This window comes from Janthinobacterium sp. GW822-FHT07A03 (genome assembly GCF_058798815.1).
In genome coordinates this window covers 1,025,797-1,256,482 of sequence record NZ_JBXAKW010000001.1, presented here as the reverse complement: position 1 = coordinate 1,256,482, position 230,686 = coordinate 1,025,797, and the positions used below count along the sequence as shown (strand labels likewise).

Annotated in this window: 194 protein-coding genes and 2 tRNA genes (1 of these 196 cut by a window edge); 93 read left to right on the top strand and 103 right to left on the bottom strand. The window is 63.5% G+C overall.

The window, feature by feature from the left end:
* Both hepB and AC1RJW_RS05660 read right to left on the bottom strand, forming a co-directional pair.
* Positions 1-1,221 carry the 5' portion of a heparin/heparin-sulfate lyase HepB gene (hepB, locus tag AC1RJW_RS05665; RefSeq protein WP_493044136.1) on the bottom strand. The gene continues 1,665 nt to the left of window position 1, outside the view, so the window shows 1,221 of its 2,886 coding nt (coding positions 1-1,221); its start codon is at positions 1,219-1,221; its stop codon lies beyond the left edge, outside the window.
* Positions 1,222-1,391: 170 nt separating this feature from the next.
* Positions 1,392-3,653, bottom strand: a complete 2,262-nt coding sequence (locus AC1RJW_RS05660; RefSeq protein WP_493044135.1) for an OPT family oligopeptide transporter — start codon at positions 3,651-3,653, stop codon at positions 1,392-1,394.
* A 359-nt stretch (positions 3,654-4,012) separates the two neighbouring features.
* Between AC1RJW_RS05660 and AC1RJW_RS05655 the strand changes: the two genes are divergently transcribed.
* A complete protein-coding gene (locus AC1RJW_RS05655; protein WP_493044134.1) occupies positions 4,013-6,337 on the top strand; it encodes a penicillin-binding protein 1A in 2,325 nt (774 codons plus the stop codon).
* Between the two features lie 45 nt (positions 6,338-6,382).
* On the opposite strand, the gene AC1RJW_RS05650 is transcribed toward AC1RJW_RS05655, so the two are convergent.
* Entirely contained in the window at positions 6,383-7,039 is a 657-nt protein-coding gene (locus AC1RJW_RS05650) for a TetR/AcrR family transcriptional regulator (RefSeq protein ID WP_493044133.1), read from the bottom strand.
* Positions 7,040-7,401: 362 nt separating this feature from the next.
* Here AC1RJW_RS05650 and AC1RJW_RS05645 point away from each other — a divergent pair, with 362 nt between their 5' ends.
* Positions 7,402-8,316, top strand: a complete 915-nt coding sequence (locus AC1RJW_RS05645) for a lipase family alpha/beta hydrolase (RefSeq protein ID WP_493044132.1) — start codon at positions 7,402-7,404, stop codon at positions 8,314-8,316.
* A gap of 10 nt (positions 8,317-8,326) precedes the next feature.
* On the top strand, positions 8,327-9,247 hold the full coding sequence (locus AC1RJW_RS05640; protein ID WP_493044131.1) for a lipase secretion chaperone: 921 nt from the start codon (positions 8,327-8,329) through the stop codon (positions 9,245-9,247).
* A 3-nt stretch (positions 9,248-9,250) separates the two neighbouring features.
* On the opposite strand, the gene AC1RJW_RS05635 is transcribed toward AC1RJW_RS05640, so the two are convergent.
* From AC1RJW_RS05635 to AC1RJW_RS05620, 4 genes are all read right to left on the bottom strand, one after another.
* Complete coding sequence (locus tag AC1RJW_RS05635; RefSeq protein WP_493044130.1) at positions 9,251-11,992, bottom strand: ATP-binding protein; 2,742 nt, start codon at positions 11,990-11,992, stop codon at positions 9,251-9,253.
* 98 nt (positions 11,993-12,090) lie between these two features.
* Positions 12,091-13,137, bottom strand: a complete 1,047-nt coding sequence (locus AC1RJW_RS05630) for a putative bifunctional diguanylate cyclase/phosphodiesterase (RefSeq protein WP_493044129.1) — start codon at positions 13,135-13,137, stop codon at positions 12,091-12,093.
* A complete protein-coding gene (locus AC1RJW_RS05625; RefSeq protein WP_493044128.1) occupies positions 13,137-14,735 on the bottom strand; it encodes a methyl-accepting chemotaxis protein in 1,599 nt (532 codons plus the stop codon). Before AC1RJW_RS05625 ends, AC1RJW_RS05630 begins: the two co-directional genes overlap by 1 nt.
* A 353-nt stretch (positions 14,736-15,088) precedes the next feature.
* Positions 15,089-16,876 (bottom strand): methyl-accepting chemotaxis protein, encoded by a 1,788-nt coding sequence (locus AC1RJW_RS05620; RefSeq protein ID WP_493044127.1) that lies wholly within the window; start codon positions 16,874-16,876, stop codon positions 15,089-15,091.
* Between the two features lie 340 nt (positions 16,877-17,216).
* Between AC1RJW_RS05620 and AC1RJW_RS05615 the strand changes: the two genes are divergently transcribed.
* The 7 genes from AC1RJW_RS05615 (at position 17,217) to AC1RJW_RS05585 (ending at position 25,565) form a co-directional block, all read left to right on the top strand.
* Complete coding sequence (locus tag AC1RJW_RS05615) at positions 17,217-18,152, top strand: 5'-nucleotidase (protein ID WP_493044126.1); 936 nt, start codon at positions 17,217-17,219, stop codon at positions 18,150-18,152.
* A gap of 218 nt (positions 18,153-18,370) precedes the next feature.
* The gene (gene mfd / locus AC1RJW_RS05610; RefSeq protein WP_493044125.1) at positions 18,371-21,814 is read left to right on the top strand and encodes a transcription-repair coupling factor; all 3,444 of its coding nucleotides are present in this window, start codon (positions 18,371-18,373) and stop codon (positions 21,812-21,814) included.
* A gap of 55 nt (positions 21,815-21,869) precedes the next feature.
* A complete protein-coding gene (serB, locus tag AC1RJW_RS05605) occupies positions 21,870-22,712 on the top strand; it encodes a phosphoserine phosphatase SerB (RefSeq protein ID WP_493044212.1) in 843 nt (280 codons plus the stop codon).
* Positions 22,713-22,803: 91 nt separating this feature from the next.
* The gene (locus AC1RJW_RS05600; RefSeq protein WP_493044124.1) at positions 22,804-23,532 is read left to right on the top strand and encodes a hypothetical protein; all 729 of its coding nucleotides are present in this window, start codon (positions 22,804-22,806) and stop codon (positions 23,530-23,532) included.
* Positions 23,529-24,458 (top strand): TIGR04222 domain-containing membrane protein, encoded by a 930-nt coding sequence (locus AC1RJW_RS05595; protein ID WP_493044123.1) that lies wholly within the window; start codon positions 23,529-23,531, stop codon positions 24,456-24,458. Before AC1RJW_RS05600 ends, AC1RJW_RS05595 begins: the two co-directional genes overlap by 4 nt.
* A 1-nt stretch (position 24,459) precedes the next feature.
* Positions 24,460-25,302: an MbnB/TglH/ChrH family RiPP precursor modification enzyme gene (locus AC1RJW_RS05590; protein WP_493044122.1), complete on the top strand. Its 843-nt coding sequence runs from the start codon at positions 24,460-24,462 to the stop codon at positions 25,300-25,302.
* Complete coding sequence (locus AC1RJW_RS05585; RefSeq protein ID WP_493044121.1) at positions 25,299-25,565, top strand: hypothetical protein; 267 nt, start codon at positions 25,299-25,301, stop codon at positions 25,563-25,565. Before AC1RJW_RS05590 ends, AC1RJW_RS05585 begins: the two co-directional genes overlap by 4 nt.
* A 4-nt stretch (positions 25,566-25,569) precedes the next feature.
* On the opposite strand, the gene AC1RJW_RS05580 is transcribed toward AC1RJW_RS05585, so the two are convergent.
* On the bottom strand, positions 25,570-27,438 hold the full coding sequence (locus tag AC1RJW_RS05580; protein WP_493044120.1) for a serine hydrolase domain-containing protein: 1,869 nt from the start codon (positions 27,436-27,438) through the stop codon (positions 25,570-25,572).
* Positions 27,439-27,524: 86 nt separating this feature from the next.
* Here AC1RJW_RS05580 and AC1RJW_RS05575 point away from each other — a divergent pair, with 86 nt between their 5' ends.
* A complete protein-coding gene (locus AC1RJW_RS05575; RefSeq protein ID WP_326459713.1) occupies positions 27,525-27,887 on the top strand; it encodes a DUF4870 family protein in 363 nt (120 codons plus the stop codon).
* A gap of 18 nt (positions 27,888-27,905) precedes the next feature.
* On the opposite strand, the gene AC1RJW_RS05570 is transcribed toward AC1RJW_RS05575, so the two are convergent.
* Complete coding sequence (locus AC1RJW_RS05570) at positions 27,906-29,090, bottom strand: cystathionine beta-lyase (RefSeq protein WP_493044119.1); 1,185 nt, start codon at positions 29,088-29,090, stop codon at positions 27,906-27,908.
* A gap of 216 nt (positions 29,091-29,306) precedes the next feature.
* Between AC1RJW_RS05570 and AC1RJW_RS05565 the strand changes: the two genes are divergently transcribed.
* Positions 29,307-29,879: a PEP-CTERM sorting domain-containing protein gene (locus tag AC1RJW_RS05565; protein ID WP_493044118.1), complete on the top strand. Its 573-nt coding sequence runs from the start codon at positions 29,307-29,309 to the stop codon at positions 29,877-29,879.
* Between the two features lie 82 nt (positions 29,880-29,961).
* On the opposite strand, the gene rimO is transcribed toward AC1RJW_RS05565, so the two are convergent.
* Positions 29,962-31,317: a 30S ribosomal protein S12 methylthiotransferase RimO gene (gene rimO / locus AC1RJW_RS05560; protein ID WP_493044211.1), complete on the bottom strand. Its 1,356-nt coding sequence runs from the start codon at positions 31,315-31,317 to the stop codon at positions 29,962-29,964.
* Positions 31,318-31,612: 295 nt separating this feature from the next.
* Here rimO and AC1RJW_RS05555 point away from each other — a divergent pair, with 295 nt between their 5' ends.
* Together AC1RJW_RS05555 and AC1RJW_RS05550 are read left to right on the top strand one after the other, a co-directional pair.
* Entirely contained in the window at positions 31,613-33,145 is a 1,533-nt protein-coding gene (locus AC1RJW_RS05555) for a beta propeller repeat protein (protein WP_493044117.1), read from the top strand.
* A 40-nt stretch (positions 33,146-33,185) separates the two neighbouring features.
* A complete protein-coding gene (locus AC1RJW_RS05550; RefSeq protein ID WP_493044116.1) occupies positions 33,186-33,395 on the top strand; it encodes a DUF1203 domain-containing protein in 210 nt (69 codons plus the stop codon).
* Between the two features lie 72 nt (positions 33,396-33,467).
* Here the strand turns inward: AC1RJW_RS05550 and AC1RJW_RS05545 are convergent, their stop codons facing one another.
* The 4 genes from AC1RJW_RS05545 to phaC form a co-directional block, all read right to left on the bottom strand.
* Complete coding sequence (locus tag AC1RJW_RS05545; protein ID WP_493044115.1) at positions 33,468-33,614, bottom strand: hypothetical protein; 147 nt, start codon at positions 33,612-33,614, stop codon at positions 33,468-33,470.
* A gap of 35 nt (positions 33,615-33,649) precedes the next feature.
* Positions 33,650-33,844, bottom strand: coding sequence for a nucleotidyltransferase family protein (locus AC1RJW_RS05540; RefSeq protein WP_493044114.1), 195 nt, complete (start codon positions 33,842-33,844; stop codon positions 33,650-33,652).
* A 198-nt stretch (positions 33,845-34,042) separates the two neighbouring features.
* Positions 34,043-34,606: a polyhydroxyalkanoate synthesis repressor PhaR gene (phaR, locus tag AC1RJW_RS05535; RefSeq protein ID WP_010399000.1), complete on the bottom strand. Its 564-nt coding sequence runs from the start codon at positions 34,604-34,606 to the stop codon at positions 34,043-34,045.
* A 224-nt stretch (positions 34,607-34,830) separates the two neighbouring features.
* Positions 34,831-36,555 (bottom strand): class I poly(R)-hydroxyalkanoic acid synthase, encoded by a 1,725-nt coding sequence (phaC, locus tag AC1RJW_RS05530; protein ID WP_493044113.1) that lies wholly within the window; start codon positions 36,553-36,555, stop codon positions 34,831-34,833.
* A 239-nt stretch (positions 36,556-36,794) separates the two neighbouring features.
* Between phaC and AC1RJW_RS05525 the strand changes: the two genes are divergently transcribed.
* On the top strand, positions 36,795-37,028 hold the full coding sequence (locus tag AC1RJW_RS05525) for a hypothetical protein (RefSeq protein WP_493044112.1): 234 nt from the start codon (positions 36,795-36,797) through the stop codon (positions 37,026-37,028).
* A 16-nt stretch (positions 37,029-37,044) separates the two neighbouring features.
* On the opposite strand, the gene pgeF is transcribed toward AC1RJW_RS05525, so the two are convergent.
* Both pgeF and AC1RJW_RS05515 read right to left on the bottom strand, forming a co-directional pair.
* Entirely contained in the window at positions 37,045-37,830 is a 786-nt protein-coding gene (gene pgeF, locus AC1RJW_RS05520; protein ID WP_493044111.1) for a peptidoglycan editing factor PgeF, read from the bottom strand.
* On the bottom strand, positions 37,830-38,855 hold the full coding sequence (locus AC1RJW_RS05515; RefSeq protein WP_034781141.1) for an RluA family pseudouridine synthase: 1,026 nt from the start codon (positions 38,853-38,855) through the stop codon (positions 37,830-37,832). Before AC1RJW_RS05515 ends, pgeF begins: the two co-directional genes overlap by 1 nt.
* Positions 38,856-38,944: 89 nt before the next feature.
* Here AC1RJW_RS05515 and AC1RJW_RS05510 point away from each other — a divergent pair, with 89 nt between their 5' ends.
* Entirely contained in the window at positions 38,945-39,748 is an 804-nt protein-coding gene (locus AC1RJW_RS05510; protein WP_493044110.1) for an outer membrane protein assembly factor BamD, read from the top strand.
* Positions 39,749-39,782: 34 nt separating this feature from the next.
* Here the strand turns inward: AC1RJW_RS05510 and yaaA are convergent, their stop codons facing one another.
* Positions 39,783-40,553 carry a peroxide stress protein YaaA gene (yaaA, locus tag AC1RJW_RS05505; protein WP_493044109.1) on the bottom strand — a complete coding sequence of 257 codons (771 nt, stop codon included), beginning with the start codon at positions 40,551-40,553 and terminating at the stop codon, positions 39,783-39,785.
* Between the two features lie 30 nt (positions 40,554-40,583).
* Here yaaA and AC1RJW_RS05500 point away from each other — a divergent pair, with 30 nt between their 5' ends.
* The 3 genes from AC1RJW_RS05500 to AC1RJW_RS05490 all read left to right on the top strand — a co-directional run bounded on the left by AC1RJW_RS05500 (position 40,584) and on the right by AC1RJW_RS05490 (position 43,425).
* Positions 40,584-41,018: a putative toxin-antitoxin system toxin component, PIN family gene (locus AC1RJW_RS05500; RefSeq protein ID WP_493044108.1), complete on the top strand. Its 435-nt coding sequence runs from the start codon at positions 40,584-40,586 to the stop codon at positions 41,016-41,018.
* Between the two features lie 83 nt (positions 41,019-41,101).
* Entirely contained in the window at positions 41,102-42,280 is a 1,179-nt protein-coding gene (locus tag AC1RJW_RS05495; RefSeq protein WP_493044107.1) for a pyridoxal phosphate-dependent aminotransferase, read from the top strand.
* Positions 42,281-42,321: 41 nt separating this feature from the next.
* On the top strand, positions 42,322-43,425 hold the full coding sequence (locus tag AC1RJW_RS05490) for an HD-GYP domain-containing protein (protein ID WP_493044105.1): 1,104 nt from the start codon (positions 42,322-42,324) through the stop codon (positions 43,423-43,425).
* Positions 43,426-43,467: 42 nt separating this feature from the next.
* Here the strand turns inward: AC1RJW_RS05490 and AC1RJW_RS05485 are convergent, their stop codons facing one another.
* The 20 genes from AC1RJW_RS05485 to AC1RJW_RS05390 form a co-directional block, all read right to left on the bottom strand.
* Positions 43,468-43,926 carry a nuclear transport factor 2 family protein gene (locus tag AC1RJW_RS05485; protein WP_493044103.1) on the bottom strand — a complete coding sequence of 153 codons (459 nt, stop codon included), beginning with the start codon at positions 43,924-43,926 and terminating at the stop codon, positions 43,468-43,470.
* Positions 43,927-44,161: 235 nt separating this feature from the next.
* A complete protein-coding gene (locus AC1RJW_RS05480) occupies positions 44,162-44,821 on the bottom strand; it encodes a DUF2625 family protein (RefSeq protein ID WP_493044101.1) in 660 nt (219 codons plus the stop codon).
* A gap of 172 nt (positions 44,822-44,993) precedes the next feature.
* Positions 44,994-46,091, bottom strand: a complete 1,098-nt coding sequence (locus tag AC1RJW_RS05475; RefSeq protein WP_493044099.1) for a serine hydrolase domain-containing protein — start codon at positions 46,089-46,091, stop codon at positions 44,994-44,996.
* Between the two features lie 43 nt (positions 46,092-46,134).
* Complete coding sequence (locus AC1RJW_RS05470) at positions 46,135-47,052, bottom strand: alpha/beta hydrolase (protein ID WP_493044097.1); 918 nt, start codon at positions 47,050-47,052, stop codon at positions 46,135-46,137.
* Between the two features lie 11 nt (positions 47,053-47,063).
* Entirely contained in the window at positions 47,064-48,140 is a 1,077-nt protein-coding gene (locus tag AC1RJW_RS05465) for a tetratricopeptide repeat protein (protein WP_493044095.1), read from the bottom strand.
* 17 nt (positions 48,141-48,157) lie between these two features.
* Positions 48,158-49,060 (bottom strand): ExeA family protein, encoded by a 903-nt coding sequence (locus AC1RJW_RS05460; protein WP_493044093.1) that lies wholly within the window; start codon positions 49,058-49,060, stop codon positions 48,158-48,160.
* Positions 49,061-50,848 (bottom strand): pilus (MSHA type) biogenesis protein MshL, encoded by a 1,788-nt coding sequence (gene mshL, locus AC1RJW_RS05455; RefSeq protein ID WP_493044091.1) that lies wholly within the window; start codon positions 50,846-50,848, stop codon positions 49,061-49,063. It abuts the gene before it with no gap.
* 13 nt (positions 50,849-50,861) lie between these two features.
* Positions 50,862-51,257: an MSHA biogenesis protein MshK gene (locus AC1RJW_RS05450; protein WP_493044089.1), complete on the bottom strand. Its 396-nt coding sequence runs from the start codon at positions 51,255-51,257 to the stop codon at positions 50,862-50,864.
* A complete protein-coding gene (locus tag AC1RJW_RS05445; RefSeq protein WP_493044087.1) occupies positions 51,242-51,976 on the bottom strand; it encodes a type II secretion system protein M in 735 nt (244 codons plus the stop codon). The genes AC1RJW_RS05450 and AC1RJW_RS05445 overlap by 16 nt, the downstream gene beginning before the upstream one ends.
* Positions 51,973-52,680: an MSHA biogenesis protein MshA gene (locus AC1RJW_RS05440; RefSeq protein ID WP_493044085.1), complete on the bottom strand. Its 708-nt coding sequence runs from the start codon at positions 52,678-52,680 to the stop codon at positions 51,973-51,975. The genes AC1RJW_RS05445 and AC1RJW_RS05440 overlap by 4 nt, the downstream gene beginning before the upstream one ends.
* Entirely contained in the window at positions 52,677-53,621 is a 945-nt protein-coding gene (pilM, locus tag AC1RJW_RS05435) for a type IV pilus biogenesis protein PilM (RefSeq protein WP_493044083.1), read from the bottom strand. The genes AC1RJW_RS05440 and pilM overlap by 4 nt, the downstream gene beginning before the upstream one ends.
* A 168-nt stretch (positions 53,622-53,789) precedes the next feature.
* Positions 53,790-57,527, bottom strand: coding sequence for a LamG-like jellyroll fold domain-containing protein (locus AC1RJW_RS05430; RefSeq protein ID WP_493044081.1), 3,738 nt, complete (start codon positions 57,525-57,527; stop codon positions 53,790-53,792).
* Positions 57,528-57,550: 23 nt separating this feature from the next.
* Positions 57,551-57,994 carry an agglutinin biogenesis protein MshP gene (locus AC1RJW_RS05425; RefSeq protein WP_326459733.1) on the bottom strand — a complete coding sequence of 148 codons (444 nt, stop codon included), beginning with the start codon at positions 57,992-57,994 and terminating at the stop codon, positions 57,551-57,553.
* Entirely contained in the window at positions 57,991-58,890 is a 900-nt protein-coding gene (locus tag AC1RJW_RS05420; RefSeq protein WP_493044079.1) for a prepilin-type N-terminal cleavage/methylation domain-containing protein, read from the bottom strand. Before AC1RJW_RS05420 ends, AC1RJW_RS05425 begins: the two co-directional genes overlap by 4 nt.
* A complete protein-coding gene (locus AC1RJW_RS05415; protein ID WP_493044077.1) occupies positions 58,887-59,516 on the bottom strand; it encodes a prepilin-type N-terminal cleavage/methylation domain-containing protein in 630 nt (209 codons plus the stop codon). Before AC1RJW_RS05415 ends, AC1RJW_RS05420 begins: the two co-directional genes overlap by 4 nt.
* Positions 59,503-60,081 carry a pilus assembly FimT family protein gene (locus AC1RJW_RS05410; RefSeq protein WP_493044075.1) on the bottom strand — a complete coding sequence of 193 codons (579 nt, stop codon included), beginning with the start codon at positions 60,079-60,081 and terminating at the stop codon, positions 59,503-59,505. The genes AC1RJW_RS05415 and AC1RJW_RS05410 overlap by 14 nt, the downstream gene beginning before the upstream one ends.
* A 129-nt stretch (positions 60,082-60,210) precedes the next feature.
* Positions 60,211-60,684, bottom strand: a complete 474-nt coding sequence (locus AC1RJW_RS05405) for a type II secretion system protein (RefSeq protein ID WP_493044073.1) — start codon at positions 60,682-60,684, stop codon at positions 60,211-60,213.
* 60 nt (positions 60,685-60,744) lie between these two features.
* Positions 60,745-61,296 carry a type IV pilin protein gene (locus AC1RJW_RS05400; protein WP_493044071.1) on the bottom strand — a complete coding sequence of 184 codons (552 nt, stop codon included), beginning with the start codon at positions 61,294-61,296 and terminating at the stop codon, positions 60,745-60,747.
* The gene (locus tag AC1RJW_RS05395; protein ID WP_493044069.1) at positions 61,293-62,525 is read right to left on the bottom strand and encodes a type II secretion system F family protein; all 1,233 of its coding nucleotides are present in this window, start codon (positions 62,523-62,525) and stop codon (positions 61,293-61,295) included. The genes AC1RJW_RS05400 and AC1RJW_RS05395 overlap by 4 nt, the downstream gene beginning before the upstream one ends.
* A 1-nt stretch (position 62,526) precedes the next feature.
* The gene (locus AC1RJW_RS05390; RefSeq protein ID WP_493044067.1) at positions 62,527-64,230 is read right to left on the bottom strand and encodes a GspE/PulE family protein; all 1,704 of its coding nucleotides are present in this window, start codon (positions 64,228-64,230) and stop codon (positions 62,527-62,529) included.
* 208 nt (positions 64,231-64,438) lie between these two features.
* Between AC1RJW_RS05390 and AC1RJW_RS05385 the strand changes: the two genes are divergently transcribed.
* From AC1RJW_RS05385 to AC1RJW_RS05305, 17 genes are all read left to right on the top strand, one after another.
* A complete protein-coding gene (locus tag AC1RJW_RS05385; RefSeq protein ID WP_493044065.1) occupies positions 64,439-65,167 on the top strand; it encodes an ABC transporter ATP-binding protein in 729 nt (242 codons plus the stop codon).
* Complete coding sequence (locus tag AC1RJW_RS05380) at positions 65,164-66,555, top strand: ExeA family protein (protein ID WP_493044063.1); 1,392 nt, start codon at positions 65,164-65,166, stop codon at positions 66,553-66,555. Before AC1RJW_RS05385 ends, AC1RJW_RS05380 begins: the two co-directional genes overlap by 4 nt.
* Positions 66,556-66,662: 107 nt before the next feature.
* Positions 66,663-68,624, top strand: coding sequence for a secretin GspD/PilQ domain-containing protein (locus AC1RJW_RS05375; RefSeq protein ID WP_493044061.1), 1,962 nt, complete (start codon positions 66,663-66,665; stop codon positions 68,622-68,624).
* Entirely contained in the window at positions 68,621-70,045 is a 1,425-nt protein-coding gene (locus tag AC1RJW_RS05370; RefSeq protein WP_493044059.1) for a tetratricopeptide repeat protein, read from the top strand. Before AC1RJW_RS05375 ends, AC1RJW_RS05370 begins: the two co-directional genes overlap by 4 nt.
* A 7-nt stretch (positions 70,046-70,052) precedes the next feature.
* A complete protein-coding gene (locus AC1RJW_RS05365; protein WP_493044057.1) occupies positions 70,053-71,756 on the top strand; it encodes a GspE/PulE family protein in 1,704 nt (567 codons plus the stop codon).
* Entirely contained in the window at positions 71,756-72,961 is a 1,206-nt protein-coding gene (locus AC1RJW_RS05360; RefSeq protein WP_493044055.1) for a type II secretion system F family protein, read from the top strand. The genes AC1RJW_RS05365 and AC1RJW_RS05360 overlap by 1 nt, the downstream gene beginning before the upstream one ends.
* A gap of 7 nt (positions 72,962-72,968) precedes the next feature.
* A complete protein-coding gene (locus AC1RJW_RS05355) occupies positions 72,969-74,543 on the top strand; it encodes a hypothetical protein (protein ID WP_493044053.1) in 1,575 nt (524 codons plus the stop codon).
* Positions 74,540-75,226, top strand: coding sequence for a hypothetical protein (locus AC1RJW_RS05350; RefSeq protein ID WP_493044051.1), 687 nt, complete (start codon positions 74,540-74,542; stop codon positions 75,224-75,226). The genes AC1RJW_RS05355 and AC1RJW_RS05350 overlap by 4 nt, the downstream gene beginning before the upstream one ends.
* Positions 75,223-75,630: a hypothetical protein gene (locus tag AC1RJW_RS05345; RefSeq protein WP_493044049.1), complete on the top strand. Its 408-nt coding sequence runs from the start codon at positions 75,223-75,225 to the stop codon at positions 75,628-75,630. Before AC1RJW_RS05350 ends, AC1RJW_RS05345 begins: the two co-directional genes overlap by 4 nt.
* The gene (locus AC1RJW_RS05340; RefSeq protein WP_493044047.1) at positions 75,627-76,373 is read left to right on the top strand and encodes a hypothetical protein; all 747 of its coding nucleotides are present in this window, start codon (positions 75,627-75,629) and stop codon (positions 76,371-76,373) included. Before AC1RJW_RS05345 ends, AC1RJW_RS05340 begins: the two co-directional genes overlap by 4 nt.
* Positions 76,370-77,080: a type II secretion system protein gene (locus tag AC1RJW_RS05335; protein ID WP_493044045.1), complete on the top strand. Its 711-nt coding sequence runs from the start codon at positions 76,370-76,372 to the stop codon at positions 77,078-77,080. Before AC1RJW_RS05340 ends, AC1RJW_RS05335 begins: the two co-directional genes overlap by 4 nt.
* Positions 77,080-77,853, top strand: coding sequence for an ABC transporter permease subunit (locus AC1RJW_RS05330; protein ID WP_493044043.1), 774 nt, complete (start codon positions 77,080-77,082; stop codon positions 77,851-77,853). Before AC1RJW_RS05335 ends, AC1RJW_RS05330 begins: the two co-directional genes overlap by 1 nt.
* A complete protein-coding gene (locus AC1RJW_RS05325) occupies positions 77,853-78,572 on the top strand; it encodes a hypothetical protein (protein WP_493044041.1) in 720 nt (239 codons plus the stop codon). The genes AC1RJW_RS05330 and AC1RJW_RS05325 overlap by 1 nt, the downstream gene beginning before the upstream one ends.
* An 86-nt stretch (positions 78,573-78,658) precedes the next feature.
* Positions 78,659-79,231, top strand: a complete 573-nt coding sequence (locus AC1RJW_RS05320) for a prepilin-type N-terminal cleavage/methylation domain-containing protein (RefSeq protein ID WP_070313522.1) — start codon at positions 78,659-78,661, stop codon at positions 79,229-79,231.
* Between the two features lie 27 nt (positions 79,232-79,258).
* A complete protein-coding gene (locus AC1RJW_RS05315) occupies positions 79,259-79,624 on the top strand; it encodes a NirD/YgiW/YdeI family stress tolerance protein (protein WP_493044039.1) in 366 nt (121 codons plus the stop codon).
* A gap of 233 nt (positions 79,625-79,857) precedes the next feature.
* Positions 79,858-84,339, top strand: coding sequence for a PAS domain-containing protein (locus tag AC1RJW_RS05310; protein WP_493044037.1), 4,482 nt, complete (start codon positions 79,858-79,860; stop codon positions 84,337-84,339).
* The gene (locus tag AC1RJW_RS05305; protein ID WP_493044035.1) at positions 84,336-85,256 is read left to right on the top strand and encodes a diguanylate cyclase domain-containing protein; all 921 of its coding nucleotides are present in this window, start codon (positions 84,336-84,338) and stop codon (positions 85,254-85,256) included. Before AC1RJW_RS05310 ends, AC1RJW_RS05305 begins: the two co-directional genes overlap by 4 nt.
* A 5-nt stretch (positions 85,257-85,261) precedes the next feature.
* Here the strand turns inward: AC1RJW_RS05305 and AC1RJW_RS05300 are convergent, their stop codons facing one another.
* The 5 genes from AC1RJW_RS05300 to AC1RJW_RS05280 form a co-directional block, all read right to left on the bottom strand.
* Positions 85,262-85,717: a MaoC family dehydratase gene (locus tag AC1RJW_RS05300; protein ID WP_493044033.1), complete on the bottom strand. Its 456-nt coding sequence runs from the start codon at positions 85,715-85,717 to the stop codon at positions 85,262-85,264.
* Positions 85,710-86,198, bottom strand: a complete 489-nt coding sequence (locus AC1RJW_RS05295) for a MaoC family dehydratase (protein WP_493044031.1) — start codon at positions 86,196-86,198, stop codon at positions 85,710-85,712. The genes AC1RJW_RS05300 and AC1RJW_RS05295 overlap by 8 nt, the downstream gene beginning before the upstream one ends.
* Positions 86,195-87,340: an acyl-CoA dehydrogenase family protein gene (locus AC1RJW_RS05290; RefSeq protein WP_493044029.1), complete on the bottom strand. Its 1,146-nt coding sequence runs from the start codon at positions 87,338-87,340 to the stop codon at positions 86,195-86,197. Before AC1RJW_RS05290 ends, AC1RJW_RS05295 begins: the two co-directional genes overlap by 4 nt.
* A gap of 16 nt (positions 87,341-87,356) precedes the next feature.
* Positions 87,357-88,547 (bottom strand): acyl-CoA dehydrogenase family protein, encoded by a 1,191-nt coding sequence (locus AC1RJW_RS05285; RefSeq protein ID WP_493044027.1) that lies wholly within the window; start codon positions 88,545-88,547, stop codon positions 87,357-87,359.
* 172 nt (positions 88,548-88,719) lie between these two features.
* Entirely contained in the window at positions 88,720-89,655 is a 936-nt protein-coding gene (locus AC1RJW_RS05280; RefSeq protein WP_493044025.1) for a LysR family transcriptional regulator, read from the bottom strand.
* 111 nt (positions 89,656-89,766) lie between these two features.
* Here AC1RJW_RS05280 and AC1RJW_RS05275 point away from each other — a divergent pair, with 111 nt between their 5' ends.
* Positions 89,767-90,519, top strand: a complete 753-nt coding sequence (locus tag AC1RJW_RS05275; RefSeq protein WP_493044023.1) for an SDR family oxidoreductase — start codon at positions 89,767-89,769, stop codon at positions 90,517-90,519.
* 9 nt (positions 90,520-90,528) lie between these two features.
* Positions 90,529-90,753 carry a glutathione S-transferase N-terminal domain-containing protein gene (locus tag AC1RJW_RS05270; protein WP_493044210.1) on the top strand — a complete coding sequence of 75 codons (225 nt, stop codon included), beginning with the start codon at positions 90,529-90,531 and terminating at the stop codon, positions 90,751-90,753.
* A 90-nt stretch (positions 90,754-90,843) separates the two neighbouring features.
* On the opposite strand, the gene AC1RJW_RS05265 is transcribed toward AC1RJW_RS05270, so the two are convergent.
* The 4 genes from AC1RJW_RS05265 to AC1RJW_RS05250 form a co-directional block, all read right to left on the bottom strand.
* On the bottom strand, positions 90,844-92,433 hold the full coding sequence (locus AC1RJW_RS05265) for an aspartate:alanine exchanger family transporter (RefSeq protein WP_493044021.1): 1,590 nt from the start codon (positions 92,431-92,433) through the stop codon (positions 90,844-90,846).
* Positions 92,434-92,677: 244 nt separating this feature from the next.
* Positions 92,678-93,178: a hypothetical protein gene (locus AC1RJW_RS05260; RefSeq protein WP_493044019.1), complete on the bottom strand. Its 501-nt coding sequence runs from the start codon at positions 93,176-93,178 to the stop codon at positions 92,678-92,680.
* A 239-nt stretch (positions 93,179-93,417) separates the two neighbouring features.
* Positions 93,418-95,706, bottom strand: a complete 2,289-nt coding sequence (gene metE, locus AC1RJW_RS05255; RefSeq protein ID WP_493044017.1) for a 5-methyltetrahydropteroyltriglutamate--homocysteine S-methyltransferase — start codon at positions 95,704-95,706, stop codon at positions 93,418-93,420.
* 336 nt (positions 95,707-96,042) lie between these two features.
* Positions 96,043-97,077, bottom strand: coding sequence for a LacI family DNA-binding transcriptional regulator (locus AC1RJW_RS05250; RefSeq protein ID WP_493044015.1), 1,035 nt, complete (start codon positions 97,075-97,077; stop codon positions 96,043-96,045).
* 408 nt (positions 97,078-97,485) lie between these two features.
* Here AC1RJW_RS05250 and araD point away from each other — a divergent pair, with 408 nt between their 5' ends.
* The 15 genes from araD (at position 97,486) to glpK (ending at position 115,858) form a co-directional block, all read left to right on the top strand.
* Positions 97,486-99,153, top strand: coding sequence for an L-arabinonate dehydratase (gene araD / locus AC1RJW_RS05245; RefSeq protein WP_493044209.1), 1,668 nt, complete (start codon positions 97,486-97,488; stop codon positions 99,151-99,153).
* Positions 99,154-99,192: 39 nt separating this feature from the next.
* Positions 99,193-100,005 (top strand): HpcH/HpaI aldolase family protein, encoded by an 813-nt coding sequence (locus AC1RJW_RS05240; RefSeq protein WP_493044013.1) that lies wholly within the window; start codon positions 99,193-99,195, stop codon positions 100,003-100,005.
* Between the two features lie 75 nt (positions 100,006-100,080).
* On the top strand, positions 100,081-101,184 hold the full coding sequence (locus tag AC1RJW_RS05235; RefSeq protein WP_493044011.1) for an ABC transporter ATP-binding protein: 1,104 nt from the start codon (positions 100,081-100,083) through the stop codon (positions 101,182-101,184).
* A gap of 57 nt (positions 101,185-101,241) precedes the next feature.
* Positions 101,242-102,504, top strand: a complete 1,263-nt coding sequence (locus AC1RJW_RS05230; RefSeq protein WP_493044009.1) for an ABC transporter substrate-binding protein — start codon at positions 101,242-101,244, stop codon at positions 102,502-102,504.
* Between the two features lie 75 nt (positions 102,505-102,579).
* Positions 102,580-103,494, top strand: a complete 915-nt coding sequence (locus AC1RJW_RS05225; protein WP_493044007.1) for a carbohydrate ABC transporter permease — start codon at positions 102,580-102,582, stop codon at positions 103,492-103,494.
* Positions 103,491-104,321 (top strand): carbohydrate ABC transporter permease, encoded by an 831-nt coding sequence (locus tag AC1RJW_RS05220; protein ID WP_326459684.1) that lies wholly within the window; start codon positions 103,491-103,493, stop codon positions 104,319-104,321. Before AC1RJW_RS05225 ends, AC1RJW_RS05220 begins: the two co-directional genes overlap by 4 nt.
* A gap of 3 nt (positions 104,322-104,324) precedes the next feature.
* A complete protein-coding gene (locus tag AC1RJW_RS05215; protein WP_493044004.1) occupies positions 104,325-105,221 on the top strand; it encodes an aldose 1-epimerase in 897 nt (298 codons plus the stop codon).
* On the top strand, positions 105,214-106,122 hold the full coding sequence (locus AC1RJW_RS05210; RefSeq protein ID WP_493044002.1) for an SMP-30/gluconolactonase/LRE family protein: 909 nt from the start codon (positions 105,214-105,216) through the stop codon (positions 106,120-106,122). The genes AC1RJW_RS05215 and AC1RJW_RS05210 overlap by 8 nt, the downstream gene beginning before the upstream one ends.
* 31 nt (positions 106,123-106,153) lie before the next feature.
* Positions 106,154-106,942, top strand: coding sequence for an SDR family NAD(P)-dependent oxidoreductase (locus AC1RJW_RS05205; protein ID WP_493044000.1), 789 nt, complete (start codon positions 106,154-106,156; stop codon positions 106,940-106,942).
* Positions 106,943-106,970: 28 nt separating this feature from the next.
* A complete protein-coding gene (locus tag AC1RJW_RS05200) occupies positions 106,971-108,425 on the top strand; it encodes an NAD-dependent succinate-semialdehyde dehydrogenase (protein ID WP_493043998.1) in 1,455 nt (484 codons plus the stop codon).
* 65 nt (positions 108,426-108,490) lie between these two features.
* Positions 108,491-109,891 carry a porin gene (locus tag AC1RJW_RS05195; protein WP_493043996.1) on the top strand — a complete coding sequence of 467 codons (1,401 nt, stop codon included), beginning with the start codon at positions 108,491-108,493 and terminating at the stop codon, positions 109,889-109,891.
* A gap of 81 nt (positions 109,892-109,972) precedes the next feature.
* Complete coding sequence (locus tag AC1RJW_RS05190; protein WP_493043994.1) at positions 109,973-111,994, top strand: alpha-glucosidase; 2,022 nt, start codon at positions 109,973-109,975, stop codon at positions 111,992-111,994.
* A 5-nt stretch (positions 111,995-111,999) separates the two neighbouring features.
* Positions 112,000-112,761: a TSUP family transporter gene (locus AC1RJW_RS05185; protein ID WP_493043992.1), complete on the top strand. Its 762-nt coding sequence runs from the start codon at positions 112,000-112,002 to the stop codon at positions 112,759-112,761.
* Between the two features lie 50 nt (positions 112,762-112,811).
* Positions 112,812-114,371 carry a glycerol-3-phosphate dehydrogenase gene (glpD, locus tag AC1RJW_RS05180; protein WP_493043990.1) on the top strand — a complete coding sequence of 520 codons (1,560 nt, stop codon included), beginning with the start codon at positions 112,812-112,814 and terminating at the stop codon, positions 114,369-114,371.
* Complete coding sequence (gene glpK / locus AC1RJW_RS05175; protein ID WP_493043988.1) at positions 114,368-115,858, top strand: glycerol kinase GlpK; 1,491 nt, start codon at positions 114,368-114,370, stop codon at positions 115,856-115,858. Before glpD ends, glpK begins: the two co-directional genes overlap by 4 nt.
* 185 nt (positions 115,859-116,043) lie before the next feature.
* On the opposite strand, the gene alaC is transcribed toward glpK, so the two are convergent.
* A complete protein-coding gene (alaC, locus tag AC1RJW_RS05170) occupies positions 116,044-117,261 on the bottom strand; it encodes an alanine transaminase (RefSeq protein WP_083287373.1) in 1,218 nt (405 codons plus the stop codon).
* Positions 117,262-117,569: 308 nt separating this feature from the next.
* Here alaC and AC1RJW_RS05165 point away from each other — a divergent pair, with 308 nt between their 5' ends.
* Positions 117,570-118,253: a pentapeptide repeat-containing protein gene (locus AC1RJW_RS05165; protein ID WP_493043986.1), complete on the top strand. Its 684-nt coding sequence runs from the start codon at positions 117,570-117,572 to the stop codon at positions 118,251-118,253.
* Between the two features lie 164 nt (positions 118,254-118,417).
* Here AC1RJW_RS05165 and AC1RJW_RS05160 read toward each other — a convergent pair whose 3' ends face one another.
* Positions 118,418-119,632, bottom strand: a complete 1,215-nt coding sequence (locus AC1RJW_RS05160) for an MFS transporter (RefSeq protein ID WP_493043984.1) — start codon at positions 119,630-119,632, stop codon at positions 118,418-118,420.
* Positions 119,633-119,752: 120 nt separating this feature from the next.
* Here AC1RJW_RS05160 and AC1RJW_RS05155 point away from each other — a divergent pair, with 120 nt between their 5' ends.
* Positions 119,753-120,679 carry a LysR family transcriptional regulator gene (locus AC1RJW_RS05155; RefSeq protein ID WP_493043982.1) on the top strand — a complete coding sequence of 309 codons (927 nt, stop codon included), beginning with the start codon at positions 119,753-119,755 and terminating at the stop codon, positions 120,677-120,679.
* Positions 120,680-120,879: 200 nt separating this feature from the next.
* Here the strand turns inward: AC1RJW_RS05155 and AC1RJW_RS05150 are convergent, their stop codons facing one another.
* Positions 120,880-123,147: a carboxy terminal-processing peptidase gene (locus AC1RJW_RS05150; RefSeq protein ID WP_493043980.1), complete on the bottom strand. Its 2,268-nt coding sequence runs from the start codon at positions 123,145-123,147 to the stop codon at positions 120,880-120,882.
* Positions 123,148-123,667: 520 nt separating this feature from the next.
* Here AC1RJW_RS05150 and AC1RJW_RS05145 point away from each other — a divergent pair.
* On the top strand, positions 123,668-125,638 hold the full coding sequence (locus tag AC1RJW_RS05145; RefSeq protein ID WP_493043978.1) for a methyl-accepting chemotaxis protein: 1,971 nt from the start codon (positions 123,668-123,670) through the stop codon (positions 125,636-125,638).
* A gap of 51 nt (positions 125,639-125,689) precedes the next feature.
* Entirely contained in the window at positions 125,690-125,962 is a 273-nt protein-coding gene (locus tag AC1RJW_RS05140) for a putative signal transducing protein (RefSeq protein WP_070222941.1), read from the top strand.
* Positions 125,963-125,971: 9 nt separating this feature from the next.
* Here AC1RJW_RS05140 and AC1RJW_RS05135 read toward each other — a convergent pair whose 3' ends face one another.
* The gene (locus AC1RJW_RS05135) at positions 125,972-126,520 is read right to left on the bottom strand and encodes a thymidine kinase (RefSeq protein WP_086136657.1); all 549 of its coding nucleotides are present in this window, start codon (positions 126,518-126,520) and stop codon (positions 125,972-125,974) included.
* Between the two features lie 291 nt (positions 126,521-126,811).
* On the opposite strand from AC1RJW_RS05135, the gene AC1RJW_RS05130 reads away from it, so the two are divergent.
* Both AC1RJW_RS05130 and AC1RJW_RS05125 read left to right on the top strand, forming a co-directional pair.
* Positions 126,812-128,203, top strand: a complete 1,392-nt coding sequence (locus AC1RJW_RS05130) for a pyridoxal-phosphate dependent enzyme (RefSeq protein WP_493043975.1) — start codon at positions 126,812-126,814, stop codon at positions 128,201-128,203.
* Positions 128,200-129,381 (top strand): trans-sulfuration enzyme family protein, encoded by a 1,182-nt coding sequence (locus AC1RJW_RS05125; protein WP_493043973.1) that lies wholly within the window; start codon positions 128,200-128,202, stop codon positions 129,379-129,381. Before AC1RJW_RS05130 ends, AC1RJW_RS05125 begins: the two co-directional genes overlap by 4 nt.
* Before the next feature lie 12 nt (positions 129,382-129,393).
* On the opposite strand, the gene AC1RJW_RS05120 is transcribed toward AC1RJW_RS05125, so the two are convergent.
* The gene (locus tag AC1RJW_RS05120; protein WP_493043971.1) at positions 129,394-131,613 is read right to left on the bottom strand and encodes an acylase; all 2,220 of its coding nucleotides are present in this window, start codon (positions 131,611-131,613) and stop codon (positions 129,394-129,396) included.
* Positions 131,614-131,628: 15 nt separating this feature from the next.
* Entirely contained in the window at positions 131,629-132,465 is an 837-nt protein-coding gene (locus AC1RJW_RS05115; protein ID WP_493043969.1) for a hypothetical protein, read from the bottom strand.
* A gap of 112 nt (positions 132,466-132,577) precedes the next feature.
* Between AC1RJW_RS05115 and AC1RJW_RS05110 the strand changes: the two genes are divergently transcribed.
* The 6 genes from AC1RJW_RS05110 to AC1RJW_RS05085 all read left to right on the top strand — a co-directional run bounded on the left by AC1RJW_RS05110 (position 132,578) and on the right by AC1RJW_RS05085 (position 139,120).
* Positions 132,578-133,024: a DUF2939 domain-containing protein gene (locus tag AC1RJW_RS05110; RefSeq protein WP_493043967.1), complete on the top strand. Its 447-nt coding sequence runs from the start codon at positions 132,578-132,580 to the stop codon at positions 133,022-133,024.
* A 125-nt stretch (positions 133,025-133,149) separates the two neighbouring features.
* Entirely contained in the window at positions 133,150-133,653 is a 504-nt protein-coding gene (locus AC1RJW_RS05105) for a DUF2939 domain-containing protein (protein WP_493043965.1), read from the top strand.
* 85 nt (positions 133,654-133,738) lie between these two features.
* Entirely contained in the window at positions 133,739-133,951 is a 213-nt protein-coding gene (locus tag AC1RJW_RS05100; protein ID WP_010399127.1) for a hypothetical protein, read from the top strand.
* A 7-nt stretch (positions 133,952-133,958) separates the two neighbouring features.
* Entirely contained in the window at positions 133,959-134,357 is a 399-nt protein-coding gene (locus tag AC1RJW_RS05095; protein WP_493043962.1) for a nuclear transport factor 2 family protein, read from the top strand.
* A gap of 313 nt (positions 134,358-134,670) precedes the next feature.
* Positions 134,671-136,395 carry a methyl-accepting chemotaxis protein gene (locus AC1RJW_RS05090; protein ID WP_493043960.1) on the top strand — a complete coding sequence of 575 codons (1,725 nt, stop codon included), beginning with the start codon at positions 134,671-134,673 and terminating at the stop codon, positions 136,393-136,395.
* Between the two features lie 433 nt (positions 136,396-136,828).
* Positions 136,829-139,120, top strand: coding sequence for a TonB-dependent receptor (locus AC1RJW_RS05085; protein ID WP_493044208.1), 2,292 nt, complete (start codon positions 136,829-136,831; stop codon positions 139,118-139,120).
* A gap of 224 nt (positions 139,121-139,344) precedes the next feature.
* Here the strand turns inward: AC1RJW_RS05085 and AC1RJW_RS05080 are convergent.
* Positions 139,345-139,431, bottom strand: a tRNA-Leu gene (locus AC1RJW_RS05080).
* A gap of 167 nt (positions 139,432-139,598) precedes the next feature.
* Between AC1RJW_RS05080 and AC1RJW_RS05075 the strand changes: the two genes are divergently transcribed.
* The 6 genes from AC1RJW_RS05075 (at position 139,599) to AC1RJW_RS05050 (ending at position 151,304) form a co-directional block, all read left to right on the top strand.
* Positions 139,599-139,766, top strand: a complete 168-nt coding sequence (locus AC1RJW_RS05075; protein ID WP_493043958.1) for a phage tail protein — start codon at positions 139,599-139,601, stop codon at positions 139,764-139,766.
* 71 nt (positions 139,767-139,837) lie between these two features.
* Entirely contained in the window at positions 139,838-140,317 is a 480-nt protein-coding gene (locus tag AC1RJW_RS05070) for a phage virion morphogenesis protein (protein ID WP_493043956.1), read from the top strand.
* Between the two features lie 488 nt (positions 140,318-140,805).
* On the top strand, positions 140,806-144,588 hold the full coding sequence (locus tag AC1RJW_RS05065) for an RHS repeat-associated core domain-containing protein (protein ID WP_493043954.1): 3,783 nt from the start codon (positions 140,806-140,808) through the stop codon (positions 144,586-144,588).
* 407 nt (positions 144,589-144,995) lie between these two features.
* Positions 144,996-145,220, top strand: coding sequence for an RHS repeat-associated core domain-containing protein (locus AC1RJW_RS05060; RefSeq protein WP_493043952.1), 225 nt, complete (start codon positions 144,996-144,998; stop codon positions 145,218-145,220).
* Positions 145,221-145,316: 96 nt separating this feature from the next.
* A complete protein-coding gene (locus AC1RJW_RS05055) occupies positions 145,317-145,979 on the top strand; it encodes a phage baseplate assembly protein V (RefSeq protein ID WP_493043950.1) in 663 nt (220 codons plus the stop codon).
* Positions 145,980-146,285: 306 nt separating this feature from the next.
* Positions 146,286-151,304, top strand: a complete 5,019-nt coding sequence (locus AC1RJW_RS05050) for a diguanylate cyclase domain-containing protein (protein WP_493043948.1) — start codon at positions 146,286-146,288, stop codon at positions 151,302-151,304.
* 41 nt (positions 151,305-151,345) lie between these two features.
* On the opposite strand, the gene AC1RJW_RS05045 is transcribed toward AC1RJW_RS05050, so the two are convergent.
* The 19 genes from AC1RJW_RS05045 to AC1RJW_RS04955 form a co-directional block, all read right to left on the bottom strand.
* Entirely contained in the window at positions 151,346-152,845 is a 1,500-nt protein-coding gene (locus AC1RJW_RS05045; protein ID WP_493043946.1) for a nucleobase:cation symporter-2 family protein, read from the bottom strand.
* A gap of 484 nt (positions 152,846-153,329) precedes the next feature.
* A complete protein-coding gene (locus AC1RJW_RS05040) occupies positions 153,330-153,545 on the bottom strand; it encodes a hypothetical protein (RefSeq protein ID WP_493043944.1) in 216 nt (71 codons plus the stop codon).
* Positions 153,546-153,610: 65 nt separating this feature from the next.
* The gene (locus AC1RJW_RS05035) at positions 153,611-153,937 is read right to left on the bottom strand and encodes a hypothetical protein (protein ID WP_493043942.1); all 327 of its coding nucleotides are present in this window, start codon (positions 153,935-153,937) and stop codon (positions 153,611-153,613) included.
* Positions 153,934-154,449, bottom strand: a complete 516-nt coding sequence (locus AC1RJW_RS05030) for a glycoside hydrolase family 19 protein (RefSeq protein ID WP_493043940.1) — start codon at positions 154,447-154,449, stop codon at positions 153,934-153,936. Before AC1RJW_RS05030 ends, AC1RJW_RS05035 begins: the two co-directional genes overlap by 4 nt.
* On the bottom strand, positions 154,446-154,874 hold the full coding sequence (locus AC1RJW_RS05025) for a hypothetical protein (protein WP_034785835.1): 429 nt from the start codon (positions 154,872-154,874) through the stop codon (positions 154,446-154,448). Before AC1RJW_RS05025 ends, AC1RJW_RS05030 begins: the two co-directional genes overlap by 4 nt.
* A gap of 68 nt (positions 154,875-154,942) precedes the next feature.
* Entirely contained in the window at positions 154,943-156,247 is a 1,305-nt protein-coding gene (locus tag AC1RJW_RS05020) for a hypothetical protein (protein ID WP_493043938.1), read from the bottom strand.
* Positions 156,248-157,102, bottom strand: coding sequence for a hypothetical protein (locus AC1RJW_RS05015; protein WP_493043936.1), 855 nt, complete (start codon positions 157,100-157,102; stop codon positions 156,248-156,250).
* Positions 157,099-157,308: a hypothetical protein gene (locus tag AC1RJW_RS05010; protein ID WP_493043934.1), complete on the bottom strand. Its 210-nt coding sequence runs from the start codon at positions 157,306-157,308 to the stop codon at positions 157,099-157,101. Before AC1RJW_RS05010 ends, AC1RJW_RS05015 begins: the two co-directional genes overlap by 4 nt.
* Before the next feature lie 132 nt (positions 157,309-157,440).
* Entirely contained in the window at positions 157,441-159,303 is a 1,863-nt protein-coding gene (locus AC1RJW_RS05005; protein ID WP_493043932.1) for a hypothetical protein, read from the bottom strand.
* Positions 159,303-160,133 (bottom strand): hypothetical protein, encoded by an 831-nt coding sequence (locus tag AC1RJW_RS05000; RefSeq protein WP_493043930.1) that lies wholly within the window; start codon positions 160,131-160,133, stop codon positions 159,303-159,305. Before AC1RJW_RS05000 ends, AC1RJW_RS05005 begins: the two co-directional genes overlap by 1 nt.
* Positions 160,130-160,618, bottom strand: coding sequence for a DUF4376 domain-containing protein (locus AC1RJW_RS04995; RefSeq protein WP_493043928.1), 489 nt, complete (start codon positions 160,616-160,618; stop codon positions 160,130-160,132). The genes AC1RJW_RS05000 and AC1RJW_RS04995 overlap by 4 nt, the downstream gene beginning before the upstream one ends.
* Positions 160,618-162,579 carry a hypothetical protein gene (locus AC1RJW_RS04990; protein WP_493043926.1) on the bottom strand — a complete coding sequence of 654 codons (1,962 nt, stop codon included), beginning with the start codon at positions 162,577-162,579 and terminating at the stop codon, positions 160,618-160,620. Before AC1RJW_RS04990 ends, AC1RJW_RS04995 begins: the two co-directional genes overlap by 1 nt.
* Positions 162,576-164,045, bottom strand: coding sequence for a hypothetical protein (locus tag AC1RJW_RS04985; protein ID WP_493043924.1), 1,470 nt, complete (start codon positions 164,043-164,045; stop codon positions 162,576-162,578). The genes AC1RJW_RS04990 and AC1RJW_RS04985 overlap by 4 nt, the downstream gene beginning before the upstream one ends.
* Positions 164,042-167,230, bottom strand: a complete 3,189-nt coding sequence (locus AC1RJW_RS04980; protein WP_493043922.1) for a hypothetical protein — start codon at positions 167,228-167,230, stop codon at positions 164,042-164,044. Before AC1RJW_RS04980 ends, AC1RJW_RS04985 begins: the two co-directional genes overlap by 4 nt.
* A gap of 51 nt (positions 167,231-167,281) precedes the next feature.
* On the bottom strand, positions 167,282-167,521 hold the full coding sequence (locus tag AC1RJW_RS04975) for a phage tail assembly chaperone (RefSeq protein ID WP_493044207.1): 240 nt from the start codon (positions 167,519-167,521) through the stop codon (positions 167,282-167,284).
* A 104-nt stretch (positions 167,522-167,625) separates the two neighbouring features.
* On the bottom strand, positions 167,626-168,069 hold the full coding sequence (locus AC1RJW_RS04970; RefSeq protein ID WP_070289666.1) for a hypothetical protein: 444 nt from the start codon (positions 168,067-168,069) through the stop codon (positions 167,626-167,628).
* Between the two features lie 82 nt (positions 168,070-168,151).
* On the bottom strand, positions 168,152-169,357 hold the full coding sequence (locus AC1RJW_RS04965; protein WP_493043920.1) for a phage tail tube protein: 1,206 nt from the start codon (positions 169,355-169,357) through the stop codon (positions 168,152-168,154).
* A 331-nt stretch (positions 169,358-169,688) separates the two neighbouring features.
* A complete protein-coding gene (locus AC1RJW_RS04960; protein WP_034783962.1) occupies positions 169,689-170,231 on the bottom strand; it encodes a DnaJ-like cysteine-rich domain-containing protein in 543 nt (180 codons plus the stop codon).
* Between the two features lie 25 nt (positions 170,232-170,256).
* Complete coding sequence (locus AC1RJW_RS04955; protein ID WP_493043918.1) at positions 170,257-170,670, bottom strand: FeoC-like transcriptional regulator; 414 nt, start codon at positions 170,668-170,670, stop codon at positions 170,257-170,259.
* Positions 170,671-170,819: 149 nt separating this feature from the next.
* Here AC1RJW_RS04955 and AC1RJW_RS04950 point away from each other — a divergent pair, with 149 nt between their 5' ends.
* Positions 170,820-171,533 carry a S24 family peptidase gene (locus AC1RJW_RS04950; protein ID WP_493043916.1) on the top strand — a complete coding sequence of 238 codons (714 nt, stop codon included), beginning with the start codon at positions 170,820-170,822 and terminating at the stop codon, positions 171,531-171,533.
* Positions 171,534-171,577: 44 nt separating this feature from the next.
* Here AC1RJW_RS04950 and AC1RJW_RS04945 read toward each other — a convergent pair whose 3' ends face one another.
* From AC1RJW_RS04945 to prpB, 7 genes are all read right to left on the bottom strand, one after another.
* Positions 171,578-173,464 carry a propionate--CoA ligase gene (locus AC1RJW_RS04945; RefSeq protein ID WP_493043914.1) on the bottom strand — a complete coding sequence of 629 codons (1,887 nt, stop codon included), beginning with the start codon at positions 173,462-173,464 and terminating at the stop codon, positions 171,578-171,580.
* A 60-nt stretch (positions 173,465-173,524) separates the two neighbouring features.
* Positions 173,525-174,751 carry a hypothetical protein gene (locus AC1RJW_RS04940; protein WP_493043913.1) on the bottom strand — a complete coding sequence of 409 codons (1,227 nt, stop codon included), beginning with the start codon at positions 174,749-174,751 and terminating at the stop codon, positions 173,525-173,527.
* Positions 174,752-174,760: 9 nt separating this feature from the next.
* Positions 174,761-176,317, bottom strand: coding sequence for an MBOAT family O-acyltransferase (locus AC1RJW_RS04935; RefSeq protein ID WP_493043910.1), 1,557 nt, complete (start codon positions 176,315-176,317; stop codon positions 174,761-174,763).
* A 147-nt stretch (positions 176,318-176,464) separates the two neighbouring features.
* Positions 176,465-177,664 carry a 2-methylaconitate cis-trans isomerase PrpF gene (gene prpF, locus AC1RJW_RS04930; protein WP_493043908.1) on the bottom strand — a complete coding sequence of 400 codons (1,200 nt, stop codon included), beginning with the start codon at positions 177,662-177,664 and terminating at the stop codon, positions 176,465-176,467.
* A gap of 61 nt (positions 177,665-177,725) precedes the next feature.
* A complete protein-coding gene (gene acnD, locus AC1RJW_RS04925) occupies positions 177,726-180,320 on the bottom strand; it encodes a Fe/S-dependent 2-methylisocitrate dehydratase AcnD (protein WP_493043906.1) in 2,595 nt (864 codons plus the stop codon).
* A 23-nt stretch (positions 180,321-180,343) separates the two neighbouring features.
* Complete coding sequence (gene prpC, locus AC1RJW_RS04920; protein WP_493043904.1) at positions 180,344-181,498, bottom strand: bifunctional 2-methylcitrate synthase/citrate synthase; 1,155 nt, start codon at positions 181,496-181,498, stop codon at positions 180,344-180,346.
* A 79-nt stretch (positions 181,499-181,577) separates the two neighbouring features.
* The gene (prpB, locus tag AC1RJW_RS04915; RefSeq protein WP_070220951.1) at positions 181,578-182,465 is read right to left on the bottom strand and encodes a methylisocitrate lyase; all 888 of its coding nucleotides are present in this window, start codon (positions 182,463-182,465) and stop codon (positions 181,578-181,580) included.
* A 50-nt stretch (positions 182,466-182,515) separates the two neighbouring features.
* On the opposite strand from prpB, the gene AC1RJW_RS04910 reads away from it, so the two are divergent.
* Positions 182,516-182,773, top strand: a complete 258-nt coding sequence (locus tag AC1RJW_RS04910; RefSeq protein ID WP_493043902.1) for a hypothetical protein — start codon at positions 182,516-182,518, stop codon at positions 182,771-182,773.
* A gap of 66 nt (positions 182,774-182,839) precedes the next feature.
* Here the strand turns inward: AC1RJW_RS04910 and AC1RJW_RS04905 are convergent, their stop codons facing one another.
* Together AC1RJW_RS04905 and AC1RJW_RS04900 are read right to left on the bottom strand one after the other, a co-directional pair.
* On the bottom strand, positions 182,840-183,088 hold the full coding sequence (locus AC1RJW_RS04905; RefSeq protein WP_493043900.1) for a hypothetical protein: 249 nt from the start codon (positions 183,086-183,088) through the stop codon (positions 182,840-182,842).
* A gap of 122 nt (positions 183,089-183,210) precedes the next feature.
* Positions 183,211-183,447: a hypothetical protein gene (locus AC1RJW_RS04900; RefSeq protein ID WP_070257673.1), complete on the bottom strand. Its 237-nt coding sequence runs from the start codon at positions 183,445-183,447 to the stop codon at positions 183,211-183,213.
* A gap of 178 nt (positions 183,448-183,625) precedes the next feature.
* Between AC1RJW_RS04900 and AC1RJW_RS04895 the strand changes: the two genes are divergently transcribed.
* From AC1RJW_RS04895 to AC1RJW_RS04880, 4 genes are all read left to right on the top strand, one after another.
* Complete coding sequence (locus tag AC1RJW_RS04895) at positions 183,626-184,483, top strand: MBL fold metallo-hydrolase (protein ID WP_493043898.1); 858 nt, start codon at positions 183,626-183,628, stop codon at positions 184,481-184,483.
* A 140-nt stretch (positions 184,484-184,623) separates the two neighbouring features.
* The gene (locus tag AC1RJW_RS04890) at positions 184,624-186,759 is read left to right on the top strand and encodes a T6SS effector phospholipase Tle3 domain-containing protein (RefSeq protein WP_493043896.1); all 2,136 of its coding nucleotides are present in this window, start codon (positions 184,624-184,626) and stop codon (positions 186,757-186,759) included.
* Positions 186,760-186,889: 130 nt separating this feature from the next.
* Positions 186,890-188,218: a hypothetical protein gene (locus tag AC1RJW_RS04885; protein ID WP_493043894.1), complete on the top strand. Its 1,329-nt coding sequence runs from the start codon at positions 186,890-186,892 to the stop codon at positions 188,216-188,218.
* Between the two features lie 9 nt (positions 188,219-188,227).
* A complete protein-coding gene (locus AC1RJW_RS04880) occupies positions 188,228-189,574 on the top strand; it encodes a hypothetical protein (protein WP_493043892.1) in 1,347 nt (448 codons plus the stop codon).
* Here the strand turns inward: AC1RJW_RS04880 and AC1RJW_RS04875 are convergent.
* Together AC1RJW_RS04875 and AC1RJW_RS04870 are read right to left on the bottom strand one after the other, a co-directional pair.
* Positions 189,562-189,819, bottom strand: a complete 258-nt coding sequence (locus tag AC1RJW_RS04875; protein ID WP_493043890.1) for a hypothetical protein — start codon at positions 189,817-189,819, stop codon at positions 189,562-189,564. The two genes, AC1RJW_RS04880 and AC1RJW_RS04875, sit on opposite strands and share 13 nt — an antisense overlap.
* An 87-nt stretch (positions 189,820-189,906) precedes the next feature.
* A complete protein-coding gene (locus AC1RJW_RS04870; RefSeq protein ID WP_493043887.1) occupies positions 189,907-191,355 on the bottom strand; it encodes a M20/M25/M40 family metallo-hydrolase in 1,449 nt (482 codons plus the stop codon).
* A gap of 174 nt (positions 191,356-191,529) precedes the next feature.
* Here AC1RJW_RS04870 and AC1RJW_RS04865 point away from each other — a divergent pair, with 174 nt between their 5' ends.
* The 3 genes from AC1RJW_RS04865 to AC1RJW_RS04855 all read left to right on the top strand — a co-directional run bounded on the left by AC1RJW_RS04865 (position 191,530) and on the right by AC1RJW_RS04855 (position 193,721).
* Positions 191,530-192,060 carry a GNAT family N-acetyltransferase gene (locus tag AC1RJW_RS04865; RefSeq protein WP_493043885.1) on the top strand — a complete coding sequence of 177 codons (531 nt, stop codon included), beginning with the start codon at positions 191,530-191,532 and terminating at the stop codon, positions 192,058-192,060.
* 120 nt (positions 192,061-192,180) lie between these two features.
* Positions 192,181-192,621 (top strand): glycine zipper 2TM domain-containing protein, encoded by a 441-nt coding sequence (locus tag AC1RJW_RS04860; RefSeq protein ID WP_493043883.1) that lies wholly within the window; start codon positions 192,181-192,183, stop codon positions 192,619-192,621.
* Positions 192,622-192,770: 149 nt separating this feature from the next.
* Positions 192,771-193,721 (top strand): PP2C family protein-serine/threonine phosphatase, encoded by a 951-nt coding sequence (locus AC1RJW_RS04855; RefSeq protein WP_493043881.1) that lies wholly within the window; start codon positions 192,771-192,773, stop codon positions 193,719-193,721.
* Positions 193,722-193,873: 152 nt separating this feature from the next.
* Here the strand turns inward: AC1RJW_RS04855 and AC1RJW_RS04850 are convergent, their stop codons facing one another.
* Positions 193,874-194,281: a DUF2177 family protein gene (locus AC1RJW_RS04850; protein WP_493043879.1), complete on the bottom strand. Its 408-nt coding sequence runs from the start codon at positions 194,279-194,281 to the stop codon at positions 193,874-193,876.
* A 153-nt stretch (positions 194,282-194,434) separates the two neighbouring features.
* Between AC1RJW_RS04850 and AC1RJW_RS04845 the strand changes: the two genes are divergently transcribed.
* The 6 genes from AC1RJW_RS04845 to AC1RJW_RS04820 all read left to right on the top strand — a co-directional run bounded on the left by AC1RJW_RS04845 (position 194,435) and on the right by AC1RJW_RS04820 (position 202,444).
* Positions 194,435-195,286: a class I SAM-dependent methyltransferase gene (locus AC1RJW_RS04845; protein ID WP_493043877.1), complete on the top strand. Its 852-nt coding sequence runs from the start codon at positions 194,435-194,437 to the stop codon at positions 195,284-195,286.
* 216 nt (positions 195,287-195,502) lie between these two features.
* Entirely contained in the window at positions 195,503-197,101 is a 1,599-nt protein-coding gene (locus AC1RJW_RS04840) for an FHA domain-containing protein (RefSeq protein WP_493043875.1), read from the top strand.
* Positions 197,102-197,651: 550 nt separating this feature from the next.
* Entirely contained in the window at positions 197,652-198,245 is a 594-nt protein-coding gene (locus tag AC1RJW_RS04835; protein ID WP_493043873.1) for a metal-dependent hydrolase, read from the top strand.
* Positions 198,246-198,360: 115 nt separating this feature from the next.
* The gene (locus AC1RJW_RS04830; RefSeq protein ID WP_493043871.1) at positions 198,361-198,879 is read left to right on the top strand and encodes a sigma-70 family RNA polymerase sigma factor; all 519 of its coding nucleotides are present in this window, start codon (positions 198,361-198,363) and stop codon (positions 198,877-198,879) included.
* Entirely contained in the window at positions 198,879-199,847 is a 969-nt protein-coding gene (locus AC1RJW_RS04825) for a FecR domain-containing protein (RefSeq protein ID WP_493043869.1), read from the top strand. The genes AC1RJW_RS04830 and AC1RJW_RS04825 overlap by 1 nt, the downstream gene beginning before the upstream one ends.
* A 113-nt stretch (positions 199,848-199,960) precedes the next feature.
* Entirely contained in the window at positions 199,961-202,444 is a 2,484-nt protein-coding gene (locus AC1RJW_RS04820; protein ID WP_493043867.1) for a TonB-dependent siderophore receptor, read from the top strand.
* Between the two features lie 7 nt (positions 202,445-202,451).
* Here the strand turns inward: AC1RJW_RS04820 and AC1RJW_RS04815 are convergent, their stop codons facing one another.
* The 5 genes from AC1RJW_RS04815 to AC1RJW_RS04795 all read right to left on the bottom strand — a co-directional run bounded on the left by AC1RJW_RS04815 (position 202,452) and on the right by AC1RJW_RS04795 (position 209,271).
* A complete protein-coding gene (locus tag AC1RJW_RS04815; protein WP_493043865.1) occupies positions 202,452-203,339 on the bottom strand; it encodes a pirin family protein in 888 nt (295 codons plus the stop codon).
* The gene (locus AC1RJW_RS04810; protein ID WP_493043863.1) at positions 203,336-203,734 is read right to left on the bottom strand and encodes an OsmC family protein; all 399 of its coding nucleotides are present in this window, start codon (positions 203,732-203,734) and stop codon (positions 203,336-203,338) included. Before AC1RJW_RS04810 ends, AC1RJW_RS04815 begins: the two co-directional genes overlap by 4 nt.
* Before the next feature lie 77 nt (positions 203,735-203,811).
* Entirely contained in the window at positions 203,812-204,531 is a 720-nt protein-coding gene (locus AC1RJW_RS04805; protein ID WP_493043861.1) for an SIMPL domain-containing protein, read from the bottom strand.
* Between the two features lie 62 nt (positions 204,532-204,593).
* Entirely contained in the window at positions 204,594-206,921 is a 2,328-nt protein-coding gene (locus tag AC1RJW_RS04800) for an SUMF1/EgtB/PvdO family nonheme iron enzyme (protein WP_493043859.1), read from the bottom strand.
* A gap of 19 nt (positions 206,922-206,940) precedes the next feature.
* Positions 206,941-209,271: a coiled-coil domain-containing protein gene (locus AC1RJW_RS04795; protein ID WP_493043857.1), complete on the bottom strand. Its 2,331-nt coding sequence runs from the start codon at positions 209,269-209,271 to the stop codon at positions 206,941-206,943.
* 354 nt (positions 209,272-209,625) lie between these two features.
* Between AC1RJW_RS04795 and AC1RJW_RS04790 the strand changes: the two genes are divergently transcribed.
* From AC1RJW_RS04790 to AC1RJW_RS04780, 3 genes are all read left to right on the top strand, one after another.
* A complete protein-coding gene (locus AC1RJW_RS04790) occupies positions 209,626-209,862 on the top strand; it encodes a hypothetical protein (RefSeq protein WP_493043855.1) in 237 nt (78 codons plus the stop codon).
* Between the two features lie 188 nt (positions 209,863-210,050).
* Positions 210,051-210,749, top strand: coding sequence for a YXWGXW repeat-containing protein (locus AC1RJW_RS04785; protein ID WP_493043853.1), 699 nt, complete (start codon positions 210,051-210,053; stop codon positions 210,747-210,749).
* A 115-nt stretch (positions 210,750-210,864) separates the two neighbouring features.
* On the top strand, positions 210,865-211,893 hold the full coding sequence (locus tag AC1RJW_RS04780; protein ID WP_493043851.1) for a transporter: 1,029 nt from the start codon (positions 210,865-210,867) through the stop codon (positions 211,891-211,893).
* A gap of 54 nt (positions 211,894-211,947) precedes the next feature.
* Here the strand turns inward: AC1RJW_RS04780 and rnk are convergent, their stop codons facing one another.
* Positions 211,948-212,355 carry a nucleoside diphosphate kinase regulator gene (gene rnk / locus AC1RJW_RS04775; RefSeq protein WP_493043849.1) on the bottom strand — a complete coding sequence of 136 codons (408 nt, stop codon included), beginning with the start codon at positions 212,353-212,355 and terminating at the stop codon, positions 211,948-211,950.
* Between the two features lie 10 nt (positions 212,356-212,365).
* Complete coding sequence (locus AC1RJW_RS04770; protein ID WP_326456981.1) at positions 212,366-212,491, bottom strand: hypothetical protein; 126 nt, start codon at positions 212,489-212,491, stop codon at positions 212,366-212,368.
* 48 nt (positions 212,492-212,539) lie between these two features.
* On the opposite strand from AC1RJW_RS04770, the gene AC1RJW_RS04765 reads away from it, so the two are divergent.
* Complete coding sequence (locus AC1RJW_RS04765) at positions 212,540-212,668, top strand: hypothetical protein (RefSeq protein ID WP_493043847.1); 129 nt, start codon at positions 212,540-212,542, stop codon at positions 212,666-212,668.
* Positions 212,669-212,935: 267 nt separating this feature from the next.
* A complete protein-coding gene (locus AC1RJW_RS04760) occupies positions 212,936-214,828 on the top strand; it encodes a putative bifunctional diguanylate cyclase/phosphodiesterase (RefSeq protein WP_493043845.1) in 1,893 nt (630 codons plus the stop codon).
* Positions 214,829-214,877: 49 nt separating this feature from the next.
* Here the strand turns inward: AC1RJW_RS04760 and AC1RJW_RS04755 are convergent, their stop codons facing one another.
* Complete coding sequence (locus AC1RJW_RS04755) at positions 214,878-216,566, bottom strand: peptide chain release factor 3 (RefSeq protein ID WP_493044206.1); 1,689 nt, start codon at positions 216,564-216,566, stop codon at positions 214,878-214,880.
* 199 nt (positions 216,567-216,765) lie between these two features.
* Here AC1RJW_RS04755 and AC1RJW_RS04750 point away from each other — a divergent pair, with 199 nt between their 5' ends.
* Positions 216,766-218,823 carry a methyl-accepting chemotaxis protein gene (locus AC1RJW_RS04750; RefSeq protein WP_493043843.1) on the top strand — a complete coding sequence of 686 codons (2,058 nt, stop codon included), beginning with the start codon at positions 216,766-216,768 and terminating at the stop codon, positions 218,821-218,823.
* A gap of 225 nt (positions 218,824-219,048) precedes the next feature.
* Positions 219,049-219,858, top strand: a complete 810-nt coding sequence (locus tag AC1RJW_RS04745) for a Crp/Fnr family transcriptional regulator (protein WP_034783188.1) — start codon at positions 219,049-219,051, stop codon at positions 219,856-219,858.
* A gap of 83 nt (positions 219,859-219,941) precedes the next feature.
* Here AC1RJW_RS04745 and AC1RJW_RS04740 read toward each other — a convergent pair whose 3' ends face one another.
* The 11 genes from AC1RJW_RS04740 to AC1RJW_RS04690 form a co-directional block, all read right to left on the bottom strand.
* Entirely contained in the window at positions 219,942-221,357 is a 1,416-nt protein-coding gene (locus tag AC1RJW_RS04740) for a sensor histidine kinase (RefSeq protein ID WP_493043841.1), read from the bottom strand.
* A 144-nt stretch (positions 221,358-221,501) separates the two neighbouring features.
* A complete protein-coding gene (locus AC1RJW_RS04735) occupies positions 221,502-222,134 on the bottom strand; it encodes a response regulator (protein WP_034783185.1) in 633 nt (210 codons plus the stop codon).
* Positions 222,135-222,335: 201 nt separating this feature from the next.
* Positions 222,336-222,743 carry a MerR family transcriptional regulator gene (locus tag AC1RJW_RS04730; RefSeq protein ID WP_326457759.1) on the bottom strand — a complete coding sequence of 136 codons (408 nt, stop codon included), beginning with the start codon at positions 222,741-222,743 and terminating at the stop codon, positions 222,336-222,338.
* Positions 222,744-222,753: 10 nt separating this feature from the next.
* On the bottom strand, positions 222,754-223,101 hold the full coding sequence (locus AC1RJW_RS04725) for an integration host factor subunit alpha (protein WP_010399205.1): 348 nt from the start codon (positions 223,099-223,101) through the stop codon (positions 222,754-222,756).
* A 172-nt stretch (positions 223,102-223,273) separates the two neighbouring features.
* Positions 223,274-225,700 carry a phenylalanine--tRNA ligase subunit beta gene (pheT, locus tag AC1RJW_RS04720; RefSeq protein ID WP_493043839.1) on the bottom strand — a complete coding sequence of 809 codons (2,427 nt, stop codon included), beginning with the start codon at positions 225,698-225,700 and terminating at the stop codon, positions 223,274-223,276.
* Positions 225,701-225,778: 78 nt separating this feature from the next.
* On the bottom strand, positions 225,779-226,795 hold the full coding sequence (gene pheS / locus AC1RJW_RS04715; RefSeq protein WP_092794222.1) for a phenylalanine--tRNA ligase subunit alpha: 1,017 nt from the start codon (positions 226,793-226,795) through the stop codon (positions 225,779-225,781).
* A gap of 144 nt (positions 226,796-226,939) precedes the next feature.
* Positions 226,940-227,299: a 50S ribosomal protein L20 gene (gene rplT / locus AC1RJW_RS04710; RefSeq protein WP_010399214.1), complete on the bottom strand. Its 360-nt coding sequence runs from the start codon at positions 227,297-227,299 to the stop codon at positions 226,940-226,942.
* Between the two features lie 26 nt (positions 227,300-227,325).
* Positions 227,326-227,523 carry a 50S ribosomal protein L35 gene (gene rpmI / locus AC1RJW_RS04705; RefSeq protein WP_038493025.1) on the bottom strand — a complete coding sequence of 66 codons (198 nt, stop codon included), beginning with the start codon at positions 227,521-227,523 and terminating at the stop codon, positions 227,326-227,328.
* A gap of 227 nt (positions 227,524-227,750) precedes the next feature.
* Positions 227,751-228,311, bottom strand: a complete 561-nt coding sequence (gene infC, locus AC1RJW_RS04700; protein ID WP_205711303.1) for a translation initiation factor IF-3 — start codon at positions 228,309-228,311, stop codon at positions 227,751-227,753.
* 12 nt (positions 228,312-228,323) lie between these two features.
* Entirely contained in the window at positions 228,324-230,231 is a 1,908-nt protein-coding gene (gene thrS, locus AC1RJW_RS04695; RefSeq protein ID WP_034783228.1) for a threonine--tRNA ligase, read from the bottom strand.
* 216 nt (positions 230,232-230,447) lie between these two features.
* Positions 230,448-230,524, bottom strand: a tRNA-Val gene (locus AC1RJW_RS04690).
* Positions 230,525-230,686 lie beyond the last annotated feature (162 nt).

Below are 230,686 nucleotides of genomic sequence, written 5' to 3'. Positions count from 1 at the left end.
GTACGCTTGCGCGGTGTAGGCATAGTTACGCGGCGCGATATAGTCAGCAAAGAAGCGGCCGGCAACGATGTTGTAGACAAGCGGCGCCTCGTCATAAAAGGCAATCGCGGCCGATAGCTGGTCGCGCAGCAGCTGGTTGTCGCTGCCATGACCCACGACGGCGCCTTGCCGCGAGGGCGGAAAGCCGATCTCCATCGTGGCCGCAATCTGCGTAAAACGCGTGACCACATAGGCGCGCTGCTGCGCGTTCATCAGATTGAAGCACCAGTCATACACCATGGCGCTGGCCAGGATGATGTCGCCCTTTTCGTTCGGGTAGTGATAGCCAGGCGAAAAGCGCACGGCGGCCAGGTAATCGAGCAGCATCTGCACGGCTTCCCTACCCCGCTGCGCCGACGCCGGCGCGCCATTGCGTTCGTACAGGAGAAAGGACAGCGCCTTCGCCTTGATGCTGCTCACCACATCGGTCTGGTGGTTCGTCATGGCGGGCCCGCCGGGCACAAACGGGGGCAGCGCCTGCAGCGCGACCACGGCCGGCGCCTGGATAAACGCATTCAGGACGGCGCGGTGCGGCACCATTTCGGCCGCATTCGACTCGAAACGGCTGCGTATCGCAGGCAGGTCGCCCACCCGCGCGAACAGGCGCGGATGCTCGCCTGGCGGCGGCAGCACGGTGGGCAGCGGGTACGCGCCATAGCCCTGCGGGACGAAATCGGCGAGCGCCGTCACCAGCAGGCAATCGATGCCCACGCCGCCGTCGCGGTACTTGAGCTTGATTTCGCGCGCGCCGGCGGCCAGCCAGCGGGTAACGGGCACCCAGGTCCACTGCACGGCCTGACCGGAAATGAATGGCACCGAGACGCTGGCATAGGCGCCATTGTCGAGCGCCAGGTACAGCGATGCGGCGTCCGCTGCCGGCGCCAACACGCGCAGCCAGACCGTATAGTTGCCGTCGCGGGGCACGGCCACGGTGTACGACAACTCGGCCGCCGCACCCGGCGTATCGGCGCGCGCCAGGTCCGACGGCGTGGACAGGTAGCTGCCGCCGGAAATCACATTGCTGCCAAGATACTCTTGCGTCCAGGGGCCGCCCGGCGCCGCGGCTTCCGCCTCGAACATGGCCTCGACGGGAAATGCCGCCGCATGCAGGGCGGGACTGGCCGCCAGCAAGGCGACATGGATAAAACCGTGTAACTTGTTACGGCATCGCAGCTTGAACATGGCTAGAACCCCAGTTTGTTGTATTTTAAATATCATCAACAATACACCATCCTGAGCCAGTTCGATTGTATTTTTATAACAAATACTGGCTGCGGCAGCCTGCACGGCGCAAAAAAAACCGCCCGGTATCACCCGGGCGGTTTTGGCTGGCAATGCGGATAGGTCGCGCTCTAGGCCTGCGATGCCTTCTTCTCGCGCGCCACGAAGTACAGCAGCACGATGATGGCCGCATACGGCAGCAGGGACAGCGCATCCGAGTGCAGGCCGGCGTAGAACGGATTGCCGTGTTCGGCCCAGTCGGCCATCATCTGGTCGAAGTGCGTAAGCACGCCGGCCGTGATGGCAATGATGATGCCGGCCAGCGCGCCGCCGGCGATGTAGCCGGACGCCAGCAGCACGCCCGAACTGCGGTCGCCCGCCAGTTGGCGCTCTTCCTCGTTCAATTTAGCGTTGTGTTCCAGCTTGTTGTTGCGGCGGTCCGCCAGCCAGCGCACGATGCCGCCGACGAAGATCGGCAAGGTGGACGACAGCGGCAGGTACACGCCCACCGAAAACGCCAGCGACGGGATGCCGGCCATTTCCAGCACCACGGCGATCATCACGCCAAACAGCACCAGGGTCCACGGCAGCTGCTGGTCGAGGATACCCTTGATGATGTAGGACATCAGCACGGCTTTCGGCGCATCGTATTTCCTCACTTCCGAGCCGTCCGGACGCTTGCTGTAGTGGCCATTGATGCCCGGGTCGACCAGGTAAGCCAGCTGGCCATCTTCCTTGACAAAATATTTGCCGGCCGGGCCGCCCACGGTATCGGTCTTTTGCCAGACTTTGTACGTATTGTGGTCGGTCTCGGCTTGCGGGCCATGCAGCTCGCCCGTCACCGTCAGCTTCGATGCATCGACCGTCAGGCCAGGCGCCACTTGCGCGGCCGGCACGTAGACGGTGCTCGCCTCGTTCAGCTTCAGCAGGATCGGACCGAGGATCAGGGCCGACGACAAGGCGCCCGCCAAAATCGCGTACTGCTGCAGGCGCGGCGTGGCGCCCACCAGGTAGCCCGTCTTCAAGTCTTGCGAGGTGGTGCCCGCATTGCTGGCGGCGATGCAGACGATGGCGCCCACCGACAGGGCAGTCACATAGTAACGCCCGCCCGTCCAGCCCATGATGAGGAAGATCAGGCAGGTAAACAGCAAGGTGGCCACGGCCATGCCGGAGATCGGGTTCGACGAGGAGCCAATTTCGCCCGTCAGGCGCGACGAGACGGTGGCGAACAGGAAGCCGAAGACGAGGATCAGCAGCGCGCCGAGGAAGTTCATGTGCAGCGGCGTGGCGAAGGTGATCACGGCGATGATGGACAGGCAGCCGATGACGACCCATTTCAGGGGAATATCCTGGTCCGTGCGCAGGGTGGAATCGGTCTTGACGCCCTTGCCGATGCCTTTCAGGCCGGCCGACAGGCTGCGCCAGATCATGGGCATGGCGCGCACCAGGGAAATCAGGCCACCGGCGGCCACGGCGCCCGCGCCGATGTACAGCACGTAGGCGCTGCGCACGTCGTCCGCGCCCATTTCGCTGATCAACTTGGTGCCCGGCGAGAGCACGGTGGTCAGGCTGTCGCCGAAGAACTTGATCATCGGGATCAAGAGCAGATACGACAGCACGCCGCCGGCCGCCATGGTGGCGGCGATGCGCGGGCCGATGATGTAGCCCACGCCCAGCAACTCAGGCGAAATCTCGGCGCCGATGGAGCCGCCCTTCAGCGGCGCGGCAAATTCCACGCCCGGCGTATCCTTCCAGCCCTTGAACGAGATATTGAAGACTTTATACAGCAGGCCGACGGCGAAACCGCCGAAGATGATCTTCGCGCGGCGCTTGGCGTCCAGCGCGGCGGCCGAATCCTTCTCGATGCTTTCGCCGGCGGCGATGCGCGATTCTTCCGTGGCGGCCGCCTTGAGCACTTCGGCGCAAGCCGTGCCTTCGGGGAATTTGAGTTCCTTGTGCTGGTCGACGATCATGGTGCGGCGCATGGGAATCATCATCAGGATGCCCAGCAGGCCGCCGAGGATACCGACCAGCATGACCCGCGAGATTTCCAGGTCGAAGCCCAGGATCAGGATGGCGGGCATGGTCACGCCCAGGCCGAAGGCCAGCGATTCTCCGGCCGAACCGGCCGTTTGCGTGATGCTGTTTTCCAGGATCGACGAATCCTTGCCGCCCACCTTCTTGGCCAGGCCGAACAGGGTGATGGCGATCACGGCGACGGGAATCGAGGCGCTGACGGTCAGGCCCACCTTCAGCACCAGGTAGAGCGAGGAGGCGCCAAAGACCATCCCCAGGATGACGCCCATGAACAGCGCGCGGAAGGTCATCTCGGGCAGCTTCGCATCGGCCGGGATATAGGGCTTCACGACGCTCGGTGTTGCATCTTTTGCCATGGATATTTCCTTAATTTTTTAAAATAAACAGCCCGGATCTAAGTAACCCTCGGGAAATTAGTGTGAATTTATGACGAACAGAAACGGATGCTATGCAAGGCGCTCACTGCGACGCAGTGCGAGCACTGCTAGCAGTGAGCAACGCCGCAGAGCGCCGGTTATGGAAGTCAGAAATCACAATAATTTATTGGGGGTTACTTAGGCCCGGGCTATTTTCTTGAAGCCGAGACTATCGCACAGCCGCGTTTCGATGAAAAGGTTTTTTGCTCCCGGTCCCGGCGCCTTGCCCGCACGGGAAGCGCCGCCGCATTGGTCTATAATCGCTGCCACCGTGCCCTGCACGCTCACGTGAGACTGCCTTGACTGCCAAACGATCCGGATTCCCCTGGCCTTCCCGCCGCGCCACCGTGCGCGGCTTCATCATCGCCGGCTGCGCCGCGCTGGCCGCTGCCGTGCTGCTGGCCGCCTGGCTGTTCCTGTACGTGCGCCCCCGCCTGCCCGAGCTGGGCGTCATCACCGACTACCAGCCGAAGATCCCGCTGCGCGTGTACACGGCCGACAATGTGCTGATCGGCGAGTTCGGCGAAGAGCACCGCGACTTCGTGCCGATTGCGCAAGTGCCGGAAATGATGAAGAAAGCCCTGCTGGCCATCGAGGACAGCCGCTTCTACGAACACCACGGCATCGACTTCGTGCGCGCCGGCGGCGCCGTGCTGTCGAACCTGCGCCATGGCTTCGGCCACGGCGGCGGCTCCACCATCACCATGCAGGTGGCGCGCAACTTCTTCCTGACGCGCGAAAAAGTCGCCTCGCGCAAGCTCAATGAGATCATGCTGGCCCTGAAAATCGAGGCGGCCCTGTCGAAAGAGCAGATTCTCGAGCTGTACATGAACCAGATGTACCTGGGCCAGCGCTCGTTCGGCTTCGGCAGCGCGGCACAGACGTATTTCGGCAAGCCGCTGAATGAACTGTCGATCGCGGAAATGGCCATGCTGGCCGGCTTGCCGCAAAACCCCTCGCGCCACAACCCGATCAGCAACCCGAAAAAGGCCCATGCGCGCCAGCAGCTGGTCTTGAAACGCATGCGCGAACTCGATTACATCAGCGAAGGCCAGTACCGGCAGGCGCTGGCCCAGCCGCTGCATTTCAATACCCGCGGCAAGCAGGGTTTCGACACGCACGCCGAATACGTGGCCGAACTGGCGCGCCAGGCCGTGTTTGCGCAGTTCAAGGAAGACAGCTACACCAAGGGCATCAGCGTCTACACGACGATCCTGAAAGCCGACCAGGATGCGGCCTACGCCTCGACGCGCCGCAACGTCATCGCCTACGACCAGCGCCACGGCTACCGCGGCCCGGAAACCTTCATCGACATGCCGGCCGATCCCGAACAGCGCGACGACGCCATCGATGCTGCACTGCAAAAACGCCCGGACAGCGACGGCCTGATCGCCGCCGTCGTCACCGAGGTATCCAGCGGCAAGGTGGTGGCCGACACGGGCGACGGCGACGCCAAGGCCATCACGGGCGACGGCTTGCGCTTTGCCGCCCCTGCCCTGTCCGCCAAGGCGAGCGCCGGCATCAAGCTGCGCCCGGGCGCCGTCATCCGCATCAGCCAGGATGCCAAGGGCAACTGGGCCATCACGCAAGTACCGCTGGTGGCCGCCGCCTTCGTCTCGCTGGATGCGGACACGGGCGCCTATCACGCCATGGTGGGCGGCTTCGACTACAACCTGCAAAAGTTCAACCACGTCACGCAGGCCTGGCGCCAGCCCGGTTCGGCCATGAAGCCCTTCGTGTATTCGGCGGCGCTGGAAAAAGGCTTTTCGCCGGCCACCCTGATCAACGACGTGCCGCTGGAAATGCAGGCGGGCGGCAAGGTGTGGGCCCCGCAGAATGACGACTTCAAGTTCGACGGTCCCATCACCATGCGCTATGCGCTGGCGCAATCGAAGAACGTGGCTTCGGTGCGCATCCTGCGCGCGCTGGGCGTGCCGTACACGCACGACTTTATGGAGAAATTCGGCTTCGACCCGGCACGCCAGCCCAGCAATCTGACCATGGCGCTGGGCACGGGTTCCGTCACGCCCGTGCAGATGGCGGGCGCCTACGCTCTGTTCGCCAATGGCGGCCACCAGGTGGAACCCTACCTGATCGACCGCATCGTCGACGCCAGGGGCGCGGTATTGATGCAGACCAAGCCGCCCGCGCCGAACGACGACAAAACCCTGGCGCTGGACCCGCGCAACGCCTTCGTGATGGACAGCATGCTGCGCGAAGTGGCGCGCACGGGCACGGGCGCGGCGGCGACGAAGAAACTGGGGCGCAGCGACATCGCCGGCAAGACGGGCACCACCAGCGACGCCGTCGACGGCTGGTTCGCCGGCTACGGCGGCGGCATCGTGGCGGTGGCGTGGATGGGCTATGACGAGCCGAAATCGCTGGGCGGACGCGAATTCGGTTCGACCCTGGCCATGCCGATCTGGATCGACTACATGCGCACGGCCCTGGCGACGCGCCCGCAAATCACGCGCGCCGTGCCGGCGGGCCTGAGCCAGGTCGATGGCGAGTGGCTGTACGATGAATTCATCGACATGAACGGCGTGAAGACGCTCGACATGGATACTGAGACGCCGACCGATCCGGCAGCCGTGCCGGAGACGGTGCCGGTGGAAACCAACTGAATGAAAAAGCCAGGAGCGATCCTGGCTTTTTTTTTGACGGCGTTTTTACGGCGCCTTGACCATGCTCAGGTATCCGCGCACCGTCTGCACCGTGCTGTCGGCAAAATCGTCGACATTGACCTTCGCCGCGCGGTACTTCCAGCGTTTCACGTACCAGTCCTGGAACAGGGCCAGGCAGTGGGCGGCCAGCAAGGTGGGATCGCCCTGCGGCTTCGGTTCGATTTCGGCGATGGTGGCGGCGATCAGGGTCTGCACATACAGCTCGGAATTTTTCGCCATGCTGCGCTGCTCCACCTGCAGCACGCGCGAATCCATGAAGACAAAATAAAACCACGGCTGCAGCACTTCGGACAGGTAGATCGACGAGCGTATCATCGCCTCCAGGCGGTCCAGCGGCGACTTCACGTCGACGAACAGCAGCGGCAAGGCTTGCGTGGCGTGGCGCACCACGTCCTCGATCATTTCCGCCAGCTGGTCCTTGCTGGTGATGTAACCATACAGGCCGCCCATCGACAGCCCCGTTTCGCGGCACAGGTCGCGCAAGCTCATGGCGCGGAAACCCACGTCATTGGCCAGGCGGAAGGTGGCGACAAAGATGCGTTCGAGATTTTCCAGCGCCGGCTTGCGGCGTTTGACGCCGATGCGCTCCGCGTGGCGGTCAAGAATATATTCCCAGATGTTTTCGCCATTTAAGGGCGTCATCTGCTGAAACTGTTCAAAATTAAAATGGGTCGACAAGTGCATTCCCAAGTAACGGTGTATGAGCAATGTAAGACAGCACCTGGGCGGCGCTGCAAGACGGCGGGACGGCTGATGCGGGGCCGATTATAGCTCAGGAAAACAACTATTTGACTTTTCAACTATGCAATGGGCGCATACGCAACGCCAAATTCCCACAGTTATTGCGCTGCATCATGCAATTCAAATGCAATTTCAATCCAGCGGTGCTACATTCAAAAAACCGAGCGCTCGCTATTTTTAATGCATCGAGAATGTAAAGGAGCACCCGGCTCATCGCTACAGCATCGACATTTCCACTATTAATAATACATAACGGAGACAAAATGAAGACTCGCTTTTGGCAACTGCTATCCACCCTGCTGTTTTCCCTCGCCATCCTGCCCGGCAGCGCCAGCGCCGCCGGCTACACGCAAACCAAGTACCCGATCGTGCTCGTGCACGGCCTGTTCGGTTTCGACAAGCTGGGGCCCGTCGAATATTTCTATGGCGTGCCAGACGCCCTGCGCAGCGGCGGCGCGCAAGTGTATGTGACCACCGTCTCGGCCGCCAACAGCACGGAAGTGCGCGGCGAGCAGCTGCTGTCGCAGGTGCGGCAAATCCTCGCCGCCACCGGCGCGGCCAAGGTCAATTTGATCGGCCACAGCCACGGCGGCCCCACCGCCCGCTATGTCGCCTCCGTGCGGCCCGACCTGGTGGCGTCCGTCACCAGCGTGGCCGGCGTCAACAAGGGTTCCAAGGTGGCCGATATCCTCAGCGGCGCCATTCCCAACACCAGCGGCGCGCTGGGCAATGCGCTCGCTTCCCTGATCGGCATTTTGTCGGGCAACAAGGGCTTGCCGCAAAACGCGGGCGCCTCGCTCGCCTCGCTGTCCACGGCCGGCTCGCTGGCTTTTAACAGCCGCCACCCGCAAGGCGTACCCACCTCCGCCTGCGGCGAAGGCGCCTACCAGGTGCAAGGCGTGTACTATTTCTCATGGAGCGGCGCGCAGCCGTACACGAATGTGCTCGACGTGGGCGACCCGGCCCTGGCGGCCATCAGCCTGGCCTTCGGCGGCGTGAAGAACGATGGCCTCGTCAGCAGCTGCTCCAGCCACCTGGGCAAGGTGATCCGCGACGACTACGCCATGAACCATCTCGATGAAGTCAACCAGTTCGTCGGCATCGTCAACCTGTTCGAGACGAACCCCGTCACCGTCTTCCGCCAGCAGGCCAACCGCCTGCAAGGCCTGGGCCTGTAAGGAGAAACGCATGCACGCGAAATGGATCATCGGCGGCAGCCTGGCAGCCCTGGCCCTGTACCTGGCGTTGCGGCCGGGCGAACCGCCCGCAACGCCGCCGGAGAAGGCGGAACCGGACCTGTTCGCGTTCGTGCGTTCGATGGAAGGCACGCGGCCCGACGGCAACGTGACGGCGGCCGCCGGCGACAAGCTGGTGGTCGACGCGGAACTGGGCCACCTGTTCGACTACTACCTGGCAGGCCTCGGTGAAAAACCGCTGGCCGCCATCCGCAGCCAGATCGAGGCGGAACTGGACAGGCGCCTCGCGCCCGTCCCCGCCCGCGAAGCCAAGCGCCTGCTGGGAGCTTATCTGGCCTACAAGCAGGCGCTGGCCGGTGCGGAACAGGCCTTGCCGGCGCAGGCCGATCCCGCCGTGGCGGCGCGCGCGCGCCTGCAAGCGATGCGCGCCCTGCGTGGCAATTATTTTACGCCCGAGGAAAGCGCGGGCCTGTTCGGCGCCAGCGACGCGTATGACGACGACGCCGTGGCGCGCATGGCGATCCTCGGCGATACCTCGCTCGATGAAACCCAGCGCCAGGCGCAACTGACGGCGCTGGACCAGAAAATGTCGCCCGCCCAGCGCGATGCGCGCGACGCGCCCGTCAGGGTGGCGCAGCTGGACGCCTCCGTGAAGGCGTTGCGGGCGCAGGGCGGCGGCGAGAATGAAGTCTACCGCCTGCGCGCCAGCACCTTCACGCCGGCGGCGGCGGCGCGCCTGGCGGAACTGGACCGCGAGGAATCGCAGTGGCAGCAGCGCATCATCGCGTACCAGGCGCAGAAGGCGCAGCAGGCCGGCCTGCCCGGCGGCGCGCAGGATGCGGCAGCCCTGCAACGCTTGCGCGACGCCAGTTTCACGCCGGACGAACAGCGCCGGCTGGGCGCCTACGAATAGCCATCAAGCCAGCTGGGCCAGCAGCCGGGCCAGCAAGGCTGCTCCCGCCATCACGTCCGCGGTGTCACGCCCCTGCCGGTAGCCGGCATGGACCGGGGCCAGCAAGGCATGCGCGGCGGCGCCGTAGCCTTGCGCCTGCATCACGGCCGCCAGGCTGGTGGCGCAGCGCAGCTCCCAACCCGGCGCCTGCTGTCCCCTGGCCAGTTGCAGCGCCTCTTCCAGCTGCACGCGCACCGCTTCCAGGCCGGCCGCATCGTCTTGCGCCAGCGCCCGCCAACGGTGGTGCGCGTCGCGGCGCAGCACTTCCGGCGCGCTCCATGGCGCCAGGCCCGTGCGCGCGCGCCGCAGCGCCTGGCTATCGGCGGCCGCGTCGTGCAGGGTGGCCATCAAATCGATCTGTATCGGCCAGCTGCGCACGGAAGACCAGGGAAATTCCGTCAGCGTATCGCCCGCATCGAGCAGCCGCCGGTAGGCGGCGCCCCAGGCGCTCCAATACAGCAAGCCATAGCGGGCCGCATGCTCGCACAGCAGGCAAGTCCAGGCATGCGCCAGTCCCCGCTGCCCGCACCACAGGGCGACGGGAATGGCATTGATGGCCAGCGCCACGCACAGCGTGACGCCATTGTGCTCGAAGCCCACCGTCACCGCCTCGCGCGCCAGCGCCAGTGCGTCGTCGGGGCGACCCTGCATCCACAGGCAGCGCGCCAGCGTGCCGCGCAGGCAAACCTGGTGATCGGCCAGCAAGGCATTGTTGAAGCCAAGCTGCCCGGCGCCCTCGGGATGCGCGAGCACCATGCGCGCCAGCGCCGCCGACTCCGCGTAGCGTCCGCGCAGATACTCGCCCGCCGAGCGCATGCGCGCCAGCACCAGCCGCATCGCCGTGTCGTCGCGCGCTTCGCACATGAGGGCCAGCTGGGCCACGTAACTGTCGGCGCGCTGGAAATCGGCGAGCTGCAGGCTGCAGATCCACATGCCGCAAATCGCTTCCACACGGCGGCTGTCATCGTCCGTGCGCATGGCCAGCGCATAGCCGCGCTGGAACGAACGCAGCATGGTGCCGGTGACGCCCTGCGTATGCAGCAGCAGGTGCGCCTGCGAGGCATGCAGCTGCATTTCGCTGTCGGGGTCGTCCACTGCCTGCGCGGCCATGCACTCGAGCGCCCGCTCGACGCGCACGCGGTATTCATCCATCAGCGACAACTGATAGAACAGGGTTTGCGCGGCCAGGGTCAGGGCCACGCCCAGCGCCACGTCGCCATCCTCGCCGAAGGCCCAGTCGATGGCGGCCCGCAGGTCATCCACATGGCGGCCGTAGCGCGCGCTCCAGTGCGCCGGCGGCATGCTCTCCCAGTCGGCGGCGATGCGTCCGGCCAGGCCCAGGCAATGGCGCGCATGGCGCCGCAGCACGGCGCCGGCGTCCCCGCCCGCGGCCAGCTGCGCGGCGGCGTAGGCGCGCGTGGTGTCGAGCAGCCGGTAATACACGTGCCGGCAGCAAAACTCGATGCTGACGAGGGACTTGGCAGCCAGGTCGGCAAGCGTATCGAACACGTCGCAGCCCGCCACGGCGCTGGCCGACTCCAGGCGGAAGCGGCTCTTGAACACGCTCAGCGCCTGCAGTACCTGACGCTCTTGCGCGTCGAGCAGGCCGTAGCTCCAGTCCAGGGTGGCGCGCAGGGTCTGGTGGCGCAAGGGCATGTTGCGCGCGCCGCGCGTGAGCAGGCGAAAGCGGTCGTCGAGCTGGCGGCGCAATTCGTGCAGGCCGAAATGGCCTATGCGCCCGGCCGCCAGCTCCAGCGCCAGCGGGATGCCGTCGAGCCGCCGGCAGATATCCACCACCACGGGCACGTCGGCGTCGGCCAGCACGAAAGTACCGTCGACGGCCGCGCAGCGTTCGCAAAACAGCTGCACCGCGGCGAAATGCCGGGCCGCCGCCGCGTCGGGCACGGCATCGGCCGGCGGCAATTCCAGCGCGGGCAGCCGCAGCAGCTGCTCGCTGGTGATGCGCAGCGGCTCGCGGCTGGTGGCCAGCACGTGCAGCAGCGGCGCGCCCTTGAGCAAGGCGTCCGCCAGCATGGCGGCCGCGCCGATCACGTGCTCGCAGTTATCGAGCACGATCAGCATGTGGCGCGGGCGCAGGTAGGCCAGCAGAACCGGCATGGCGTCGCCGGCCGGTACCGCCACCCCCAGCGCCGTGGCCAGCGCCAGCGGCACCAGGCGGGCCTCGTCCAGCGGCGCCAGGTCGACGAAACACACGCCATCGGCATAACGGCGCAGCACGCGCGTGGCCAGGACGACGGCCAGCGTGGTCTTGCCGATGCCGCCCGGACCGGCAATGCACAGCAGGCGCAATTGCAGCAGCTGATTGGCCATCGTTTGCAGCGCCTCGGTGCGGCCCAGCATGCGCGTCAGCATGACGGGCAGGTTATGCCGCGGCTCGGCGCCCGCCGCTCCGGGCGCCGGCTGCCCAGTGTGCGCCAGCGGCGCCAGGAAGCCGTAGCCGCGCCCGGGAATGGTGGTGATGTAGCGCTGGCCATCGCGGCCATCGCCAAGTGCCTTGCGCAGCGCCGCCAGATGCACGCGCAAGGTCGCGTCGTCGACCACGGCATTGGGCCAGACGATGGCCACCAGTTCATGCTTGTCGACGACGTCGCCGGCGCGCTCCAGCAGGGCCAGCAGCAAGTCCATGGCCCGGCTGCCCAGGCGCAGCGCGCGATCGCCCTCGAACAGCACGCGTTCTAGCGGCAAAAGGCGAAACGGGCCGAATACATAGGCCGGGACGGGACTGTTTATCATTCTTGCGTGGGGGAGAAGTGTTAAAGCATGCGGCTTGCAGTGGCCATATTTTACTGAGCATCCACGCCAGGCCGCATGGCGCCATGTTTCGGCACTGTTACAAGGCCGGCCTGCGCGCCGTTGGCCAGCAGTGCGGCCACGTCGGCCGCGCACGCCGGGCGGTGCAGGTAAAAGCCCTGCACCTGGGGGCAGCCCAGCCGCCGCAGCCGCGCCAGCTGTTCGCCGTGTTCCACCCCCTCGGCCAGCACCTGCAAGCCCAGGCCGCGCGCCAGCGCAATGGTCGAGGCGACGATCACAGTGTCACTATCTGCGCTGCCTGCGCTACCCAGGTCGCGGATGAAGCAGCGGTCGATCTTGATGGTGTGAATCGGCAGCATCCTGACATGGCTGAGCCCCGAATGGCCGGTACCATAGTCGTCGAGTGAAATGGCCAGGCCCAGCGCACGAAGCCGGCGCAATACCTGCGTCGCCTGCGCCATGTCGTCGATGCAGCAGCTTTCCGTCACTTCCAGCTCCAGCAGGCCAGGCGCGATGGCGTGCCGCCGCAGGCAGCGCAGCACGAAGTCCGGCAAGTGCGGCTGGCACAGCTGGCGCGCCGAGATATTCACCGCGACAGGCACCAACGGCAGGCCCGCCGCGCGCCACTGCGCCAGCTGGCGGCAGGCCGCATCGATGCCCCAGTTGCCCAGCGCGACGATGGCGTCGGTCTGCTCGGCCAGGCCGATGAATGCATTCGGGTAGATCAGGCCGTGGCGCGGGTGGTCCCAGCGCAGCAGCGCTTCCAGTCCCACCAGGCGCAGTTGCGCCGTATCAAACTTGCCCTGGTAGTGAAAGCAGAATTCGCCGTCGCCGATGGCGCTGTCCAGGCGCGCCTGCAGCTCCCGGCTGCGCGCCGACGCCATGCGCGTGCCGCCGCGCCCATCCAGCGCCCGCCACAGCATGGCGCAGCCTGGCGCCAGCGCCGCCAGTCCCACCAGCGCCACGTGACGCGGCTGGGCATCGTCCAGCCAGATGCCCAGCGGCAGGCAGACGGCGAGCGCAGCGCACAGCAGCGCCCGCGCGCGCGGGCCGTGCCAGAACCTTGCCAGGCGCGCCACTAGGCCAGCAGGCGCGGCACGGCCGGCGCGCTCCGGCGCGGCAAGACGTGCGCAGGCCCCTGCTGCAGGCGAAACACGCTGACCACCTGCAGCAGGTTCGCCGCCTCGCCTTCCAGCGATTGCGATGCGGCCGCAGCTTCTTCCACCAGGGCGGCGTTCTGCTGCGTCACTTCGTCCATCTGCACGACCGCCTGGCTGACCTGGCCGATGCCCGTGCTTTGCTCGGCGCTGGCAGCCGTGATGTCGGCCACCATCTGGCTCACGCGCCCCACGGCCGCCACCACTTCCTGCATGGTGGCGCCGGCCTGCGCAACGAGGGCCGCGCCCGCGTCGACCTGCTGGGTGGAATTGGCGATCAGGGCGCGGATATCGCGCGCCGCCGCCGCGCTGCGCTGCGCCAGGCTCCGCACTTCCGTCGCCACGACGGCAAAGCCGCGCCCCTGCTCGCCCGCGCGCGCCGCTTCCACGGCCGCGTTCAGCGCCAGGATATTCGTCTGGAAGGCCAGCATGTCGATCACGCCGATGATGTCGGCAATCTGCGCGGATGACGCGCTGATGGCGTCCATCGTGTGGATCACCTGGCCCACGGCTTGCCCGCCGGCGCCGGCGATGTTCGCCGCCTCGACGGCCAGGATGCTGGCATGGCGGGCATTGTCCGCATTCTGCTGCACGGTGGAGCTGAGCTCCTCCATGGCCGACGCAGTCTGTTCGAGCGAGCTGGCCTGCTCCTCGGTACGCGAAGACAGGTCGCTATTGCCGGCCGCGATCTGCGACGAGGCCGTGGCGATGGTGTCGGTGCCGCTGCGTACCCGCTGCACGATCTCGAGCAGGTTGCCGTTCATGATGCACAGCGCGTCGAGCAGCTTGCCCGTTTCATCGCCGCCGTGGCGGCCGAAGGTCGATGTCAGGTCGCCGGCGGCCACGGTCTGCGCCACGGTCAAGGCATGGCGCAGCGGATGCACGATGCTGCGCGTGACCAGCCATGCCGTCACCAGCGAGAAACCGATGGCCAGGGTGCTCAGCGCCAGCATCATGGTGCGCGCCGACAGATATTCTGCGTGCACCCGGGCGCCCGCCTCTTCCATGCGGTCGTGCTGGTGCGTAATCAAGGTTTCCAGCGCCGCCATGTAGCGCAGCTGGTCGTTGCGCACGGTGCCCAGCAGCAGCTCCGCCGCCTCGGCGCGCGCATCGGCGTCGAGCAGGGCCAGCACCTTGTCGCGGCCCTCGTTGAAGGTGGCGCGCGCCTGCGTCACGGCCGCCATCAGCGCGCGTCCCTGCTCCGACAGCACGATGCGTTCGAGCTGCGCCAGGCGCTGCTCCGTATCCGCGCCCGCCTTGGCGATGCTCGCGCGCTCCTGCGCCAGCTGCTGCGGCTCCGTCATCAGCAGCAGGTTGCGCGAGGAACGCGCGATGATGTTGACATTCTTGATGATGTCGTTGGCCAGCACGGTTTTCTGATATTTGTCATCGATCACGTCGCGCATGCGCAGCTCCAGGCTGGACAGGCGCAACATGCCCAGCGCGGCAGTCGCCAGCAGCAGCAAGGTCAACAACGCAAAGGAGCAGCGCAGGCGCGTGCCGATTTTCATATTTGCCATCTTTATTCGCATCCTTCAATGTGGTGCATCGGTCACCGCGCCGGGCTCGCATGCAAGGCTGACGGCAATGGCTGCCGCCTGCCACGAATGGCTGGACGCAGCAGGCGGAGGGGTCAGCCGGGATGTGGCCGAGGCGGGAACAAGGGTGGTACGGCAGGCAGTGTGAGTTATCTCACAAGCAATGTCGCGTTAAGTTTTGAAAAGATTTGCTTAGATGACAAAACAGCTATTTTTATAACGCTGTTTTTTTAGTAAGTAGTAACCGCAGTACGGTCTCGCGCGCGCATGCAAAAACGGCCGCACAAGGCGGCCGTCCGGTCAGCGCCTGCTGGCGCCGTCAATCCGTCAATCCGTCAGAACACTTCCCACTCGTCGTCGCGCGGCGCGCTCTGGCGCTGGGACGGCACGGCGCGCAAGGCCGGGCGGCCTGCAGCGGGACGTGATACAGGGCGCGATGCCGGCCCCGGTGCCGGACGCTTCAAGGCGGCGCTGGCCGCCGCGCCACGCGGCGCGGCCGGCTTTGCGCTCGCGCTTGCGCGCGCGGCCGGCGCCTGTGCGCCATCGAGCTTGAAGACGCTGACCACCTGGGCCAGCTGGCCCGATTGCTCCTGCAAGGATTCGGCTGCAGCGGCCGCCTCTTCCACCAGGGCCGCGTTTTGCTGCGTCACCTGGTCCATCTGGCCGATGGCCTGGTTGATCTGGTCGATGCCCGAGCTTTGCTCCTGCGTCGCCAGGCTGATTTCCGCCATGATGTCCGTCACGCGCTGCACGCTGGCGACGATTTCGGCCATCGTGCTGCCCGCCTCGGCTACCAGCTTGCTGCCCGTGTCGACCGCCACCACGGAGTCGCCGATGAGCGTCTTGATTTCCTTGGCCGCCGCCGCCGAGCGCTGCGCCAGATTGCGCACCTCGGTGGCCACGACCGCAAAGCCGCGCCCCTGCTCGCCCGCACGCGCCGCCTCGACCGCCGCGTTCAGCGCCAGGATATTCGTCTGGAAGGCGATGCCGTCGATGACGGAAATGATGTCGACGATCTTGCGCGACGAGTCGTTGATGGCGTCCATGGTCTCGACCACCTTGCCCACCACGGCGCCGCCCTTCACGGCCACGCCCGAGGCGGAGAGCGCCAGCTGGTTGGCTTGCTGGGCGTTGTCGGCGTTCTGCCGCACGGTCGACGTCAGCTCTTCCATCGACGACGCCGTCTCTTCCAGCGAACTGGCCTGCTCTTCCGTGCGCGAGGACAGGTCCAGGTTGCCGCTGGCAATTTCCGACGAGGCCGTGGCAATCGTCTCCGTGCCGCCGCGCACCTGGCCGACGATGTTGACCAGGCTGGAATTCATGTCTTTCAGCGCCTGCAGCAGCTGGCCCGTTTCTTCCGTCGTGTGCACCTCGATATGGCTGGTCAAGTCACCCGAGGCCACCGTTTGCGCCACTTTCACGGCCGAATTGATCGGCTGCGTGATGGCCCGCGTGATGTAGGCGGCGCAGCCGATGCCCAGCGCGGAAGCCAGCAAGCCGAGGATGACCATCAGGCTTTCCGAACGGATCACGGCGGCGCTGCCTTCCTTCACGCTGGCATCGGCCACGCCGTTATTGAGCTTGATGATCTCGTTGAGCGTGGCTTCAGCCTTGCTGAACAGGCTGCGCGAATCCTGGTACTGCTTGTAGAACGCCACGAACAGCTCTTTCTGCCGCGGTTCGTCGCGGTTGTCGGCCAGCTGGCGCAGGATGGCGCGCACCTTGTCGTCATCGCCCTTCCAGGCCGCCCATTCCTCCAGGAAGCGCTTCCACAGCACGGCTTCCTCGGGGGTTTGCGGCAGCGGCTCGTACAGCTTGCGGCCTGCCTCGATATTGCTCCAGGCCTTGGTGCGCAGCTGCAGCGCTTCCGCGAACTTGTCCTGTGCCTGGTAATTGTTTTCATAGATGGCGGCCGTCAGGGTGGCGGCGGCGACGGCCGTCTGGCCCTCGTTCATCATCATCAGGCCCTGGATCGACGGCAGGCGCACCACGCCGATCTCATTGACGGCGGTCCCCACGGTGGCGATGCCCGTGTAGCCGCTGATGCCCACCACCAGCAAGGCCACCATCATCACGGCGACGAGCGTCGCCAGCTTCCATTTGATCAGTAAATTCTTAAACATGGCTAGGTCCTTTATAAAGTCACGACGACTGCTGGCGAGGTTGGGGCTGGCATGTTCGAGTAAAACAGCTGACACTTGTATAAAGGTGGCGGGGATAGGGCGTACGCTTCGTTACAATTGGCGAGATTTCATAATAGGAAGCATAGAGGAAAAATATGTTTCTGGCTGATACATACTTGATACAAAACAAGATTTATTTCTTTACTGTGGCGCGTGTTGCACAGCGGCCAGAAAAAATGGCCTGACGCCCCGCTTTGGTGCAAAAAATCCCCGCGTACCGGTATTGGCTACGCAGTTGATAGTCGTATAAGATGAGCAACAAGCAAACAACAGGCAGACCATGGCTTATCCTATCGAACACAAACTGGTGATCGGGGTCGCTTCCAGCGCCCTGTTCGACCTGGCCGAATCGCACCAGGTCTACCTCGACAACGGCCCCGAGGAGTACCGCAAGTACCAGGAAGCGCATATCGACACGGTTCTGCCGCGCGGCGTGGCCTTCCCCTTCATCCGCCGCTTCCTGAACATCAACAAGCACTATCCGCGCCAGTCGCCCGTGGAAGTGGTGCTGTTTTCGCGCAATTCGCCGGAAACGGGCTTGCGCGTGATGCATTCCATCGCCCACTACGGCCTGGATATCTCGCGCGCCGCCTTCATGACGGGCAAGTCGCCCTACCCTTACCTGCCCGCCTTCAACGCCTCGCTCTTTCTCAGCGCGAACGAGGACGACGTGCGCAGCGCGCTGGCCTGCAACTATCCGGCCGGCCTGGTGCTGCCGTCGCGCACGGAAGACGACGAAAATGACGAGGAACTGCGCGTGGCCTTCGATTTCGACGGCGTGATCGCCGACGACGAAGCGGAAACCGTGTTCAAGCGCAACAATGACGTCGATGAATTCCACGCCCATGAAACCCTGAACGTGGGCACGCCGCACCGCCCCGGCCCGCTGGCCGACCTGTTCCAGAAGCTGGCCACCATGCAGCGCCTGGAAGAAAAGGCGCAGCGGCGCGACCCCGGCTACAAAAAGATCCTGCGCATCGCCATCATCACGGCGCGCAACGCGCCCTCGCACGAGCGCGTCGTGACGACCCTGAAAAGCTGGGGCGTGGCGGCCGACGAAACGTTTTTCCTCGGCGGCATGGACAAATCGCGCGTGCTGTCCGTGTTCAAGCCGCATATCTTCTTCGACGACCAGTTGAGCCACCTCAAATCGGCGGGCGGCACGATACCCATGGTGCATGTCCCGTTCGGCATCGCCAATGTCCGCGCAGGATAAAACCTGCTGCGCGTCGCGCCTTGCGGCCTGCGATGCTCACCGTACTAGCGTACGGCTGCGCTTCTTGACCACAAATCGCTGCCGCTCGCGACGGTTTTCTCAAGCGCGGAGGTGCGGGCGATGGTCTATAATCTCGCCTGTCAGCGCCGTCACTGGCGGCGCGGCGCGCATCACAGCTGTCCCACTCAACTGCCTCTGCCACTAGTGTCATCGCCTGCATGTCCTTAGACTTAACAAAAGCCCTCCCCAAGCCCGGCAACCGCTACGCGCTGCCCGCCCTGTATGGTTCATCCGACGCCTATGCCCTGGCGCTGGCCGCTTTGGCCTTGAAAGCGCGGGGCCAGATGCTGGCCGTGGTGGTGGCGCAGGCCAGCGACGGCCAGCGTCTGCTCGATGAAATCCCCTGGTTTGGCGGCAAGGAACTGCGCTGCCATCTGCTGCCGGACTGGGAAACCCTGCCCTACGACGCCTTTTCGCCGCACCAGGACCTGGTCTCCGAGCGCCTGGCCACCCTGCACGAAATCCAGACGCGCCAGTGCGACGTGCTGATCGTGCCGGCCACCACGGCCCTGGTGCGCCTGGCCCCGCCGTCCTTCCTGGCCGCCTACACCTTCTTCTTCAAGAAGGGTGAAACGCTCGACGAGGCGCGCCTGAAGTCGCAGCTGACCCTGGCCGGCTACAGCCATGTGTCGCAAGTGATGTCACCCGGCGAATACTCGGTGCGCGGCGGCCTGCTCGACCTGTTCCCCATGGGGTCGGCGCTGCCCTACCGGCTCGACCTGTTCGGCGACACCATCGAAACCATCCGCACTTTCGACGCCGACACCCAGCGCTCGCTGTATCCCGTGCACGAAGTGCGGCTGCTGCCGGGCCGCGAATTCCCCATGGACGAAGCGGCGCGCACCACCTTCCGCAACCGCTGGCGCGAACAGTTCGAGGGCGACCCGTCGCGCTCCGTCGTCTACAAGGACATCAGCAGCGGCATCGCCTCGGCCGGCATCGAATATTATTTACCGCTGTTCTTCGAGCAGACGGCCACCCTGTTCGACTACCTGCCGCCCGACGCCTCGCTGGCCCTGGTGGGCGAAATCGACTCTGCCATCGGCCGCTTCTGGACAGATACCCAGTCGCGCTACCGCTTTTTGAAGGCCGACCGCGAGCGGCCTATCTTGCCGCCCGAAGCGCTGTTCCTGTCCGACGAGCAGTTCTTCGGCCTGGCCAAGCCCTACCCGCGCCTGGCGATCGCGAAGTCGAACGATGCGCTGGCGTCCGAACTGTCGGCGCCGATTCCGAACATCGCCGTCAACCGCCGCGCCGACGACCCGCTGGCCAACCTGCGCAGCTACCTGCTGCAAGCGGGCCGCCGCGTGATGATCTGCGCCGAATCGAACGGCCGCCGCGAAACCCTGCAGCAGTACTTCACCGAATATGACCTGCACCTGACGCCCGTGGAAGGCAGCGACGGTTTCCTGCAGTCTGACGCCAAGCTGATGCTGGGCGTGGCGCCGCTGCACGCGGGCTTTGAACTCTTCACGCCGGATGGCAACCTGGCCTTCATCACCGAGACGGAGCTGTATGCCGGTTCCGGCCGCCGCGTCGGCACGAAAAAACAGGAAGGCGTGACGCAGGTCGAGTCGATGGTGCGCGACCTGTCCGAGCTGAAAATCGGCGACCCCGTGGTGCACATCAACCACGGCATCGGGCGCTACATGGGCCTGACCAGCATGGACCTGGGCGAAGGCGAGACGGAATTCCTGCACCTCGAATACGCGAAGGACACCAAGCTGTACGTGCCCGTGTCGCAGCTGCACGTCATTTCCCGCTATTCGGGCGCCTCGCCGGAAGACGCGCCGCTGCACTCGCTCGGCTCGGGCCAGTGGGAAAAAGCGAAAAAACGCGCGGCCGAACAGGTGCGCGACACAGCCGCCGAGCTGCTCAACCTGTACGCGCGCCGCGCACTGCGCCAGGGCCACTCGTTCGAATTCTCGTCGCACGACTACCAGCGCTTCGCCGACAGCTTCGGCTTCGACGAGACGCCGGACCAGGCCGAGGCCATCCACAACGTCATCAAGGACATGACGTCCGGTAAACCGATGGACCGCCTCGTGTGCGGCGACGTCGGCTTCGGCAAGACGGAAGTAGCCTTGCGCGCCGCCTTCATCGCCGTCATGGGCGGCAAGCAGGTGGCGATACTGGCGCCCACCACCCTGCTGGCCGAACAACACGCGCAAACCTTCGCCGACCGCTTCGCCGACTGGCCCGTGCGCATCGCCGAGCTGTCGCGCTTCCGCACCGGCAAGGAGATCACGCAGGCGTTCAAGGGCATGGCCGACGGCACCATCGACATCGTCATCGGCACGCACAAGCTGCTGTCCGATGACGTGAAGTTTACCCGTCTGGGCCTGGTCATCATTGACGAAGAACACAGGTTCGGCGTGCGTCAGAAGGAAGCATTGAAGGCCTTGCGCGCGGAAGTGGACGTGCTGACCCTGACGGCCACGCCGATTCCCCGCACCCTGGGCATGGCGCTGGAAGGCTTGCGCGACTTTTCCATCATCGCCACGGCGCCGCAAAAGCGCCTGGCCATCAAGACTTTTGTCCGCAGCGAGGGCGAAGCCATCATCCGCGAAGCATGTTTGCGCGAACTCAAACGCGGTGGCCAGATCTACTTCCTGCACAACGAGGTGGAAACCATCCAGAACCGCCTGGCCATGCTGACGGAACTGCTGCCCGAGGCGCGCATCGCCGTGGCGCACGGCCAGATGCACGAGCGCGACCTGGAAAAGGTCATGCGCGACTTCGTCGCCCAGCGCTTCAATATTCTGCTGTGCACGACGATCATTGAAACCGGCATCGACGTGCCGACGGCGAACACCATCATCATGCACCGCGCCGACAAGTTCGGCCTGGCGCAGCTGCACCAGCTGCGCGGCCGCGTGGGCCGCTCGCATCACCAGGCCTACGCCTACCTGCTGGTGCACGACGTGCAGGGCCTGACGAAACTGGCGCAGCGCCGCCTGGACGCCATCCAGCAGATGGAAGAGCTGGGCAGCGGCTTTTACCTGGCCATGCACGACCTGGAAATCCGCGGCGCCGGCGAGGTGCTGGGCGAGAGCCAGTCGGGCGAGATGACGGAAATCGGCTTCCAGCTGTATTCGGACATGCTCAACGAAGCCGTGCGCTCGCTGAAGGCCGGCAAGGAGCCGGACCTGGCCGCGCCGCTGGCCTCGACCACTGAGATCAACCTGCACGTGCCGGCCCTGCTGCCGGCGGACTTCTGCGGCGACGTGCACGAGCGCCTGTCGATCTACAAGCGCCTGGCCAACTGCGCCACGCAAGAGAAGATCGACGATATCCAGGAAGAGCTGATCGACCGCTTCGGCAAGCTGCCCGACGCCGTCAAGGCCTTGGTCGAGACGCACCGCCTGCGCATCGCGGCAAAAACCGTGGGCATCGTCAAGATCGACGTGCATGGCGAGGCGGCCACCCTGCAATTCATGGCCAAGCCGCCCATCGACCCGATGCGCATCATCGACTTGATCCAGAAAAACCGCCATATCAAGCTGCATGGCCAGGACAAGCTGAAAATCACGGCCGCCATGCCGGACCTGGCCGCGCGCGTGACGCAGATCAAGACCACCATCAAGCAATTGACGGTGTAGACCATTTCGACCATTTATGCAGGACTGCCCCATGACCAATACCAAGACCATCACCATGAACCTGATCCTGCAGGGTCTGGACGGCGACAGCGCCCGCCTCGAACGCATCGCCGCGCTGGCCGCGCCCACGTCCGTCACGCGCCTCGGTCCGAACGCCGTGCGCTGCGAGCAGATCGCCTATTCGCCCGCGCTGCGCCCCACCATCGAAGTGGCGGCCCAGGCGGCGCAGCTGGACGCCACCTACATGATGGGTCAGCGCGAACTCGCCGAATTCAAGCTGGTGGCGATGGACATGGATTCGACCCTGATCACCATCGAGTGCATCGATGAAATCGCCGACATGCAGGGCCTCAAACCGCAGGTGGCGGCCATCACGGAAGCGGCGATGCGGGGCGAACTCGATTTCGCGGCCAGCCTGAAGCAGCGCGTGGCCCTGCTCGAAGGCCTCGATGCATCGGCCCTGCAGCGCGTCTACGACGAGCGCCTGAAGCTGTCGCCGGGCGCGGAAAGCATGCTGGCGGCCGTGCGCAAGGCCGGCCTGAAGACCCTGCTGGTGTCGGGCGGCTTTACCTTCTTCACTGAGCGCCTGAAAGAGCGCCTGGGCCTCGACTACACGCACGCGAACGAACTGGAAATCGTCGACGGCAAGCTGACCGGCAAGGTCATTGGCGGCATCGTCGACGCCGAGGAAAAGCAGCGCACGGTGGAACGCGTATGCGCGCAGATGGGGATTGCGCCAGCGCAAGCCATCGTCATGGGCGACGGCGCCAACGACTTGAAAATGATGGGCATCGCCGGCCTGTCCGTGGCTTTCCGCGCCAAGCCCGTGGTGCGCTCGCAGGCCGACGTGGCGCTGAACTTCGTGGGACTCGATGGCTTGCTCAACGTCCTGACCTGAGTTGGCGCCAGGCGGTGCGCGCACGGTTGCATAAGTTTGCTATATTGCAAACTTATGCGCATCCCTCCAGCCCACCGTGAAAGAACACCGCATGCCGCCACCGCTGCCAGAAGAAATACAACGCCACCTGGATGTGTTCGTCGCCGCCGCGCAAACGGCCTTCGGCGCTGACCTGGCCGCCGCCGTGCTGTTTGGCTCGGCCGCCGATAGCCAGTTGCGCGCCACGTCCGACGTCAACCTGCTGTTGCTGCTCAAGCGCTTCACGCCGCAGGCGGCCGACGCGCTGCGCGGGCCCTTGCGCCTGGCGCACGCCGCCATCGACTTGCAGGTGATGTTCCTGCTCGAAAGCGAATTGGCGCAGGCCGCCGACGCTTTCGCCGTCAAATTCGCCGACATCATCGCGCGCCACCGGGTCCTGCTGGGCAATGACCCTTTCGCCAGCCTGCACACCAGCCGCGATGCCGTGCTGCGCCGGCTGCGGCAAGTGCTGCTGAACCAGCAGGTGCGCATGCGCGAACGGTATATGCTCTTGAGCCTGAATGAAGAACAGCTGGCCGGCGCCATCGCCGACGCAGCCGGTCCCCTGCGCTCGGCCGCCGCCTCGCTGGCGCAGCTGGAGGGCAAGTCTGCGCTGTCCGGCAAGCAGGCGCTCGAAGCGTTTGTCGACCAGCTGGGCGAACCGGCCCTGCACACCGCCCTGCAAGCCATGTCGGCGGCGCGCGAAACGGCGCGCCTGGCGCCGGGGCAGGCCCTGCCCGCCTTCACAAGCCTGATGACGATTACCGAACGCCTGCGCGAGCACGCGGAGACCATGCGGTGAGCGGTCTCAATCCCTTTGACTGGAGCGGGCCGTGGTTCCTGCTGGCCTACCTGATCTTCGGCGCGCTCGTGTACTACGGCGTGCGCGAGCTGCTGATCCGCCAGGAAGTGCGCAATCCGCACGCCCAGCTGTCGCTCGCCGACGATCCCTACCGCATCGCCTTCTTGCGCGGCGGCGCCCTCGAAGCCGTGAAGATCGCCGCCATCGTGCTGGTCGACCGCGGCTTGCTGCGCGCCGACGGCCCGCTGCTGGAAACGGCCAGCGCCGACAGCCTGCGCTTCGCCAGCCATGACATCGAACGCGACGTGCTGCGGCTGTACCTGGGGCGCCAGGGCCACAGCAGGGAACTGGCCGTGCAGGCCGGGATGCTGCCCTCGTGCCGCGCCTACCAGGAAACCTTGACGCAGCAGGAGTTGCTGGTCGGCCCGCCGCTGCTGCGCCGGCGCGAACGCATCACCTGGGCCGCGCACTGGCTGCTGGTGACGGTGGCCGGCGTCAAGGCCGTCATCGCCATCAGCCGCCAGCACTACAACCTGCTGTTCCTGGCAGTCCTGCTGGCGATTTTTCTCCTCATGCTGCGCGGCTTGCGCACCCGGGCGACCAGCTGGAGCGCGCAGCGCCTGCTGACCGACTTGCGCATGCTGTTTGGCCGGCTGAACATGCGCTCGGCGCGCCTGCAGGCGGGCACCAGCAGCGCGGACATGGCACTGCTGGCCGCCATCTTCGGCATCGGCGCCCTGCCCTTGTCCGTGTACGCGTATGTCGCCGAGCTGTACCCGGCGCCCCGGCACAGCTCGGGCGGCGACTCGTCGTCCGGCGGCACGGGCGACTCGGGCGGCTCTTCATCGGGCGGCGGCGATGGCGGCGGTGATGGCGGCGGCAGCGGCTGCGGCGGTTGCGGCGGTGGCGGCGGCTGTGGCAGTTAATATGGGGGCAACATGCGACCGCGTCGGGCTGGGCTGGCGCGGCGAACTGGCCGCCGGCATCCTGTCCAACCTGGCGCGGATCGACGTGCTGGAAGTGATCGCCGACGATTATTACCATGCCCCGCGCGCCGGCATCGCCGCCCTGCGCAGCCTGGCGCGTCAGGTGCCGGTCAGCCTGCACGGCGTTGGCATGGGGCTGGCCTCGACGATACCCGCCGACCCGCGCCGCCTGCACGCGATGGCGCGCCTGATGAAGGAGGTGCAGGCGGAATCGTGGTCCGAGCACCTGAGCTTTGTGCGCGCCGGCGGCATCGAAATCGGCCACCTGGCGGCGCCGCCGCGTACGCCGCATAGCGCCGCCGGCGCCGGCGCCAATATCGCGCTGGCCACGCGCATCGTCGGCAGCGCGCCGCTGATGGAAAACATCGCCACCCTGGTGCAGCCGCCGGCCAGCACGCTGGACGAAGCGGAATGGCTGGCGCGCATCCTTGACGGCGCGCAAGTGCCGCTGCTGCTGGACCTGCATAATCTGTATGCGAATGCCGTCAATGCCGGCGAGTCGCCGGAGGCACTGCTGCTGCGCCTGCCCCTGGCCAGGGTGGGCGCCGTGCACCTGAGCGGCGGCCGCTGGATAGCTGCGCCGGACGGCGGCCAGCGGCTGCTGGACGACCATCTGCACGACGTGCCGCCCGCCGTCTTCGCTTTATTGACCCAGCTGGCGCGCCATACGCCCCAGCCGTTGACGGTGATCGTCGAACGCGACGGCAATTACCCGTCGTTCGAGCACGTGCTGGGCCAGCTGGAACTGGCGCGCGCTGCCTTGCGCGCAGGGCGCAGCGCATGAGCTCTCCCGCACTGGAAACCTATCTGGCCAGGCTGTACACGGACGACGCCGTGCGTGCTGCCTTCCTGCTCGCGCCCCGCGCGCAAGCCTTGCTGCACGGCTTGTCGCCGCAGGAAGCGGACGCGATGGCGGCGATGGACCGCGTCGGCCTGCAGATGGCGGCGGCCAGCTATCGCGCCAAGCGGGCCGGGCGCACCGAAACCGGCGCACGGACTACGCCGGCGCCACGCTGGTGGCGCCGGCTGCTGGTTACCTGGACCTGACCGCCTACATCTGCCACAGCCGTAGCGGCAGCAAACCCCACCAGGCCAGCACCAGCAGCAGTTGCAGGGCCGCCAGCAAGGCCACCCAGTCCCATTTCGCCCACGAGCCCGCCTCGGCTAGCGTGCCGCGGCTGCGCCAGCAGCGGGCCAGGCCGAACGCCGTGGCCAGCGGCAGCGCGCCCGTGACCAGCGCCAGCAGCACGCTGGCCACGGTAACGTCGCCCAGGCGCAGGTAGGACTGGAAATAGAAAAACGGCAGCGGCAAGAGCAGCGCCAGCAGCGACAGCAAGGGCGCGAACAGATGGTCGCCCCGCCCCAGCCTGCGCAGCGCGGCGCGCCAGACGCCCACCACCAGCACGTGCAGCAAACCGGCGGCACCCAGGGCCAGGCTGCCCCACAGCACCAGCATGCGCAGCATCGACGCGCGCTCATAACTGCGCAAGCCGTCGCTGAGCACATGCTTGCCATCTTCCTGCATCAGCACATGCGACGCGGTGCTGCGGTCGCTGGCGCGGAACAGCAAGCCGCCCACCGGTTCCAGCTCCTTCGGTTCGCCCTGGAACGGGATCAGGAACAGCGATTCGCCATCCCATTTGACGCGCGTAAAGCCGAAGACGGCATCGACCCAGGCCATGCTGGCCATGGCGCTGGGCGACGGCACGTAGACGCCCTGCCAGTTTTCCACCGTGGGCGCGGGCGTGCCCTGCGGGGCCGGCGCGCGCAGCGGCAGTTCCAGGTCGCGCAGCAGCAGGCGGTTGAAGCGTTCATAGTCGGCCCGCTCCGCATCCGTGTTGAAGGCCACGAAGAAGGCGCTGTCCTGCTCCGGATAGATGCACAGCATGGCGCGGAAACCCACGGCCGTGCCAGGGTGGCAGGCGCCCACCACATTGTGGCGGTCGCGCACGGCCAGCGCCAGGCCGTGGCCCGTCGCCAGGCCCGCCTGCGCCGCATCGGTGCCGGCCGGTTCGGACAAGGCGCCCATCAGGGCCAGGTCGATGAACTGCGTACCCTGCAGCTTGCCGTCGCCCATCAGGAACTGCGCCAGCTTGCCCATGTCGGCCGCCGTGGTGGTAAATTGCGCGGCCGGACGCAGATACTGGGGCACGGCCGGCTGCGCCACGCCATGCTCGAAATAACCCATGGCCAGGCGCGGGTCCGCCTGCGCGCCTGTCTGGCTGACAAAAGCAAACGTGCTGTCCGCCATGCCCAGCGGCTGCAGCAGTTGCGCGTCGAGGTAGCGTTCATACGGCTGGCCCGTGACTCGCTCGATCACCATGCCCAGCAAGCCATAGCCCATGTTCGAGTAGGCGTAGCGGCTGCCGGGCCGCGTGCGCACGCGCAGCAGATTGCCGCCGCCGTCAAAAGCGGCGGCCAACGGCGTGTCCGGCGCCGGTTTCAGGCTGAATGCCTGCCAGAAGCGCACATTATCGAGGCCGGCCGTATGCGCCAGCAGGTGGCGGATGCGCACGGGATCGCTGGCCAGCCACGGGTTTCTCAGCGCCAGCTCGGGCAGTACCTGCTGCAGGGGCGTGTCGAGCGTGAGCTTGTCTTCGCTGATCAGGCGCAAGACGCCCAGCGCCAGCGCCACCTTGCCCACGGAGCCCACCTGCATGCGCGTATCGGCCTGCATGGGTACTTGCCTGGCGGCATCGCGCAAGCCGGACGCGCCGACTTTGACTGTGCCATCGGGCAAGATTTCGCTCCAGACGGCGCCCGCCAGGCCCTCTTCCTTCAAGCCGGCGGCAAACTCCGCCTCCAGGGTGGGGCCGGCGGCGTGCGCCGCCGTGGCGCAGCACAGCAGCAAGGCCGGCACGGCGCGCCGCAGCCATGAGCTGGCGCGCGCGGCCAGGGTGGGATATTGATTTCGTTTCAACAATGTATTCTGCCTTTTTCCATGGACTGCGCTGCCTCGCCGCTTTGCTTGTTACAATTAAAAATTGCGCAACGACGGGAGCCTTCATGTCACAAGATATTATTTTGGATACCCAACTCCAGCAGACCAAAAACCTGGCCTGGTGGTTATACCTGATACATGGCGCCAGCTTCGTGTTTTCGCTGGGCGCGTTTTCCTTCATTCCGCTCATCATCAATTATGTGAAGCGGGATGAGGCGGCCGGGACCTTCGTGTACAGCCATCACAGCTGGATGATCCGTTCCTTCTGGTGGTATGTGGCCTGGATCGTCGTCGGCGCCATCCTGTGGATCACGCTGATCGGCATTCCGCTGGCCTTCGTCGTGTGGGGCGTGGCCTGGCTGTGGAAGGCTTACCGCCTGCTGCGCGGCTTCCTCGACCTGAACAACAACAAGCCCGTGCCCATGTAAAAGGTGCTTCGCGGCAAGCTAACGGCTTGCCGCTTCCTGCATCGCCGCGAACGCCCGTTCGATATCGGCGATCAGATCCTGCGGATCTTCCAGCCCCACGTTCAGCCGCACCAGCTGGCCCGGCAACTGCCAGCCCTTGCGCATGGCGGCGATACGGTACGGCATCACCAGGCTGTTCGCGCCGCCCCAGCTGTAGCCAATCTTGAACAACTGCAAGGCATCGACGAAACGGTCCGTCTGCGCCTCCGTGTAGCGCGCGTCGAACAGCACGGAAAACAGGCCGCCCGCCCCCGTGAAATCGCGCTGCCAGATGGCGTGGCCCGGGCAATCGGCGAAAGCCGGATGCAGCACCGTGGCGATCTCCGGGCGCCCCTTGAGCCAGGCGGCCACCGTGCGCGCGCCCCTGTCGTGGGCATCGAAGCGCAGCTTCATGGTGGGCAAGCCGCGCAGCACCAGGTAGGCGTCGTCCGCGCCCACGCCCATGCCCAGACGCATGTGCGCCTGCGCCAGGCGGTCGTGCAGCGCCCGCTCACGCGTGATCAGGGCGCCCATCAACACATCCGAGCCGCCCGACTGGTATTTCGTCAGCGCCTGCATGATGATGTCCACGCCCAGGTCGAAGCCGCGCAGGGCCAGGCCCGCCGACCAGGTGTTGTCCAAAGCGACGAGCACGCCGCGCGCATGGGCTGCCGCGCAGATGGCGGGCAAGTCCGGCACTTCCATCGTCACGGAACCCGGTGCTTCCGTCCAGATGAGCTTGGTATTCTCCTGGATCAAGGCGGCAATGCCGGCGCCGATGAGCGGATCGTAATAGCGCGCCGTGATGCCGAAATCCTGCGCCAGCCAGCGTCCCAGCTCGCGGTTCGGGTTGTAGATGTTTTCCGGCAATAACACGTCGTCGCCCGTCTTCAGCAGGGCGAAATCCGCCATGGCGATGGCCGCCAGGCCCGACGGCGCCAGCAGGCAGTGCGTGCCCCCTTCGATCCCGGCCAGCCGCGCTTCCAGGGTGAACGTGGTGGGCGTGCCGTGCAAGCCGTAGGTATAGGCGTTCTTCTCTTTCCAGTCGCCCGAGCGCATGGCCGCCACATCCTTGAACAGCACGGTCGAGGCATGGTGGATGGCGTTGGGAAACGCGGCAAAGCCTTGCGGCGCCTGGTAATCGCTGTGGATCAGCGCCGTCTGGGGGGATTTGATTAGGGTCATGGCGTTGTCGGATAAATGCGTGGGTAAAGGCGGACCGCATGTTGCAGGTCCGCCCCGATTGTAAGGGCTTTGCTCAAGAACTGCCGTACGACTGGCCACCGGGCGCCTGGCGCACGGCGGAATCAATTTGATATTTTTTTGTCATTTATCATGTATTATTTGGATGCTTTATTTTTAATCTTTTAATTTTATACACTCCATCGAGAGGAATATCCCATGTTGAAAAAAATATTGCTGGCTTCCGCCCTGGCTGCGGCCACGACGACGGCGCTGGCGGCTCCGTCCGTGCCTTATCTGATCAATTTTTCCTATACCGGCTTCTATGATGACTTGAACGGCGGCGCATGGAATCCCGATCTGCGGCTGGAAGGTAGCTTTAGCGCCAACAATATCAATGGCGACAATGTGATCACGAAAAACGAAACCTACAACCTGATATTCAATGGGAAGAACTATTACAGCAGTTGCAATAATGGCAATATCTACATGCGCTGCGGAGTCAATGCGCTGGAATATTCGGCTGAAGGCGGCCTGAAGATCTCAGCCTATTTCGAAGGCAGCTATCCCGATGAAACCTATTTTGGCACGCTGAAGACGGGTGACTCGTTCGCCTACACCTATTACCATCCTTTCGATCCCCGCTCGACCAGCATCAGCGTCCGCTGGTCGCCCGACACCAAGCTTACCATCAGCCCCGTGCTGGTGCCCGTACCGGAACCTGAAACCTACGCCATGCTGCTGCTGGGCCTGGCCGGCATCGGCTTGATGCGGCGCCGCCGCGCAATCTGAGGCGTGCAAAAAAAAGGGAGCGCCAACTGGCACTCCCTCTTCTCGGAACAGCATCGATGCCGCTTGCGCGGCCATGTCAGCGTTACTCTGCGGCCCCCCACAGGTCGTGCGCGTCCGCGGAAGTAATTTTTACGTCGACGAACTGGCCCACCGCCAGCTTGCGGTGCGGCTCGAACGGCGGTTTCACATACACGACGCCGTCGATTTCCGGCGCATCGGCGCTGGAACGGCCCACGCCGCCCGAGCGGGTGACTTCATCGATGAGCACGCGCACGGTCTTGCCGACCTTGGCCTGCAGGCGTTTCTTGGAAATTTCTTCCTGCAGCAGCATCACGCGGCCACGGCGCTCTTCGCGCAGCTCTTCCGGCACGGGATTGGCGATGGCATTGGCCGTTGCGCCTTCGACGGGCGAATACGCGAAGCAGCCGAGGCGGTCGATCTGCGCTTCCTTGAGGAAATCGAGCAAGTACTCGAATTCCGCTTCCGTTTCGCCAGGGAAACCGGCGATGAAGGTCGAGCGGATGGTCAGGTCCGGGTTGATGGCGCGCCAGGCCTGGATGCGGTCGAGGTTTTTCTCGCCGCTGGCCGGGCGCTTCATGCGTTTCAATACGTCAGGATGCGCATGCTGCATCGGAATGTCGAGGTAAGGCAGGATGTGGCCGCCGCTCATCATCGGGATGATCTGGTCCACGTGCGGGTAAGGGTACACGTAATGCAGGCGCACCCAGGCGCCGTAGGACTTGGCCAGCTCGCCCAGCGCTTCCGTCAGCTGCGTCATATGGGTTTTCAAGGGACGGCCATTCCAGAAGCCGGAACGGAATTTCACGTCCACGCCATACGCCGAGGTATCTTGCGAAATCACCAGCAATTCCTTGACGCCGGCCTTGAACAGGTTTTCCGCTTCGATCATCAATTCGCCGATCGGGCGCGAGACGAGGTCGCCGCGCATCGACGGGATGATGCAGAAACTGCAACGGTGGTTGCAGCCTTCGGAAATTTTCAGGTAGGCATAATGCTTCGGCGTCAGCTTGACGCCTTGCGGCGGCACCAGGTCGAGGAACGGCGCATGCGGTTTCGGCAGGTGAAAATGGACGGAATCCATCACTTCGGCCAGCGCGTGCGGGCCCGTGACGGACAGCACTTTCGGGTGCACCTTCATGATGATGTCGTCGCCGGCAGCATCTTTCTTGGCGCCCAGGCAGCCGGTGACGATGACCTTGCCGTTTTCAGCCAGCGCTTCGCCGATGGCGTCGAGCGACTCTTGCACGGCAGCATCGATAAAACCGCAGGTATTGACGATCACCAGATCGGCGCCAGCGTAGGATTTCGCCGTTTCGTAGCCTTCGGCGCGCAGTTGGGTCAGGATTTGTTCGGAGTCGACCAGCGCTTTCGGGCAGCCGAGCGAGACAAAGCCCACTTTCGGCGCCGCACCTGGCATGGCCTGCATGGCCTCGGGCTGGGCGGAAGGAACGGGAATACGGTGAATTTCAGACATAGTTGGCAGCTAGTAAAATGGTGAGGCGAATCGTCTATTGTACCCCGAGCCGCCCTTAGCTGTCAGTGGCGGTCTGGTTTTGCTGCGGGATATGCAACGGTGGGAGCCACGGGCGACCTGCCCTGAGCATATTCTTTCACGCATTCCATATCTGGCTGCAGCCGATACTTGACTAATGTACTTGTTATTTCATACACAGTCTCGCTATAATAAAATTTTATTGCACTGTGGAAATAAAATGTTCATCAAAAATCTCGTTGCCAACGTTTTTGCAGGAGCCGTCTCTGCGCTGATGCTCGGTGGCTGTGTCACAACGCATGTGCAGCGCCCTCTCAGCGTCGGCGTGCCCTCCGAAGGTACAGCCGTTACTGTCAGCATTACTGCCAACACTGATGATGTGAACGGATTGGGCCAGATCACCTTGGGCCGCCTGAGTAGCGGAGACGCAGTATCCAGCCTGGTCCTCCAGCAATATATCCTGAACCAGGTTGCCAAGGATATGGCGCGCGACACGACTCTTTTCATGGGGACCCTGCCACCGGGGAAATACTACTTCAGTCAACTGGCCGACTCCGGCAAATCAAACCGCTACATCAAAATGGGCAGCGGCCTGGACTTATTTACTGTGGAGGAAGGCAAGCCGGTCGATCTGGGCCGCCTGATCGTCACTCCTCTTTATGGCGAGCGTGTACTGGTCGGCCGCAGCGTGCGGGTGCGAGACAACCGCACCCTGCTCGAACGCTATTCTCCCGAGCACCTGAAGCTGTTTGCACCCGAAAAGACAGTCAGCTGGTCCGGATCGCGCAGTGATACGGATCGCGCTGAGGAAGTCGCCATGGCCCGCCCCACCGGCGCCGAATGCGTGACGGAGCTACCAGACGGCAGCGTGGCGGCCGCAACCCGCATGGGCACAGTGCTGTGGCGCAGCCCTGAGGGAACATGGAAACAACTGGCCAGCGACAAAATAGAGACGCTGAACTGCGTGCAGCCGGTGCAAATGCCGGATGCAGACTTGCTGGCCTTCGGCGAGTTCGGCACCCTGCTGCGCCATGCGCCGGGACAGAACAAGCTTGAACCGGTTGACACTGGCAACCTTCCCTATGGCAATCTGGTCGGACTGGCTGGCAATATGGACGCTGGCTGGTATGTCGCCGTCCAGCGTAACAATGAAGTCACGATTTATCATTCCGCCCGTCTCGAGCGCGGCGAGTGGAATCAGGTACGCAGTGAGAAGCTGGGGAAGTGGCTCCTGAACCAGGACACCTGGTTCTGGCTGCGCGATATCGGCACAGGCTTTGCCTACACGTCGACGAAAGGAACGCTGCACCTCTACGACTACGCCAGTGGCCAGTGGTCAGAGCGGGCAATGCCCGATCGCCGTGTGGATGCGATGCGCATCAGCGGCAGCAGCATGTGGAGCCTCATAACACAAGGTTACGGGCCATTTGCGATCACCTCCAGAGATGCTTTCGTTTCAGTGAATCAAGGTCAAACCTGGCAAGAGGTCACCGCTAGCCACATTCCGCTGGTTCAGCGTACCGATGGCACCCTGCTGCGTTTTGAAAGCAGTCTGATGAGCGATACGACCTTACATGCCAGTAGCGACATGGGCAAAACGTGGACACTGGTGAACGCCAAACCGAAATCACGCGAGTTGACCCCGCTTAAATCGGGTGCGATTCTGGGAAAAATAACGCGCTGGAGCGTGCCGGCGCAATTTGAAATATCGAACGACGGCGGTAAAAGCTGGACTGCCGAAAGCATGAAGTGAAAGTTCTGACCGTCAGTCGACAGTGCCATGCCCACCCGATGTGAACGATGACTACCAGGCGGCATCCGTGCCGTCTGCCTGGATTGACTTGCAGAGTAAGAGCCGGATGGCGGACGCGCCTGAACATGTGGTGGAAGGCACGTCGATTGAAACCCTGATTGAGCAGATCTTTGCCAATCAGGAAGTCAGCTATATCCACGGCCACAACGCCAGACGCGGTTGCTACGCTGTCCGGGTTGACCGGGCATAGGTAGCAATGAATTGCATGTGCGATTCTCAGGCTCCTGCATCGCTTATCATCAAATGCAGGCTATGAGCTTGCTCAGTCCGGTTCCAAAGCACAGCAGGAAGCAGCACCTGGGAATTCAATACGTAGCTTGGGCCAGGTACCTTGCCAATTCTTGCCACGCACGCGGCCTGCGTAGACCGATTGCTTCGCTGTCAGAAATCGCTCTGTCGGCCGGACCACCAGATCGAAAAGATCATGCAGGCCGAAAGGAGCCGCTATATCGATGTCTGAAGGTCATTGAGTCGCACACCCACGGCAGTGGCGGTTTCCGGCCAGTATCTCATGGCATCGGAAGCGCTCAGGTAAGGCAGGTCCGCATTGCGTTCATGCATACGCGCCTGATTCTTTACCGACCAGCCCAGCGTGCCCTCGGCTGCAATCATTGATTGCAATTGCTCAAGCAGCGCCATACATACTCCTCGTGGACCTGCAGTTGCATATCAAACGAACGCTGCGATGTCATCCTTGCCGGACAGCGTCTGCCCATCAAGGAAAAATGGTTGTACCATGCTCCGATCAAAACCTGGCACACCGAGGCGATATGGCGCCTGAATGCACAACGGCACAGGAACTCCTGTGCCGTTGTAAGACGTAAAAACCGGATCAGCTTATTTTTTGTCCGTCGGCGGAACCGGCGGCACAAACGGGAACGTGCCGAACAGATTCTTGCTCTGGCTCTGCATCTGTTCCTGCATCTGCACGAACAGGCTCTTGCTCTGGTCGATGTAGTTGTTCATCATGCCCTGCATCATCGGGCCCTGGACATTCATGAACTGGGTCCACATTTCCGGGCTGAATGGCTTGCCTTCGAAACTGCCGGCCGACGTGCCCGTGAATTTGTGCTGGATATCGGTGAACGCCTGCACGTTCTTTTCCAGGTAGGATCCCATCATGCCCTGCATGGCGTGGCCATAGTAGCGGATGATCTGCGACAACACGCTGCTCGAGAACATGGGCGCGCCGTTCGCTTCCTCTTCCAAAATGATTTGCAGCAAGATGCTGCGCGTCAAATCTTCATTGGATTTGGCATCGACGACGGTAAACACCTCATTGTCCAACACCAGCTGCTTGACGTCCGTCAAGGTGATGTAGGAACTGGTTTGCGTGTCGTACAGACGGCGGTTGGGATATTTTTTAATCAGGCGGTCTATACTTTTTTTTGCACTACTCATCACAAGTTCCACTTATTGCGCCGCAGCGCATACTGAGTTAATCCGAAAAAAAAGCGAACGTGGGTCCGCTTTCGCACCTGCCTACGTTTTCCATTATAGAGTGGAAAACGGCTCCATTGCACATCAGGGTAGTAGATTCCCGCATTTATTGCAACGCAACTAAAAGTAGATTCCTGACAAGACCGGAGATTACGCCGGTCTTGCCGGGCAAAACGCTTTGTGAATTAATCTGCCCTGACTTTAACATACCGCCCCGGCGCCGGCTCGATTGCCGCGTGGCGCTTGTTGCCCGGCTTGCCTGGCGCCTTCACCTGGGCGCCGCCGTGTTCGGCCAGGAAAGCCGCCCATTCGGGCCACCAGCTGCCCACGTGCTCGGTCGCGCCTTCCATCCATTGCTCGGCAGTCAAGGGCCTGGATTTCGCCGTGCGGGCGCCTTTGCCTGCGTCGTTGCTCCAGTAACTGCGCTTTTTCTTCGACGCCGGATTGATCACGCCGGCGATATGGCCCGAAGCACCGAGAATAAAGCGGTTGGCTTTCGGTTTTTTCGGGTTCAGCAAGGCCGTGCTGGCATAGGCCGCGCCCCAGGGAACGATATGGTCTTCGCGCGAACCGTAGATGAAAGCGGGCGCGTCAATGCTGCTCAGGTCGACCTTTTCACCGGCCACCGTCAGCTTGCCCGGCACCTTCAGGCTGTTTTCCAGGTAGGTGTTGCGCAGATACCAGCAGAACATGGGGCCCGGCAAGCCCGTGCCGTCGCCATTCCAGTACAGCAAGTCGAACGCGGGCGGCTCCTTGCCCTTCAGATAATTCGACTGCACGTAATTCCACACGAGGTCGTTCGGCCGCAGGCTCGAGAAAGTGCTGCCCAGGTCGCGGCCCGACATCAGGCCGCCCTTGGCCAGGGTCTGCTCGCGCAGCGCCACTTGCGGCTCGTCAATAAAGACGTCGAGCGCGCCCGTGTCGCAGAAATCGAGGAAGGTGGTCAGCAGGGTCAGGCTGGCAGCGGGACTCTCGCCCCGTGCCTTGAGCACGGCCAGCGCCGTCGAGACGATGGTGCCGCCCACGCAAAAGCCGAACATGTTCAGCTTGTCCTGGCCGGAAATGTCCTGCGTCACCTGGATGGCTTCGATCACGCCTTGCTCCACGTAATCGTCCCACGTCAGGTGCTGCATGCTCATGTCCGGATTGCGCCAGGACATCAGGAACACGGTATTGCCCTGCTCCACCGCATAGCGCACGAGCGAGTTTTCTGGCTGCAAGTCAAGGATATAGAATTTATTGATGCACGGCGGCACCATCAGCAGGGGCCGCTGGTGTACCGTGGGCGTGCTTGGCGTGTACTGGATCAGCTGGAACAAGGCGTTTTCAAACACCACCGTGCCCGGCGTGGTGGCCACGTTGCGGCCCACTTCGAAGGCCGATTCGTCCGATTGCGAGATGCGGCCCTTCTGCATGTCGGCCAGCATATTGCTCAAGCCCTTGGCCAGGCTTTCGCCCTTGGTCTCGATCAGGGTTTGCTGGGCGTCGGGATTGGTGGCCAGAAAGTTGGCGGGCGACATGGCGTCGACGATTTGCTGTACCGCAAAGGCAATCTTTTGCTTCTGGTGCGGCGTCGCTTCCACGGCATCGGCCATGGCGCTGAGAAACTCGGCATTGAGCAGGTAGGCGGCCGCGTTGAAGGCCGACAGGGGGCTGGCGTGCCAGGCGGGCGCGGCGAAGCGGCGGTCTTTCAGCTCCGGCGCCTTGCCGGCCATAAAGTCAGCCCACAAACCCGTCAGCTTGGCCACATAGGCATTTTTCAGTTGCTCGATCGCTTCCGGCTTGATGCTGGCGCCCGCATCCTGCAAAATGCCGGCAATCGGATTGCCCTGGGGCTGCGGTACCATGTTGAACCACATCTTCCACTGCTCAGGATTGCTGATCTGCGCCATCCATTCCTTGGTCATCATTTGAGGATCGGGCATGTTCATAGATATATGTAAGTCCATTCAAGATTGAGGGACGCCGAACAAAGCCTACTGCGCGTCGGTATAGGCGGCCTGCGATGCTCACCGTACTAGAGTACGGTTGCGCTTCTTAACCACCTCTCCCTTCCGCTCGCTACGGTTTTGTTAGGCGCCGAAACGTAGTCGAAAAATAAATACTTTTGGATCATCTGCATGCAAACTCTTACCCACTGCCACTACTCATGATGCTCATGACCGCTGTTGCCTGGATCTATGTCGTCGGCCTCATGGCGCTGACGGAACCGTCCATCGTCGCCGGGGTGATGACCTTCGTGCTGTACTGCGTCATCCCGCTGTCCATCCTATTCTATCTGACGGGCTCGCGGCGACGCAAACGCAAGGCTGAGCGCGTCGCTGAACTGAACGCCCACGCACTCGCCTCAGCAGACGATAAAACAAAAACGGCAGACACATAAGTGCCTGCCGTGCAGATTATTTGCGCCAGATCAAACTGGCCTGTCTTCCCGTCACGCCGTCGCGCCGGTACGAGTAAAACTGCGCCGCATCGCTGACGGTGCAATATTCCCCGCCCGCCACTTGCGCCACGCCATCGCGAAGCAGCATGGTGCGCGCCAGCGCATAAATATTCGCCAGGTACTTGCCCGGCTTGCCGGCGATGGCGGCGAACGCATCCGACAACACTTGCCGTTCAGCATCATCGCGCGCGCCGTCGCGAAACGCCTGCAGCACGTCCTGCCCCACTTCGAATTGCTGCGGGCCAATGGCTGGCCCCAGCCAGGCGAGGATCTCCGTCGCGCCCTGCGCGCGCATGCTGTCCACCGTACGCTGCAAGACGCCGTTGGCCAGGCCGCGCCAGCCCGCATGCGCCGCGCCGACGACGAGGCCATCGCTTGAGCTGAACAGCACCGGCAGGCAATCGGCCGTCATCACCACGCACACGGCGCCCGCCTGCGTGGCGATGCTGGCATCGGCATCGGGCACGCAAGCGCCCAGCGTAGCGGCATCGGCAACGGCCACGCCATGCACCTGCGACAGCCAGGCCGGCTCGGCAGGCAAGACTGCCGCCAGCCGCGCTCGGTTGGCGGCCACATGCGCGGGCTCGTCGCCCACGTGCGTGCCCAGGTTCAAGCCGCCGCCGCCCTGCCCGTCACCATATGGCCCCTGGCTGACGCCGCCTGCGCGCACGGTCGCCAGCGCGCCCACGTTCGCGGGCAGGCCGGGCCAATGGGGAATAATGCAAGGCAACGGCGACGTCATCAGACCTGTTCCGGCTCGGGAATGCCGGCCGTGGCGATCAGTTGCGCGAAATCATCGGCCAGCGGCACGATCCACTCGCACGCTTCCAGGGTGCCCGGATGCACGAGGCCCAGGCGGCGCGCCTGCAGCGCCTGGCGCGAGAAGACGGACACCAGGTGCTGCTTGCCGTACACGTAATCACCGACCAGCGCAAAGCCCAGGTGCTGCATGTGCACGCGAATCTGGTGCGTGCGGCCTGTTTCCAGGCGGCATTGCATCAGGCTCACGGGACGGCGGTCGAGTTCGCCGCTGCCGATCAATTCATAGTGCGTGATGGCGGGCTTGGCGGTGAAATTCTCCGACACGGCCATCTTGACCCGGTCGCGCGGGTGGCGCGCGATGGACGCATCGATGGTGCCCGCCATTTTCGGCGTGCCCCATACCAGCGCGAAATACTCGCGCTTGACGGTGCGCGCCTGCAGCTGGCGCACGAGGTCCGTTTGCGAAGCGAGGGTCTTGCCAACGACCATCAGGCCGCTCGTATCCTTGTCCAGGCGGTGCACGATGCCGGCGCGCGGCACGCCGGCCAGCTGCGGGCAGTGGTGCAGCAAGCCGTTGAGCAAGGTGCCCGACCAGTTGCCGGGGCCCGGATGCACGACCAGTCCGGCCGGTTTGTTGATGACGATGATATGCTCATCTTCGTGCACGATGTTCAATTCCATCGCTTCCGGCTTAAAAGCCTCGTCTTCCGGCGCGCTTTGCGGCAGAATGACGATCTTCTCGTCGCCATAGGCGGTCATGTTGCGTTTGGCAACTTTTCCATCGACGGTCACGAAACCGGCTTCCAGCCACAATTGCAAGCGGCTGCGCGAGTATTGCGGCACCAGCTGGGCGATGACTTTATCGAGGCGGTGGCCGCAGGCGTCCGGCGTCAGTTCCAATGTAATCGGGGCCATTTCCTCGAAGACGTCGTCGGCGGCAAAATCGCCGTCAAACGCCTCTTCGGCAGCATGGTCAGAAAGGGAGTCAAACGCGGGGTCAGCCAAATTAGGCTTCGGAGTTAATATCACAGCATTCCCATCGGCTATAATCAGCCTATTGTAAAATCTTGGTTAAAACCTTCTTGCAAAACGTCATGCAAAAAAAATTATCGTTGGTAGTCGCTTCAGTCGTTCTGCTCGGCATGTCCGCTTGCAGCTTGTTGCCTGAAAAAGTGGATGAGACCAAAAACTGGTCCGTTACGAAATTATACTCGGAGGCGCGTGAAGAAATGGCCGGGCAGCACTATGAAGCTGCAATCGGCCTGTTCCAGAAGCTGGAGGCTAACTATCCTTTCGGCAACTATGCTCTGCAAGCGCAGATGGAGATCGCTTACGCGTATTATAAGTCGGGAGACCAGGCTCAGGCACTGGCCGCCGTCGAACGCTTCATCAAGTTGCATCCGAACCACGCCAATGTGGATTATATGTACTACTTGCGGGGCCTGATCAGCTTTAACGACCAGATCAGCTTCCTGAACTTCCTGTACGAGCAAGACCCGACCGAGCGCGATCCGAAAGCCACGCGCGAAGCGTTTGCCGCCTTCAAGCAACTGGTCGACAAGTTTCCAAATAGCAAATATGCGCCCGATTCGCTGGCCCGCATGAACTATTTGATCGATGCCATGGCGAAATACGAAGTGCACGTGGCGCGCTATTACTACCGCCGCGGCGCCTACCTGGCCGCCGCCAACCGCGCGCAAACGACGGTGAACGACTTCGCCGCCTCGCCGGCCATCGAAGAAGCGCTGTTCATCATGTACCGCTCGTACGACAAGCTGGGCTTGACCGACCTGCGCGACGATACCTTGCGCGTGCTGACCAAGAACTACCCGAACACGGCATTCCTCAGCCCGGAAGGGGTGAACAAGGAACGCAAGTGGTGGAAATTCTGGCAGTAAAATGAAAAAACCGGAGCTTGCTCCGGTTTTTTACTTATTCGCCGACCTTGCGCCGGAACACCCAGCTGGTGTCGTTCGACGCTTCCGGCACATACGCGTAGCCATCGACGTCGAACTGCTTCAGCTGCTGCGGATCGCGGATATTGTGGACGGCCGCATAGCGGGCCAGCATGCCGCGCGCGCGCTTGGCGTAGAACGAGATGATTTTATATTTGCCGTTCTTCCAGTCCTCGAACACGGGCGCGATGACGGGCACGTCCAGCTGGCGCGGCTTGACGGATTTGAAATATTCTTCAGAAGCAAGATTTACCAGTACCTTTGCGCCCTGCTCCTTCGCCGCGCGGTTCAGGCCGTTGGTGATGGTGTCGCCCCAGAACGCATACAAATCCTTGCCGCGCGCGGTCGACAGGCGCGTGCCCATTTCCAGGCGGTGCGGGTGGATCAGGTCCAGCGGGCGCAGCAAGCCGTACAGGCCCGATAAAATGCGCACGCGCGACTGGGCATAGTCGAGCTGGGCCGGCTGCAGGCTGCGCGCCTCGAAACCGGCGTACACGTCGCCATTGAAGGCCATGATGGCCTGGTGCGCGTCGTCGAGCTTGGGGGTCCAGGACGCGTAGCGGGCCACGTTCAGGGCGGACAAGGCATCGGAAATACCCATCAGGCTGCCCACTTCGGCGGGCGAGAACTGGCGCATGCGGGCTATGAGCTGGGCGGAATGGTCGAGAAAATCGGGGGTGCTGTGCAACGAGGTTGTTGGCGGCGTCTCCAGGTCGAGACTCTTGGCGGGCGAAAGCACGATCAACATAAATTATCACTACAGAATAGAATTGCCGACATGATACCTGCTCCACAAAAACTCGTCCTCGACACCAACGTTTGCCTCGACCTGTTCGTCTTCAACGACCCGCGCTGGGCGGGCCTGCTGGCGGCCATGGAAAGCGGCGCCGTGCACGCCATCACGCGCGAAGATTGCCGCGCGGAATATCTTGTCGTATTGCATTATAAACATCTGCCCCTCGACGAAGCCAGCCGCGCCATTGCCGCCGCCCGCTTCGACGCCCACATCAGCGTCGTGGCGCCGCCCGTCTCCGGCGTGCGCCTGCCCGTCTGCACGGACAAGGATGACCAGAAATTCCTCGAACTGGCGCGCGACGCCAACGCCGATATCCTCATCACCAAGGACAAGGCCCTGCTGAAACTGGCCCGCAAGACGGCCAAGGCCGGCATGTTCAGGATCATGGTGCCGGAAGGCTGGACGTTGCCGGGCTGAGCCGCCAAAGCCCCGCACGCGACAGGGCGCGCTGCGCTAGAATGGGAAACGATTCCACTTTCCGCACCGCGGCCCTACCGTTCATGAACAGCCCGTCCCTGCCCCACCTGACTCCCACCCTGACCACCCGCCTGCCTCTGGTGGGCACCACCGTGTTTACCCGCATGTCCAGCCTGGCGGCCCAGCATGGCGCCGTCAACCTGGGCCAGGGCTTTCCCGACTTCGATTGCGACCCGGCACTGGTCGAACGGGTCAGCGACGCCATGCGCGCCGGCCACAACCAGTATCCGATGATGACGGGCGCAGCGCCCCTGCGCGAAGCCATCGCCGCGAAGATCGCCAGCCTGTACGGCCACGCCTACGATGCGGGCACGGAAATCACCGTCACGGCCGGCGCCACGCAGGCGCTGACGACGGCGATTTTGTGCTGCGTGCACCCGGGCGACGAAGTCATCGTCATCGAACCGGCCTACGACAGCTACCTGCCCGCCATCGCGCTGGCCGGCGGCGTGCCCGTGCTGGTGGCCATGCAAGTGGGAGAGGCGGGCTACAGCGTGCCGTGGGACAAGCTCGCTGCCGCCGTCAGCAGCAAGACGCGCTTGATCATCATCAATACGCCGCATAACCCGACGGGCACGATCCTGCGCCCGGCCGACGTGGCGGCGCTGGCCGACATCGTGCGCGGCACGCAAATCCTGATTTTGTCCGATGAAGTCTACGAGCACATGGTGTACGACGGCGTGCGCCATGAGTCGCTCGCCCGCCATCCGGAACTGGCGGCGCGCAGCTTCATCGTCTCCAGCTTCGGCAAGACGTATCACGTCACGGGCTGGAAAGTGGGCTATGTGGCGGCGCCCGCGGCCCTGACGGTGGAATTTCGCAAGGTGCACCAGTACAACGTGTTTACCGTCAACACGCCCATGCAGCACGGCATCGCCGGTTACATGGCCGACCCGCAGCCGTACCTGGACTTGCCCGCGTTTTACCAGCGCAAGCGCGATTTGTTCCGCGACGGCCTGGCGGGCAGCCGCTTTACCCTGCTGCCGGCCGACGGCACGTATTTCCAGTGCGTGCGCTACGATGCCATTTCGCAAGAGACCGAAGCGCAGTTCGCCGAATGGCTGACGGCGGAAATCAAGGTGGCCGCCATCCCCGTGTCCGCGTTTTACGCGCAGGGCAAGGAATCGGGCATCGTGCGCTTCTGCTTTGCCAAGCAGGACGAGACCTTGCGCCTGGCGCTCGAGCGCCTGCGCAGCATTTAACGACAGTACTTCTCCGCCCCGGCGGAGCAAAGGATGACAGCATGGTACAGCGTCGCATCGGCCCGGCCGACCTGGTTCCCGGCGAACCCCTGCCCTGGGATCTGTTTCTGGCTGACCATAGTGCCGGCCCGCAACTGCGCAAGGGGCAGATCATCACGGACGGCGCGCAGCTGGGGAGGCTGATGCAGCTGGGCCTGTATGTGGGCACGCCCGACCAGCCATCCGTCTTGCGCTTGCTCAATGAAGCGGCGCAGCGCCTGGAGCGCCTGCTGCTGGCCTTGCGCAGCGAAAACAATGCCGAGCGCGACGTGCGCGACATCGCCCGCGAACTGCTGCGCGCGCTCGAACACGATGCCGACATCGCCCTGGCCAGCATCCTGCTCAACCAGATCGCGGGCAGCTACGCCGTGCGCCACTGCATCGAAACGGCGCTGCTGGCCATGCTGGTGGGCCGCAGCATGCACAAGTCCCACGATGAACTCTTATTGATCGGCGCGGCCGCGCTGACGATGAACGTGGGCATGCTGCGCCACCACGACAGTTTCCAGGACCGGCGCGGCCCCCTGAACGACGACGAAATGCGCATCGTGCGTCTGCATCCGCAGGAAAGCACGGAATTGCTGCGCTGCGCCGGCGTCGACGACGAGGAATGGCTGAGCTGTGTGCTCTTGCACCATGAAAACGATGACGGCAGCGGCTACCCGCAGGGGCGCACGGCCGATGAAATCCTGCAGAATGCCAAGCTGATCGGCCTGGCCGACCGCTATTGCGCCCGCGTCTCGGCGCGCAACTACCGGCGCTCCATCGTGCCCGACCAGGCGCTGCAGCATATCTTCCTCGACCAGAACCTGCCCATCGACCCGCTGCTGGGCGAGCAGTTCGTCAATTTGCTGGGCAAATATCCGCCCGGCACGCTGGTGCGCCTGCGCAGCGGCGAACTGGGCGTCGTCACGCAACGGGGCGCCGCCCACGTGCACCCGCTCAGCGACCCGCTGGGCGCGCCGCTGGCCGCCGCCGAACTATCGCGGATGACGCCGCGCGACACGGGCGACAGCCAGTTCGCCATCGTCTCGTCGCTGCATGAAGACGATGCCGGCGTACACTTCAGCATGCGGCATGTCTGGGGCGATGAGGCGCGGCTCTAGTCTGTCCGGATGACGCCGGGGCCAGCGCCACACAGTGTTACTTCACGGTTTAGGCGGACGAATGCCCGTGTACTGAGCGCTGACGAGCAGCCATTGCTTGTCGACAAGCCGGGCGACATACCCGGCGCGCATGGCGAAGGTGCGGGCCGCCCCTTCCTGATTGAGCCGGTAGGACAGCCGGGCCGAGATGAGCGCCGTATCGCCAAGGAGGCGCACCGCCGGTTCATCGACCTGGACTTGAGGACCCGGCCGCTTCTGCTCCGGCGCATAGAAGGACAGCATCTTTTCACGGCCGTCCACCTCGCCGACCGGCGATATTTCCACATAATTCTCGGCCGTGATGGCTTTCAAGGCGGCTTGATCGAAGCTGCTCTGGGCCTGCGCATGGCGCTGCACCAAAGCCACCAGTTCGGCGTCGGCGGGCGCCGCGTTCGCACTACCGATAACGCCCAAGCTGCCAAGCAGGCAGGTGGAAAGGACATGTGGAAAGGTCAATTTCATGCGTGTTCATCCTGGTCATGGTCATTGGGAAGCGTCCGTTGATGACTGCGCTACCGTCAGCATCGGACACCCGCTTGCGGGCCTCGCCTCACGAGAAAGCCCACTGCATGCTATCGCCTTGCCCATTTCTGTAGCATGCCATTGCGACAAACCGCTGGATTGGTGGATTGAAATGCCATTCCACCGCCTCGGGATGCGCATGGCGATGCTTTCAGATATGCCCGCAAGCCCTGCCTCAGCGCGCGTCGGGCAACTTCTGTTGCAGATCAAGGTTGAGCGCCCACTGCTCTTCCACGGCAATGGCGCGCCGCGAACTGGTCTTGAGGGAACCCTCTTGCGTCCACAGGAATGGATAAAAATTCAGGCATAGCTCGCCGGGCAAGGGCAATTCGGGCAATTCGTCAAAGTCCTCCGCGTCGCCAGGCTGGCGGCCGTAAAACTGCCGTAACTGGCTGGTAAAGGCCCATTGGACAAACGTCGTGAAGCCGATCTCCAGCGCTTCCCACTCCAGCGTCTCGGGAGCCAGGTAATACATATTGCCCTGATCGTCCCCGAGTGCGCCGCCATTGATGGCAAAAAATCCGCCCAGCACGTCGTCGGCGACCAGCAGAAAACCGTCGGCCTTTCCTTTGTTCCAGGCAGCGATATCCCGGCCCAGCCTGGCATGTCCCGACCCCAGTATGCGCAGCCAGCCGTCATCCACCAGGATGCCTCCCGTTTCATAGGCTATCGCCCCCAGGGGAGAGCGCGTGGTGACCTGCAGGCTCAGCAGCACATCCTCCCTGCCGGCCGAGGGTGGCAGCAATTCCACCGGCAAGTCGGCCTCGTCGGCCCATTGCCTGATCAGGGGAAATGCCGGGTCTTCGCTATCGAGTAATTCATTCAATGTACGCATGCAATCTGACCTTATCGATGAGCGCTTGCGGCAGTCCGGGAGCGCAAGGGCGCTGCGGACATTGCCGCTTCGGCGCTATTGTTTTTCGCACACGGCCGGCCGCGACAACATGCCCGCATCCGGGTGGCCGGCAGCCGCAACCTTCGGCACTGCTGATGCCAGAGCAATCTGACTACCTCACAAGATTGCTATTCATCACTATTTCCCTTATTTTTATTTCATAATAGTAATGCAGCGCGCTATCTTCGCTGAACTGATTTTCCAGGACGACAACATCAACATTTTTTTCAGGAAAATATACCTTGACCGATGCAAATCCCAATCCCTTCCCAGAGTGCCCGATGTATTTTACGGGTGTTTTATCGCTCACATACACACCGTAGCCATATCCTACGTCTTCAGTTCCGAAAGCAACATGCTGGCTGGATATGGTGTAGTCAGTCATCAGTTTATAGCTTGTCGGTTTTAAGATCTTTCCGTTGTGAAGCTTATCATCCCAGACAGCCAAATCCTTTGCATTGGAAACGATCCCTCCAGCCGGAATAAAACCGAGCCAGCCTGCGCCCTGAACGGGATGCTCCTTCAACTCCAACACATTGTTTGAATTGACATAAGCCTTGATAACGTTATTCTTCTTGTTTTCTTCATAGCAAAAACTGTTGTGCATTCCCAGTTCCTTGAACAAGTCATTGGCCGCCTCGATATACGTTTTCCCGCTGACTTTTTCAAAAATAGTGCCCAGCATGGTGTAGGTCGTCACCCCATACAGGAAGCCCGTTCCGGGCTTGAAGCTCAGCGGCTTGTCAATGTCAGTGATTCCCGCCGAAAAGTTCAGCAGTTGATGCACCGTCACCTCGTCGGCCCAGGCCTGCGGCAAATCGGGCAAATATTTTCTGACGGGACTGTGCAAATCGATGTTGCCTTTTTCAACTTCCCTCAACATCAGCACGGCCGTAACCTGCTTGCTATTCGACATGATCCGGAAATTATCCTCCAGCCTCAATGGTATTTTGTTTTCCACATCCGCATACCCAAAGGCTTTTGAATATGTCGTCTTGCCATTTTTCGTGATGAGAATGACGCCATTAAAACTTCTTGGACTTGTTGTCTGGATCAATCTGTCAATTTCAGCGGCGTAGCCATCTGTCTTTTCCGCACGTGCATTATCGCCAAGCTGCGCATACACGAACGTCGGGATGGTCAACAAGAAGGAGAGCGCCAGCATCATCAGTGACGAAGCCATTTTTTTGCCGGCATCTGGAGTTTTCATGGGGATATCCCGGGTTGGCTTATTACTTCCAGTGAAACCGGTTTCAATTCGAGGATTTCAGGTAGGCCCGCAAGCCATGCGTGAGCACAAAGGGAAACACGCTCGCGTGGTCTTCGTCCGCGAACACGCGCAGGCGGGTCTTCAGGCCGGGAAACTTGCGCGATTTCAGCTTGCCGTCGAACTCGCGCAAGTCGGCCACCATGTCGGCGTCTTCCTCCGCACGCGAACGCTTCTTTCCTGCTGACAATTTTTCCAGGCCGCCGATGCCGAAGAATACGGACGCGGGCAAGTCCTTGTGGCTGCCCGCATACGCCTGCTCGCGGTCGAACATGACGCCGGCGTCGTACCACAGCGAGGGGCTGCCGAGGATGTAGTGCTCGAAGGTACGCGGTTCCGTCAGCAGCAATTGCAGGCCCAGCAGGCTGCCGTAGGAATGGCCGATAAACACCTTGCGCTGCATGTCGACGCGATAGTGCTGTGCGATGAAGGGAAACACCTCGCCCGAGACGAACTGGCCATACGCCTTCGCTTCGCCGAACGCCGGTTGGCGCCCCGGCATGTCCGAGCGGTAATCGTGCTTGCGCGGCGTGGTGGGCGTGTAGTCGCGGCGGCGGCTGTACACGCCGCCATCGCCGTTGGCGTACGACAGGCCGACCACCACCACTTCTTCCATTCCCGCATGCTTGTTCAGGCGCTGCGCGATATTGCGCACGACGGGAAACGCATAATTGGCATCGACGACGAACAGTACTGGATAGCGTTTATTTCCCTGCCGATAGGAGTCGGGCAAGGCGACATAGAGCTGGTAGTCGCGCTTCAATCCTTGCGCGCGGATGTCGCGCACTTCGGTATTCTCAAGAACGTAGCTGGCGGGAGCGCTGGCGGGGGCGGCCAATGCGTTGTTGGCAAGCACACACAGGGCAATGACGAGGCTGACAGGTTTCAAACTGGTTTCTTTCATTAAGGCAAACGTTACTTCGCCGCAGCCGCCGTCAACTGCACCAGCTTGCGCTCGACAAAGGCCTGCAGCTGGGGCGACAGGGTTTGCAAGCTCTTGGCGCGCTCGAACGCCTGGCGCGCCTGGGCCGGGTGATTGTCGGCTTGCAAGGAGATGCCCAGGCCCATCCACCAGACGCTGTTGTCGGGTACCGCCTGCAGGGCCTGCTGGTAGTGCTCGGACGCTTCGCGGTAGCGCTGCTCGCGCTGCAGCACGCCGGCCAGGAAGGCGTGGTATTCGCCGTTGTCGGCGGCGTACGGCAAGCTGCGCGTCAAGGTGTCGAGGGCGGCCGCGCCGCCGTTGGCCTTGTCCAGCTGCAAACGGGCCAGCATCATCGCTTGCGCCGGCTGTTTCGGGTCCAGCGCCAGGCTTAGCTGCAACTGGCGCGCAGCTTCGTCGGGGCGCTGCGCTTCGAGCAGCAGGCGCACCAGGGTTTCGCGCGCGCCCTGGTGGCGCGGGTCCAGCTGCAGGGTCTGCTGCAAGGCCAGCATGGCGTCGGAGACGCGGCCGTCCTGCAACTGGGCCAGCGCGCGCCGGTATTCATTCTCCACGCGCTGCTGCGGCGTGACTTGTTTTCCGTCAATGATGCGCTCGCTGGCAGCCGGCACCGGCGTTTTCAGCACGGGCGCAGCGGCAGGCTTGGCGGGTTTTTCCATGATGCGCCGCACTTCGGCGGTCCGCGCCCTGGCGGGCGCCGGGGCGGGCTGCCCGGCCTGGGACACGGGTTCGGGCTCTACCGCCGGGGCGGACACCACCGGCGCAGGCGCTACGGCGACAGGCACTGGAACGGGCACTGGAACGGGTACCGGCACAGGCGCCGGAACCGGGTTGCTGGCCACATTCACCAGCACGGGCGGCACCGCCGGCCGCTTCAGGTAGACCCAGCCCAGGGCGATGGCCACCGCCGTCAGGCCGGCCGCACCGCCGAAAACGAGCGCGCGCGAGACGCCCCGCTCGCGTTCAGGCACGGAGCGGATGCCGGCCGCGTCGCCGCGTCCATCGGGGGTGCCGCGCGCGTCGAGGTCTTGCAACATCTTGTTAATCAGGCTCATCTACAGGCTCATCTTCGTCATCGGTTCAATAAAGTCCAGCTCACGCCGCAGGCGGCCAGCACGCCGGCGCCGGCCAGCCACGGCCATGGCCGTTGCCAGAAACGGCGCGGCTGGCTGGCCAGGGTATCGCTGGCGGCCAGCCCCACGTGGCGGCCGCTGACCTGTTGCCGCCCTTCCCCATACGCCACCATCAGCGCCTTGTGCGCCATGATGTTGATCAGGCGGGGAATGCCGCCGGACGCCTTGTACAGGCGGGCCACGCCGCCACGGCTGAACAGGCGCGCGCCGTCGAAACCGGCCACGCGCAAACGGTGCGCCACATAAAAATCCACGTCGTCGCGCGACAGCGGTCCCAGGTGATAGTGAAAGGTGATGCGCTGCGCCAGCTGGCGGATCTCCGGCAGGGCCAGCTTGACGTCCAGCTCCGGCTGGCCGAACAGCACGATCTGCAGCAGCTTGCGCTTTTCCGTTTCCAGGTTCGTCAGCAGGCGCAGCGCTTCGAGGCTGTCGACGGGAATCGCCTGGGCTTCGTCCAGGCACAGCAGGACGCGCTTGCCTTGCGCAGCCAGGTTGAGCAGACGCAAGTTGAGGGACTTGAGCAATTGATGCTGATCAGCATCTTTCTCCAGCAATACGTCAAGATCGTCGGCAAGGGCCAGGATCAGCGAACGGGGCGGCAGATTCGGGTTCGGGATGTAGGCCGTGACGAAGTCCGGCCCCAGCGACTGCATGAACTTGCGGCAAAGAAAAGTTTTACCCGTGCCCACTTCGCCAGTGATCTTGATGAAGCCCTCGCCATTGCGCGCCGCCACCAGCAAGGTGTTGAGCGCCTTTTGCGACTGCGGGCCGTTGAAGAAGAAACTGGTATCGGGCGTGAGGCCGAACGGCGCCTCGCGCAAGCCGAAATGGGCCTGGTACATTTAGCGCTGCTCCGACGGCCGGCGCGGGTCGAGCGCCTCGATGCGCCTGCCGGAATCGAGCAAGTCCTCGTTCCAGCTGCTGGCGCCTTCGACGATGGTGGGCTTGATCAGCACCACCAGCTCGCGCTTCTGGATCACCTGGCCCGTGTTGCGGAACAGCGCGCCCAGCACGGGAATGTCGCCCGCGCCCGGCACTTGCGAACGGTCAGAGGTGGTGGCCTGGCGCATCAGGCCGCCGATGGCGACGATGCGCCCATCCTGGCTGCGCACCATGCTGTCCATTTCGGACGTGCTGGACGCGGCCAGCGGCAGCTTCAGCGAGCCCGCGCTGCCCAGGTCGATCTGCTTGTTGACGGTGGTCACCTGGCTGACGGACGGATGCACGTGCAGGATGATGTTGCCCTGCTCGTCGATCTGCGGCGTCACGTCCAGCACCACGCCGGAAAAGAAAGGCTGCAGGGTGACATTCGGGCTGGAGGTGGTGCCGCCCGTGGTGCCGGTGGAGGTCACGGTGGTGCTCACGCCCGTGACGAAGAATTCGTCCGTGCCTATCTTCAGCACGGCCTTCTGGTTGTTCATGGTGGCGATGCGCGGACTCGACAGCACGTGCACGGCCCCCTGCGACTCCAGGAAGGAAATCATGGCGGCGAAATTGGCCGTCTGGAAAGCCAGGCCGAACATCGAGCCGGCCGCATTCGCCGCCGAACTGAGGCCAAAACCGCTGCTGGCCGTCAAGCCGCTGCCATTCGTCATGTTCGGCGGCTGGCCGCCGTTGAACGGCAGCGGCGCCAGGGTGCCGCCCGGCTGGATGAAGCCCGTCGAAATGCGGTTCGTGTGGCCGCTCTTGATCGAGGCGAACGACGCCCAGTTGATGCCGGTCTGGAAATTATCGTTCAATTCCACTTCGAGAATCTTGGCTTCCAGGATCACCTGGCGGTCTACCGACAGCTGCGTTGCCTTCAGGTACAGATCAACGGCACGCAGCTCATCGGGCATGCCGCGCACGACGACGACGCCGGACTGCGGGCTGATCACCACCTTGCGGCCATCGGCCGTGCCGCCGATGATGGCGCCCAGCGAGTCTTTCAGTTCGGCCCAGAAATTGCTGTCGGACGTGGTGCTCAGATTGGAACTGTCCTGCACCACTTGCTGGCCCGACTGGCCCGGCTGCTGCGGCAGGTTCTGCTGCGCCTGCTGGTTGCCGTTGCTCCCGCTCTGGCCGCTGGTGCTGGTACCGGCGTTCGCTACCGACGTCGAGGAAACGCGCAGGTTCGACATGCCCTTGCGGTTGCCCGTCAGATAGTTGACCTGGAACATGCGGGTTTGCATGGTGAGCGGGCGTATCGTAATGCGCGTGCCGTCGACCTTGTAATCATAGCCATACAGCTCGCGTACGGCGTCGAGCGCCTCGAACAGGGTCACATCTTTCAGGTTGGCGGAAATATTGCCCTGCACATCAGGATGCACGAGCATGTTGTAACGCGTGCCGTTGACGAGCGAGTGAAAGAACTGGCGCGCCGGGACGTTATTGAAGGCGACGTTAAAGCGCTCGTCGAGCACGCCGCGCGCCTTGGGCAACTGCGCGGCCAGCGCGGACGCCGGCGGCAGCAGCGCGTTTTCCACGGCCGCCGACTGCGCCGCAGGACTGGTGGTGGCCGCTGCGCCCGCCACCTGCTCCTTGATCGCATTGTAGGTGTCGCGCTTTACAGGCGCGACGTTGCAGGCGCACAAACCCGCTGCAAGTCCCAGGACGCCCGCCCGCTTGCTTATTTCAAGTATCTTCCGCATTCCCGCCTTGTGTTTATTGGGTGACATGAACCTGTTTCCTTCGCACATGCATTGCATCATTCGCATCGACCGCCTTCGGATACAGCCGCAGCGTTTCCAGGGTCTTGCCGCGCCGCAACGTCACGCTCGCCTCGCCGATGCCGACGACGACTGCGCCGCCCACATTGTCGCCCGCGCGCACGCTGCGGCCGTCGATCACGGCCAGGCGCCGCCCGCCGGACTGATTCGAAATCAGCACCGATTGCAGCTGCGGCCGCGCCGCGCCGGCAGACGCCGCACTGCCCTGGACGGGCGCCGCATCGGGCGGCCGCGTGGGATCGGACAGCTGGGCAAATGCCCCTGGCGCCAGCGCCAGCAGCGCGCCCGCAAGGGCGGCACGGCAACCGGCGCGCATCACAGGGCGATCCATTTTTCGTCCAGGCTGAGCGTGTACAAGGTCAGGCTCAGCGTGGCATTCGGATACTGCTCGACTTTCATGTTGACCTTGCCCCAAAACACATGGGCAGGCATGGCCTCTACGGCATTCATATAATTCACCATATCCAGGTAATTTCCGCGCAAGACAATTTCCACGCCATGACGGTACAGCACGGCAGGCGACTTCGCCGGCTCGGACTCCGCTGGCGCTTGCCCGGCAGGCGCGGGAACGGCGGCAGCTGCGGACGCCGGCACCGCCGGCTTTGCGGCCACATGGCCGCCCTGTCCCATGGCGCCGGAAGGCAGCGTGGTCAGCGACACCAGGCGCAGGTTGGCCTGCTGTTTCAGCAACTGCTGCAGCATCGGCACGATGCGCTCCGGCGCCACCAGGCCATTTTGCGTCGACTGCAAGGCATGCCGCCTCTGCTGCACTTCCTGCCTGATCCGTTCGAGCCGGACGCGGTCCTGCTGGTCAGGGTCGCCCGCATGCGCGGCCATCCTTTGCGACACCTCAACATCGGTGGCCGCGACGGCCTGCTGCCGCTGGGCAATTGTATCGGTCAGCGCCTTGCGCCTGGCTGACTGCGGATCGACGAACAGATAGAAGACCATGAAAATCAGCAGCGCCGCACTGGCACCAAAGACCATGGCCCGTTCCCGCACGCTGAGCGCATCAAACTTCAGGGCAAATTTTTGCCATTGCTGTTTCATTCTTTAACCGTCCCTGCGCCGCTGGCCGGGGCCGCCGACGATTGCAAACTGAATTCGATAAAGCGCGGCGCCGGTGCTGCCACGGCAGCGGCCGGCGCAACGCCCGGCAACGCCGGCACAGCGGCCGGCGCCGGCGAGGCAGTCTGCGCAGCAAGCTGGGCGCTGGCCATATCCAGGCGCGCGAACGATTTTCCCTGCAAGGCCGGCTCCCGGGACAAGGCGAGGATGTACTGCGGCAGCAAATCCGGCTGCACGACCCGCCCCTGCAAGCCGATCTCGCTGCCGGCGCCGGCGATGCTCGCGCCCGTCAGCCACAAGCCATTGACCCTGGCGCGCGCAAACGCGCGGAAATAGTCGGCATAGCCGTTTGTATTGCCCAGTTCGCCGCCCTGCAGAATCTGCCCGGCTTCCAGCAAGGCGCTGCGGTCGGCTTCGGCCTGGCGCAGCGCGCCCGCGATCAGCGGGTCCTTGCCGGGCACGGGAAACCGTGCAAACACGTCCGTGCGCCGCGCCTCGCGCGCGTCGAGCATGAGCTTGGCATCGGCCGCTGCCTGCTCCAGCGTAGCCACCTGGTGCGCGCCATACCAGACCAGCACGGCACTGACGGCGGCGATCAGCCCCAGCCCCTGCAGCATGCCCACTGCCGACAGCGCCTGCTTCTGTTTTTCAAAGGCAGGGTTGAATAGATTGATTTGCTGGCTCACGCTGGCATCTCCTCCTGCCGCAGGGCCGCACCCAGGGCCAGGAAAAAGCGCGCCTGGCCGCCAGCGGCCAGCAGATCCGGCACCTTGGAAAAATCAAACAGGTCCGCCAGGTCCAGCGCCTCGACCGGCATGTACAGATTGTCCGCAAGGTAAGCATGCAGACCATCGCTGCCAGTGGGCGCGAGCACCAGCCTGGCAACGGTAATAAAATGGAATTGACGGTCGAAATGGTCAAAGGAACGCTGCAGTTCCAGCGTAATCTTGTCGTAATACTGCTGCCGCTGGGTGTCGCCGGTCTCGGCCAGCTGCGCCACGGTCACGTCGATGCGGCGCGCCAGGTACAGTTCGCCATCGGACGTCACGGTCAGCAGCCCTCCTTCGCCATCGAAAGACAGCATGGCCAGGCCGCGGCCCTGCGTCTCCATCAAGCCGGCGATATTTCGCTGGGCCATTTCCGGGATATCGATGACCGACAGGGCAATCTTGCATTCGCCATACAGCGCCTGGCGCTGGGATACGGCGCTGTTGCGCGCCGCGACGGCGAACAGCGATTGCGCGCGGCCCGGTCCGTTCTTGTCGCCAGGAATATCGACGACATCGACGGTGGCATCCGCCGCCGGAAAGTCGATCATGTCCTTCAGGCGCCAGCGGACGGCAGTCTTGAGCTCTTCCGGCGGCACGTTCGGCGCGTCGATCATCAGCAACTGATACTCGCCCGCACCGAGCAAGGTGGTGCTGCGGTAAGACTGGGCATGCACGTCCCGGTTCATTTTTTCCAGGGTGGCCGCAGGCAACGGCTTGCGGCCGGCATACATGACCGCCGCCTGCACCAGCGGCTTGTCGTCCGCACGCCGTTTGACCACGGCGGCGCACACACCTTCCGCCGAAAATGATGTCGCCAGCCAACCCTCGTGTTTTTTTGCTTTTGCGAATAAACCCATGCCACCGATCCAGATAATGAAATGCTACGACAGCGGTGCCGCCCGAATGATGCATTCAATCAATTTTAATTCATAGCAGGTAAGAACAGGTTAAAAAAGAAACAATTGACAACATATTTTCAGGAAAACACCACGAATGTCACGCTACCCCGAAAAATCGCGCGCCCTTCAATATATTTCGCGCGTGTACAGCATGAAGTCGCTCTTGAACGTGCCGATGGTCTCGCGCGCCTGTCCCGGCAAGTAGGGAATCAGCGACTGCAGCGTGAGCGTGCCCTTTTTCGTCACTGGCGCGGCGGGCTTGGCCATCAGCACGCTGCCGCTGCCCTGCTGCAGCAAGCCACTGTCGGACGGCAAGGTGGTGGCGGCCGGCAACTGGGCGTCCGTCAGGTTGAGGTAATTGTTCAAGACGAAATTCTTGCGCAGCAGGGCCGTGCAATTGTCCAGCGTATTGGCGGCAAACGCGCTGCCGTTCCAGTATTGCGCCGCCAGGGGCACCAGCAGCGCGCGCTGTTCCGAACCGTACATATTGTTGATGCGCAAACGGCCATGACGCAGCCGGGTATCGCCGACAGCGACGCTGGCGGCGGGCGCGACCGCAAGACCATTCACGCTGGAAATGAGCGCGCCATCGCTGTCGCTGATGCCCACCACCAGCGAAAAATCCTCATACGGGCCATCCTGGCCGCTGGCCAGCCGGTTAAAGCTGTGCAGTACCGTGATGCCGGTCGCGCCGCTTGGAATGTCCTGCTGCAAGCCAGGCGCGGCCAGCGTAATGGTGCCGGCGCCGGCAGTGCCGGCCTGCACCGTGTAGATGGCGCTGTCGCCGCCGAACTTGATCAGTTCCCCCGCCGACAGGCCGCCGCTGCCGGCCACCGCCACTTGCGTGCTGCCGGCGGCATAGGCGGCGCCGTCCGTCGAGTAGGAACGCCCGCTGCGCCCCTGGCTCCACGCGAAGGCGGGCAAGGCCGGCGCCAGGCGGCCGATGGACAGCGCCGCGCCGGCATTCGCCGCGCCCACGCTGACGCTGGCGAGTGCGGGATAGCCGCTGCCATAGCGCGCCAGGATCTGGTTGCTATTGCTCAATGCCGTCGCGCCCAGCACGATGCCCAGTTCGCGCTGGCCCATGTAGGTAAAGTCGCCGCAGGCGCCGGTCAGTGCGCCCGTAAGCGCATAGTGGTCAGGAAAAAAGCGGCCGAAGACGGGCGCCGGAGTTTGCGCCTGGTTGGCGATATTGCAGCCGAACTTGCCATTGACGGCCGTATTGCTGCTGCTGCCGATCACGCAGTCGCCGGGCTGGTCGACGCTGGTGTAGGCATTGTCGAGCACCGCCTCGGGCAGCATGCGGAAGGTGCCGACATCGCCGTAGCTCACGCCGCTGCTGCTGGCCAGGCCGCTGGCCAGCACCGCCTGCCCCAGCGGGAACGGGCTGGCGTTGGATGTCGATGCCAGGCGGTCCGTGTAGTCGGTGGCACTGAGGAAACCGGTGATTTTCTGGCCGGCAACGGAATTGTCGACCAGCGGCGTGCCGTTATAGCCAGCCGCGGCAGCAGCACTCAGGCTAAACTGGGCGCCCGCCGCCAGGCTGGGCGAGCCGCTCAGGCCGCTGTTACTCATATTGGAGCTGAGCGTGAACTGCTGTGGCCGCACCGCAAAACTGTCGGTCGAGCAACCCACATTGGCGGTGCCGCACACGGCCGCGGTGCAAGTGACGCGCACGCGCACGTCGCGGTAGGCGCTGTACCGGGGCGCCACGGCGCTGATGGCGGTGGCCGGGATGCTCACGTTGGTGCTCGAATAGCCGCCCGTGAACGCCACCAGCCCCAGCGGAATCACCGCCGTCTGGGTAAGCGGGCAGTTATTCGCCCCCAGCGCCACGCCGGTGGCGGTATTGGCCAGCAAATCCACCGTGGCCGCGCCAGCGAACGTCGTTTCCAGACTGGCATCGGTCTTCAGCTTGACCAGGTCGAGCTTGAAGGCCGTGTCGGCCAGCTTGGTATTCAGCCGCGCATAGCTCAGGCTGCTGGTGCTGGGCACGCAACGGGGCGACGTGGCCTCGCAGGCGTTGAAGCGCGCCACCGCGCACGCCTTGATCACCAGCGACTGGTCTTCCTGCTCCGTGAACTGCCCATCCGTCACATTCACGCTGACGGTGGCGGCCGTGCCGCTGCTCAGGCCAAACACCGCCTGGTACTCGCCGTTGAACAGATAGGTCGCCACGCCGTCGTTCAGCGCGCCATTGGCAAGCACGCCATAGCCCGAGATCAGGGCCCAGTCGCCGATGCCGTTCGAGGTACTCAGCTGGATTTGCGTGGTGTTGTTCGGCATCACGATATTATTGTGATTGACGTCATGCGCCGTGACCGTCACCGTGCTTTGCTGGCACGTCAGGCCCGTGCCCGTATTCGTCACCGCATAATGATTCAGGCAGCCTGCCTGGCTGAGATTCTGGTCGCGCTGCACCAGCGCCAGGCCGCCCTCGTAATTATAGGCACGCAATTCGTCGATGGCGCCGTCGGTGGAGTTGCCGCTGCCGTTCTGCCCCGTGAATGCGCTGCGGTTGTCGCCGATAAACAAGGTCCCGATGCGCGGCGACACCACCGCCGCCGTGGTAAATGCCGTCTCCTTTTGCAGCACGCCGTCGACGTATATGCGCAAGTGGTCGCTATTGGCGGCGGCAAGCGCATTGAAGCTCCAGCTGACGGCGATATGCTTCCAGGTGCCGGCGGCCACCGTATTGGCGGCCGTTTCCACCGTACGCTGGTTGCCCAGGCTATCCGTGACGACGAAGCGCAAGGCGCCCGTGCTGCGCCGCACAAGAAAAAACCATTCATTGTTCATCTGCGTGGCGTCGAGCAGCTGCGCATCGCGCGCGCCGCTGCCGGACCAGGCCGTATTGGCCTTGTACCAGAACGTGATGGTGCCGGCGCCGCCCATGGTGCCGGGCACGGACAGGGCGCTGTCGATGGCGTCGATGGCCGCGGCGCTGGTATTGAGGGGAAAGCTGGCGGCACGGCAGACGCGGCCGGCGGCGATGGTCTGCGCGCCGCCCAGCACCGTGCCGTCGCGCCCGTTACCGCTGGAATCGCTAACTTGCCCAGGCGTATTGTTCCAGCTGGGCTGCTCCATGCGGTACTCGATCACGGGGCGGGGAATATAGAACTTGATGGCCGAATTGCTGACCGGAAAGCCTGTCTGCGGCGTGTCGTAATCGTTGCTGTCGGCTTGCCAGCCGATCTGTCCCAGTTTGGCGGAAGGCCCCGCCACTGCCGCGCCGTACTGGTAGATGAATTCGCCGTTTTCCTGCAAGATCAATTGCAGGCTGTAGGAGCCGGTCGGATTGGCGCCCGTCGTCCACTCCGGCACATTATTCCACGTCACGACAAAACTGCGGTATGGCGCCGTGCCGATGGTTGCGTAGCTGACATAGCAGGTGGCGCGGCTGGCGCAGGCGGTATTGTAAGTGGGCAATTCCAGCTTCGAGGTGGGATCGAGGTCGTTGCCATAGATGCGCATGGTGTAGTTCAAGCTGCTGTCCGGATAGGGCAGCGTCTGGACGGGGCTGCCGTAGCCGCACGTGACGTTGTTGTTGAACTGCACCCGGCCATTCGTCATCACGCGCAGGCTGCTGAAGGCCACGCCCGAATACATGAAGCTGAATCCGATGGGCAAGGCGTCGCTGAGGGTGTCGTCAAGGATGGGCGGCGTGGTGCCGCAGCCGGTGGCGCCATTGAATTTGTACGGCGAGGTGTTGTAGCCGAGCCTGGCATGATTGCTGGCGTCGATCCAGTTGTAGGCAAAACTGGTATTCGCGTACGTCACCGCGTGTGCCGGGGTGCAGCACAGCATCGCCAGCAAGACCAGACGCCCCAGTGCATGTATCCATACTGCCGTGACTGCCTGCATGTCGCTCCTTTGGTTTGCCTTGCCTAGAACTCCGCCTGCACGACGCGCTGCACGTAATCGGGATGATTCGTGGCGTTGGCGGTGGCGCAAACGCCGCCAACGGGCTGATTGCAGCCCGTGGCGATCACCTGGAAGCGCGGTACCGCGCCAGCGGTCTGCGTGCAGCGCACGGTGACGGAAAAACCGCTTAGCGCGCCAGCCGCGGGCAAGGCAAAGCTGCTGCTGGCGGCGCAACTGTTATTGACGCGCTGCTGGGACAGCCCCCACTCCATGCCGGCCCGGGCCGCCTGGTAGGCGCGCGCCCCCTGCACGTCCAGCGCCGACTCGGCATGCTGCATGGTCGAGATGGAAACCAGCGCCGCGCCCAGCGCGGACAGCACCACCAGCAGAAAGATGGCGGTGATGATGCTGAAGCCGCGCGCCGGGCGGCGGCGCGGCATGGGGGTGGCGGTAGCGGATATCGTCATGGCGAATTATTGACCTGTGCCTGCTGCACCAGCGTGATCTGGCCGGCATTGCTGCCGGGCGCGCCCAGGGTCAGGCCGATGCTGACCAGGCCGCGCTGCAAGTTGGGCAGCGTTGCGAAAGAAAAACCGCAGCCGGCGACCTGCATCGCCATCAACGCTGCCGACGGCGCGCTATTGAGCGGTGCGGCGGTGGCGCTCACCGGCTGGGCGGGCTGGATCGCATAGCCCGCATAGCGGGTCAGCGTACCCGTGCCGTTCGCATTCGGCGCGCAGTGATAGGTCACGACCGTACTGACCACCTGGAAACGATAGCTGAGGGAAGGCATGGACGGCGTTTGCGCGACAAAGGGGTTATTGGCCAGCGTGACATTGTTGCCGCTGATGGAGGCGACTTGGGCGCGGTTGCATTGCCCGCTGCAGTTATAGGCATCCACGGGAGGCTGGTCGCCCAGATTATTGACGACGATAAAGTCGCCGGCCACGATGGTCTGCAAGCCGGCAGGCACGGCGCCGACGATGGTAAACACGTTGGCATTGGCGACCGGCGTGCTGGGATCGAAGGCCAGCACATTGCCCGGCGTCAAGCTGAGATTGTCGTCTTCCGACAGATAGCGGCCGCCCGTCTTCGTCAGCAGCAGCTCCAGATAGCTGCCACTGCCGTTGCTCGTCACGCGCACGCTGTTGGGCAGCGCCAGGCGCACGTCGCGCGCGATGCGGCGCGCCGCCATATCGGCGGCATCGGCCAGTTCGGCCCGGGCGGCCACGTCCAGGTAGCCTTGCACGGGCGCGCGGATGAATACCGTCACCATGCCGGCCACGATGGCCGTGATGATGATGACCACGATCAGTTCAATCAGGGTGAAACCGCGCTGCCGGTGGCGTAAAAAAGTCATCATGGGACGGCATTTCCTGCGTAGCGCACGCGGTAGCCGGCCAGCACCAGTTGCTGATTCGTGCCATAAGTCACGGTGACAGTGACGCGCAGCACATTCATATTGACGGGCGTGGCGCCCGAAGGCAAGGTGGCGCCTGCCGGCCCCAGTCCCGCATCGGGGCTGATGGCCACGCTCACCGCATAGCCCGCAGGAAAGCTGTTGCCGGCCGCGTCGGTCGTGTAGCTCACGGGCGTATTGAACGCGCGCACGTAGTCGCTGACATTGTAATAAGGCCGCCCCGTGGCGGGCACCGTCGCGCTGACATTCTGCGGCGTGATGCAGCCGGTGGGATTGGTGGCACTGTCGAACGGCGCGGCATTCGTCGCCGCATCTGCGGCCGGATCGGCGACCGGATCGCAAAACGTGAAGCGCGCCATGGCCACCTCTTCCAGCATGCCCTCGGCCAGCGCCAGCGCCTGCTTGCGCAATTGCGGGTCGGCGCTGCTGGCCGTGGTGCGGCTGAAAATCTGCAGCAGCCCCAGCACGGCGATGGTGACAATGACAATAAAGATGACCAGTTCGATCAGGGTCACGCCGCGCTGCCCTGCCCTGCGCAACGGCAAGACGGCTATCCTAGTAATGGACATAGCCAGTCTCCCCTTCGACGATGATGTTGCGCGTCATGCCGCCGCCGCTGACGGCGATGCTGACGCGCGCGGGAAAGCTCGATATGGGCTCGGCGTCGCCCGCCTTGAAAGGACGACCCAGGGCATTGAAGTAAAAGGCGGCGGCATTCGCCGGCACGCTGTAGCTGATATTGCCGGGCGCCGCTTCGCACAGCCACGCCGTGGTATTGGCGCAGGCGGCCAAGGTGGCTTTGCGGCCGCTGTTGCCGCCAGCGGGCGGCAAGACGCGGTTGGGCGCGTCGCAGGCTGTATTGAAACACAGGGCGATGCGGGTGCCGTCGAGCTGCACGAAGACGGGCCGGTTTTGCGCGATCGCCAGTTTTTGCGCATAGCGCAGCATGCTCACGTTCTGATCGGCAAAGCTGCGCGCGTCAAAAGTATCCTGCTGAAAGAAACGGGGAGCGGCGACGGCAGCCAGCAGCCCACCCACCACCAGCACGGCGATCAGTTCGACCAGGGTGAAGCCGCGCTGCAGGCGCCCACGATTGGCAGGCCCGGCAAATATCAAACCTGCTGGAGACAGCATCGTGTACTCGCACCTATGGCAATGGGCGGCATGCCGGCTGAAACATGCCAGGAAGAATAAAAACGCCTGGCAAGCCAGGCGCATCTCCTGCGGCGCGAATTACCGCCGCGGCAGGCGGGAACTACGTCCTTAACAATTTGGAGAGGGAGTGGCAGGCGCAGCACTCACGACCGCCGCGGCAGTGGCCGTAGCCGGCGTATAGGTAAACGCGCAGGCAAGATGGTTGGCATCGGCGGCGATCGATACCGGCGCCGTGCCCGTGACATTGTAGTCGCCCAAGCCACCGGCCGCCAGCAGGATGCCGGCCGCATCAGGATAACCGTTCGCCATGGTGATGGTCGTACCTTCCATTACCACAGGAGGAATTGTGCCGACGGCAGCATTGTTGACCAGCCATTGCGCATGGGCCAGGGAAGCGGCGGCCTGCACCGTGGCGCGAGCGCCGTTGACTTTCGCCAGGCGTGCATCGGCCGACAGATTGACAAAGCGGGGAATCGCGGTGGCCGCCAGAATGCCCAGGATGACGATGACGACGACTAACTCGATCAGCGTAAAGCCCGCTTGGCCACCTTGTTGAAAACGACGAATTGACTGCAGTTTCATGCTGATCTCCAAAAAATCAAAAAAACAATGCTGGCAAAATTTGCCGGCAGAATAAAAGAACTATTTCAGCCCGCCCGCATCACCAAGCTGTATCAACGCCACTTCAGGCGCATCCACCGGGGTTGAGGGCTCGGCTCGGGTAGCGGACGCTTGCCGCAAGCTTACCTTGAATTGAAGCAACTCGGAACGGCCAAGGCCGAAAGTGTTGCTTCGATTTAATACATATATCAATTCTGCATTACTTCTATCAAAAAACCAATGTCTTTGGGGAAGTTTTTCCAACTCCGGCGCCGCATATTCCCCCAAATAGTTGGGCGGCTTCTCGGCCAGCCAATCGAAGGGGTTTTTTCCCGCCAGCGCAGGCAACTGATTTTGCCGGTCAGCCGCATACAATTCCAGCGCTTTCATGCGCAGACCCGCGCGCAGCGCCAACACCGTTTGCTGCACGGCGACCCGTTCCGCTTCCTGCTGGACCGCCACCAGTCGGCTCAGCAGCACGGTCGCCAGCACGGCAATGACGGACACGGCAACGGCCAGTTCAAACAGGGTGAACCCCGTCTGCCCTGCCCTGCCTGCCGCGCTGTTGTTTTTTGGCAAAATGCGCGGCCTCATTTATGCAGGGCCACCTTGCCCAGATCCCACACCGGCAAGAAGATGCCCAGAGCCAGCACCAGCACCATGGCGCCAAGAAAGGCGATCAGGATGGGTTCGATCTGCGCGGACAAGGTCTTCAATTCGTAATCCACTTCCCGTTCGTACATCTGGGCGATTTCATTCATCAAATCATCGAGTGAACCGGACTCTTCGCCGACGGCGATCATCTGCAGCACCACCGGCGTGAAGACGCCCGCCGTCACCGAGGTGCGCAAGATGCTGTCGCCGCGCTCGACGCCGTCGCGCATCTGTTCCACGCGGGCGCACAGATACGCATTGTCCACCGTTTGCGACACCACCGTCAGCGCCTGCACGATGGGCACGCCGCTGGTGCTCGACAGGGCGAAGCTGCGTGCGAAGCGCGCCATGGTGCCTTTCAGGATGATCTTCCCTGCAATGGGAAAACGCAACTTGTAGCGGTCCCACGTGTAACGCCCCCTGACCGTGCGCAGCCAGGCCCGGAAAGCGGCTATCGCGCCGATAGTCAGTAGCAGCAGCATAGGCCAGTACGCCACCATGAAGGCCGACGTGGCGATCAGGATGCGCGTCATCAAGGGAAGTTCGGCGTGAAACGTGGCGAACACTTTCACGAACTGGGGAATCACGAACATATTCACAATGACCATGGCGATGATCATGGCCACGATCACGAAACTGGGGTAGCGCGTGGCCGACTTGACGCGCGCGCGCATGTCGCGGTCGAATTCCAGGTGGTCGAACAGGCGCAGGAAGACTTCATCGAGGCGCCCCGTCATCTCGCCCACGCGCACCATCGACAGATAAAACGGCGTAAACACGGCGGGATGGCGCGCCATGGCGGCCGACAGCTCGCGCCCCGCATCGAGCGATTCGCGCACGTCCTTGATGACGCGGCCGAACGCGGGGCTGATGGCGGACTCCTGCAGGCCGGCCAGGCCGCGCATGATGGGCACGCCCGCCTTGAGCAGGGTGTACAGCTGGCGGCTGAACAATTGCACGTCCATCGAGCTGACTTTTTTCTCCGTCAGCCGTTGCCACCAGCCGATATCGGCGCCGGTGGTGGCGGCCTTTTTGGTCACCAGGATTTCCACCGGCGTCGCGCCCGTGGAAAACAACTGATCGGCCACGGCGCCGCTGTCCGCGCCCTCCATCACGCCGGTCAGCAGTTCGCCGCTGGCATTGCGCGCCTTGTAAGCAAAAAATGCCACGTCAATCCTCGCTCTGGTTGCTGATGCGCATCGCTTCCATCACCGTCGTGCGTCCCTGCACCACCAGCTGCACGGCGTGACGGCGCAGGGTTTCGCCCGCCATCTGCGCCGTCGCCACCTTCATGAAGTGCGATGGATCGGCATGGTTGGCGGCGTCGGCCACGGCGCGCGTGATTTCCAGCAATTCGTACACGCCCGTGCGGCCCCGGTAACCCATGCCGTTGCAGTGCGAGCAACCCTTGCCGTGGAAATACTGGTTGCGCTCGACCAGCTCGCCCAGTTCCAGGCGCAGCCATTCGTATTCGTTCGGTGTGGGCGCGTACGGCGTGCTGCAGCTTTCGCAGATCACGCGCACCAGGCGCTGCGCCAGCACGGCTTGCAGCGAACTGCCCACCATGTAGCGGGGCACGCCCATGTCCATCAGGCGCAGCGGCGTGCTGATGGCGTCGTTCGTATGCAGGGTCGACAGCACCAAATGACCCGTCATGGCGGCGCGCAAGCCGATCTGCGCCGTTTCCTGGTCGCGCATCTCGCCGACGAGCACGATATCGGGATCCTGGCGCAGGGCCGAACGCAGCACCCTGGCAAAGTTCAGCTCGATTTTGTCGTTGACTTGCACCTGGTTAATGCCGGGCAAGCGGTACTCGACGGGATCTTCCACCGTAATCAGCTTTTTTTCCACCGAATTGAGTTCGGACAAGGCGCAATACAAGGTCGTCGTCTTGCCGCTGCCCGTCGGCCCCGTCACCAGCACCAGGCCGTTCGGGCGGCTGACGATGGCGCGGAACTGCTGCACCAGCTTGGGCGGCATGCCGATGGCGTCCAGGCGCAAGGTCGTGCCGCCCTGGTTCAGCAGGCGCATCACCACCGATTCGCCGTACTGCGTCGGCATGGTGGAAATACGCACGTCGATGCGCTGGTTTTTCACGCGGATGGCGAAGCGGCCATCCTGCGGCAAGCGTTTCTCGGAAATATCGAGGTCCGACATCAGTTTCAGCCGCAGCGCCAGCGAACTGGCGATCTTGCTGTCCGCTTCCGTCTGCAGGTGCAGCACGCCGTCGATGCGGAAGCGGATCTGCAGCCGGCCTTCCTGCGGCTCGATGTGGATGTCCGAGGCGCGCACCTGCGTGGCATCCTCGAACACCGATTGCAGCAGCTTGACGATGGGCGCCTCTTCCAGGCCCGGATTGGCGGCCAGCGCGCCGAAGTCGACGGACACGTCGCCCAGGTCCTGCTCCAGCTCGCGCGTCAGGGTCGAGATGTCTTCCGTGCGGCGGTAGATGCGGTCGATGGCGGCCAGCACTTCCGTTTCATTGACCACGGCCAGTTCGATATGGCGCTTGACCAGGCGCGAGATTTCATCGTACGCGAACAGGTCCGTGGGATCGGACATGCCGACCAGCAAGCCCTCGCGGCGGTCTTCCAGCACCAGCGCGCGGAAGCGCCGCGCCTGGGTCTCCGGCAGCAGCCGCACCAGTTCGGGATTGATGTTGAAAAACTTCAGATTGATGTAGGGAATGTCGAGCTGGCGCGCCAGGGCGCCCGAAATCTGCTCTTCCGTGACGAAGCCGTGCTCGACAAAAACGCGGCCCAGCTTGCGTCCCGAACGCTTCTGTTCCGTCAAGGCCTGGCCCAACTGTTCTTCCGTCAGCAATTTCTGCTGCACCAAAATTTCACCGAGCCGGACTTTCTCTGGCCTTGCCATGCTTGCTCCTCGACAAATTCTTCAGACAATACACGCCATCGGCGTGCGCAGGTATTTTATTCCAGAACATGTTGTTTCTTAAAGAAAATACATTGCGTCGCTTGATTTTTGCGCATTTCAACACTCTGCAAGGAAACACTTGCCCCCCGCCTGCGCCCGTGACAATAATGGCGGTCGTTCACCGTCTTGCCTGCCAACCATTGCCCCTATGAACGCCTGCGCCATCGAGTTCCACAACGTGCATCTGCATCTGGCAGGCAGCGCCGTGCTGCGCGGCGTCGACTTGCAGGTGCGCGCGGGAGAACTGTTCGGCCTGGTCGGCGTGAATGGCGCTGGCAAGACTTCCCTGCTGAAATGCCTGCTGGACTTCTGCACTCCCGAGCGGGGAGACATCGCCATCTTCGGCCAGCCGCACCGGCACGGCGCGGCGCGCCAGCCCCTGTCGTTTCTGCCGGAACGCTTCCAGGCGCCGTATTACCTGACGGGCGGCGACTTCCTGCGCTACCTGGCGCGCCTGCACAATGTGCGGCCCGATGCGCAAGCCGTGCAGCAGGCGCTGGGCGCGCTGGACTTGGCGCCGGACGTCCTGCAGCGCCCAGCGCGCGCGTATTCGAAAGGCATGATGCAGAAACTGGGGCTGGCAGCCTGCATGCTGTCGGGCAAGCCGCAACTGGTGCTGGACGAACCGATGAGCGGACTCGACCCGAAGGCGCGCGCACAGTTCAAGCAAGTGCTGCGGCAAGCGCGCGCACAGGGCCGCGGCGCCCTGCTCACCTCGCATGCGCTGGCCGACGTGGAAGAATTATGCGACCGCATGGCCATCCTGCATGGGGGCCGCATCGTATTTGCGGGCACGCCTGTCGAATGCCGCGCCCGTCATGGCGGCGCGGCAGACGCCAGCCTGGAACAGGCTTTCCTCAATTGCATCGCGACATGAACGGTCCCGATCAGGCGCCCCCGGGGCGGCCCTACGCGCCCTCCCCGCACGGCATGTACCTGCGCCATTTCGGCTTGCGCACGGCGCCGTTCGGCATTACGCCGGACCCCGCCTTTTTTTATCCCGGCAATACGCGGGGCGAGCTGCTCGACGCGCTGCTGTATGCCGTCATGCAAGGCGAAGGCATCATCAAGCTGACGGGCGAAGTGGGCAGCGGCAAGACCATGCTGTGCCGCATGCTGGCCGAGCGCTTGCCGCCCCAGGTCGACGTGCTGTACCTGCTCAACCCCCGCCTGGAGCCGGACGACGTCCTGTACGCCATCGCCGCCGAACTGGGCCTGGAACTGGACGGCTGCCGCGCCGATGCCGTGCTGCGCGCCCTTCACGGCGAATTGATCGCCCGGCATGCGGCCGGACGCCAGGTGCTGCTGCTGGCCGAAGAAGCGCAAGCCATGCCGGGCGCCACCCTGGAAGCGCTGCGCCTGCTGACGAACCTGGAAACGGCCAGTCACAAGCTGCTGCAGATCGTCCTGTTTGGCCAGCCGGAATTGCAGCACACCCTGGACTTGCCCCAGTTCCGCCAATTGAAGGAACGCATCACCCACAGTTTTACCGTGCCGCGCCTGCCGCAAGCCTTGCTGAACGACTATCTGGCGTGCCGTTTGAGCGCCGCCGGCCGTGCGGCGCCCCTCGTCTTCACCCCGGCCGCGCTGCGCCGGCTGGCACGCGCCTCGCAGGGCATCGTGCGCAGGGTCAATATCCTGGCCGACAAGGCCTTGCTGGCCGCGTTTGCGGACGATGCGCAGGACATCCGCGCGCGCCACGTGCGCATGGCCATCGCCGACAGCCCCTTCCACTGTCCGCCCTGGCACGCGGGCAAGCTGCTGGCGAGGGTCTTGAGCGCGCTGATGCTGCTGCTGGCTGCTGCGCTGCTGTGGCAATGGCTGACGCCGGGACTGACGGCAGCTATCTCGGCCCCGGCTGCCGTCCCACGCGCACCGCTGCCAGCGCCATCGACGCTGCTCGACAGCAAGCTGGCCGAATCGCGCGACTGGCTGACACGGCAAGGGCCGCAGCAACTGGTGCTGCAAATCACCAGCCTGCCCGCCACCGAAACAGTCGCGGCGGAAACTTTCCTGCGGCAAGCACAGCAAGCCATCGGCTTGCGCGACATCCACGTGTTTCGCCTGCCTGGCGCAACGCCCGCGAGCGCCGCCGCGCGCCTGGTCATCGTCTACGGCAGCTTTGCCGACCGGGCCAGCGCCGATGCCGTCTGGGCCAGGATCGCCCCCACGTCGCCACGGAAAATATTGCTGAACGACATAGATAGTATCCGCACGGAAATGAAAGCCACGGCAACGGTACAAACGGCGCGTGGCACCCCCTGACTTTATTTCGGTATATTGCCTCCAGGGCCCGCACACGCGATTGCTTTTAGGCGATCATGCTGGGTAAAATTACAAAAGCACAACATGACTCCAAGGGCGAACTTTTCATGAATCAACACCCTATTCCTGTGCTGGCCTCCTGGGTCGCCCTCGCCTGCAGCACCGTGCTGTCCGGCTGCGCCTCGCATCAAATGCCGCTGTCGCCTGCCCACCTCAATGCCGCGCCCCGCCCCGGCGGCGCCATTCCCGAACCGGTGCAGCAAAGCAGCGCGCTGGCCGCGCCCTTGCCCGCACCCAAAGTGGAAACCTACAGCGTCACCGTGCACAAGGTACCCGTGCAATCGCTGCTGTTCGCACTGGCGCGCGACGCGGGCATGAATATCGACATCCACCCGCAGATCGAAGGCAGCGTCACCCTGAATGCGCTGAACCAGACCCTGCCGCAATTGCTGGCGCGTATCAGCAAGCAAGTCGATATGCGCTACGAAATCGATGGCAAGAACCTGCTGGTGTTGCCCGACGCGCCCGTATGGCGCAATTACAAGGTCGATTACGTCAACATGGCGCGCAGCACCAACAGCAGCGTGAATATCGCCACGCAAATTTCCACGGCGGGCGGCGGCTCGAACAACGCCAGCAACCCGGTTGGCAGCACGCAGGGCAGCGGCGGCAATGGCAATAACAATTCGACCACCCTGGTCGTGAATCGTTCGGAAAATAATTTCTGGTACAGCCTGGAAAAGAATATCCGTGACCTGCTGCGCGAAACCACGCTCAACGACGTGCAGGTGGATCCGCTGGCGCAGCTGAACCAGCAATTGACGAGCGTGCCCGGCCAGCAGGGGCAGCAAGGCCAGCAGGGACAAGCGGGTCAGCCAGGCCAGCAGCAGAATCAGGGCGGCAATCAATACGGCGCCCAGGCGCCGATGCAGTATGGCAATCCGAATGGCGGCCAGCCTGCGCCAGGCCAGCAGCAGGGCAACGCCAACGCAAACCCGTCCCAGCCGCTGGATGCGAACGGCATGCCGCTGCTGAAACTGGCCAACAAGGGCAGCCCCTCGTCCGTCGTCGTCAACGTGGAAGGCGGCTTGATCGCCGTGCGGGCCACGGGGCGCCAGCACGAAAAGATCGCCGAATTCCTCGACGCCGTGTTGCACAGCGCCAAGCGGCAAGTGCTGATCGAGGCAACCATCATCGAAGTGCGCCTGAGCAATGAATACCAGCAAGGCATCAACTGGTCGCGCCTGACGGGCAGCCTGAGCCTGAATCAGAAGCAGGTGGGCACCTCGCCGCTCAGCAGCGGCGTCACGCCCGGCTCCACACCCGGCATCTTCGTGCTCAACTACATAAAGGACAGTTTCGCCACGACCATCCAGCTGCTCGAATCGTTCGGCAAGGTGAAAGTGCTGTCCAGCCCGAAAATCAGCGTACTGAACAATCAGACGGCCATGCTGAAGGTAGTCGACAACAATGTCTTCTTTACCATCAAGGTGACGCCCGCCGTGATCAGCTCGACGGGCACCATCACCACGCCGGCCACCTATGAGTCGAAGCTGGAAACGGTGCCCGTCGGCTTCGTCATGAGCGTCACGCCGCAAATTTCCGACAGCGACGAGGTCACGCTCAATGTGCGCCCCACCATCACGCGCATCGTTGGCTACGTGCAAGACCCAAATCCGGCCCTGGCCACGGCCAGCGTGATCAGCCGCGTGCCCGTGATCCAGGCGCGCGAGCTGGAATCGATCATGAAAGTGGGCAATGGCCAGATCGCCGTGATGGGCGGCCTGATGCAGGATTCCATCGACAATGCCAAGGATGGCGTGCCCGGCCTGTCCAGCCTGCCTTTGGTGGGCAATTTGTTTACCTATCGCAATGAGGCGAGCAGCAAGACGGAGCTGGTGATCTTCATGCGCCCCGTGGTGGTCAAGGATGCCAGCGTCGACGGCGATTACCGCGACTACCGCTACCTGCTGCCCGGCCAGGCGCCGCTGAACAGCCAGCCGTACACGGATGGCCCGCCCGCGTCCGCCGTCCAGCCGCAGGCACGCCTGCAGGGAGACGTCCCATGAGCTTGCTGATGCAGGCGCTCAAGAAGGCCGAGCGCGCCAAGCAGAACAGCCTTTCCGACGAGGAACTGGAAAAGCCGTCCGAAGCCTACGACCAGGTGCTGGAACTGGCGCCGGCCGACGCCCTGCCGCCCCGTCCCATGCCTGCCGCGCCACCGCCCGTGCAGCCGGCAAGCACCTTGAGCCTGGAACCGCTGCCGGACGCACCCGCGCCGCAGCCGGCACCCGGCCCAGCCCAGCCAGGTCCGCAGCCAGGCTCGCAGCAAGGCGCACCGCCCGGTCCGCCTCCCGAACCGCCGCGCGCGCGCCCCGAGCCGCCGCCCGCCAAGCCACGCGCCAGCCGCAGCAATCCGCCGCCGAAAGGTCCCACGGGCCCCATCAGCGTCGACCCGGCCACCGTGCGCCTGGGCGTGCTGCTGGCGATCCTGCTGCTGGTGGCCGCTTCCATGGCGTACTGGTACTGGCGCGCCAGCACCAGCCCCGGCGCGGGCGCCAACCTGCCCGGCGTGCCCATGCCATTGACGGATGCCCCGGGCACGGCCGGCGTTGCCGGCCCCATCGTGGTGGTGCCTGCGGCGGGCGGCGCCATGCCGGACGCCCCCGCGCCCGCACCGCTGCCGCAGGACGTGCCGCGCGAACAGCGCCCGCCAGCCGGCGCGGCGGAACAGCAGGCGATGATCCAGGCCGCCGCGCAAGCGGCCGTGGCCGCCCAGCTGGCGCAGCTGCCGCCGCCTGCACCGCCCAGCCTGCCACCGGTCATGGCGCCCGACAACAGCCAGATCCAGGTGCTGCGCAACGATACGGCGCCGCAAATCAACCCCGGCGTGCAGCAAGCCTACCAGGCCTTCAACGGGGGCCAGCTGGGTCTTGCTCGACAGCAATATGAAACGGTGCTGCAGCAGGATGCCAACAACCGTGACGCGCTGCTGGGCCTGGCGGCCGTGGCCCTGCGCGAGAACCAGGGCGCGCAGGCGGCGGCCCTGTACGTGCGTTTGCTGGAAATCAATCCGGACGATGGCGTGGCGCTGGCCGGCCTGATCGGCCTGCGCCAGGGCGACGTGGTGCAGAGCGAGGCCAGGCTGAAAGCCATCCTGGCGCGCAGCCCCGACAGCGCCCCCGTGCTGTTTGCACTCGGCAATGTGTACGCCAAGCAGCGCCGCTGGAATGAAGCACAGCAGCAGTTTTTCCGCGCCTACGGCGCCGCGCCCGGCAATCCCGACTATGCCTTCAACCTGGCCGTGGGCCTGGACCGGCTGAACCAGCCCCGGCTGGCCGCCACGTATTACCAGCGCGCCTTGACCCTGGCGCAAACCACGCCCGCCGCCTTCGACCAGGCCGTCGTGCAAACGCGTTTGCGCGAACTGGCGGCCCCCGCGCCGGCGGCCCCGGCCGAACCGCTCATCACCCCACCCCGTCAGGAATAAGCACTACATGGCAGAACAGGCAAAACTTCCGCTGGGCAAATTGCTGATCCAGAAAGGCGTGATCAGCGAAGACCAGCTGCGCATCGCGCTGATCGAGCAGCGGCGCAGCAGCGAACCGCTGGGCAAGCTGCTGATCACCCTGGGCTTCGTCACGGAAGCGACGGTGCGCGAAGCGCTCAGCGAAAACCTGAAACAGGTCAGCGCTGACCTGTCGAGCCTGGTCGTCGACGCCATTGCATTAAAACTGATCCCGAAGGACGTGGCCAAGCGCTACCGCGTCTTCCCCATCGTCTACGAGCGCCAGGCGGACAATTTGATCCTGGCCATGGCCGACACCAGCAACATCGTTGCGCTCGATCAAATCAGCGCCATGCTGGTCAAGGGCATCACGATTTCCACCGTGCTCGTCAACGAATCGGACATTTCGCGCGCCATCGACCAGTACTACGGTTTTGAATTGTCGATCGACGGCATCCTGCATGAAATCGAGACGGGCGAAGTCAGCTACCAGAGCATGGCTTCGCCCTCGGACGAGTACAGCCAGCCCATGGTGCGCCTGATCGACGCGCTGCTGGCCGATGCCGTGCAGAACGGCGCCTCGGACATCCATTTCGAGCCGGAACAGTCGTTCCTGCGCATCCGCTACCGCATCGACGGCATCCTGCGGCAAATCCGCAGCCTGCACAAATCCTACTGGCCGGCCATGGCCGTGCGCCTGAAGGTGATGTCGAACATGAATATCGCCGAGGCGCGCGCGCCGCAGGATGGGCGCATCAGCATCAAGTTTTCCGGGCGACAAATCGACTTCCGCGCCTCGGCGCAGCCCACCACGCATGGCGAAAACGTCGTGCTGCGCGTGCTGGACCGGCAAAAAGGCATCGTCCCGCTCGATGCGCTGGGCCTGGCCGAAGCGGAACTGAACCTGCTGAAACTCATGATCGCGCGCCCCGACGGCGTGATCCTTGTGACGGGCCCGACGGGCAGCGGCAAGACCACCACCTTGTATTCGATCATCAACCACATCAACACGGAAAGCGTCAATATCATGACCCTGGAAGATCCGGTCGAGTATCCGATGAACATGATACGCCAGACTTCCGTCAACGAATCCGTCAAGCTGGGCTTTGCCGACGGCATCCGCTCGATGATGCGGCAAGACCCGGACATCATCCTGGTGGGCGAGATCCGCGACCGCGAAACGGCGGAAATGGCCTTTGCCGCCGCCATGACGGGCCACCAGGTGTATTCCACCCTGCACACGAACTCGTCCATTGGCTCCATCTCGCGCCTGCTCGACATCGGCATCCTGCCCGACATCATGGCCGGCAACATCATCGGCATCGTGGCGCAGCGCCTGGTGCGCCGCTTGTGTCCGCATTGCAAGGAAACCGTGATCGCCGACGACGTCGAGCGCCGCCTGCTGGGTTTGACAGCAAGCGATGCGCCCGTCTCCATCTGCCGCGCCGTGGGCTGCGAGCGCTGCGCGCACCAGGGCTACAAGGGCCGCCTGGCGATCATGGAAATCCTCAAGATGACGGCCGAACTCGATGAATTGACGGCGCGCCGCGCCAGTTCGCGCGAATTGAAGAACGCGGCGCGCGCGGCCGGTTTCAAGGGCATCGTCGACGACGGCATGCGCCGCGTGATGGAAGGCGTGACCACCCTGGAAGAAGTGGGCCGCGTGGTCGACCTGACGGAAAGGCTGGCCTGATGGCGCAATATGTCTACCGCGCCATGGATGCCGCCGGCACTTTGATTCCCGGCAGCATGGAGGCGGCCAACGTGCCGGACCTGGAAGCGCGTTTGCACCGCATGCAGCTCGACTTGATCGACTGCAAGATCACGGGCCAGTATCTGGTGCTGCTGGGCAAGCGGATCATCCACCGCCGCGACCTGATCAATTTCTGTTTCCACATGGAACAGTTGACGGGCGCGGGCGTGCCCATCCTGGAAGGCTTGAACGACTTGCGCGAAAGCACGGACCACCCGCGCCTGCGCGAAGTCGTCACGGATCTGATCGAAAGCATCGAGGGCGGCCTGCCCCTGTCGGGCGCGCTGGCCCAGCATGGCGATATCTTCGACGCCACGTTTACCAGCCTGATTCTTGCGGGAGAACAAAGCGGCAAGATCGCCGACGTGTTCAAGAACCTCTCGGAAAGCCTGAAATGGCAGGACGAGCTGGCCTCGCAGACGCGCAAGATCGTCATGTACCCGATCGTCGTCGCGCTGGTGGTGGCGGGCGTGACGTTTTTCCTGATGATTTATCTGGTGCCCCAGCTGACGGCTTTCATCCGCAACATGGGCGGCGAGCTGCCGCTGCACACGCGCGTGTTGATCTTTGTATCGAATGTGTTCATCGATTACTGGTATGTGCTGCTGGCCTTGCCCGTGCTGCTGTTTTTCGGCCTGCGCGCGCTGATCCGCCGCAGCGAGGCGGCCCGCTACGCCTGGGACGGCTTGAAGCTGCGGCTGTGGCTGGTCGGCCCCGTGCTGCACAAGATCATCCTGGCCCGCTTCGCCACGTTTTTTGCCTTGATGTATGCTTCCGGCATCACGATACTCGAATGCATCCGCCTGTCCGAAGGCATTGCCGGCAACCAGGTGGTGGCAGCCGGCCTGCGCCGCGCCGCCCAGCTGATCAGCGAGGGCTACGGCGTCACGGCCGCCTTCCAGCACACGGGCATCTTCCCGCCGCTGGTGATCCGCATGCTGAAGGTAGGCGAGGCCACGGGCTCGCTGGACACGGCCTTGCGCAATGTCAGTTACTTTTACAACCGCGAAGTGAAGGAATTGATTGAAAAAGTGCAAGCCATGATCGAACCGGCCATGACGGTCATCCTGGGCTTGCTGCTGGGCTGGATCATGCTGTCGGTGCTGGGGCCGATCTACGACACCATCAGCACGATCAAAACTTGAGGCCGCCGTGTTCCGCAAACAATTACTCTACATTACCAGCGACGCGCTGTGCGCCTACGACTGGGACCACGGCGTGCTGGGCCAGGGCCACGTGTTCCCCGCCAGCGCGGCCGGGCTGGACGGTTTCGCCGCTTGGCTGGAAGATCCGCAGGCACAGCGGCTCGACGTGCCCGCCTACCTGCTGACGGACCTGATCGAGGAAGATTTCCAGCGCCAGCTGCTGCCCCACGTGCGCGGCAAGGCGGGCCGGGCCTTGCTGGAGCGGCGCAAGCAGCAGTTGCACCGCGACACGCCCTACCGCGGCAGCACCCTGCTGGGACGCGAAAGCACGGGCCGCCACGATGACCAGGTGCTGTTCTTTGCACTCACCAACCCGTCGCTGCTGCAGCCGTGGACGGAGGCGCTCGAGCACTTGCGCGTGCCCGTGGCCGGCATTTATTCGACCAGCCTGCTCAGTATCGCGCTGGTCAAAAAGCTGTCGATCGCGCACGAACACTTGCTGCTGGTGACGCAGCAATCGGGCGGCTTGCGGCAAAGCTATTACGAAAAGGGCCAGCTGCGCTTTTCGCGCCAGACGGCCACCATCGCACTCGACGGCGTGGCCGTGAATATTGCCCTGGAAACGGAAAAGACGCGGCAATTTCTCACCAGCACGCGCATGCTGGCGCGCGGCGACGTCTTGAATACCGTCATCCTGGCGCCGGCCGCGCAAATCGCCAAGCTCGAATTGCTCTGCGACAACGGCGTGGAAGTGGCTTACCACTTCATCGACCTGCAGCTGGCGGGTGCACGGGTGGGCTTGCGCCGGACGCCGGCGCTGGCCGACGAATTGCTGCTGACCTTGCTGGGCAAGCATCCGCCGTCCAGCCACTATCCGCCCGGCGCGCTGTCCCGCTACTACCACTTCCAGCGCGCGCGCAAGACGCTGTATGGCGCCAGCGCGCTGATCGGCGCGTCGGCAGCTTTGTGGTGCGCGATTAACTTGCTTGGCGGCATAACCGACGGGGCCGCCACGCAGCGCCTGGAGCAGGAAACGGCGTCCTACCAGGAGCGCTACCGCAACGTCATGTCGACCCAGCCGCCAGCGCCGGCCAAGACGCAGAACATGAAGGTGGCCGTGACCCTGGGCCACATGATCGCCACCCAGGCGCCGGAGCCGGGCCGGCTGCTGGGCATGCTGAGCGCCGCGCTGGACCAGGCACCGCAAGTCGCGCTGGGCCAGCTGCACTGGCATGCGGGCCAGGCGCCCGCGCGCGCGGCCGGCGGCCAGCCACCGCAGCAGCAGCAGCAGCAGCAGCAGCAAGGTGGCACGACCGGCAGCGCCCTGGCCGGCATTCCCGTCGCGCCGCCGCAGGCGCTGCGCCTGGAAGCGGACGTGGCCATGCCGAACAACGATTACCGCGCGGCCCTGGCCGCCATCACGGCCTTCGCGCAAATCCTGGCGCGCCAGCCGGGCATGCAGGTGACGATCGAGGAAACGCCGCTCGACTTGCGCCCCAGCGTGGCCCTGTCCGGCAAGAGCGCCGCCCCTGCCCCGGACAGCCAGGCCCGCTTCACCCTCTTGCTCGCGTGGCAGCCATGAGCGGCCCCGTCAAGCAACCGCCCCTGCCCGGCATGCAACGGACGGGCGCGCCCGCGCGCACCCTGCCCGCCTGGCTGGGCGAACTGCACCTGATACGCCGCGCCCTGCTGTGCTTTGCGCTGACCATGCTGGCCAGCCTGGTGCTGCTGAGCCTGAGCATCGCCTACCGCGCGCGCGAAGCGCAGCAGCTGGACCTGGCCCAGCGCACGCGCTCGGCGGCCACCACCCTGTTCAACCACGCGGAAGCGGAAAAGCAGGAAATCCGCGCCTACGAACCGCAATTCCTGGCCTTGCGCCGGCGCGGCCTGATCGGCGAAGAAAACCGCCTGGCCTGGATCGATGCCATCCGCCGCAGCCAGGAACAGCGCAAACTGTTGCCGATCAGCTATGACATCAGCCCGCAGCAAGGGCTGCAAGTGCCGCTGCCCATGGTGATGGGGCAATATCATCTGTACGGCAGCCGCATGCGCCTGCAGATGGATTTGCTGCACGAGATGGATTTGCTGAACCTGCTCGGCGATTTGCGCCAGGCCGGCTATTTCGCCGTGCAGGATTGCACGCTCAAACGCCATGCGGCGGCCGGGGCCGGGCCAGGCGGCGGCGGGGCATTGCCCACCCTGGGCGCCGAATGCGAGCTGCTGTGGCTGACCCTGGGCAGCGCGCCCGTGCCGGGGCGGCCATGAAGACCACCCTCGTCCTGTGTGCGCTGCTGGCTGGCGCCGCGCTGACGGCCCAGGCACAGTCGCCGCAGCTGGGGCGATTGTTCCTGTCGCCCGAGCAGCGCGCCCAGCTCGACGCGCAGCGCTACGGGCCGCCGCCGGCCAATCCGGCCCTGACGCCTCCGCCGCCACCGCCACCGCCGCCACCGCCCGCCCCGCCCGTGGAATTGAATGGCGTGGTACAGCGCAGCAGCGGCCGCTCCACCGTCTGGCTGAACCAGGAAGCGCAGAACGAGCCGCACAACCTTCTTGCGCGTGAGCAGCCCGGCAGCCTGACCTTGCGCCTGTCGACGGGCCAGGTGGTGCTCCTGAAACCTGGCCAGCGCTACGACCCGGCCAGCGGCACGGTCACCGAGGCGCAGCCATGACGCCGCGCCAAACTCATTGCCAAGCGCATGGCCAGGCGCGTCGCCAGCGCGGTGCCGCCCTGTTGCTGCTGGTGGCCGTGCTGGGCCTGGGCGCGGCCAGCCTGCTGATCGGCGCCTTTGGCCGCAACACGGGCGAGGCCGAACGCCAGCAGCGCACCCTGGCCACCCTGGCGCAGGCGCGCGACGCCTTGCTGGGCTTTGCGGCGGTCAACGGCCGCCTGCCCCGCCCTGCCGCCTCCGCCCTCGACGGGCGCGAACGGGCCGCCGACTGCGCCGACGACGCCGAGTGCAGCGGCTTCTTGCCGTGGGTGGCGCTGGGCGTGGCCGGTGTCGACGCCTGGGGCAAGCTGCTGCGCTACAGCGTCACGCCGGAAATGGCGCGCGCCCCCATCGTCTCGTTTTCCGCCGTTGCCAACAGGGTCGTGCTGGGCCGCGACGGGCGCGGCGAACTCGCCTACGTGGCAGGACATGACCAGTGCGACGTGAGCGCGCAATGCCTGCCCGTCGTGCTGTTCTCGCAAGGCAAGAATCACTACGGCACGGCCGCCAGCGGCGTGACGCAGATCAATACGGCACACGGCAATATCGACGAAGCCGCCAACGACAGCGCGAGCCGCCGCTTCATTAGCCGCCCCGCCACCGAACTTGCCACGCTGCCCGGTGGCGCCTTTGACGACATGCTGACCTGGATTACCTTGCCCACCCTGTATCAACGCATGCGCGCCGCGCGCAACCTGCCATGAGCGCCCGCCATGCGCGCCGCCAGGGCGGCTTCTCCCTGATCGAGATCGCCATCGTGCTCGTCATCGTCGGCCTGATGATCGGCGGCCTGGTCACGCCCTTGACGGTGCAGCTGGAACAGCGCAAGGTGGCCGAGACGCAACAAGCGCTGAATGAAGCGAAAGAAGCGCTGACGGGCTACGCGCTGCGCTACGGCTACCTGCCGTGTCCCGCCATTTCCGCCGGCAATGGCCTGGAAGACCGGCGCGGCGCCCGCTGCACGGGCGAAAAACGCGCCGGGTTCCTGCCGTGGGCCACCCTGGGGCTGCGCCAGGGCGACAGCTGGAACAATCTGTTCCGCTACAGCGTGACGCCGGCCTTCAGCGACAGCGAGCAGCAGTTCAACCTGGGCACGCCGCGCGACATCAGCATCGTCACGCGCAACGGCGGCGCACTGCTGCAGGCGACGGCGTTGCAGGACATTCCCGCCATGATCATGTCGCACGGCAAGAACGGCTTTGGCGCCACGGGCGTGCAGGGCCAGCGCCAGGCTGTGCCTTTCGGCAACAATGTCGACGAGCGCAACAATGCATCGAACGCCACCACCTTCATCAGCCGCGCCGCCAGCGGCCCGCAGCAGCCCGGCGGCGAGTTCGACGATATCGTCGTCTGGCTGTCGCCGAACATCCTGTTCAACCGCATGGTGGCGGCGCAAAGGCTGCCCCGCTGATGCCGATGCTCCTGCCCGCCCTCACCATCGCCCGCTACACGCTGCTCGAAGCGCTGCGCAGCCGCCTGCCGTGGCTGTTCATGCTGGCCGCCTGCGCCGGCGCCGGCCTGGCCGGCTTCCTGCAGCAACTGGCGCTGACGGAAAGCGGCGCCGTGCAGGCGGCGCTGCTGGCGGCCACCCTGCGCCTGGCCAGCGTCTTCCTGCTGGCCACGTTCATCATCACCAGCATGGCGCGCGAAGCGGCCGACCGGGGCCTCGAGCTGCTGCTGGCCTTGCCCATGCCGCGCGCAGCCTACCTGCTGGGCAAACTGCTGGGCTACGGGGCGCTGGCGGCCGTGCCCGCCGTGCTGTTCGGCCTGTTGATGGCGCTGTTTGCCGCGCCCGCGCAAAGCGCGCTGTGGGCGCTGTCGCTGCTGGGGGAATTATGGATCCTCGCCGCCTTCAGCCTGCTGTGCGCGGCCAGCCTGCAGCAGGCCCTGCCCGCGCTGGCCGCCACGGGCGGCTTTTATGTGCTGGCGCGCATGCTGGGCAGTCTGCAACTGCTGGCGCACGGCCCGCAGGCGGGCGACTCCCTGGTGCAACGGGCCACGGCAGGCGCCATCGACGTGCTGGCCCTGCTCTTGCCCCGCCTCGACGCCTTTGCGCGCACGGAGTGGCTGCTGTATGCCACCGGCGACTGGCAAGCCCTGGCCGGCGTCGCGGCGCAAACGGCCATCTATGTCGCCTTGCTGGCCAGCTGCGCGCTGTGCGACTTTTACCGCAGGAACATCTGATGGCCGCCGCCCTGCGTCCCTGGTCGAGCGTGCCGCGCCCCCTGTGCTGGCTGCTGGCGGCCTGCCTGCTGCTGCAGCTGGGCTGGCGCCTGGCGCAGCAGCACGCACCGCCACAGGCGCGGCCCCTGCCCGCCGCGCCGCCGGCAGCCGTGGCGCGCCTGGCCAGCCTGGGCGAGCCGCTGGCCATGTCGAAGGCCATGCTGCTGTACCTGCAATCGTTCGAGGACCAGCCCGGCGTCAGCCTGCCGTGGAGATCGCTCGACTATGACCGCCTGGCCGGCTGGCTGGAGACGGCGCAAACGCTCGATCCGCGCAGCCAATATCCGCTGGTGGCCGCCAGCGAAGTGTACGCGGGCGTGGCCGACCCGCGGCGCGCGCGGCGCATGCTCGATTTTGTCGCCGCCAGCTTCGCCGCCGACCCGCAGCACCGCTGGCCCGCCATGGCGCAGGCGGCGCTGGTGGCCAAGCACCAGTTGCATGACCTGCCGCTGGCGCTCGCCTATGCACGCCAGCTGCGCCGGCTGGCGACGGGGCCGCAAGTGCCGGCCTGGGTGCGCGAAATGGAAGCGTTCATCCTGGAAGACATGGACCAGCTCGACAGTGCCCGCCTGGTGATCGGCGGCCTGATCGCCGGCGGCCAGATCACCGATCCGCACGAGCTGGCCTTCCTCGCGCGCAAGCTCGACGAGCTGGCCCAACAGAAAAAGGCGGCGCCGTGAGCCGCCGTCCGAAATGCCATGCGCGCGCGGCGCCATTTGCAGTAAACTGCCATCCCAAGCACCAGCATTTTTTCCAAGGACATCCCATGCTTCCACGCCGCCAGCACGGCTTTACCCTCGTAGAAATCGCCATCGTCCTGGTCATCATCGGCTTGCTGCTCGGCGGCGTGCTCAAGGGACAAGGCTTGATCGACAGCGCCAAGGTGAAAAACATCATCCAGCAATCGAATGCGCTGACGGCCGCCGTCAACGCCTACCAGGACAAGTTCCGCGCCCTGCCCGGCGACGATATCCAGGGCACCGTGCACGTGCCCAATTCGGCCGGCAACGGCAATGGCGATGGCCAGATTGGCGACGGCCAGCCGCGCGAATTCACGCTGGCGCCGCAGCACCTGGCGCTGGGCGGCTTCATTACCGGCTCGTTCAACGGCACCTCGCAATTCATGACCAGCGCCCAGGGCGGCGCCGTCTACCTGTACAACGACGAAGTGGGCGGACGGGCCGGCAACGGCATCCGTTTCGACAACTTGCCCGAGAGCTACGCGGAGCAGATCGACAGCAAACTCGACGATGGCGTGGCCAGCACGGGCAGCGTCCGGGCGAACATGCCCTATGGCAATACCGGTGCTATCATCCCCCGCACCGCCGTCTTTTTCTAAGCCGCCAGTCACTATCGAAGGAATACCATGCCACTGCACCGCCAACTCATCGTCTCCCTGGCCGCCGCCTGCGCCTTGCTGGCCGGCAGCGCGCACGCCCAGTACGTGGGCCGGACGGCCGGCCCCGCCGCGCCCGGCAGCGTGGCCGCCATCCTGAAAAATCCCGTCGACGACCAGGCCGTCGTGCTGCGCGGCAACCTGCTGCGCAAAGTGGGGAACGAAAAATACACGTTCTCCGACGGCACGGCGGAAATCCGCGTGGACATCGACGACAAGGTCTTCATGAACCGCAAGATCGACGCCAGGACCCGGGTGGAAATTCGCGGCGAAGTGGAAAAAGACTTCATGGAAAGCCCGGAAATCGATGTCGACGTACTGACCGTGGTCCCCTGAGCTTCCTTGCCCTCCCGCCGCCACGGCGGGAGGAGCGTCCCCCCCCTTCTGTATGCCTTGCGCAACCTTTTTTCCATCCAAGAAACTAGGCTTGTCAGAACAATCAATTTCGTCTAGCATCTTTTCATTCAAGGTCAGCCAGCGCCAGCGTGAGCCTGCCTGTCGACTCATCCATTCTGGGAGCTTTCCGGGTGCAAGATTTGCCTTCGATACGCTCAAGAATTTCATGGCTGGTGTTCGCCTGGGTCATTCCGACGGCACTCGTGTTTCTCCTGCTCGTGGCGCAAAGCTACACGCGCGAACGCGGCCATGTCGTCAGCGAAACGGCACAGGCGGCACGGGCGGTCGCCGCCGCCATCGAACGCGACTTGAGCGGCGCCCAGATGGCCGCGCGCATCCTGGCCGCCTCGCCCGCCCTGCAGGACGACGATATCGGCGCCCTGCGCGCCCTGGCCGGCAGCCTGCTGCAGCCGGGCCGGGCCGTCAGCGCCTACATCATCTCCGACGCCAAGGGACGCCAGCTGGTCAATACAGCCTTGCCCGCCGGCCAGGTGCCGCCGCCCTTGCCGCAGAAATGGGCCGCCAGCATGGAGCGCGCGCGCGACTACGGCAAGCCTCGGCTGACCAGCCTGCTCATGGCGCCGGACGAGGTGCCGCGGCTGGCCCTGAACCAACCCTTGCCGCGGAATCAAGGTCCCGCCTATGTGCTGACGGCGCTGTACCCGCCCGACTACCTGCCCGTGCTGCTGCGCGAGCTGCACCTGCCGGCCTACCTGGGCGCGGCCATCGTCAACGCCGACGGCATCAACGTGGCGCGCACCCTGGCGCCCCAGCGCTATGTGGGCCAGCGCAGCCCGGCCCCCCTGCTGGAGCAGATACGCCAGGCGCGCGAAGGCGTGCTGCGCCATGCCACCCTGGAAGGCATCGACGTGTATACGGGCTTTCGCCGCGCGCCGGACGACGCCTGGACGGTGGCCGTCACCATCCGCACCAGCACGGTGGCCGAAGCCCTGCTGCGCTCCGTCGTCACGGGTTCCCTCATCCTGGCCCTGCTGCTGGGCGCCGGCTTTGCCCTGGCCTGGCGCGTGGGCGGCCGCCTGGCCCGCACCCTGCAGGAACTGACCGTGCAGATCCATGCGCTGGCGCAAGGCAAACCCTTGCTTTCGAACAAGCACTCGGACCGCGAATCGGCCGACATGGCCAACGCCCTGGGCGCGCTGGAACGCGACTTGCGGCGCCACCGCACGCAGCTCGAAAGCCTGGTGGACGAACGCACCCTGGCCCTGGAAAAATCCACGCGCCTGCTGGAAACCGTCTACGCGACGGCGCCCATCGGCATGCTGTTCGTGGACCTGGACTTGCGCATCGTCATGGTCAACCAGTACCTGGCCGCCATCAACGGGGCCAGCGTGGCGCAGCATCTGGGCCGTCCCGTGGGCGCCATGCTGTTCGACGCCGCCGTGCGCATGGAGGTGGAACGCTGCGTGCGCCAGGTGCTCGAGACGGGATCGCCCATCGTCGACCTTGAATTGCAGGGCCATAGCGGGCAGCAGCGCGAGCAGCTGAGCCACTGGATCGTCTCGTATCACCCGATTTTCGGCCCCGAGCAGCAGTTGCTGGGCGTGTCGGGCCTGTGGCTGGACATTAGCGAACGCAAGCGCAGCGAAGCGGAATTCCGCCGCTCGAAGCACCTGTTCGGCACCATCATCGAAAACATTCCCGCCATGGTCTTCGTCAAGCGCGCCGACAAGCTGAGCTTTGAAATGGTCAACCGCCACGCGGAACTGACCTTGGGACGCTCGCGCGAGCAATTGCTGGGCAAGACCGACCACGACTTCTTCCCGCCGCAGCAGGCGGCCGCCTTCGTCAGCGCCGACCGCAAGCTGCTGGCCACGGGGCAGATGGTGGAAATCGAACAGGAGCCGATCAACACGGCCGACGGCACCACGCGCCACTTCACCACGCGCAAGGTGGTGCTGCGCGACGACGCGGGCCGCGCCAGCCACGTGCTGGGAGTATCGATCGACATCACGGAACGCAAGCGCGCCACCGAGGTGCTGCACGCCACCACCTTGCGCCTGGAACAGAGCGAGCGCTTCATCCGCACCGTCACCGACAACCTGCCCGGCATGGTGTCGTACTGGGGCGCCGATTTGCGTTGCCGATTTGCAAATAATTTCTATAATGAATGGTTTGGCCGCAGCAGCGCCGAGCTGGCCGGCATCCACATGAGCGAATTGCTGGGGCAGGAACTGTTCGATGTGTATGCGCCCCACGTCGAGGGCGTGCTGGCGGGCCGGCCGCAAAGCTTCGAGCGCGACCTGCTCGACCCCACGGGCCAGGTCTGCCATACGTGGACCAATTACATCCCCGACGTCGATGACAACGGCGGCGTGCGCGGCTTCTTCGTGCTGGCCTCGGACGTCTCCGAACTCAAGCGCACGGAATTGCGCCTGCACGAACTCAACGAGCAAATGGTGCGCGCGCGCGACAAGGCCGAGGCGGCCAGCACGGCGAAGAGCGAATTTGTCGCCAACATGAGCCATGAAATCCGCACGCCGATGAACGCCATCATCGGCCTGGCGCGCCTGCTGGAAGAGTCGCCGCTGGAACGGCGCGAGCGCAGCTACGTCGGCAAGATCCAGATGGCCACGCAGTCGCTGCTCCATATCGTCAACGACGTGCTCGATTTTTCCAAGATCGAGGCGGGACAGATGGTGCTGGAACAGCGCCGCTTCCAGCTCGAGCGCATGCTCGACAGCGTCGGCGTCCTGCTGGCCAGCGGCGCCTGGGCGCGCGGCGTGGAGCCCGTGTTCGTGCTCGACCCGGGCGTGCCCGATGAACTGATCGGCGACGCCCTGCGCGTGGAACAGATCCTGATCAACCTGGTGGGCAACGCCGTCAAATTCACCGCGCATGGCGAAGTGGTGCTGGCCATCGCCATGGTGGCCGAGGATGCGGCCAGCGCGACGCTGGAGTTTTCCGTGCGCGACACGGGCATCGGCATCGGCGCGGCCGAGCAGGAGCGCATCTTCGACGCGTTTTCCCAGGGCGACAGCGGCACCAGCCGCAAATACGGCGGCACGGGACTGGGGCTGGCCATCTGCCGGCGCATGGTGGAATTGATGGGCGGCAAGCTCAGCGTGAAAAGCGCGCTGGGCCAGGGTTCCGACTTCCGCTTCAGCTGCCGCTTCGGCAAGGTGGCGCCGCCGCCCGAGCCGCCGGGCAAGGCCGCGCCCAGGGATCTGTCGCTGCTGATCATCGACGACAACGCCAGCGTGCGCGCCATGCTGGAAGGCTGGTGCGCGGCGCAGGGCTGGCACAGCCGCAGCGCCGACAGCGGCGCGGCCGGCCTGGCGTTGCTGCGGGCCCACGCCGGCGGCGCGCCGGCGGCAGACCTCGTGCTGCTCGACGCGGCCATGCCGGGCATGGATGGCATTTCCATGCTCACCGAGGCGCGCGCCGGCGCGCACCTGGCGCTGCCGCCCGTGATCATGCTGGTGGCCGACCACGACAGCGAAAACCTCGAACGCCTGGCCGACAGCCTGATGCTGGCCGGCATCGTCTCGAAACCGGCCACCCCGGCGCGCCTGCTGGCGGCCGTAACGGCCGTGCGCGACGGCCGCAATGGCCGCAACGCACCGTCCGCGCTGCCCGTTTCCACGCCCCTGTCGGGATTGCTGGAAGGCATGCGCGTACTGCTGGTGGAAGACAATGAAATCAACCAGGAGGTGGCGCAGTACATCCTGCTGCACTCGGGCGCGCGCGTGGCCGTGGCCGCCAACGGCAAGCTGGCCGTCGACCTGCTGGCGCAAACCCCGCAAGCCTGGGACGTGGTGCTGATGGATTTGCAGATGCCCGTCATGAATGGCTATGACGCCACCCTGGCCATCCGCGCGCTGGGCTTGCCGGACCTGCCCATCGTCGCCATGACGGCCAATGCCATGGACGAAGACCGCCTGCGCGCCGTCGCCAGCGGCATGAATGCACACGTGGCCAAGCCCATCGATGTCGACGAGATGATCCTGACCCTGAACCGGCTGGTGCCGGCGCTCCCGGGTGGCAGCGCTGGCGCCGTACAGGCGGGCGATGCCGTCACGCAGACGCCGGACCTGCCGGCCGCGGTACCCGGCATCGACCTGGCGGCGGCCCTGCACCGCTTCGGCGGCGATTACGGCGCCTTCCTGGCCCTGCTCAAGCGCTTTGAGAATTCGCAAGGCGACGCCGTCGAGGACACCCGGCGCCTGCTGGCCGCTGGCCAGACGCGGCAGGCGGAACAACTGCTGCACCGCGTCTGCGGCGTGGCGGCCAACCTGGGCGCCACGCATGTCGCCAGCCTGGCCGGCGAGGCGGAAAAGGCGCTGAAAACGGGGCAACCGCACGCCTCGTCCGCCTTGCTGGGACAGCTGGAACTGGCGATGGCGGAAGTCATCGAAGCGGCGCGCACCCTGCCCTCGCCCCTGCGGCGCGGACAGCCGGCAGCGGCAGCGCCCGGCAGCGCACCGCTCGACCTGCGCGCCGGCCTGGCCGAACTGCTCGTCTTGATCCGCAACAATAACCTGAAAGCGCTGGCGCAATTCCACGCCCTGCACGCCGCCATACAACAGGCAGACCGAGAAGCGGCCCTGGCGCTGGCCAACGCGATCGAGACACTGGATTTTTCCGAAGCGGAAAAACTCGTGCTCGATCAGCTGAAACGAGAGGAAAACAAGTGAGCTGGACCAACCTTGCCATGAACGGGCGCATCCTCATCGTCGATGACGCCATGGAAAACATCCAGATCCTGCACCAGCTGCTGCGCGAGGAACACGACGTGCTGTTCGCCCTGAGCGGCGTCAAGGCGCTGGAAATTGCGCATAATCAACTACCGGACCTGATCCTGCTCGACGCCGTCATGCCCGGCATGGATGGTTATGCCGTCTGCAACGCGCTGCGCGAATCGGCCATCCTGAGCGCCATCCCCGTCATTTTCGTCACGGCCCTGAACCAGCCCGAGGACGAGACGCGGGCGCTGGAAGCGGGCGCCGTCGACTTCATCACGAAACCATTCAACGCGGCCGTCGTGCGGGCCCGCGTGCGCACCCAGCTGACCATCAAGCGGCAGGCCGACGCCATGCGCGAGCTGTCGCTGACGGACTCGCTGACGGGCGTGGCCAACCGGCGCAGCTTCAATGACACGATGGACAGCGAATGGCGGCGCTGCGCGCGCGACGGCGTGCCGATGGCCCTCATCATGGCCGATATCGACCACTTCAAGGATTACAACGACACGTATGGCCACCAGGCGGGCGACCTGTGCCTGCAGCAGGTGAGCGCCGCCCTGCGCCGCTGCGCCGTGCGCCCGCCCGACCTGCTGGCGCGCTACGGCGGCGAGGAATTCATCATCCTGCTGCCGCAGGAAACGCGCGACGGCGCCGAAGTGGTGGCCCAGCGCATCCTCGACGAAGTGCGCGCCCTGCAAATTCCCCACGCCAGATCGAGCGTCGGCCCGCACGTCACCGTCAGTCTGGGCATGGCCAGCGTCATGCCCACCGAAGGCATGGATCCCAGCGCCCTGATCCGCGCCGCCGACGCCCTGCTGTACCGCGCCAAGCATACGGGGCGGGACAGGTATTGCGCGGAAGGAGAGTGAGATAGTTACGGATAGCAACGCATCAAAAACTCCGCCACGCACACGGGTTTCGTGTCGCCTTCCCTCTCCATGGTCACGGCCCAGTTCACTTGCGCCCCTTCCGGCACGTCCTCGACGGAAAGGATGTCGAGCCGCGCGCGCAGGCGGCTGCCCACGGGCACGGGCGCGGGGAAACGCACTTTATTGAGGCCGTAGTTGATGGCCATGCGGATGCCGGCCATGTGCAAGGCGCCCGCAAGCATGGCCGGCAGCAGAGATAACGTCAGGAAACCGTGCGCCACGGTGCAGGCGTACGGCGACTCGCGCGCACAGCGCTCGGCGTCGACATGGATCCACTGATGGTCGTCCGTGGCGTCGGCAAAGGTGTCGATGCGCTGCTGCGTGATGGTGAGCCAGTCGGACACGGCCACGTGCTGTCCCGACAAGGCCTGGAAACCGGCGATGCCGGCGATGTCACGCATGCTGCTCTCCGGCCGGACGGCGGCCGAACATGCCCATGCCTTCGACGGTGGTCACCACCTCGCCACGCTGGTTACGCACGCTCCACACGGAAATGACGATGCCGCGGTCCGGCTTCGAGGTCGACGGCCGCACTTCCTTGACCTGGTAGGTCAGCTGCAGGGTGTCGCCCGCGCGCACGGGCTTGAGCCAGCGGATGCTGTCCAGGCCGGGCGAGCCCATGCTGGACGAATACTTGAGCAGATTGTCCACCACCAGGCGCATCATCATGCCGCAGGTATGCCAGCCGCTGGCGATGACGCCCTTGAAGATGGTCTTTTCCGCGGCCGCATGGTCGACATGGAACGGCTGCGGGTCGAAATCCGTGGCGAAGGCGATGATTTCCGCCTCCGTCACGTGGCGCTGGCCCAGGTCGATTTCCATGCCTTGCGTAAAGTCTTCGAAATACCAGTGCTTGGGTTTGATTCCGGTCAATGCGGTCATGCGGTCTCCGTCGGCAAGAAGCCCGGCTGGGCGATAAAGCGCTCGAGATGGTGCTCCACGTCGCCCAGGGTCAGGGCGATCATGGAGAGGCGCTTGAAATGATGGGCGGCAGGCAATTCGTCCGTCACGCCCATGCCGCCATGCAATTGCACGGCTTGCTGGCCGACAAAAGTAGCGGCCAGGCCCACCCGCGCCTTGGCGGCGGAGACCGTGCGGCGCCGCTCCGCCGCGTCCTCGCTGCCGGCCTTGGCGGCGGCCAGCATGGCCATCGAGCGGGCTTGCTCGAGGTGGATGAACATGTCGGCCATGCGGTGCTGCAAGGCCTGGAACTTGCCGATCGGCGCGCCGAACTGCTGGCGCGTCTTCAAATATTCGAGGGTAGCGGCAAAGATGGCGTCCATGGCGCCCACGGCTTCCGCGCACAGCAAGGCGGCGCCATAATCGAGCGCCGCGTCGAGCACGGGCCAGCCCTGCCCCGCCTGGCCGATCAGCGCGTCGTGGCCCAGCACCACTTGCACGAGGGTCACGGTGGCGGCGCGCTGGCCGTCGATGGTGCGGCAATCGCGCACGGAAACACCGGGCGCGTCGACGGGCACGAGGAACAGCGAGATGCCGTCCGTCTCATCCTGGCCGCCGCCGCTGCGCGCCGACACGATCAAAGAATCCGCCTGGGCGCCATGGATGACGACGGTTTTCTCGCCGTCGAGCACGAAGCCGTCGCCGCTGGCGATGGCCGTGGTGGCGATGTCGTGCATGTCGTGGCGCGACTGGCGCTCGCCCAGCGCGCAGGCGAGCTTCAGGCTGCCGCTGGCCACCTGTTCCAGCACCGCATCATGGCCGCCGGCCAAGGTCAAAAAGCGCGCCCCCAGCACGGTGGCGAAATACGGTTCGACCACCAGGCCGCGGCCCAGTTCCTGCATCACCAGCAGCATGTCGACGGCCGTGCCGTCGAAACCGCCCGCGGCGGCCGGCAGCGGCAAGGCCGTCATGCCCAGCTCGGCCAGGGTGGCCCAGGCGGCATCGGACGTACCCGTGGCGGAATGGATGATGGTTTGCCGCGTTTCAAACGGGTAATCCTTGTCGACCCAGCGCCGGAGCGCGTCGGCGAATTGCTGCTGTTCGTGATTAAAATGGAAGTCCATGTCGTCTCCTTCTGGCTTACAGGCCCAGGATCATCTGCGTGATGATGTTTTTCTGGATTTCATTCGAGCCGCCATAGATCGATGTCTTGCGGTAATTGAAGTAATACGCGGCCAGCGGCGCGGCCAGGTCGTCGCCAGCGCTGCTGTGCGGCGCCCCGCCGTCAAGAAATGCCGGATCGAAAGGCAAGGCTTGCGGGCCGATGGCTTCCACCATCAATTCCGTCAGTTGCTGCTGCAGCTCGGAGCCGCGCACCTTCAGCATCGACGCCTGCGGCCCCGGCCCCTTGCCCTCGTCGCTGATAACGCGCAAGACCGTCATTTCCAGCGCCATCAGTTCGATTTCCAGGGTAGCGACCTTGGCCGCAAACGCGGGGTCGTGCAGCAGCGGCGCGCCGCGCTTGTTCTGCTGCATGGCCAACTGCTTGAGGAAAGTCAATTCGCGCTTGGAGCGGCCGACGGCGGCGATGCCCGTGCGCTCGTGGCCCAGTAGATACTTGGCGTAGGTCCAGCCCTTGTTTTCCTGGCCGACCAGATTGCTGACGGGCACGCGCACGTTGTCAAAGAAGACTTCGTTCACTTCATGCTCTTCATCGAGCATGATGATGGGACGCACGGTGATGCCCGGCGTTTTCATGTCGATCAACAGGAAACTGATGCCTTCCTGCTTGCGCACCGTGCTGTCCGTGCGCACCAGGCAAAAGATCATGTCCGCGTGCTGGCCCAGGGTGGTCCAGGTTTTCTGGCCATTCACGATGTAATGGTCGCCGTCGCGCTCGGCCGTGGTTTTCAGGGAAGCGAGGTCGGAACCGGCGCCGGGTTCGGAATAGCCCTGGCACCACCAGTCGTCGCAATTCAAGATGCGCGGCAGATAGTATGCTTTTTGTTCGGCGTTGGCGAAGGCCATGATGACGGGCGCCACCATGTTGATGCCGAATGGCAGGATCGGCGGCGTGGCGGCACGCGCGCACTCGTCTTCCCAGATGTGGCGCTGCACGGACGTCCAGCCCGTACCGCCGTATTCGACGGGCCAGGCCGGCGCAGCCCAGCCTTGTTGCGCCACAATTTTATGCCAGCGCACGTAGTCGTCCTTGACCAGGCGCAAATGCTGGCGCACCTTGCGCTGCAGATCCGCCGGCAAATGGGTATCGAGGAAGGCGCGCACCGTGTCGCGGAAAGCCGTCTCCTCGGCCGTGTAATGCAGGTCCATGTCTGTCTCCTTGTTCTTATCGGTTGCCGTGATGACTGCACGCAAGGAAGCTCAGCGCACAAAAAAGCACGACCGTTCTCAAGGATTGTACAACAGATTCGGAGCAGCGCCAGGGGTTTTACAATGGCTGGCGCGAAGAGGGAGTTGACTGGAATTGGCCAGCCGCCGACGGCTACCGGTTGCCCAGGGGGGCGTTCAGTGCCAGAACCTTTGAAAATGCTTCAGCGATGAAATCCATGAATACGACGGCCCGCGTCGGCAGCAGCCTGTTTGCGACATAGACGATCTGCACCGGCACAGGCAAGGCGGTGTGCCCTGTCAAAAGCAACTGCAAATTGCCATTCCTGAGTCCTTCTTCGAACAGCCACTGCGGCCCGTGTCCGATACCGAGTCCCGCATTGACCAGTTCGCGCACGGCCTCAGGCGAGTTCACCCGTACCTTTCCGGATACTGCTACTTCCGTATCCCGGAAGCGCCATGTGGCGCCCGACGACAGCAGGGTGTAGATCACACAATCGTGCCCGCGCAGATCATCGGGCGTGACCGGGATGCCACGTCTGGCGAGATAGCCCTTGCTGGCCACGAACACGCGCTCGAACAGTCCGATGCGCCGCGCGCGCAGGGCGCTGTCTTCCAGATGGCCGATCCGGATTGCCAGTTCCGCCCCTTCATCGACCAGACCCACATAGCGATCATTGATCTGGAGATCGAGCACCAAGCCAGGATAGCGCTCCAGGAAGGCGGGGACATGCGGCAAAACAAATGCATGTGCCAGAGCGGTCGGGCATGCCACGCGCAGCAATCCGGACGGATCGACGTTCTCCCTGAAAGACGATTCCGACTCGTCGACGGCGTCAAGGATGCGCCGGACTTCCGCATAGTAGCGTTCCCCTTCGGGCGTGAGGGCAAGTTTGCGCGTTGAGCGGTGCAGCAGCCGCGTCTGCAGATGCTCTTCCAATGCAGCCACATGACGGCTGACGTTCGGCTGCCCCAGGCCCAGGTCGCGGCCGGCAGCGGAGAAGCTCCCCGTCTCCACCGCGCGCGCGAAGCATGTCATCAAAAGAAACCGGTCCAAAGTTACCCCCTCCAATTCATGCAGCTGAAGCATGAATCATATGCAAAGAGACGATCTTATCGAATTTCAGGCATGAGCGCATAGTTCTCTCCACGGCAGGTCAGCCAACGCTGGTTGACCATGAATCACCTACAGGAGAATTTTATGTCCCGCTTGCAAGGAAAACGTACTCTTATCACCGGCGGCACCAGCGGCATCGGCCTCGAAACAGCCAGGCAGTTCCTCGCCGAAGGCGCACGCGTCATCGTCACCGGCGTCAATCCGGAGTCCATTGAGAAAGCCAGGAAAGAACTCGGCGCCGAGGTTCTGGTGCTGCGCGCCGATTCCGCCAGTGTCGCTGCCCAGAAGGAATTGGCGCACGCCGTCCAGGCGCACTACGGCCAGCTCGATATCGCCTTTCTCAACGCTGGCGTATCCGTCTGGAAGCCGATTGAAGCTTGGACGGAGGAAATGTTCGACCGTTCCTTCGACATCAACGTCAAGGGGCCCTATTTCCTGATCCAGGCGCTGCTGCCAGTGTTCGCGAACCCCGCATCGGTGGTGCTCAACACATCGGTCAGCGCGCACGTCGGCTCGGCGCACTCATCGGTATATGCCGCAACCAAGGCCGCATTCTTGAACTTGTCGAAAACGCTGTCGGGCGAACTGCTGGCACGCGGCGTTCGCGTCAACGCCGTCAGTCCCGGTCCCGTCGAAACGCCGCTGTACGACAAGCTCGGCATCCCGGATGCCTACCGCGATCAGCTCAACAAGGAAATTACCGCAACGATTCCGTTCGGCCGCTTCGGCACGCCGGAGGAAGTGGCCAAGGCGGTGTTGTACCTCGCTTCCGACGAGTCCCGCTGGACCGTCGGCTCCGAAATCATCGTTGACGGCGGCCGTATGCTTAATGGCTGACCTTAACGGCTGACGTCGCACAACCGCCGAACTATACGGATACGCCCTTTCGTTCAGCGGGTCGCCATCGCGTTGCAGGAAAAAGGGATCGCTTTCGAGCGTATCGATGTTGATCTTCGCGACAAGCCGGAGTGGTTCCTTGCCATGTCCCCGATGGCCAAAGTGCCGCTGCTCCAAGTTTTACACGGCAACGGGCGTCAAGCCACCCGGTGTTTGACGGCCTCGCACGGATAGCAATCTGGCTTCCACGGCCAGTCTGACGGATGTCAGGCAAGCCACAACATGATTATTGCCGCCCGACTTGATGAAACCAACCAGCCGAGATCAACCATACAAATGCAGCAACACCTGCACGGCAACGATCTTGACAATGGTCATGCTGGGAAAAATCATGGCGTAGCCCAGGTTCGGGCGGTCCGACCTGGCCAGGCGGTTGGCGAACACCAGCACGGCCGGATTGCCCGTGGCGCCGGCCGCGATGCCGAGCAACTCGGGAAACGGCAGGCGCAGGAAGACCTTGCCCAAAATCACGACGAGGGCCACCACCACCAGCACCGTCACGGCCCCCAGCGCCAGCATGGGCAAGCCGTCGGCACCTACTTGCTGCACGAAGGGCAAGCCGGAGGCCATGCCGACGGAGGCGAGGAAAATCGTCAAGCCATAGTTGCGCATGACCAGGTTGGCCGACAGAGGCAGGCGCCAGCTGATCTTGCCCACCCTGCCCAGCCGTCCCAGGATCAGCGCCATCACCAGCGGGCCGCCCGCCAGCCCAAGGCTGAACGAGCCTATCCACGGCAACGGTATCGGCACCAGACCCAGCAGCACGCCCAGCACCATGCCCATGCCCAGCGAGACATAGCTGAACTCGGCCGTTGCCGTGATGGAATTGCCGAACAGCTTGCGCACGTCGGCTGCATGTTTCGCTGGTGCAATGGCCATCACCCTGTCGCCGAATTCCAGGGTCAGGAATGGATGGGGCAGGATCATGGCGTCGCCACGGCGGATGAAGGCGATCTGCAGGGGAAAATCCTTCGCCAGGTTCAACTCTCCCAACGGTACGCCGACGATTTCCGCGTCCGAGACGAACACTTCCGTGCCGTCGAACGCGCTGCGGTCCTTCATCAGCCGTCCCGGGTCGAGGTGGCCCAGCGCCGTGCGCGCCGCTTCCACGCCCGCCACCGTGCCCGACACCATCAGCGCGTCGCCCACGCCCAGCACCAGGCCAGGATCGGGCAAGCGGTTCTGGTGGCCCTGGCGCACGCCGATCACTTGCACGCCCGCCAGCGGGCCATCGGCCAGCTCGGACAGGGCCGCGCCCGCCAATTTGGCTTCGTCGATGGTAATTTCCGACACGACGATCGGTGCCGGCGGCTGCGTCAGCACGGGTTTTAATATCCTCCCGGCCAGGTACAGGCCCAGCATGGGACCGACGACGCCGAACGGATACGCGACGGCATAGCCGACGGCCGCGTCGCCATTGCCGTGCGACGCTTCCAGCGCCGCCTGCAGGGCTGCCGTGCTGGTCATGGCGCCGGCAAACACGCCGCTGGCCATGCGCAGCGAGATATCGATCCACTGTCCGCCCCAGACGGACACGGCCAGGCCGCCCATGACGGCGGCAAAAGCGATCAGGTTGTGTTTCTGCCCCGCCCCGCGCAAGCCGGCGAAGAACTGCACGCCGTATTGCACGCCTATGCCATACAGAAACAGCAGCAAGCCGATGGAGCCGACCATGGGCGGCGGCACGGCACCGGGAGCAAAGGCGCCCAGCGCCAGCCCCGCGAACAGCACGCCGCCCACGCCCAGCGAAAAGCCGAACACGCTGATGCGCCCCAGCGCATAACCGGCGCCGATGACGAGAAACAGGGCGAGGATCGGCGTGGACTCCAGCGTGTGGCGAAATAATTGAAGCATCGGGCAACCTTGGTCTGGGGAAGGCCCAGTTTAGCATGCTCAAAAGCAACACGATGCCTGGATGACAAGCAAGCGTGCGCCGTCTGCCGCAGTAAAAAACGGGCAAAAAAAAGCCCGCTGCGGGAGCGGGCTGAATCTATTTCCTGTGAGGAAGTAGAGGAGACAGGTGCAATGATGCCGCGTTGCAGCATATAAAGCCAATTGCATGTTGTGATGATAGAAATAGGTTCTATCAATATCTCGTTCAGGCCGTTCCAAAAACGATCAGCGTTCGATCCGATCCTTGCGGGCGAGTAACCAGCACGCGGGCGTGCTCCACCGGTACGCAAGTCTGCGGCACAAACCCCGTCGGCAATGTCCCGCCATCGCGCCTGAGCATTTCCGGCTCGTTGATCACGTCATACTCTGCACGCTTGAAAAACAGTTGCTCGATATGGGTACCGGGGTTTTCCGCTGGCTGCGGCTTGACGACGATGAGCGACCAGTGGCCTTCATCCCCCAGGAATTGCTTTTGCTTCAGGAAAGCGTTGACCCTGTCAGCAGGAGGCGCCGAGCCGGGCAGCTCGCTCTGATACATGGTCAGCGGGCACAGCACCGTGCCGGCCGGCCATCCCATATCAGGCAGCGCTGCGACCGTCTCCGGACGCAATTGGGCCACATGGCGATCAAACGGATGCCGCTCCTCCGAGCAGGCGCCAAGCGCCATCAGCGCAAGCATGCTGGCGGCGCGCAACAAAGGCATCATCAACTTGTCTCCTTGTGTATGGTTTAACAAGGGTATCTTATGCGATGCAGCGGTGAAAGCCCGCGCGATAATGCGTAACGGCAAAAAAAAAGCCCGCTACGGGAGCGGGCTGAATCTATTTCCTGTGAGGAAGTAGAGGAGACAGGTGAATGATGCCGCATCGCAGCATCATTATCCAATTGCATGTTGTGATGATAGAAATAGCTATTCCCTATATCTGCCCTCTCCCCCTGCCATCCTCAGGCAACGTTATCGCCACGCAAGGTTTTCGCGGCCGCCACCATGTTGGCCAGCGCGGGAATCACTTCTTTCCAGCCGCGCGTCTTCAGGCCGCAATCAGGGTTGACCCACAGGCGCTGCGCGGGAATGCGTTCGGCCGCCTTGCGCATCAGTTTCACCATCTGTTCCTGGCTCGGAATGTTGGGCGAGTGGATGTCGTAGACGCCGGGGCCGATGTCATTCGGGTAATTAAAATCGTCGAAGGCATCGAGCAATTCCATGTCGGAGCGCGAGGTTTCGATGGTGATGACGTCCGCATCCATGCCGGCGATCTGCGCGATGATGTCGTTGAATTCCGAATAGCACATGTGCGTGTGGATCTGCGTCTCGTCAGCCACGCCATTGGCCGTGATGCGGAACGATTCCACGGCCCAGCGCAGGTAGTCGGCCCATTGCGACTTGCGCAGTGGCAAGCCTTCGCGCAGCGCCGCCTCGTCGATCTGGATCACGCGGATGCCTGCCCGTTCCAGGTCCTGCACTTCGGCGCGCATGGCCAGCGCCAGCTGGTGGCACGAGACGGAACGGGGCTGGTCGTCGCGCACGAAGGACCAGTTCAGGATGGTGACGGGGCCCGTCAGCATGCCTTTCATCGGCTTGTCCGTCAGCGACTGGGCATAGGTGCTCCACTCGACGGTCATGGCGCGGGGGCGGCTGATGTCGCCGAACAAAATGGGCGGTTTCACGCAGCGCGAACCGTACGATTGCACCCAGCCGAACTGGCTGAAGGTGTAGCCGTCCAGCTGTTCACCGAAATACTCGACCATGTCATTGCGTTCCGCTTCGCCGTGCACGAAGACGTCCAGGCCCAGCGTCTCTTGTTCCTTGACGCAACGGGCGATTTCCGCCTGCATCAGCTTTTTATAACTGGCCTCGTCCAGCTGGCCGCCGCGGAACTGGCTGCGCGCCTGGCGGATTTCCGCCGTCTGCGGGAAGGAACCGATGGTTGTCGTCGGGTACAGCGGCAGTTGCAGCAGCGCAGCTTGCTTGGCGGCACGCTCCGCATAGCCGCTGGCGCGCTGGCCCAACGTCGCATCGATGCGCGCCACGGCCGCTTTCACGTGCGGATTATGCACACGCGGCGACTGGCGGCGCGCTTGCACGGCCGCATGATTGGCATCGAGCGCCGCCTGCACGGCGGCGCGGCCGTTATTCAGGGCGCCGGCGATGGTGTGCACTTCATCAAGCTTCTGGCGGGCGAAGGCCAGCCAGGATTGGATATCGGCATCGAGCTTTTGCTCGCTGTCCAGGTCGACGGGCACGTGCAGCAAGGAACACGACGGGGCGATCCACAGGCGCGATTGCAGGCTGGCATGCACGGGTTCCAGCCACGCCAGCACGTCGTTCAAGTCCGTCTTCCAGATATTGCGGCCATTCACCACGCCCAGCGACAGCACGCTGGTGGCGGGCAATTGGGCGATGACTTGCTCCACTTCATCGCGGGCATTGACGGCATCGAGGTGCAAGCCTTGCACGGGCAGCTTGCACGCCAGCGGCAAATTGTCTTGCAGCTTGCCGAAATACGTGGCCAGCAGCAGGTTGACGTGCTTGACCTTGCTCAAGGTATCATAGGCCGTCACCAGCGCCTGCTGCCAGGCGCCATCGATTTCCGTGACGAGGATTGGTTCATCAATCTGCACCCATTCCACGCCCTGGTCCGCCAGTTCCTGCAGCAATTGCACGTAGACGGGCAGCAAGGCTTGCAGCAGCGCCAGCTTGTCGGAATCATCCTTGGCCTTGCCCAGCCACAAGTAGGTGACGGGACCGATCAGCACGGGCTTGGCTTTCACGCCGAGCTGGCGCGCTTGCGCCAGTTGCAGCAGCAGGCGGCTGCTGTCGAGCTTGAACTGCGTGCCGGCCGAAAATTCCGGCACGATGTAGTGGTAATTGGTGTCGAACCATTTCGTCATTTCGCCGGCGTGGACGCAGCTGCAATCGCTGTCGCCGGCCGAGCGGCCGCGGGCCACGCGGAAATAGTTGTCGAGGGCGGCGCCTTCCAGGCCGCGCACGCGTTGCGGCAGGTTGCCAAGCGTAAAACTCAGGTCCAGCACCTGGTCGTAGAAGGAAAAGTCGCCCACGGGCGCCAGGTCCAGCGCGTGCTGGTCTTGCCAATGGCGCTGGCGCAATTCGGCGCCCTGGCCTTCCAGCGCGTCCAGGCTGCTTTGGCCCTTCCAGTAATCTTCCAGGGCGAATTTCAGTTCGCGTTTGGCGCCGATGCGCGGGTAGCCCAGATTGTGTGTCGTGACGGTCATGGCAATGCCTCCTGGTGAAGTATGGAGACATCATAGGGGCTTTCATCCATGAAAAATAATGGTAAAACTTCATGCATCCATTATTAATATTCATGTGAGACCATGCTCGAACGCATCCACTTGGACTCGCCGACGGCCGTCGCCTGGCGCAGGCCGGGCCATTCTTGCTGTGCGCGACAGGCAAAAAAAAAGCCCGCTGCGGGAGCGGGCTGAATCTAATTCCTGTGAGGAAGTAGAGGAGACAAGTGCATGATGCCGCATCGCAGCATAGTTATCCAATTGCATGTTGTGATGATAGAAATATGATTCATCAATATCTGCCGCCGACAGTGGCCGTCAGGCGCTGGCCCGCGCGATCAGCTCGTAGGCCAGCGGCGCCAGTGCCGGTGGCGCGGCGCCCTCGTCCACTTCGCCCAGGCGCTGCAGGATGGCTTGCGCGGCCAGGCGGCCGATGTCGTAGCGCGGTACGCGGATCGTCGTCAGCGCCGGCATCAGTTTTTCCGAGAACGGGAAGTCGCCGAAGCCCGCCACCGCGCATTGCTCAGGAATACGGATACCGAGGCGCGCCGCTTCATAGATGGCGCCGGCGGCCATGTTGTCGTTGGCAAAGAACAGCGCGTCGGGACGCTCGGCGCGCGCCATCTGCTCGCTGAACACTTGCCCGCCCGCATCGAGCGGCGCCGTTACCGACGCCTGCACGATTTCCGCACGCAAGCCCAGCTGCCGCATGGTTTCTTCATAGCCCTGGGCCCGCTTGCGGGCGCGGAAATCGCTGCCGATGCCGCTGTCGACGTAGACGATGCGCCGGTAGCCTTGCGCGTGCAGGTACAAGGTCATGTCGCGCCCCGTGGCGATGTGCGAAAAGCCGATCTGCGGATATGGCCGCTCAGGGCGGATATCCCACGTCTCGATGACGGGAATCTGCAAGCCCGCCAGCAAGGTTTCCGTGGCGGCGCTATGGTCGGCCCCCGTCAGCACCAGTGCGCGCGGCGACCAGCCGAGAAAGGCGCGCACCACCTTTTCTTCCGTCTCGATCGAATAATCGTGGGTGGCCAGCAGCAGCTGGTAATTGTGCTGCGACAAGGTGGTCGACAAGCCCTGGATGGTTTCCGCAAAGATGGAATTGGACACGCTGGGCACGATGGCGCCCACGATGCGGCTCTGGGTCGAGGCCAGCCCGCCGGCCGCCTCGTTACGGATATAGCCGAGCTGGTCGATGGCGCTCTTGATGCGCTCGCGCGTTTCCTGCGACACGCGGTCCGGCTCCTTGAAATAGCGCGACACGGAAATGGCCGAGGTCTGTGCCAATTTGGCCACATCGAACACGGTGCTGCGGCCGAGGCCACGCCGCTTGCGTACTGGGTCGTTCATGGGTACTGCCTTCTCAAAAATCGGTGATCAGCATGCATCATGCCATGGCCGGCCGCACAGGGGATGCCAGAGTGGCGCCGGTGCGCTGCGGCTGGCCGCAAAGCGTGCCGGCTGGGCCGCAGGAATTCCCTATTGGAAATTGGCGCCAATGAAATCATGCCGATAGTGTAATGGCTACGCGCGTTCTGCCTGCATTAAATCTGTTGACAGCCCCGTACGATTCAAATTATATTTCGCTGTACTTGCAATGTTAGCGCTAACAAAGGCGGCAAGCAAGACCCTAGACAGCAGCACTGGAACGCCATACGCAGCGCGCCAGGCATACGAAAAGGACATACATTGAGCTCCGCTACCTCCCGCCGCACGCTGGAATCCCTGCGCAGCCAGCGCTGGCTGGCCCCAGACGACATGCGCTCGTTCGCCCACCGCCAGCGCCTGCAGCAGATGGGTTTGCGCCGCGAGGAATTCCTCGACCGCCCCGTCATCGCCATCATCAATACCTGGAGCGACCTGTCGCCGTGCCACTCGCACCTGCGCGAACGGGCCGAGGCCGTCAAGCGCGGCATCCTCTTGGCCGGCGGCTTCCCCGTCGAACTGCCAGCCCTGTCGCTGGGCGAAGTGATGGTCAAGCCCACCACCATGATCTACCGCAACTTCCTCGCCATGGAAACGGAAGAACTGCTGCGCTCGCTGCCCATCGATGGCGCCGTGCTGCTGGGCGGCTGCGACAAGACCACGCCCGGCATGCTGATGGGCGCCATCAGCATGGATATCCCCGCCATCTTCTGCCCCGCCGGCCCCATGCTCAACGATCGCTACCGTGGCCAGAGCGTGGGCGCGGGCACGCACACGAAGAAATTCTGGGACGACTACGTGGCCGGCGACATCGCCAAGCCCGAGTGGATCAAGCTGGAAGCGAAGATGACGCGCTCGCCCGGCACCTGCAACACCATGGGCACGGCCTCGACCATGACCTCCATCGTCGAGGCGATGGGCTTTACCTTGCCGGGCGCCACCAGCATTCCCGCCATGGATGCCAACCACGTGCGCATGGCCTCGCAATGCGGCGAGCGCATCGTCGGCATGGTGTGGGAAGACTTGAAGCCGTCGCGCTTCTTTACCCGCGCCGCGCTGGCCAACGGCGTGGCCGCCTACATGGCGCTGGGCGGTTCGACCAACGCGGCCATCCACCTGGTGGCCATCGCCGGGCGCGCCGGGCTGGCCCTGTCGCTCGATGAAATGGATACGATGGCGCAAAAAGTGCCCGTCATCGCCAACCTGTTCCCGTCCGGCGACAAGCTGATGGAAGATTTCTTCTATGCCGGCGGCATGCCGGCCCTGCTCAAGGAAATCGCGCCGCAGCTGGACTTGACGGCCTTGACGGTGACGGGCCGCAGCCTGGGCGAGAACATCGCCGACGCCGTCTGCCTCGACGACAGCGTGATCCGCAAGGTGTCGCAGCCGGTGGCCGACGGCGCGGCGCTGGCCGTCCTGCGCGGCAACCTGTGCCCTGGCGGCGCCGTCATCAAGCCGTCGGCCGCCAACCCGAAATTCGCCAGACACCGCGGACGCGCCCTCGTGTTCGACTCGAACGCGGAGATGCTGGCGCAAATCCACGCGCCGGACCTCGACATCGATGAAAACACCGTCTTGATCCTGCGCAATGGCGGCCCCATTGGCGCACCGGGCATGCCGGAATGGGGCAACCTGCCCGTGCCGAAAAAGCTGTTGCAGCAAGGTATCCGCGACATGGTGCGCATCTCCGACGCGCGCATGAGCGGCACCCACTACGGCACCTGCGTGCTGCACGTGACGCCGGAAGCGGCCGTGGGCGGCCCGCTGGCTTTGGTACGCAACGGCGACATGATCGAACTGGACATCGCCGCGCGCAGCCTGAACATGGATGTCACGGACGAGGAACTGGCGCGCCGCCGCGCCGAGTGGCAGGCGCCGGCGCAAAAATATGCGCGCGGCTACACCAAGCTGTACATGGAACACGTGACGCAGGCCGACCAGGGCTGCGACCTCGACTTCCTGCTGGGCAATGCCGTCACGCCCGAGCCGCCGATCTTCTGACGCCGCCGCCTTCCCTACATATATATAGAGAGCACAAATATGGATATCCTGGACAATCGTTTCCGCACCTTGCTGGCGGACAACGCAGTACCGCTGGGCAGCTGGCTGATGGCCGGCACGCCCGTGACGGCCGAAGCCATGGGCTGTGCCGGCTTCGACTGGCTGGTGCTGGACATGGAACACGTGCCCATCGACTACCAGGACGCCTACCAGATCCTGCAAGCCGTGGGCGGCACGCCGGCCTGCCCCGTCGTGCGCCTGGCCTGGAACGACCTGGTGCAGATCAAGCGCGCGCTCGACATCGGCGCGCAAACCCTGATGTTCCCGTTCGTGGAAAACGCCGGGGAAGCGCGCAGCGCCGTGGCCGCCACCCGCTATCCGCAGCCGGGCCAGGCCATTCCCGGCACGCGCGGTTTTGCCGCCATGCACCGCGCCAGCCGCTATGGCACCGTGCCCGACTACGCCACGCGCGCCAACGGCGCCGTGTTTTCCATCATTCAGCTGGAAACCCCGGCCGCGCTGGCGCAACTGGAAGAGATCGCCGCCGTCGATGGCGTCGACGCCCTGTTCGTCGGCCCCGGCGACCTGTCGGCAGCCATGGGCCATATCGGCAACATCGGCCACCCGGACGTGCAGGCGGCCATCGCCGATGCGGCCCGCCGCGCCCGCGCCATCGGCAAACCGATCGGCATTGTCGGCCCGTCGCCGGAAATGGTGCACACTTTCATCAGTTACGGCTATGACTACGTCGCCATCGCTTCGGACATGGGCATGATGATGCGCCAGGCCAACGCCTTCATCACGGCCCTGAAACCGTCGCTGGCGAAAGCGCTCGACACGGGCGCCTACTAATTATTCTGTTGTAACGCACTGTTGTAAAGCACATAACGCGCTCAGACGCGTCATTCGCATCTTTTGGAGACAAGCATGTCAGGTGTAAAACTGGAAAAGGTCGTCAAGAAGTACGACAACGGCGTCGAAGTCATTCATGGCATCGACCTGGAAATCAAACAAGGCGAGTTTGTCGTCTTCGTGGGCCCTTCGGGTTGCGGAAAATCAACACTGATGCGCATGGTCGCGGGGCTGGAAACGATCACGGGCGGCACCATTTCCATCGAAGGGCAGGTGGTCAACGACTTGCCGCCGCGCGAGCGCGACATCGCCATGGTGTTCCAGGACTATGCGCTGTATCCGCACAAGTCCGTGTTCGACAACCTGGGCTTCGGCTTGAAGCTGCGCAAGTTTCCCAAGGCGGAAATCGAACAGCGCGTGCGCGCCGCCGCCGCCATCCTGAAGATCGACCATTTGCTCGACCGCAAGCCGCGCGCCCTGTCCGGCGGCCAGCGCCAGCGCGTGGCCATGGGCCGCGCCATCGTGCGCCAGGCCAAGCTGTTCCTGTTCGACGAACCGCTGTCGAACCTGGACGCCCTGCTGCGCTCGGAAATGCGCACGGAAATCAAGAAGCTGCACCAGCGCATCGGCGCCACCACCATTTACGTCACGCATGACCAGGTCGAGGCGATGACCCTGGCCGAACGCATCGTTGTATTGTCTGGCGGCAACATCATGCAGGTCGGCACGCCGGACCAGATCTACAACGAGCCCGTGTCGAAATTCGTCGCCGGTTTCACGGGCTCGCCGCCGATGAATTTCCTCAACGCCAAGGTGGCGCGCAATGGCGCCGGCCTGGCCGAGATCGTGCTGGGCGCCGCCCGCCTGGCGCTGCCGCCCGAGCGCCAGGCCGCCTGCGGCAAGTTCGATGGCCGCGCGGTGGAATTCGGCATCCGCCCGGAAGACATTACCCTGGAAGCGGCCAGCGCCGCCAGCGCGCCGCTGGCCGCGACCGTCGTGGTGGTCGAACCGCTGGGCGCGGAAACCCTCGTCATCTTCCAGTGCGAAGGCGGGGAATTGACGGCGCGCCTGCCGCCCACGTTCGCCCTGGCGCCGGGACAGCAAGTCACGGTACAGATCGATATGGAGAAAATCCACCTGTTCGACCCGCAGGGCGGCGCGGTACTGCCATCCAAATAAAAAATAGTGCTAACAAGGCCACAGGCCGTCATCGCATACCCATCAGGAGACACCATCATGCGTATCAAATCCCTCGTCCTGGCGCTCGGCGCCACCTTTGCATTGACCACCGGCATGACTACCGGCGCGCACGCGCAGACGGTCAAGGTCTTCGTCGGCGGCCAGGAGCGCCCCGAAGTCATGCGCGAACTGTTCGCCAAATTCATGGCCGCCAATCCCGGCGTCAAGATCGACCTGGAAACGGGCGGCGCCACGTCCGAATTGCAGCAAAAATACCTGAACACGGTGCTGTCCGCGGGCGACACCACCCTGGACGTGTTCCTGATCGACATCATCCGCCCGGCCCAGTACGCGTCGGCCGGCTGGATCGAAAGCCTGGACAAATACCTGGGCGCCGACCGCGACAAGGTCATGGGCCAGTATTTGCCCGCCTACAAGCAAGCGAATATGGTCGACAACAAGGTGGTGGCACTGCCCGCCTTTGCCGATGCCATGTTCCTGTACTACCGCAAGGACTTGCTGGCCAAGTACAAGCTGGCGCCGCCGAAAACCTGGGATGAGCTGGCCAGCGTGGCGCGCACCATCCAGGCCGGCGAAAAGAATCCGGAACTGCAGGGCATCAGCTTCCAGGGCAAGGCCATCGAAGGCGCCGTCTGCACCTTCTTGCTGCCGTACTGGAGCCAGGGCGGCGAGCTGGTCACCAATGGCAAGCTGACCCTGGACAAGCCCAAGGCGGAAGCGGGCCTGGCCATGTGGCGCAAGCTGGTCGACCAGGGCGTGGCGAAGAAAAACATCGCCGAAGTGGCCACCGACGATACGCGCAAGGAATTCCAGGCAGGCAACGTCTTGTTCGCCGTCAACTGGGGCTATGCCTGGAACCACTTCCAGGATGGCGCCGAGAGCAGCGTGAAGGACAAGGTGGGCGTCGTCAGCCTGCCGGCCATGCAGGGCGGCAAGCCGGCCTCGTGCATCGGCGGCTGGCAGTGGGCCGTGTCTTCCTACTCGAAGAACAAGGCGGCGTCGGCCAAGCTGGTGCGCTGGCTGTCGAGCCCGGAAGTGTCGAAACAGCTGGCCATCAAGGCATCCAACCTGCCCGTCTACCCGTCCGTCTACCAGGACAAGGACGTGCTGGCTGCCAATGGCTGGTTTGCCGACGCCCTGCCGGTGGTGCAAAGCGCCCGTTCGCGCCCCGTCACGCCGCGCTACAGCGAAGTGTCCGAAGCCGTGCGCGTCAACACGAATGCCGTGATGGCGGGCGTCAAGACGCCGGCGGCGGCCGTGGGCGAGATCGAAAGCCGCGTCAAGCGCATCCTGCGCTAAGGGGCATGCGCCCGGCCGCCACGACGGCGGCCCGGGCGGCACACGCATACGCACACCGCAACAGACGAGGAAATCATGAGGCAACGCACCCTGAAAAGCCGCATCACGGACCCCAGCGAAACAACGCTGGCCTGGGTCCTGCTGACGCCGGCGATTCTCTTTTTACTGCTGATCGTGGCCTACCCGGTCGGCAAATTGATCTACAACAGCTTTTTCGACATCCGCCTGTCCGGCGGCAGCCTGCCCAGCTTTGTCGGGCTGGACAACTACAAGATGGCGCTGGAAGACGCGCTGTTCTGGAAGTCGCTGAAAAACACCGTCATCATCACCGTCGTCACCGTGCCGGGCGCGCTGGTGGCGGGCCTGGGCCTGGCCATGCTGGCCAACATGCCGTTCAAGTACCGCTGGCCCGTGCGCCTAGCGCTGCTGCTGCCGTGGGCCTTGCCGCTGGCCTTCGTCGGCCTGATCTTCGCCTGGTTCTTCCACAGCGAATACGGCCTGGTGAACGACCTGATCCGCCGCATCGACCTGCTGCTCCCCGGCCTGGGCTGGCAGCCGCAGATCTGGTTCAATTCGCCGGTCTTGACCATGGCTGCCATCTGCATCACCACCATCTGGAAAACCTCGTCGTTCATGGCGCTGATTTTGCTCGCCGGCCTGCAAACCATCCCCGCCTCGCTGTATGAGGCGGCCGAAGTGGACGGCGCCAGCAAGTGGAAGCAATTTACGGAAGTGACCCTGCCCCTGCTGGTGCCATCGATGCTGGTGGCGCTGATCTTCCGCACCCTGACGGCCATCCAGTCCTTCGATATTCCGTACAACATGCCCGGCCCGGGCGACGAAACCAAGACCCTGGCCATGTATATCCAGTCCAATACCGTCGATTACCTGGACGTGGGCTACGGCTCGACCCTGGCGGTCTTCATGTTCCTGCTGTCGATGGCCACCACGTTTGTGTATCTGAAATATGTAAGAGGAGACAAAGAATGAGCGGCCTGTTTTCATCGAAGCGCCTGCGCTGGTTCGCCGCCGCGCTCGTCATCCTCAATGGCGTCTTCCCCGCCCTGTGGATCCTGTTCACCTCGCTCAAGACGGAAACGGAGCTGACGCAAAAGCCGATCACCTACTGGCCGCACGAACCGACCATCGGTAACTTCATTTCCGCCTTCCAGGACCAGCCGCTGCTGACTTTCCTCACCAACAGCCTGATCGTGGCCGGCCTGTCGACCCTGCTCAGCCTGTTCATCAGCGCGCTGGCCGCGTATGCGATCGCCCGCCTGCGCCTGCGCTTCCGTGGGCTGATCCTGACGGCCATCATCGGCGTGTCGATGTTCCCGCTGGTGACCTTGATGGTGCCGCTGTTCGAAATCATGCGCAGCCTGGGCTTGCTCAATTCCTACTGGGCGCTGGTGCTGCCGTACACGGTGCTAAACCTGCCCATCTGCACCCTGATGATGGTCAGTTTCTTCCAGGACATTCCACGCGACATCGAAAACGCGGCCATGCTCGACGGCTGCACCCGCCTGAGCGCCCTGTGGCGCATCGTGCTGCCGCTGGCGGCACCGGGCGTGGCCACGGCCGCCATCCTGGCGTTTGTGAACTCCTGGGACGAGTTCCTGCTGGCGCTGTCGATGAACTCGGCCGTGGCTTACCGCACCCTGCCCGTCGGCATCCAGCTGTACCAGGGCGAATTCGCCTTCCCGTGGCCGATCATTTCGGCGGCACTGGTGGTGGCCATCGTGCCCATCGTCGTGCTGATCGTGATTTTCCAGGAAAAGGTCGTTTCCGGCCTGACCTCGGGCGGCTTGAAAGGCTGAGGCATGGACCACCAGTCTCCTTTCACCCTGGCGCACGGCGACTGCCGCGCCGACGTCCACCCGGCAACGGGCGGCGCGCTGGCGGCCTTCCGCTGGCGCGGGCGCGACATCCTGCGCGCCGCGCCGGCCAATGCGGGCGTGCGGCAGATGGCGTGCTATCCGCTGGTGCCGTATTCGAACCGCATCGGCGACGCCCTGCTGCAGGCCAATGGCCACACGCATGCCTTGCGCGCCAACTTCCCGCCCGAGCCGCACAGCATCCACGGCTTCGGCTGGCAGCGCGCCTGGCAAGTGACGGCGCGCGCGGCAGACAGCGCCGAACTGCTGCTGGTGCATGGCGGCGATGCCGACTGGCCGTTCGCCTGCACGACCCGGCAAACCGTGCTGCTCGACGCCGCCGGCCTGCGCCTGACGCTATCCGTGCGCAATGACGACACGCGCGCCATGCCCGCCGGCCTGGGATTCCACCCGTATTTCCCGCTGGCGCCCGGCCTGCGCCTGCAAACGCAGTGGGATGGCGTATGGAGCATGGGCGATGACCATTTGCCGGCCGGCCTGGCCCCCGTGGCGCAAACGTCGCCGTTCGCCGCGCCGCAACCGGTGGCCGGCTGGCACAGCGACCATTGCTACGGCGGCTGGACGAGCCGCGCCAGCCTCGATTACGGCGATTACAGCGTGCAGCTGTCGGCCAGCGACAACTGCCGCCACCTCGTGTGCTTCGCGCCCGGCGACGAACGCAATTTCATCGCCATCGAACCCGTCACGCACGCCAACAATGCGTTTGCGCTGGCGCACCAGGGCGCCGCCGGCACCGGCATGCGCCTGCTGGCACCCGGCGAGAGCCTGCACATCGCCATGCGCCTGGCCATTGAAGAAACTGCGGAGAGCCAGCATGCGTGAATGGCAAGCCGAACTCGTGCTCGACGCGCGCGCCCAGCTGGGCGAATGCCCGCTGTGGAGCGTGGCCGAGCAATGTCTGTACTGGATCGATATCGCCGGACGCCGCCTGCACCGCTACGAGCCGTCGACAAGCCTCGACCGCGTCTGGTGGGTGCCGTGCGAGCCGGGCTGCATCGCCCTGGCTGAAAAGGGCGGCCTGGTGGCGGCCCTGCGCGACGGTTTCTACCGTTTTTATCCGCAGGAAGGCTTGCTCGACAAGCTGGCCGACGCGCCGTACGACAGCGCCAGCATGCGCTTCAACGATGGCCGCTGCGACGGCGCCGGGCGTTTCTGGGCCGGCGCCATGTACGAACCGCGCACGGCGGAACTGGCGGCCATGTTTTGCCTGGAACGTGGCGCCACGCGCCTGGGCTGGGGGCCGCAGCAGGGTCTCGGCGTCAAGGTCAGCAACGGCCTCGCCTTCGCCGCCGACGGCCAGTCGCTGTTCCAGTCCGACACGCCGAACCACGTGATCTACCGTTTCGCCTTTGACGCGGCCAGCGGCCAGGTCGGCACGCGCAGCGTATTTGCCCGCCTGCCCGCCAGGGGCGAGGAAGCCGTGTATGGCGGCCGCCCCGATGGCGCCGCGCTCGATGCCGAGGGCTGCTACTGGAGCGCGCAATACGAAGGCGGCCGGGTGCTGCGCTTCTCGCCGCAGGGCGAGATCACCGGCATCGTGCACGTGCCCGTCGCGCGGCCCACGATGATCGCCTTTGGCGGCGCCGACCTGCGCACCCTGTACATCACCAGCGCGCGCGAAGGCGCGAGCGACGACGAACTGGCGCGCCAGCCGCAGGCCGGCGGCCTCTTTGCCGTGCGCCTGGACGTGGCGGGCCGCCCCGAACCCCTGTACCGGGATTGATTTCCCGCAATACTCCCACCGTGAGGACAGCATGAACGCCAACATCACTCTCTACCCCAGCCTGCAGGACCGCGTGGTTTTCGTCTCCGGCGGCGGCTCCGGCATCGGCGCCTCGCTGGTCGAGCACTTCGCCCTGCAAGGCGCGCAAGTGGCTTTTTGCGACATCGACCGCGACGCCAGCGCCGCCCTGGCCGCGCGCCTGGCCCCCCTGTGCCGCCATGCGCCGCATTTCGTCTACAGCGACATCCGCGACATCGCCGCCTACCAGGCCAGCCTGGCCGACGTGGAAGCGCGCTTCGGCGCCATCCGCGTGCTGCTCAATAACGCGGGCCGCGACGACCGCCACAGCCTGGCCGAGCTGACGCCCGAGTACTGGGACAACTGCCTGGCCCTGAACCTGAAGCACCACGTGTTCGCCATCCAGCAGGTGGCGCCCGGCATGGCGGCCGCCGGCGGCGGTTCCATCATCAACCTCGGCTCGATTTCGTGGATGCGCGGGCGCCCCAACCTGGTCGGCTACACCACGTCCAAGGCGGGCATCGCGGGCCTGTCGCGCACCCTGGCGCGCGAGCTGGGCGAACAGAATATCCGCGTCAACGCCATCGCGCCCGGCGCCATCGCCACGGACCGCCAGGCGGCGCTGTGGCGCGACCCGGAAGAGGACCGCAAGTTCATCGAGCTGCAATGCCTGAAATACCGGCTCGACGCGGGCCACGTGGCGCGCACGGCCCTGTTCCTGGCGGCCGACGACTCGGACGGCATCACGGGCCAGAACATCATCGTCGACGCCGGCCTCGCCCAGGTGTCCGTCGCCGGTTAAGCAGCATCCCCCATCCAAGGAGAACCCCATGTTGAACCTGCAAGACGCAAGCCTGTTGAAACAACAATGCCTGATCGACGGCGCCTGGTGCGACGCCGATGACGGCGCCACCATCGACGTCACCAACCCTGCCACGGGCGCCGTCATCGCCACGGTGCCCCGCATGGGAGCGGCCGAGACGCGGCGCGCCATCGCCGCCTCCCATGCGGCCTTCCGGCTGTGGCGCAAGCAGACCGTCAAGGCGCGTGCCACGGTGCTGCGCGCCTGGCATGCGCTGATCCTGCAGCACGCCGACGACCTGGCGCTGATATTGACCAGCGAGCAAGGCAAGTCGCTGGCCGAAGCCAAGGGCGAAATCGTCTCCAACGCGGCCTACCTGGAATGGTTTGCCGAGGAAGGCAAGCGCGCCTACGGCGACGTCATCGCGCCGCCGTCGAACGACAAGCGCATCGTCGTCATCAAGCAGCCGATCGGCGTGTGCGCGGCCATCACGCCGTGGAATTTCCCGAACGGCATGATCACGCGCAAGGCCGGCCCTGCCCTGGCCGCCGGCTGCGCCATGGTATTGAAACCGGCGTCGCAAACGCCGCTGTCGGCCCTGGCGCTGGCCGAACTGGCGCTGCGCGCCGGCGTGCCGCCCGGCGTCTTCAATGTGGTGACGGGCGCGGCGCAGGCGATCGGCACGGAACTGTGCCACAACGACCTGGTGCGCAAGATCACGTTTACGGGCTCGACGGAAGTGGGCGCCTGGCTGTCGCGCGAGGCGGCCGGCACCATCAAGAAGCTGTCGCTGGAACTGGGCGGCAACGCGCCCTTCATCGTCTTCGAGGATGCCGACATCGACGCGGCCGTCGAAGGCGTGCTGATGTCGAAATACCGCAACAGCGGCCAGACCTGCGTGTGCGCCAACCGCATCTACGTACAGGACAGCATCTACGACGACTTCGCCGCCCGCCTGGTGGCCAAGGTGGCCGAGCTGAAACTGGGCAACGGCATGGACGCGGGCGTGACGCAAGGCCCGCTGATCGACGAAAACGCCGTGCGCAAGATCGAGCAGCACATCGCCGACGCGCTGGCCAAGGGCGGCAAGCTGGCCATCGGCGGCAAGCGCCACGCGCTGGGCGGCAGCTTCTTCGAGCCCAGCGTGGTACTCGAGGCGAACAGCGACATGCTGGTGGCCACCGAGGAAACCTTCGCCCCGCTGGCGCCGCTGTTCCGCTTCGGCAGCGAAGAGGAAGTCGTCGCCATGGCCAACGCCACGCAGTTCGGCCTGGCCGGCTATTTCTACAGCCGCGACCTGGGCCGCGTCTGGCGCGTGGCGGAAGAACTGGAAGTGGGCATGGTCGGCATCAACACGGGCATGATCGCCAACGAAATGGCGCCGTTCGGCGGCGTCAAGCATTCGGGCATGGGCCGCGAAGGCTCGCATTACGGCATGGACGACTTCCTCGACATCAAATATTTGTGCATGGGAGGGATTTGATTATTTCAATGTAGGCAAGGCAGGGATCGGCAACCATACTCATAAAAAACACAGGAGACAAGACCATGCAAACGACATTACGCAAAACCACGCTGGCCGCGGCCATCGCCGGCGTGCTTCTCGCGGCGCCATTTGTTAGCGCTAACGCACGCGCCGACGAACTGAGCGACATGAAGGCCATGCTGGCCCAGCTGCAGGACAGAGTGGCGCAGATGGAAGCGAAGGCCGCGCAGCCCGCTCCCGCAGCACCTGCGGCAGCGATGGCTGCCACGCCGGCAGCCGAGCCGCTCAAGGCGGCCACGGGCTTCAACTGGAAACTGTACGGCCGTGGCGATATCGGCTATACGGTCTCGCGCGGCAAGGATGCCAGCGGGCGCGAACTGACCAACCACCGCCTGAACCAGGGCGAGATGGCCAGCCGCCTGGGCATCAGCGGCGCCTGGATCTTCAGCGACGAATACAAGGCCATCTTTGGCGCCGAAACGGGCTTGAACTTGTTTAACGGCAACGCGGGCGGCGGCACGCAAAACAACACCACGGCGTCCGTGCTGTTCAACCGGGGCTCGACGGTCGGCTTTGCCTCGACCACCTGGGGCTCGATCGAAGGCGGCACCATGTACATGGCGCCGTTCTGGGTCTCGCTGGGGGCCGACCTGGCCTCGGCGCACAATTACGGCGCCAACGACTTCAGCGCCCTGTTTTCGCTCACGCGTCCCGAATCGCTGGGCCGCTATCTGAAAGACCCCGTGACGGGCAACGCCAGCAAGACGACTAGCTTGGCCGGCAACAACTCAGGCACGGCCTTGTTCTACGGCAACGCCTTGCGCTACCGCAGCCCCACCTGGAACAACGTCTCGGCGGAAGTGTCGTATTCAGCCGGCCAGCAGGCGTCTTCCGCCACCGACCTGGAAAACGATGGCCGCAGCTGGGCCGCCAACGTGCTGTACAAGAAGGGCGACCTGTTCCTCGGCTATGCGCACATGGATTACCAGCAGAGCAACGACATCAGCACGGCCAGCACGCCCAACTTCATCAAGCGAAACCAGGTCACGGACATCGTCGGCGCGCGCTACAAGTGGCACGATTTCACTTTGGGCGGCTCCTACACCTCCTACCGCGTGTCGAACGCCGGCGGCTATGCGGCCGACGCCTTCGGCGTGTCGGGCGCGTATGACATCGGCAAGCACCGCATCGAGGGCAGCCTGGCGCACATCAGCTATGAGGGCGCCAATGCCAAGGGCGCTTTCGGCACGAACACGGGCGACGGCGTGGGCAAGCCAAAGTCGACCGCCTATTCGCTGGGCTACCTGTACAACTTCCAGCCAACCCTGTCGTTCTATGCCTACGCCACGCGGATCGCCAACAACAGCCATGCCAAGCTGGGCGTATTGCAGTTCCGGGGGGACAATAACTACTTCGGCTACAGCCCCGTCGAGCTGACCGCCGGCATGTTCCTCGTCTTTTAATTAGTGCAGTACCGCCGGCCCTCCGCAAGCACCATCATGCGCCAGCATGCGGGCGGCCGGTTTTCACAGGAGTCGATCGTCATGCAGTACACACTACACCAGGAAAATGACAGCGTCGCCTTGCGCTGCGCCGGCCGCTTGCTGCTGCGCCACGCTGCCGATGCACCCTGCCTCTTCGTCGGCCAGGGCCGCGAAAGCATGGAAATGTACCGTGGCAACTTCGCCATCGAGGACTATGTCGAGGAGCGCACGCCCCTGCGCGCGCTGGCCGTTACGCAAGACGGCGACGGCGCCACCCTGACCTTTTCCCGCCATGCGGGCGACGCGCCGCAGCTGGTGCTGGCCGTCCAAGCGACGCCGCACGGCGTGCACCTGGTGGTGCGCTACGCGGCGCCGGGCTGGAACCGCCTGTGGCTGCGCCTGCCCGCGGAACAGGACGAGCATGTCTGGGGCTGCGGCGAGCAGATGTCGTACTTCGACCTGCGCGGCCGCCACTTCCCCTTGTGGACGTCGGAACCGGGCGTGGGCCGCGACAAGTCGACCCATTTGACGTGGCAAGCGGACGTGACGTCCAAATCGGGCGGCGACTACTACCACACGAATTATCCCCAGCCGAGCTTCATCTCCTCGCAGCGCTACTGCCTGCACGCAGAGACGACGGCGTATGCGGACTTCGATTTCCGCCAGCCCGACTTCCACGAACTGCAATTCTGGGCCATGCCCGAGCGCCTGGAATTCATGCTGGCCGACTCCTTCGTCGACCTGGTCGGCGTCGTCTCGCAGCGCTTCGGCCGCCAGCCGCAACTGCCGGCATGGCTGCAGCATGGCGCCATGCTGGGCCTGAAAGGCGGCGAAGAGCACGCGCGCGCCATCCTGGCGCAGGCGCAGGAACACGGCTTGCCCGTCAGCGCCCTGTGGTGCGAAGATTGGGTAGGATTGCGCCAGACTTCGTTCGGCAAGCGTCTGTTCTGGGACTGGCGCTGGCAGCCGCAGCGCTATCCTGACCTGAAAAACTGGATCACCGACCTGGCCAGACAGGACATCCGCTTCCTCGGCTACGTCAATCCCTACCTGTGCAACGACGGCGTTTTGTACCAGGAAGCGCTGCGCCAGGGCTTCCTGGCCACGGCCATCGATGGCGGCGCCTACCTGGTGGACTTCGGCGAATTCGATTGCGGCGTCGTCGACTTCACCAACCCGGCCGCCGCGCTGTGGTTCGAGGAACGCATCCTGCGCCAGGAAATGCTCGATTTCGGTCTGTCCGGCTGGATGGCCGACTTTGGCGAATACCTGCCGATCGACTTGCGCTTGCACAATGACGCCGACGCGCGCCTGATGCACAATGCATGGCCGACCCTGTGGGCCGAAGTCAATGCGCGCGCCATCGAGCGGGCCGGCAAGACGGGCGACGCCACTTTCTTCATGCGCGCCGGCTACACGGGCGTGCAGGCGCACTGCCCCCTGCTGTGGGCAGGCGACCAGTCCGTCGATTTCAGCCGCCATGACGGCTTGCAGACGGTGATCTGCGGCGCCCTGTCGTCCGGCTTGCTGGGCAACGCCTACCACCACAGCGACATCGGCGGCTATACGAGCCTGTTCGGCAACCTGCGCACGGCCGAGCTGTTCCAGCGCTGGACCGAGATGGCCGTGTTTACGTCGATGATGCGCACGCACGAAGGCAACCGTCCCGACGAAAACTTCCAGTTCTACCAGGATGAAGACGTGTTGCGCCACTTCGCCCGCATGACGCGGCTGCACGTGGCGCTGGCGCCCTATATCCGCAGCCTGGCCGAGGATGCCGTGGCGCGCGGCCTGCCGCTGCAGCGCCCCTTGTTCCTGCACCATGAAGGCGACCGCGCCACCTACGCCATCCAGGACCAGTATCTGTTCGGCCCCGACCTGCTGGTGGCGCCCGTGCATGCGGCCGGCGCTGCGCGCTGGAGCGCCTACCTGCCGCAGGGCGACGCCTGGATCCACCTGTGGAGCGGCGCCGCCTTCGACGGCGGCCAGCGCGTGGAAGTCGATGCGCCCCTGGGCCAGCCGCCCGTCTTCGTGCGGCGCGGCTGCGCGCAGCAGGACTTCTTCCTGTCGCTGGCGGCTTGACCGGCATGAGCGTGGCGTCGCATCTGCTGTTCCTGGCCTGCGTGGCGCTGGCCAGCGTCGCGCAGAACCTGACGGGGTTTGCCTTCGGCCTGATCCTGCTGGGCCTGACGGCCGTGCTGCACCTGGCCAGCCTGGGCGACGTGGCCAACGTGGTCAGCGTGCTGGTGCTGGTGAATGCGGCCATCACGTTTGGCCGCATGCGTCCGCAGCTGGCCTGGCCCGTGTTCGGCCCGTCGCTGGCCGTCAGCCAGCTGGGCGTGGGCGCGGGCGTGGCCCTGCTGGGCTGGTTCAGCGCGCAGCAGGTGACCTTGCTGCGTTTCCTGCTCGGTTGCGCCATCGTCGTCTGCGCGTTCATGCTGGTGCTGCGCGCCAGCGCGCGCCGGCAGCAATCGGGCCTGCCCGCCTTCCTGTTCTTCAGCGGCGTGTCCGGCGTGATGGGCGGCCTGTTCGCCAGCGCCGGGCCGCCCATGGTGTACCACCTGTACCGCCAGCCATGGCCGGCCGACATGATCCGCCACTCGCTGATCGTGCTGTTCGCCGCGAATGCCGTGCTGCGCCTGGCGCTCGTGCTGGCGCATGGCCAGTTCAGCATGACGGCCTTCTGGCTGAGCCTGGAAGCCTTGCCGCTGGTGACGGGCCTGACGTGGCTGGCGCGCCGCCACCCGTCGCGCCTGCCCATCGAACACGTTCGGCGCGCCGTCTTCGTGCTGCTGCTGATCGCCGGCCTGGCCCTGGTGCTGCCGCCCGTGCTGTCGCTGCTTGCCTGAGGCGGCGCCTTTTTCAGCTTTCTTACCTTCTACTACAAGACGAATCTTCCATGTCCGCTTCCCGCTTTTCCTCCCTGCCCGCCGACTGCGACCTGCTGGTCGTCGGCGGCGGCATCAATGGCGCCGGCATCGCGCGCGACGCGGCCGGCCGCGGCCTGCGCGTGGTGCTGTGCGAACAGCACGACCTGGCGCAGCACACCTCGTCCGCATCCACCAAGCTGATACACGGCGGCCTGCGCTACCTCGAATACTATGAGTTCAAACTGGTGCGCAAGGCGCTGCAGGAACGCGAAGTGCTGCTGCGCGCCGCGCCCCACATCATGTGGCCGATGCGCTTCGTCATGCCGCACGACGCGGCCCAGCGTCCCGCCTGGATGATACGCGCGGGCCTGTTCCTGTACGACCACCTGGCCAGGCGCGCCTTCCTGCCCGCCTCGCAAGGCATCGCGCTGGACAAGCACGCGGCAGGCGCGCCCCTGAAAGCCGGCTACCGCAAGGGCTTCGTGTATTCCGACGGCTGGGTCGACGATGCGCGCCTGGTGGTGCTCAACGCGCTCGACGCGCAGGAACACGGTGCGCACATCCTCACGCGCACGGCCTGCGTCGATGCGTGCCGCGAGGGAGACGCCTGGCACGCCACCCTGCAAGCCGAGGATGGCCAGCGCAAGACCCTGCGCGCGCGCGCCATCGTCAACGCGGCGGGGCCGTGGACGGCGCAATTCGCCGGCGCGGCGGGCGGCGGCAAGACCCAGGGTTTGCGCCTGATCAAGGGCAGCCACATCATCGTGCCGCGCCTGTTCGAGCATCCGAACGCCTACATCTTCCAGAACCCGGACCAGCGCATCATCTTCGCCATTCCCTACCAGGACGACTTTACCCTGATCGGCACCACCGACGAGGAGTACAAGGGGGAAGTCGCCCAGGTGAAGATCAGCCAGGCGGAGATCGATTACCTGTGCCAGGCGGCGAACCGCTATTTCAAGCGCGAGATCGCTCCCGCCGACGTCGTGTGGACGTATTCCGGCGTGCGCCCACTGCTCGACGACAGCGCGCAGAACGCGTCGGCCGTCACGCGCGACTACCTGCTGGAAGTGGCACGGGGCGCAGCGGCAACGGGCGCGCCCCTGCTCAATATCTGGGGCGGCAAGATCACCACCTACCGCAAGCTGGCCGAGGAAGCACTGGGCATGCTGGCACCCCTGCTGGACAACGCCGCCCCGGCCTGGACGGCGCACGCGCCGCTGCCCGGCGGCGACCTGCAGCAAGAAAACCAGCTGGTGGACAGCCATGATTTCGACGCCTTTCTCGCCCGCTTCCAGCGCGACCACGCCTGGCTGCCGCCCGCGCTGGCGCGCCGCTATGCGCGCGCCTACGGCAGCCGCGCCGCGCGCCTGCTGACGGGCGCCGCCGCGATGGCCGACCTGGGCGCGCAGCTGGCGCCCGGCCTGTACGAAGCCGAAGCGTGCTATCTGATCGAGGTGGAATGGGCCAGGAGCAGCGACGACATCCTGTGGCGGCGCAGCAAACTGGGGTTACGCTGCGGGCCAGCCGACGTGGCGCGCCTGCAGCAATGGCTGGCCGTCCATCTGGCGCAAGAGGTGGCGGCATGACGTATCTGCTGGCCCTCGACCAGGGCACCTCCAGTTCGCGCAGCATGGTCTTCGATGAATCTGGCGCCATCGTCGCCGTGGCGCAGCGCGAGTTTCGCCAGCTCTTTCCGCAGCCGGGCTGGATCGAGCACGATCCCATGGAAATCTGGCGCAGCCAGATCGATACCTGCCGCGAAGTGCTGGCCAAGGCGGGCTTGCAGGCGCGCGACCTGGGCGCGCTGGGCATCACCAACCAGCGCGAAACGACGGTGGTGTGGGACCGCGCCACGGGCGAACCCGTCTACAACGCCATCGTCTGGCAAGACCGCCGCACGGAAGCGCTGTGCGAGGACTTGCGGGCGCGGGGCCTGGCCGGCGCCATCCACGCGAAGACGGGCCTGGTGCTCGACCCGTATTTTTCCGGCACCAAGCTGCGCTGGATACTCGACGAAGTCCCAGGCGTGCGCGCCCGCGCCATGCGCGGCGAACTGGCCTTCGGCACCATCGACACGTGGCTGGCGTGGCAGATGACGGGCGGCCGCCTGCACGTGAGCGACGTCACCAACGCTTCGCGCACCATGCTGTGGAACCTGCATGAAGGCTGCTGGGATGCCCAGCTGCTCGACTGGCTGGGCATTCCCGCCAGCCTGCTGCCGTCCGTCCACCCATCGAGCCACGTGTACGGCGAAACGGATGCCGAGGTGCTGGGCAGCCCCGTCATCATCGGCGGCATCGCGGGCGACCAGCAGGCGGCGCTGTTCGGCCAGACCTGCTTTACGCCGGGCATGGCCAAGAATACCTATGGCACGGGCTGCTTTTTGCTGCTCAACACGGGCGAGCAGTGCGCGCAATCGCAGCATGGCCTGATCAGCACGGCCGCCTGCCAGGTGGGCGCGCAGCCCGCGTATGCGCTCGAAGGCAGCGTCTTCATCGGCGGCGCCGTGGTGCAGTGGCTGCGCGACGGCCTGGGCGCCATCGGCCACGCGGGCGAGGCGGAAGGCCTGGCCGCCTCCGTGCCCGATTCGGGCGGCGTCGTCTTCGTGCCCTCGTTTACGGGCCTGGGCGCACCGTACTGGGTGCCGTCGGCGAAGGGCGCCATCCTGGGCCTGAGCCGCGGCAGCACGGTGGGCCACATCGCCCGCGCGGCGCTCGAGGCGATCGCCTTCCAGAGCGCCGCCCTGCTGGGCGCCATGACGCGCGACGCGCAGGCGCCCATCACGGAACTGCGCGTGGACGGCGGCGCCTGCGCCAACAACCTGCTGCTGCAATTCCAGGCCGACTTGCTGGGCATCCCCGTGGTGCGCCCGCAAGTGATCGAAACGACGGCGCTGGGCGCGGCCTGCCTGGCGGGCCTGGCCATCGGCCAATACCGTGGCGTGGAAGAACTGGCATCGCACTGGCGCGCCGACCGGACGTTTTTACCCAGCATCGGCCGCGACCAGGCTGCCAGCCTGATGCAGCAGTGGGAGGTGGCGGTGCGGCGGTTTACGGGCAGTGGCGAGGGATAGTCGCCCAGAAAGACAGGCAAAAAAAAGCCCGCTGCGGGAGCGGGCTGAATCTATTTCCTTGGAGGAAGATAGAGGAGACAGATGAATGATGCCGCGTTGCAGCATATAAAACCACTTTATATTCGTGATGTCAGAAATACGCGGCAGTGATATTAGGGGCAACAGACAATTCCATGCGGCAACTTTTATGCTGCCGCTTCCGTTTTCCCGTCGCCGGAACGCAACATATTCTTGATGCCGCGCAAGGCTTGCCGCACCCTCGCCTCGTTTTCGATCAGGGCGAAGCGCACGTATTCATCGCCGTATTCGCCGAAGCCGATGCCGGGCGACACGCTCACCTTGGCCTTTTGCAGCAGCAGCTTGGCAAATTCCAGCGAGCCCAGGTGACGGTAGGCTTCCGGGATATGCGCCCAGATATACATCGAGGCCTTCGGTTTTTCCACCATCCAACCCGCTTCATGCAAGCCTTTCACCAGCACGTCGCGGCGGCGCTGGTACTGGGCGCAGATTTCCGTCACGCAACTTTGATCGCCTTCCAGCGCGGCAATCGCCGCCACTTGCACGGGCGTAAAACTGCCGTAATCATGGTAGCTCTTGATGCGCGCCAGGGCCGCCACCAGTTCCGCATTGCCGACCATGAAGCCGATGCGCCAGCCCGCCATGTTGTAGCTTTTCGACATGGTGAAAAACTCGACGGCCACGTCGCGCGCACCCGGCACCTGCATGATGGACGGCGCCTTCCAGCCATCAAAGGTGATGTCGGCATACGCCAGGTCGTGCACCACCAGGATATTGTGCTGTTTCGCCAGCGCCACGACTCTTTCAAAGAATTCCAGTTCCACGCATTGCGCCGTGGGATTCGACGGGAAGCCCAGCACCATCATCTTCGGTTTCGGGTAGCTTTCGCGGATCGCCCGCTCCAGTTCCGCAAAGAAATCCACGCCCGGCCCCATGCGCACGGAGCGGATATCGGCGCCCGCGATCACGGCGCCCCAGATGTGGATCGGGTAGCTGGGATTGGGCACCAGCACCGTGTCGCCCCGGTCCAGCGTCGCCAGCATCAGGTGGGCCAGGCCCTCCTTCGAGCCGATGGTGACGATGGCTTCGCTGTCCGGGTCGATGTCGACCTCGTAGCGCTTCTTGTACCAGTGTGCAATGGCGCGGCGCAGCCGGGGAATACCTTTTGACGCGGAATAGCCGTGCGTGTCGGGGCGTTTTACCGTCTCGACCAGCTTGTCCACGATGTGGGCCGGCGTGGCGCCATCGGGATTGCCCATCGACATGTCGATGATATCCTCGCCACGGCGGCGCGCGGCCATCTTGAGTTCGGCGGTGATGTTGAAAACGTAGGGGGGAAGGCGATTGATGCGCGAAAAGCTGCGCGGAGCTTGGCTGTCGGTCATGGTATCTCTATACGTAAGCGCCCGGATCCGTCCGAGCGACGTTGGCGCAATGCGTGCGCCTGTGACGATACTAACCCGGCTTTGACAGCACTGGCAAGTGTGTAGTCAAGCCGTTACAATACAGGCTGATCGAAAATGAGTGCACCGGTTGGTAACCCGGTAAGTGCCTGGCACCGTCCGGCATGCTCCCGCCCACGCGGACCCACGGCGCTGACCCCTGGCTGTTACACCAGCCGGGGAGGTGTTCTGGTTCGTGCATCTTCCCGCCGCGCCATCCCTCCCCTGCTTTGATGAGGAATAAAAAACGGATGGCAACACACGACACCGCAGTAACTGGCATGACCCTGGACCGCGCCGGCATGGAGCAGCAACTGGCCCTGCCAATGCGCCACTTCATCGATTGCGCCTTCGATGGCGAAGACTTCTCGCGCCTCGACTTGCAGGGCTGCACCTTCGAGCGCTGCACCTTTGCCGACACCAACTTGTTCGCCAGCAAGCTCGCGCGCAGCACCTGGCGCCGCTGCCGCGCAGGCAGCGCCGATTTCGAATCCGTCGACGCCGTCGACGCCAGTTTCGAAGGCTGCGACCTGAACAACACGAAATGGCGGCGCGCCAAGCTGGCCTCCGTCACCTACCGGGGCTGCAAGCTGACGGGCGCCTCGTTCGAGGAAGCGGCTCACCTGGGCCTCACGTTCGAAGACAGCCTGCTGGTGGGCGCCGACCTGCGCGGTTTTTCGTTCCGCAAGGCAATACTCAAACAGCTGGATTTTTCCGACGCCTACCTGGCCGGCTGCGACTTCCGCGACGCCGTCTTCGAAGGGGGCAGCTTGCGCAATGCCACCATCAAGCTGGCGAAGTTCCAGGGCGCGGACCTGCGCGGCGCCGATATCGACGGTTTCAAGCTGAGCGAAGCTGCGTTGCTGAAAGGCGCCGTCATCACGCATGCGCAGGCGGCAAACTTCATGCGCGCACTCGATCTGGTGGTGATTTAAAAAACACAGGCAAAAAAAAAGCCCGCTATGGAAGCGGGCTGAATCTATTTCCTTGGAGGAGATAGAGGAGACAAGTGCATCTTGCGGCATTGCGGCATATCACGCCACTTTATCTTCATGATGATAGAAATATCCATCAGTGATAATGAGCGGCCATCAGGGTTTCAAGCCGTGCGGCGTGTGGCCAACGGTAAAAATTCTGCCAGCCATACCAGCACGGCCAGGCCCGGAAACGCCATGCCGGTCAGCAAGGTTGCTTGCCAGCCATAGCTGGCATACACCCAGGCGCCGACGGCCGAGCCGGCCGCGCCGCCGGCGAAGAACAGGGCGAAATACAGGCCGTTCAGGCGGCCCCGCACTTCCGCGCCCAGGCTGAAGATGGCGCGCTGGCCCAGCACCAGGTTGGCCGCCACGCCCATGTCGAGCACAATGGACGCCACCACCAGCAAGCCCAGCGCCACATGTTTCGAGTCCGGCGCAAACATGGGCAAGGCAAACGCGACGATGCCCAGCCCCAGCGCGGCAGCCGTGGCCGGCAAGGTGTGGCCCGCATCGGCCAGGCGGCCGGCGATGGGCGAGGCGACGGCGCCCGCCATGCCCACCAGGGCAAAGATGGCGATGCCCGTTTGCGACAGGCCGAACGCGGGGCTGGCCAGCACCAGCGGCGTGACGGTCCAGAACAGGCTGAAGGCGCCAAACAGGCCCGCGTGATAGGCGGCGCGGCGGCGCAGCACGGGCGTGCCCAGCAGCAAGTGCCACAAGGACGCCATCAGGGCAGGATATTTCATGCTCGACACGGGTTGGCGCACGGGCAAGGCGCGGCGCAGCACCAGCGCCAGCACTACCATCAGCACGGCGGCGCCGCCGAACACCACGTGCCAGCTGGCGTGCGCGGCCACCAATGACGCCACGGGGCGGGCCAGCATGATGCCCAGCAACAAGCCGCTGACGACCTTGCCCACCGTCTGCCCCCGTGTCGCTTCCTGCGACAGGTGGGCGGCAAACGGCACGATCACTTGCGCCGCCACGGAACCGAGGCCGATGGCCAGCGCGGCAGCGAGGAAGACGATGGCGCCTGTACTCAGGGCCGCCGCCACCAGGGCCGTGGCCGTCACCAGCAAGGCCGTGACGATCAGGCGCCGGTTTTCCAGCAAGTCGCCCAGCGGCACGACAAACAGCAGGCCCAGGGTATAGCCGACTTGCGTCAGGGTAACGATCAGCCCGGCCGCCTTGGCCGACAAGCCCGTCGAGGCGCTGATGGGCCCGACGAGGGTTTGCGCGTAGTACAGGTTGGCCACGATCAGGCCGGAAGCGATGGCCAGCAGCAGCACCATGGCGGGTGCAATGTCGTGGGGAGCGGAAGATGAGGCCTTGTTCATGTTGTTTCCTCGGTTCGGTAGGGATGGTGCCATTCTAGGCAAAACCGGGGCAAAGATAATCAGGGCATAATCCATTTATACTTTTCACATAAAATGAACAATGAGAATGGAAGCTATCCCATGGACAAGATCAAGGCCATGCAGACCTTCGTGCGCATCGTCGAAGCCAACAGCTTTTCCAAGGCGGCCGAGACCTTGAATTTGCCGCGTGCCGCGCTGACGGCCACCCTGCAAAAGCTGGAAGCCTATCTGGGCACGCAATTGCTGCAGCGAACCACGCGCCGCTTGTCGCTGACGCCGGAAGGGGCCGAGTACTTTCGCCACTGCATCGACATCCTGAAGGCCGTCGACACGGCGGAACTGGCGTTTCGCGGTCCCGACGCGACAAAACCGCGCGGCTTGCTGCGCATTAACCTGCCCAATACGGTGGGCCGGCGCCTGATCATTCCCCATATCGCGCACTTCCACGCCGCCTGGCCGGACGTGCAATTGCAGCTGAGCCTGACGGACCGCCTGGTCGACCTGACGCAGGAAGGCATCGATTGCGCCTTGCGCGTGGGCACCTTGCAGGATTCCGCCTTCATCGGCAAGCAGGTCGGCCTGATGCGCTTCGTCACGTGCGCCTCGCCCGCCTACCTGGCGCGGCACGGCACGCCGCACACCCTGGCGGACCTGGCCGCGCACCAGGGCATCATGCATTACTCGGGCCGCACGGGACGCGCCTTCGACTGGGATTTCCTGCAAGGTAAAGAGGTGGTGCGCGTGCAGATGGCCGGCCCCATCGCCGTCAACGACGCAGACGCCAGCGTCGCTTGTGCGCTGCAGGGGCTGGGACTGGCACAGGCGGCCCAGTACCAGGTGCGCCAGCACCTCGACAGCGGCGCGCTGGTGGCCGTGCTGGCCGATCATCCGCCGACGCCCATGCCGATGTCGCTGCTGACGCCGCAAGGCCGCCTGGCCACGCCCAAGCTGCAGGCGTTTGCCGGCTGGATCACGGCCCTGCTGGCCGCCCAGCCCGACGTGCAAGCGAGCACGCACAGAATCTGAGGCAAAAAAAAAGCCCGCTGCGAGAGCGGGCTGAATCTATTTTCTTGGAGGAGAATAGAGGAGACAAGTGCATTATGCTGCATCGCGGCATATCCATCCAATTGATTGTTGGAATGATAGAAATACGCCAGACAGATAACTGAGCAAGGCGAAAAAAAACCGGCGCCGCAAGGAGCCGGTTTTTTACTGCGTGAAAGGCCTTACTTCGCTGCCGTCACCGGCGTCGCCTTGCCATCCGCGCCATACGGCAAGACCTTGGCCGCCATGCGGGTATCGGCCTTGATCAGCGCCACTTCGTCGGCCAGGATGCGCGCCGCTTCGTTCAGCAGCACGTCCTTGGCGCTCTTGGCGGCCGTTTCGGCATCCAGTTCCGCACTCAGCGCGCGCTCGTCGCCCTGCAAGCCGTCGTCGGTGCGCAAGGCGCCCTTCACGGCGGCGATCTGCTTGGCCGTCTTGTTGGCCGCTTTCGCGCCCTTCAGCACGTCTTTCGGATCGGGAATCACCACCAGGTCGTCGGCAGGATTCGAAATCTGCGCGATCAGGCGTTTTTCACGGGCCTTGGCGCGCGCTTCCTGGGCATCGCGCTCCTTGCGGCGCACGGTTTCATTGAGCGAAATCTGGTTTTCCTTGCGCTGCTTGACGACGAGAGCGATGTCATCGAGCAAATACTGGAAATCCTTGTCCTTGGCGACGCGCGCTTCATGCTTCTTGTCCAGCAGCGGCACGATATCCTTCAGGTCGCCCGTCGGCATGTAGGGCGCCGGCTTGATGGCCACCCATGGCAAGGCATTGTCATAGCTCGATTCGCCGAAGTTCTCCGTGTCCGACATGGCCGGCAGCTTGATGTCGGGCGTGACGCCGCGCAACTGCGTGGTGCCGCCATTGATGCGGAAGAACTGGGCGATGGTCATCTTCAGCTCGCCGAAACGGGCTTTCTCGCTGCCGCCAAAACGGTCGAGGTTGAACAAGGTTTGCACGGTGCCCTTGCCGAAGCTGCCTTCGCCGATGATGACGCCACGGCCGTAATCTTGCACGGCGGCAGCGAAAATCTCGGACGCGGAAGCGGAACCGCGGTTGATCAGCACGCCCATCGGGCCATCCCAGGCCAGGCCGGAATTGGTGTCGCTTTCCACGTCGACCTTGCCTTCGGCATTGCGCTGCATCACGACCGGTCCCTTGTCGATGAACAGGCCCGTCAGTTCGACGGCTTCGTTCAGCGAACCGCCGCCATTGTTGCGCAAGTCGATCAGGACGTTGTCGACCTTGTCCTTCTTCAACTCGGCCAGCAAACGGCTGACGTCGCGCGTGGCGCTTTTAAAGTCCTTGTCGCCACGGCGGCGCGCTTCGAAGTCCTGGTAGAACGTCGGCAGGGCAATGACGCCGATGCGGCGCTTGACGCCATTTTCCCGCACTTCGATGATCGATTTCTTCGCCGCCTGCTCTTCCATGCTGATTTTCTTGCGCACCAGCGGCAAGACGACATGCTTGGCGTCCGGACCGGCGTCGGCCGGCAGGATGTCGAGGCGCACGGTGGAATCCTTGGCGCCGCGGATCAGCTGCACCACGTCATCGATGCGCATGCCCAGCACTTCGGTGATGGGGCCGCTTTCGCCCTGCCCCACGCCGACGATGCGGTCGCCCACTTTCAGCTTGCCCGACAGGCCGGCCGGGCTGCCAGGCACGACTTCGCGCACCACCGTGTACTCGTCGCGCGTCTGCAGCACGGCGCCGATGCCTTCGAGCGACAGCCGCATGGCGATGTCGAAGTTGTCCGAGGCGCGCGGGCCCAGGTAATTGGTGTGCGGTTCGATCGACATGGCGTAGGCGTTCATGAAGATCTGGAACACGTCTTCGCTGTTGAGCTTGCGCGAACGGGTCGTGTAGCTTTCATAGCGCTTGTCCAGCGTCTCGCGGATGGCCTTGTCTTCCTTGCCCGCCAGTTTCAGGCGCAGCCAGTCGTTCTTGACGCGCTTGCGCCACAGGTCGCGCACTTCCTCGTCGTTCTTCGGCCAGGCGGCCTTTTCGCGGTCAATCTGATAGCTCTCGTCGGCGGTAAAGTCGAACTTGGTCTTCAGCAATTCACGCGCATAGGCCATGCGCTCGTCGAAACGCTGCTGGTACAGGTTGTAGATGGCAAACGGCGCCGTCAGGTCTTCATTGATGATGGCGTCGTCGAGCTTGGTGCGCAAGGGAGCGAAGCGGTCGATGTCGGCTTGCACGAAGAACAGTTTTTCCGCATCCAGGGACTTGAAATAGCGGTCGAAGATCTTTTCCGACATGGCGTCGTCGAGCGGCATGGCCTTGTAATGGACGCGCGTCAATACGCGCGATGCCCACAAGGCGGCCTGCGTTTGCTGGGCCAGCGGCTTCATGGTGAGCGGAGGAGCGGCGCTCTTGTCCGTCTGGGCTGCGCCAGCGTGGGCTGACAGGGCAAGCACCAGGGTGACCAGCATCATTTGCTTCTTCATCGGCTTCTCCGAAAATTAGTTAAATCAATTCCAGGCGGCGCAGAGATGCATGCGCCAGCCAGCAAGACAGTAAGGGGATACACGACTGGTCTGCATATTATTCTACAGGATACGGCCTGGCAGTCTCCCATGGAAGATCAGTTTCTTCCTGGAAGCTTAAACGCGGATTAAAGGCGGCGTCTCATTCATTACAAAGTGAAACATTCGTGAGAAAAATCGCATCATTCAGCAGCGACGGATATCAACATGCGCCATTGGAATGCGAAAAGTCAATAGACTGAAGCGGCAATCCTTGATCTCGATGATGTTTTTATGCGAAAAAATGATTCCTGCGGGAAACACTTAGTAACAAATGGCAAGCGACATGCTATCATCGCGCCCTGAAATACAGCTTGCCTGCGCGCCGCTCCCACAGCCGGCGCGCCTCCGTTTCAACAGTACTCCCCACCAGATCCCCTCCCCGCGTGTCATGTCATGACCAGGAATGGCCGAGCTGATTACCCTTTGCCAGACTCACACTATGCCTACAATTTCCTTCTCCCCCCGCCACTGGAGTGTCGGCGGCAAGATTACCGTCTTCACGTTTGCCCTCGTCAGCCTGATCCTGGCCAGCCTGACGGCCTTGATGAGTATCAATACCTCGCGCGTGCTGGAACAGCGGGCCGAAGCGGCCGTCACCAGCGAACTCAATAGCGTCATGACGACCACGCAAGTCTTCCATACGGCCATGGTCAACGAAGCGGCCAGCTTTGCGCGCCTGTTCGCGGCCGAGTTTCCCGGCCCGTTCACGGTCGACGCGGGCGCCATGGTGGCCGTGGCCGGCAAGGCCACGCCGGCCCTGGCCAACGGCGGCAAGGTGCTCAACCTCGACACGGCCGTGGTCGACCGCTACACGGCGCAAACGGGCGTGATCGCCACCATCTTTGCCGCCAACGGCGATGAATTCGTGCGCATCAGCACGTCGCTGAAAAAACAGGATGGCGAACGGGCCATCGGCACCCAGCTCGACCACAACCACCCCAGCTATGCGCCGCTGCGCGCGGGCCAGCGTTTCGTCGGCATGGCAACCTTATTTGGCAAGCAATACATCACGCAGTACGACCCCGTGCGCGATGCGGCTGGCAAGGTGGTAGGCGTGCTGTTCATCGGCCTCGATATCAGCAAGAATCTGGCCATGTTGAAAGACAAGATTCGCCAGGTTAAGATCGGCCAGACGGGCTACATCTACATCCTCGATACGGCGCCCGGCGCCAACTACGGCCACATGGTGCTGCACCCGAACAGCGAAGGCAAGAGCGCGCTCGACTTCAAGGCCAGCGACGGCCGCCTGTTCATCCAGGAAATGCTGGCGCAGAAAGACGGTGCCATGCGCTACACGTGGACGGCGCCCGGCGAAACGAGCGCCAGCGCACGCGAAAAGCAGTTGTTTTACCGTCAATTCAAGGATTGGCAATGGATCATCGCGGGCGGCACGTTCACGGACGAAATCACGCTGGAGGCGCGCCAGCTGCGCAACCAGCTGGCCATTTCCGGCTTCGTCGCCCTGCTCGTCTTCGCCCTGCTGTTGTACTGGCTGGTGCGCACCCTCGTCTCGCGCCCGCTGGCCGCCGCCGAAACGGCCGCCGCGCAAATCGCCGCCGGCGACCTGACGGTGCATCTCGATACCAGCAGCCTGGACGAAATCGGCCGCCTGCTGCGCGCCATGAACCGCATCAGCGACAACCTGTCGCAAGTGGTCGGCAACGTGCGCGGCGGCGCCGGGCAAATCGCCACGGCCTCCGGGGAAATCGCCAGCGGCAACCTGGATTTGTCGAGCCGCACGGAACAGCAAGCCAGTTCGCTGGAAGAAACGGCCGCCTCGATGGAAGAATTGAGCTCCACCGTGCGGCAGAACGTCGATCACGCGCAGCAAGCGAGCAAGTTGGCGCATGAATCGTCCAGCCTAGCAGCCGAAGGCGGCGCCGCCGTGGCGCAGGTGGCCAGCACCATGGATGCCATCCGCAGCTCGTCGGGCAAGATCGCCGACATCATCGGCGTCATCGACGGCATCGCCTTCCAGACGAACATCCTGGCCTTGAACGCGGCCGTGGAAGCGGCCCGGGCCGGCGAACAGGGACGCGGCTTTGCCGTCGTCGCCACCGAGGTGCGCACCCTGGCGCAGCGCTCGACGGCAGCGGCGAAAGACATCAAGGACCTGATCCAGGCATCCGCCGGCACGGTGGACCTGGGCCACGCGCAAGTGAGCCAGGCCAGCGCCACCATGGACACCGTGGTGGCCAGCGTGCAGCAAGTGAGCACCATCATGGCGGAAATCGCGCAGGCGAGCGAAGAGCAGCGCAGCGGCATCGAGCAAGTCAACCAGGCCATCGCCCAGATGGACCAGGTGACCCAGCAGAATGCGGCCCTGGTGGAAGAAGCTGCCGCGGCCGCCGACGCCCTGCAGGAGCAGGCGCATGAGCTGAACCAGGTGGTGGGCGTGTTCAAGCTGTAATTTCAAGCCTGGTGCTAAGATGGGGACGAATCCACCTTGCCAGGAGACACGATGCACGACGACTACGTTTTAATTGCCCGGCTGATGATCCCCACGGATGCCCACGTCATCCGCGGCTGCCTGGCCGCGGCCGGCATCGACGTGCTACTGACGGACGACCAGCACATGCAGGCCGACATGCTGCTGGCAGCCGCCATCGGCGGCGCCCGCGTGATGGTGCGCGAACACGACGTGGCGCGCGCGAATGACATCCTGGCCGCCTTCGAGCGGGGCGACCTGGCGCTGTCCGACGATGCGGACGTGGGTGTGCCCGTCGCCGAATAAGGAATTAACTTACGAGTAGAAACAGCGCCCGCACGCCTGGCGGTAGGCCTCGTTGCCGCCAATACTGATCTGCTCGCCTTCCTTGATGCGGCGGCCCTGCTCGTCCACGCGGATGTTCATCGTGGCCTTCTTGCCACAAGTACAAATATTCTTCAATTCCTCGATATCGTCGGCCAGCGCCAGCAGGTAGGCCGAGCCGGGGAACGGTTCACCCTTGAAATCCGTGCGCAAGCCGTAGCAGATGACGGGCACGCCCTTCACTTGCGCCAACTGGTGCAATTGTTGCACTTGTGCCGTGCTGAGGAATTGCGCTTCGTCAACCAGCAGGCAAGCCACCTGGGGTATATCGTCAAGGAAATTCGTGTCGGCATGGAAGATATCGACCTGGCGCTGCGGGCCCAGGCGCGAGGTGACCCGGCCCACGCCGTAGCGGCTGTCGATGGCGGCCGTGTACAGGCGCACCTGCTGGCCCTGCTCTTCGTAGTTGTGCGCGACCTGCAACAAGGCCGTCGACTTGCCCGCGTTCATCGCGGAATACCGGAAATAAAGTTTTGCCACTGCCGCCTGCCCTGTCTGGTTGATTTTCAATACTATTTAGTATCTTTTCGAGGCGTGATTATAAATCGCAATGGTGAGCTTGCGGCAGCTTAATAGTCCTGCCTGTGGCGCGGCAAGCGGGCCAAAAACGGCGCATACTCGAATCGCGCGCGCTGCAGCCGATATGCGCAACGCGCATATGCAAGCATGGAAACATTCGTTCGCCGCACTCGCCCACCCGCCTACACTGCGCGGCACGGAAGGCGGCTCGGGACACGATCCTGAGCGGCTGTTTCTCTGACAGGAGCCACCATGAATGATCGAATGCCATCCCCCTCCCAGCCGCCAGCGCTATACAAGCTGATCGGCAATACCCCGCTGGTCGAAGTCACCAGGCTCGACACGGGCCTGTGCCAGCTGTTCCTGAAACTGGAATCGCAAAATCCCGGCGGTTCCATCAAGGACCGCATCGGCCTGTCCATCATCGAAGCGGCCGAAGCCGACGGCAGCTTGCAGCCGGGCGGCACCATCGTCGAGGCCACCGCCGGCAATACCGGCATCGGCCTGGCCCTGGTGGGCCGCATCAAGGGCTACCGCGTGATTCTCGTCGTGCCCGACAAGATGTCGACGGAAAAAGTGCTGCACCTGAAGGCCCTGGGCGCCGAAGTGCACACCACGCGCTCGGACGTGGGCAAGGGCCATCCCGAGTACTACCAGGATTACGCGGCGCGCCTGGCGCGCGAACTGCCGGGCGCCTTCTTCGCCGACCAGTTCAACAATCCCGCCAACCCGCTGGCCCACGAAACGACGACGGGGCCGGAAATCTGGGAACAGAGCGGCCATGACGTCGACGCCATCGTCGTCGGCGTCGGTTCGTCCGGCACCCTGACGGGCCTGACGCGCTACTTCCGCAAGGCCCAGCCCAAGCTCGAATTCGTGCTGGCCGACCCGCAAGGCTCCATCCTCACCGAATACATCGACACGGGCAAAGTCAGCGACACGAGCGGCTCGTGGGCCGTGGAAGGCATCGGCGAAGATTTCATCCCGGCTATCGCCGACATGGACAGCGTCACGAAGGCCTACACCATCACGGACCAGGAAAGTTTTGACTCCGCGCGCGCCCTGCTGCGCGCCGAAGGCATCCTCGGCGGTTCGTCCACCGGCACCCTGCTGGCCGCCGCCCTCAAATACTGCCGAGAACAGACGACGCCGAAGCGCGTCGTCACGTTTGTCTGCGACACGGGGACGCGCTATTTATCCAAAGTCTACAACGACGGCTGGATGCGCGACCAGGGTCTGTTGCAGCGGGCGCTCTCGGGCGACTTGCGCGACCTGATCGGGCGCCGCTACGACGAGGGCGACGTCGTCAGCGTGGCGCCGGGCGACACCCTGCTGACCGCTTTCAACCGCATGCGGGCCAGCGACCTGGCGCAGCTGCCCGTCATCGACGGCGGCAAACTGGTCGGCATTATCGACGAATCGGACTTGCTGCTGCATGTGTCGAGCGACGCCGCGCATTTCGCATCGCTGGTGGGCGCCACCATGACGACGCAGATCGAAACGCTGGCGCCATCGAGCGGCTTGCCCGCCCTGCGCGCCACGCTGGACCGGGGCTTGACGGCCGTCGTCGCCGACGATACCGGCTTCTATGGCCTGATCACCCGCTTCGACCTTCTCAACCACTTACGCAGGACACTATCTTGAGTAAAGAAACCACCCGCAAGAGCCATCTGGCCACCCGCGTCATCCACGCCGGCCAGTCGCCCGACCCGTCGACGGGCGCCATCATGCCGCCCATTTACGCCACCTCCACCTTTGTGCAGGACAGCCCCGGCGTGCACAAGGGCCTCGATTACGGCCGCTCGCACAATCCCACGCGCTGGGCGCTCGAGCGCTGCGTGGCCAACCTGGAAGGCGGCAGCGCCGCGTTCGCGTTCGCCTCGGGCCTGGCCGCCATCTCGTCCGTGCTGGAATTGCTGGACGCGGGCAGCCATATCGTCGCCGGCGACGACATGTACGGCGGCACCTACCGGCTGTTTGAACGAGTGCGCCGCCGCTCCGCAGGCCACGAATTCACGTACGTCGACCTGACGAATCCGGAAAACCTGCTGGCCGCGCTGCGCCCGGAAACAAAGATGGTGTGGGTGGAAACACCGACGAATCCCATGCTGAAACTGGCCGACTTGCGGGCGATTGCCGACATCTGCCGCGAACGGGGCATCATCGCCGTGGCAGACAACACGTTTGCCAGCCCGCTGGTGCAGCGCCCCCTGGAACACGGCTTCGACATCGTCGTGCACTCGACCACCAAGTATCTGAACGGCCACTCGGACATCATCGGCGGCATCGCCATCGTCGGCGCGGAAGAACGCCAGGCGGAATGGCGCGAGCAGCTGGGCTTCCTGCAAAACTCGGTGGGGGCGATTGCGGGGCCGTTCGACAGCTTCCTCGCCTTGCGCGGCATCAAGACGCTGGCCATCCGCATGCAGCGCCATTGCGCAAGCGCCCTGGCGCTGGCGCAGTGGCTGGAGCAGCAAAAGGAAGTAAAAAAGGTCTTCTACCCGGGCCTGGCGTCGCACCCGCAGCACGCGCTGGCGCAGCGCCAGATGGATGGTTTCGGCGGCATCATCTCGATCGACCTCGATACGGACCTGGCCGGCGCACGGCGCTTCCTCGAGCGCTGCGAAGTATTCGCCCTGGCCGAAAGCCTGGGCGGCGTGGAAAGCCTGATCGAACACCCTGCCCTGATGACGCATGCCAGCATTCCCGCCGAACAGCGGGCAAAACTGGGCATCGGCGATGGCTTGATCCGGCTGTCGGTGGGGATCGAAGACCTGGAAGACCTGCGGCATGACTTGCGCACGGCGCTCGACGCGATCTGATCGGCCCAGCGGCTATTTTCCTGGGTGGTAGCGGCGCTCCAGGTGCCGTTCCACCTGCTCGGGATAAAACAGCACCTCCTTGAACTCGCCCCGCGCATACATGGCCGCCTGGTCCTGGAAGTGGGGCGACTTCGGGTCGCCGCTCTGGCCGCCCGCGAGGATGCTTTTCGCCTTGATGCGGGGGCCGAATTCCACGGCCGCGACAAAGCTGTTGCCGCGTTCGCCGTAAATTCGCTTCGTGGTACTCCTGCTGCTCTGGCCATACGCGGCCAGCGCGCCCCAGTTACCCGATGCATACGGCACGGGCAAGCTGGCTTGCGCATCGTCAAACGGCTGCACGATGTCGCCCGTCAGGCGCTGGAAACGGTTGATCTCGCCCCACGGCGTTTGCCAGTGGCCGAAATCGCGCTGCAACTTGTCCGCCGCAGTCGCCAGGGCGGCCAGGCGCTGCGCCGCAGTGACCTTCTCCGTCGCCAGAAAATCGACTACCGGCACGCCCTGCTCGCGCGCCTGCTTGCCCGTCAATTCCGCCAGTTCCTGGCCCCAGAACACGGCCAGCGAGGTAGCCGTGGAAGTGAGCGAATAGCGCCAGTCCCAGGCCCGCAGCAAGGCGATCTTGTCGGCCAGCGCCCGCTGTTGCGCGCCGCCGGCCGGCAGCGCATCGTAGGCCGCGAACAGCGGCGGCAGCAGCGCCTCGAACGCCGTCAGTTCGCTGTCGTAGGAGGCGGCGATCAGGCTGTCGAGCGTGAAATTCGTCCTGTTCTGGAAAACCTTGACCGCATGCAGGCCGCGCGCGTTTTCGCCATACACGGACATGTAGGCGGGATAGTCCTGCTGGCGCGGGCTGTTGGCACCGGCCGCCGAATACGGCCAGTTGTTCGTATTCTGGATCCAGCCATTCTTCGGATTGAACAGGGTGATGGTCTGCGCCACCGTGTGCAGCCCTTGCCATTCCGTGGCAGGGTCGCTGCCGTCGACGGGCTGCTTCCAGTTGAAGCGCGGGTCGCGTACGGGGATGAAATTGCCGTGAAAATAGGCGATATTGCCATCCGCATCCGCATATACCGTATTGTTCGACGAATTCGTGCGCAATTCCATCGTTTGATAGAACGCAGCATAATCGCGCGCCTTGGTGCGCGTGTACGACTGCGTCAACGCCTTCAACGGTTCATTCATCAGGCGCACTGCCACCCATTTACCGTCCTGCGCGCGCACGATGGGGCCGTGGTGGCTGTAGTAGACGGTGATGGTTGTCGAGCCCATGCCGCCATCGGCCAGTTTATAGGGCACGGTAATCGGCACGGCTTTCAAGGGGCGCAGCCCGCCGTCATAGCGGTAGAACCAGGCGCCATCCTTGTCGACGATGCTTTCCAGGTATTCGTCGATGACGTCGCCGCCGCCCGAGGTATGCATCCAGCCCAGGCGCTCATTGAAACCCTGGTAGACGAAGAACTGGCCCCAAGTGACGGCGCCGTACGCGTTCAGGCCTTCGCCGCTGGTGACCTGCACTTCGGGACGGAAGTAGAACGAGGTGTGCGGGTTGATCATCAAGAGCGCATGGCCGTTTTTCGTGATGGCGGGCGCGATGGCGAAGCCGTTCGAACCGCTCGGCTCGGGCTCCAGACCTGACGCAAACCCGGTTTCCACGCTGGCCAGCGCCACGGCAGCAGGCTTGGCCTGCTGGCCGTAAAACGCTTCGAGCCGCGCCAGGTTGACCGATTCGATATCGCCGCCGATGCTGCCCTCGCTGAAACTGAGGGCCATCCACGGCTCGAAATGCGTGATCAGCCGTGGTTTCACGTGCGGATGCGTGGCCAGGTAAAAATTCAGGCCATCGGCAAACGCATCCATGAGTTTCTGCAGCCACGGCGGGCTGGCGCGGTACTGCGCCTGCAGCTCAAGCGGATCGATAAAAAGCTTCATGCGCAGGTCGCGGTACAGCTCCCGCTCGCCCTCCACTTCCGCCAGCCGCCCCATGGCGTTGATGTAATTGAGTTCCACGCGGGGGAAATCATCCTCTGCCTGCGCATACATCAGGCCAAAGACGGCATCGGCGTCCGTCTTGCCCGTCACATGGGGCACGCCCCACGTGTCGCGCGCGATGCTGACATGGGCGGCCTGCGCCTGCCAGCGGGCCATGTCGGCGGCAGCAACGGCGAGCGCCGCCAGCGCGGGAGCACTGGCAACGATGCCGCAGGCGACGGCGGCGAACAGGGTACGGCGAACTGGCATGAACTACTCCAATAGTCAGGATGCGTCGATCAGCGTGGCGATACGCTGGTTGAGTTCCACATTTTCCGCCTGCAGCTGCGCCACTTTCTGCTTCAAGCTGGCGATCTCGCCGCGCAGGCGCTCCGTTTCGGACGGCGCCTGCGCCGCGTTGTCCGCCCACGGCTCGTTGCCCGTTTCCGGCGTGTCCTGCGAGACGTGGATTTTCGGCTCGCGCGGCGTGCGCGTGGCGGCGCGCTGTTCGCGGATTTCCTTGGCCGCCTGGCGTAATAACTTCTTGCCGCCGGCGACGGCCGCCACCTGCTCTTCCGGCGGCAAGGATGCCACGGTGGCCGCCGCATTGATGGAGATCGTGCCCGAACGGACGGCTTCCACCAGTTCCGGCGACGCCGCCTTCTGGATCTTCTCGATCTGGCTGATCTGGTTGCTGCTCAATCTGGCCGCCTTGGCCACCTCTTCGCGCGTGCTCATGGGAGGCTTCGGCGCGTTTTCGCCTTCCGGCGCATCCTGGGCGCTGACGGGCGCCGGGCTGCGCGCGGCGACGATTTCCTTCTTGCGCAGAGCCAGCACGCCGCGCTGGAAGTCCGATACGCTGCGGCGCGCCAGGTGATTGTCGATCATCCACAGCATGACGTCGTCGAGCGAGGTAAAGCTGGTGTTCTGGATGGTCTTGAATTCGATGCCGTGCTGGCGGCAGATGGCGTAGCGGTTATGCCCGTCGATCAGCACGTCGTTCCACAGCACCAGCGCATCGCGGCAGCCTTCGGCCAGCAGGCTGCGTTCGAGCGCCGCGTATTCGCTGGCGGTGAGCGGGTCGATGTACGACTGCAACACCTGATTGATAGTGATATTCATGGTTGTCCTCAATATTGCGGCGCGATGGTCCGCGCCGGCACGAATGCTACACCATCCACCGTCCCTGGCCGGGTAAAATCACGGCGGCACAGCTCATACAAAAACACGGACCATGAAAAGAAAGTACGCCACTGCGATCATTTTTGCCGTTGCCGCCATCGGCTTCACCTGGGTCAGCCCCTACATCGCCATGTACCGCATCAGCATCGCGGCGAAATCCGTGCGCCTGGAAACCCTGGCGCAGCACGCCGACCTGCCCGCCGTGCGGGCCAGCGTGGCGCGCCAATTGCGCGCGGCGGGCGAAACGGCCAATGACGATGACTTCAAGGAAATGCTCGACGCCATCGTCTCGCCGCCCGGCATCACGGTGCTGATCCTGCACGGCAAGCAGGGAACGGACGGCCAGCGCCACGACTTCGGCATGGCGTACCGCTCGTGGAATGAGGTGGTGCTGCGGCGCGCCGGCGCCGGCCCCGCCGCCAGCCAGTTTCTGCTGCGCCGGCACGGCATCTGGGACTGGAAATTGACGGATATTATCTTGCCGCCGGAATTACTCTAAAGAAACTTGATCTAAAACAACACTTACCTAAACCGCCATATTGATTTCTGGAAATATTATGTAGAATACCAACGCTTCAGGCGCACCGGGTCGCCAGGCATCCGAGAGATTGCACGATGAAAAGAATGATGTTTCTCGCTGTAGTGGCACTGGTCGCGCTGGCCGGCGTCTTCTATGGCAGCCCGTATTTCACCATGGACAAGATCCACACGGCCACCATGGACGAGGATACGCAGGCGCTGGCCGCGCAGATCGACCTGACCCAGTTGCGCGGCAGCCTGGGGCAGCAACTGCATGCCCTGTTCTCGGCGCCGGAAGTGGCCGACGACATCAGCCCCGACGTCATCGATCCCTTGCTCGACACCATGCTGATGCCCGAAGGCATCGTCGCCTTGATGAAGCTCAATGACCGCTACGAAAAGCCGATCGCCAAGGTCAGCGACATCAGCGGCCGCAAGCGCAACCCCAAGCCCGACTACAAACTGCGCTACACCTCCTGGAACAGCGTCGTGGTCCAGCGCGCCCACAGCAAGAGCCATATCGGCGAACTGACCCTGACGCGCGACGGCCTGTGGCGCTGGAAGCTGGTGTCGGTGGCGCTGCCAAAGAACCTGCTGGCCGACGCGTAAAGGCCCGCCCTTCGTATCGGCAAACCAGCGGCTATCCGGCACTGGACACTGCTATCATCGGGTTTTGATTTCCATCGGAGGCAGCATGTCGGACCTGGTACAACACGCACTGGCCCACGCGGGCAAACCGGCCACCACGCCGTGGGTGGTGACCCTGATCAGCGGTGAAAAACTCACCGGCCCCATTTCCCCGCTCAGCGACGGCTGCTACGCCATCGGCCTGGGACAAATCAAGTACTTTTCCAGCGACAAGGTCGCCTGCCTGAATGTATCGGGCGCGGGCGCGTTTCCCATCTGATCTGAATATGTTGGCAATGGACGACGCGCAGCATAATACGCCGGACAGCCTGGCGGCGCACCTGCAGGCGCTGGAAGCGGCGCTGCAAAGCCAGGCCGTGCGCGCCGACAGCGGCAGGCTGGCAGCATTGCTGGCCGACGACTTCGTCGAGTTCGGCAGCTCGGGCAATCTCTGGACGCGCGCGGCGACCCTGGCGGACTTGCCGGCGGAAGACTTTTGCCCGCGCAGCATCAGCGATTTCCAGGCCCGCCGGCTGGCCGACGATGTGGCCCTGGTTACCTACCGCTCGCAACGCCACGCCAGCGCCGCCCTGCCCGCCAGCGCCAGCTTGCGCAGTTCGCTGTGGAAATGGCGCGATGGCCGCTGGCAAATGTTTTTTCACCAGGGCACGCCGATTCCCGGCTGAGCCTCTTCCCGGACGCTTTTCCCGCGCCCGATGCTGCGGCGCAGGAGCCAGCGTTACGTGCCGAAAAGTTGTTTTTTGGCACGCAAAATCTCATTGATTTACTGAATTTTTTGTGCAACAATGAATTTAATAAATAAAACAAATAAATTATTGAAATCGGTTTTTTAAGTAAAACGATCCTCACACCACGAATCCGTGTTTTGGATAGAGAAGCACTGCGCAGGGCACGACCCGCTGCCAGGCAAGCCGCCTGCCACCCGTCCCACGCAAGCCCCCCTTTCTAATCGTCACCACGTATCTTGGGAGAGACATCATGGATAAATTCACCGTTCGCACCCAGCTCACTCTGGCTTTCGGCCTGCTGGTCTTTTTCCTCATCGGCATCTCGGTGCTGTCCGTGCGCAGTTTTTCCACCTTCAATGCCGGCTTTGACCGGTATGTCAACGGCATCATGGCCCGCGCCAATACGGCGCACCGCGTGCGTGACGCGATCGACATGCGTGCCGTGGCGGCCAGGAACCTGGTGCTCGTCACCAAGCCGGAAGACCTGGACATCGAACGCAAGCACGTCTTGCAGGCACACGCCGATGTCGCCAGGAACATGCAGCATCTGCTGCAGCTGGCGCAGGAGCCCGGGGTGTCGGACGAGGTGCGCGGCGTCATCAACAAGATCGACGGCATCGAAAAACGCTATGCCCCCGTGGCGCTGGCCATCGTGGACCTGGCGCTGCAAAAGAAGAGCGACCAGGCCATCGCCAAGATGAACGAGGAGTGCCGCCCGCTGCTGGCCGCCCTCGTCGCCGCCAGCGATGAATATTTCGCCCTGACGGACCAGCGCTCCGCCGTCATCCTGCAGGAAGACAACGAGCGCTACATTCTCAACAGGAATATCCTCATCGGCGCCAGCTTGCTGTCCATCGTGCTGGCGGCCCTGGCGGGCTGGCTCATCACGCGCAGCCTGCTCAAGGCGCTGGGCGCCGAACCGAAGCAGCTGTGCGACGCCGTCAGTCTGCTGGCCGCTGGCGACCTGACAGGCAAACTCAACGTTGCACCGCACGATAGCGCCAGCGTGCTGTCGGCGCTGCAGCGCATGCAAGTCTCGCTCACCTCGGTAGTCTCGTCCGTGCGCCAGGATTCCGACACGGTCGCCCTTGCCGCCGAGGAGATTTCCACCGGCAACAGCGACCTGTCTCTGCGCACGGAACAGCAAGCCAGTTCACTGGAAGAAACCGCTTCCTCGATGGAAGAACTCACCAGCACCGTGCGCAAGAATGCGGAAAACGCCCGCGAAGCCAATGTGCTGGCCACGACGGCATCGGACGTCGCCAGCAAGGGCGGCGCCGTGGTGGGGCAAGTGATGGGCACCATGGACCTGATCAGCGAATCGTCGCGCAAGATTGTCGACATCATCAGCGTCATCGACGGCATCGCCTTCCAGACCAACATCCTGGCCCTGAATGCGGCCGTGGAAGCGGCACGTGCCGGCGAACAGGGCCGCGGCTTCGCCGTCGTGGCCACCGAAGTGCGCGGCCTGGCCCAGCGCAGCGCCAGCGCGGCCAAGGAAATCAAGACCCTGATCGACGACTCCGTCAGCCGCGTCGATGCGGGTGCCAGGCTGGCGGCGCAGGCGGGCACGACTATGTCGGAAGTGGTCGCCAGCGTCGCCCGTGTCAGCAACATCATCGCTGACATCACGATGGCCAGCCAGGAACAGTCCACCGGCATCGAGCAGATCAATCAGGCGGTGGCCCAGATGGACAGCGTCACGCAGCAAAACGCCTCGCTGGTGGAAGAAGCGGCGGCGGCGGCCGAATCGCTGCGCGACCAGGCCAGCCATCTGGTGCAAACCGTGAGCATCTTCAAGACGCACGACAGCCATGTGGCGGCGCACGCGCCAGCCCCGGCACGCGCCAGCGCCAAGCCGCTGCGCCTGGTACCGGCGCCCGCCAGCAGTCCCGCCAAGCGCCAGGCAGCGCCCGCGAAACAGCGCGCGGTGCAAGCGGAAGCCGTGACGGCCGGCGATTGGGAAGAGTTTTAAGCAAATAGAGGCATGCGGCCACGCATGCCCCGCTTCAACCGCACAGGGGAGAGCCGCAGCCGGCCTCCCCTGTCGCGTTGCAACAACACGCCCTTCGCATAAAAATCCGCGGCAACTGTTGTATTTCTGGCGCCAGGATCCCGGCACTACACCCAAATGGCGCACGCTTTTTTGCGCAGCCGCAGGAAATCCCATCGTCCTGTCCCGCCTCTCTTGCGCCCGCGCAGGCCTGCCGGCACCCCACTATGCACCCGCCCGATATTGACGACAAATACGATTTTATTCGCGTATTAAGTCGAAACGGATATGAATAGCGGCAGCTGGGAAATGGCATGAATACTAAGATTTTCCGTGCTAGCATGATTTTTCGTCTAGCGGACTCGCGCCTGCCTGGACCTTTCGAACAACCTTGACCGACAGGAGCCGTTTCATGATGACACCGCATGCCAGCACAGTACGTCACACCCTGATTGCCCTGGCAATCGCCGCCGCCTTTCCGTTGCAGGCGATGGCGCAGGCCCAGGACAGCGTCCCGGCGCCAGCCGCCGACGCGCCTGCCGCTGCGTCGGCACAGACTGGTCCTGGTCAGCTGGAAACGGTGATCGTGACGGCGCAGCGGCGCGCGGAAAACATCAAGGACGTGCCCATGTCCATCGCCACCCTGAAAGGTGACAAGCTCGACACGCTGACGGCCGGCGGCGCCGACATCCGCTTCCTCAACAGCCGCTCGCCCAGCGTATCCGTCGAATCGGACTACGGCCGCACCTTCCCCCGCTTCTACATTCGCGGCCTGGGCAATACCGACTTCGACCTCAACGCCTCGCAGCCGGTGGGCCTGGTGATGGATGACGTGGTGCAGGAAAACGCCATGCTGAAAGGTTTTCCCGTGTTTGACGTGGATCAGGTGGAGGTGCTGCGCGGGCCGCAAGGCACCTTGTTCGGCCGCAACTCGCCGGCCGGCGTGATCAAGTTCGATTCCGCCAAGCCCGTCTTCAAGACGGAAGGCTACCTGAGCGGCGGTTTCGGCAAGGATGGCATGAAGAACCTGGAAGGCGCGTTCAACGTGCCCGTCAGCGACACGGTGGCCCTGCGCTTTTCCGGCCAGACGCAGCGCCGCGACGACCGCGTGCACAACCCGCGCCCCACCGGCACGCGCGACTTCGAAGGCTATGAAGACAGCGCCGCCCGCCTGCAGGTGCTGGTCAAGCCCACGCGCGATTTCACGGCCCTGTTCAACGTGCATGCGCGCAACCTCGACGGCACGGCCACCCTGTTCCGCGCGAATATCCTGAAACAGGGCACGAACGACCTGGTCGACGGCTTTGATTATGACAACTACCCCACCGATGGCATCAACCGCCAGCACCTGAAAACCAAGGGCGCCAGCATGCGCCTGAAATGGGACTTGCCCGGCGTGACCCTGCATTCGATCACCGGCTATGAAAAACTCGATTTCTACAGCCGCGCCGACGTCGACGGCGGCTATGGCGCCGTGTACGCGCCGCCGATGGGCCCGGGCTTCATCCCGTTTGTCGTGGAAACGGCCGACGTGATCCCCAACCACAAGCAGATTTCGCAGGAATTCCGCGCCGAATCGAGCGCCCGCGGCCCGCTGCAATGGATAGGCGGCCTGTTCTACTTCAAGGAAGACATCCAGATCGACAGCATCAGCTTTGACAGCCTGGCTCCCGGCAATCCGCAAAACAGCGCCTATGCCACGCAAAACCAGAGTTCGAAGTCGTACGCGGCGTTCGGCTCGCTCAACTACACGGTCTCGGACGCCCTCAAACTGCGCGCCGGCCTGCGCTACACGAGCGACAAGAAGGATTTCTCGGCCAAGCGGGTAGAAGCGACCACGGCCGGCCCATTCAACCTGCACGACACCTCGCACAACGTCAGCTGGGACCTGAGCGGCACCTATGTGCTGACGCCGGCAACGAATGCCTACGCGCGCATCGCCACCGGCTACCGCGCGCCGTCGATGCAGGGCCGCCTGAACGGCCTGGCCGACCGCCCTTCGTTTGCGGGCGCCGAGAAAGCGCTGTCCGTCGAGGCGGGCATCAAGCAGGACCTGTTCGACAAGCGCGCGCGCCTGAGCCTGGCCGTGTTCCAGTACCGCGTGAAGGACAAGCAACTGACGGCCGGCAGCGGCGCCGTCAACATGAACCAGCTGATCAACGCCGACAAGGCCACGGGCCGCGGCGTGGAACTCGATTTCCAGGCAAATCTCAGCGATTCGCTCAGCATGACCCTGGGCGGCAGCTACAACCACACGGAAATCCAGGACAAGAAGCTGTTCGTGCAAAGTTGCGGCAACGCGCAAAACAACCCGGCCAGCGGCTGCACCGTCACCGATCCGCTGGGTCCGTTCAAGGGCACGGCCTACATCGACGGCAACCCGCTGCCGCGCGCGCCGGAGTGGCAAACCAACTTCACCCTGAAATACAGCATTCCCCTCGCCAATGGCGAGTTCTACGCCTACACGGACTGGGCCTACCGCACCAGCTACAACTTCTTCCTGTATGAAGCAAAGGAATACAAGGCCAAGGAACTGCTCGAAGGCGGCTTGCGCGTCGGCTACAAATGGGACAAATACGAACTCTCCGCCTACGGCCGCAACATCACCAACCAGATCCAGTCGCTGGGCGCGATCGATTTCGATAACCTGACGGGCATCATCAACGAACCGCGCACGTATGGGGTGCAGTTCAAGGCGACATTTTGATGCTTGATTGGTGACAATAAAACCCGGCCTCGCTCGTGTTGGGGACGGTCCGCCCCCGACACGGCGCCTAAGTTGCTGCCAGAAACCCGCGCGTAATCGCAACTGATTTTGTCGGATTTAATCAGGAATACGGGAAATGGCGGGACGCAAAAAAAGCCACTAACCCGTTGAATGCATTGGGCTTAGTGGCTTTTCTATTTTCTATACTACCGAATTCTGTGCGCTGGTGCCCGGAGCCGGAATCGAACCGGCACGCCCTTACAGGCGGGAGATTTTAAGTCTCCAGTGTCTACCAGTTTCACCATCCGGGCAGCGCGGCGAGATTCTAGCACAGGTGATGCTCATAACGCCATTCTGTGCCGAATGGAAGTCATTCTGGATAGCGCCTGCGGACTGGCGTGATCGGACCGGGCGGCGCCGCACGCAATGTAATCGCTGGCTCAGCCCTGCATGGCCATGCTCGACCCGACCTGTTCAAATGGCATGCAGTGAGCACAGCATTGTCTTCGAGGCGGACTTCAATCACCTCGAAACGGTCGATATCTCGATCAAGCTGAACCTGACCGAGCGCGCGGCCGTCAAGGCCGGCGAGGCGGGCCGCCTGGACATCAAGTACCTGGCCGAAATCCAGCACATGCCGGCCTAGGCGGACGAGTTCTGGAAGCTGTACGACGGCGACACCCCACTGGCCGGATGGCGCACGCCCGACGCCAGGCCATGAGCGACGACCTGCACACTTTGGCAACCTGGGCCGGCGCCCTGGTGGACAAACGGCGGCCTGCTCAGCGCCGCGCCATCAATCACAAGGGGGCCATCGACCTGCGCCGCAGCGAGGCGCAGCGCATCAAGGCGCAGCAAGGGCCGGATGGGACGGCCTACCCGGCGCGCAGGCCGCGCGAGGAATTCAACGGGAAGAATGGGAGGATCAAGCGGCAGAAGGCGGCGGCGTTCGCCAAGATCCGCACCTCAAAACACCTGAAAGTAAAGGCGACCGACGACCAGATCGAGGTCGGCTTTTTTGGATGGGTGGCGCGCGTGGCGCATGTGCATCAGTTTGGCCGGCAAGATCACGTCACCAAAAACGGCCCCGTCTACAAGTACCCGGAGCGGCCGCTGCTGGGCTTGAGTGAACAGGATCGGACGTTGATACGCGAATCACTATTACAGCACATCAGGTCGGGGGGAAAAAAGCGATGAATAGGTGCAAACCGACATCAGAAAAATTGTTACCAAGAAACAATTCAAAATGGTAATATTATTTTTAATAATATATTTTATATAAATTTCTCAGGAGAAATAGTGAAATATTATTCCGTAAGCAGTCTCCTCATTTTCATAGCCAGTTTCCTCTCGATAGCACCTTCACCTGCCAACGCCGACAGCACTGTAGAGATACATGAGTGTGGTCCTGGAAAAAAATGGGCTTATCGAGAGGATGGCACGCAATTTTGCAAGACTGAATATACGCCTAGTCCAATTGACTATGGATTTGGTGGAGCCAAGCCCGGCGACGGTGGTCAAGGTGGCTCGCCGAAAGCAGCTCCTACATATGAGAGTAACTCGAATATAGATAAAGACTGCCTATCCGGCGCCCCACAATCGACTAATAATCCAGTTGTAATAGCTACAGGGGAAAAGCACAAGACAGAAACGGATTTTTTTCCCATGGCGAGTACGGGCTTAGCTTGGCACGGACCTATCGCAGCCGCCAAGCAACCGGTACATTTTTCGGGAAAAATTGGCTGTCTAAATATGATGTTCCGCGGATTATCGCCAACACTGCGGGTTGCATCAGGATGGATTCGATGTGCATTCCGCAGTCAGCGACGGTCATTGACTCGAGCGGAAAACAGTTCACGCATCGTTACAAGCGTGATGTCGGAGAGGAAGGTACCTATATCTACACGCCAGGTGGCACCGATACGGTAGGTGAATTGCAATATACATCGGATGGCTGGACTCTGTTCAAAGGAAAACTCATTTACTCCTATGATACGGGTGGGCGCATTCTTAGCATTGTCAATCTCGTCGGCGTAGGTATTTTTTATGAGTACAACGGCGTTAATCGCGTCAGCAAAATATCCAATCACGTAGGCCAAAATATCCAATTCACCTATGGAAATAATGGCTTAGTTGCCACCGTGCGCGACTCGGCAGGCAGCCTATGGAGCTACGAATATAATGCTTCGGGTCTTCTGACGAAAGTGACATCGCCGGGTAGTTCGCCAGACATTCGACAGTACCACTATGAAAATGCCGATCCAACCTTGCTCACTGGCATTTCGATCAATGGAGAGCGCTATAGCACCTATAGCTACTATCCCGACAAACGGGTGCAGCAAAGCGGTTTGGCCGGCGGTGAGGAAGTCGATACCTTCGTTTACGATGCGTCGGGAACCACGGTCACTACCGCCAAGGGCGACGTGACACGCCATGCTTTTTCCAACATAAACGGTGAACTCAAAAATACCAGCATTTCCCGGGCAGGAAGCACTACCTGCAGCGCCGCAGCTGCTGCCAGCAGCTATGACGCCAACGGATATTTAAGTACCACGACAGACTGGAATGGCGTAGTGACATCCTATCGCTACAGTGCTGATGGAAAGCTGTTGCAAAAGACTACTGCCACGGGCACCTCCGCTGCATCGACCACTCGCAATAGCTGGGGTGGCGACAATATCAACCAAACCGAGTTTCTCGATTCGACCAACCAAGTCTATGCACGCATTCAATACACCTATGTAAATTCAGGACTGGCGACGGGCAAGCTTGAAAGTACGACGTTCTCGGATGTTCTCAGCGGCAGCCAACGTGTGACGCAATATGCTTATAGTTTCCATGGCAACGAAGCTATTGCCAGTCGCACAGCCAGCGAGTCGCTGCCCTCAGGCGCAGCAACATATACATCGGCATACGATTTGTCCGGGAACCTGATTTCACGTACGAATCCCCTGGGACAAGTGGAAACCTGGGGCGATTACAATGGCCTCGGCTTACCGATGACCTATGTCGACGTCAATGGCGTCACGACCAGCTACACTTACGATCCACGTGGCAATATGTTGTCACAAAGCACGAATGGACGCGCCACTACCTATACCTATAACCATGACCGCCAGATCAGCACGATTAGCAGTCCGGATGGCAGCGTGCTGCGCTACCAATACAACGCAGCGGGACGCTTGAAACAGGTAGGAAATGCGCTCAATGAATACGCAAACTTGGCTGTCGACGTGGCCGGCAACAGCATGACCAGCAGCTCTCCCAGGCACTATGCCGACATCAATGGCACAGTGCCAGTCGCAGTGGGTACGACAGAATTTAGCAGTACCACCGTCCTCGATTCATTGGGCCGCCCGTACACGCAGTTGGGCAACAATGGCCAACGGGTCGAAAAACGCTACGACAACAATGGCAATCTGACCAGTAGCACCGATGCGTTGGGCCGTACTACTTCTTATCAGTATGATGCGGTTGATCGTTTAACCAGCAGCACAACGCACGATGGCGCCGTAACCTTCCTGGAATATGATGCGCAGGGCAACCTGGCATCGGTGACCGATCCCCGGCCGCTGCAAACGCGTTATACCTATAACGGTTTTGGCCAAGTCACCTCAATTGTCAGCCCGGATACGGGCACCACTACGTTTAGTTACGACAGTGCCGGTCGTCTCAGTTCCGAAACCAAAGCAGATGGGAAGACCATTTTGTATTACTGGGATAGCTTGGGTCGCAAGCGGGCACGTATCAGTGGAGGCATCACTGAAACCTTTAACTATGACGAGGGTCAATATGGCAAGGGGCGGTTGACCAGTTTTACGGATGGAACCGGTGAGACGAAGTATGCCTACAATGCCAGTGGCAACCTGCTTAGCCAATCCAACAATATCTGGGGCAATTTGTTTACAACGAGCTGGTCCTACGATGCGGCAGGCCGCTTGACAAGCATGACGTATCCTCGCGGTCTTGTTCTCAATTATAAATACGACGGCATTGGCCGCGTTACTAGCGTGACGAGCAATCTCGGGGCACCATGGAATACGCTGGCCGATAACTTCCTCTATCAGCCAGCGGGTGGCGCACTGTACGCCTGGCGCTTCGGCAACAATGTCCCACGCTCTATACGGTTCAACGCCGATGGCCAGGTTAGCAATGTATATGGCGGAGCACAAAATACAGCCTATGTGTATAACAGCACAGACCAGATGAGCATCATGTACGACTATGCCAACCCGGCAATGACGCAGTCAGTCAACTACGATGCGGTGGATCGGGTGGCTGCAGTATCGCGCGCCAATGACGTGCAGGCATTTTGGTGGGATACCGCCGGCAACCGAACTGGACATGATCGCTACGGCACCGGATATAGTTTGCTGACGGATTCAGCTAGCAACCGCCTGTCGTCCTGGAGCGGCAATGGCCAGTGGCGCAACTTTGCCTACGATGCGGTCGGCAATCTAACAAGCGAATCACGCCATGACGGCACACGCTCGTATACCTACGATGCCATGAACCGCATGGCGTCGGTGAGCACCAATGGCACGGCCGTTGGCAACTACTATTGCAACGCGCTGAATCAGCGCATGTATAAAAATACCCAGTCAGGCGGCGTACTCAGCGTCTATGGTCCCGATGGCCAATTACTGCTAGAAGAAGGCATGTTGAACACCAGCTATATCTGGCTGGGCACCGAATTGCTAGGAATCTTACGCGGCGGCTGGTTCTACGCCAGCCATAACGACAAACTGGGCCGGCCGGAAGTGCTGACCAACAGTACCGGGGGCGTCGCCTGGCGCGCCGCCAACGCTGCATTCGACCGCACCGTCATTGTCGACAATATCGGCGGCATGCATGTCGGTTTCCCGGGGCAGTATTACGATACCGAGTCGGGCTTGTGGTACAACTGGAACCGTTACTATGATGCCTCGTTGGGGCGGTACTTGCAGAGCGATCCAATTGGACTTGCCGGCGGTATCAACACCTATGCCTACGTTGGCGGTAATCCTCTTATGGCCGTGGACCCAACGGGGCTTGATATCATGGTTATAACTGGCGGTGTGCGTGACGGGAGCTCAAATGTATTTGGGCACACAGCGGCTTCGATCCAAGGTTTCGGCATGGCCAGTTACGGGAACAACACAGCGGCCGGAAGCTCTACTTCCGCCTACCTCACTCGCGAATCCTCTGCGCGCGCGCAGCAGGTCACGGTTATATCAACCAGCGCTACGCAAGATGCCTTGGCAGCTCAGTTTGTCAGAAACAATGATGTAAACGGAATTGGACTTCTTGATAATTGTGCAGTTAGGGTCAATCAACTTTTAAATGCTGCGGGAGTTGCCACAGGTGGCATTCCGTTTCCAGGTGGCGTCGCCAGAGATGTACAGCAGCGCCCTGGAGCGGTTACTTTCTTCATCCCTCAGGGAGGCCCAATTCCGCCGGGCTTGGTACGGCGGTTAGGGGGGTGGTGACGCATATGAAACGCAAATTTTGGACAAAAATTTTGTCGGTAGGTGCTTTGATTCTCCCCGCCATTTATTTCTCATCATGCTCATATGTTTCACATAAGGGGCGTGAGGCTTTTAGTACGCTGAGTAAAGGTGACACTGAAGAGCAGGTGATAGCGAAATTTGGCACCCCGACAAGGCGTCAGCCCCGTGGCGTGGTCTATCGTCGGTATGCCAATGATGACTGTACAGAACCTTGTATTGAGCGCCTGTGGTTCGAAAACAAACTGTCTCCAGTGGATGAGGCTTGGGCAGTGAGTCTCGATTCAAATCGACGAGTGATAGCGTATTCGTACTACATGTCGCCATAAGCGAATCTTTGTCGATTTCTCGTAGGTGGCCAACTACGCGAACGGAGCAATAAGGCAAGAGTGGCCGCGTCAACACCATTTGACGTCGGCCGTATCCTGTTCGTATCCTGTTCGTATCCTGTTCGTATCCTGTCGTATCTTGTCCGTATCTCGCCCGTATCCTATCGTCGCCTATTACAGAGCGATCCGGTTGGATTGGAGGGCGGGACGAATACCTATGCTTACGTACTTGGAAATCCAATATCATATTTCGACGCCAATGGACTTGCCGAGATACGTAAGTAGCATGCCAGAATCATTACGTCTTAGCCGTGGATATTAAGTTGGATATCAACCTGCCCCCGCGTGCATCCGCACGCGGACTTCGGCAACATGCATTGCATGAACGCCGACCTGTCCGACCTCCTCCGCTTGCTGCAAAACCTGATCCGCCTGAGTACCATCGCCCAGGTCAAAGGGGCCAAGGCGCGCGTCAAACTCGGTCCCAAACTCACCACCGAATGGCTGAACTGGGCCACACTGCGCGCCGGCAGCACGCGCACCTGGTCGGCGCCCACAGTCGGCGAACAGGTGATCGTCTTTTCCCCAGGCGGCGACCTGACGCGCGACATCATCCTGCCGGCGCTGTACTCGCAGGCATTTGACGCGCCCGACACCAACGACAGCATCCACACCACGCACTACCCCGACGGCGCCGTGGTGCAGTACGACCATGCGGCCCATACCCTGACGGCAGTGCTCCTCGGCGGCACCGCCACCATCACCACCACCAAGGTCACGTCGAACGCGCCGAGCACCATTTGCACGGGCGACCTGACCGTCACGGGCAATCTGCTTGTCGAGCAAGCGGCGACAGTCAACGGCGCCACGGCCCTGAATGGCGACGTGAACGCCAAGGCCGGCGCCGCTGGCGGCGTGGCCATGGCCGTGCAAAGGACAATCCAGGCCAGCGAGGACGTGCTGGCCGGCGCCATCAGCCTGGCCAAGCACCCGCACGGCGGCGTCAGAGCCGGCGGCGACCAGTCGGGCGGGCCGCAAGCATAATGGGCATGCACGCCGCTACCGAGCGCAGCCTGATGGGCTTGGGCCATCTGCGCCAGTCGGTTGCCGGCATTTTGACCACGCCTCCCGGCACGCGCATCCGCCATCTGCACTAATTCGGCCTTGCCGCGATTGTCAGCGCGCTCGTTTCCGACATTCGGGAATGCCTGCCTCGCTGGCGTTTTTACAACAACACCCATCGCTCCGCCTCCTCTCCCGCACCTCCGTACTGATATAATACTTACAATCAAGTAACATTCCGAAATGTGCGCCTTCAGGCTCCCGCAACCGTCTGTGTACTGCTAGCCCATGCGCTCCCTTTTCGACCACGAGATCATCAAACAGCTGCACAGCGGTGCCCGCTCGCGGGTCTACCGCGCCAGGGCCGCCGACGGCACGGCGCTGATCGTCAAGAAGCCCAATCAGCAGTTCCCCTCCTTTCAGCAACTGGCGCAGTTCAAGCGCGAGTATGCGATCGCGCGCCGCTGCAGGCATCCGGGCGTGGTGCATCCGCTGGCACTGCAGCTGCATGGCGGGTGCTGGACGATGATCGTCGAAGATTGTGGCGGCCAGGCGCTCGACCAGGTGTTGCGCACGCAGGTGGCGGCGCGCAGGACGCCGTCGCAGCCCGCACTGGCGCTGGACGATTTCTTCGACATCGCGCTGCAACTGTGCGCGGCGCTGGAGGCGGTCCATCATCAGGGCGTGATCCACAAGGACATCAACCCCGCCAATCTGGTGTGGAACGATGAACGGCGCCTGCTGCAGCTGATCGATTTCGGCATCGCCTGCGAACTGCCGTACGAAAGCCACGGCATCGCCAATCTCCAGACGCTGGAAGGCACGCTGCGCTACATGGCGCCGGAACAGACGGGGCGCATGAACCGGCGCGTCGATTGGCGCGCCGATTTCTATGCGCTGGGCGCCACCTTCTACGAATTGCTGGCCGGGCAGGCGCCGTTCGAGACGCGCGACGAGATGGAACTCGTGCATTGCCACATCGCGCGCAGTCCCGACTGGTCGCACCCGGCGCTGGCAAGCTTGCCTGGCCAGCTGCTGCCGATCATCCAGCGGCTGCTGGAAAAAAATGCCGATCACCGCTACCAGAGCTTGCAGGGCTTGCGCAGCGACCTCGAAGCATGCCGCGCGCAAAAGCCGGCGCAGGCGCTCAAGCTGTCCGACCACAACGGCCGCTTCCTCGTGCCGCAAACGCTGCACGGGCGCGAGGACGCCATCGCCGCGCTGCTGGCGGCGTTTGAACGCAGCGCCGCGGGCAGGTGCGAGATGCTGCTGGTCGCCGGCCATTCGGGCATCGGCAAGTCGGCGGTTGTCAACGAAGTGCAAAAGCCCATCATCGCCCGGCGCGGCTGCTTCCTGTCCGGCAAATTCGACCAGCTCCAGCGCGACGTGCCGTATGCCTCGCTGATCCAGGCCTTCCAGGGGCTGGTGCGCCAGCTGCTCGGCCAGCCCGAGGAAACGCTGCGGCAGTGGTCCGCAAAGCTGCACGAGGCGCTGGGCAGCGGCATCGGCATGCTGGTCGAACTGATTCCGCAACTGGCGTTGGTCGTCGGCCCCGCGGACGCGGTGCCCGCGTCGGACCCGGCACAGGCCCAGCTGCGCCTGGACCGCCTCTTCCCCCGCTTCGTCGAAGTGTTCGCCTGCGCCGGGCATCCGCTGGTGCTGTTCCTCGACGACCTGCAATGGGCCGATGCGGCCACGTTGCGGATGATCGAACTGCTGATGGTCTCCTGCGACAAGAGCTGCATGCTGTTCATCGGCGCATATCGCGACAACGAAGTGAGCGACGCGCATCCGCTCATCGCGCTGCGCGACAAGCTGCTCGCCCGCGAGGTCCGCCTGTCGACGCTGTTACTGAGCGCACTGACCGAGCCGCAGGTGGCGCAAATGGTCTCGGCCACCGTGCGCGTGGCGGCCCACGACTGCGCGCCGTTGACCAGCATTTGCTACCGCAAGACGGCCGGCAATCCCTTTTTCCTCAACCAGTTTCTCGCTTCGCTCAATGAGACGGGCCATCTGCGCTACCGGGCCGAGGGCGATTGCTGGGATTGGGACCTGCCCGCGATACAACAGGCCAAATATACCGACAACGTGGTCGAGGTGCTGCTGGAGAAAATCCGCCGCCTGCCCGCGGTGACGCAGCACCTGCTGCAACTGGCCGCTTCCTGCGGCAACCGCTTCACGCTCGACACACTCGCATTGGCAACGGACCGCGCCCCCCGGAAAACGCAGCAAGACCTGTGGCCGGCGCTCAGGGCAGGCTTGATCCAGCCGCTCGACGAACGCTATAAGTACGTCAGTGGCGACAGCGACGCGGCCAACAGCGGCGTCGCTTACCGTTTCCTGCACGACCGGGTGCAGCAAGCCGCCTACCTGGTCGCCGATGCGGTTACGCGCACTGAAAATCATCTTCTCATCGGCCGCTTGCTGCTGCGGCATACGGCGCCGGAGCGTCAGGACGAGGCACTGTTCGAGATCGTCGAGCAGTTCAACGCCGGTCGCGCGCTGATCAAAGATGCAGGGGAGCGCTTGCGGCTGGCGACGCTCAACCTCCAGGCCGGCGTCAAGGCACGGCGCTCCGCCGCGTTCCAGTCCACGCTGGAGCACATGCGCATAGGTCTCGAGCTGCTGCCGGCGCAGGCATGGAGCGTCCACGCCGGTCTCTGGCTCGACCTGCAGCTGGGCGCGGCCGAAGCGGCCTACCTGTGCGGCCAGTTCGATGCCGCCGAGGCGATCTACCCGCTGGTGCGCGCCCACTCCCTGAGCCCCCTGCTGCAGCTGCGCTGCATCGCCATCCAGGCGCACCAGTATCAATTGCAGGGTCGCCTGCTCGACGCCATCGCCGTGCAGCGCGACGGCCTGGCCCTGCTGCACATCGACATCCCGCACGAGGTGGCGCACATGAAGGCGCGCTTCAGCGACATTCTCGCCGACATCGGGCGCCAGCCCGGCGCGCACGCGCCCGACACCCTGCTGGCGGCCGATGACATGTGCGAACCGGACGCCGTGGCCGCGATGCAGATGATGCAGGGCTTGTGGATGGCCAGCTATTACGCCGGCCAGCAGGATCTCAGCGCGCTGATGGTGGTGTCGATGACGCGGCTGTCCATGCAACGGGGGAACAGCGATTTCAGCGCTGTCGCCTATGTCGGTTACGCGATGATGCTGGCACTGTACAGCGGCGACGTCGCGCGCGGCTATGGCTTCGGCGCGATGGCGATGGCGCTGGCCAGGCGCCGCGCCAACCTGCAGACGCGCACGCTCACGGGCCTGATGTTCGGCGCGCTCAGCAACCACTGGACGCAGCCGCTGCGCAGCTCCGACGCCCTGTACGAGGAAGCCTTTGGCTGGGCGCTGGAAATCGCCGATTTCGTGCAGGTCGGCGTGGTGGCGGCCGTGCGCGCCACCGACCGTATCATCCTCGGCGACTACCTGCCGCACCTGATCCACGACATCGAGCATGACCTGGCGCTGATGCGCGCCAACGGCCAGCAGGCGATGGCCGATTGCTGCGTCGCCGCCGCAGTCCAGCCGATCAAGAGCCTGATGGGACTCCTGCCCCGTCACGACAGCTACGATGACGGTGCCTTCAGCGAGGCGCGCTTCCTCGAACACTATGGCGGCTCGCAGCTGTACCGCGCCTACTTCTTGCAAGGGAAGATACGCAACGCCTACCTGTTCGACGTCGCCGACGCCGAGCTGCTGGCCGGCCAGCTCGGCATCGTCACCCAGATCATGCGCGGCCAGGCCAAGGTTGCCGAGTGCAGCTTCTACGCCGCGCTGATCCTGGTCCGCGCCTTGCGGCGCGATCCTGCGCGCCCCGATGCGGGCGAAATACTGGCCATGATCGGCACGCTGCAGGCGAGTCTCGCCGGCTGGGCCAGACAGGGCTCGGACAATAGCCATGCCAAACATCTGCTGGTGATGGCCGAGATGGCACGCTACCGGGAAGACCTGCAACTGGCCACGCGCCTGTACCAGCAAGGGATCGACGCGGCCGGCCTGGCGGGCTACGCCAACATGCAGGCGCTGGGCAATGAACTGTGCGGCGAATGCTGGTCGGACCAGGGCCACGCGCGCGTGGCCGGCGTCTTCATCCGGGACGCCATCGCGCATTACGGCCAGTGGGGCGCGCAGGGCAAGGTGGCGCAGCTGCGGGCACGCCACGGCGCACTGCTGTCGAGGATGGAAGACCGCGGCACGCACGGCGGTGCCGCGCTCGACCTGGTGTCGCTGCTGAAAGCGTCGCAGATCCTGTCGAACGAAGTGGGCCTGCGCAACGTGCTGACGCGCCTTATTTCCATCGTGTGCGAAAACGCCGGCGCGCAGGTAGCGCGCCTGCTGCTGCTGTCCGAAGGCAGCTATCAGCTCGAGGCCAATATCGATGGCGATGGCGTCGCCGTCCTGCAGGCGCGCCCGCTCGACCTGAACGCCGCCAGCGACCCGCAGTTCCCGCTGTCGCTGCTGCGCTACGTGATTCGCACTGGCGCCGAGGTGATCGAGGACAGCATCACGGGCGTCTCGCGCTTTGCCGCCGACCCTTACGTGCAGTTGCAGCGGCCGCGTGCCGTCATGTGCCTGCCGATCCGTCACGGCGGTCAGACCGGCGGCATCCTGTACTTCGAAAACCGGCTTGCCGAGGCCTCTTTCACGCAGGAGCGCGTAGAGTTCCTGCGCATGCTCGGCGCACAGGCGATGATCTCGATCTCCAGCGCCAGGCTGCATGACAGCCTCGAACGGCGCGTTGCCGAACGCACGGAACAGCTGGAAGACGCCAACCGCAAATTGGCGACCTTGTCCATCACCGACGGCCTGACGGGCCTGGCGAACCGGCGCCATTTCGACGACGTGCTGCGCGCCGAATGCGCGCGCGCCACACGCGTCGGCCAGCCGCTTGCCGTCATCATGCTTGACGTCGACTACTTCAAGCTATTTAACGACCGGCACGGCCACCAGGCCGGAGATGCATGCCTGATCCGGGTCGCGCAGGCGCTGGCGGCCGGCATGCGACGCGCGGGCGACCTGACGGCACGCTATGGCGGCGAAGAGTTTTCCATCGTGCTGCCGAATACCGGCGCGGACGAAGCGCGCCTGACCGGCGAAGCGCTGCGGCGCGCCATCGAGGACCTGGGCATCTGCCATGAAGGTGCGGATGGCCAGCAGGTGACGATCAGCGTCGGCATTGCTATCCAGCCACCACCGGGCGCCGCCGATCCGGACGCCCTGTTGCGCCTGGCCGATGCCGCGCTGTACCAGGCCAAGGATGCGGGCCGCAATTGCGTGATACTCAGGATTCTGCCGGCTGCGTGACCGGCATGCGGCGCGCTGTGCTCACGGCACTGGCCGACACCTCACTCGCTGCCATGACTGTTCTCGCGCGCCTGCTGTCGCGCTTTTTCGCTTGACGCCAGCCCGTTGAAGAACAGATTGAGCAGCACGGCAACGATGGCGGCCAGCAGGATGCCGCTATGCAGCAACGGCGACAAAGCCTTCGGCATGTGCTGCGCATATTGCTCGGCAACCAGCGGCAGCATGCCGAAACCGATAGCCAGGGCCACGATGAACAGGTTGTTGCGGTTGCTCTTGTAGTCGACGCCGGCCAGGATGCGGATACCCGTGGCGGCGACCATGCCGAACATCACCAGCCCTGCCCCGCCCAGCACGAACGCCGGTACGGCTTCAGCCGTCTGCGCGATCTTCGGGATCACGCCCATGACCAGCAGGATGAGGCCGGCCGCCACGCAGACCCAGCGGCTGCGCACGCCCGTCACGCCCACCAGGCCCACGTTTTGTGAGAACGAAGTGTACGGGAAGGTATTGAAGATGCCGCCGATCAAGGTGCCCAGGCCATCGACGCGCAAGCCGCGGCTGATGTCGGCCTGTTCGATACGCTTGCCCGTCATCTCGCCCAAGGCCAGGAACATGCCCAGCGACTCGATCATGACGACGATCATCACCAGGCTCATGGTCACGATGGCAACCACGTCGAAAGTCGGCATGCCGAACTGGAACGGCGTGACGATGGCAAAAGCCTTGGCGCTGGCCACCTTGGCGAAGTCGGCCTTGCCCAGCGCAAACGACAGGGCCGTGCCGGCGATGATGCCGATCAACACGGCGATATTCGACAGGAAACCGCGGCCATACTTGGCCACCAGCAAGATAACGGCCAGCACGAAGAAGGCGATGCCCATGTTGTCCAGCGCGCCGTAGCCGGGATTGGCGATCAGGGGCACGGGGCCGGTTGGCGCGGGCAAGCCAGCCGCCGTCGCGGCAGCGGCCATCTTGAGGAAGGCGGGATCGGCGATTTGCGCCATGGCGGGCGGCCCGCCCATCGCCCAGTTTACGCCCACGCGCATCAGCGACACGCCGATCACGGCGATGATGCTGCCCGTGACCACGGGCGGGAACAGCGCCAGCAGGCGGCTGATGAACGGCGCGATCAGCATGGAAACGACGCCGGCGCCGATCACGGCGCCAAAGATGCCGGTGATGCCCAGGGCCGGATTGTTCGCCATGGCCAGCATAGGACTGACGGCGGCAAAGGTGACGCCCATCATGACGGGCAGGCGGATGCCGAAATGCTTGCCGATTCCCAGGGACTGGATCAGGGTCACGAGGCCACAGCAGAACAGGTCGGCACTGATCAGCGCCGCCACCTGCTCGGGCGGTAGCTTGAGCGCTCGGCCGACGATCAGCGGCACGGCGATGGCGCCCGCATACATGACGAGCACGTGCTGCAAGCCCAGGGTGAACAGTTTGCCGGCCGGTAACACTTCATCGACGGGGGACGGCACGGCAGGCGCGGCGCCGGGAATGCTGCGGTGGATGGATTTCAAGCGGGGAGTGGCCATTTACGCTCCATTTCCTGGGTTACCGCGACCGGAATGGGCGCAGGTGAAAGGGAAAAGCAAGAGAGAAACGGGACGACAGGAACACACTGGCGGCCGATGATACATGCGAAGCTCCTTGGATGGGATGAGCAAGGTATGCCATGCACGCATCGTGCCAGGTGGATTGTATACAGAAATTGTGGCAAAAAATCATCAAAGATTGGGCAATTTGACGGAGGATGCACCGTTTTCTGTCACGCCGCCCCGCACATGCACCAGAAGGCGGCACATGGCGGCAGCGCTGGCAGGCCACTGCTGACTTGTGACTCTGCTTGGAACGCCTATCAAAACCTGATATGCATCCCTGAAACACGTCGTCATTTGCGGCCTGCAATGCCCACCGGCCCGGAGACCCCGTACTGCGTACCGTTGCGCTTCCTGGGCCAGCGGGGGCGCGATCCCTCCTTACGCCCGCTACGGTTTTGCCAGGCGTTGTTAATCGTCGTTAGCCCTCGGAGCAGGCATCGAGCAGCGATTCCAGCTGGCGGACATGGGCGGCACGCAATTGCTCGCGCGCCAGCAAGGCTTGCACTTGCTCGTAGATACCGTGGGATGGCACCGCCGGCAAGATGGGCGCGACGGGGCGCGTGGCGATGCATGGCGCACTCACGGGCCACGCTTCCACTTTCGATGCTGGCGCGCAGGCCGCACAGCCGGTCAAGAAACTCACCAGCAATAAACTGGCGAGGCTGCCTGAATGTCTTACGGCACTTTCACGCGGCCGCCTCATGGCATTTCGCTGGCGATCAGCGCCTCGGCCGCACGGCAGGCATCGCCTTCTGGCTGCAAGGCCAGGATGCGCGCAGCAGCCGCTTGCGCGTCCGCCTGCCCGGCCTGCGCCGCGGCCTGCGCCTGCCTTACCCGTGCCGACCGGCGCGCGCCCTCCTCCCGCATCGCGTTCAGCGCCTGGTTCTGGCGCCGCAACACGCCCTGCACCTCGCTCACTTGCGCCGCGCACGCAGCACGGCCCGTTTCGCGGCCCCAGCGCTGGGCGCAAAACACGGCCGCGCCCAACAGCAACAGCATGGCCGCAATGCTCAACGACGGCTTCATGCCAGCACCTTGCACGCTGCCTGGTACAAGGCCAGGCGCTCGGCCAAGCCGTTCACGCCACCGTTGATGCGACGCGTCACCCGTTCCTGGTCGCCCGCATCGGCCAGGCGGTTCAAGCCGCGCGATTGCCAGAACCAGCCCGCCGAGCGGCACGCGAAAGCCGTTTGCTCCAGCAACGGCGGCGCCGCCAGCAGGTCCTGGCCCAGCGCCACGCCACACGCCGCATAATTGGCGCGCCCCGTCACCTGCAGCAAGCCGCGCCCCTTGAAGCGCACGCCATCTCCAACGATCACATTGCCCAAGTCGGCGCGTCCCTCATAAGCCGCGCCACTGGCCAGCTCGCGCACATAGCGCAACTGTCCCGATTCGTGACCGACCTGCGCCAGGAAAGACGCCTGGCGCAGCGGCGTATCGATGCTGAACTCAGCCATCGCCGCATTCAGCGGCGCCAGAAACAGCATAGCGCGACGGCCAGCCAGCGGCATGATCTGCATCAATTGGGCGCCGGTCACAGCATGCCCCGCACATCCTTGACGGCAGCGGCCGCATCAGCCGCCAGTTCGCCGATATCCTTGCCGCGCCGCTTGTCGAACCAGCGCACGCAGGCGCCCAGCACCCACCAGGCGGGCAAACCGGCCGCCACCATCAGCGGCGCGGCGATGAACAGAAATCCCGTGGCAGGATCGCCGCCATACAGGCCCGCCACCGTCTTCGCACTGTCGAACAGGCTGGGCCACCACGACAGCACGGCCGCCACGAGCACGGGTCCGAGGAAGGTGGAAATGATGATGCTGGAACAAAAACGAATAAATGCCTCCTTGGTGGATTGGGGCCACATGAACATGAAGCCCAGCGACGTAGCGGCGGCGCCGGCCAGCACGGGCACGCCAAACAGTTTGATCAATGCGCCGCCGGCGGCGGTGGTTTCGAGGGCCATGATTGCCTTTCAGGTGGTGGAAATAAAAAAACCCGCCGAAGCGGGTTTGCATGTAGCAAGCACAGTATTTATGCCACCTTCACGATGACACGGGCGCGCCCATCGTCTTCGATGGCGATGACCTTGCCGATGGCGCGCATGTATTGCTGGAGTGTCATGTCCTCCTCATTGATGGCAATGCCCGCAATGCCTACACCATCCTGTACCGGTACGATGAACTGGCCGGGAACCGCCCCATGGATGTTGCATGGCACCTGGCCGGCGAACGCGATGCGATCGACCGTCTGGCGCAGCGCTTCGAGTGCTGCATCGAAGGCAAGCCCGGGAGCCTGCCGCGCCGCCCACGCTTCATCGGTATCGCCTGCCAGCAACACCTCGCGGTACACGGCGGCCTTGGCCGGAACCGCTGGCGTGACCAGCGTCAGGCCGTCGTAGACTGCTTCGACAGCGGGTTGCGCCTCGCTGACCAGTTGCGGCTCAACGCGATCAAGGGTGCGCGTCACGGATGCCGGACGCGGGCCAAGTTGCTGCGACCACTTGTCGCCGCCCACCATGCAGGGATCGGTGGATTTCACGGCAAACGAGATGGCGTCTGCCCAGCGATCGGTAAGCTTGCCATCTGCGCCGATGCCGATCACCTGTCCTGCCGCGACGCTGCCGCAGGCAGGACCCTTGAACATGTATTCGGCATAATCGGCGCCGCTGGCATTGATCGTGCCGGCGGCATTGATGCTGCGGCCATTCAAGGAGGTCTGCGTCACGCGCATGACGCATTCCGAACCGTTGCCGTAACCGGTAGCGCCCACGTTGAAAATTGCCGAGTTGACGATTTCCAGATTGCGCGTTCCCTCCACTTGGTTGGGATTCTGGATGACGCTGTAATACGTATCGTCGTATTCTTCCGGCGTGCCGATCCGCACGTACTTCGGTATCGTCACATAGCCGTTTCCACGAACGATCAGCAAGCCTGGCGACATTTGTCCGCCTGGCGAGCTATCGCGCGCCGTTAAATAGAGGGAAAAGCCATCCTTGACATAACTGCCCCCACGCCCAGCACGGGTAGCAAAAATGAATGCCCCTTCAAACGCCTTGCCCGCTATGCCCGTCACGCCAAGAGACATGGCCGGGTTAATGCTCTCCAACATGTTTCCTGCATTGTTTACGGGGGCATACAAGATGGTATGCGCCAGACCGTCCACACTGCGCGCGTAGACGCCTCGGGTACTGTAGATATGCTCCGTACTTCCTAGCGAGCCGCTCATAACCCCACCCGTCAAGGGTACCGCGTTGTAGGGGCCGGCCGAGAACGCCGAATATAGTGTGTTCAGCCGTTCATTGACATTCGGCATGCCGTCGTAAAAATAATCAGCCATTTAAATTCCTTCGATTTGTAGTGGTGCAGAATAAGTGTCAAAGTACGGCGTAGCTACCGCGTCGCCATTGCTGGCTTTGCCATACAGCATGTAGTCCTGCTCCAGCAGCGGGTCCGGATTTTCCGGGAACAAACTGAACAGCATTGCCTGGCCCTTGCCGTTCTCGCGCAGGATGCGCATGAAGCGCGCGCGGTCCATCGGTGTCAGGTGCGTCAGATTGATGCTCAGCTTGTCGCTGGTCGTGCCCAGCGCGGTTTTCAGGTTGCCGGCACCCGTGCGGTAATTTTCACTGCTATCTTGGGTCTGCAACTGGGCGCCATACTCGGCGTTATATTGCGGTGACCAGTAGTTGCCCACCACCAGACGCGAGATTTCCAGGTAGCCTTCCGGGCTTTGCGGCGCAGACACGTCGATCACTATCTGGCGCACGCGCACAGGCGCGAACCATGTCACGCCGTCGGCGCCGCCACCACGCGCCCAGGTGTTCACGCCGCCCCACTGATAGCCGTTCCAGCCAAGCGGCAGCACGCCCCAGGGATAGGAGCCGTGCACGGCGGCCGGGCATGGGAAGATACTGCCAGTGTCGAACACCGGCACGGCATCGCCCGGCTGGGCATAGCCGCGCACGCGCATGCGCGCGCTACTGGTCATGTTGGTGGAGATCAGCGCCACGCAGGCGATGGACTCCTGCGTTGGCCAGGTAGCGGTGATGATCTGTGCAGTGCCGCTGGCGCGCAAAACGGCATTCTTGCTGTCGCGCTGCAGGTTAGCCGGGCCCAGTTCGCCGGTTTGGCTCGATGCAGTCAGCACCGCGCGGTCAGCGGCGTTGTCGTGGATGATGCGAAGATTGCTCATGGCAGCAGTGCCCCTTTCAGGATGAGGTAAGTGGTTGGCAAAATAAATCCAGTGGTAACGCCGATCAGCTCGGCAATGGACGTGCGGCGCCACATGCCCCGATAGAACTCGGCATGCCAGCGATTGGTGCCGGTGCCGGGATCGTATGACGGGTCGGAGTTTGGACAGCCCATCCCGGCAGACCGGATCAGCGGCGAGATCGTCATGACAGCCCCATTTGCTACAACAGTTTGATCAATACGCCGCCAGCGGCGGTGGTTTCGAAGGCCATGGTTGCCTTTCAGGTGGGCGAAATGAAAAAACCCGCCGAAGCGGGTTTGGGTGAGATTGCTGCCTTGCTATACCGCCTTGACCATCACGTAGGCCCTGCCGTCCGGCTCAAGCGAGATCACGCGGCCGACGGCGTGCAGGTACTGCTTCATGCTCAGATCGTCCTCGCGCACGGCGATGCCCTTGATGCCGGCACCATCTTGCACCGGCACGACGTAGTCGCCCGGCTGGGCGCCCAGCACGTTGACCGGCACGCGGCCGGCGATGGCGATGCGGTCGACTTTCTGGCGCGCGGCTTCCAGCGCCGCGTCGAAGGTGGCCATGGCCTGGACATCCTGCTGCAGCACAGCGTTGTGCGCGGCCAGTTCAATAGCGAAGGCGGCCTGCTTTTCTGCCCATTCGTCATCGGTGTCGCCGGGTTCGGTTATCACGTCCTCGTATTCCACTGGATTGGTACCAGAAACTGGCTGCTGCGTGACTACGTCCTTACGACGCAGGGGCTGGATTGGCGCGGCTCCTGCCTGGGGCGATGGACGCGAACCCAAGCCACTGGCCCAAGAATCACCACCGACGAAAGACGGGGCCGTCGATTTGATTGAAAACATGACAGCATCGGCCCACTGGTCGGTGATTTTGTTTTCGGCGGTAATGCCAACTATTTGTCCAGGGAAAATTACACAGCAGTGTGGATTCTTAAAGATATATTCGGCATAATCGTTACCAGAGGTATTAACTGTTCCTGCAGCTGATATAGAACGGCTGGAATTACTGTTCTTGCCAGCATATATCACAGATAACGGTTGGCCCCATGCGCCTCCGCCGTCCGATGCCAATACGGCGAAACTTGGGTTAGCGGCGCCATCGCGCCCCACATATAAAATCTCGTCACCCTGTGCCGTGCCCCGGCTTATATTGTGGCGCAAAGTAGATACATCCGTGCTGCCAGCTTTCAGCAAAGGCATATACACTCGCCCATTACCATAGGCGGCAAGCAAATTACCGGTCCAGGAATTTGAGTTGTTATCCCAGGCTTTGAGCGATAATTTATACCCCTCCTTGTAGAGGCTTCCCCAGCCTCCGCCGGTTGTGAATCCGAATAGACCGGGGAAAGCGGCCCCTGCAATACCAGCGAATCCTAGACGCAATACTTCGGTCTCATCCGTCTGGTTTACTTTTTGCTGCCCGCGCGCAATGAAGGAAGTCCCATAGTCGTAGGGGGCAAGAGCGCCAACGCCGACTATATCCGTAAATATCGTGCCACGGAAAAGCGCCTCATTGCCAGTCATCGCCTGCCAGCGCGGTGCAATATAGCCCGGGGTACCTGGAACTTGTGCCGTATCAAATACGATAGTACCTTCCGGAGCTGAGTTGCTTTCAACTGGTGTTTGGTATGTGGCGGCATCCATCCCTACCAAATCAAAAGAGAGCGTGGCATAACAACCCGCCTGAAAATAGGCATAGACATCATATTTCCCATCAGCACGTTTATAGACAACGAACCGTGACTGAACTGTACGCGCGCCCTCCATATGCCAGTCGACGTAAAATCCCCCTCGCACCCCGATTAGAATGGTCACCGGCGTGGTGGAAATAGCTCCCCAATTTTCATTGAGAATTCCCTTGATGAGCAAATTATCATGACCGCCGATGTTCTCTTCTCGTAATGTGGCGATCAGCAGCCACTTTGGTGTTGGTGCCCCTTGCGCAAGGTAACTGTAGCCATATTTGGCAGTGGGCCCCGAGCACAGCCTGGCGTTCATTTGGATTGGTATGTTGGGATCGATCCACGCCGGGTTCATATAGCCATTCGGCCCACCCACCGGCGACATCCCCACCTTTGGCGCATACGACGCCACCACGGCACCGCGCCCGGCCAGTTCATTCAAGCGCTGGATCGTATCCTTTTGTCCATAGTAAAAAAAATCAGCCATTACAATTCCTCTATTTCAATGTTGGTGGCATAAGCCTGGAAAGATGGCGTGGTGATGGCGGCCAGGTTGGCCAGACGGCCATACACCTGGTGTGCTTGCTCCAGCTCAACGTCATCGCTATCCGGGTACAGGCTGATGAAAAGCGGGCGCGACAGGCCGTTGCCGCGCACGATGCGCCACAGTTCGGCACGGTCCAACGGCGTCATGTGATCGAGCGCGAGCGACAGCTTGCGGTACATCACGCCGCGCTCTACCTTCTGTTCGCCAGCGCCATTGCGGTACTGGCTGCTGGTATCGACCGGCGCAATGCCGGCACCATACGAAGCGTTCTGCTCGGGACTCCAGTAAGCCCCTGCGACCAGGCGCGCGGCCTCGATGTAGCCGGCAGGATTGTCGGGATCGGCCAGGTCGATCACCAGTTTTCTAATGCTGCGCATCTGGAACCAGCAACGGGCGTAGGTACCGCCGCCATAACTGTAGGCATTCAAGCCCAGCGGCAATGCCCCCCAATCCCACATGCCCAGCCGCGCATACTCGCACGCCGGCACAACGCCGGTATCGAATCCAGGCGCAGCGTCGCCAGGCTCGACGTAGCCGCGCACGCGGATGCTTGCCGCTGGGGTCAGGTTGCAAAACGGCAGGGCCACGCCACCGACAATTTCCGGTGCCGGCCACGTTGCTACGATGCTCTGTACCGTGCCAATTGAACGCAGCACCGCAGACTTTCCTTCGCGCTGCAGGTTGGACGGTCCCAAGGTGCCTGCCTGGTTCGATGCAGTCAAGATCGCGCGGTCGGCGGCGTTGTCATAGATGACGCGTAAATTATTCATGTGCCCTCCTGTCCTGGCCAGACGATGGCGTCGAGCGCTTCGAAGGAAGTAGCGACAGCGATCTGCTCGCGCAGCTTGCGACCAATGGCGAATGCACTAGCAACATGCTCACCGAGCGCAGCGCCAACGGCAATCATGCCAGCCGCATCGAGCGTCAAGTGGGTGTTATCCGACAAGGTCCAATCGATGCTGTATGGCTGGCCGACAGCTTGCGCCAGCAGGGCAAGCTGTGCGGCTCCAACGATGCGATCCTTGTCTGCCTGATACGTGGCACCGCAGCACACAAAGTCCGCAGCCTCGGCAAGAGCACGCGCCCGCTTGATGCGCGCCCAGGTACGAGCTTTGACGCTATCCAGCGTTCTTGCATCTATCCACATGTCTGCCGCCGCATCGTATTCGTGATGCTCGCTGGGTTGTGGCGGCAACGCCTTGCCGGTGCGCTCGTTCATGAGAGTGCCATCGCTGTTGACAATGATTGTTTCCATTAAAAATTCCTTGCGATCACTGTCGCTTGACATTGTTTAAGATAAAGCCGCCGCATATCCGCAGCTGTGAGCGATGCATTGGTAGCGGAAACGCCAAACTGGACAGTGTTCCCCGCGTTGACGTACAGCGTTTTTCCGTAGCCCGTCGCTACAGGAGCATCTCCAGCCTGCCGCTCCTGAACTCCACTCAGCCATTCCCACGTCCCGCCATTGATGCGGTACCAGATGCTCAACTGGTCGTCGACCACCGCAGTGCAAATGATCGAAAAGAACACGGCGCCAGAACGGATCCGGCGCTCGGCAGGCCACCATGGAGCGTTGTGCATGAACAGAACTTCCTCAGACGTGAATACAACGGCGGAACTGGCTGGCGAATCCTGAATAAACACTCCTGACGCGGAAGACTGTAGCGAGACAGATGAATACTCCGGCTCGAAAAATGCAGTTGCTTTGGCTGATGTACCGACTGATACGCGCGCCGACGAGAGGTCACCAGAAAACGTTCCCTTCACCGAAATCAGTTCACCTGAAAATTTCCCGCCAGCCGCAAAGACTGTTCCAGTGAACGTGGCAGCACCGTTCGCGATTCTCAATCCTGGCGCATAGATCTGGCCGTCCGCATCAATTTGAAGGTATGACCCCAGGTGATAGTTTCCAATCAAAAGTCCTGCCGAACTGAGGTGATACCCGATGCCTCCATTTGCGGGCCAGGTATAGTCCGAATGCGGATAGCCATCGCCACCATGCAGCACTCCGCTGTAAATATCGCCTGATGTGATATTCCCCAAATTCGCATTGATTGCAGACACTTTGTCTACTACCAGTGCTTTCGCCGCCACAGACCCATCCACCAGCAAATTTCCGTTCAGCACCGTACCCAGCACCAGCCAGGCGCCGTTCTCAAAATACTTCGTCACCGCATGCGTCGCGTCGTACAGCGTGACCACGTCGCGGTTGACCGGCGCCCCATAGCCTGCCTTGCCGATCTCATAGACAGCCGACGCATCCGACCAGCTGGCATAGCCGGGTGCCGTCACCGTCACCGTGCCGCGCTGGCCGGTAGTGCCGTCGGCGGCCAGGCGCGCAGCGGCGGCCCATTCGCCTGGGGCGATATCGTCGGTCGCCGTGCGTGAAACAGCCGTGGCGCCGGACGTAAACAGATAGGCGCCGCCCGCCGCCGGCACCTGCGCCGACCAGCCGTTGTTCAGGCCCGTCAGCGCACCCGTGGCAAACGTGAAGGTGCAGGCGGCCGAGGGCAACGCGGGCGCAATACTGGTCGCGCCGCGCTGGTAGATGCGCACGGGCGCCACATTCAAGCCGTCGGTACCATCCTTGGCCAGCTGCACCGCCCCCGCCCATTCATTGGCGGCGATGTTGTCCGTGGCATTGCGCGAGCTGGCGGCGGCCACGCGCACGTACAACGGCGCGGTGCCGGCCGGGATATTCTTCGACCAGCCGTTGGCCAGATCGTTGCCGGCCGGCGTCGTGATAGCCGCCATGGCAAAAGTGAAAATCACGTCGCCGGGCGTATCGGCTGGCGCGGCGGCGGCGCGCTTGTAGGCGAAAGCCTGGCCCGTGTTCAGGCCAGCCAGGCCCGTCTCGCCGGCGGCGCCGTCGAAGACCTTGCTGACCATGTAATTAGCGATGTAATCGACGCCAAACTCACGGATGCGCGCCTGCACCAGCGCCGTGTCGGTCGTCATGCTGGCAAAATCGACCGTGGCCACGTTGCCGTTTACCCGCAAGGTCGTGCCGGACGATACCGAAAACACGATATCGCCCACCACGTTCACGGGCTTGGCCGTGATGGCGATCGAACCAGGCGCACCCTCGCCCGCGCTATTGACGCGAAAGACGGGCGTGCTGGCGGCCATCAGAATCGCCTTGCCGTCGGCAACGGTACTGAAGCGCTCCGCCGTCGCCTGCAGCAGCGTATCGCGTTCCCCCACAATCGCGCTCATGCCAGCACCCCCACCGTCACTCTGCCCGTCAGCCAGAAGCGCGACAGCATCACCACCACGCCAGGCACGCCATCGTGCAAACCAAAGCGCTCAGCGCGCAGGGTTACGGGCTGCCCCAATTCCAGCATCATCATCTCGGGTTCTCCATCGAATTCGTAAATGGTGCGCGGCACCTTGTTCAATTCCAGACGCCGCTGCGCTTCCGCGCGGGCATCGGCCCGCGTCTTCAGGCAGGTATCGATCTGCACCGGGTCGTCGGACAGGCGGTAGCGCGTGCGCACCGCCGCGTCGACCACGGTTTCGGTCAGCCATTCGGTGGCGTACAAATCCGCATGCGCGGGCGGAATGCTGGTCGTCAGGCCCGCCTGCAGCGTGTAGTTGCGGTCGAAGCCGATCTTCACGGCCGCCGTCACGGGCAGGCGCTGCGCGGGACGCAGCGAGCGTTCGCGCATCTGTTCCGGTCCGATCGCCACCGGCACGCCGGCGGCCGGCAGCGCGATCTGCACCAGGCGCAGCTGGCCGGTGCGCGACATGACCGCCTGGGCGCCCACGCTGGCCGCCAACTGCTGGATGGCCTGCGCCTGGTTCGTGCGGTCCGCAACATACAGTCCCACCGGTTGCGGGTGGGCCGCATCGAAGGCAGCCAGGTTGGCCAGGTCCAGGTCAGCCTGCGTAAAACGGTCGGCCGCCTTGCCGTAGGCCGTGGCGATGCGCTGCACCAGCGGCGCGATGCGCGGCGCATAGCCGCCGCCCTTGTCGCCCTGCACGCTGGCCGTGATCGTGGTGGAAAACGGGTCAGTCGTCAGGTTGAAGCGGCCCGCCTGGTCATTCAAGGCCACGGCGATCGGCTTGCCGTTCGTGCGCACCTCGAACGTCGATTCGACCGCGCCGAGAAAACCATATTCCAGGGTGGAGGGATCGGTCAGCAAGGGCGCCACGTTGTGGCATTCGCCGAACGGCACCGGCAGGATGGCGTCCTTGTTCGGCGTGCTGCCACCCAGCTTGGCTTCGGAGATCGGCGTATTCAGGCGCTGCAGCTTGTCGCGCAGCACCAGGTTGACCGACTCGCGCCCCGCACTGGCCACGTCGGCGATGATGCCGTCGAAGACCAGCTGGAAGTCGGCCCGCGGCCAGGAAGGATCGCCGGCCCAGGCCTTGATCGGCCGGTTCATCCATACGTCGTCCAGCCAGCCATCGAGAGCCCCGTCGGCATTATCGAGTTCGATATCGCCGCCCGACAGCCCCGCCTCGCCAGACAGGCTGACCTGTTCCGTGAAGGCCAGGCCGCCCTTGGCCAGCGGCAGGTACGCGGTATTCGCCGGCACCTCCTGCGGGCCGGTCACGTAGGGCCGCGAAGCGATAAACCGCGTCACCTCGCTGCCGGCCACATTCACCTGCGCCTCGATCAGCACCATGCGGATGGCCGACGAGCTTTGCAGCCATTCCTGAAATTGCGCATCGGTCATGCGTATTCTCCTTTCACTGCAGTGGCCCAGGCAGATGCCCTGGACGATTTATCCACGCCATCGACCACCGTCCTGGCAGCGTTGGCGTTCGATTCAAAGGTGGCCTGGATAGTGGCGCCCGTTTGCGCCCGCTGGTCGGCACGCAAGCCTTCCAGCTCCACGCGCATGGCCTGGTTGTCCTCGCGCAGGCCGCGGATTTCGGCGACAAGAACCTCGGAACCCACGTTCGTGGCCGAGGAGTAGCGCACGGGGTCGAAGACGGCCGCCGTAACGGGGGAAGTCATCGCGGCCAGTGCCGCGACCACGGGAGGATTGCTGAACTGCACCCCGAGGTCCGCCGCACCGCCCATTGCTGCCCGCAGACCGGCGATGGCCTGCGCCACCGTCAGCACGCTGTCGTTAATGGTGATCAAGCCCGATACCTGGGCATTGAGTGCATCGAGGCTGGCCTGCTGCACGTCGACCTGCGCCGCTGCCCATTTCAACGCTTCCTTGTTCGCTTCCACCACGCGGGCATAATCGGCCGCATAGCGGGCGTCGGACGCATTGACCACTTGCGATGCCGTCAAAAACGCCTGTTCGGCGGCAGACAAGCCCGATTGCGCCGTCGCGTCGCCCGCATTTGCGGCCGCCAGTGTCTTCTCGAACTGCGCCCGCGCCTCGGCGTACTTCTGCTCCGGCGTCAGCGTCGACTGGGCGCCCAGCGCCATGCTGGAATTGAGCCCGTTCAAAGTCGTCACCCACGATTTCGATTTCTCCAGCGCCGACTTGGCCGCCGCCGATTCCGTCTCGTAGGCCTTGGCCAGCGCATCCTTCGCACTGGTTACCGCTTTGACGGCCTGGATCTGATCGAACAGCCCGCGATTGACTTCGGCAACGCTGCTGCGTTGAGCAGCCAGCAACTGCGCTTCCGTCTTCGTCAATTCGTTCAACTGCTGCTGCATATCCTTGCGCTCGCTGGCGATGTCGCTGGCCGTCTTGCTCACTTCGGCGAGCTCGCCGGTGGCGGCGCTGAGGTCGGCCGCATAGTCGGCCGCCTTTTTGAACGGCTCGGCGATGGCAAGCAGCTGCACATACATGTTCTGGCCGGCGACCGTGTTCAGGTCCTGTGCCAGCACCAGCGCCTTGAATTGCTCGCTCGTCGTCACGCCGGACTGTCCCATCGCCGCCATCGCGCTGCGCACCGATTTGGTGATGGGATCCATCTGCTCGGCTTCGCTCAGGAAGTTCTGCACGAAGAAGCTGGTGCCGCTGGTCAGGGTATCGAGATCGCCAGCCGCGTTTATCAGGCTTTCGCTCAGGGCCACCGCGGCAAGACCGGAGCTGTTGAACGACTTGCCCAACACGGCCAGCACGTCCGACACCTGCATGTAGTTGTTGGCCACACGCGCCAATGTTTCCAGATAGCCCTCGCCCACGGCCTGGTATTTTTCCAGGCCGCCCACACCGAACTTGGCCATGTCGTCGCCCAGCTTCGAAAAAGCCGCTTCCAGCGCCTTCTGTACTTCTTCTCCCTTCAAATCCTTCAGGCTGATCTTGCCCAGGCTGACGACGAAGGAATTCAAGCGTGCCGCGAAGGCGTCGCCGCCCAAACCCAGGGAATCGGCCGCCGCGACGATACTCGTGCGCAGACCCAGTACGATTTTTGTAAACTGGTCGTTCGTTTCCGCTCCCATGGCCGTGAGGTTCGTGGACTTCTTATCGCTGGAAAACCAGCCGCCGGACTTCTTGATGTCGACATAGGAATTTACATTGAAGCCGGATTTTTCCAGCGCGCCAAGGCTTGACGAGTTGGTCACGATGCCCACATCCTGCACCGTGGTCTTGCCGCCAAAAATGCTGCTGACGACGTTGCCAATAACGCCGCCGCTGGAACTGCCTTTGGTTCCCAATGCGGAAGTCAGGATGTCCGAGCGCACCAGCAAGCTGCCCAGACCTCCAATGCCTGACACAATTTGCTTGAGCGAGACCACCATCGACGACGAATACGCGAGGCCCAGGCCGGAGTTTTTCTCCATGATTTCCAGGCTGTTGGCGATCGACGCCGATTTCGCGGATGAATCACCGAGCACGGTGCCTGTGCCGGTTGCAGCCTGGCGATCCTTGGCAGTGGTATCGGCACCGCCACCACCGCCGGAAACGGCGACGCCGATTGCCAGCAACATGCCTGCCACCATGGCAAATGCGCCGATATTGGCGGGAAACGGTGCCGCCAAGGCCGATGCCAGCGCCGACACGCCATACGCGCTGGACTTGGCCGTTTCCGCGGCAGTTACCGGCGCGACCGACGCCGCCGCACCGGCGACCTCCGCCGTGGTCGCCGCAGTCTTCGCCGTAGTCACCAGGGTGATACTGGTCAGCTTTTCAAACAGCGACTTGGCATTCATGGCAAATTCATAGGCGCGGAATCCTTTTTCCACCTTTTCCATGAGTTCATAGCCGGCCGACTTCTCTTTGAAAAAGCCCTTCGCGGCAGTCGCCATGTCGTGATACTGCTTGACCGTGGCCTTTTTCTTGTTTTCCTGCGCCTTTTCCTGTCCTTTCTCGGACGGGTCTTCCTTCACTTGCTTGGCGAAGTTGAAGTCGATATCCTCTTGCGCCTTGCCGAAGCCGACCATGGCAACAGTCATTTTCCCGATGATCCCGCCGACATTGCCAAAGGCCTTCTCCAGTTTTGTCGCCAACTTATCGGCAAATTCCCCTGTTTCCTTCCACTCCGCCTCGCTATATTTGCGCGTGGGCGCCGCCGGTGCCGCCGGTGCTGCCTTTGCCTTGGCATCGGCAGCCTCTTTGCCTGCCGTGTCCAGCTTGTCCTGGCGCTGTTCATCAAACGCAAAAGTGCCATATTTGGCGCCTGCGCCGGCTGTGGCGGCGCTACCCGCGGCGCGGAAAGCCGCCAGCCTCGAATAGGCATTGCCCAAGCCATTGACCACCTTGAATGCATCGGCCAGCGACTTCGCCTCGCCGCTATTTAGTGCTCCCATGGCCTTCGAGGCGGCGGTGGCGTCACGTGCCTGCTCCGCCAGGGCGCGCAGCAACAGCGCCGACGATTCCGCCTCTGTATTGGCCGCCTTCATGCCCTCGGCCGCAGCCAGGCTGGCCTCGCTGATTGCTTTCAGTACCTGCGCGGTGTCGGTCGCCTTCGTCAAGTCAATGACAAGTTTTAATTCTGTTATCTCTGGCATGGTTGGCCCATAAAAAAAGCCGCGCATGGCGGCCGGGTTGAAAAATGCGGGTCAGCCCGCCGCATGCTGGTGCGACAGGAACAGCGCGTCGAGCTGGTCCAGCAGCTGGTGCTCGAACGGCTCGATGGCGATGCCGTGTCGCGCCTGCCAAGCGAGGATTTCCATGCTGGCGATGGGGTTGACGGCCATGCCGTTCTGCCGCTTGCGGTTCAATTGCGCGAACCATTCCCACACGTGGGCCAGCTCGAACGGCATGGGCGGCGCCGCCTCTTCGGGCGGCGCGCGGTACAGCGGATGGCGCCGGGCGGCATCGATATGCTCGCCCTTGGCATGGCCATCGGCCGCCCGCGCACCGCGCTCGAACTGGTGCCCGGCGTAGCGCAGCAGGCTGGCCGTCAGAGTTTCAAAAAATTCGACTCGTTTTCCAGCGCCGTGGTCACTTTTTCCTGCCAGGTCGGGTATTTTTCAAAGGCCGCTTCCAGCAGCGCAGCATCGAGTGGCACGGGTGCGCCGTTGCTGGTGAAGCCGTACCAGCCCGTGACCACGGCCAACGCCAGGCGTTTCTGGTTGCCGTCGATCGCTTGCACCAGCAGTTCCGCGCCTTCGTCGGTGGAGGCGTCGATGGCCGTCTTGCGGCGCGCCGATTTTTTATAACCTTCTGCGCGCACGGCGTTGTTGGCCAGGCGGTATTGCTCGCTGTTCTTGCCGACGATGGTCAGGCCGGCCACCGCTTCGCCGTCCGCGTCGAAGATGACGGGCACGTCGAAGGTGACGGGCGTGGCAGCCGCGTGGATATTGCCGATGTCGAAACCTGCCTGGATTTTTTGTGCGTTGTTCATGTGTGCCGCTTTCTGAATGAATTCAATGGGATAAAAGGTAAAAGGGCCGCCTCACGGCGGCCCCGAAACAAGCGTCAGCCGCTTACAGCGCGCTGTCCTGGATGGTCAGGGTGGTCGCTTCATGCTGCGCATCGGCGCCCTTGTAGCGCAGGACGTCGAAGGCGCAGGTGACGATCTTGTTCTTCTCGCCGTCGTCGATCTTGGCCGAGGTGATCTTGATGCGGCCCATGGCCAGCGCCAGCACGTCGGCGGTTGGCGCCGTGCCCGACGCCATGGCGTAGGCCAGCGGGATTTCCGTCTCGGACTTGAAGTAGTCGAGGTAGGTGGTGTCCTGCAGCAGCACCGTGAACTGGCCCGAGCCCATCACCTTGCCGCGCGAGGCGGCCGTGGCGTACTTCGAGCCGATCACCGGGTCGACCTTGACCTGGCCGTCGAGCGAGACGGACATGCCGGTGCAGATCTGCGACGGGATGCCGTTCACGGACAGCATCGCCGTGGCGCCCGAAAACTTGCCGGTGCCCGGCGCGGCCAGCGGCGTGGGGAAGTACGGCACGGCCGTGGTCGGGCCTTCCGCCTTGCCCATCAGGGTGAAGTCCAGGCTGGTGATGCCGTTCGGCTGCACGGCGATATCCATCTTGCTGACCAGCTGGTCGACGAAGCTGCGGTGTACGCCGATCTTCGGGTCCTGCACTTCGGCCGTGAACCAGTCGGTGGTGTGGCCGCTCAAAGGGGTGAAGCTGCGCTTGCCCACCGCCGCCACGCCGACCGAGTCGCCGGCCGCCTTGACGATCATGGCCGAACCGTCCATGAACTGGCCATTCAGGTTGGTCGCCGTCACCGACGTGACGAAGAAGTTCTTCGCGTTGTTGGCGGCGGCCGGCGCCGTCATGCCGGTGATGCGCACCACGCTGCCGGCGCGGAAACCTTCTGCCAGCCAGGAACCGGCGCTGCGCGTCAGGCCGGAGGCGGCAGCAGCGATGGTGGTTTGCGCGGCAGCGACGCCGCCGGCCGTGAAGTCGCGGCGCAGCAGCGCTGCCATCAGCGGCGCGTAGGTGCCGCACGCCGCTTCCGCCTTGATGGCGCCCGTGGTGCGGAAATTGCCCAGGCGGGTATCGCCCTGCTGCTGGCTGGCGTCGATTTCGGCGCTCGCATATTTGTCCGCTTCCGTGTCGAAGGTGGCCGTGACGCGGGGATAAATCTGGCCGCCGCCGGCGGCGGCCTTGCTGCCTTCGGCGCTTTGTTTGCTGATAACGATCAAGCTGTCGATGCCGTTTGCTGTCGATGCCATAAGTAATACCTTTCGTGGGATGAAAAAAAAAGACCACAGATGTGGTCTTGAGGGGGGAACTGCCAAGTATCGGGAAAATAAAAAGCCCGCGCGCGGTGAGGCGGCGGGCTGGCGTCCGGATGGCGCGGGGCCGTGCCGGACGGAATGGGCGAAGGGGGCCATGAAGGCGGTTCGCTGCGCTGAATTCCCCTATCGGTGTCGCGCCGAAAGCGCGTCTATTACGAGTGGAGAAGCATGTGGTCCTGCGGTGTCGCGGTGTTGCTGTTGCTGCGTGATCGAGACTCTATTGTAGGGGCGTTTTTTGCATCACCAGGCATATTGCAGAATTTTTTCAGTGACCCAGGCGGCGCATGGCGCGGGCCCCGTGCGACTGGAAGATGCCTTCCAGCTCGCTGACCATATCCTTGATGCGTTCGAGCTCAAAGCCGCCGGAGCAGCTGATGGCCGCTTCGCCGGCACCGTGGCACGCCTTGCAGACGACCGGCGCGCCGGCCTGCATGGCGGCGACGACGCCCGTGCCGTGGCAAACCTTGCATTTGCTGTCGAGCCAATGCGCGAGCGACGCTTCGGCCACGCGGCGGTACAAGGTATTGGCGGCCTGCGCATCCCAGGCCGTCTGCGCCTTGACCCAGCGCCGCGCGCGGCCCTTCTGCGTCACGGCCGCCGTCCAGGCGCGCAGCAGCTGCGCCAGGTTGCCGGCATTGCCCTCGAACAGGCGGCTGACGGTGCCGTCCGCGTATTTGACACGGCACAGCAAGGCGCCCATGTCGCCGGCCAGCGCGGCGGCCGCGATCACGTCCAGGTCGTGGTGGACGGCGTCGTCGCGCAGGTTCTGCGACGACAGCGATGCGATGAATTTTTCTGCAAACCCCATGATTTTCTCCTCGTTGATTCTTATCTTAATTTTCCTGCGCCGGCCCGAACAGGGCCGCCACCAGCGGATCGCGGCGCGCCGCACCGCGTGGCCAGCTGGCCGTGCGGCGCACCTGCGGCGGCAGTTCGGCCCAGCCGTCGACCTCGTCGTCCTGTTCGCCCAAGGCGTATAGGGCGGGCCGCTGGCGCCCCGGTTCCGTGCAATGGCGCTGCGCCAGGTGGATCTGTCCCATGCCGCACATGTGGCGCAAATAGCGGCTCATGGTGCCCGCGTCGAGTCCCAGCAAGGCGGACAACTGCGCCGCGCTGGCCTGGCCCTGCTCGCGAATGTACTGCGCGATGCGGGCGATATGCAGCTGCGACTTCTTGCTGCGTCCCTGTAACTGGCGCCCCTGCCGCGGCACCGCCCTGCTTTCAACCGACTGACTGCTGTTCAACATCTGCCTGACCTCCCGTGGTGTCGCCAACCGGCAAACGCTGTAGTACGTTTGCGACAGGCAACAAGTAGACTTTATCAATCGCTAATGTTAAAGTCAAGCATTTGGTAATTTATCAAACGGTAAATTTCAGGTTTAATGTGGAGATGGATATGTATCAATACAGACGCGACCGCCTGCTGGCCCTGATCCGCGAGCACTACGACAACACGCGCAAGAAAATTTCCGACGTCAGCGGCTGGAGCGAGGCGCGCATCTCGCAAATCCTCTCGCCCACCTACCGCGAGGGACGCGCCTTCAGCGAAAAGATCGCACGCAAGCTGGAAGCGGACCTGCGGCTCGACAGCATGTACTTCGACCAGGGCGCGGCGCCCGACCAGGCGGCCATGGCCGCGCGCGCGCTGGCCGGCGTGCAGCCCGTGGTCGTGGAAGATGGCGAGGATGAACGCTTTTACCCGATCCGCAAGGTGAAGCTGCGCCTGTCGGCCGGCATCACGGGCTTTGCCATCGAGCCGGAAACGCACGACGGCAGCACCATCAGCGTGCCGCGCAGCTGGGTCGAGCGCAATGGCTACCACCCTGAAAAACTGGTGGCGATCAAGGTCAAGGGCGAGAGCATGGAGCCGGCCCTGTACGAGGACGACGTGGTGATCATCAATACGGCCGACAACCGGCCGGCCGACGGCATCGTGTTTGCCATCAACTACGAAGGCGAGCCGGTGGTCAAGCGCATGGCGCGCGATATCGGCGAATGGTGGCTGACGTCGGACAACCCCGACCAGCGCAAATACCACCGCAAGCTATGCCGCGGCAATGAATGCCTGATCGTGGGCAGGGTCGTGCGCAAGGAAAGCGACCGTATTTGAAAACGAGGTTTATCGATTGATAAACTTCGCTCCCGTCACGGCGCTTAAGCCAGCGCTGCCTGGATCTGCTGCAGCGATGCCGGATCGTCCATCGACGTCAGGTCGCCCGGACTGCGTCCTTCGCAGATGGCCTGGATCGAACGGCGCAGCAGCTTGCCCGAGCGCGTCTTCGGCAGCTGCGCCACGAACAGCACGCGCGCGGGCCGCGCCACGGCGCCCAGCTGGCGGTCGACCACGGCCATCACTTCGCGTTCCAGTACCGCCTTCGCCTCGACGCTGTCGAAGCCCTGCGGATTCTTCAGGATCACGAAAGCCATCGCCACCTGGCCTTTGAGCTTGTCTTCCACACCCACCACCGCCACTTCCGACACGTTCGGATGGCTGGAGATGCTTTCCTCGATTTCGCGCGTGCCCAGGCGGTGGCCGGCCACGTTGATCACGTCGTCGGTGCGGCCCAGAATAAAATAATAGCCGTCCGCATCGCGCACGCCCCAGTCGAAGGTGGAATACACTTGCCGACCGCTGAAGGTGGACCAGTAGGTGTCGACGAAACGAGCGTCGTCGCCGTAGACCGTCTGCATGCAGCCGGGCGGCAGCGGGCCTTCCAGCACCAGCACGCCCTTCTCGTCGGCACCGCACTCCTCGCCCGTCGCCTCGTTGAGCAGCCTGACCCGGTAGCCGTACATGGCCACGCCGGGGCTGCCCAGGCGCGTCGGCGTATTGGCAATCCCTTTCGCCACCGAGAGGATCGGCCAGCCCGTCTCCGTCTGCCAGTAGTTGTCGATGATGTCCACCTTCAGTTCGTCGGCGATCCACTGCGACGTGGTTTCATCGAGCGGCTCGCCCGCCAGGTACAGCGCTTTCAGGGAGGACAAGTCGTATTTGCGCATCAGTTCCACCGGGTGCTTGCGCAGCACGCGGATGGCCGTCGGCGCCGAGAACATGCGCGTGACCTTGTATTTTTCAACGATGCTCCACCAGATGCCAGCATCGGGGCAGATGGGCAAGCCTTCGTACAGGATGGTGGCCATGCCGGCGATCAGCGGGCCGTACACGATGTAGGAGTGGCCCACCACCCAGCCGATATCCGAGGTAGCAAAGAAGGTTTCGCCGGGCTTGCCGCAGAAGTTGTACTGCATCGACGAGGCCAGCGCCACCGCATAGCCGCCCACGTCGCGCTGCACGCCCTTGGGTTTGCCCGTCGTGCCCGAGGTGTACAGCACGTACGACGGCTCGTTCGATTCGAGCCAGGCAACGGGCACCTGCGCGTCCAGATGCTGCTCGCGCAGGGCCGCGTAATCGACGTCGCGGCCCGGCGTCCGTTCCATCGGCAGCATTTGGCGGTCGACCAGCAGCACGTACTGCGGCTTGTGCGCCGCGATGCGGATGGCTTCGTCGAGCAGCGGCTTGTAGGCAATCGCCTTGCCATTGCGCGAACCGGCATCGGCGGAAAATACCAGCTTGGGCTGCGCATCATCGATGCGGCTGGCCAGGCTGTTGGCGGCAAAGCCGCCGAACACCACGGAATGCACGGCGCCGATGCGGGCGCAAGCGAGCATGGCAAACGCCGCCTCGGCGATCATCGGCATGTAGATCAATACGCGGTCGCCCTTGACCACGCCGAGCGACAGCAAAATGGCGGCGCAGCGCTCCACTTCGCGCTGCAGCTCGCGAAAGCTGTAGCTGCGCTCCGTATTCGTTTCGGTGGAAATGGCGATCAGCGCGGCGGCATCGCCCTGGCTGTCCACCCAGCGGTCGACGGCGTTGTGGCACAGATTCGTGGTCCCGCCGACGAACCATTTGGCGAAAGGCGGGCGGGAATAATCGAGCACTTGCGAAAACGGGGTGTTCCAGTCGATCTTGTCGGCTTCCTCGCGCCAGAAAATGTCAGGCGTGTCGATCGAGCGTTGATAAAATGCTGCGAAATTCATGTCTCCTCCGGTAGGCGTGCAATCTGTGTTTTTTTGTTCGTGCATGTTCTGCTTATCTGTTCATCTGCTTCCTCCAGTGTGGCTATGCTGTGTGGCGAGCAGCCGCCTTGAAAACAATGCCGGCTGCGCCGCCGCGCAACTATTGCGTTCCTGCGCGATCCGCGCGCGGTTTTCCTCAAGGCTGGCGTCATCGAGCGGCATGCCAAACTGCCCATCGCCAGGCGCATGGTCCTGTGGCGACATCACGCGCCGCAGCACGATATCGCCCAGCGCCTTCTTGAAATGTCCGGCCTCCCAGTACCAGCGCGTGGCAGTGCTCCGCTCATTGGCGGCGGGTATCGGCTCGCAGTTGTATGCGCCATAGCCGCTGAAATCAGTGAGGGAAATATGCGCATCCGGGTAGCGCTCCTTGAGCGCGCCAATTTCCTGCACCAGCTGTGCTTTCCACAATTCGAACAGGGGCCACAGCCCCGCGGCCTCGAACATGGCAAGCATTTGCGCGTGATACGGATAGATCGCCAGCTTGATATCGGCCTCGGTGGCCGCCATCGCCAGCAAAAAGGTGCGCAGCAATTGAAAGTCTTCGGTGGCAAGGCCACGCGTCGATTTGCGGCGCAAATTGGCGGCGCTTTCCTGCGCCCGCTGCGTGAACATCTTGTGGTAGCCATCCCGGCGCGCATGGGCGCCGTACTCCAGCAAGGGATTGAAGCCATCGGCAGACAAGGTGTCCGCCTCATCGTCGTGCTGAATGCGCAGCGTGTGCGCGGCGTCCCGGATGGACGCCAGCGAAAAGAGCGCATCAAAGCGCCAGAAGGCGCGGCCATGCGCGGGCGCAGCGGCCGCTGGCGCCGGACGTGCGGACGGTGCGACGGCGGGATTGAGAAAATCGATGAATTCCATGCCCACGATGACCGTGCGTGGCTTGACGCCGGCCTGCAGCAATTGCGCGAACTGGCTGGCGGACGTGGCCAGTCCCGTGCCGGGAATCGCCAGGTTGTAGCCGGCACCGTGCCTTGAAAAAGCGCCGGCGCGCGGATCGAAGCCGATCTCGGCACGCGAGTTCCCCAAGATGACGAATTGCGGCCGCAGACGCAGCGCATGTTCCTGCTTGATCTGGTTTTGATAGCGGGTCAGCCCCGGCTTGACGGCATTGAAATGCTCGCGGCGCACGATCCCATACACGCCATACGGATCGACGATGAGCACAAAAGCGCAAACGATGATGGCGCCCGACACCAGCGAGAGAAGCAGCGTGAGCAGATAAAGCCTGAACGGGGGGCGTGTCATGGCCGCCCCCTAAAATTGAAAGTACAGGAACTCGGCCGGCCGGTTCAAGGCCAGCGTGCTCGCCAGCGCCAGCGCGGCGATGGCGGCGGCCCACGCCGGCGACGCGCGCCAGGTCAGCCAGCGCAAGACGCCCAACCCGCCCTGCCCCGCCACGGCCTGGCCCTCCCTGAAATCGAGCGCCGGCCCGAAGCGCCGCATGATCTGCTGCGTATTGGGCAAGGCGAAAACCAGCACGGCCGCCATCGCGATCCACGTCCAGCTTTCCATGAAGGCCGTGCCGCCTCCCAGATAAAACGACACGCCCAGCATCCCCAGCAAGGGCTGCACCGGCAGCAGATAGGGCGCCAGCGCATCGGGCAAGGCCAGCCCGAAACCGCCGGCCATGCCTTTTAATATTGTCAGGGCGCTGGCCATGTCGGGCGCGCGGAAGAAAACCCAGGCGATGCAGACGGCGGTGAAAGTGAGGCAAGTCGCCACGACATTCCCGCCGCGCGTACCGGACTGCAGGTGCAGCTGGCGCGCCACCGTGCTCCAGCCCTTGTGGATGACCAGGTAAGCGCCGTGCAGCGCCCCCCAGACGATGAAATTCCAGCCGGCGCCATGCCACAGGCCGCCCAGCACCATCGTGACCATCAGGTTCAGGTAGCGCCGCACGGGCCCGCAGCGGTTGCCGCCCAGCGGGATATACAGGTAATCGCGCAGGAAGCGCGACAGGGTCATGTGCCAGCGGCGCCAGAATTGCGCGATATTGCGCGCTTTATAGGGCGAGTCAAAATTGAGCGGCAGGCGCACGCCGAACAGGCGCGACAAGCCGATGGCCATGTCGGAATAGCCGGAGAAATCGAAGTACAGCTGGAACGCGTATGCCAGTACCCCGCCCCAGGCGACCAGCAGCGATGGCGCGGCCGGGTCGCTGAACAGCGGTGCCGCATACGGGCCGATGTTATCGGCGACCAGCACTTTCTTCGCCAGCCCGATGACGAAAATGGTCGCGCCGATGGCCACATTCCTGGCCGAGAGGCGGAAAATCCGCTTGTCGGCAAATTGCGGCATCATTTCCTTGTGGTGCAATACGGGGCCGGCGATCAGGTGCGGGAAATAGGTGACGAACAGCAGATAGTGGACAAAGCGGCTTTCCTGCGCCTTGCCCTGGTAGGTGTCGACCAGGAAGGCGATCTGCGTAAAGGTGAAAAACGAGATGCCGATGGGCAGCACCACATGCAGGACGGGCAGCGGCTGCGCCAGCAGGTCCGCCACGCTGGCAACAAAGAAGCCCGCATACTTGTAATAGGCAAGCAGGCCCAGATTGGCGGCGATGGCCCCGATCAACAGGCCCTTGCGGTGGCGGATGCGTCCAGGCCCCAGCCGATCCGCGCACGCGTAGTTGAAGACGATGGAGGCGAGCAGCAGCGGCAGGTAGCGGTAATCCCACCAGCCATAGAAAAACAGCGAGGCGCCGGCCAGCCAGGCGGTGGCCCACACCTGGCTGCGCCGTCCCAGGATGAAAAATCCGGCCACCGTGATGGGCAGATAGGCAAACAGGAAGACGTAGGAGTTAAATAGCATCGATTGTTCACCAGTCAGGAAGCATGGGAGGCCGCCACCGCACGCGCATCACGGCTGACGCTCCCCCATTCTCCTTGTCGCTCAGTTTCTTTGCTAGCAGAAATATCAACTGATTTGCATGCGCATCCGCCTATTTGTGCTGGCAGCTTAAAACGCGTCGCCGGGAATGCGTACGCTGCCCTCCATCAGCACGCGCGCGCTGCGGCTCATGATGGCCTTGGTGACGCTCCAGACGCCATCGGCCAGCGCCGCTTCCGCCCCCACCGTCAGGGTGCCGGACGGGTGGCCGAAGCGCACGGAGTTGCGGGGACCGCCGCCGGCCGCCAGGTTCACCAGGGTGCCGGGAATGGCCGCCGCCGTGCCGATGGCAACTGCCGCCGTGCCCATCATGGCATGGTGCAGCTTGCCCATGGACAGAGCGCGCACCAGCAGGTCGATCTCGCCCGCTTCCACCTTTTTCCCGCTGGACGAGACATAGCCGGCCGGCCGGGCGACAAAGGCCACCTTCGGCGTGTGCTGGCGCTTCGCCGCTTCATCGAGATGGGAAATCAAACCCATGCGCAGAGCGCCATGCGCACGGATGGTCTCGAAACGGGCCAGCGCGGCCGGATCGCCATTGATGGCGTCCTGCAGTTCCGTGCCCGTGTAGCCGATGGCGTCCGCGTTGACAAAAATCGTCGGGATGCCGGCGTTGATCATCGTGACTTTCAACACGCCGATGCCGGGCACGTCGAGGTCATCGACGAGGTTGCCGGTAGGGAACATGGCCGAGCTGCCACCATCGCCGCCCTCCTCGTCCGCGGCCGGATCGAGGAATTCCAATTTCACTTCGGCAGCCGGGAAGGTCACGCCATCGAGTTCGAAGTCGCCCGTTTCCTGGACTTCGCCCTGCGTCATGGGAACGTGGGCGATGATGGTCTTGCCGATATTGGCTTGCCAGATGCGCACCGTGGCGATGCCGTCGGCAGGCACGCGGGACGCGTCCAGCAAGCCGCTGGCAATGGCGAACGAACCGACGGCGGCCGACAGGTTGCCGCAATTGCCGCTCCAGTCGACGAAAGGCTTGTCGATAGAAACCTGGCCGAACAGGTAGTCGACGTCGTGCTCCGGCTTCGTGCTTTTCGCCAGGATCACCGTCTTGCTGGTGCTCGACGTGGCGCCGCCCATGCCGTCGATCTGCTTGCCGTAGGGGTCGGGGCTGCCGATCACGCGCAGCAGGAGCGCATCGCGCGCCGCGCCCGGTACTTGAGCGCTGGCCGGCAAATCCTGCAGGCGGAAGAACACGCCCTTGCTGGTGCCGCCGCGCATATAGGTGGCGGGGATCTTGATTTGGGGTACGTGGGTCATGAAATTTCCTGAAAAGCCGGGCAGCGCGCGCCTGCGCGCCACCCGGTAAATGACGAACTGCTTACGCTGCTTTGGACGATTCGAGGAAATCCTGCGCGAATCGTTGAAGAACGCCGCCCGCCTCGTAGATCGACACCTCTTCCGCCGTATCGAGGCGGCAGGTGACGGGCACGTCGACCGTTTCGCCGTTCTTGCGATGGATCAACAAGGTCAAGGTGGAGCGCGGCGTGCGCTCGCCCACGACGTCGTAGGTTTCGCTGCCGTCCAGGCCCAGGGTCTTGCGGTTCACGCCAGGGAGGAATTCCAGCGGCAAGACGCCCATGCCCACCAGGTTGGTGCGGTGGATGCGTTCAAAACCTTCGGCCACGATGGCTTCCACGCCGGCCAGGCGCACGCCCTTGGCGGCCCAGTCGCGCGAGGAACCCTGGCCATAGTCGGCGCCGGCGATGATGATCAATGGCTGCTTGCGCTCCATGTACACCTCGATGGCTTCCCACATGCGCGAGATTTTTCCTTCCGGCTCGATGCGCGTGAGCGAACCGGCCTTCACTTTACCGTCCTCGACGACCATCTCGTTCTTCAGGGTCGGGTTGGCGAACGTGGCGCGCTGCGCCGTCAGATGGTCGCCCCGGTGCGTGGCGTAGGAATTGAAGTCTTCCTCGGGCAAACCCATCTTCGCCAGGTACTCGCCGGCCGCGCTGTCGAGCATGATGGCGTTCGATGGCGACAAGTGGTCGGTGGTGATGTTGTCGCCCAGGACGGCCAGCGGACGCATGCCTTTCAACGGCCTTGCGCCGGCCAGCGCGCCTTCCCAGTACGGCGGACGGCGGATATACGTCGTTTGCGGACGCCAGTCGTACAACGGGCTGACCTTGATGCCATCGTCCGCCTGCGCGGCGAACATGGGAATGTACACCTTGCGGAACTGCTCGGGCTTGACGCTGGACGCGACGATGGCGTCGATTTCCTCGTCGGACGGCCAGATATCCTTGAGCAGAATGGCCTTGCCATCCGCGTCATGGCCCAGCACATCCTTCTCGATATCGAAGCGGATGGTGCCGGCGATCGCGTAGGCCACCACCAGCGGCGGCGAGGCGAGGAAAGCCTGTTTCGCGTACGGGTGGATGCGGCCGTCGAAGTTGCGGTTGCCCGACAGGACGGCCGTGGCGTACAGGTCGCGCGACACCACTTCGTCCTGGATCACGGGGTCGAGCGCGCCCGACATGCCGTTGCACGAGGTGCAGGCAAACGCCACCACGCCGAAGCCCAATGTTTCGAGTTCCGGCATCAGGCCCGCTTCCTGCAGATACAGTTCCACGGTTTTCGATCCTGGCGCCAGCGACGATTTGACCCAAGGCTTGCGCGTCAGGCCGAGGCGGTTCGCATTGCGCGCGATCAAACCGGCGGCGATCATGTTGCGCGGGTTGTTCGTATTGGTGCAGCTGGTGATGGCGGCGATGATGACGGCGCCATCCGGCATCTTGCCCGGTTCGTTTTCCACCACGCCGGAGATCCCGCGCGCGGCCAGTTCCGACGTCGGCACGCGGTTGTGCGGATTCGACGGCCCGGCGATATTGCGCACCACGGACGACAGGTCAAACGTCAGCACGCGCTCGTACTCGGCGTCGGCCAGGCTGTCGGCCCACAGGCCCGTTTCCTTCGCATACAGCTCCACCAGTTTCACCAGTTCGTCGTCGCGGCCCGTCAGCTTCAGATACTTGATGGTTTGCGCGTCGATGTAGAACATGGCGGCCGTGGCGCCGAATTCCGGTGCCATGTTGGAAATCGTGGCGCGATCGCCCAGGGTCAGGTGCGAGGCACCCTCGCCAAAGAATTCCAGGTAGGACGAGACGACCTTCTGCTTGCGCAGGAACTCCGTCAGCGCCAGCACGGTGTCGGTCGCCGTGATGCCCGGCTGCGGCTTGCCCGTCAGCTTGACGCCGATGATGTCGGGCAAACGCATCCACGAGGCGCGGCCCAGCATCACGCTTTCCGCTTCCAGGCCGCCCACGCCGATGGCGATCACGCCCAGCGCGTCGACCATCGGCGTGTGCGAATCCGTACCCACCAATGTATCAGGATAGGCTACACCATTTTGCACCTGGATCACTGGCGACATGCGCTCAAGATTGATCTGGTGCAAGATGCCGTTGCCTGGTGGAATCACATCAACGTTCTTGAACGCTTTTTTCGTCCAGTCGATGAAGTCGAAACGGTCTTCGTTGCGGCGGTCTTCGATGGCGCGGTTCTTGGCGAAGGCGTCGGGGTCGAAACCGCCGCATTCGACGGCCAGCGAATGGTCGACCACCAGCTGCGTCGGCACCACCGGGTTGACCAGGGCCGGGTCGCCGCCCTGGGCCGCGATGGCGTCGCGCAGGCCGGCCAGGTCGACCAGGGCCGTCTGGCCCAGGATGTCATGGCAGACGACGCGGGCGGGAAACCACGGAAAGTCCAGGTCGCGGCGGCGTTCGATGAACTGGCTCAGCGACGCGTTCAGGGTGGCCGGGTCGCAGCGGCGCACGAGGTTTTCGGCCAGCACGCGCGAGGTGTAGGGCAAGGTGGCGTAGGCGCCTGGCTGGATCGCATCGACGGCGGCGCGCGTGTCGAAGTAGTCTAGCTGGGTGCCCGGCAAGGGTTTGCGGTGCAGGGTATTCATGGGGATACTCATTGCTGTGCTCATTATTTGCGGTCCTTGATCGGCACGAATTCCAGGTCTTCAGGACCCACGTAATTGGCGCTCGGGCGGATGATCTTGTTGTCGATGCGCTGTTCGATGATGTGGGCGGCCCAGCCCGAGGTGCGCGAGATGACGAACAGCGGCGTGAACATCGCCGTCGGCACGCCCATCATGTGGTACGACACGGCCGAGAACCAGTCCAGGTTCGGGAACATGTTCTTGATTTCCCACATGACCGATTCCAGGCGCTCGGCGATGTCGAACATCTTGGTCGAACCCGCTTCCAGCGACAGATTGCGCGCCACTTCCTTGATAACCACGTTGCGCGGGTCGGAAATCGTGTAGACGGGGTGGCCGAAGCCGATCACCACTTCCTTGTTGGCGACGCGTTCGCGGATATCCGCTTCCGCTTCGTCGGGGTTGTCGTAGCGCTTCTGGATCTCCAGCGCCACTTCGTTGGCGCCGCCGTGTTTCGGGCCGCGCAGCGCGCCGATGGCGCCCGTGATGGCCGAATGGATGTCCGAACCCGTGCCGGCGATGACGCGGCTGGTGAAGGTCGAGGCGTTGAATTCGTGTTCCGCGTACAGGATCAGCGAGGTGTGCATGGCTTTTTCCCACGACGCCGACGGTTTTTCGCCGTGCAGCAGGTGCAGGAAGTGGCCGCCGATCGAGTCGTCGTCCGTTTCCACTTCGATGCGCTTGCCGTTATGGCTGTAGTGGTACCAGTACAGCAGCATGGAGCCGAACGATGCCATCAGGCGGTCGGCGATGTCGCGCGCGCCCGGCGCGTTATGATCGTCCTTTTCCGGCAGCGCGCAGCCCAGCACGGACACGCCCGTGCGCATCACGTCCATCGGGTGGGCGGCGGCCGGCAGCGCTTCCAGCGCCAGTTTCACTGCCGACGGCAAGCCGCGCAAGGACTTCAGCTTGGCCTTGTAGCCCTTCAGTTCCGCAGAGGTCGGCAGCTTGCCGTGCACCAGCAGGTAGGCGATTTCCTCGAATTCGCAGCTGTCGGCCACGTCCAGGATGTCGTAGCCGCGGTAGTGCAAATCGTTGCCGGTCTTGCCGACCGAACACAGCGCCGTGTTGCCGGCGGTGACGCCGGACAGGGCGACGGATTTTTTAGGCTTGAAAGTGGCGGCTTGCGGTGCGGTCATTGTGTTCTCCAGATTGAATAGTCTCGGGTGCGTCACTGCGGGACCGGCATGCGGTCCCTGCTTCTTTACTTATTTCTGCTTATTTCTTTTGCGCGGCGAACAGCGCGTCCAGTTTCTGCTCAAAATCATGATAGTTGATCGATTCATACAGTTCCATGCGCGTCTGCATGGTGTCGACGACATTCTTTTGCGTGCCGTCGCGGCGCAGCGCCTGGTAGACGTTTTCCGCCGCCTTGTTCATGGCGCGGAAGGCCGACAGCGGGTACAGGGCCAGGCCCACGTGGGCGCTGCGCAGCTCGTCCAGGGTGAACAGCGGCGTGGAACCGAATTCCGTGATGTTGGCCAGGATCGGCACGTTGACGGCCTTGGCGAAGGTGGCGTACATGTCCAGGTCCGTGATGGCTTCCGGGAAGATCATGTCGGCGCCCGCCTCGACGCAGGCGACGGCGCGTTCCAGTGCCGCTTCCAGGCCATCGACGGCCAGCGCATCGGTACGCGCCATGATGACGAAATTCGGGTCCGTGCGCGCATCGACGGCCGCCTTGATGCGGTCGACCATCTCTTCCTTGCTGACGATTTCCTTGCCCGGACGGTGGCCGCAGCGCTTGGCGCCCACCTGGTCTTCGATGTGCAAGCCGGCCGCGCCGAACTTGATCATCGATTTCACCGTGCGCGCCACGTTGAAGGCAGAGGCGCCGAAGCCCGTATCGGCGTCGACCAGCAGCGGCAGGTCGCACACGTCGGTGATGCGGCGGATGTCGGTCAGCACGTCGTCCAGGCTGGAAATGCCCAGATCGGGCAGGCCCAGCGAGCCGGCCGCGACGCCGCCGCCGGACAGGTAGATGGCTTTATAGCCGGCGCGCTTGGCCAGCAAGGCGTGGTTGGCGTTGATGGCGCCGACGACTTGCAACGGGGATTCTTCCTGGACGGCCTTGCGGAATGCGGCACCTGCGGAGTATTGAGTCATGTGTTCACCTTATGGGTTTCGGATGGTCCCGAATGTTTCACGGAGTGGCTATGCACACTGGTATTGCAAATGCCGTGCCAGGGCCATCCAGGCAGGCGAAAAAGCCGCTGCCGCAGAGTGAAAACACAGGGAAGATGCCCATTTGGCGTCGCGTCGCAGCTGTCGCGCTGCGGAACAGCGATGTCACGTTTGGCGTCAAAAACGTTTCATTATTGTTTCATGTAATCCATTTTGAAACATTAAATGAAACATGCAACACCCCGGAAAACAGCAACGACGAGGGCCAGGGCTGGCAAGGCGCGCAATAAAAACAGCCGGCGGGCGCCGGCTGAGAGTAAGACGAGTGATGAATACGAGTGCTACTCGAGGGCAAACTAGGCCAGCCGCACCAGCGGATTGGCGATGATGTTGTCGATCTGGCGCACGGCTTCTTCGCAGGCGGCGGCAATGGCGCCTTCCTCGTCGTCGCGCACGAACTGCATGGTCGAGCCTTCGAATACTTCCAGGCCTTCCGCGGTGGCGCGTTCGATATCGCAACTGGCCGACCATTTGCCATCGGTGGTGGGCACGGCCAGGGGAACGATTTCCCAGCCTTTATAGTGAATGTTAGAACTGCTATTCATGGGGTGCCTCCTTTGACTGACTCAATACTGGAAATCGTAGCATGAAGCGGGACCGCTAGCGACGTGTTTCACGCGTCGGCGCGCGGTCAGGCCGACTTTCAGGCTAAACGATTTACGCTGGCTCAAGGACGCAGCAGATTATCCACTTCCGTCCTGGCCACTTCCAGGCCCGCCGTGCAGGCGGTTTCGGGCGCCGCGTAGCCGCCCAGGGTGCGGCTGCGCGTGATGGCCTGCGCTTCCGGCTCGCCCTCGCGCTGCAGGCGGTAGGTAAAATCCCATAAATCGTCGTTGTCCTTTTGCGGGGTCACGGAAATCGTAAAACCACGGTACTGTTCGCTGCGTGCAGTGATATCGTTCATGAATTCCTCCTTGGAAGAATGAGGTTACCATGCTGCAAGCGTCAGGGTGCGCACGACTGTGACGGGCGCATGCATGCCCGCATATCTGTTTTTCGCATGTCAAATGTCGATTTGCAGCATTTTTTTAGCGAACTCTGGCGATATAATGCCATTCCCTTGCCCGTCCCTTGCCGCCGTGATGACTCCACAAATCCAAGCTTTCTTCGACCCCGCCACCGCCACCGTCACCTACGTTGTCTACGAAGCCGATGGCCGGGACTGCGCCATCATCGATTCCGTGCTCGACTACGATCCCAAGGCGGGCCGCACCTCCACCGCCTCGGCCGACAAGGTGATCGCCTTCGTGCGCGAACATGGCTTGCAGTGCCGCTGGCTGCTGGAAACCCACGCGCACGCCGACCACCTGTCCGCCGCGCCCTACCTGCAGCAGCAGCTGGGTGGCGACGTGGCCATCGGCGCCGCCATCCAGACGGTGCAGCAGGCGTTCGCCGCCGTCTACCATCAGGATGACGCCAGGGCCGACGGCTCGCAGTTCGACCAGCTGTTCGCGCCCGACCAGGTGTTTCATATCGGCAAGCTGGAAGTGCGCGCGCTGCACGTGCCCGGCCACACGCCGGCCGACCTGGCGTACCAGATCGGTGACGCCGTCTTCGTGGGCGACACCCTGTTCATGCCGGACGTGGGCTCGGCCCGCTGCGATTTCCCCGGCGGTTCCGCTACCCTGCTGTACCGCTCCGTGCAGCGCCTGCTGGCGCTGCCGCCGCAAACCCGGCTGTTCATGTGCCACGACTACCCGCCCAACGGCCGCGCGCCGCGCTGGGAAGTGACGGTGGCCGAACAGCGCGCCAGCAACATCCACTTGCGCGACGGCATCACGGAAGACCAATTCGTGGCCATGCGCACGGGCCGCGACGCCACCCTCGACATGCCGACCCTGATCCTGCCCGCCATCCAGGTCAACATCAACGCGGGCAAGCTGCCCGAGCCGGAAGACAACGGCGTGCGCTATCTCAAGATACCGCTGAACGCGATCTGATTCCTGCGGGTACCCGTCCCCGCCGCTCCTCCTTTCTTGACATCACGCAAGTTCCACCCCGGGCATTCCGCATACAGTGCAGATTGCCCGGGCTCGCCTGGGCGCCGCTTTTTCCTGTTGAACCTTGACGGAGCGCCCACATGCTTCCCGACTACACGCCAGGCGCCGACTGCCTGCTGCTGGCCGAAGCCGAAGGCACGGCCTTGTTCAGCCATGCGCTGCTCAAGGCCGTCACGCGCCTGCCGCGTCCCGGCATCGTCATCTTCGTGCATGGCGTCAATTCCGATGGCGAATGGTATGAGCAGGCCGAGCAAGGCCTGTGCGCCGGGCTGAATGCCCGTCTGAAGCGCCGCGACGAAGACCTGGAGATCCCGGGCCCGGCCGCCGGAAAGATGCAGGCCGCCACTTACGCACGCGAACTGACGGATGACGGCTTCCTCAATCCCAAGCGCAACGCCACTACCTTTCTGCAGCCGGACGACGCCAATTCGCCCGTGATCCGCTTTCGCTGGGGCTACAAGGCCAACGGCGAAGAGTTGCAGGCATTCGGCGACGGCATCTATCTCAACGAAAAGAATTACTGGGGCGGCGGACCGTTCGCCAACGGCTGCAGCGCCCTGCCTGAGCTGTGGGGCCAGGGCTTGTCGGAGGAGCTGTTCCTGTGGATGCATATCCAGCACATGAACCCGACGAATGACCGGCAAGTGTATGCCTGCCCGCCGCGCCCGTACTTCGTTTTCGCCGCCTGGCGCCTGGCGCGGCTCGTGCAGTCGATCAGGGCATGCCAGCACGACGCGCCCGTCACCATCGTCTGCCATAGCCAGGGCAATATGGTGGCCATGGCGGCCGCCTTTCTCGGCGAAACGCTGGGCGCCTCCGCCGTGGCCGACAGTTACGTGCTGTGCAACCCGCCCTACAGCTTGCTCGACAGCAACTTCACGGAAAACTGGGTCAGCGGCCATCTGAAGGATGAGCACGGCAACACGGGCCGGCAAAAATATGAGGCGCGCACGCAAACCTTGAAAGCGTTTTTCAATATCCTGCGCACCCGCTCGGCTATGCAGCAGGATGCCGCCTTTGTCGATGAGTGCAGCGCGAATCGCAAGCCTGCGCGCAAGGACAGCTATACGGCCGCGTCCGACCGCGCAGACTACGGCTTGCAGGGTTCCACCTATGGCAGGGTTACCTTGTATTTCAATCCGCACGACCAGGTGATTTCCGCCACGCCCGTGCAGGGCATAGGCTGGCGCGGCATGTCGGCACAGGAAATTGCCGATACGGGCGGCGAAGGGGTCTTCACCCAGCGCGTGTTTGCGCAAAATCACCTTGTCGGCCAGGAAAATGAGAAGGACTATGACATCTGGCAGCGCAATGGCCAGCCCTTGACGCCGGACAGCCTCGATTTCTGGCACCCGCGCTCGCTGATCGCCGAGTACTCGATCGAGAAGGGCATGCGGGCCAGCAAAGGCATCGGCCGCAAGATACTGACCTTTCTGTTTGCGCCCATAGTCATCATTCTCGCCAAGACTGCAGGCACGCGCATCAACGCCCTGCCGCCCAAGACCTGGCGGCTGCCGATGAAGGCGCCCAGGCTGCCCGAGCCCTTCCTGCCCCATTCGAAACGCTTTGCCGATACGAGCGAACAATTTGACGAAGACTGCGATGCGCCCGCCGACTCCCTGCACAAGGACCGCGCCGCCGAAGCCGACGATGCGTATGCGCCTTACCGATCCCTGGGCAAGGGCGACGCGCAGACCGAGGCGGCGCTGCGCTACGAACAGAATGGCATGCTGCGCATGCAGGCCAGGCGCGACGGCTGGGTCGAAAAAGGCAAGCCGGTGACGGCGGTGGACGAGCCGGAAGAGGCTTCCAAAGAATTCAATGCCTGGCGCAAGAACGAAATCCAGAGCTACCTGGCCGCCAATATCGACACCCACGCCACCGATCACTCGACCATCATGACCAATCCCGAGCATGCGGAAAAGGCGCTGGCGTATGACGTGGCGGTGGGGGTGTGCACGATCGGGCAGGAGGCGTTGCGGGAATTAAGGGTTGCGGCGGATTGGCAAATACTAAGAGGACTGGAGAATACCGACAAAAACAAAGAATTTTTCGAGTATTACAACAAGGGAAAATTTAAAGGCGTACCTCTGTTTGAATGGGCAAACGACAAAGATAGCCCCGCCAAAAAGCCGGAAAGCATCAGTGACGAGCGCCAGAATGCCAGGCCTGCCGCCCCTTCCACCAACTTTGCACTGAGGACTGACGGTGCGTAAGTTCATTGCCACGCCGCGCCAGCGATTGGCCTGGGCGCTTACCACATTTCTCTTCATCATTGTCCTGACACTTTGGTCCATCTGGCCGGGCTATGCCGGCCACCAGACTGTCCATACACCTGGAGACCTCATGAAACAGTTCCTCGCGCTGCCCATGCTCGCCGCTTTCTCCATGTTTGCGCTATTGACAGCCTGCGCCATGAAGCCGGTGCAGAAAGAAGAAGGTCTCCCAAAAATCACTGTCCAAGTTCCCTTCCGGGCACAAGTGGTCGGCCTGCAGTGGCTCAATCCGCTGCAACGGCTCGACTATCCGACCGAGTGGCAACTGTTATGGACTCTCGGCCTGGCCAAACCCAACAAGAATGACGATATGGTCAGGACGGATCCCAGGGGTTTCAGCACCTTGCAGGCCGTCGCCCCCATTGCCCACGATATCAATGGAAGGGAAACGTTCAAGGGTTACCACCAGAAGTACTTACAAGAACTGATGAGCAATTTCCACGATATCTATTTCTCCAGCCCCACCTACTTCTACCACGTCTATCCCAAGGATCAAAAACAGAACTGGCGCGAACTGGCCGGCATCCGCGTGGAATATGCGCTGCCTGAAGGAAAATTCGATCTGGCAGAAGTTCACCATACAATAAAAGATGAAATTACTAGCAACTTCGACATCGGCAACACCCACTTCCCCACCCTCTGGACCCGCGCCACCCCGCCCGACGTGCGCATCACCCTAGGCGGCAACAATGCGGGCTTCGTCTCCCTGCAAGCCGCGCTGGCCTACCTGGAAGCGCATCCGCAGGAAACCGTGTGGGTCATGAACTGGGATGCGCCGAGCCGGCCGAAGCCCATGCAGATCAATGAAAACCTGGTGCTGCTGGTCCTGGCCGGCCCCGGCTACAAGACGCAGCGGGCGGCGCTGGCGTGGATAGGCTATCCGGCCACGAAAAGTGTGGCTGATTTTGCACTGACCAGGGACAAGCCGCCGCGCGCCGTGCAGGCGTGGCAGGCGGCGTTCGCCGAGGCGGCGCGCCTGGGCGGCAAGACGGAAGAAGAGATCGGCTACATCATCCACGACGCCAACAAGACGTTGCCCGCCTCCTCCGACCGGCTGGCCCAGCTGGCGCATGCCTTGAGCCTGGAAGTGCCGGACTTCGACTTCCTGCCGCAGACTTTCAATACCCCGGCTCTGCTGGGCGAAATGGGTGCCGGCACGGCGCTGACCAATGTCGCCCTCGGCATCGCCCATGCCAACCACGTCGGCCAGCCCGTACTGGTGGCGGGCACCAGCGATCCCGACAGCGTCACGGGCGTGCTGGTTTCGCCGCCGGACAAGGTACGCCCCATCGCCCACGACAAGCCGTGGTTCCGCGCGCGCGGCGAAAACCATGCGTATCTGCCGTGGTGGGGCATCCGCCACGATACGGCGGACGACATGCAGGGCTACTCACAGTGAGGTGGATTAATGGCTTACGTAATAAATCAACGCGAGCTGCGCACATTAGCCGCCGTCGCCGCTTTCACCATGTTTGCGCTATTGACAGCCTGCGCCATGAAGCCGGTGCAGAAAGAAGAAGGTCTCCCAAAAACCACTGTCCAAGTTCCCTTCCGGGCACAAGTCGTAGGCCTGCAGTGGCTCAATCCGCTGCAGCGGCTCGACTATCCGACCGAGTGGCAGCTGCTCTGGACGCTCGGCCTGGCCAAACCCAACAAGAATGACGATATGGTCAGGACGGATCCCCGCAGTTTCAGCACCCTCCAGGCAGTCGCCCCCATTGCCCACGATCTCGATGGCACGGAAACGTTCAAGGGCTATCATTATAAATATGTGCGGAAATTAACCAGTCTATTTCATGACATTTACTACTCCAGCCCCACCTACTTCTACCACGTCCATCCCAAGGATCAAAAACAGAACTGGCGTGAACTGGCAGGCATCCGCGTGGAATATGCGCTGCCTGCGGGCAAATTAGATCCAGAGGAGGCAAGAAACACTATACGCGAACGCATCACCGATACCTTCAGCATCGGCAATGTCAATTTCCCCACCCTCTGGACCCGCGCCACCCCGCCCGACGTGCGCATCACCCTGGGCGGCAACAACGCGGGCTTCGTCTCCCTCCACGCCGCGCTGGCCTATCTGGAAGCGCATCCGAAGGAAACCGTGTGGGTCATGAACTGGGACGCGCCGAGCCGGCCGAAGCCCATGCAGATCAATGAAAACCTGGTGCTGCTGGTCCTGGCCGGCCCCGGCTACAAGACGCAGCGGGCGGCACTGGCGTGGATAGGCTATCCGGCCACGAGGAATACGGCCGATTTTGCACTGGCCAGTGACAAGCCGCCGCGCGCCGTGCAGGCCTGGCAGGCCGTATTTGCCGAGGCGGCGCGCCAGGGCGGCAAGACGGAAGAAGAGATCGGCTACGTCATCCACGACGCCAACAAGACGTTGCCCGCCTCCTCCGACCGGCTGGCCCAGCTGGCGCATGCCTTGAGCCTGGAAGTGCCGGACTTCGACTTCCTGCCGCAAACCTTCAATACGCCAGCCCTGCTGGGCGAAATGGGCGCCGGCACGGCGCTGACCAATGTCGCCCTGGGCATCGCCCATGCCAACCACGTCGGCCAGCCCGTACTGGTGGCGGGCACCAGCGATCCCGACAGCGTCACCGGCGTTCTGGTCGCACCGCCGGACAAAGTGCGCCCCATCGCCCACGACCAGCCGTGGTTCCGCGCGCGCGGCGAAAACCATGCGTATCTGCCGTGGTGGGGCATCCGCCACGATACGGCGGACGATATACAGGGCTATTCGCAATAAGGTGGCGCGGCGTTCGCCGGCCGTGCGCGCCGCCACAGCTGTTGCTGGCCGATGCTGAGCCGTTCCAGCTCGCCCGACGCCAGCAGGTGCTCCAGCGCGGTGGCGATGATTTCCTGCGGGAAATCACCTGCCAGCCACCACTGCACCACGCCTTCGAGCGTATCGGCGCTGTTCGGATACCTGTGCAGATAGTTGCGGATCGCGTTGACTGCGGCGTGCTCGACGTCGGAAAATGGTTGCGCCATAAGAGTTCTCTGCGTTGACAGTGAGGAATGGCCGGCATGCCGGCAAGAGACCGCGCCAGTCAGGCGGCACGGCCGTTCGCGGGAATCTTACTCGCCCTGCTCCGGTGCCCGCCCGATCTCGCCATCGATATTGGCCAGGAACCAGGCCAGCGACGACATCAGCGCCACGTTGCGCTTCAGGTTCTCCGGGTCGACCTTGTCCAGCGTATCGGCGGGCGTGTGATGGTAATGGAAGTAGCTGTGGCTGTCGACCAGCGGCTCGAAACTGGGCACGCCGCCCGTTTCCAGGCGGTGCAGGTCGCCCGTTCCCAGCGCGTCGCGGCGCGTAAACGCGTGCGCACCCATCGGTTGCAGGGCCGCGCGCAGCGGCGTAAACAGTTTTTCCGACTTCGGCCCCACGCTGGCGAGGATGCCGAACGGACGGCCGGCGCCGCTGTCCATCTCGATGGCCGCATATTGTTTGCCAAGCGCCTGCTTGTGGGCCTCGAAATAGGCCTGGCCGCCGCGGCCGCCGTTTTCCTCGTTCATCCAGGCGATCACGCGGATGGTGCGGCGCGGACGGTAGTCGAGCTTTTTCAGGGTTTCCACCACGCCCATGGCCGCCACCACGCCGGCGCCGTCGTCGTGCGCCCCCGTCGCCAGGTCCCAGGAATCGAGGTGGCCCGAGACCACCACCACTTCGTCCGCCTTGTCCGTGCCCGGCCAGTCGGCAATCACGTTGTAGCTGTCCGCTTCCGGCAGGTTTTGCGGCGTCAGGGTCAGGTGCATTTTCAAGGGCCCGCGCGCGGCCAGGCGGCCGATCAGCAAGGCGTCTTCCACGGTGACGGCAGCGGCGGGAATGCGTTTATTCTCGTCGAGGCCCGTGGCGCCCGCGTGCGGGATGCGGAAGTTCGCGCCGCCGATCGAGCGCACCAGCGCGGCCGCCGCGCCCAGGTCGGCCGCCGCCTTCGGTCCATTGAAACGGAAGCGCGAACCCTGGCCGTAGGTCACGCCAGCCAGGCCCCGTTCGGCCATCTCCTGGTCGAACGGCGTGTCGATCAGTACGATGACGCCCTTCACTTCCGACGCGCGCGCCTTGAGTTCGTCCAGGCTCTTGACGATGATCACGGGCGCCGTCAGGCCGGTGGCCGGGGTGGCGCCGGAGCCGCCCAGGGCGGTCAGTACCACGCGCTGCGACACGCCCTGCGGACGGCCCGCGTAGTCGACGATTTCCGCCGTTTCCACGCCGCGCACCCAGTGCGGCACTTTCACGGGCTGCAAGGTGACGGTGGCGCCCAGCTGGCGCATGGCGTCGGCCACCTGCTGCACGGCGGCGGCCGCGCCGGCGGAACCGGACAGGCGCGGGCCGATCAGGTCCGTCATGTCGGCCAGGCGGGCGTAGGCCCAGTCGCTTTGCAGCGCCGTGTCGCGCACCTGCGCCAGCGCTTGCGGCGTATTGCCCGGTGCGGCGGCAAAGGCGCCGGCGCTGACGATGCAGCCAAGGGCAAGGGATAAAACGGAACGGCGCAGTGGCGCGCCAGTCAGGAGGGTATGCATGTGATGTCAGTTCCAGTCAACGAGGTCCAAGCGGGTACGCCGTGGCCATGGGCAAGGCGCGGCTTTCTACGATAGCGTATTTATTCTGTCATTGCAGCAACTTTTACGGGATCGATTGCCTCTTGCCCCCGGAGTCGATTACCATGCAGATCGTGATCGCTACCGGATACCGCCATGCTCAAGGGAACACTCTGTACCGTCCGGCATCTGCAGGCCGCCGACCTGAATACCTATATTTCCCTGGTCAACGACCTGCCCTCGCGCGGCGAGTTTTTCTCCATGCAATTCAAATCGCCCGAGGCCATGCGGCGCGACTTCCTGCAATCGGGCTTTGTCACCGAGGACAGTGAATTGTTCCTCATCGAGGACAAGGCCCAGCACATCATCGGCACGATCACGCACTTCAAGAGCCGCACGCCAGCCTCGCGCGAGATCGGCTACCGCCTGTTCGACCGGCAGCGGGATGGACACGGCTACATCAGCGAAGCGACGCGCCTGGTGGTCGACTACCTGTTCAACGCCTATCCGTATCACCGGCTGGAGCTGCTGATGGACCCGCTGAACATCGGCTCCGAGCGCATCGCGCAAAAGAACGGCTTTACCCAGGAAGGCTTGATGCGCCAGGCCTTCTTTATCAACGGCGTGATGCGCGATGTCAAAATATACAGCCTGCTGCGCCCCGAATGGCAGGCGCGCCTGCGCTGACTTGTTACCGCCGGGGCAGGATTGTAATAAGTTGTATTAGACGTGGAACAAGGTTGCGGCAGCAGATATAGTCCAGTCCATGCAGATCATTGTGATCTCGCCGGAATGGAAGGAAATGCCATGTTGAACAAGAAACTCCTGGGTGCGGTAATGGTAGCGGCAGTGGCTGTGTCTTCGGCCGCAGTCGCCGGTGACCGCGACTTCAATACCGTTGCAGGCGCCGTTGTCGGAGCGGCCATTGGCAACAGCACCGGCGGGCGCAATGGCGCGATCGTCGGTGGCGTGCTGGGCGCGGCCGTCGGCAACAGCATCAGCACGAATGACCGCTATTACGACCGTGGCGGCTATCGCGGCGGCTACCGCGAAACCTATTATGCGCCTGCGCCGCAACCGGTGTACTACGCCCCGGCGCCGCAGCCCGTGTATTACGCGCCGCCTCCGCGCTACTACGGCCCGCCGGCTGTCGTCTACGTGCAACCGGGCCGCGGCTACTACCGCGACCATGGCCGCCACGACTACTATGATCATGGCCGTGGCCATGGCTGGGGCCATCGCCGTTAAGCACCGCCCTGCCCCTGCACCATGAAAAACCTGCGCCAGCCTGCTGCCGCAGGTTTTTTTGCAAGATAGGCAAGGTATCGCCGCGGCACAATATCGGCTAAGCTGTGTCCTATGATCAACATTTCTGGCCGCCTGGACCGCACCAACCGATGCATTTAATCAAAGACGCGCTCGACTTCGGCCCCTGGCTCGATGCCGCCGCCGGCACCAGCGTGGGCGCCGGGCCCCTGCCACGCCGCGAGAACCAGGACAACTTCCTGCTGATCGATGCCAGCGGCCACGCTGTCTGCCTGTCGCGCCAGGCGCCGTTCCACTGCCAGGTGCCGGGCTGGCCGCGCGGCCATGTGCGCGCCGCCGTGCTCGACGGCATGGGCGGCCACGGCCTGGGGCGTGAAGCGGCGGAAGCGGCCGTGCAAGGCTTGCTGGCCATGCCCGCCTGCCTCGACACGGCCAGCCTGGCAAGCAAACTCGACGAGTTGCACACGCGCTTGCAGGACACCTTCGCCAGGACGGCGCCCGCCCAGGCGCGTCCGCCGGGTACCACCCTGACCTTGCTGGAAGTGCCGCCCGGCGAAGCGCCGCTGCTGTATCACGTGGGCGATTCGCGCCTGTATGAAATTGCCGACGGGAAGGCCAGCATCCTCACCGTCGACCACGTGCCGGCCACCGTGTACGCCATGCGCGGCGCCCTCGACGAGATGCACTGGCGCGCCGCCGTGCATGGCGAGCACCATCCGCAAATCTCGCAGGCCTTTATTTTAGGCAACGCCATCAGCGACAGCTTGCAGCTCGACAAGCCCCTGCGCGGCCTCGATGCGGCTACCTTGCCGCCCTTCCTGGCGCACCTGGGCGACCGCCGCGTGCTGCGCGTACGGCGCGGCGCCCACTATCTGCTGGCCAGCGACGGTTTCTGGGCCTGCGACGATCCGCTGGCCCTCATGGCCCGCTGGCCCGCCCTGTGTGCCGGCAAGACCGCGGCACAGGCCGTCAGCGCCCTGTTCGACGACTTTCTCTCACACCCGCCAAAAGGCTTGCATAGCGACAACATTACCTTGGTGGCGCTGCGCTTCGATGCCGCATTCACCGTCCCAGGCGGCTAAGTAATCGTCAGGAAATTATTGTGAATTTATGACAAACAGAACCGGATGCTATACAAGGCGCCGACTGCGACGCAGTGCGAGCACTGCTAGCAGTTGGCAACGCAGTAGAGCGCCGGTTATGGAAGTCAGAGATCACAAGAATTTATTGGGGGTTACTTAGCCGCCAGGTAGCCGGCCGTGGCCGACACGGCCGACAAGGCGGCGCCCCAGGCCATGTCGATCGCCGTCAAGGCCAGCGGCCAGTCGCGCAAGGTCGCATAGTTGCTCAAATCATAGGTGCCGTAGGCAAGCAACCCCAGCAGCGCGCCCAGCGCCGCCGCCGTGCGTCCGCGGCGCGCGCGCAGGCCGGGCAGGATGGCAAAGACCAGCAGTCCGGCCACGTACAGCAAGTAAAACAGCACGGCCGGCGCCCAGCGGGGCGTGTCCGCCAATAGCGGCCCCAGCGCAGCGGCGTACACGGGCTTCATCAGCACCGCCAGCCACAGGGCATCGATGGACAGGAATACACACAAGGTGGCGCCATAGGCAATGGCAAGCTGAAGCGGGCGTTGGACAGGCATGGTCATCTCTCGGCGTCAGGCAGCGTTGGGGGAACGGTTGCGCCAGCATAATGCAAAACGCCGCCACGCTCGCGACGGCCCGCATAAAAGGAACCACCGCCGCGGCGCGCGGTCTGACGGAAGGATCTCTCCCAACGTCACCAGGAGCATGCCATGAGCAACACCATCGCTACACCGCAGGCCGGCGCCGCCGGCGCGCCCGACTACGCCGCCATCAAGCAGCGCCAGCAAGCAGGCTGGGCCAGCGGCGACTTCGCCGTCATCGGCGTGACGCTGCAGCCGGTCGGCGAGTCGCTGGCCGAGGCCGCCGACATCCGCGCCCACGAAGACGTCATCGACATCGCCGCCGGCAACGGCAACGCCACCTTGGCGGCGGCGCGCCGCTTTGCCCGCGTCGTCTCCACCGATTATGTGCCGGCACTACTGGACAAGGGCCGCGCGCGCGCCGAGGCGGAAGGGCTGGCCGTGACCTTCCGCGTGGCCGATGCCGAAGCCCTGCCCTTCGCCGATGCCAGTTTCGACGCGGCCCTGTCGACCTTTGGCGTCATGTTCACGCCCGACCACCGGCGCGCGGCCAGCGAAATGCTGCGCGTGCTGCGTCCCGGCGGACGCATCGGCATGGCCAACTGGACCCCGGACGGCTTTATCGGCCAGCTGTTCAAGACCATCGGCAAATATGTGCCGCCCCCGCCAGGCGTGGTGTCGCCGGCCCGCTGGGGCGAGGAAGCATATGTGCGCGACCTGTTCGGCCAGGCGGCCGAGCAGGTGCACAGCCAGCGCAAGGACTTCAATTTCCGCTACGCCTCCGCCCACCACTGGGTACAGGTCTTCCGCGATTATTACGGCCCCGTCCACAAGGCCTTTGCCGCGCTGGACGCGGCCGGCGCCGAGGCGCTGGAGCAGGAACTGTTCGCCCTGCTCGAACGTCTGAATACGGCGGGCACCCACTCGCTGGTGGTGCCGGGCGAGTATCTGGAAGTCATCGTCAGCAAACGGCGCAGCTGAAAATACATGCCAAAATAACATATCCAGAAAGACATAAAATGTGTTTTTAAGCAATAGTTTCCATGGCATGCATGACAAGCTGTGACCAGGGACATGAATTTGGGCAAAAAGAGCGCATTCCAGCGCCGCGAAAGTTGCCAAGCAGGCGCAAAAGCGCGTAAGCTCTCATGTATAACAGAGGGCAAAATGTCCCCGCTCGATTCGAGTCAGAATGTCATGAAAAAATGCAGCAACCCGGAGCACCCGCACTGTACGTTCTGGGTCTTGCCTGGGGAAACAGTCTGCGCGGGCAACCACCCGCAAGCGACGACTGATCCCAGCAGCTACGACCTGTTGACCGCACTGCGCAGCACCCGTTCCGAGCCATCGGCAACGGCGCTTCCGCACGCCCGTGCGCATGATGCTGTGATTCGAGATGCGGTGATTCGCGATGCTGCTCAAGCGGTGACCGGCCCTGTGCCGGCCTCGGCCGGCCAGCCAGCGTTTACGCCAGCGCCAGCTGTCCCGCCCGCCACTGCGCCGGCCTACCAGCCGATACAATCCCACCTGCACATCAGCGGCTTCGACCCCCGTGCGGCAGGCGGACGGCAAACCCTGAAAATGGAATTGCGCGGCATGAGTGCCGCCTGCGCACCGCAGCTGACCTTGCGCTTGCGCTCGGACCTGATCCCGCGCGGCGCCGTCCAGCATGATTTCGTGCGCACCACGCGCGGCGACTGGCGCCCCGTGTTTGTCGAGTTTTCCTCGCGCAACAAGGAACACGGGCAATACCAGATCGAGGTGGAAGTGCACAGCCACGTCGATGGCGCCGTGGCGCAGAAATGGGTATGCACCTTTGTCATCCTCGTGCCGCGCCGCGATGCCACCCTGACGGAAATCCACCAGATCTTCCTCAGCACGCACAAGAATGTGCGCGTGATGGCCGACGACGCCTCGATTGCCCGCGTGACGGGCGGCGACGGCTGCAACCTCGACGTCACCGCGCGCAATGCCGGCATTGCCCACGTGGATTTATCGGCGCCGCAAGGCAAGATCGACATGGGCTTTACCACCATCGCCTGGGACGAGGAGCTGATCGAAGTCGACCTGCCCGCCGCCAGCCACTGCCATCCGCACCCGAGCCAGGCGGCTTGCCTCGTCAATGCGGCGCCGGAAGCGGGCGAACAGCGCCAGATCCGCCTGTTCGCGCTGGAAGAATGCATGCTGGGCCGCTTCGAGCTGGTGGACCCGGAAGCCGACGTGCTGCTCAGCCATTTCAGCCCCGACGGCCAGGACAACAATGGCTTGACGCGCCGCCTGTCGGGCCGCCACGCCATCATCCGGCGCAGCCAGCAAGGCTTTGAAATCGAAGACGTGTCGCGTTACGGCATGCTGCTCGATGGCGTATGGCCCGGCAAACACAAGCCCGTCGCCCTGCGCCTGGGCATGCGCATCGAATTGTCCGCCAGCATCAAGGGCATCGTCGTGCTCAGCGTCACGGCCCTGCTCGCGCACGGCGTGATCCTGCACCGCATCGACCACGGCGCCCGCGCCGAGTGTTTTTACCTGCTGCTGCCCGACACCCAGCCCACGCCGGCCAGCCACCTGGCCACGCCGCAGGCCAGCTGCCTTCCCGTGCTATTCCACCGCAACGGGGGTTTCTGGCACCTGGACACGGCCAGCGGCAAGGAAACCGCGCTGGCCCCCGCCACCGCGCTCGACAAGCTGAGCGGCTTCGCGCGGCACAACCGTTTCGCCAGCGAACCGTATCCGGAATGCTGGATCATCCGCACTGAAGGCGCCGAGCTGTGCGATAGCAGCGCGCTGATCGCCTGACAACGCCTCCTCGTATCTCCTTGATCACTAAGTAACCCCCAATAAATTATTGTGATTTCTGACTTCCATAACCGGCGCTCTGCTGTGTTGCCCGCTGCTAGCAGTGCTCGCACTGCGTCGCAGCGGGTGCCTTGCATAGCATCCGGTTCTGTTCGTCATAAATTCACAATAATTTCCTGAGGATTACTTAGCGCGGCACCAGTACGAGAAAAATCATCGACAACCCCAGAATAAACACCGCTTCCAGCGTAAACACGATGGCGGGAATCTGCAATTCGCGCGGGATTTTCATGGCGAGACCTCTTCAAAACGTGGCACTGCTTTCAGCATAGCGCGCCCTGCGCCAAATACATTATCAGCCGCACAACACACTTGGCCGGCCGGCATCAGGCGCCGAGTCCGCCATCGCATTCATCCCGACACACAATTTAACACTTTAATAGCAGATATTGCGCAAATAGCCCCAAGCGACGCCCTTGTGTACTGTATATTCATCCAGTTAATATTTCCCGTACTTCACAAAGCGCCCACACGGCGTTTTACATTTCCTATGGCTTCCAACAAAGCGCATCATGCGACCGGTTGGGCTGCCGGCGTGATCGCCGCAGCCCTGGTCGCGCACGCTGGCGCCGGCGGTCCCTATCAAGTGCTGAGCATGCTCGCCTTTGTCATGGGGGCGCTGGGCGGCACGGCGCCGGACTGGCTGGAAGTGGCCTGGTGGGCGCGCACGCACAAGCTGTGGATCACGCACCGCACGTGGACCCACTGGGGCCTGGCCTGGATCGCCCTGCTCGTCTACACGTATCTGCAATTGCCGCACCACCTGTGGGCGCCGCCCCTGTTCGGCTTTGCCGCGGGCGGCATCATGCATCTGCTGGCGGACTGGCCCAATCCGCTGGGCGTGCCATGGATTTTCCGCCGCCACTCGCTGCGCTGGTGGAAAAGCGGCCGCCACGACATCATCGTCATCATCGCCGCCTGGCTGGCCGCCACCATCGTGGCCGACCACGTGTTTTTTGACGGCATCCACTGGCAGCGCAGCGTGCTGGCCTTCGAGGCCCTGCTGCACTGGTCCGCCACTGCCCTGCAGCAAGCCTGGGCGGATCTGCAACAGTGGCAGGAGCGCTGGCGCCTCGGCGGCTGACGCGGATTGACGCCGGCGCCGCGGCAATGTGATAATGAGTATCATTCTCAAACAGCCCAGCCAGCCGGCACCCCGCGTTCCGTCAGCCCAGCCCATCCCTTGCCTGGAGAACGCAGTGAGTACCGTCAGTCCCACCCATGCCAGCCACCTGAGTACTCTGTACAGCGAACACCACGGCTGGCTGTATGGCTGGCTGCGCGGCAAGCTGGGCAACCGTGCCGAGGCGGCCGACCTGGCGCAGGACACGTTTTTGCGCCTGCTGGGCAAGCGCGAGGTGACACCGATGACACCGCTGCGCGAGCCGCGCGGCTACCTGGCGACCATCGCGCGCGGCTTGCTGATCGACCGCTACCGGCGCCAGGCACTGGAACAGGCCTACCTGGAAGCGCTGGCCCAGCAAGCCGAGCCGGCATCGATCTGCGCCGAAACGCATGCCATCATCATCGAAACCCTGCTCGCCATCGACCGCCTGCTCGACCGCCTGGGCGCGCGCACGCGGACCATCTTCCTGCTGGCGCAAATCGAAGAACTGAGTTACGTGGACATCAGCCGGCGCCTGGGCGTCTCCCTGCCGACCGTGAAAAAGCACCTGGTGCGCGCCTACACGGAATGCCTGATGCTGGCGGCCGGCTGATGTTTTCCCCTTCCACCCCGCAGTCAGCGCCAATCGCCCGCAAGGTGCTGGCCGCCGCCGCCCACTGGCATGTGGAGCGCCAGTGCGGCAGCGCCGACCCGGCCGCCCTGCAGGCATGGCGCGACGCCAGCGCCGAGCATGAACGGGCCTGGGAGCTGCTGCAGCGCATGGACAACCAGCTGGCCATCATACCGCCGGCGCTGGCAATTCCCGCCCTGCAGGCGGCGCAGCAGCGCCGGCGCAGCGCCGCGAAAGTGCTGGCCATGCTGGTGGCGGCCGGCGGCGGCATCGTGCTGGGCCAGGCGGGCTTGCAGTCCGCCCCCTGGCAAGCATGGACGGCGTCCTTGCGCACGGCGCCGGGCCAGCGCCGCCACGTGGCGCTGGCCGATGGCGGGCACATGGAGATGAACACGGACAGTGCCGTCGACGTCGATTACAACGCCGCGCGCCGCCGCATCCGCCTGCACCATGGCGAAATCATGATCACGACGGCGCCCGATGCGCGCCCCTTCCTCGTCGACACGCCGCACGGCGTAATCCGCGCGCTGGGCACGCGCTTCGGCGTGCGCTGCGATGACGGTGACAGCGTCGTCAGCGTCTTCGAACGCGCCGTGGAAGTGCGCTGCGCGGCGCGCCCGGACGCCGTGCGCCGCCTGGAAGCGGGGCAGCAGCTGCGCTTTGGCGGCACCGGCCTGGAAGCCGTGCTGGCCATGCCCGCGCACCAGGACAGCTGGCTGCGCGGCATGCTGGTGGCGGCAGACTGGCCCCTGCAACAGCTGGTGCAGGAGCTGGCGCGCTACCGGCGCGGGCGCCTGGCGTGCGACGCCGGCGTGGCGCAACGCCCCGTCACGGGCACCTACCGGCTCGACGATATTGACGCCGTGCTGGAAAGCCTGTGCGCCTCGCACGGGCTGCAAGTGAGCTACTTCACGCGCTACTGGGCCACCGTGTCGGCCCGGTCAACGTAATTATTTTCAGTTTTTTTGCGCCAGGGGTTGATGTTTCGCTGCGCTGCTTCGGCTTGACAGGTAAGAAGCCGATTCATCCACCATTGACCATACCCTGAGCAGAAAGACCGAGCATGCAGCCGACCACCCCCGTCCTCCATCCCGCCGCGCGCGCCATCCGCCTGGCCGTCCTCGCCATGGCTTGCGCCGCCCCCGCCGCCTTCATCGCCGCGCCCGCGCTGGCGCAAGGCCAGGCCGCCGCTGCAAGCGCGGCGCCGCAAGCCTACGCCATTGCGGCCGGCCCGCTGGCCACCGCCCTGAACGACTTTGCCGTGGCCGCCGGCGTCAGCCTGTCGACCGACCCCGCGCAGACGCGCGGCCTGCGCTCGCCCGGCGTGCGCGGCAGCCACAACGTGACGCAGGGCTTTGCCCAGGTGCTGGCCGGCAGCGGCCTGGAAGCGGTGCAGCTGCCGAACGGCGCCTACGTGCTGCGCCAGGCGGCCGCCCCCTTCGCAACGGCGGCGGGCACGGAAAAGACCATGGCCCCCGTGGTCGTGAACGCCAGCATGGAGCGCGACCCCGTCAGTGAACACAGCAACTCGTACGCGGCGCGCGCCGTCACCGTCGGCAAGGGCGTGCAGACCCTGCGCGAGATTCCGCAATCCGTCAGCGTCGTCACGCGGCAGAAAATGGATGACCAGAACCTCAACACCATCGACGCCGTGCTGGCCAACACCACCGGCATCACCATGTACGACAGCCCCATGGGCGGGCGTTATGTGTATTCGCGCGGCTTCATGGTCGACACTTACCAGTTCGACGGCGTCAACCGCGCCATGTACTACCCGCAGGCGAACAGCTTCACCAGCAACACGGCCATGCTCGATCGCGTGGAGATCGTGCGCGGTGCCACGGGACTGCTGCAGGGCACGGGCTCGCCCGGCGCCGCCATCAACATGGTGCGCAAGCGCCCGCTGGCGGAAAAGCAGGTGCAGCTGGCGCTCGGCGCGGGCCGCTGGAACGATGTGCGCGGCGAAGTCGACGTCACCGGCCCCTTGAACGCATCGGGCAGCATCCGCGGCCGCGCCGTGGCCGCGCATGACCAGCGCGATTATTTCTATGACGTGGCCGACAGCCGCACGGACGTGCTGTATGGCGTGCTGGAATTCGACCTGGCGCCGGGCAGCAAGCTGACGACGGGCGCCAGCCATGAAAAACTGAAATCGACGCCGTTTTTCTCCGGCATGCCCCGTTACCTCGATGGCAGCGACCCGAAACTGCCCCGCGAGACCTTCCTGGGCGCCGACTGGAACCGCTGGGCGAGCCGCCAGACGGCCGTCTTCGCCGAATTCGAGCACCGCTTCGACGCCGACTGGTCGCTGAAAGCCAGCGCCAACTACACGCGCGAGCGGCATGACGTGAAATACATGTTCAGCCAGGGTGCGATCAATCCCGCCACCCTGGCTGGCATGATGATGTACGGCGGCGTGTTCGACTACGGCAGCACCAACAAGGGCCTCGACCTGTCGCTCGACGGCAAATTCAACGCCTTCGGCCGCCGCCACGGCTTCAGCGCCGGCATCAGCACGAACCGCCTGGAAAGCGACAGCGATTTCAATCTGGCGCTGCTGCAGCAAGCGAACAATCCGCTGCTGCCGAATCACGGCGTGGCCGAGCCGAGCGACGCCTGGTTCCGCGAACACAGCTACCGGGGCGACCCCAGCGTGACAAAAATGACGCAGACGGGCGCCTACGGCGTGGCGCGCTTCAGCGTCAGCGATCCGCTCACCGTGGTGGCGGGGGCGCGCGTGTCGAACTACAAATGGAGCAGCGTGTACCGCGACACGGGCGAGGTGTACATCGACCCGTACCGCGAAAATGGCGTGGTCACGCCGTATGGCGGCGTGATCTACGCATTCGACAAGCGCTGGTCCGGCTACGCCAGCGTTTCCGACATCTTCCAGCCGCAAAACCAGCGCACGGCCGATGGCGCCCTGCTCGACCCGCTCAAGGGGCGCAACCTGGAAGTGGGCGTCAAGGGTGAACTGTTCGACGGAAAGGTCAACACCTCGCTGGCGCTGTTCCGCATCGAACAGCGCAACCGCGCGGAACTCGACCTGGTGAACACCTGCTCGTCCGGCACGGAGTGCTATTTCTCGACGGGCAAGGTGCGCAGCGAGGGCATCGATGCGGAAATCAGCGGCGAGGTGGCGCCGGGCTGGCAGCTGTTCGCCGGCTATACCCTGAACAACTTCAAGTACCTGGAGCAGACCTCGAACGCGGGCGTGATGTTCGCCAGCACCTACTCGCCGCGCCACATGCTGCGCGCGTGGGGCGACTACCGCCTACCCGGCGCCTTGCAGCAGTGGAGCGTGGGCGGCGGCGTGAACTTCCAGACGGAGAGCTCGCGCATCACGCGCGACGTGACCGTGGCGCAGGGCGCGTATGCCTTGTGGAGTGCACGCGCCGCGTACCAGATCGACCGCAACTGGACGGCGTCGCTGACCGTGACGAACTTGCTCGACAAACGCTACTACCAGACAGTGGGCGCGCCTGCGTGGGGCAATTTCTATGGCGAGCCGCGCAAGGCGCAACTGACCTTGCGCGCGCGCTTCTGATCCCGTCCTAGCTCGCCGGGCGCAGGGGCGCCTTCGGCAGCGGGATGAATTCCGTCTCGCCCGGCACCTGCCCCATGCGCTGGGCGCTCCAGTCGTCGGCCGCCTGCGCCAGGCGCTCCTTGCTCGACGAGACGAAATTCCAGAACAGGTAGCGGTGGCCGTCCAGCGGTTCGCCGCCGATGACCACGAACTGCACCGGGCCGCCGCCTGCCGTCACCACGGGCACGGCGCCCGCTTGCAGCAAGGCCATGGTGTGCGGCACGAGCGCCACGCCGTCGACCAGCACCTCCCCGCTGATCGGATAAATCGCCGCTTCCGGCGGCAATCCCTCCAGCCGCAGCTCGCGCCCCGCCTGCAACGCTACATCGAGATACAGCGTCTGCATGTAGGTGCGCACGGGCGACGTCTGGCCAAACGCCGTGCCGATCAACACTTTCACCACGGCGCCATCGAGCGGCACGACGGGAATGTCGGCCTGCGGCGTGTGCGTGAAACTCGGTTCATCCTCTTCGTGCGCCTTTGGCAGCGCGGCCCACAGCTGCAAGCCGTGCGTGCGGTGCGGCTGTCCCGCCAGGTCGTGCGGCGTGCGTTCCGAATGCACGATGCCGCGCCCGGCCGTCATCCAGTTGATGGCGCCCGGTTCGATGCGCTGGTACGAGCCGATGCTGTCGCGGTGGTCGATCGCGCCCTCGAACAGATAAGTGACGGTGGCCAGGCCGATATGCGGATGCGGGCGCACGTCGTGGTTGGCGTCGGGCGCCACGTCGATGGGGCCGAAATGGTCGAAGAAGATGAAGGGACCGACGGCCTGTTTGACGGCGGAAGGCAGCAGACGCCGCACGACAAAGCCGCCGCCGAGGTCTTTTTCGTGGCTTTTCAGGATGGCCGCGCTCATGCCAGCACCGTCGTCACTTCGGTGGTCACCGCCGTCATCAATTTATGCAGTGGGCATTTGCCGGCCGCGGCCAGCAATTCCTGGCGCTGCGCATCCGTCAGTTCGCCCGTCAGGTGCAGGGTGGCGGCCAGGCGGTACACGCCCTTGCGCTCTTCGCTGGCATCGCGCTCGGTCGACACTTCCACGTGTTCCAGCGGGATGCCCTTGTGTTTGGCGTACCAGACGACGGTGAGCGCCTTGCAGGCAGACAGGGCCGCGTCGTACAGGTCGTGCGGCGACGGGCCGGCGTCGCCGCCGCCCTCCTCCACCGAGGCGTCGGCGGAAATGATGTGATCGCGCACGTGCACGATGTGGCGCATGGGTTGCGACTGGTCGCGGATGGCTTTGATGGTCATGGCGTTCCTTGGTGCGTTTGGAAAGCCACAATTTACACCGTTTGCCCGCTTGGCGCAGCCCGCTCCCTGCTAACTGGTCATTTGATACGGAACACGGCATCGACCGTCTGTCCCATCTTGAGGGCGGTGACCATCAGCATGTCGTCAGGGTTTTGCCGCTGGCGGCTGTTGGCGCGCTGGTAGCGGTCGGACGGCACCAGGCCCACCGCATTGCCCAGGTTTTTCAGCTGGTCCGAGGAAATGTCTGCCACGGCGCCCACGCGCTTGCCGAAGCCGCGCGCCATGGCGTCGGCCTTGCGCTGCGCATCCTTGACGGCCTCGCCCATCAGTTCCTCTTCCAGGCGGATGCGCTCCCTGGCACCGAAGGTGACGGCAAACGCATCGAGGTTGGGCATGGCCAGCAGCGGACGCATGACGGCAGGCCATTTCGACAAATCGGCTACGTTGATATGCACGCTCGCCTTGATGACGTACTGCGGATTGACGGGGTCCTGTTCCGCGCCCTTGCGGATTTCCTTGCGCACGTCGCGCACCTCGATGCCGGCCGCCGCTTCGGCCAGACCCTGCTCCACCAGCAGCGCCTTGATTTCCGCGATGCGCGTCTGCACCAGCGCCGTGGCCACGTCCGGCGCGGGATCGAAGGCGCTGACATCGAAGTCGATCTCGCCCAGGTCCGGCGTGACGAAGCTGTAGGCCGTGCCGGTCGCATGGATGAAGGGATAGGAGGGCAGATCGCCGGCCAGGGCGGCGATGGGCAGGCAGGCGAACACGAAGGACAGCAGGCGGCGTTTGAACACGGAGACTCCAGCACGGTTAGGGTGCATGAAGTATCCGTCAAGATGACATATTTGACAATAAATCAATCGAGCGTGCGCGCCACCCGGAACCCCACGATGTCGTTCGACAGCACGGTGGAAAAACCGTTGCGCAGGGCCGAGCGCAGATAGCGCGGGTGGTACAGCCAGGAGCCGCCGCGCAGGATGCGCCGGCTGCTGTCGCTGCCCTCTTCCCATGCGCTGCCATCGACGGGCGCGCCTTCGTAATTGTCGTGCACCACGTCCTGCACCCATTCCCACACATTGCCATGCATGTCGAATAGGCCCCAGGAATTCGGCGCGAAGGTACCGAGCGGGCTGGTACCGCCCCGGTACACGCCGCGCGGGCCGCCGTTGTACACATACAGGCCGTCGTAGTTGGCTTGCTCGGTGCTGATCGTGTCGCCCACGTTGAAAGCCGTGCGCGTGCCGGCGCGGCATGCGTATTCCCATTCCGCTTCGCTGGGCAGGCGGTACTTGCCCCCGGTACGCTCGCTGAGCCAGGCCAGGTACAGCTGCGCGTCATTCCAGCTCACGCCCACCACCGGGTGCTGCTCGTTCTGCACGAAGCCGGGATTGTCCCAGTCCGTCTCGGAACCGCCCGCCCAGCCGGTCGCCTTGACGAAGGCGCGCCATTCGCCCACGCTGACAGGGTGACGCGCCAGCGCAAACGGGCGCTCGATGCCGACCCAGTGCTGCGGCATCTCGCGCTCGAGCCAGGCCTGTTGCGAGCCCGCCTGGATGGCGGCCTTGTGTTCCGTCTCGTGCGCGCCCATCTGGAAGCGGCCGCTGGGAATGAGTACCAGTTCCGGCCCCTGCCCCGAGCCGTCGAGAAAATCGTCGCGCAAGACGCCTTCCGCATTCGCCACCGGTTGCGCATGTTCGGGTTCCGATTCCGCTTCCGGCGCCGGCGCGGATGCCGGCGCGGGGACAGCTGCTGCTGCGGCGGCGCGGCTGGCCTCTTCGCGGCGCGCGCGTTCCTGCTCGGCGCGGTAGGCCGCCTCCGCCTTGGCGACGATGGCCTTGCGCTGCAATTCCTGGTGTTCCTGCAAGGCGGTGGCGGCATCGGCTTCGCGGCGCGCGCGCAGCTGGCCGCGCAGCGCTTCCTTGCGCAGCTTGCGCGCCTCTTCCGCTTCGAAATGGCGCTGCGCCTCCTGCTCGCGGCGCAGTTTGTCCAGTCGCTGCTTTTCCAGCGCCGCAGCCTGGATTTCCGCCTTGCGGCGCTGGTCCAGTTCTTCCTGGCGCGCGCGCGCCTCTTTGACCGCCGCCTCGCGGGCCTGTTCGGCGGCCAGCGCCGCCTCCTTTTGCTGCTGCGCCGCGCGCGCCTGCTGCTGGCGCGCCTGCTCCGCCAATTCTTCGGGCGACGGCCCGGCCGCGCGTTCCAGGCTTTCCAGCAAGGCCTGCACCGATTGCGGACGCAATTCCGGCGTCAGCGAAAACCCGTTCTGCAGCACTTGCCACTGTTGCGCATTGAGCGCTTGCGGCGCCGAGGGCAGATGGCTGGCGCTGCGCGCGTCGTCGAACGGCATGCGCCCTTCGAGCATCTGATAGATCATCACGGCCACCGCATACACGTCCAGGCGCGGGCTGGGCTGGCGCTGGTTGGCGCCGGCCTCGGGCGCCCGGTAGCCGTGCGTACCCGCATTCGGCATGTCCAGCGCCAGGCTGCTGTCCGCATTGCGCACGCGCGAAGCGATGCCGTAGTCGAGCAGCTTGACGTCGCCCTTCGCCGTCAGGAAGACGTTGCCCGGCTTGATGTCGCGGTGTACCAGCTTGTGCTTTTCCCACGCATACGACAGGGCGTCGGCCACCGGCTGCAGCAGTTCCTGCACCGTGGACAGGGGCAGCGCGCCCTCGCGCGCCAGATAGTGCTCGAGGTCTTCGCCATCGAGGCATTCCATGATGATGAAATAGCTGGCCGTGGCCGGGTCTTGCGCCCATTCGTAGACGCGCACGATATTTTCATGCGCGAGCTTCCTCGCCTGGGTCGCTTCCTCGATCAGCAGCTTGGCATGCGTGGCGCTTTGCGTCAGCTGCGGCGGCAAAATCTTCAGCGCCACCATTTCGCTGCTGCCCAGCTCCGCGTGCGTGGCCAGGTCGGTGGCTTGCCACACTTGCCCCATGCCGCCCGTGCCGATCAGCCGTTCGAGCCGGTAGCGGCGGTTTTGCGGGCCGATTTCCTGACCCGTCATGAAGCCCAGCTCCGTGCCCTGGCGTACGGGCAGCGGCGCGGCCACGGGAGCGGCGCCGGGCGGCGCGTACTCGGCGTCGAGAATGGCGTTCTTGCGGCGTTCAAATTCCTGCTCGCTGAGCAGCCCGTCGTCGTGGAGGGCGCGCAGTTCCCGCAGTTTGTCTCGTGCTTTTTGCATCATCTGGGGTGAAACGCTTCCATCAAGGCTGCAGGGCGACGCCGCAGGCGGCGCAGAATTTATCTTCCGGGTGACCCGCGCGCTGCGCATGGCCGTTCTTGCAGCGGGCCGGCGCTGATGCTGGTGCGGCGGCGGCGCCCGGCTGCAGCGCCTGCGCCACGGCCACGCCCAACTGCGCCTGCGCCGACAGGCCGTGCGCGTGCGCCGCGTTCTGCAGGTTGATCAGGTCGAGCTGCTGGCGCCGTTCGCGCTCCGCCTGGCCTTCCAGGTAGCTGCGTTCCTGCGCCACGCTGTCCTGCGCCATGCGCAGCGCGTCCAGCGGCGCGACGCTGTTCTCGGCCGCTGCCAGCGCCGCCAGCGCGTGAATCTGCTCGGCGCTCATGCCCGCCTGCAGCTGCACCTTCAGCACTTGCGCCAGCGCGGCCGCATTCTGCCCGGCTGCCATGGCCACCTTGCCCGTGTCGCTCAGGGAGCCGATTTTCTCGATGCGGTCGATATCGATGCGCGCCAGTTCGGCCGCATGCGCCTGCTGCGCCAGCAAAGCTTCATATTCTCCCTTCCAGCGCGCGTAATCGCTTTCGCGCTGCTGCGCCATGGCCAGCAAGTCGCGCTGCCATTGCGCTTCCTGTTCCAGCTGGCGCAGCTGCTGGCGCTGTTCCTCGATGGCCAGCGCGTCGAGCTGCGCCAGCTGCGATTGCTGCTGCAGCTGGCGCGCGTGCACGCCGTCCGCTTCGATGGTGCGCAGCAGCTTTTCCTGCTGCGCGATGGCGTCCTCGCGCGCGCCGCCGCGCCGCAGCGCTGCCACTTTTTCCGCGATTTCCGCCGCCTGCACCTGGGCCGCTTCATCCTTGTGCGCCTCGACGCGCAGCAGTTCGCGCTGGCGCGCCAGCTGCATCTGGTCTTCCCACTCCTGCACCCGCTCGGCCTCGCGCTTGCGCGCCGCGTTGGCCAGCATCAGGCCCTGCCAGGCCGCCTGGTGCTGCTCCGCCTCCAGCTGCGCCTCGCGCCGGGCCGCATCCGCTTGCGCCTGGCGCAGGCGCGCCAGCTGGGTGCGGCGGCCCGTCTCGTCGTCGATCAGCAGCGCGCTTTCAATCTGCTGCGCGATCGACTGCAAGTGGACCTGATGCGTAAAGCGCTGCTGCGCCAGCTGGATCTGCTCACGCCCGTGCAGCTGCGACAATTCCAGCTCGCTGCGCATCTTGATGGCGGCCAGCGCGCGCACGTGTTCCCAGTTGGCCGCTTCATCGGCCCGCTGCGCGCCCTTCTGCGCCAATTCCTGTTCCAGCTCGCCCAGCGCCAGCGCGGCACCATGGTCGAGCGCCTGGCGCCGCGATTTCGCTTCCAGGATGCGGCCGTACAGGTCGATCTGGCGTCCGCGCAGCGCCTGCAGGCGCTGCGCTTCCTGGTGGCCCAGCTCCGCTTTTTCCAGTGTCGCGTCCTGCCGCAGTTCGGCGCGGCGGTGCGCATGGCGCGCCGCCAGTTCCTCGCGGCGGATGCGCTGCCATTCTTCCTCGTCATACAGCTGGTCGAGCTGCTTCATGCGCTCCAGGCTGTGCTGCTCCAGCTCCTGCGCCGGCAAGCCGCCCAGCCACAGGGTGCCGATACTGGCGCCGGCGCCAGCGTCACCGTCGCGTTTGTCATGGCGCAAACTCAGCGTTTCCACGCGCGCCACGGCCAGGCCGGACGGCGCCAGGCGCTGCGTCAGGGCCGATTGCAGGCGTTCGTTCAGTTCGGGGCGCAGGTCGGCATTCGCGTCCATCTCGCGCAGCGCGCGGCTGCCGATGAATTCCAGCGCAATCTGGCGCACGGACGGCAGCAGCAAGGCGTGCAGGTGGGCGCGCGTGACGGCGCCTGGCGCGCGCATGAACTGGCGCGCGAACGCATCGGGCTGGCCCAGCGCGATATCCACGCGCAGCGCGGCGGCGACGTCCAGCCGCTCCGTGCTGGCCAGCCCGGGCAGGTCGAATTCCAGGCTGACGGCGTCGGCGCGCGCGATCAGCACTTCGGCCGGGCGCGCCGGCAGCAGCGCGGGCAGGCGCGCGAAGAAGGCGGCGCTGTCGTAGTCGCCGGCCGGTATCAAGGTGAAAGCGTCCGATTGCACGATCCAGGCGCGCGACTCGGCGGGCACCTGCAAGCGGCGCGCCGCGCTGCCGAACAGCGAGGACAGCTCGCGCACGCCGAAGAACAGGGCCAGTTGCCCATCAGCAAGATGCCATTGATTGGCATGCAGCACCGCGTCGCTGTCGGGGGCGCCCAGCGACAGGCCGCATTGCGCGCAATAGCCGGCGGCGGCGCCGTTCTTGTGCTCGCAGCGCGGGCAGCGGGCGCCGCCAAAACCAAACAATTGGAACATGTGTGACTCCTGATGAGAATGATTGTGCGCGCAAGTGTGTGCAACACGGCTGCCATGCCGATTCTAGCAGGACAGCTGGCGCGGCACCTGCCGCGCGCCGCGCGTGCGCGCCCCGGCACACAACACTGTGCAGTGTCAAATAATGCCATGTGGCAAGTACATTCATATGCACGGATACAGGGCTAATTAGGCCTCAATTCAAGCGGTCGCCCGCCAATCCCGTGCGCAGGCATTTCAGCGCCGTTTTTTTGCAGGCCATCCCGCCAAAACCACGGCTGGTCGCATGCGCATGGCGGGCGGGCGCGCGTGTGGCTACAGTGCAGACATACCCACCCGCCACCGAAAGGAACGATCATGAAAACCCTGAAAAACATGGAAGCCATCTTCACCGTCGCCGTCGCCATCGCCTGCGGTGCCAGCTATGCCAGCTTCACCCGGCCACAGGCGGCCGAAACCGGCGATGCGGCGCAGGCCCGCGCCATCCCCGTCGTGGTGGTCAGCGCCAAGCGCCTGACGGAGCAGGAAAAGAAAATCTCGCTGATCGAGGAACGGCAAGCCTTGCTGGGCAACACCACCGCCAGCACCCTGTGAGCCGCCCATGCCGACTCCACGCCGCCTGGCGCCAGTTTGAAGAGCGCCGCGCCAGGCCGCCATTTGTATCCGCCACGGATACACGGACACACAGCATTGTGTCAATTGTAATAAGTTGAATCAAAGGCGAAAAAACGCCAGCAAGCGCCTATAGTCCATTTCACGCAATCACCGAAATGGAGCACACCATGAAACCCATCGCACTCTACGCAGCAGCCATGCTCGCCATCAGCACCGCGGCCTTTTTGCCCGTGCAGGCCATGGCACAGAATCAGCTCGGCGTCAGCATTGTCGTCGGCAACGCCCCGCCTCCGCCACGGTTTGAAAGCGTGCCAGCGCCGCGCGCCGGCTATGTCTGGGCGCCCGGCTACTGGAACTGGGATGGCCAGCGCCATGTCTGGAACAATGGCGAATGGCTGCGCGAACGGAGCGGCAACCAGTACCGCCGCGCCGCCTGGATACAGGAGAACAACCGCTGGCGCCTGGACCGTGGCGGCTGGGTCGCCGCACAGGTGCAGCCCGTGCGCTATGACGAAATCCGCATCGCCCCGCCGCCGCCGCGCCGCGAAGCCATCCCGCGCGCGCGCCACGGCTACATCTGGGCGCCCGGCCACTGGGAATGGCGCAGCCAGCGCTACGCCTGGACGCCTGGCGTGTGGATCGCCGAACGCCCCGGCTATGTATATGCGCCACCGGCCTGGAACCAGCGCGACGGCCGCTGGCAGATGGAGCAAGGCCGCTGGTCGCCACGCGGGCCGAACGGCGACCGCGACCGCGACGGCATCCCCAACCGCTATGACCGCGACAATGGCAACCGCCACGACCGCGACGGCGACGGCATACCGAACCGCGACGACCGCCGCCCCGATAATCCGCGCCGCGATTAATACGCATCCGTAGTCCGCACAAGGCCACCCATCGCGGTGGCCTTGTCATTTTCCGGACATATCCGTGTATTAAAATCGCGCGACGATCAATCACACTGCGCGAGAAAGATTCACGATGGCGATGGAAACTGCCGGTTTTACTTACGGCTCGGATACCTCGGGCCTGGTCTGGGGCTTCCTGTTTGGCCGCGCGGCGCAGCCGCTGGCGCTCGACTCGACGGCCGCGCTGGCCTGGCTGGCCGATGGCGCGGCCCGCCAGGCACAGGAGTTCGTCTGGCTGCATTTTAATTTGTCGCATGCAGCCAGCGAAAAATGGCTGATGACGCACACGCAGCTGGCCGACGAATTCTATGAAACCCTGCACCAGGGTTCCCGTTCGACGCGCATCGAGCAGGCGGAAAACACCCTGATCGCCGTAGTCAACGATGTGGTGCACAATTTCTCGTTCGAAGCGTCCGACATTTCCACCATGTGGGCCAGCGTGGCACAAAACCTCGTCATCACGGCGCGCCGCGCGCCGCTGCAGTCGATCGAGCGGCTGCGCCAGGCCGTCATCAAGAACCACGAGCCGATCCGCTCGTCGGTGGAACTGCTGATCCATCTGCTGCGCGACCAGGCCGACGTGCTGGTCAACATCGTGCGCGACGCCGTGGCGCGGGTCGACGATATCGAGGATCACCTGCTGGCCGGGCGGCTGGTGCCGAAACGCGAAGACCTGGGCGCCATGCGGCGCGTGCTGGTGCGGCTGCAGCGCCTGCTGGCGCCGGAACCGGCCGCCCTGTTCCGCTTGCTGCAGCGTCCGCCCGCATGGGTGTCGGAGCTGGACAGCCTGGAATTGCGCCAGTCGACGGAGGAATTTTCGGTGGTGCTCAGCGATATGTCCTCGCTACAGGAACGCATCAAACTGCTGCAGGAAGAGATTGCCGCCAGCGTCAACGAGGAAAACAGCCGCAGCCTGTTCGTGCTGACCATCGTCACCGTGCTGGCCTTGCCGATCAATATCATCGCCGGCATGCTGGGCATGAATGTGGGGGGAATTCCGCTGGCCCAGCACCCGCAGGGCTTCTGGATCATCGTTGCCATCATCGTCACGTTTACCGTGGTGGCGGGATGGCTGGTGGTGCGCGTGCAACGCAATAGTTAATTTCTGGCAACACGACCTGGCAGGCGAACGGCAGGCGCCGTCCGCCATCGCTGCTTAGCGGTGGTATTCGCCGGCCCGTTCAGGCTGGTAGACGATTTCCTCGATCTTGACCTTCACCACGCCGCCGGGCATGGGCCAGGCGATGCTGTCGCCGACGGACAGGCCCAGCAGCGCACTGCCGACGGGCGCCAGCACGGAAATGCGGTCGGCCTGGCCTTCCACATCCTTCGGATACACGAGCGTCAGGCAGAATTCCTCCTTGTTTTCCACCGTGAAGCGCACGGTGGAATTCATCGTCACGACGGTCGGGGGAATCTCTTCCGGCTCAAGCACCTCGGCGCGGCCCAGCTCATCGAGCAAGGCGGCCTTGTCCGGCGACAAATTATTACCCAAGGCATACAACAACGCTTCCAGTCGTTCCAGGTCTTGTGACGACAAAATAATTTTTGGTTTTTTTTCCAAGATATCCTCACTATTCATCATTAGGGCGACGTCCGGTTTTGCTGGCGGCAGCTTGCTTGGCCGCGGCAGACAAAACAAACAGCATCAGAACGTCCATCATCAGCGGATTATGGACGAACTCGCGGAGCAAGGCCATAGCGTTCTCGCATTCTTCATTAAAATTTATTAAAATCAATGACTTGCAATGGCCGATACGGTCAAAAAGTTAATCCGTGCCGGGATGGACGCAGGCATTGAAGTTATTCTTGATGGCATTTTGTTTGCCGTCAGCATGTTTTTAGAGAAAAAAACCAGCGGGCAAAAAAAGGATTAAAATTCAACTTGAATTATTATTAGAAAGACACGCCCCGCCTTTTCCGCCTGTCTTGTCGTCTTGCCCGCTGCCAACGGCGTGCTGCATGGATACTAAATTGCCGCGTACCCTGTACTTTCACGCTGCAAAATGACAATATGTCGGCCTTAACAACACGTTGAGAGTTCCGGCTCACTTCGGTTTTCATCAGACTGGAACGTAAAGTATGGCAGGGCGAGGCGGGATCACACGGGGCGGCGGCAAGCGGGGCCGGCAGGAGAATGCGTCATGATGGCGCCCTTGATGCTGCCTTCCGCGCAGCTGCGCGGCGACCGGATAGCCCGGCTGAACTTGCTGGCCGCGGCAGCCATGCTGGCCATGGCCAGCCTGCTGCTGATCCTTTTCCAATTGTTTTCCCTCCAGGCATCTTTCCAGCGCAGCCTGCACATCCAGGCCGACATGCTGGCGCCCGCCGCCACCCAGGCCATGCGCCAGGACAATCGTCTTGCCGCGCAACAACTCCTCGCTCCCCTCGCCGCCGCCCCGCATATCCGGCAAGCACTGCTCTACACCCCCTATGGCACGCCGTTTGCCCGCTACGCGCGCAGCGGCGCCGATGCCGTGCCCACGGCGCCACGCAACGGCCTGCACATCGATTACCTGGACGGCAGCGCCGCCATCCTTAAGGCCTTGCCCGGCGGCGGCGCGCTGTACCTGCGCGCCAGCCTGGCGCCGCTGTACGCCAGCCTGGCGCAATTTGCCGCCTTTACCCTGCTCGTCTGCCTGTGCGCATTCGGCCTGACGTTCCTGATGGTGCGCCGCACGCGCACCGCCGCCCAGCATGCGGAAAACCATCTGCACTACCTGGCCCACGTCGACTCCGTCACGCAGCTGCCGAACCGCCATGAATTCAACGACGCCCTGGCCTACGCGCTGGCGCGCGCCGACCGCCAGGACAGCAGCGTGGGCCTGCTGCTGCTGGACCTGGACAATTTCAAGATCGTCAACGATACGCTGGGCCACCATTGCGGCGACCAGCTGCTCAAGCTCGTCGCCGCGCGCCTGGTGGGCATCCTGCGCGGCACCGACATCATCTGCCGCATCGGCGGCGACGAATTCGTCGTCATCGTCGAACCGGCCGACGACGCCTCGGAAATGGCCAGCGTGGCGCGCAAGATCCTCGCCGTGCTGGCCCCGCCATTCGACCTCGAAGGCCACCAGCTGTATGTCAGCGCCAGCATCGGCGTGAGCCTGTACCCGTTCGACGCGCAGGACGTGGCCACCCTGACGCGCAATGCCGATACGGCCATGTACCACGCCAAGCACCAGGGCAAGAACCGCTACGCCGTGTTCAAGGCCGAAATGGAATTGCGCGCCCAGCGCCGCCTGCGCATGGAAGCGAACCTGCGCCGCGCGCTGCAAAATGAAGAACTGTATCTGCACTACCAGCCGCAGATCGACTTGCGCAGCGGGCGCATCGTCGGCGTGGAAGCGCTGGTACGCTGGAACTGCCGCGAAATGGGCCAGCTGAGCCCCGCCGAATTCATCCCCGTGGCCGAGGAAAGCGGCATCATCGTCGACCTGGGACGCTGGGTGCTGCAAAGCGCCTGCCGCCAGGCGGCCCTCTGGTGCAAGGCGGGGCTGCTCGATTCGCTCGAGCACGTGGCCGTCAACCTGTCGGCCTGCCAGGCGCGCGACCCGGGCCTGATGGACGATATCCGCGCCATCCTGCACGAAACGCAGCTGCCGCATGGCTTGCTGGAGCTGGAAATCACGGAAGGGGTCTTGATGGACAATATCCACGCCAACGTGGAACTGATGCGGCGCCTGCAGGAAACGGGCATCCATTTGTCCGTCGACGATTTCGGCACCGGCTATTCATCGATGTCCTACCTGAAGCGCCTGCCGATCGACCAATTGAAGATTGACCGCAGCTTCGTGCACGACCTGCCCGGCGAGGGCGAAGCCATCGTCACGGCCATCATCGCCATGGCGCACAGCCTGCACCTGAAGGTGGTGGCCGAAGGGGTGGAGACCTTGCAGCAGGTGGAGTTTTTGAGAACGGCGGGCTGCGACAATGTGCAGGGCTACTTCTTTGCGCGCCCGATGACGGCGGCGCAGCTGACGGCACTGCTGCTGGAGCGGCGCGACTGGAGCACGCGCACGATCCTGCCGGCGTAAAAAAAGGGCAGAACCGCTGGTTCTGCCCCTGGCACCTACTTGATATTCATCAAGCCAATTTCGCGGAATGCTCGCGCGTGGCGTGGAACGTCAGCTTCGGCCAGCGCTCTTCCGTCAGGCGCAGGTTGACGCCCGACGTGGCCAAATAGGCCATGTTGCCGGCCGCATCGTAGGCCACGTTGTGGCCCAGCGCGTTTTCGAAGTCCTGCAGGACGCGCTTGTCGTCGCAGCTGACCCAGCGCGCGCTGCTGATGCTGGTGCCTTCGAACACGGCGTCGACGCCATACTCGTTGAGCAAACGGCTGGCCACCACTTCGAACTGCAGCACGCCGACGGCGCCCAGTACCAGTTCGCCGCCCTGCACCGGCTTGAAGACCTGTACCGCGCCCTCTTCGCCCAGCTGCTGCAAGCCCTTGTGCAACTGCTTGATTTTCAAGGGATTACGGATGCGCACGGAGCGGAAGAAGTCGGGCGCGAAGTACGGGATGCCGGTAAACGTCAGCATCTCGCCTTCGGAAAAACTGTCGCCGATCTGCATGTTGCCGTGGTTCGGCAAGCCGATGATGTCGCCCGCGTACGCTTCTTCCACCTGTTCGCGCGAGGAAGCCATGAAGGTCACCACGTTCGACACCTTGATCTCTCGCCCCAGGCGCAAGTGCTTGACCTTCATGCCGCGCTCGAAACGTCCCGAGCACACGCGCAAAAAGGCGATGCGGTCGCGGTGCGCCGGGTCCATGTTCGCCTGGATCTTGAAGACGAAACCGGTGAAAGGCTGCTCGGACGGCGCCACCGACCGCACGGTCGCGTCGCGCTCGCGCGGCGCCGGCGCCCAGTCGACCAGCGCCGAGAGAATCTCGCGCACGCCGAAGTTGTTGATGGCCGAACCGAAGAACACGGGCGTCTGCACGCCGGAGAGGAATTCCTCCAGGTTGAACGGGTTCGACGCGCCGTGCACCAGCTCCACTTCCATGCGCAATTGATCCATCTCAAGCGGGAACATCTCCTGCAGGCGGGGATTGTCGATGCCCTTGATGATTTCAAAAGCGCCATCGGCCTTCTCTTCACCGGCCTTGAACAGCATGATTTCGTCGTTCAGCAGGTGGTACACGCCGCGGAAGTTCTTGCCCATGCCGATAGGCCAGGTGACGGGCGCGCACTGGATCTTCAGCACCGATTCGAGTTCGTCGAGCAGGTCCAGCGGATCGCGCGTCTCGCGGTCCATCTTGTTCATGAAGGTGACGATGGGCGTATTGCGCATGCGGCAGACGGCCAGCAGCTTGATCGTCTGCGCTTCCACGCCCTTGGCCGCATCGATCACCATCAGCGCCGAGTCGACCGCCGTCAGCACGCGGTAGGTATCTTCCGAGAAGTCCTGGTGGCCCGGGGTGTCGAGCAGGTTGACGACGTGGTCGCGGAATTCGAACTGCATCACCGAGGAAGCGACGGAAATGCCGCGCTGCTTCTCGATCTCCATCCAGTCCGACGTCGCGTGGCGGCCCGATTTACGGGCCTTGACGGTACCGGCCATCTGGATCGCGCCCGAGAACAGCAGCAGTTTTTCCGTCAGCGTGGTTTTACCCGCATCCGGGTGGGAAATGATGCCGAAGGTGCGGCGGCGCTGCACTTCGCGCGCGATCACGGCCGGCGCCTTGCTGCTGACGACGGTGCTGGCGGAATCGGCTGCGCTATCCGCGTTGTCAGTGGAATCGGGGGTGTTGATGTCGTTCTCGTTGGCCATATTGGTGACCATAATATGGCCCTCGCAAAAAACCCTCGATTTTACAGAAGGATCGGCCTTCCGTGTGAACTGCTTCACTCTGGCGAACCGCAAAATCGGCGGCGCGAATTGGCCACGCAGCCGCGCAGTTCATCAAGGGGTCACAATCCGCAGGCAACATTGCACTGCAGAAATGTTGTCACCCTACCCTGGAAACCCGATGAAAATGCTCCTCACCCCCGCCATCCGACTCATGCAGCGCCTGCGCCTGCTGCCCAAATTCATGCTTGTCTGCCTGGTCTTCCTGCTGCCGCTGGCGCTGGCGACCACCCTGCTGATCTCGGAACTGGGCAAGTCGCTGGCCCAGGCGCAGGATGCGCAGCGGGGCGTGGCGTATGTGCGCCAGCTGCAGGAAGGCACGCGCCTGCTGCAGCAGCGGCGCGGCCTCGAACACTTGCGCCTGAGCGGCAAGGCGGGCATGGACAACACGGCCGTCAATGCGCGCATCACGGCCGCGCTGGCGGCCCTGGCGCGCCTGCCGGCGGGCGCGGGCCTGCCGCAGGCGGCCGAATTGACGAAGCAGTGGCAAGCACTGCTGGGGCGCCAGGCGGGCCTCGCGGCGCGCGACAGCTACGCGGCGCACACGGCGCTGCTGCGCCAGGCGGCCAAGCTGGGCCAGCTGGTAGCCGACCGCTCGCACCTGAGCCTGGACCCGGACGCGGGCGCCAACCACCTGAGCGCCGTGTTTACCGCCACCTTGCCCGACCTGGCCGAAAGCCTGTCCGACATCGCCGGGCGCGGCGCCGCCTACATCGACACGGGCCTGTTCGAGGCGAACGAGGACCAGCTGGTCAACGCCAACGCCCTGATCGCGCGCCACGAACTGGAACGCCTGCCGGCCCGCTTCGACGAAATCCTCGCCGCCAGGCCGGAATTGCGCGCCAGCCTGCAGCCGGCCCTGAAAGCCGTGCCGGCCGCACTGGCCTTCCTCGAACGCACGAAGAATGAAGTGACGAATTCCTACGACCAGACCTCGGGCGCGCAATTCCACGCGGCCGGCATGCAGGCGATCGACGCCCTGCACGCGCTGTCCGGCGCCTCCGCCACCGCGCTCGACAGCCTGCTGGCGCAGCGCATCGCGCGCGACGAGGCGCGCCGCGGCCTGATCCTCGCCGCCATGCTGCTGGTGCTGCTGGCCGCCGCCTACCTGTGCGCGGGCTTTTATGCCGCGTTTGCGCGCGACGTGACGCAATTGCGCCTGGCCGTCGGCGCGGCGGCGGCGGGCGACCTGTCGCAGCGCATCACTTCGCAGGCGCACGACGAAATCGGCGACCTGGTGCGCGACTTCGGCGCCATGACGCATGGCCTGGCCACCCTGGTGCAGGAAATCCGCGGCGGCGCGGCCGTCATCGCGGCGGCCGGCGCCGATATCGCGCAGGGCAACGCGGCCCTGTCCGGCCACACGGCCACGCAAGCGGACGCGCTGGGCGCCACCGTGGACTCGATGCGCGAGCTGACGGCCACCGTGGGCCGCAACGAAGCCCACGTCGGACAGGGACGCACGCTGGTGGCGACGGCGGCCGACGTGGCCCTGCGCGGCGGACAGACCGTGGGCGCCGTGGTCGAGACCATGGCCTCGATCAAGGCCAGTTCGCACAAGATCGTCGACATCATCGGCGTCATCAACGGCATCGCCTTCCAGACGAATATCCTGGCCCTGAACGCGGCCGTCGAGGCGGCGCGCGCGGGCGAGCAAGGGCGCGGCTTTGCCGTCGTGGCGTCCGAGGTGCGCAGCCTGGCGCAGCGCTCGAACGAGGCGGCGCTGGAAATCAAGCGCCTGATCGGCGATTCGGTGGCCACCGTCGATGCGGGCGGCGACTTGGTCAATGCCGCCGGCAACACCATGCGGCAAGTCGTCGATGCCGTGCAGCAAGTGGCCGTGGTAATCGGACGCATCAGCAGCGCCGGCGCGGAGCAGAATGGCGAGATCGCCCGCATCAATCATGCGCTGGCGCAGATCGACGACATGACGCACCAGAACGCGGGTCTGGTCGACGAGGCGCGCGCCGGTTCGCAGCGCCTGCACCAGGAAGGCGAGGCGCTGACGCAGGCCGTGAGCCGCTTCCGCCTGGGGGAACACGAGGCGCCGGGCAAGCGCCAGGCACCCGCCGCGACCGTGCGCGACGGCTTGCCCAGCGTGCGTCCGGCCGGCCTGTGGAGCGCCAATAAACCGCGCGTCATATCACAAAATCGCGCAGAACGGCCCAAGGCTAGCTAGTCAAAAGTGTGCACGTAGGACAAGGACTACAATTTCGCCTCAAAAGAGACTACAAAGTGGCGACTGCTAATCTTATGTTCGCCACTTACATAAGCTTTTAAAGTAGCTACATCGCGATCTGCACCGCGCGGTCGAAGAAAATGCCGTGACTACATGAAGCCGGCAGCTTTTTTGACCAGCAACGCGGCAGTCGCACTCCGATGTAAAAAGCCTGTGAGGAATACTATGAGCCATACTCAACTTATCGCCCCGGTCCAGAAGAACCAGCTGCTGCCGCGCGCCATGCCGGCGGCCGGACGGGAAATCAAGCTTGCGTCGCGGGTTAGCCTCAGCAGTGCACAACAGAATGAATTGCTGGCCGCCCTGCCGCGCGCCGCGCTCGAATCGCTGTTCGAAGACCTGGAACTGGTAGAACTGCCTTTCGGCAAGGAATTGTATGCCTACGGCAATAATCTGGAATACAGCTATTTCCCCACCACCGCCATCATTTCATTGCTGTATGTAATGGAAGACGGCGCCACGACGGAAATCGCCGTGGTCGGCCATGAGGGCGTCGCTGGCGCTTCGCTGCTGGCAGGCGAGCGCGCCATGTGCACGGCCGTCGTGCAAAGCGCCGGCTACGGCTACCGCCTGAAAACGCAAAGCTTGCGCGACGCCTTCAATCAAGGCGGCGCCCTGCCCCAGCTGCTGATGCGCTATACCAACGCCCTGTTTGCGCAAATGGCGCAGAACGCCGTCGGTGGCCGCCACAGCTCGATCGAGCAAAAACTGTGCCGCTGGCTGCTGGACCGCCTGGACCGTTCGCCATCGAATGAATTGAAAGTGACGCAAGAGCTGATCTCCATCATGCTGGGCGTGCGCCGCGAAAGCATCACGGCTGCCGCCGGCAAGCTGCAGGAAGAAGGCTTGATCCACTATCGCCGCGGCAATATCACGGTGCTGGACCGCGCCGGCCTGGAATGCTATGCGGGCGAGTGCTACAAAGTGGCCAAGACGGAATACGACCGCTTGCTGCGCGACGTGTCGCGCTGCTGATGACAAGCTGCCGTTGACCCGGCAGCATGGACAAAAAAATGGCCGGGCTGCATGCCCGGCCATTTTTTTGCGTTCAGAACCACTCACACGCTGGCGTCTTCGTCGATCTCTTCCGGCTCCGGCGTCAGCGGCAAGGGAATCACGGCTTCCACGCAAGTCCCCTTGCCTTCCGGCCCCTGGCGCACGGTGAGGGTACCGCCCAGCAGCAAGGCCCGCTCGCGCATGCCCAGCAAGCCGTGCGACATGGGCTTTTGCAGCGCATCTTCCGTGATGCCGATGCCGTCGTCGATGACGCGCAGCACCAGGCCGTGCTCGTTGCGCTTCAATGTCACGCTGACCATGCCGGCGCGCGCATATTTCAGGATATTCGTCAGCGATTCCTGCACGATACGGAACAGGGCAATCGTCAAGGTCGCTTCGCGGTTGTCGATATTGATGGCCACGTCCGTTTCGCAGCGAACCGAACTCATGCGCGCAAAATCCTCGCAATAGCTTTCGATGGCGGCGCACAGGCCCAGGTTGTCCAGCAGGCTCGGGCGCAGGTCTTCCACGATGCGGCGCTTCAGTTCCACCGTTTCCAGCAGGGTCGCCTTGGCGCGGCGCAATTGCGCGGCCAGTTCCGGCTGCGCGTGCGCCAGTTGCTGCGTAACGGCGCCCAGGTCCATGCTGATCGAGGTCAGGTTCGCGCCCAGCTCATCGTGCAGCTCGCGCGCCAGGCGCGCCTTTTCCACTTCATTGACGCTGATCAAATGGCGCGACAGCACGGATAATTGCTCGGTACGCTTGCTGACCGTCGATTCCAGGGTGTCGTTGGCATTCTGCAATGCATACTCGACGGCCGCGCGGTTCTGGAAGCTGCGCCGCACCAGCTGGTAAAACATGATCAGCACGAGGATGGCCAAGGCATTGATGCCGATGCCGAGCAGCACGGCTTTCTGGTATTCATGATAAAAGGCGGCGCTGCCGGACGACAGCGCTTCATTCTGTTCGCGCGTCATGATCACCACCTGCAGGCGGATCTCGTCCATGGTGGCGCGGTCATCGGTCACGCGGGAAATGTTGACGATCTCGGCCAATCCGCCCTGCTTGTAGACGTCGATCGATTGTTGCAACATCGACATCTTGCGGCGAATCAAGCTTTTCAGCTGACCCAGGTTTTTCAGCTGGGTGGGACTGCCCGCAAGCAAGGTTTGCAGCTCGTTGAATTCGTTGTCGATTTCGGTGGTAGCGGTCTTCGACGGCCCCAGATAGGTTTCGGAGCCGGAAATGAAATAGCCGCGCAAGCTGCTTTCCGCATCGAGCACGAGCACGTTCAGATACTGCAGGCGGTCCGCCACGCGGGCGCTCTGGCTGAGCAAGGCATTCGTGCCCTTCAGCGACTGCAGGTTATGATAAAGACTGAAACCATTCAGTACAAGCAACAAGGCGCAAGTCACGCACAGGATCGTCTTGTACAGGGGCAGGCGGTGATTCGGGGCCGGTTCAGCGGTGAAATACATCCTGATGTGCATCCTTAGCAAGGTTCGGCGCGGGAGAGAGCGCCGGCGCCGGCCAATTATAGTCCTCGCCACAAACTGCTGCACTGCACAAGTCGTGCTGGCCAGCTGGCTGAGCGATCATGTTTCCATGATCGCACCGCAGCGCTAGTCAAGCAAATTGTTTTTCATTGCGTAATAGGTCAAGTCGCTGTTGGATTGCAAGCCCATTTTTTCCATGATGCGCGTGCGGTAAGTACTCACCGTCTTGATGCTCAGCGACAAGGCCACGCCGATATCGGACACGGTGGCGCCGCGCGCCAGGCGCAAAAAGACCTGGAACTCGCGGTCCGACAATTCCGTATGCAGGGCGGCATTCGTGTCGCGGTCGAACGACTGCGCCAGCAACTCGCCCACGGTCGAGCTGACATAGCGGCGTCCCTGGAATACGGTGCGCACGGCCGTCATCAGCTCATCGGCTTCGCATTCCTTGTTCAGATAGCCATTCGCGCCCATCTTGAACAGGTTCAGCGCATATTGCTGCGCGGGATAGCCGCTGAGGATCAGCACGGGCAATTCCGGCTGGCCCTGGCGGATCGTGCGCAAGGTATCGATGCCGCTCTGGTCGGGCATGGCGATATCGAGCAGCAATACATCGCAAATTTCGCGGCGGGCGATATCGAGCGCTTCGCGCCCCGTACCGGCTTCCGCCACCACACTGAAATCGCTTGACGACGAAAAAATCTGTTTGAATCCAGCTCGTACTATTTGGTGATCATCACAAATGGCAACGCGTATCATTGTTTCCCCTTAAATTTTCCTGGCCTGGGAAAGACTACCGGAACCTGAACGCTGCTCCAGCTTAGCGTCACTAACAAAAACGCAACATTAACATTATATTCAAAATATGGCGCGCCGTACGGCAGCGGCAGCGCCAAGGCGGAGCGCCCATGCAGCATAGTCAACCGCTACCGCACAACCCCACCTATATTGGTACAAATCTTATTTTAGCAAGTTTAAAATCGCAATTAATTCATTGCGTATCCACGCGCGGTCCAGCGGCGCTTCCTGCGGCACGACGGGCATGGCTGGCAGCACCGGCAATTCGTCGGCGATGGCATGCGATGCGCCACGGCTGTCGAGCTTGTTGCGCGCGCCGCTGATGGTAAAGCCCTGCTCATACAGCAATTCGCGGATACGGCGTATCAGCAGCACCTCATGGTGCTGATAATAACGGCGGTTGCCACGTCGTTTGACCGGCTTGAGCTGGGAAAACTCCTGCTCCCAGTAGCGCAATACATGCGGTTTGACGCCGCACAACTCGCTCACCTCGCCGATCGTGAAATAGCGTTTCGCCGGAATGGGCGGCAAGGGGGCGATCAACTCGGTTTTACTGATGCGCTCGTTCATCGCCACTCACTCAGGCAGCACGTGCCAGCGGACTGGTCTCTTCGACCATGCTTTTCAACTTCTGGCTCGCATGAAAGGTCACGACGCGGCGCGCCGTGATGGGAATCTCTTCGCCTGTCTTCGGATTGCGGCCTGGCCGTTGCGGCTTGTCGCGCAACTGGAAATTGCCGAAACCGGACAATTTGACGGCCTCGCCACGCTCGAGCGCATTGCGGATTTCGTCGAAAAAGGTCTCGACCATATCCTTCGCTTCGCGCTTGTTCAGGCCCACTTGCTCGAACAACAATTCGGCCAGTTCCGCCTTGGTCAAGGTGGGTAAATCTTTTTCCGCTTCCTGGCGCACTTTGGCAACCAGCATGGCCCGATGTAAATCGGCGGCCAGTGCGGATTGCAGTACGGCGGAATCAACGTCGCTGTTATTAATTTTCCTGCCCTGCCTTTTCTGTGCGCCCGAGCCTGCCACATGGCAAGCTCGTCTACGGTTGACGACGGAAAGGCCGTCACGCAAAAAGCGACGGCCAGTCCGGTAATTACGAACGCAGTTTCGCGTCGTGGCCCTGCTTGGCCGCATCGATCAGGACAGCCATCAGGCCGTCGACGACATCGTCTTGCAGGGTGTTTTGAGTATCTTGCAAGCTAATCCGGAAAGCAAGGCTTTTTTCATCCGTTTCCAGCCCTTTTCCACGATATTCATCAAATAAAACAATGGCTTGCACGATACGCGCTGCAGGGCTAGCCTTCGCGGCGGCATGGAAACTGTCGAGCAGATCCTGCACGGCCACCGATTGCTTGACGACCACGGCCAGGTCGCGGCTGGCGCCAGGGAATTTCGAGATTTCCTGGTACACGGGCACGACTCTTTGCGTCAGGGCAGCGGCATCGACTTCGAACAGCACGGGCGCCAGCGGCAAGTCGTACTTCTGCATCCAGCGCGGGTGCAATTCGCCGATGAAACCGATGACCTTGCCATCGAGCTCCACATTGGCCGAACGGCCCGGATGCAGGGCTGGATGTTCCGCCTTGGTGAAACGCAAGACCAGCGGCGCGAATAGCGCTTCCAGATCCGCCTTCACGTCGAAGAAGTCGACCGTGCGGGACGGCTGGCCCCACTGCTCGTCCGCCACCGCGCCGTAGGCCATGGCCGCCACGCGCTTGGGCTGGGCGTAGCCAGCCACCGACAGCGGGCCGTTTTCCACGCTGTCGTCGCGCTGGTAGATGGCGCCCACTTCGAAGATGCGCACGCGGTTCGTCTTGCGGTTCAGGTTGTAGCGCACGTTGGCGATCAGGCTGCCGATCAGCGAGGAGCGCATCACGCTCATCTGGCTGGCGATCGGGTTCTGCAATTTGATCGGATTCGTGTTGCCCGAGAAATCGCGCTCCCATGCCGTATCGACAAAGCTCATGTTAACCACTTCCTGGAAGCCCAGGTCGGCCAGTTCATGACGTACCGCAAACAAGGAGCGGGTATTTTCTGGTGCAATCTGCATCACGTTCGCTGCCACGGGCGGCAAGGTCGGGATGTTTTCGAAGCCATACACGCGCGCCACTTCCTCGATCAAGTCTTCCTCGATCTCGATGTCGAAACGGTAGCTGGGCGAGGTCACGGAAAACACGCCGTCGGCCAGGGTGAATGGCAGGGCCAGGCGCGTGAAGATATCGGCGATCAGCTCATCCGTGAGCGGCACGCCGATGACTTTTTGCGCGCGCGCCGTGCGCATCGACACGGGCTGGCGTTGCGGCAGGTTCACCACGTGGTCGTCGACGGGGCCGACGGTGGTGGCCGGCGTGCCGCAGATTTCCACGATCAGGGCCGTGATGCGCTCGATGTGCTCGACGGTGGTGGCGAAATCGACGCCGCGCTCGAAGCGGTGCGCCGCATCGGTCGAGAAATTCAAACGGCGGGCGCGGCCTTGAATGGCGTTCGGCCACCAGAATGCCGCTTCCAGGTAGATGCTGTCCGTATCGTCCGACACCGAGCTGGCGTCGCCGCCCATGATGCCAGCCAGCGATTCGATTTCCTGCTCATCGGCAATGACGCCGATCCACTCGTCGACGGCAACGGTGTTGCCATTCAACAACTTGACGGATTCGCCCGCCTTGCCCCAACGTACGTCGAGACTGCCGTGGATCTTTGCCAGGTCGAACACGTGGCTGGGACGGCCCAGTTCCAGCATGACATAGTTGGAAATATCGACCAGGGCCGACAGCGGACGCTGGCCGCTGCGCTCGAGGCGCTGCTTCATCCAGTCCGGCGTGACGGCACGAGCGTTCAGGCCGCGGATGACGCGGCCCGTGAAACGGCCGCACAGGTCCGGCGCGCTGACTTTCACAGGCAGGATTTCATCGCTGGAAACCGGCACGGTGCGGAACTGCGGCGCATTCAGGGGCACGCCCGTCAATGCCGACACTTCGCGCGCCACGCCCAGCACGGACAGGCAGTCCGCCTTGTTCGGCGTCAACTTGATGGTGAATTTCAAGTCATTAAGGGCAAAGTAATCGCGGAAATTCTGGCCGATGGGCGCGTCGTCCGGCAATTCCATCAAGCCGGCGTTTTCTTCCGACAATTTCAATTCGCGCGCGGAGCACAGCATGCCTTGCGACTCGACGCCGCGCAGCTGGCCCACCTTGATTTCAAACGGCTTGCCATCGGCGCCAGGGGGCAACACGGCGCCCGCCATCGCGCAAACGACTTTCAAGCCCGGGCGTACGTTCGGCGCGCCGCAGACGATGTTGAGCATGGTGCCCGTGCCGACATCGACCTGGCACACATTCAGGCGGTCCGCATTCGGATGTTTCTCCATCTCCAGGACCAAACCCACCACCACGTTCGAGAATGGCGGGGCGACAGGATCGACGTCCTCGACTTCGAGACCGGACATGGTCAGCAGATGGGCCAGTTCGTCCGAAGTCATCTTCGGATCGACCATGGTACGGAGCCAGTTTTCGGAAAATTGCATAATCAAGCCTTCAAATGGTCAAAGCTCACAGCGCGAGCGCACGGGCGCTCCAGCGCCATGAATCAAACGGAACAACGCTTAGTTGAATTGCTTCAGGAACCTTAAATCGCCCTCGTAGAACAGGCGCAGGTCGTTGATGCCATAACGCAGCATCGTCAAGCGTTCCAGGCCGGAGCCGAAAGCAAAACCGATGAATTTCTCGGGATCGAGGCCGAAGTTCTTCACCACGGTGGGATGCACCTGACCGGCGCCCGACACTTCCAGCCAGCGGCCTTTCAGCGGGCCGGAGCCGAAGGCGATGTCGATCTCGGCCGACGGTTCCGTGAACGGGAAGTACGACGGGCGGAAGCGCACCTGCAGGTCGTCCGTCTCGAAGAAAGCCTTGACGAAGTTCAGGTAGATGCCCTTCAGGTCGGCAAAGCTGATGTCTTCGGCGATCCACAGGCCTTCGACCTGGTGGAACATCGGCGAATGGGTGGCGTCGCTGTCGACTCGGTAGGTGCGGCCCGGCGCGATGACCTTGATCGGCGGCGTATGCGTGCGCGCATAGCGCACCTGCATCGGGCTTGTGTGCGTGCGCAGCAGCAAGGGCTTGCCATCGGTGTCGTTGCCATCGATGTAGAACGTATCTTGCATAGAACGGGCTGGATGGTTTTCCGGGCTGTTGAGCGCCGTAAAGTTGGTCCAGTCATTTTCGATTTCGGGGCCGTCGGCCACGTCGAAGCCGATCGAGCGGAAGATTTCCTCGACACGTTCCCACGTGCGCATCACGGGATGGATGCCGCCAGGCATGCGGCCACGGCCTGGCAGGGTCACGTCGATCGCTTCGGCGTTCAGACGGCCTTGCATTTGGGCATCGGCCAGCGCATCACGGCGCGCCGTCAGCGCGTCCTCGATCTGCACTTTGACGGCATTGATCAGGGCGCCCTGCGCCTTGCGCGCGTCCGGGTCCAGCTTGCCCAGGCCCTTCATCATTTCAGTAATCTGGCCAGTCTTGCCCAAGTAGCGGGCTTTGGCGTTTTCAAGTGCGGCAGCGTCTGCGGCGGCGATAAAGTCAGCCTGGGCCGAGACGACGAGTTCTTCTAGGGAGTTCATGCGGCTTTTCCTGTTTTGGACATCAATTCTGGACTCAGCTATCTAAAGTCCAACAATCAAAAACGGAAACGGGGCATAAGGTTCACACCCCTGCCCCGCTCTTTATAACGTCACCCTGGGATGACGTTGTGCAATGACCGATGCTTACGCAGCGATTTTTGCTTTAACTGCGTTGACAATCGCAGCGAATGCTGGCTTGTCCATCACAGCCATATCGGCCAGGACTTTACGGTCCAGTTCGATATTTGCTTTTTTCAAGCCGTTCATGAATACGCTGTACGTTACGCCATGCTCACGGGAAGCGGCGTTGATACGGGCGATCCACAGGCGGCGGAAAACGCGCTTCTTGTTGCGGCGATCGCGGTAAGCGTATTGGCCAGCGCGCATAACTGCTTGCTTGGCAACACGGTATACACGACTGCGGCGACCACGGTAGCCTTTAGCTTGAACAAGAATCTTCTTATGACGGGCACGAGCTGTAACCCCACGTTTTACTCTAGGCATAGTAACTCCTTAAATTGAGTGTGAGATTAAGCAGTCGGCATCATGCGCATGACGGATGTGACATCCGATGCGTTGATGTTACGGGTACCGCGCAACTGACGTTTGTTTTTGGTGGTTTTCTTGGTCAGGATGTGGCGTTTGAACGCGTGACCCGACTTGACTGTTCCACCTGGACGCACGCGAAAACGTTTTTTCGCGGAGCTTTTGGTCTTCATTTTAGGCATAGCAATCTGTCCTCTTACGGACAGCTCCATTTATAACAGGATTGCAGGTGGCAACACGACGCTGCGCTTAGATGCCTGCTTTCACATGTTGTGCAGCGGATGCGAGTCCGCTACAGTTCACGCGGCCCGCACATTGCTGAGCGGGCCGCGCAAATTCTGCCTGGAATCTGGTGTCACACCCATACAGGCGCAAACCACGTCGATCCACAGTAAAACGCTATTGTAGCTTACTTCTTCTTCTTAGGCGAAAGAACCATGATCATTTGGCGGCCTTCCATCTTCGGGAACTGCTCGACCTGGCCATACGGCTCCAGATCGGCTTTCAGACGTTCCAGCATGCGGAAGCCAATATCCTGATGCGCCATCTCACGACCGCGGAAACGCAAGGTGATCTTGGTTTTATCGCCGTCTTCAAGGAACTTGATGAGATTACGCAACTTGATATTGTAGTCACCATCATCAGTCCCCGGACGGAATTTGACTTCCTTCACGAGGATGATCTTTTGCTTCAATTTGGCTTCGTGAGCTTTCTTTTGCTCCGAATACTTAAATTTGCCGTAGTCCATCAAACGGCACACCGGCGGCTGCGCGGTAGGCGCAATTTCCACCAGGTCGACGTTTGCCTCTTCCGCCAGGCGGAAGGCTTCAGCCAAACTTACGATACCGAGTGGCTCGTTATCGACCCCGCTTAAACGCATTTCAGGGGCAGTGATTTCGCCATTGATGCGATGTGACTTGTCAGTAGCTATTGTAATTTCCTTTAAAAATCTTGTAAGACGGTCGTGCAGCGAGTTTCCTCGTCAGGCCTTGGTGTCGACTTCATGTTTGAGTCGCTCAATCAGGGCATCGACGGACATGACGCCCAGATCGACATTGCCCCGCGCCCGCACGGCCACTGTATTTGCATCCCGCTCTTTGTCGCCAATTACTAAGATGTAAGGCAATTTTTGTACGGAATGTTCACGTATTTTATAGGTAATCTTCTCGTTACGCAAATCAGCCTGTACGCGCAGCCCCGCTTTGCGCAGTTTTGTTGTTACTTCTTGTACATAATCAGCTTGGGCGTCGGAAATATTCAACACCGACACCTGCACCGGCGACAACCACAGCGGCATGGCGCCCGCATAGTGTTCGATCAGGATGCCGATGAAACGTTCCAGCGAACCCACGATCGCGCGGTGCAGCATGATCGGCACCTGGCGCGTGTTGTCCACGGCCACATATTCAGCACCCAGGCGGCCCGGCATCGACGGATCGATCTGCACGGTACCCACTTGCCATGCGCGGCCCAGACTGTCTTTCAGGTGGTATTCGATCTTCGGACCGTAGAACGCGCCTTCGCCTGGCAATTCCGTCCATTCCACGCCGCAGGCGCGCAAGGCCGAACGCAAGGATTCCTCGGCAAAATCCCACGACTCTTCCGTGCCGATGCGGTTATCGGGGCGCAAGGCCAGTTTCACGTCGATATTCGTGAAGCCGAACGCCGTGTACACATCCATCGCCTGCTGGTGGAACGCCGTCACTTCGCCGGCGATCTGCTCTTCCAGGCAGAAGATGTGGCCGTCATCCTGCGTAAAGCCGCGCACGCGCATCATGCCGTGCAAGGCGCCCGACGGCTCGTTGCGGTGGCATTGGCCGAATTCGCCGTAGCGCAATGGCAAGTCGCGGTAGCTGCGCATGCCATTGTTGAAAATCTGGATGTGGCCAGGGCAATTCATCGGCTTCAGCGCATAGGCGCGGTTTTCCGATTCTGTGATGAACATGTTTTCACGGTAATTATCCCAGTGACCGGTTTTTTCCCACAGGCCACGGTCGAGAATCTGCGGCGCCTTGACTTCCTGGTAGCCGTTGACCTGGTACACATTGCGCATGTATTGCTCGACCTGTTGCCAGATCGACCAGCCTTTCGGGTGCCAGAAGATCAGGCCTGGCGCTTCTTCCTGGAAATGGAAGAAATCGAGCTGCTTACCCAGCTTGCGGTGGTCGCGCTTTTCCGCCTCTTCCAGATTGTGCAGATACAGCTCCTGGTCTTCCTTCTTGGCCCAGGCCGTGCCATAGATACGCTGCAGCATCTCGTTTTTCGAGTCGCCGCGCCAGTAGGCGCCGGCCAGCTTCATCAGCTTGAAGACTTTCAGCTTGCCCGTCGATGGCACGTGGGGGCCGCGGCACAAGTCCGTAAACTTGCCTTCGGAATACAGCGACACTTCCTGGTCGGCCGGAATCGAGCCGATCAATTCAGCCTTGTACGCTTCGCCGATACCCTTGAAGTAGTCGATGGCTTCGTCGCGCGCGACAACCTTGCGCGTGACTTGCTCATCCTTCTTGGCCAGTTCCGCCATTTTCTTTTCGATCGCCGTCAAATCTTCCGGCGTGAACGGACGCTTGTAGGCAAAGTCATAGTAAAAGCCGTTGTCGATCACGGGACCGATGGTCACTTGCGCGTCCGGGAACAGTTCCTTGACGGCATATGCCAGCAAGTGGGCCGTCGAGTGGCGGATCACTTCCAGGCCGTCAGCGTCCTTGTCCGTGACAATCGCCAGTTCCGCGTCTTGCTCGATCAGATAGGAGGTATCGACCAGCTTGCCGTCGACCTTGCCCGCCAAGGCAGCCTTGGCCAGGCCGGTACCAATATTGGCCGCAACCTGGGCCACGGTGACCGGGCCGTCAAATTGACGGGCGGAACCATCGGGAAGTCGGATTGTAAGCATATTGATCTCCATATCGGCGCTGGCGCCAGGTAAAACTGCAATGAATGGTGTGGACTGAAAAACTGAAAGGAAAACGCAGACGCAAAAAAAACGCGGACTAGCCGCGTTTTTCACTTTTTTGAGACAAAGGAAACCCGTTCGACTAGCGTCACTCCCAAAGCTTGGTAGTAGTTCGCGGTGTCATAACCGGTTTTACCTTTCTCTCTAACTGCATTCTGGTGGGCGGTGAGGAATTCGAATCCCCGACCCCTTGGATGTCGACCAAGTATTCTAACCAGCTGAACTAACCGCCCGTAAAACTTTTGTTGATCATTGCATTTCAAATGACCGCTTGCGGCTTGCGCCAGCTTAAAACTCTTTAAAACTACTTACTGCTAAATTCTGGTGGGCGGTGAGGAATTCGAATCCCCGACCCCTTGGATGTCGACCAAGTATTCTAACCAGCTGAACTAACC

Bases quoted from the DNA above. Each gene is read 5' to 3' on its own strand.
- AC1RJW_RS05660 (WP_493044135.1), bottom strand. From the start codon at position 3,653: ATGGCAAAAGATGCAACACCGAGCGTCGTGAAGCCCTATATCCCGGCC.
- AC1RJW_RS05650 (WP_493044133.1), bottom strand. From the start codon at position 7,039: ATGACGCCCTTAAATGGCGAAAACATCTGGGAATATATTCTTGACCGC.
- AC1RJW_RS05645 (WP_493044132.1), top strand. From the start codon at position 7,402: ATGAAGACTCGCTTTTGGCAACTGCTATCCACCCTGCTGTTTTCCCTC.
- AC1RJW_RS05640 (WP_493044131.1), top strand. From the start codon at position 8,327: ATGCACGCGAAATGGATCATCGGCGGCAGCCTGGCAGCCCTGGCCCTG.
- AC1RJW_RS05625 (WP_493044128.1), bottom strand. From the start codon at position 14,735: ATGGCAAATATGAAAATCGGCACGCGCCTGCGCTGCTCCTTTGCGTTG.
- AC1RJW_RS05620 (WP_493044127.1), bottom strand. From the start codon at position 16,876: ATGTTTAAGAATTTACTGATCAAATGGAAGCTGGCGACGCTCGTCGCC.
- AC1RJW_RS05615 (WP_493044126.1), top strand. From the start codon at position 17,217: ATGGCTTATCCTATCGAACACAAACTGGTGATCGGGGTCGCTTCCAGC.
- mfd (WP_493044125.1), top strand. From the start codon at position 18,371: ATGTCCTTAGACTTAACAAAAGCCCTCCCCAAGCCCGGCAACCGCTAC.
- serB (WP_493044212.1), top strand. From the start codon at position 21,870: ATGAACCTGATCCTGCAGGGTCTGGACGGCGACAGCGCCCGCCTCGAA.
- AC1RJW_RS05600 (WP_493044124.1), top strand. From the start codon at position 22,804: ATGCCGCCACCGCTGCCAGAAGAAATACAACGCCACCTGGATGTGTTC.
- AC1RJW_RS05590 (WP_493044122.1), top strand. From the start codon at position 24,460: ATGGGGGCAACATGCGACCGCGTCGGGCTGGGCTGGCGCGGCGAACTG.
- AC1RJW_RS05585 (WP_493044121.1), top strand. From the start codon at position 25,299: ATGAGCTCTCCCGCACTGGAAACCTATCTGGCCAGGCTGTACACGGAC.
- AC1RJW_RS05575 (WP_326459713.1), top strand. From the start codon at position 27,525: ATGTCACAAGATATTATTTTGGATACCCAACTCCAGCAGACCAAAAAC.
- AC1RJW_RS05570 (WP_493044119.1), bottom strand. From the start codon at position 29,090: ATGACCCTAATCAAATCCCCCCAGACGGCGCTGATCCACAGCGATTAC.
- AC1RJW_RS05565 (WP_493044118.1), top strand. From the start codon at position 29,307: ATGTTGAAAAAAATATTGCTGGCTTCCGCCCTGGCTGCGGCCACGACG.
- rimO (WP_493044211.1), bottom strand. From the start codon at position 31,317: ATGCCAGGTGCGGCGCCGAAAGTGGGCTTTGTCTCGCTCGGCTGCCCG.
- AC1RJW_RS05555 (WP_493044117.1), top strand. From the start codon at position 31,613: ATGTTCATCAAAAATCTCGTTGCCAACGTTTTTGCAGGAGCCGTCTCT.
- AC1RJW_RS05540 (WP_493044114.1), bottom strand. From the start codon at position 33,844: ATGGCGCTGCTTGAGCAATTGCAATCAATGATTGCAGCCGAGGGCACG.
- phaR (WP_010399000.1), bottom strand. From the start codon at position 34,606: ATGAGTAGTGCAAAAAAAAGTATAGACCGCCTGATTAAAAAATATCCC.
- phaC (WP_493044113.1), bottom strand. From the start codon at position 36,555: ATGATGACCAAGGAATGGATGGCGCAGATCAGCAATCCTGAGCAGTGG.
- AC1RJW_RS05525 (WP_493044112.1), top strand. From the start codon at position 36,795: ATGATGCTCATGACCGCTGTTGCCTGGATCTATGTCGTCGGCCTCATG.
- pgeF (WP_493044111.1), bottom strand. From the start codon at position 37,830: ATGACGTCGCCGTTGCCTTGCATTATTCCCCATTGGCCCGGCCTGCCC.
- AC1RJW_RS05510 (WP_493044110.1), top strand. From the start codon at position 38,945: ATGCAAAAAAAATTATCGTTGGTAGTCGCTTCAGTCGTTCTGCTCGGC.
- yaaA (WP_493044109.1), bottom strand. From the start codon at position 40,553: ATGTTGATCGTGCTTTCGCCCGCCAAGAGTCTCGACCTGGAGACGCCG.
- AC1RJW_RS05500 (WP_493044108.1), top strand. From the start codon at position 40,584: ATGATACCTGCTCCACAAAAACTCGTCCTCGACACCAACGTTTGCCTC.
- AC1RJW_RS05495 (WP_493044107.1), top strand. From the start codon at position 41,102: ATGAACAGCCCGTCCCTGCCCCACCTGACTCCCACCCTGACCACCCGC.
- AC1RJW_RS05490 (WP_493044105.1), top strand. From the start codon at position 42,322: ATGGTACAGCGTCGCATCGGCCCGGCCGACCTGGTTCCCGGCGAACCC.
- AC1RJW_RS05485 (WP_493044103.1), bottom strand. From the start codon at position 43,926: ATGAAATTGACCTTTCCACATGTCCTTTCCACCTGCCTGCTTGGCAGC.
- AC1RJW_RS05480 (WP_493044101.1), bottom strand. From the start codon at position 44,821: ATGCGTACATTGAATGAATTACTCGATAGCGAAGACCCGGCATTTCCC.
- AC1RJW_RS05475 (WP_493044099.1), bottom strand. From the start codon at position 46,091: ATGAAAACTCCAGATGCCGGCAAAAAAATGGCTTCGTCACTGATGATG.
- AC1RJW_RS05470 (WP_493044097.1), bottom strand. From the start codon at position 47,052: ATGAAAGAAACCAGTTTGAAACCTGTCAGCCTCGTCATTGCCCTGTGT.
- AC1RJW_RS05465 (WP_493044095.1), bottom strand. From the start codon at position 48,140: ATGAGCCTGATTAACAAGATGTTGCAAGACCTCGACGCGCGCGGCACC.
- AC1RJW_RS05460 (WP_493044093.1), bottom strand. From the start codon at position 49,060: ATGTACCAGGCCCATTTCGGCTTGCGCGAGGCGCCGTTCGGCCTCACG.
- mshL (WP_493044091.1), bottom strand. From the start codon at position 50,848: ATGCGGAAGATACTTGAAATAAGCAAGCGGGCGGGCGTCCTGGGACTT.
- AC1RJW_RS05450 (WP_493044089.1), bottom strand. From the start codon at position 51,257: ATGGATCGCCCTGTGATGCGCGCCGGTTGCCGTGCCGCCCTTGCGGGC.
- AC1RJW_RS05445 (WP_493044087.1), bottom strand. From the start codon at position 51,976: ATGAAACAGCAATGGCAAAAATTTGCCCTGAAGTTTGATGCGCTCAGC.
- pilM (WP_493044083.1), bottom strand. From the start codon at position 53,621: ATGGGTTTATTCGCAAAAGCAAAAAAACACGAGGGTTGGCTGGCGACA.
- AC1RJW_RS05430 (WP_493044081.1), bottom strand. From the start codon at position 57,527: ATGCAGGCAGTCACGGCAGTATGGATACATGCACTGGGGCGTCTGGTC.
- AC1RJW_RS05425 (WP_326459733.1), bottom strand. From the start codon at position 57,994: ATGACGATATCCGCTACCGCCACCCCCATGCCGCGCCGCCGCCCGGCG.
- AC1RJW_RS05420 (WP_493044079.1), bottom strand. From the start codon at position 58,890: ATGATGACTTTTTTACGCCACCGGCAGCGCGGTTTCACCCTGATTGAA.
- AC1RJW_RS05415 (WP_493044077.1), bottom strand. From the start codon at position 59,516: ATGTCCATTACTAGGATAGCCGTCTTGCCGTTGCGCAGGGCAGGGCAG.
- AC1RJW_RS05410 (WP_493044075.1), bottom strand. From the start codon at position 60,081: ATGCTGTCTCCAGCAGGTTTGATATTTGCCGGGCCTGCCAATCGTGGG.
- AC1RJW_RS05405 (WP_493044073.1), bottom strand. From the start codon at position 60,684: ATGAAACTGCAGTCAATTCGTCGTTTTCAACAAGGTGGCCAAGCGGGC.
- AC1RJW_RS05400 (WP_493044071.1), bottom strand. From the start codon at position 61,296: ATGAGGCCGCGCATTTTGCCAAAAAACAACAGCGCGGCAGGCAGGGCA.
- AC1RJW_RS05390 (WP_493044067.1), bottom strand. From the start codon at position 64,230: ATGGCAAGGCCAGAGAAAGTCCGGCTCGGTGAAATTTTGGTGCAGCAG.
- AC1RJW_RS05385 (WP_493044065.1), top strand. From the start codon at position 64,439: ATGAACGCCTGCGCCATCGAGTTCCACAACGTGCATCTGCATCTGGCA.
- AC1RJW_RS05380 (WP_493044063.1), top strand. From the start codon at position 65,164: ATGAACGGTCCCGATCAGGCGCCCCCGGGGCGGCCCTACGCGCCCTCC.
- AC1RJW_RS05375 (WP_493044061.1), top strand. From the start codon at position 66,663: ATGAATCAACACCCTATTCCTGTGCTGGCCTCCTGGGTCGCCCTCGCC.
- AC1RJW_RS05370 (WP_493044059.1), top strand. From the start codon at position 68,621: ATGAGCTTGCTGATGCAGGCGCTCAAGAAGGCCGAGCGCGCCAAGCAG.
- AC1RJW_RS05365 (WP_493044057.1), top strand. From the start codon at position 70,053: ATGGCAGAACAGGCAAAACTTCCGCTGGGCAAATTGCTGATCCAGAAA.
- AC1RJW_RS05360 (WP_493044055.1), top strand. From the start codon at position 71,756: ATGGCGCAATATGTCTACCGCGCCATGGATGCCGCCGGCACTTTGATT.
- AC1RJW_RS05350 (WP_493044051.1), top strand. From the start codon at position 74,540: ATGAGCGGCCCCGTCAAGCAACCGCCCCTGCCCGGCATGCAACGGACG.
- AC1RJW_RS05345 (WP_493044049.1), top strand. From the start codon at position 75,223: ATGAAGACCACCCTCGTCCTGTGTGCGCTGCTGGCTGGCGCCGCGCTG.
- AC1RJW_RS05340 (WP_493044047.1), top strand. From the start codon at position 75,627: ATGACGCCGCGCCAAACTCATTGCCAAGCGCATGGCCAGGCGCGTCGC.
- AC1RJW_RS05335 (WP_493044045.1), top strand. From the start codon at position 76,370: ATGAGCGCCCGCCATGCGCGCCGCCAGGGCGGCTTCTCCCTGATCGAG.
- AC1RJW_RS05330 (WP_493044043.1), top strand. From the start codon at position 77,080: ATGCCGATGCTCCTGCCCGCCCTCACCATCGCCCGCTACACGCTGCTC.
- AC1RJW_RS05325 (WP_493044041.1), top strand. From the start codon at position 77,853: ATGGCCGCCGCCCTGCGTCCCTGGTCGAGCGTGCCGCGCCCCCTGTGC.
- AC1RJW_RS05320 (WP_070313522.1), top strand. From the start codon at position 78,659: ATGCTTCCACGCCGCCAGCACGGCTTTACCCTCGTAGAAATCGCCATC.
- AC1RJW_RS05315 (WP_493044039.1), top strand. From the start codon at position 79,259: ATGCCACTGCACCGCCAACTCATCGTCTCCCTGGCCGCCGCCTGCGCC.
- AC1RJW_RS05300 (WP_493044033.1), bottom strand. From the start codon at position 85,717: ATGCGTGACATCGCCGGCATCGCCGGTTTCCAGGCCTTGTCGGGACAG.
- AC1RJW_RS05295 (WP_493044031.1), bottom strand. From the start codon at position 86,198: ATGACCGCATTGACCGGAATCAAACCCAAGCACTGGTATTTCGAAGAC.
- AC1RJW_RS05290 (WP_493044029.1), bottom strand. From the start codon at position 87,340: ATGGACTTCCATTTTAATCACGAACAGCAGCAATTCGCCGACGCGCTC.
- AC1RJW_RS05285 (WP_493044027.1), bottom strand. From the start codon at position 88,547: ATGGACCTGCATTACACGGCCGAGGAGACGGCTTTCCGCGACACGGTG.
- AC1RJW_RS05280 (WP_493044025.1), bottom strand. From the start codon at position 89,655: ATGCTTCAGCTGCATGAATTGGAGGGGGTAACTTTGGACCGGTTTCTT.
- AC1RJW_RS05275 (WP_493044023.1), top strand. From the start codon at position 89,767: ATGTCCCGCTTGCAAGGAAAACGTACTCTTATCACCGGCGGCACCAGC.
- AC1RJW_RS05265 (WP_493044021.1), bottom strand. From the start codon at position 92,433: ATGCTTCAATTATTTCGCCACACGCTGGAGTCCACGCCGATCCTCGCC.
- AC1RJW_RS05260 (WP_493044019.1), bottom strand. From the start codon at position 93,178: ATGATGCCTTTGTTGCGCGCCGCCAGCATGCTTGCGCTGATGGCGCTT.
- metE (WP_493044017.1), bottom strand. From the start codon at position 95,706: ATGACCGTCACGACACACAATCTGGGCTACCCGCGCATCGGCGCCAAA.
- AC1RJW_RS05250 (WP_493044015.1), bottom strand. From the start codon at position 97,077: ATGAACGACCCAGTACGCAAGCGGCGTGGCCTCGGCCGCAGCACCGTG.
- araD (WP_493044209.1), top strand. From the start codon at position 97,486: ATGCGCTCGTTCGCCCACCGCCAGCGCCTGCAGCAGATGGGTTTGCGC.
- AC1RJW_RS05240 (WP_493044013.1), top strand. From the start codon at position 99,193: ATGGATATCCTGGACAATCGTTTCCGCACCTTGCTGGCGGACAACGCA.
- AC1RJW_RS05235 (WP_493044011.1), top strand. From the start codon at position 100,081: ATGTCAGGTGTAAAACTGGAAAAGGTCGTCAAGAAGTACGACAACGGC.
- AC1RJW_RS05230 (WP_493044009.1), top strand. From the start codon at position 101,242: ATGCGTATCAAATCCCTCGTCCTGGCGCTCGGCGCCACCTTTGCATTG.
- AC1RJW_RS05225 (WP_493044007.1), top strand. From the start codon at position 102,580: ATGAGGCAACGCACCCTGAAAAGCCGCATCACGGACCCCAGCGAAACA.
- AC1RJW_RS05220 (WP_326459684.1), top strand. From the start codon at position 103,491: ATGAGCGGCCTGTTTTCATCGAAGCGCCTGCGCTGGTTCGCCGCCGCG.
- AC1RJW_RS05215 (WP_493044004.1), top strand. From the start codon at position 104,325: ATGGACCACCAGTCTCCTTTCACCCTGGCGCACGGCGACTGCCGCGCC.
- AC1RJW_RS05210 (WP_493044002.1), top strand. From the start codon at position 105,214: ATGCGTGAATGGCAAGCCGAACTCGTGCTCGACGCGCGCGCCCAGCTG.
- AC1RJW_RS05205 (WP_493044000.1), top strand. From the start codon at position 106,154: ATGAACGCCAACATCACTCTCTACCCCAGCCTGCAGGACCGCGTGGTT.
- AC1RJW_RS05200 (WP_493043998.1), top strand. From the start codon at position 106,971: ATGTTGAACCTGCAAGACGCAAGCCTGTTGAAACAACAATGCCTGATC.
- AC1RJW_RS05195 (WP_493043996.1), top strand. From the start codon at position 108,491: ATGCAAACGACATTACGCAAAACCACGCTGGCCGCGGCCATCGCCGGC.
- AC1RJW_RS05190 (WP_493043994.1), top strand. From the start codon at position 109,973: ATGCAGTACACACTACACCAGGAAAATGACAGCGTCGCCTTGCGCTGC.
- AC1RJW_RS05185 (WP_493043992.1), top strand. From the start codon at position 112,000: ATGAGCGTGGCGTCGCATCTGCTGTTCCTGGCCTGCGTGGCGCTGGCC.
- glpD (WP_493043990.1), top strand. From the start codon at position 112,812: ATGTCCGCTTCCCGCTTTTCCTCCCTGCCCGCCGACTGCGACCTGCTG.
- glpK (WP_493043988.1), top strand. From the start codon at position 114,368: ATGACGTATCTGCTGGCCCTCGACCAGGGCACCTCCAGTTCGCGCAGC.
- alaC (WP_083287373.1), bottom strand. From the start codon at position 117,261: ATGACCGACAGCCAAGCTCCGCGCAGCTTTTCGCGCATCAATCGCCTT.
- AC1RJW_RS05165 (WP_493043986.1), top strand. From the start codon at position 117,570: ATGGCAACACACGACACCGCAGTAACTGGCATGACCCTGGACCGCGCC.
- AC1RJW_RS05160 (WP_493043984.1), bottom strand. From the start codon at position 119,632: ATGAACAAGGCCTCATCTTCCGCTCCCCACGACATTGCACCCGCCATG.
- AC1RJW_RS05155 (WP_493043982.1), top strand. From the start codon at position 119,753: ATGGACAAGATCAAGGCCATGCAGACCTTCGTGCGCATCGTCGAAGCC.
- AC1RJW_RS05150 (WP_493043980.1), bottom strand. From the start codon at position 123,147: ATGAAGAAGCAAATGATGCTGGTCACCCTGGTGCTTGCCCTGTCAGCC.
- AC1RJW_RS05145 (WP_493043978.1), top strand. From the start codon at position 123,668: ATGCCTACAATTTCCTTCTCCCCCCGCCACTGGAGTGTCGGCGGCAAG.
- AC1RJW_RS05140 (WP_070222941.1), top strand. From the start codon at position 125,690: ATGCACGACGACTACGTTTTAATTGCCCGGCTGATGATCCCCACGGAT.
- AC1RJW_RS05130 (WP_493043975.1), top strand. From the start codon at position 126,812: ATGAATGATCGAATGCCATCCCCCTCCCAGCCGCCAGCGCTATACAAG.
- AC1RJW_RS05120 (WP_493043971.1), bottom strand. From the start codon at position 131,613: ATGCCAGTTCGCCGTACCCTGTTCGCCGCCGTCGCCTGCGGCATCGTT.
- AC1RJW_RS05115 (WP_493043969.1), bottom strand. From the start codon at position 132,465: ATGAATATCACTATCAATCAGGTGTTGCAGTCGTACATCGACCCGCTC.
- AC1RJW_RS05110 (WP_493043967.1), top strand. From the start codon at position 132,578: ATGAAAAGAAAGTACGCCACTGCGATCATTTTTGCCGTTGCCGCCATC.
- AC1RJW_RS05105 (WP_493043965.1), top strand. From the start codon at position 133,150: ATGATGTTTCTCGCTGTAGTGGCACTGGTCGCGCTGGCCGGCGTCTTC.
- AC1RJW_RS05100 (WP_010399127.1), top strand. From the start codon at position 133,739: ATGTCGGACCTGGTACAACACGCACTGGCCCACGCGGGCAAACCGGCC.
- AC1RJW_RS05095 (WP_493043962.1), top strand. From the start codon at position 133,959: ATGTTGGCAATGGACGACGCGCAGCATAATACGCCGGACAGCCTGGCG.
- AC1RJW_RS05090 (WP_493043960.1), top strand. From the start codon at position 134,671: ATGGATAAATTCACCGTTCGCACCCAGCTCACTCTGGCTTTCGGCCTG.
- AC1RJW_RS05085 (WP_493044208.1), top strand. From the start codon at position 136,829: ATGACACCGCATGCCAGCACAGTACGTCACACCCTGATTGCCCTGGCA.
- AC1RJW_RS05075 (WP_493043958.1), top strand. From the start codon at position 139,599: ATGGCATGCAGTGAGCACAGCATTGTCTTCGAGGCGGACTTCAATCAC.
- AC1RJW_RS05070 (WP_493043956.1), top strand. From the start codon at position 139,838: ATGAGCGACGACCTGCACACTTTGGCAACCTGGGCCGGCGCCCTGGTG.
- AC1RJW_RS05055 (WP_493043950.1), top strand. From the start codon at position 145,317: ATGAACGCCGACCTGTCCGACCTCCTCCGCTTGCTGCAAAACCTGATC.
- AC1RJW_RS05050 (WP_493043948.1), top strand. From the start codon at position 146,286: ATGCGCTCCCTTTTCGACCACGAGATCATCAAACAGCTGCACAGCGGT.
- AC1RJW_RS05045 (WP_493043946.1), bottom strand. From the start codon at position 152,845: ATGGCCACTCCCCGCTTGAAATCCATCCACCGCAGCATTCCCGGCGCC.
- AC1RJW_RS05035 (WP_493043942.1), bottom strand. From the start codon at position 153,937: ATGAAGCCGTCGTTGAGCATTGCGGCCATGCTGTTGCTGTTGGGCGCG.
- AC1RJW_RS05025 (WP_034785835.1), bottom strand. From the start codon at position 154,874: ATGGCCCTCGAAACCACCGCCGCCGGCGGCGCATTGATCAAACTGTTT.
- AC1RJW_RS05020 (WP_493043938.1), bottom strand. From the start codon at position 156,247: ATGGCTGATTATTTTTACGACGGCATGCCGAATGTCAATGAACGGCTG.
- AC1RJW_RS05015 (WP_493043936.1), bottom strand. From the start codon at position 157,102: ATGAGCAATCTTCGCATCATCCACGACAACGCCGCTGACCGCGCGGTG.
- AC1RJW_RS05010 (WP_493043934.1), bottom strand. From the start codon at position 157,308: ATGACGATCTCGCCGCTGATCCGGTCTGCCGGGATGGGCTGTCCAAAC.
- AC1RJW_RS05005 (WP_493043932.1), bottom strand. From the start codon at position 159,303: ATGGCTGATTTTTTTTACTATGGACAAAAGGATACGATCCAGCGCTTG.
- AC1RJW_RS05000 (WP_493043930.1), bottom strand. From the start codon at position 160,133: ATGAATAATTTACGCGTCATCTATGACAACGCCGCCGACCGCGCGATC.
- AC1RJW_RS04995 (WP_493043928.1), bottom strand. From the start codon at position 160,618: ATGGAAACAATCATTGTCAACAGCGATGGCACTCTCATGAACGAGCGC.
- AC1RJW_RS04990 (WP_493043926.1), bottom strand. From the start codon at position 162,579: ATGAGCGCGATTGTGGGGGAACGCGATACGCTGCTGCAGGCGACGGCG.
- AC1RJW_RS04985 (WP_493043924.1), bottom strand. From the start codon at position 164,045: ATGACCGATGCGCAATTTCAGGAATGGCTGCAAAGCTCGTCGGCCATC.
- AC1RJW_RS04980 (WP_493043922.1), bottom strand. From the start codon at position 167,230: ATGCCAGAGATAACAGAATTAAAACTTGTCATTGACTTGACGAAGGCG.
- AC1RJW_RS04970 (WP_070289666.1), bottom strand. From the start codon at position 168,069: ATGAACAACGCACAAAAAATCCAGGCAGGTTTCGACATCGGCAATATC.
- AC1RJW_RS04965 (WP_493043920.1), bottom strand. From the start codon at position 169,357: ATGGCATCGACAGCAAACGGCATCGACAGCTTGATCGTTATCAGCAAA.
- AC1RJW_RS04960 (WP_034783962.1), bottom strand. From the start codon at position 170,231: ATGGGGTTTGCAGAAAAATTCATCGCATCGCTGTCGTCGCAGAACCTG.
- AC1RJW_RS04955 (WP_493043918.1), bottom strand. From the start codon at position 170,670: ATGTTGAACAGCAGTCAGTCGGTTGAAAGCAGGGCGGTGCCGCGGCAG.
- AC1RJW_RS04950 (WP_493043916.1), top strand. From the start codon at position 170,820: ATGTATCAATACAGACGCGACCGCCTGCTGGCCCTGATCCGCGAGCAC.
- AC1RJW_RS04945 (WP_493043914.1), bottom strand. From the start codon at position 173,464: ATGAATTTCGCAGCATTTTATCAACGCTCGATCGACACGCCTGACATT.
- AC1RJW_RS04940 (WP_493043913.1), bottom strand. From the start codon at position 174,751: ATGACACGCCCCCCGTTCAGGCTTTATCTGCTCACGCTGCTTCTCTCG.
- AC1RJW_RS04935 (WP_493043910.1), bottom strand. From the start codon at position 176,317: ATGCTATTTAACTCCTACGTCTTCCTGTTTGCCTATCTGCCCATCACG.
- prpF (WP_493043908.1), bottom strand. From the start codon at position 177,664: ATGACCCACGTACCCCAAATCAAGATCCCCGCCACCTATATGCGCGGC.
- acnD (WP_493043906.1), bottom strand. From the start codon at position 180,320: ATGAATACCCTGCACCGCAAACCCTTGCCGGGCACCCAGCTAGACTAC.
- prpC (WP_493043904.1), bottom strand. From the start codon at position 181,498: ATGACCGCACCGCAAGCCGCCACTTTCAAGCCTAAAAAATCCGTCGCC.
- prpB (WP_070220951.1), bottom strand. From the start codon at position 182,465: ATGACTCAATACTCCGCAGGTGCCGCATTCCGCAAGGCCGTCCAGGAA.
- AC1RJW_RS04910 (WP_493043902.1), top strand. From the start codon at position 182,516: ATGCACACTGGTATTGCAAATGCCGTGCCAGGGCCATCCAGGCAGGCG.
- AC1RJW_RS04905 (WP_493043900.1), bottom strand. From the start codon at position 183,088: ATGAATAGCAGTTCTAACATTCACTATAAAGGCTGGGAAATCGTTCCC.
- AC1RJW_RS04900 (WP_070257673.1), bottom strand. From the start codon at position 183,447: ATGAACGATATCACTGCACGCAGCGAACAGTACCGTGGTTTTACGATT.
- AC1RJW_RS04895 (WP_493043898.1), top strand. From the start codon at position 183,626: ATGACTCCACAAATCCAAGCTTTCTTCGACCCCGCCACCGCCACCGTC.
- AC1RJW_RS04890 (WP_493043896.1), top strand. From the start codon at position 184,624: ATGCTTCCCGACTACACGCCAGGCGCCGACTGCCTGCTGCTGGCCGAA.
- AC1RJW_RS04885 (WP_493043894.1), top strand. From the start codon at position 186,890: ATGAAACAGTTCCTCGCGCTGCCCATGCTCGCCGCTTTCTCCATGTTT.
- AC1RJW_RS04880 (WP_493043892.1), top strand. From the start codon at position 188,228: ATGGCTTACGTAATAAATCAACGCGAGCTGCGCACATTAGCCGCCGTC.
- AC1RJW_RS04875 (WP_493043890.1), bottom strand. From the start codon at position 189,819: ATGGCGCAACCATTTTCCGACGTCGAGCACGCCGCAGTCAACGCGATC.
- AC1RJW_RS04870 (WP_493043887.1), bottom strand. From the start codon at position 191,355: ATGCATACCCTCCTGACTGGCGCGCCACTGCGCCGTTCCGTTTTATCC.
- AC1RJW_RS04865 (WP_493043885.1), top strand. From the start codon at position 191,530: ATGCTCAAGGGAACACTCTGTACCGTCCGGCATCTGCAGGCCGCCGAC.
- AC1RJW_RS04860 (WP_493043883.1), top strand. From the start codon at position 192,181: ATGTTGAACAAGAAACTCCTGGGTGCGGTAATGGTAGCGGCAGTGGCT.
- AC1RJW_RS04855 (WP_493043881.1), top strand. From the start codon at position 192,771: ATGCATTTAATCAAAGACGCGCTCGACTTCGGCCCCTGGCTCGATGCC.
- AC1RJW_RS04850 (WP_493043879.1), bottom strand. From the start codon at position 194,281: ATGCCTGTCCAACGCCCGCTTCAGCTTGCCATTGCCTATGGCGCCACC.
- AC1RJW_RS04845 (WP_493043877.1), top strand. From the start codon at position 194,435: ATGAGCAACACCATCGCTACACCGCAGGCCGGCGCCGCCGGCGCGCCC.
- AC1RJW_RS04840 (WP_493043875.1), top strand. From the start codon at position 195,503: ATGAAAAAATGCAGCAACCCGGAGCACCCGCACTGTACGTTCTGGGTC.
- AC1RJW_RS04835 (WP_493043873.1), top strand. From the start codon at position 197,652: ATGGCTTCCAACAAAGCGCATCATGCGACCGGTTGGGCTGCCGGCGTG.
- AC1RJW_RS04825 (WP_493043869.1), top strand. From the start codon at position 198,879: ATGTTTTCCCCTTCCACCCCGCAGTCAGCGCCAATCGCCCGCAAGGTG.
- AC1RJW_RS04820 (WP_493043867.1), top strand. From the start codon at position 199,961: ATGCAGCCGACCACCCCCGTCCTCCATCCCGCCGCGCGCGCCATCCGC.
- AC1RJW_RS04815 (WP_493043865.1), bottom strand. From the start codon at position 203,339: ATGAGCGCGGCCATCCTGAAAAGCCACGAAAAAGACCTCGGCGGCGGC.
- AC1RJW_RS04810 (WP_493043863.1), bottom strand. From the start codon at position 203,734: ATGACCATCAAAGCCATCCGCGACCAGTCGCAACCCATGCGCCACATC.
- AC1RJW_RS04800 (WP_493043859.1), bottom strand. From the start codon at position 206,921: ATGATGCAAAAAGCACGAGACAAACTGCGGGAACTGCGCGCCCTCCAC.
- AC1RJW_RS04795 (WP_493043857.1), bottom strand. From the start codon at position 209,271: ATGTTCCAATTGTTTGGTTTTGGCGGCGCCCGCTGCCCGCGCTGCGAG.
- AC1RJW_RS04790 (WP_493043855.1), top strand. From the start codon at position 209,626: ATGAAAACCCTGAAAAACATGGAAGCCATCTTCACCGTCGCCGTCGCC.
- AC1RJW_RS04785 (WP_493043853.1), top strand. From the start codon at position 210,051: ATGAAACCCATCGCACTCTACGCAGCAGCCATGCTCGCCATCAGCACC.
- AC1RJW_RS04780 (WP_493043851.1), top strand. From the start codon at position 210,865: ATGGCGATGGAAACTGCCGGTTTTACTTACGGCTCGGATACCTCGGGC.
- AC1RJW_RS04770 (WP_326456981.1), bottom strand. From the start codon at position 212,491: ATGGCCTTGCTCCGCGAGTTCGTCCATAATCCGCTGATGATGGACGTT.
- AC1RJW_RS04765 (WP_493043847.1), top strand. From the start codon at position 212,540: ATGGCCGATACGGTCAAAAAGTTAATCCGTGCCGGGATGGACGCAGGC.
- AC1RJW_RS04760 (WP_493043845.1), top strand. From the start codon at position 212,936: ATGATGGCGCCCTTGATGCTGCCTTCCGCGCAGCTGCGCGGCGACCGG.
- AC1RJW_RS04755 (WP_493044206.1), bottom strand. From the start codon at position 216,566: ATGGCCAACGAGAACGACATCAACACCCCCGATTCCACTGACAACGCG.
- AC1RJW_RS04750 (WP_493043843.1), top strand. From the start codon at position 216,766: ATGAAAATGCTCCTCACCCCCGCCATCCGACTCATGCAGCGCCTGCGC.
- AC1RJW_RS04745 (WP_034783188.1), top strand. From the start codon at position 219,049: ATGAGCCATACTCAACTTATCGCCCCGGTCCAGAAGAACCAGCTGCTG.
- AC1RJW_RS04740 (WP_493043841.1), bottom strand. From the start codon at position 221,357: ATGTATTTCACCGCTGAACCGGCCCCGAATCACCGCCTGCCCCTGTAC.
- AC1RJW_RS04735 (WP_034783185.1), bottom strand. From the start codon at position 222,134: ATGATACGCGTTGCCATTTGTGATGATCACCAAATAGTACGAGCTGGA.
- AC1RJW_RS04730 (WP_326457759.1), bottom strand. From the start codon at position 222,743: ATGAACGAGCGCATCAGTAAAACCGAGTTGATCGCCCCCTTGCCGCCC.
- AC1RJW_RS04725 (WP_010399205.1), bottom strand. From the start codon at position 223,101: ATGCTGGTTGCCAAAGTGCGCCAGGAAGCGGAAAAAGATTTACCCACC.
- pheT (WP_493043839.1), bottom strand. From the start codon at position 225,700: ATGCAATTTTCCGAAAACTGGCTCCGTACCATGGTCGATCCGAAGATG.
- pheS (WP_092794222.1), bottom strand. From the start codon at position 226,795: ATGAACTCCCTAGAAGAACTCGTCGTCTCGGCCCAGGCTGACTTTATC.
- rplT (WP_010399214.1), bottom strand. From the start codon at position 227,299: ATGCCTAGAGTAAAACGTGGGGTTACAGCTCGTGCCCGTCATAAGAAG.
- rpmI (WP_038493025.1), bottom strand. From the start codon at position 227,523: ATGCCTAAAATGAAGACCAAAAGCTCCGCGAAAAAACGTTTTCGCGTG.
- thrS (WP_034783228.1), bottom strand. From the start codon at position 230,231: ATGCTTACAATCCGACTTCCCGATGGTTCCGCCCGTCAATTTGACGGC.